187 protein-coding genes and 1 riboswitch (1 of these 188 cut by a window edge) are annotated in these 194,434 nt (G+C 57.9%); of the genes, 108 read left to right on the top strand and 79 right to left on the bottom strand.

Annotated elements, in window-relative coordinates; genetic code table 11:
• Both AVO44_RS13660 and AVO44_RS13655 read left to right on the top strand, forming a co-directional pair.
• On the top strand, positions 1 to 472 hold a 472-nt coding region (locus AVO44_RS13660; RefSeq protein WP_267885776.1), incomplete at its 5' end, for an EF-Tu C-terminal domain-related protein.
• Between the two features lie 175 nt (positions 473 to 647).
• Positions 648 to 1,217, top strand: coding sequence for a carboxymuconolactone decarboxylase family protein (locus tag AVO44_RS13655; protein ID WP_068337904.1), 570 nt, complete (start codon positions 648 to 650; stop codon positions 1,215 to 1,217).
• Positions 1,218 to 1,338: 121 nt separating this feature from the next.
• Here AVO44_RS13655 and rpe read toward each other — a convergent pair whose 3' ends face one another.
• Positions 1,339 to 2,028 carry a ribulose-phosphate 3-epimerase gene (gene rpe, locus AVO44_RS13650; RefSeq protein ID WP_068337857.1) on the bottom strand — a complete coding sequence of 230 codons (690 nt, stop codon included), beginning with the start codon at positions 2,026 to 2,028 and terminating at the stop codon, positions 1,339 to 1,341.
• Positions 2,029 to 2,191: 163 nt separating this feature from the next.
• Between rpe and phnC the strand changes: the two genes are divergently transcribed.
• The 5 genes from phnC to AVO44_RS13625 all read left to right on the top strand — a co-directional run bounded on the left by phnC (position 2,192) and on the right by AVO44_RS13625 (position 6,930).
• Positions 2,192 to 3,013 carry a phosphonate ABC transporter ATP-binding protein gene (gene phnC / locus AVO44_RS13645; RefSeq protein ID WP_068337855.1) on the top strand — a complete coding sequence of 274 codons (822 nt, stop codon included), beginning with the start codon at positions 2,192 to 2,194 and terminating at the stop codon, positions 3,011 to 3,013.
• 64 nt (positions 3,014 to 3,077) lie between these two features.
• Positions 3,078 to 3,980 (top strand): phosphonate ABC transporter substrate-binding protein, encoded by a 903-nt coding sequence (phnD, locus tag AVO44_RS13640; RefSeq protein ID WP_068337852.1) that lies wholly within the window; start codon positions 3,078 to 3,080, stop codon positions 3,978 to 3,980.
• Between the two features lie 67 nt (positions 3,981 to 4,047).
• Positions 4,048 to 4,929 carry a phosphonate ABC transporter, permease protein PhnE gene (gene phnE / locus AVO44_RS13635; RefSeq protein WP_068337850.1) on the top strand — a complete coding sequence of 294 codons (882 nt, stop codon included), beginning with the start codon at positions 4,048 to 4,050 and terminating at the stop codon, positions 4,927 to 4,929.
• On the top strand, positions 4,926 to 6,293 hold the full coding sequence (gene phnE, locus AVO44_RS13630; protein ID WP_068337848.1) for a phosphonate ABC transporter, permease protein PhnE: 1,368 nt from the start codon (positions 4,926 to 4,928) through the stop codon (positions 6,291 to 6,293). The genes phnE (AVO44_RS13635) and phnE (AVO44_RS13630) overlap by 4 nt, the downstream gene beginning before the upstream one ends.
• Positions 6,294 to 6,315: 22 nt before the next feature.
• On the top strand, positions 6,316 to 6,930 hold the full coding sequence (locus tag AVO44_RS13625; protein WP_068337846.1) for an LbetaH domain-containing protein: 615 nt from the start codon (positions 6,316 to 6,318) through the stop codon (positions 6,928 to 6,930).
• A gap of 163 nt (positions 6,931 to 7,093) precedes the next feature.
• Here AVO44_RS13625 and phnF read toward each other — a convergent pair whose 3' ends face one another.
• On the bottom strand, positions 7,094 to 7,804 hold the full coding sequence (gene phnF / locus AVO44_RS13620; protein WP_068337844.1) for a phosphonate metabolism transcriptional regulator PhnF: 711 nt from the start codon (positions 7,802 to 7,804) through the stop codon (positions 7,094 to 7,096).
• Positions 7,805 to 7,907: 103 nt separating this feature from the next.
• On the opposite strand from phnF, the gene phnG reads away from it, so the two are divergent.
• The 7 genes from phnG to AVO44_RS13585 are packed head-to-tail and all read left to right on the top strand — an operon-like array spanning position 7,908 to position 12,900.
• Positions 7,908 to 8,366 carry a phosphonate C-P lyase system protein PhnG gene (gene phnG / locus AVO44_RS13615; protein WP_068337842.1) on the top strand — a complete coding sequence of 153 codons (459 nt, stop codon included), beginning with the start codon at positions 7,908 to 7,910 and terminating at the stop codon, positions 8,364 to 8,366.
• Positions 8,366 to 8,941 (top strand): phosphonate C-P lyase system protein PhnH, encoded by a 576-nt coding sequence (gene phnH, locus AVO44_RS13610; RefSeq protein WP_068337840.1) that lies wholly within the window; start codon positions 8,366 to 8,368, stop codon positions 8,939 to 8,941. The genes phnG and phnH overlap by 1 nt, the downstream gene beginning before the upstream one ends.
• A 3-nt stretch (positions 8,942 to 8,944) precedes the next feature.
• A complete protein-coding gene (locus AVO44_RS13605; RefSeq protein WP_068337838.1) occupies positions 8,945 to 10,036 on the top strand; it encodes a carbon-phosphorus lyase complex subunit in 1,092 nt (363 codons plus the stop codon).
• Positions 10,033 to 10,893, top strand: a complete 861-nt coding sequence (locus AVO44_RS13600) for an alpha-D-ribose 1-methylphosphonate 5-phosphate C-P-lyase PhnJ (RefSeq protein WP_068337836.1) — start codon at positions 10,033 to 10,035, stop codon at positions 10,891 to 10,893. Before AVO44_RS13605 ends, AVO44_RS13600 begins: the two co-directional genes overlap by 4 nt.
• Positions 10,890 to 11,660 (top strand): phosphonate C-P lyase system protein PhnK, encoded by a 771-nt coding sequence (gene phnK / locus AVO44_RS13595; RefSeq protein ID WP_068337835.1) that lies wholly within the window; start codon positions 10,890 to 10,892, stop codon positions 11,658 to 11,660. Before AVO44_RS13600 ends, phnK begins: the two co-directional genes overlap by 4 nt.
• Before the next feature lie 11 nt (positions 11,661 to 11,671).
• A complete protein-coding gene (gene phnL, locus AVO44_RS13590) occupies positions 11,672 to 12,355 on the top strand; it encodes a phosphonate C-P lyase system protein PhnL (protein WP_068337903.1) in 684 nt (227 codons plus the stop codon).
• Positions 12,352 to 12,900, top strand: coding sequence for an AAA family ATPase (locus AVO44_RS13585; RefSeq protein WP_068337833.1), 549 nt, complete (start codon positions 12,352 to 12,354; stop codon positions 12,898 to 12,900). The genes phnL and AVO44_RS13585 overlap by 4 nt, the downstream gene beginning before the upstream one ends.
• On the opposite strand, the gene AVO44_RS13580 is transcribed toward AVO44_RS13585, so the two are convergent.
• The gene (locus AVO44_RS13580; protein WP_068337832.1) at positions 12,882 to 13,565 is read right to left on the bottom strand and encodes a DUF1045 domain-containing protein; all 684 of its coding nucleotides are present in this window, start codon (positions 13,563 to 13,565) and stop codon (positions 12,882 to 12,884) included. The genes AVO44_RS13585 and AVO44_RS13580 overlap by 19 nt on opposite strands.
• A gap of 52 nt (positions 13,566 to 13,617) precedes the next feature.
• Here AVO44_RS13580 and AVO44_RS13575 point away from each other — a divergent pair, with 52 nt between their 5' ends.
• A complete protein-coding gene (locus AVO44_RS13575) occupies positions 13,618 to 14,757 on the top strand; it encodes an alpha-D-ribose 1-methylphosphonate 5-triphosphate diphosphatase (RefSeq protein ID WP_068337831.1) in 1,140 nt (379 codons plus the stop codon).
• On the opposite strand, the gene AVO44_RS13570 is transcribed toward AVO44_RS13575, so the two are convergent.
• Genes AVO44_RS13570 through AVO44_RS13540 form a run of 7 tightly spaced genes read right to left on the bottom strand, consistent with a single transcriptional unit; the run spans position 14,758 to position 21,253 of the window.
• The gene (locus AVO44_RS13570; protein WP_068337830.1) at positions 14,758 to 15,234 is read right to left on the bottom strand and encodes a class I SAM-dependent methyltransferase; all 477 of its coding nucleotides are present in this window, start codon (positions 15,232 to 15,234) and stop codon (positions 14,758 to 14,760) included.
• Positions 15,235 to 16,005, bottom strand: coding sequence for a polysaccharide deacetylase family protein (locus tag AVO44_RS13565; protein WP_068337829.1), 771 nt, complete (start codon positions 16,003 to 16,005; stop codon positions 15,235 to 15,237). It abuts the gene before it with no gap.
• Positions 16,002 to 17,141: a glycosyltransferase family protein gene (locus AVO44_RS13560; protein ID WP_068337828.1), complete on the bottom strand. Its 1,140-nt coding sequence runs from the start codon at positions 17,139 to 17,141 to the stop codon at positions 16,002 to 16,004. Before AVO44_RS13560 ends, AVO44_RS13565 begins: the two co-directional genes overlap by 4 nt.
• Positions 17,138 to 17,722 (bottom strand): histidine phosphatase family protein, encoded by a 585-nt coding sequence (locus tag AVO44_RS13555; protein WP_068337827.1) that lies wholly within the window; start codon positions 17,720 to 17,722, stop codon positions 17,138 to 17,140. The genes AVO44_RS13560 and AVO44_RS13555 overlap by 4 nt, the downstream gene beginning before the upstream one ends.
• Positions 17,719 to 18,795 carry a glycosyltransferase family 4 protein gene (locus tag AVO44_RS13550; RefSeq protein WP_068337826.1) on the bottom strand — a complete coding sequence of 359 codons (1,077 nt, stop codon included), beginning with the start codon at positions 18,793 to 18,795 and terminating at the stop codon, positions 17,719 to 17,721. The genes AVO44_RS13555 and AVO44_RS13550 overlap by 4 nt, the downstream gene beginning before the upstream one ends.
• Entirely contained in the window at positions 18,795 to 20,042 is a 1,248-nt protein-coding gene (locus AVO44_RS13545) for a glycosyltransferase family 4 protein (protein ID WP_068337824.1), read from the bottom strand. Before AVO44_RS13545 ends, AVO44_RS13550 begins: the two co-directional genes overlap by 1 nt.
• A complete protein-coding gene (locus tag AVO44_RS13540) occupies positions 20,039 to 21,253 on the bottom strand; it encodes a glycosyltransferase family protein (protein ID WP_068337821.1) in 1,215 nt (404 codons plus the stop codon). The genes AVO44_RS13545 and AVO44_RS13540 overlap by 4 nt, the downstream gene beginning before the upstream one ends.
• A gap of 368 nt (positions 21,254 to 21,621) precedes the next feature.
• On the opposite strand from AVO44_RS13540, the gene AVO44_RS13535 reads away from it, so the two are divergent.
• Positions 21,622 to 23,988, top strand: a complete 2,367-nt coding sequence (locus AVO44_RS13535) for a mechanosensitive ion channel family protein (protein WP_068337819.1) — start codon at positions 21,622 to 21,624, stop codon at positions 23,986 to 23,988.
• Between the two features lie 89 nt (positions 23,989 to 24,077).
• On the opposite strand, the gene AVO44_RS13530 is transcribed toward AVO44_RS13535, so the two are convergent.
• The 5 genes from AVO44_RS13530 to AVO44_RS13510 are packed head-to-tail and all read right to left on the bottom strand — an operon-like array spanning position 24,078 to position 31,299.
• Positions 24,078 to 25,433, bottom strand: a complete 1,356-nt coding sequence (locus tag AVO44_RS13530) for a CoA transferase (protein WP_068337817.1) — start codon at positions 25,431 to 25,433, stop codon at positions 24,078 to 24,080.
• Positions 25,430 to 26,584: an ABC transporter permease gene (locus AVO44_RS13525; RefSeq protein ID WP_068337815.1), complete on the bottom strand. Its 1,155-nt coding sequence runs from the start codon at positions 26,582 to 26,584 to the stop codon at positions 25,430 to 25,432. Before AVO44_RS13525 ends, AVO44_RS13530 begins: the two co-directional genes overlap by 4 nt.
• Complete coding sequence (locus AVO44_RS13520) at positions 26,581 to 27,609, bottom strand: ABC transporter permease (RefSeq protein WP_068337813.1); 1,029 nt, start codon at positions 27,607 to 27,609, stop codon at positions 26,581 to 26,583. Before AVO44_RS13520 ends, AVO44_RS13525 begins: the two co-directional genes overlap by 4 nt.
• Positions 27,610 to 27,623: 14 nt before the next feature.
• Complete coding sequence (locus AVO44_RS13515; RefSeq protein ID WP_068337811.1) at positions 27,624 to 29,534, bottom strand: ABC transporter substrate-binding protein; 1,911 nt, start codon at positions 29,532 to 29,534, stop codon at positions 27,624 to 27,626.
• Positions 29,527 to 31,299, bottom strand: a complete 1,773-nt coding sequence (locus AVO44_RS13510) for an ABC transporter ATP-binding protein (protein ID WP_068337809.1) — start codon at positions 31,297 to 31,299, stop codon at positions 29,527 to 29,529. The genes AVO44_RS13515 and AVO44_RS13510 overlap by 8 nt, the downstream gene beginning before the upstream one ends.
• 232 nt (positions 31,300 to 31,531) lie before the next feature.
• Here AVO44_RS13510 and AVO44_RS13505 point away from each other — a divergent pair, with 232 nt between their 5' ends.
• The 7 genes from AVO44_RS13505 to AVO44_RS13475 all read left to right on the top strand — a co-directional run bounded on the left by AVO44_RS13505 (position 31,532) and on the right by AVO44_RS13475 (position 39,501).
• Complete coding sequence (locus AVO44_RS13505) at positions 31,532 to 32,029, top strand: class I SAM-dependent methyltransferase (protein WP_267885775.1); 498 nt, start codon at positions 31,532 to 31,534, stop codon at positions 32,027 to 32,029.
• Positions 32,030 to 32,045: 16 nt separating this feature from the next.
• A complete protein-coding gene (locus tag AVO44_RS13500) occupies positions 32,046 to 32,675 on the top strand; it encodes a glutathione S-transferase family protein (RefSeq protein ID WP_068337807.1) in 630 nt (209 codons plus the stop codon).
• A 111-nt stretch (positions 32,676 to 32,786) separates the two neighbouring features.
• A complete protein-coding gene (locus AVO44_RS13495) occupies positions 32,787 to 35,189 on the top strand; it encodes a GcvT family protein (RefSeq protein WP_068337805.1) in 2,403 nt (800 codons plus the stop codon).
• A complete protein-coding gene (locus AVO44_RS13490; RefSeq protein ID WP_068337803.1) occupies positions 35,189 to 36,742 on the top strand; it encodes a trimethylamine methyltransferase family protein in 1,554 nt (517 codons plus the stop codon). Before AVO44_RS13495 ends, AVO44_RS13490 begins: the two co-directional genes overlap by 1 nt.
• Positions 36,743 to 37,417, top strand: a complete 675-nt coding sequence (locus tag AVO44_RS13485; RefSeq protein ID WP_068337801.1) for a TetR/AcrR family transcriptional regulator — start codon at positions 36,743 to 36,745, stop codon at positions 37,415 to 37,417. It begins immediately after the preceding gene.
• A complete protein-coding gene (locus AVO44_RS13480; protein WP_068337799.1) occupies positions 37,414 to 38,718 on the top strand; it encodes an NAD(P)/FAD-dependent oxidoreductase in 1,305 nt (434 codons plus the stop codon). Before AVO44_RS13485 ends, AVO44_RS13480 begins: the two co-directional genes overlap by 4 nt.
• Before the next feature lie 51 nt (positions 38,719 to 38,769).
• On the top strand, positions 38,770 to 39,501 hold the full coding sequence (locus AVO44_RS13475) for a hypothetical protein (RefSeq protein WP_068337797.1): 732 nt from the start codon (positions 38,770 to 38,772) through the stop codon (positions 39,499 to 39,501).
• 4 nt (positions 39,502 to 39,505) lie between these two features.
• Here AVO44_RS13475 and AVO44_RS13470 read toward each other — a convergent pair whose 3' ends face one another.
• Positions 39,506 to 39,865 carry a DUF3307 domain-containing protein gene (locus AVO44_RS13470; RefSeq protein WP_420865719.1) on the bottom strand — a complete coding sequence of 120 codons (360 nt, stop codon included), beginning with the start codon at positions 39,863 to 39,865 and terminating at the stop codon, positions 39,506 to 39,508.
• Positions 39,866 to 40,108: 243 nt separating this feature from the next.
• On the opposite strand from AVO44_RS13470, the gene AVO44_RS13465 reads away from it, so the two are divergent.
• The gene (locus AVO44_RS13465; RefSeq protein WP_068337793.1) at positions 40,109 to 43,105 is read left to right on the top strand and encodes an ABC transporter transmembrane domain-containing protein; all 2,997 of its coding nucleotides are present in this window, start codon (positions 40,109 to 40,111) and stop codon (positions 43,103 to 43,105) included.
• 93 nt (positions 43,106 to 43,198) lie between these two features.
• Here AVO44_RS13465 and AVO44_RS13460 read toward each other — a convergent pair whose 3' ends face one another.
• From AVO44_RS13460 to AVO44_RS13425, 8 genes are all read right to left on the bottom strand, one after another.
• Positions 43,199 to 44,431 (bottom strand): mandelate racemase/muconate lactonizing enzyme family protein, encoded by a 1,233-nt coding sequence (locus tag AVO44_RS13460; RefSeq protein WP_068337791.1) that lies wholly within the window; start codon positions 44,429 to 44,431, stop codon positions 43,199 to 43,201.
• A gap of 16 nt (positions 44,432 to 44,447) precedes the next feature.
• Entirely contained in the window at positions 44,448 to 45,542 is a 1,095-nt protein-coding gene (locus tag AVO44_RS13455; protein WP_068337789.1) for a Zn-dependent alcohol dehydrogenase, read from the bottom strand.
• 81 nt (positions 45,543 to 45,623) lie between these two features.
• Positions 45,624 to 46,823 (bottom strand): TCR/Tet family MFS transporter, encoded by a 1,200-nt coding sequence (locus tag AVO44_RS13450; protein WP_068337787.1) that lies wholly within the window; start codon positions 46,821 to 46,823, stop codon positions 45,624 to 45,626.
• A 71-nt stretch (positions 46,824 to 46,894) separates the two neighbouring features.
• The gene (locus AVO44_RS13445; protein ID WP_068337785.1) at positions 46,895 to 47,617 is read right to left on the bottom strand and encodes an alpha/beta fold hydrolase; all 723 of its coding nucleotides are present in this window, start codon (positions 47,615 to 47,617) and stop codon (positions 46,895 to 46,897) included.
• 12 nt (positions 47,618 to 47,629) lie between these two features.
• Positions 47,630 to 48,418: a 3-oxoadipate enol-lactonase gene (gene pcaD, locus AVO44_RS13440; RefSeq protein WP_068337783.1), complete on the bottom strand. Its 789-nt coding sequence runs from the start codon at positions 48,416 to 48,418 to the stop codon at positions 47,630 to 47,632.
• Positions 48,419 to 48,477: 59 nt separating this feature from the next.
• A complete protein-coding gene (locus AVO44_RS13435) occupies positions 48,478 to 49,452 on the bottom strand; it encodes a threonine ammonia-lyase (RefSeq protein ID WP_068337781.1) in 975 nt (324 codons plus the stop codon).
• A complete protein-coding gene (locus AVO44_RS13430) occupies positions 49,449 to 50,276 on the bottom strand; it encodes an alpha/beta fold hydrolase (protein ID WP_068337780.1) in 828 nt (275 codons plus the stop codon). The genes AVO44_RS13435 and AVO44_RS13430 overlap by 4 nt, the downstream gene beginning before the upstream one ends.
• Positions 50,276 to 50,962: a haloacid dehalogenase type II gene (locus tag AVO44_RS13425; protein WP_068337778.1), complete on the bottom strand. Its 687-nt coding sequence runs from the start codon at positions 50,960 to 50,962 to the stop codon at positions 50,276 to 50,278. Before AVO44_RS13425 ends, AVO44_RS13430 begins: the two co-directional genes overlap by 1 nt.
• 127 nt (positions 50,963 to 51,089) lie before the next feature.
• Here AVO44_RS13425 and AVO44_RS13420 point away from each other — a divergent pair, with 127 nt between their 5' ends.
• The gene (locus AVO44_RS13420; RefSeq protein WP_068337777.1) at positions 51,090 to 51,518 is read left to right on the top strand and encodes an FKBP-type peptidyl-prolyl cis-trans isomerase; all 429 of its coding nucleotides are present in this window, start codon (positions 51,090 to 51,092) and stop codon (positions 51,516 to 51,518) included.
• Between the two features lie 24 nt (positions 51,519 to 51,542).
• Here the strand turns inward: AVO44_RS13420 and AVO44_RS13415 are convergent, their stop codons facing one another.
• From AVO44_RS13415 to fabA, 4 genes are read right to left on the bottom strand one after another with little or no spacing between them, the layout of a single operon-like run.
• Positions 51,543 to 51,728 carry a hypothetical protein gene (locus AVO44_RS13415; RefSeq protein ID WP_068337776.1) on the bottom strand — a complete coding sequence of 62 codons (186 nt, stop codon included), beginning with the start codon at positions 51,726 to 51,728 and terminating at the stop codon, positions 51,543 to 51,545.
• 59 nt (positions 51,729 to 51,787) lie between these two features.
• On the bottom strand, positions 51,788 to 52,579 hold the full coding sequence (locus AVO44_RS13410) for an enoyl-ACP reductase FabI (RefSeq protein ID WP_068337898.1): 792 nt from the start codon (positions 52,577 to 52,579) through the stop codon (positions 51,788 to 51,790).
• Positions 52,580 to 52,584: 5 nt separating this feature from the next.
• Positions 52,585 to 53,814: a beta-ketoacyl-ACP synthase I gene (gene fabB / locus AVO44_RS13405; protein WP_068337775.1), complete on the bottom strand. Its 1,230-nt coding sequence runs from the start codon at positions 53,812 to 53,814 to the stop codon at positions 52,585 to 52,587.
• A gap of 48 nt (positions 53,815 to 53,862) precedes the next feature.
• Complete coding sequence (gene fabA / locus AVO44_RS13400) at positions 53,863 to 54,372, bottom strand: bifunctional 3-hydroxydecanoyl-ACP dehydratase/trans-2-decenoyl-ACP isomerase (protein ID WP_068337774.1); 510 nt, start codon at positions 54,370 to 54,372, stop codon at positions 53,863 to 53,865.
• Positions 54,373 to 54,560: 188 nt separating this feature from the next.
• On the opposite strand from fabA, the gene irrA reads away from it, so the two are divergent.
• The gene (gene irrA, locus AVO44_RS13395) at positions 54,561 to 54,977 is read left to right on the top strand and encodes an iron response transcriptional regulator IrrA (protein WP_068337773.1); all 417 of its coding nucleotides are present in this window, start codon (positions 54,561 to 54,563) and stop codon (positions 54,975 to 54,977) included.
• A 255-nt stretch (positions 54,978 to 55,232) separates the two neighbouring features.
• Positions 55,233 to 56,030 carry a phytanoyl-CoA dioxygenase family protein gene (locus tag AVO44_RS13390; RefSeq protein WP_068337769.1) on the top strand — a complete coding sequence of 266 codons (798 nt, stop codon included), beginning with the start codon at positions 55,233 to 55,235 and terminating at the stop codon, positions 56,028 to 56,030.
• Positions 56,031 to 56,032: 2 nt separating this feature from the next.
• On the opposite strand, the gene AVO44_RS13385 is transcribed toward AVO44_RS13390, so the two are convergent.
• On the bottom strand, positions 56,033 to 56,896 hold the full coding sequence (locus AVO44_RS13385; protein ID WP_068337768.1) for a hypothetical protein: 864 nt from the start codon (positions 56,894 to 56,896) through the stop codon (positions 56,033 to 56,035).
• A 120-nt stretch (positions 56,897 to 57,016) separates the two neighbouring features.
• Here AVO44_RS13385 and miaB point away from each other — a divergent pair, with 120 nt between their 5' ends.
• From miaB to cmk, 10 genes are all read left to right on the top strand, one after another.
• Complete coding sequence (gene miaB, locus AVO44_RS13380; protein ID WP_068337896.1) at positions 57,017 to 58,336, top strand: tRNA (N6-isopentenyl adenosine(37)-C2)-methylthiotransferase MiaB; 1,320 nt, start codon at positions 57,017 to 57,019, stop codon at positions 58,334 to 58,336.
• A 172-nt stretch (positions 58,337 to 58,508) separates the two neighbouring features.
• The gene (locus AVO44_RS13375) at positions 58,509 to 59,273 is read left to right on the top strand and encodes an outer membrane protein (protein ID WP_233421988.1); all 765 of its coding nucleotides are present in this window, start codon (positions 58,509 to 58,511) and stop codon (positions 59,271 to 59,273) included.
• 134 nt (positions 59,274 to 59,407) lie between these two features.
• On the top strand, positions 59,408 to 60,430 hold the full coding sequence (locus AVO44_RS13370) for a PhoH family protein (protein ID WP_068337767.1): 1,023 nt from the start codon (positions 59,408 to 59,410) through the stop codon (positions 60,428 to 60,430).
• Positions 60,431 to 60,463: 33 nt separating this feature from the next.
• Positions 60,464 to 60,958: an rRNA maturation RNase YbeY gene (gene ybeY / locus AVO44_RS13365; RefSeq protein ID WP_068337766.1), complete on the top strand. Its 495-nt coding sequence runs from the start codon at positions 60,464 to 60,466 to the stop codon at positions 60,956 to 60,958.
• Between the two features lie 35 nt (positions 60,959 to 60,993).
• Positions 60,994 to 61,881 carry a hemolysin family protein gene (locus AVO44_RS13360; RefSeq protein ID WP_068337765.1) on the top strand — a complete coding sequence of 296 codons (888 nt, stop codon included), beginning with the start codon at positions 60,994 to 60,996 and terminating at the stop codon, positions 61,879 to 61,881.
• Complete coding sequence (gene lnt, locus AVO44_RS13355) at positions 61,878 to 63,374, top strand: apolipoprotein N-acyltransferase (protein ID WP_068337764.1); 1,497 nt, start codon at positions 61,878 to 61,880, stop codon at positions 63,372 to 63,374. Before AVO44_RS13360 ends, lnt begins: the two co-directional genes overlap by 4 nt.
• Before the next feature lie 42 nt (positions 63,375 to 63,416).
• Positions 63,417 to 63,465: riboswitch (SAM-SAH riboswitch) on the top strand.
• Between the two features lie 5 nt (positions 63,466 to 63,470).
• Positions 63,471 to 64,652, top strand: a complete 1,182-nt coding sequence (metK, locus tag AVO44_RS13350) for a methionine adenosyltransferase (RefSeq protein WP_068337762.1) — start codon at positions 63,471 to 63,473, stop codon at positions 64,650 to 64,652.
• A gap of 132 nt (positions 64,653 to 64,784) precedes the next feature.
• Complete coding sequence (trmB, locus tag AVO44_RS13345; RefSeq protein WP_099045669.1) at positions 64,785 to 65,495, top strand: tRNA (guanosine(46)-N7)-methyltransferase TrmB; 711 nt, start codon at positions 64,785 to 64,787, stop codon at positions 65,493 to 65,495.
• A 70-nt stretch (positions 65,496 to 65,565) separates the two neighbouring features.
• Complete coding sequence (gene aroA, locus AVO44_RS13340; RefSeq protein ID WP_068337758.1) at positions 65,566 to 66,912, top strand: 3-phosphoshikimate 1-carboxyvinyltransferase; 1,347 nt, start codon at positions 65,566 to 65,568, stop codon at positions 66,910 to 66,912.
• Positions 66,909 to 67,526, top strand: coding sequence for a (d)CMP kinase (gene cmk / locus AVO44_RS13335; protein ID WP_068337756.1), 618 nt, complete (start codon positions 66,909 to 66,911; stop codon positions 67,524 to 67,526). Before aroA ends, cmk begins: the two co-directional genes overlap by 4 nt.
• A gap of 17 nt (positions 67,527 to 67,543) precedes the next feature.
• Here the strand turns inward: cmk and AVO44_RS13330 are convergent, their stop codons facing one another.
• Positions 67,544 to 68,023, bottom strand: a complete 480-nt coding sequence (locus tag AVO44_RS13330) for a YHS domain-containing (seleno)protein (protein WP_068337754.1) — start codon at positions 68,021 to 68,023, stop codon at positions 67,544 to 67,546.
• Between the two features lie 312 nt (positions 68,024 to 68,335).
• Between AVO44_RS13330 and AVO44_RS13325 the strand changes: the two genes are divergently transcribed.
• Complete coding sequence (locus AVO44_RS13325; RefSeq protein WP_068337753.1) at positions 68,336 to 70,021, top strand: tryptophan halogenase family protein; 1,686 nt, start codon at positions 68,336 to 68,338, stop codon at positions 70,019 to 70,021.
• Positions 70,022 to 70,124: 103 nt separating this feature from the next.
• Here AVO44_RS13325 and AVO44_RS13320 read toward each other — a convergent pair whose 3' ends face one another.
• Entirely contained in the window at positions 70,125 to 70,532 is a 408-nt protein-coding gene (locus tag AVO44_RS13320; RefSeq protein ID WP_068337751.1) for a hypothetical protein, read from the bottom strand.
• Positions 70,533 to 70,887: 355 nt separating this feature from the next.
• Between AVO44_RS13320 and rpsA the strand changes: the two genes are divergently transcribed.
• The 6 genes from rpsA to trpB all read left to right on the top strand — a co-directional run bounded on the left by rpsA (position 70,888) and on the right by trpB (position 75,820).
• The gene (gene rpsA / locus AVO44_RS13315; RefSeq protein ID WP_068337749.1) at positions 70,888 to 72,564 is read left to right on the top strand and encodes a 30S ribosomal protein S1; all 1,677 of its coding nucleotides are present in this window, start codon (positions 70,888 to 70,890) and stop codon (positions 72,562 to 72,564) included.
• A gap of 266 nt (positions 72,565 to 72,830) precedes the next feature.
• Positions 72,831 to 73,115, top strand: coding sequence for an integration host factor subunit beta (gene ihfB / locus AVO44_RS13310; RefSeq protein ID WP_037310872.1), 285 nt, complete (start codon positions 72,831 to 72,833; stop codon positions 73,113 to 73,115).
• Between the two features lie 6 nt (positions 73,116 to 73,121).
• On the top strand, positions 73,122 to 73,472 hold the full coding sequence (locus AVO44_RS13305; RefSeq protein ID WP_068337892.1) for a lipopolysaccharide assembly protein LapA domain-containing protein: 351 nt from the start codon (positions 73,122 to 73,124) through the stop codon (positions 73,470 to 73,472).
• A 9-nt stretch (positions 73,473 to 73,481) separates the two neighbouring features.
• Positions 73,482 to 74,123, top strand: coding sequence for a phosphoribosylanthranilate isomerase (locus tag AVO44_RS13300; RefSeq protein WP_068337747.1), 642 nt, complete (start codon positions 73,482 to 73,484; stop codon positions 74,121 to 74,123).
• A 46-nt stretch (positions 74,124 to 74,169) separates the two neighbouring features.
• Complete coding sequence (locus AVO44_RS13295) at positions 74,170 to 74,505, top strand: hypothetical protein (protein ID WP_068337745.1); 336 nt, start codon at positions 74,170 to 74,172, stop codon at positions 74,503 to 74,505.
• Between the two features lie 67 nt (positions 74,506 to 74,572).
• Positions 74,573 to 75,820 (top strand): tryptophan synthase subunit beta, encoded by a 1,248-nt coding sequence (gene trpB, locus AVO44_RS13290; RefSeq protein ID WP_068337744.1) that lies wholly within the window; start codon positions 74,573 to 74,575, stop codon positions 75,818 to 75,820.
• Positions 75,821 to 75,998: 178 nt separating this feature from the next.
• Here the strand turns inward: trpB and AVO44_RS13285 are convergent, their stop codons facing one another.
• From AVO44_RS13285 to AVO44_RS13255, 7 genes are all read right to left on the bottom strand, one after another.
• Positions 75,999 to 76,376, bottom strand: coding sequence for a DUF2237 family protein (locus tag AVO44_RS13285; protein WP_068337742.1), 378 nt, complete (start codon positions 76,374 to 76,376; stop codon positions 75,999 to 76,001).
• A gap of 9 nt (positions 76,377 to 76,385) precedes the next feature.
• Positions 76,386 to 77,549 (bottom strand): serine hydrolase domain-containing protein, encoded by a 1,164-nt coding sequence (locus AVO44_RS13280; protein WP_068337740.1) that lies wholly within the window; start codon positions 77,547 to 77,549, stop codon positions 76,386 to 76,388.
• A gap of 81 nt (positions 77,550 to 77,630) precedes the next feature.
• The gene (pth, locus tag AVO44_RS13275) at positions 77,631 to 78,311 is read right to left on the bottom strand and encodes an aminoacyl-tRNA hydrolase (protein WP_068337738.1); all 681 of its coding nucleotides are present in this window, start codon (positions 78,309 to 78,311) and stop codon (positions 77,631 to 77,633) included.
• A 135-nt stretch (positions 78,312 to 78,446) separates the two neighbouring features.
• Positions 78,447 to 79,106, bottom strand: coding sequence for a 50S ribosomal protein L25/general stress protein Ctc (locus tag AVO44_RS13270; protein ID WP_068337736.1), 660 nt, complete (start codon positions 79,104 to 79,106; stop codon positions 78,447 to 78,449).
• 247 nt (positions 79,107 to 79,353) lie between these two features.
• Positions 79,354 to 80,520 (bottom strand): alpha-hydroxy acid oxidase, encoded by a 1,167-nt coding sequence (locus AVO44_RS13265; protein WP_068337734.1) that lies wholly within the window; start codon positions 80,518 to 80,520, stop codon positions 79,354 to 79,356.
• A 137-nt stretch (positions 80,521 to 80,657) separates the two neighbouring features.
• Entirely contained in the window at positions 80,658 to 81,449 is a 792-nt protein-coding gene (gene trpA / locus AVO44_RS13260) for a tryptophan synthase subunit alpha (RefSeq protein ID WP_068337891.1), read from the bottom strand.
• Between the two features lie 79 nt (positions 81,450 to 81,528).
• Positions 81,529 to 82,014: an acyloxyacyl hydrolase gene (locus AVO44_RS13255; protein ID WP_068337732.1), complete on the bottom strand. Its 486-nt coding sequence runs from the start codon at positions 82,012 to 82,014 to the stop codon at positions 81,529 to 81,531.
• Positions 82,015 to 82,212: 198 nt separating this feature from the next.
• Between AVO44_RS13255 and ychF the strand changes: the two genes are divergently transcribed.
• Positions 82,213 to 83,310: a redox-regulated ATPase YchF gene (gene ychF / locus AVO44_RS13250; RefSeq protein ID WP_068337730.1), complete on the top strand. Its 1,098-nt coding sequence runs from the start codon at positions 82,213 to 82,215 to the stop codon at positions 83,308 to 83,310.
• A gap of 67 nt (positions 83,311 to 83,377) precedes the next feature.
• Here ychF and AVO44_RS13245 read toward each other — a convergent pair whose 3' ends face one another.
• The gene (locus tag AVO44_RS13245; RefSeq protein WP_068337727.1) at positions 83,378 to 83,917 is read right to left on the bottom strand and encodes a hypothetical protein; all 540 of its coding nucleotides are present in this window, start codon (positions 83,915 to 83,917) and stop codon (positions 83,378 to 83,380) included.
• A gap of 231 nt (positions 83,918 to 84,148) precedes the next feature.
• On the opposite strand from AVO44_RS13245, the gene AVO44_RS13240 reads away from it, so the two are divergent.
• From AVO44_RS13240 to fdhF, 3 genes are all read left to right on the top strand, one after another.
• Positions 84,149 to 85,033, top strand: a complete 885-nt coding sequence (locus AVO44_RS13240) for a LysR family transcriptional regulator (RefSeq protein ID WP_068337726.1) — start codon at positions 84,149 to 84,151, stop codon at positions 85,031 to 85,033.
• An 82-nt stretch (positions 85,034 to 85,115) separates the two neighbouring features.
• Positions 85,116 to 86,819: an NAD(P)H-dependent oxidoreductase subunit E gene (locus tag AVO44_RS13235; RefSeq protein ID WP_068337724.1), complete on the top strand. Its 1,704-nt coding sequence runs from the start codon at positions 85,116 to 85,118 to the stop codon at positions 86,817 to 86,819.
• Between the two features lie 11 nt (positions 86,820 to 86,830).
• Positions 86,831 to 89,614: a formate dehydrogenase subunit alpha gene (gene fdhF / locus AVO44_RS13230; protein ID WP_068337722.1), complete on the top strand. Its 2,784-nt coding sequence runs from the start codon at positions 86,831 to 86,833 to the stop codon at positions 89,612 to 89,614.
• 158 nt (positions 89,615 to 89,772) lie between these two features.
• On the opposite strand, the gene AVO44_RS13225 is transcribed toward fdhF, so the two are convergent.
• The 3 genes from AVO44_RS13225 to AVO44_RS13215 all read right to left on the bottom strand — a co-directional run bounded on the left by AVO44_RS13225 (position 89,773) and on the right by AVO44_RS13215 (position 97,036).
• Positions 89,773 to 93,855, bottom strand: a complete 4,083-nt coding sequence (locus AVO44_RS13225; protein WP_233421987.1) for a translocation/assembly module TamB domain-containing protein — start codon at positions 93,853 to 93,855, stop codon at positions 89,773 to 89,775.
• On the bottom strand, positions 93,852 to 95,693 hold the full coding sequence (locus AVO44_RS13220) for an autotransporter assembly complex protein TamA (protein ID WP_233421986.1): 1,842 nt from the start codon (positions 95,691 to 95,693) through the stop codon (positions 93,852 to 93,854). Before AVO44_RS13220 ends, AVO44_RS13225 begins: the two co-directional genes overlap by 4 nt.
• A gap of 119 nt (positions 95,694 to 95,812) precedes the next feature.
• A complete protein-coding gene (locus AVO44_RS13215) occupies positions 95,813 to 97,036 on the bottom strand; it encodes a urate hydroxylase PuuD (RefSeq protein ID WP_068337718.1) in 1,224 nt (407 codons plus the stop codon).
• A gap of 96 nt (positions 97,037 to 97,132) precedes the next feature.
• Here AVO44_RS13215 and AVO44_RS13210 point away from each other — a divergent pair, with 96 nt between their 5' ends.
• Entirely contained in the window at positions 97,133 to 98,053 is a 921-nt protein-coding gene (locus AVO44_RS13210) for a LysR family transcriptional regulator (RefSeq protein WP_068337717.1), read from the top strand.
• A 206-nt stretch (positions 98,054 to 98,259) separates the two neighbouring features.
• Here the strand turns inward: AVO44_RS13210 and uraH are convergent, their stop codons facing one another.
• The gene (gene uraH, locus AVO44_RS13205; RefSeq protein WP_068337889.1) at positions 98,260 to 98,616 is read right to left on the bottom strand and encodes a hydroxyisourate hydrolase; all 357 of its coding nucleotides are present in this window, start codon (positions 98,614 to 98,616) and stop codon (positions 98,260 to 98,262) included.
• 161 nt (positions 98,617 to 98,777) lie between these two features.
• Between uraH and puuE the strand changes: the two genes are divergently transcribed.
• Positions 98,778 to 100,196 (top strand): allantoinase PuuE, encoded by a 1,419-nt coding sequence (puuE, locus tag AVO44_RS13200; RefSeq protein ID WP_068337715.1) that lies wholly within the window; start codon positions 98,778 to 98,780, stop codon positions 100,194 to 100,196.
• The gene (locus tag AVO44_RS13195) at positions 100,193 to 100,678 is read left to right on the top strand and encodes an ureidoglycolate lyase (RefSeq protein ID WP_068337713.1); all 486 of its coding nucleotides are present in this window, start codon (positions 100,193 to 100,195) and stop codon (positions 100,676 to 100,678) included. The genes puuE and AVO44_RS13195 overlap by 4 nt, the downstream gene beginning before the upstream one ends.
• A gap of 100 nt (positions 100,679 to 100,778) precedes the next feature.
• Here the strand turns inward: AVO44_RS13195 and AVO44_RS13190 are convergent, their stop codons facing one another.
• From AVO44_RS13190 to AVO44_RS13180, 3 genes are all read right to left on the bottom strand, one after another.
• On the bottom strand, positions 100,779 to 101,765 hold the full coding sequence (locus AVO44_RS13190; protein ID WP_082677494.1) for a type I glyceraldehyde-3-phosphate dehydrogenase: 987 nt from the start codon (positions 101,763 to 101,765) through the stop codon (positions 100,779 to 100,781).
• 54 nt (positions 101,766 to 101,819) lie between these two features.
• Entirely contained in the window at positions 101,820 to 102,140 is a 321-nt protein-coding gene (locus AVO44_RS13185) for a hypothetical protein (RefSeq protein WP_068337709.1), read from the bottom strand.
• Positions 102,141 to 102,223: 83 nt separating this feature from the next.
• Positions 102,224 to 103,063: a bifunctional allantoicase/(S)-ureidoglycine aminohydrolase gene (locus tag AVO44_RS13180; RefSeq protein WP_068337707.1), complete on the bottom strand. Its 840-nt coding sequence runs from the start codon at positions 103,061 to 103,063 to the stop codon at positions 102,224 to 102,226.
• A gap of 175 nt (positions 103,064 to 103,238) precedes the next feature.
• On the opposite strand from AVO44_RS13180, the gene AVO44_RS13175 reads away from it, so the two are divergent.
• Complete coding sequence (locus tag AVO44_RS13175) at positions 103,239 to 103,595, top strand: hypothetical protein (RefSeq protein WP_068337705.1); 357 nt, start codon at positions 103,239 to 103,241, stop codon at positions 103,593 to 103,595.
• A gap of 7 nt (positions 103,596 to 103,602) precedes the next feature.
• Here the strand turns inward: AVO44_RS13175 and AVO44_RS13170 are convergent, their stop codons facing one another.
• On the bottom strand, positions 103,603 to 104,538 hold the full coding sequence (locus AVO44_RS13170; RefSeq protein ID WP_068337703.1) for a 2-hydroxyacid dehydrogenase: 936 nt from the start codon (positions 104,536 to 104,538) through the stop codon (positions 103,603 to 103,605).
• A 143-nt stretch (positions 104,539 to 104,681) separates the two neighbouring features.
• Here AVO44_RS13170 and AVO44_RS13165 point away from each other — a divergent pair, with 143 nt between their 5' ends.
• From AVO44_RS13165 to AVO44_RS13155, 3 genes are all read left to right on the top strand, one after another.
• Positions 104,682 to 105,488: a thioesterase family protein gene (locus AVO44_RS13165; RefSeq protein WP_068337701.1), complete on the top strand. Its 807-nt coding sequence runs from the start codon at positions 104,682 to 104,684 to the stop codon at positions 105,486 to 105,488.
• Positions 105,489 to 105,561: 73 nt separating this feature from the next.
• The gene (locus AVO44_RS13160) at positions 105,562 to 106,209 is read left to right on the top strand and encodes a DUF1007 family protein (protein WP_068337888.1); all 648 of its coding nucleotides are present in this window, start codon (positions 105,562 to 105,564) and stop codon (positions 106,207 to 106,209) included.
• Positions 106,194 to 107,099, top strand: coding sequence for a nickel/cobalt transporter (locus tag AVO44_RS13155; protein ID WP_068337699.1), 906 nt, complete (start codon positions 106,194 to 106,196; stop codon positions 107,097 to 107,099). Before AVO44_RS13160 ends, AVO44_RS13155 begins: the two co-directional genes overlap by 16 nt.
• Here the strand turns inward: AVO44_RS13155 and truA are convergent.
• Complete coding sequence (gene truA, locus AVO44_RS13150; RefSeq protein WP_068337697.1) at positions 107,096 to 107,863, bottom strand: tRNA pseudouridine(38-40) synthase TruA; 768 nt, start codon at positions 107,861 to 107,863, stop codon at positions 107,096 to 107,098. The two genes, AVO44_RS13155 and truA, sit on opposite strands and share 4 nt — an antisense overlap.
• 107 nt (positions 107,864 to 107,970) lie before the next feature.
• Between truA and AVO44_RS13145 the strand changes: the two genes are divergently transcribed.
• The 8 genes from AVO44_RS13145 to AVO44_RS13110 all read left to right on the top strand — a co-directional run bounded on the left by AVO44_RS13145 (position 107,971) and on the right by AVO44_RS13110 (position 118,492).
• Positions 107,971 to 109,383, top strand: coding sequence for a YcjX family GTP-binding protein (locus tag AVO44_RS13145; RefSeq protein ID WP_068337887.1), 1,413 nt, complete (start codon positions 107,971 to 107,973; stop codon positions 109,381 to 109,383).
• Positions 109,380 to 109,835, top strand: a complete 456-nt coding sequence (locus AVO44_RS13140; protein ID WP_068337695.1) for a GNAT family N-acetyltransferase — start codon at positions 109,380 to 109,382, stop codon at positions 109,833 to 109,835. The genes AVO44_RS13145 and AVO44_RS13140 overlap by 4 nt, the downstream gene beginning before the upstream one ends.
• The gene (locus AVO44_RS13135; protein ID WP_068337693.1) at positions 109,828 to 110,817 is read left to right on the top strand and encodes a YcjF family protein; all 990 of its coding nucleotides are present in this window, start codon (positions 109,828 to 109,830) and stop codon (positions 110,815 to 110,817) included. Before AVO44_RS13140 ends, AVO44_RS13135 begins: the two co-directional genes overlap by 8 nt.
• 54 nt (positions 110,818 to 110,871) lie before the next feature.
• Positions 110,872 to 111,582: a VIT1/CCC1 transporter family protein gene (locus AVO44_RS13130; RefSeq protein ID WP_068337691.1), complete on the top strand. Its 711-nt coding sequence runs from the start codon at positions 110,872 to 110,874 to the stop codon at positions 111,580 to 111,582.
• Between the two features lie 65 nt (positions 111,583 to 111,647).
• Positions 111,648 to 114,335: a DUF2339 domain-containing protein gene (locus tag AVO44_RS13125; RefSeq protein ID WP_068337689.1), complete on the top strand. Its 2,688-nt coding sequence runs from the start codon at positions 111,648 to 111,650 to the stop codon at positions 114,333 to 114,335.
• Positions 114,336 to 114,498: 163 nt separating this feature from the next.
• Entirely contained in the window at positions 114,499 to 117,411 is a 2,913-nt protein-coding gene (gene ileS / locus AVO44_RS13120; RefSeq protein WP_068337687.1) for an isoleucine--tRNA ligase, read from the top strand.
• An 80-nt stretch (positions 117,412 to 117,491) separates the two neighbouring features.
• Positions 117,492 to 117,947, top strand: a complete 456-nt coding sequence (locus tag AVO44_RS13115; protein WP_068337685.1) for a methylated-DNA--[protein]-cysteine S-methyltransferase — start codon at positions 117,492 to 117,494, stop codon at positions 117,945 to 117,947.
• A 77-nt stretch (positions 117,948 to 118,024) separates the two neighbouring features.
• Positions 118,025 to 118,492 carry a hypothetical protein gene (locus tag AVO44_RS13110; protein WP_068337683.1) on the top strand — a complete coding sequence of 156 codons (468 nt, stop codon included), beginning with the start codon at positions 118,025 to 118,027 and terminating at the stop codon, positions 118,490 to 118,492.
• Here AVO44_RS13110 and AVO44_RS13105 read toward each other — a convergent pair.
• The 4 genes from AVO44_RS13105 to fsa all read right to left on the bottom strand — a co-directional run bounded on the left by AVO44_RS13105 (position 118,477) and on the right by fsa (position 121,845).
• A complete protein-coding gene (locus AVO44_RS13105) occupies positions 118,477 to 119,190 on the bottom strand; it encodes a CDP-alcohol phosphatidyltransferase family protein (protein ID WP_068337681.1) in 714 nt (237 codons plus the stop codon). The genes AVO44_RS13110 and AVO44_RS13105 overlap by 16 nt on opposite strands.
• A 179-nt stretch (positions 119,191 to 119,369) precedes the next feature.
• Positions 119,370 to 120,290 carry a tyrosine recombinase XerC gene (locus AVO44_RS13100; RefSeq protein WP_068337678.1) on the bottom strand — a complete coding sequence of 307 codons (921 nt, stop codon included), beginning with the start codon at positions 120,288 to 120,290 and terminating at the stop codon, positions 119,370 to 119,372.
• Complete coding sequence (locus tag AVO44_RS13095) at positions 120,287 to 120,994, bottom strand: DUF484 family protein (protein WP_068337676.1); 708 nt, start codon at positions 120,992 to 120,994, stop codon at positions 120,287 to 120,289. Before AVO44_RS13095 ends, AVO44_RS13100 begins: the two co-directional genes overlap by 4 nt.
• A gap of 197 nt (positions 120,995 to 121,191) precedes the next feature.
• Complete coding sequence (fsa, locus tag AVO44_RS13090) at positions 121,192 to 121,845, bottom strand: fructose-6-phosphate aldolase (protein ID WP_068337674.1); 654 nt, start codon at positions 121,843 to 121,845, stop codon at positions 121,192 to 121,194.
• A 59-nt stretch (positions 121,846 to 121,904) separates the two neighbouring features.
• Here fsa and AVO44_RS13085 point away from each other — a divergent pair, with 59 nt between their 5' ends.
• The 4 genes from AVO44_RS13085 to AVO44_RS13070 all read left to right on the top strand — a co-directional run bounded on the left by AVO44_RS13085 (position 121,905) and on the right by AVO44_RS13070 (position 126,825).
• Positions 121,905 to 124,130 carry a primosomal protein N' gene (locus AVO44_RS13085; protein WP_068337886.1) on the top strand — a complete coding sequence of 742 codons (2,226 nt, stop codon included), beginning with the start codon at positions 121,905 to 121,907 and terminating at the stop codon, positions 124,128 to 124,130.
• A 74-nt stretch (positions 124,131 to 124,204) separates the two neighbouring features.
• Positions 124,205 to 125,437: an MFS transporter gene (locus AVO44_RS13080; RefSeq protein WP_068337673.1), complete on the top strand. Its 1,233-nt coding sequence runs from the start codon at positions 124,205 to 124,207 to the stop codon at positions 125,435 to 125,437.
• A 66-nt stretch (positions 125,438 to 125,503) separates the two neighbouring features.
• Positions 125,504 to 126,376 (top strand): 50S ribosomal protein L11 methyltransferase, encoded by an 873-nt coding sequence (locus tag AVO44_RS13075; protein ID WP_068337671.1) that lies wholly within the window; start codon positions 125,504 to 125,506, stop codon positions 126,374 to 126,376.
• Positions 126,377 to 126,480: 104 nt separating this feature from the next.
• Entirely contained in the window at positions 126,481 to 126,825 is a 345-nt protein-coding gene (locus tag AVO44_RS13070) for a hypothetical protein (protein WP_068337669.1), read from the top strand.
• Positions 126,826 to 126,930: 105 nt separating this feature from the next.
• On the opposite strand, the gene AVO44_RS13065 is transcribed toward AVO44_RS13070, so the two are convergent.
• A complete protein-coding gene (locus AVO44_RS13065) occupies positions 126,931 to 127,143 on the bottom strand; it encodes a DUF1127 domain-containing protein (RefSeq protein ID WP_068337885.1) in 213 nt (70 codons plus the stop codon).
• A 334-nt stretch (positions 127,144 to 127,477) separates the two neighbouring features.
• Between AVO44_RS13065 and ruvC the strand changes: the two genes are divergently transcribed.
• From ruvC to AVO44_RS12975, 18 genes are all read left to right on the top strand, one after another.
• Positions 127,478 to 127,975 carry a crossover junction endodeoxyribonuclease RuvC gene (gene ruvC / locus AVO44_RS13060; protein WP_068337665.1) on the top strand — a complete coding sequence of 166 codons (498 nt, stop codon included), beginning with the start codon at positions 127,478 to 127,480 and terminating at the stop codon, positions 127,973 to 127,975.
• A complete protein-coding gene (gene ruvA, locus AVO44_RS13055) occupies positions 127,972 to 128,649 on the top strand; it encodes a Holliday junction branch migration protein RuvA (RefSeq protein WP_068337662.1) in 678 nt (225 codons plus the stop codon). The genes ruvC and ruvA overlap by 4 nt, the downstream gene beginning before the upstream one ends.
• Before the next feature lie 16 nt (positions 128,650 to 128,665).
• Positions 128,666 to 129,685: a Holliday junction branch migration DNA helicase RuvB gene (gene ruvB / locus AVO44_RS13050; RefSeq protein ID WP_068337661.1), complete on the top strand. Its 1,020-nt coding sequence runs from the start codon at positions 128,666 to 128,668 to the stop codon at positions 129,683 to 129,685.
• Between the two features lie 60 nt (positions 129,686 to 129,745).
• Complete coding sequence (locus AVO44_RS13045; RefSeq protein ID WP_068337658.1) at positions 129,746 to 130,369, top strand: hypothetical protein; 624 nt, start codon at positions 129,746 to 129,748, stop codon at positions 130,367 to 130,369.
• 247 nt (positions 130,370 to 130,616) lie between these two features.
• Positions 130,617 to 131,024 carry a tol-pal system-associated acyl-CoA thioesterase gene (gene ybgC, locus AVO44_RS13040; RefSeq protein ID WP_068337654.1) on the top strand — a complete coding sequence of 136 codons (408 nt, stop codon included), beginning with the start codon at positions 130,617 to 130,619 and terminating at the stop codon, positions 131,022 to 131,024.
• A gap of 109 nt (positions 131,025 to 131,133) precedes the next feature.
• Positions 131,134 to 131,829, top strand: a complete 696-nt coding sequence (gene tolQ / locus AVO44_RS13035) for a protein TolQ (protein ID WP_068337653.1) — start codon at positions 131,134 to 131,136, stop codon at positions 131,827 to 131,829.
• Position 131,830: 1 nt separating this feature from the next.
• Positions 131,831 to 132,307, top strand: a complete 477-nt coding sequence (tolR, locus tag AVO44_RS13030; protein WP_068337650.1) for a protein TolR — start codon at positions 131,831 to 131,833, stop codon at positions 132,305 to 132,307.
• 9 nt (positions 132,308 to 132,316) lie between these two features.
• On the top strand, positions 132,317 to 133,414 hold the full coding sequence (locus AVO44_RS13025) for an energy transducer TonB (protein ID WP_068337648.1): 1,098 nt from the start codon (positions 132,317 to 132,319) through the stop codon (positions 133,412 to 133,414).
• Entirely contained in the window at positions 133,411 to 134,730 is a 1,320-nt protein-coding gene (tolB, locus tag AVO44_RS13020) for a Tol-Pal system beta propeller repeat protein TolB (protein WP_068337646.1), read from the top strand. Before AVO44_RS13025 ends, tolB begins: the two co-directional genes overlap by 4 nt.
• An 88-nt stretch (positions 134,731 to 134,818) precedes the next feature.
• Positions 134,819 to 135,334, top strand: a complete 516-nt coding sequence (gene pal, locus AVO44_RS13015; protein ID WP_068337644.1) for a peptidoglycan-associated lipoprotein Pal — start codon at positions 134,819 to 134,821, stop codon at positions 135,332 to 135,334.
• A 4-nt stretch (positions 135,335 to 135,338) separates the two neighbouring features.
• Positions 135,339 to 136,163, top strand: a complete 825-nt coding sequence (gene ybgF / locus AVO44_RS13010; protein WP_068337642.1) for a tol-pal system protein YbgF — start codon at positions 135,339 to 135,341, stop codon at positions 136,161 to 136,163.
• Entirely contained in the window at positions 136,160 to 137,413 is a 1,254-nt protein-coding gene (tilS, locus tag AVO44_RS13005; RefSeq protein WP_082677493.1) for a tRNA lysidine(34) synthetase TilS, read from the top strand. Before ybgF ends, tilS begins: the two co-directional genes overlap by 4 nt.
• Before the next feature lie 76 nt (positions 137,414 to 137,489).
• Positions 137,490 to 139,406: an ATP-dependent zinc metalloprotease FtsH gene (gene ftsH / locus AVO44_RS13000; protein WP_068337639.1), complete on the top strand. Its 1,917-nt coding sequence runs from the start codon at positions 137,490 to 137,492 to the stop codon at positions 139,404 to 139,406.
• A 104-nt stretch (positions 139,407 to 139,510) separates the two neighbouring features.
• Entirely contained in the window at positions 139,511 to 140,086 is a 576-nt protein-coding gene (locus AVO44_RS12995; protein WP_068337638.1) for an MOSC domain-containing protein, read from the top strand.
• A gap of 165 nt (positions 140,087 to 140,251) precedes the next feature.
• Positions 140,252 to 141,928: a formate--tetrahydrofolate ligase gene (locus AVO44_RS12990; RefSeq protein ID WP_068337637.1), complete on the top strand. Its 1,677-nt coding sequence runs from the start codon at positions 140,252 to 140,254 to the stop codon at positions 141,926 to 141,928.
• A gap of 58 nt (positions 141,929 to 141,986) precedes the next feature.
• Positions 141,987 to 142,292 carry a chorismate mutase gene (locus AVO44_RS12985; protein ID WP_068337636.1) on the top strand — a complete coding sequence of 102 codons (306 nt, stop codon included), beginning with the start codon at positions 141,987 to 141,989 and terminating at the stop codon, positions 142,290 to 142,292.
• A 53-nt stretch (positions 142,293 to 142,345) separates the two neighbouring features.
• Positions 142,346 to 143,236 carry a bifunctional methylenetetrahydrofolate dehydrogenase/methenyltetrahydrofolate cyclohydrolase FolD gene (gene folD, locus AVO44_RS12980; RefSeq protein ID WP_068337884.1) on the top strand — a complete coding sequence of 297 codons (891 nt, stop codon included), beginning with the start codon at positions 142,346 to 142,348 and terminating at the stop codon, positions 143,234 to 143,236.
• A 199-nt stretch (positions 143,237 to 143,435) separates the two neighbouring features.
• Positions 143,436 to 144,188, top strand: coding sequence for a LytTR family DNA-binding domain-containing protein (locus AVO44_RS12975; RefSeq protein ID WP_233421985.1), 753 nt, complete (start codon positions 143,436 to 143,438; stop codon positions 144,186 to 144,188).
• A gap of 6 nt (positions 144,189 to 144,194) precedes the next feature.
• On the opposite strand, the gene pdeM is transcribed toward AVO44_RS12975, so the two are convergent.
• From pdeM to cpaB, 13 genes are all read right to left on the bottom strand, one after another.
• The gene (gene pdeM, locus AVO44_RS12970; RefSeq protein WP_068337635.1) at positions 144,195 to 144,857 is read right to left on the bottom strand and encodes a ligase-associated DNA damage response endonuclease PdeM; all 663 of its coding nucleotides are present in this window, start codon (positions 144,855 to 144,857) and stop codon (positions 144,195 to 144,197) included.
• A 41-nt stretch (positions 144,858 to 144,898) separates the two neighbouring features.
• The gene (locus tag AVO44_RS12965; protein WP_068337633.1) at positions 144,899 to 147,310 is read right to left on the bottom strand and encodes a ligase-associated DNA damage response DEXH box helicase; all 2,412 of its coding nucleotides are present in this window, start codon (positions 147,308 to 147,310) and stop codon (positions 144,899 to 144,901) included.
• A 40-nt stretch (positions 147,311 to 147,350) separates the two neighbouring features.
• Positions 147,351 to 148,658: an ATP-binding protein gene (locus tag AVO44_RS12960; protein ID WP_068337631.1), complete on the bottom strand. Its 1,308-nt coding sequence runs from the start codon at positions 148,656 to 148,658 to the stop codon at positions 147,351 to 147,353.
• 117 nt (positions 148,659 to 148,775) lie between these two features.
• Complete coding sequence (locus AVO44_RS12955; protein ID WP_068337629.1) at positions 148,776 to 149,321, bottom strand: prepilin peptidase; 546 nt, start codon at positions 149,319 to 149,321, stop codon at positions 148,776 to 148,778.
• A 3-nt stretch (positions 149,322 to 149,324) separates the two neighbouring features.
• On the bottom strand, positions 149,325 to 150,176 hold the full coding sequence (locus tag AVO44_RS12950) for a tetratricopeptide repeat protein (protein WP_068337627.1): 852 nt from the start codon (positions 150,174 to 150,176) through the stop codon (positions 149,325 to 149,327).
• A gap of 11 nt (positions 150,177 to 150,187) precedes the next feature.
• Positions 150,188 to 150,730 carry a tetratricopeptide repeat protein gene (locus AVO44_RS12945; RefSeq protein ID WP_068337625.1) on the bottom strand — a complete coding sequence of 181 codons (543 nt, stop codon included), beginning with the start codon at positions 150,728 to 150,730 and terminating at the stop codon, positions 150,188 to 150,190.
• A 64-nt stretch (positions 150,731 to 150,794) separates the two neighbouring features.
• On the bottom strand, positions 150,795 to 151,775 hold the full coding sequence (locus AVO44_RS12940; RefSeq protein WP_068337623.1) for a type II secretion system F family protein: 981 nt from the start codon (positions 151,773 to 151,775) through the stop codon (positions 150,795 to 150,797).
• 10 nt (positions 151,776 to 151,785) lie between these two features.
• Entirely contained in the window at positions 151,786 to 152,754 is a 969-nt protein-coding gene (locus tag AVO44_RS12935) for a type II secretion system F family protein (protein WP_068337621.1), read from the bottom strand.
• Positions 152,755 to 152,765: 11 nt separating this feature from the next.
• Positions 152,766 to 154,199 carry a TadA family conjugal transfer-associated ATPase gene (locus tag AVO44_RS12930; protein WP_068337620.1) on the bottom strand — a complete coding sequence of 478 codons (1,434 nt, stop codon included), beginning with the start codon at positions 154,197 to 154,199 and terminating at the stop codon, positions 152,766 to 152,768.
• Positions 154,200 to 154,224: 25 nt separating this feature from the next.
• Entirely contained in the window at positions 154,225 to 155,457 is a 1,233-nt protein-coding gene (locus tag AVO44_RS12925; RefSeq protein ID WP_068337618.1) for a CpaE/TadZ family protein, read from the bottom strand.
• A gap of 195 nt (positions 155,458 to 155,652) precedes the next feature.
• Positions 155,653 to 156,282: an OmpA family protein gene (locus AVO44_RS12920; protein ID WP_068337616.1), complete on the bottom strand. Its 630-nt coding sequence runs from the start codon at positions 156,280 to 156,282 to the stop codon at positions 155,653 to 155,655.
• 16 nt (positions 156,283 to 156,298) lie between these two features.
• On the bottom strand, positions 156,299 to 157,705 hold the full coding sequence (locus tag AVO44_RS12915) for a type II and III secretion system protein family protein (RefSeq protein ID WP_068337614.1): 1,407 nt from the start codon (positions 157,703 to 157,705) through the stop codon (positions 156,299 to 156,301).
• Between the two features lie 191 nt (positions 157,706 to 157,896).
• Positions 157,897 to 158,772: a Flp pilus assembly protein CpaB gene (cpaB, locus tag AVO44_RS12910; RefSeq protein WP_068337612.1), complete on the bottom strand. Its 876-nt coding sequence runs from the start codon at positions 158,770 to 158,772 to the stop codon at positions 157,897 to 157,899.
• 103 nt (positions 158,773 to 158,875) lie between these two features.
• Between cpaB and AVO44_RS21060 the strand changes: the two genes are divergently transcribed.
• On the top strand, positions 158,876 to 159,199 hold the full coding sequence (locus tag AVO44_RS21060; RefSeq protein ID WP_157769981.1) for a hypothetical protein: 324 nt from the start codon (positions 158,876 to 158,878) through the stop codon (positions 159,197 to 159,199).
• Between the two features lie 43 nt (positions 159,200 to 159,242).
• Here the strand turns inward: AVO44_RS21060 and AVO44_RS12900 are convergent, their stop codons facing one another.
• On the bottom strand, positions 159,243 to 159,446 hold the full coding sequence (locus AVO44_RS12900) for a Flp family type IVb pilin (protein ID WP_068337609.1): 204 nt from the start codon (positions 159,444 to 159,446) through the stop codon (positions 159,243 to 159,245).
• A 351-nt stretch (positions 159,447 to 159,797) separates the two neighbouring features.
• Here AVO44_RS12900 and AVO44_RS12895 point away from each other — a divergent pair, with 351 nt between their 5' ends.
• Entirely contained in the window at positions 159,798 to 160,664 is an 867-nt protein-coding gene (locus tag AVO44_RS12895) for a lytic transglycosylase domain-containing protein (protein ID WP_068337608.1), read from the top strand.
• 43 nt (positions 160,665 to 160,707) lie between these two features.
• Here the strand turns inward: AVO44_RS12895 and AVO44_RS12890 are convergent, their stop codons facing one another.
• From AVO44_RS12890 to tldD, 5 genes are all read right to left on the bottom strand, one after another.
• The gene (locus AVO44_RS12890) at positions 160,708 to 161,334 is read right to left on the bottom strand and encodes a CoA transferase subunit B (RefSeq protein WP_068337606.1); all 627 of its coding nucleotides are present in this window, start codon (positions 161,332 to 161,334) and stop codon (positions 160,708 to 160,710) included.
• Complete coding sequence (locus AVO44_RS12885; protein ID WP_068337604.1) at positions 161,334 to 162,038, bottom strand: CoA transferase subunit A; 705 nt, start codon at positions 162,036 to 162,038, stop codon at positions 161,334 to 161,336. Before AVO44_RS12885 ends, AVO44_RS12890 begins: the two co-directional genes overlap by 1 nt.
• 100 nt (positions 162,039 to 162,138) lie before the next feature.
• Positions 162,139 to 164,760 (bottom strand): type I DNA topoisomerase, encoded by a 2,622-nt coding sequence (topA, locus tag AVO44_RS12880; protein ID WP_068337602.1) that lies wholly within the window; start codon positions 164,758 to 164,760, stop codon positions 162,139 to 162,141.
• Between the two features lie 162 nt (positions 164,761 to 164,922).
• Positions 164,923 to 166,050 carry a DNA-processing protein DprA gene (dprA, locus tag AVO44_RS12875; protein ID WP_068337600.1) on the bottom strand — a complete coding sequence of 376 codons (1,128 nt, stop codon included), beginning with the start codon at positions 166,048 to 166,050 and terminating at the stop codon, positions 164,923 to 164,925.
• Positions 166,051 to 166,278: 228 nt separating this feature from the next.
• Positions 166,279 to 167,700 (bottom strand): metalloprotease TldD, encoded by a 1,422-nt coding sequence (tldD, locus tag AVO44_RS12870; RefSeq protein WP_068337882.1) that lies wholly within the window; start codon positions 167,698 to 167,700, stop codon positions 166,279 to 166,281.
• A 176-nt stretch (positions 167,701 to 167,876) separates the two neighbouring features.
• On the opposite strand from tldD, the gene coxB reads away from it, so the two are divergent.
• The 11 genes from coxB to AVO44_RS12820 all read left to right on the top strand — a co-directional run bounded on the left by coxB (position 167,877) and on the right by AVO44_RS12820 (position 177,844).
• Positions 167,877 to 168,788 carry a cytochrome c oxidase subunit II gene (coxB, locus tag AVO44_RS12865; RefSeq protein WP_068337880.1) on the top strand — a complete coding sequence of 304 codons (912 nt, stop codon included), beginning with the start codon at positions 167,877 to 167,879 and terminating at the stop codon, positions 168,786 to 168,788.
• A 76-nt stretch (positions 168,789 to 168,864) separates the two neighbouring features.
• Positions 168,865 to 169,821: a heme o synthase gene (gene cyoE, locus AVO44_RS12860; RefSeq protein WP_068337598.1), complete on the top strand. Its 957-nt coding sequence runs from the start codon at positions 168,865 to 168,867 to the stop codon at positions 169,819 to 169,821.
• Entirely contained in the window at positions 169,818 to 169,979 is a 162-nt protein-coding gene (locus AVO44_RS21320; RefSeq protein WP_169794857.1) for a hypothetical protein, read from the top strand. The genes cyoE and AVO44_RS21320 overlap by 4 nt, the downstream gene beginning before the upstream one ends.
• Entirely contained in the window at positions 169,979 to 170,554 is a 576-nt protein-coding gene (locus AVO44_RS12855) for a cytochrome c oxidase assembly protein (protein ID WP_068337596.1), read from the top strand. The genes AVO44_RS21320 and AVO44_RS12855 overlap by 1 nt, the downstream gene beginning before the upstream one ends.
• A gap of 22 nt (positions 170,555 to 170,576) precedes the next feature.
• Positions 170,577 to 171,392, top strand: a complete 816-nt coding sequence (locus AVO44_RS12850) for a cytochrome c oxidase subunit 3 (protein ID WP_068337593.1) — start codon at positions 170,577 to 170,579, stop codon at positions 171,390 to 171,392.
• A gap of 166 nt (positions 171,393 to 171,558) precedes the next feature.
• The gene (locus AVO44_RS12845; RefSeq protein ID WP_068337591.1) at positions 171,559 to 172,236 is read left to right on the top strand and encodes an SURF1 family protein; all 678 of its coding nucleotides are present in this window, start codon (positions 171,559 to 171,561) and stop codon (positions 172,234 to 172,236) included.
• Positions 172,233 to 173,621, top strand: coding sequence for a threonine synthase (gene thrC / locus AVO44_RS12840; protein WP_068337590.1), 1,389 nt, complete (start codon positions 172,233 to 172,235; stop codon positions 173,619 to 173,621). Before AVO44_RS12845 ends, thrC begins: the two co-directional genes overlap by 4 nt.
• Entirely contained in the window at positions 173,618 to 174,880 is a 1,263-nt protein-coding gene (locus tag AVO44_RS12835) for a M16 family metallopeptidase (RefSeq protein WP_068337588.1), read from the top strand. The genes thrC and AVO44_RS12835 overlap by 4 nt, the downstream gene beginning before the upstream one ends.
• Positions 174,880 to 175,464 carry a GNAT family N-acetyltransferase gene (locus AVO44_RS12830; protein ID WP_068337587.1) on the top strand — a complete coding sequence of 195 codons (585 nt, stop codon included), beginning with the start codon at positions 174,880 to 174,882 and terminating at the stop codon, positions 175,462 to 175,464. Before AVO44_RS12835 ends, AVO44_RS12830 begins: the two co-directional genes overlap by 1 nt.
• Positions 175,465 to 175,571: 107 nt before the next feature.
• Positions 175,572 to 176,390: an MBL fold metallo-hydrolase gene (locus tag AVO44_RS12825; RefSeq protein ID WP_068337585.1), complete on the top strand. Its 819-nt coding sequence runs from the start codon at positions 175,572 to 175,574 to the stop codon at positions 176,388 to 176,390.
• Between the two features lie 38 nt (positions 176,391 to 176,428).
• Positions 176,429 to 177,844 carry an FAD-binding oxidoreductase gene (locus AVO44_RS12820; RefSeq protein WP_068337583.1) on the top strand — a complete coding sequence of 472 codons (1,416 nt, stop codon included), beginning with the start codon at positions 176,429 to 176,431 and terminating at the stop codon, positions 177,842 to 177,844.
• Positions 177,845 to 177,880: 36 nt separating this feature from the next.
• Here the strand turns inward: AVO44_RS12820 and AVO44_RS12815 are convergent, their stop codons facing one another.
• Positions 177,881 to 178,360: a fasciclin domain-containing protein gene (locus AVO44_RS12815; protein ID WP_068337581.1), complete on the bottom strand. Its 480-nt coding sequence runs from the start codon at positions 178,358 to 178,360 to the stop codon at positions 177,881 to 177,883.
• 170 nt (positions 178,361 to 178,530) lie between these two features.
• A complete protein-coding gene (locus AVO44_RS12810; RefSeq protein WP_068337579.1) occupies positions 178,531 to 179,070 on the bottom strand; it encodes an adenine phosphoribosyltransferase in 540 nt (179 codons plus the stop codon).
• A 322-nt stretch (positions 179,071 to 179,392) separates the two neighbouring features.
• On the opposite strand from AVO44_RS12810, the gene AVO44_RS21315 reads away from it, so the two are divergent.
• Positions 179,393 to 179,566: a hypothetical protein gene (locus AVO44_RS21315; protein ID WP_169794856.1), complete on the top strand. Its 174-nt coding sequence runs from the start codon at positions 179,393 to 179,395 to the stop codon at positions 179,564 to 179,566.
• 4 nt (positions 179,567 to 179,570) lie between these two features.
• Here the strand turns inward: AVO44_RS21315 and AVO44_RS12800 are convergent, their stop codons facing one another.
• Entirely contained in the window at positions 179,571 to 180,200 is a 630-nt protein-coding gene (locus AVO44_RS12800) for a LysE family translocator (RefSeq protein ID WP_068337576.1), read from the bottom strand.
• 267 nt (positions 180,201 to 180,467) lie between these two features.
• The gene (locus AVO44_RS12795; RefSeq protein ID WP_068337574.1) at positions 180,468 to 181,340 is read right to left on the bottom strand and encodes an S-methyl-5'-thioadenosine phosphorylase; all 873 of its coding nucleotides are present in this window, start codon (positions 181,338 to 181,340) and stop codon (positions 180,468 to 180,470) included.
• Positions 181,341 to 181,545: 205 nt separating this feature from the next.
• Here AVO44_RS12795 and AVO44_RS12790 point away from each other — a divergent pair, with 205 nt between their 5' ends.
• Positions 181,546 to 183,180 carry a SulP family inorganic anion transporter gene (locus AVO44_RS12790; RefSeq protein ID WP_068337572.1) on the top strand — a complete coding sequence of 545 codons (1,635 nt, stop codon included), beginning with the start codon at positions 181,546 to 181,548 and terminating at the stop codon, positions 183,178 to 183,180.
• 28 nt (positions 183,181 to 183,208) lie between these two features.
• On the opposite strand, the gene AVO44_RS12785 is transcribed toward AVO44_RS12790, so the two are convergent.
• Both AVO44_RS12785 and AVO44_RS12780 read right to left on the bottom strand, forming a co-directional pair.
• The gene (locus tag AVO44_RS12785; RefSeq protein ID WP_068337570.1) at positions 183,209 to 183,850 is read right to left on the bottom strand and encodes a CatB-related O-acetyltransferase; all 642 of its coding nucleotides are present in this window, start codon (positions 183,848 to 183,850) and stop codon (positions 183,209 to 183,211) included.
• Complete coding sequence (locus AVO44_RS12780; protein ID WP_068337565.1) at positions 183,850 to 184,455, bottom strand: flavin reductase family protein; 606 nt, start codon at positions 184,453 to 184,455, stop codon at positions 183,850 to 183,852. Before AVO44_RS12780 ends, AVO44_RS12785 begins: the two co-directional genes overlap by 1 nt.
• Positions 184,456 to 184,527: 72 nt before the next feature.
• Here AVO44_RS12780 and AVO44_RS12775 point away from each other — a divergent pair, with 72 nt between their 5' ends.
• The 4 genes from AVO44_RS12775 to AVO44_RS12760 all read left to right on the top strand — a co-directional run bounded on the left by AVO44_RS12775 (position 184,528) and on the right by AVO44_RS12760 (position 186,930).
• Positions 184,528 to 185,022 carry a GNAT family N-acetyltransferase gene (locus AVO44_RS12775; protein WP_068337564.1) on the top strand — a complete coding sequence of 165 codons (495 nt, stop codon included), beginning with the start codon at positions 184,528 to 184,530 and terminating at the stop codon, positions 185,020 to 185,022.
• A 53-nt stretch (positions 185,023 to 185,075) separates the two neighbouring features.
• Positions 185,076 to 185,819, top strand: coding sequence for an EcsC family protein (locus tag AVO44_RS12770; protein ID WP_068337563.1), 744 nt, complete (start codon positions 185,076 to 185,078; stop codon positions 185,817 to 185,819).
• A 119-nt stretch (positions 185,820 to 185,938) separates the two neighbouring features.
• On the top strand, positions 185,939 to 186,403 hold the full coding sequence (locus AVO44_RS12765) for an NUDIX hydrolase (RefSeq protein WP_068337562.1): 465 nt from the start codon (positions 185,939 to 185,941) through the stop codon (positions 186,401 to 186,403).
• 71 nt (positions 186,404 to 186,474) lie between these two features.
• A complete protein-coding gene (locus tag AVO44_RS12760) occupies positions 186,475 to 186,930 on the top strand; it encodes a DUF1178 family protein (RefSeq protein WP_068337561.1) in 456 nt (151 codons plus the stop codon).
• Positions 186,931 to 187,101: 171 nt separating this feature from the next.
• Here AVO44_RS12760 and AVO44_RS12755 read toward each other — a convergent pair whose 3' ends face one another.
• Complete coding sequence (locus AVO44_RS12755) at positions 187,102 to 187,458, bottom strand: hypothetical protein (RefSeq protein ID WP_068337559.1); 357 nt, start codon at positions 187,456 to 187,458, stop codon at positions 187,102 to 187,104.
• Between the two features lie 162 nt (positions 187,459 to 187,620).
• Between AVO44_RS12755 and AVO44_RS12750 the strand changes: the two genes are divergently transcribed.
• From AVO44_RS12750 to edd, 4 genes are all read left to right on the top strand, one after another.
• Positions 187,621 to 188,859 carry an aspartate kinase gene (locus AVO44_RS12750; protein WP_068337556.1) on the top strand — a complete coding sequence of 413 codons (1,239 nt, stop codon included), beginning with the start codon at positions 187,621 to 187,623 and terminating at the stop codon, positions 188,857 to 188,859.
• Between the two features lie 46 nt (positions 188,860 to 188,905).
• Positions 188,906 to 191,149 carry a phosphoenolpyruvate--protein phosphotransferase gene (gene ptsP, locus AVO44_RS12745; RefSeq protein ID WP_068337554.1) on the top strand — a complete coding sequence of 748 codons (2,244 nt, stop codon included), beginning with the start codon at positions 188,906 to 188,908 and terminating at the stop codon, positions 191,147 to 191,149.
• 139 nt (positions 191,150 to 191,288) lie between these two features.
• The gene (gene zwf / locus AVO44_RS12740; RefSeq protein WP_068337552.1) at positions 191,289 to 192,734 is read left to right on the top strand and encodes a glucose-6-phosphate dehydrogenase; all 1,446 of its coding nucleotides are present in this window, start codon (positions 191,289 to 191,291) and stop codon (positions 192,732 to 192,734) included.
• A 1-nt stretch (position 192,735) separates the two neighbouring features.
• Positions 192,736 to 194,434, top strand: partial view of a phosphogluconate dehydratase gene (edd, locus tag AVO44_RS12735; protein ID WP_068337878.1) — the 5' portion only. 107 nt of this gene lie beyond the right edge of the window; the window shows 1,699 of its 1,806 coding nt (coding positions 1-1,699); the start codon lies at positions 192,736 to 192,738; its stop codon lies beyond the right edge, outside the window.

Raw genomic sequence — 194,434 nt, 5'->3', positions numbered from 1 at the left:
CGTGGGCGACGAGATCGAAATCGTCGGCATCCGCGACACTTCGAAAACCACCTGCACCGGTGTTGAGATGTTCCGCAAGCTGCTGGACCGCGGTGAAGCCGGCGACAACATCGGCGCCCTGCTGCGCGGTGTTGACCGTGACGGTGTTGAGCGTGGTCAGGTTCTGTGTAAGCCGGGCTCGGTGACCCCGCACACCAAGTTCGAAGCCGAAGCCTACATCCTGACCAAGGAAGAAGGCGGTCGTCACACCCCGTTCTTTGCGAACTACCGTCCGCAGTTCTACTTCCGTACAACTGACGTGACCGGCACCGTGACCCTGGCCGAAGGCACCGAGATGGTCATGCCCGGCGACAACGTGTCGTTCGGCGTTGAGCTGATCGCCCCGATCGCGATGGAGCAGGGCCTCCGCTTCGCCATCCGCGAAGGCGGCCGCACCGTCGGCGCCGGCGTCGTGTCGAAGATCATCGAGTAATTCGCGCTAGCGAATGATCGAACGGAAAGGGCGTCCTTTTGGGCGCCCTTTTTCGTATGCCTCGTTTTGGGAATAGGCACCCGTTTTCCTACAAGGGAAATACTGGTACTCTGCACACATTAAATGGCGACGGGATCGGAGGAGCGTCAACGTTCCCTCGATTGACGGGGTAATGATGAAGAAATTGTTCGCATCTCTATCCAAAGACGCGACGCTTGGCAGTGTATTCAGCTTGTTCCCGGGCAAGCTTGCCCCATGGTGCGAATATGAAAGCCTCGTCATGCGTGGCAAGAGCGACCTTTCCTTTGCCGAGCGTGAGTTGATCGCGGCCTACGTTTCGGGACTGAACGCATGTTCCTATTGCCACGGTGCCCATACCATGTTCGCCCGTGCGTATGGCATTGATCCGGAACTGATTGAATCCCTTATGGAGGATCTCAATTCAGCGCCTGTCGATCAAAGGTTCAAGCCAATCCTCGCCTATGTCGCAAAACTTACACTGTCACCTTCCCGAATGACCGAAGAGGATGCAAACGCAGTATACAAGGCGGGATGGTCTGAAGATGCGCTTTTCGATGCGATACAGGTTTGCGGAGTGTTCAATTTGGTGAACAGACTGGTTGAGGGAACGGGCATCAGCAGAGTTGGCAATGATCCCAATGACGTTGATGAACAAACGCTTGCCAAGTTTCGCAGCGAGACGTTCTACACTGACTTCGGTCGCGCCAACGGGTTGGATGTTTAAAGGTTAAGCGCGCTCTGACAGCCAAGTGGCCATTGCACCAAGTTTCTTTTTCCGCGCCAAACGACAGTTGAACGCGAATTCTTAATAGCAAGCTTTGGACAAGGTGCTTGGCGTTTTAGTTTCAGGACAGTCCTGACTCAGCCGCCGCCCGCACGGCACGGATATTTTCGCCATATATCTCGGGACTATCCACCGAGCCGCCCTTGAACACCGCAGAACCCGCAACCAGTACATCGGCACCCGCGGCTGCCACAAGCGGAGCGGTTTGCGGATCGACACCACCGTCGATTTCGATATGTACCGGACGGTCGCCGATCATTTGGCGCAGTTTGCGCACCTTGCTGGTCAGGTCGATAAACTTCTGACCGCCAAAGCCTGGGTTCACGGTCATGACGCAGACCAGATCGGTCAGATCAAGCAGATGTTCAACAGCCTCGGCCGGCGTGCCGGGGTTTAGCGCCACACCCGCTTTCATGCCAGCGGCGCGGATGGCTTGAAGCGTTCGGTGTGTGTGCGGCCCGGCCTCGATATGCGCTGTAAGTATGTCCGCGCCGGCGTCCGCGTAAGCCTGAATATAGGGATCGACCGGGGTGATCATCAGGTGCACGTCCATGACCGTTTTCACATGCGGACGGAACGCTTTGACGGCAGGTGGGCCAAAGGTTAGGTTTGGAACGAAATGGCCGTCCATCACGTCGACATGGACCCAATCGGCGCCTTGCGCTTCGATGGCCTGAATCTCTTGCCCGAAATTCGCGAAATCGGCAGACAGGATTGATGGAGCGATCTTGATGGTGCGGTCAAAGCTCATTGCGGCCTCAGTTCTTATAACGGGACAGGCCTGCATATACCCGCGCCGCGCTGCGAAGGGTAGCCCCCGTAACACGGGCTCCGTTACAAAACTTTCACCACTCTGACACATAGCCGTTGAGCAGTGTCTGTACCCCACCGCCAACACGACTTGGGGGTGGCACGTGCTGCGCATCGAAAAACTGACCAAACGCTTCGGGGACAATGTGGCCGTAGACGCCGCGTCGCTGGATGTAGACAAACCCTGCATGATCGGGATCATCGGCCGATCGGGTGCCGGCAAATCGACGCTGTTGCGGATGATCAACCGTCTGACGGACTCCAGCGATGGGCAGATTCTGTGTGATGGCCGCGATGTCACTCGGCTGAAGGGCCGTGATAAGCGCGCCTGGCAAGCGGACTGCGCGATGATCTTCCAGCAGTTCAACCTTGTGCCACGATTGGATGTGGTTTCGAACGTGTTGCATGGAACGTTGAACCGACACTCGACGCTGGCGACCATGTTCAACCTGTTCCCGATGGAAGAAATCCACCGCGCCATCGATATTCTTGATCGCCTTGGGATCGCTGAACACGCGCCAAAGCGGGCAGAGGCCCTGTCAGGCGGTCAACAGCAACGCGTCGCGATTGCACGTGCGTTGATGCAAGATCCCAGAATCATTCTGGCTGACGAACCCATTGCCTCGTTGGATCCGATGAATGCGCAGGTGGTGATGCAGGCCTTGCGTCGCATCCACGAAGAGGATGGCCGCACAGTCATTGCCAACCTGCATACTTTGGATACAGCGCGACGCTACTGCGACCGGGTGGTTGGTATGCGCGACGGGCGCATTGTCTTTGACGGTATTCCCGAACAGCTGACCACTGGCGTCGCGCGCGAAATCTATGGGGCCGATGCCAGCTTTTCAGAAGCGGCGACGTCAACCGAGATTGACACGCTGGACGCCACCCAGAAAGCGCTGATGGAAGCTGAAGCCACCATCTAGGCCCACCCCCCCTTTCATCGCCCGGCCCGATGAGAGGCCGGCACATCAAACTGGAGAGAGACAGATGAAAAAACTGATTGCTGCCCTGGTGGCGACCACTGCACTGGCCGCACCGGCCTTGGCCGAAGAGATCAGCGAGTTCCGTATTGGCATTCTTGGCGGTGAGAACGCTCAGGATCGTCTGAACAACAACGAATGCCTGCGTCAATATACCGAGGAAGAGCTGGGTGTTGAAACCAAGCTGTTTGCTCCGGCCGATTACAACGGTGTGATCCAGGGTCTGTTGGGCGGCACGATCGATATGGCCTGGCTGGGCGCGTCGGGTTACGCGAAAACCTATCTGAGCGACCCCGAAGCTGTTGAGCCGGTTCTGGTTAAAGTGAACGTGGATGGCGGGTACGGCTATTACTCCATCGGTTTCGCCCGTAAGGACAGCGGCATCGCCTCGTTGGAAGATATGAAGGACAAGACCTTTGGCTTTGGCGATCCGAACTCAACCTCAGGCTACCTGATCCCGTCGATTGAAATTCCCCAGGCGACTGGCGCGACTATGGAGTCGGGCGACTATTTCGGTGAGGTAAAGTTCACCGGTGGTCATGAGCAGACCATCGTTGCGGTCAACAACGGCGACGTTGACGGCGGCGTGACATGGGCCGACGGTCTGGGCAATTGGGAAGACGGTTTCAACTCGGGTGCGCTGCGTCGGGCCGTTGATGCGGGTCTGGTCGATATGAACGACCTGGTCATGATCTGGCAGTCGCAGCCGATCCCGGAAGGTCCGGTTGTTCTGCGTACCGCCCTACCTGCGGACGTGAAAGAGAAGATGACGGCCCTGATGGCCGGTCTGCATGAAAAAGACGCTGACTGCTTTTATGGCGTGGCCGCAGGCGAGGCTAAGGCGTTCGAGCCGATCACGCACGACGCTTATGAAATCATCATTGAAGCCCGCAAGCTGAAGTCCAACTAAGTCAGCGCGCGAATTGATCGGGGTCCGGTGGCAAGCCTGACCTCGGTCCGCCTTTCAGGAGCATTTCATGACAGAGCTGACTGCCGGGACCCCGACCGTCGAGGATATCCGCGACGAATACACTGCGATGACGCGGCGCAAGAAGGTCTACGGTGGTATCCTGCTGATCCTTTTTGTTGTCATGATGGCTGCCGGGTTCCGAACAGCCGACAGCCGCAATGCAGGCAGCTTTTTTGACGGCTGGCACCGCATTCTCGACTACCCGTCCGAGGTTCTGTCGGAAGCCTGGGAAAAAATCGCCGAGATGCCGGCGAATCTGGTCACCTTCTTTCCTGCACTTGTGGAAACCCTGAACATCGCCGCGGCGGCAACGCTGGCCGGGACGATATTGGGAACGTTTCTGGCTCTGATGTCGACGCGGGGGATGGCCTACTGGCCGTCTTTGATCCCGCTTTTCCGGCGCATCTCGGACGTGTTCCGGGCTGTTCCGGAAATCGTCATCGCGCTGGTTTTGATCTTTATCCTTGGCGGTGGCCCGGTGCCTGCGATGATCGCCATTGCGATCCATACTGCTGGCGCGCTGGGCAAGCTGTTTTCCGAAGTGAACGAAAATGCCTCGTTGAAACCGGTGGAAGGGCTGCAATCGGTTGGGGCCAACTGGTCACAGCGAATGTATCTGGGCGTGATCCCGCAGGTCGGGCCGAACTATGTCAGCTATGCCTTGCTTCGCTTCGAAATCAACATCCGCGCGTCAGCCATTCTGGGTTTTGTCGGGGCCGGTGGTCTGGGCTATGAGCTGCGCAATGCCATGTCCTGGGGGCAGGGGCGGTATGACGAAGCGGCTGCCATATTCATCCTGTTGTTCGTTACAATTGTCGTCGTCGACCAGCTTTCCGGCTATCTGCGGGACCGCCTGACCCACGGGTCCGAAAAAGGAGCCTCGGCATGAGCACCTTTGCAACCGACCTGACCACTGCCGAGTTGAAGGCCGAAGCGGATCGATTGTTCAGCCGCAAACGGGTGATGAATTTTGGCCTGCCAGCCTTGGTATTGGTTTACCTGATCTATGTTTTCTTTGCCTTCGATGTGGCAGGGCTGGCTGCACGGGCGAATTGGGAAAACGGCAAGACGCTGGTTTCGGACAGCTACAGCTACAAAACTCATATCGAACGCGACAATCGCACGGGCGAAGTGTCTGCCGCCATCGAAGGTGAGCGCAAGGGCGCCTATCCAGAAGGTGAAGCGCCCGATTGGGTTACTCTGGGCGAGACGACGGTGATTGACCTCGCAGACGGTCATATCGTGCGCTTCGGTCCGGAAACCGTAACGTATGACATTCCGGGATATGGCACCGTTCGGGCAACGCCCTCTCGTTCGGCTGGTGTACAAGCAGAGCTGCCTCCGGGCGAGGTGCCGGAGTGGATCAACGTTTCGAAAAACCGTCTGGCGGTTACAACGGATGCCGGCCGCCTGACCGTGACCCGGAACCGGTCGGAAGTCTTTCGATATTTTACCGGGTGGGAGCTGTTCTGGTTCACGTTGGACAGCCCTTACTATGGCAAATCGTTCGGCGAACTTGTCGGGCTGGCCGCGAAAGGTGAGGCGGGCGCGATCTTCAATGATTTCTGGACCAATAAGATGTGGCGGCATCAGGATGTGGCCTGGGCCATTTTCGAGACGATCCTGATGGCCTTTCTGGGTACCTTCGGGGCGGCGATGGTTGCTTTGCCGCTGGCCTTTCTGGCGACGCGCAACTTCAACCCCTTAAAGTCCGTGCGGTTCGCAACGCGGCGCGTTTTTGACTTTGTCCGCGGCGTGGATGCCCTGATCTGGACCGTGGTTCTGGCGCGCGCCTTTGGCCCGGGTCCATTGACGGGTGCTCTGGCAATTCTGGTTACGGACACCGGCACATTCGGCAAGATTTTTTCCGAAGCGCTGGAGAACGTGGACCAGAAGCAGATCGAAGGCGTCCAATCGACCGGAGCAAACGCGCCTCAGCGCTATCGGTTCGGCGTCATCCCCCAGGTGACGCCGATCCTGCTGAGTCAGTTGTTGTATTTCCTTGAATCCAACACACGGAGCGCCACCGTGATCGGTGCGATTACAGGCGGCGGGATTGGCTTGTTGCTGACGCAGGCGATCATCACGCAGAAGGACTGGGAAGAGGTCGCCTATTACATCGTCCTGATCATCTTGATGGTGATGTTGATGGACTGGTTCTCGGGGTGGCTGCGCAAACGGTTAATCAAGGGTGAGACGGGCAAAAAACGAAAACCGGCTGATCCTGGATCCAAGCCGTTTCTGCTGCCCTGACTGACGACTTAGGACAAAGACCATGGCACGCCTTCGCCCTGACCGGCCATTCATCCACCCGGATTGCCAGATCACCGGCAGCAGTTTCGGCGCATACGTAGAAATTGGCGCGGGCAGCCGGATTACGCACTCGGTTTGGGGGGATTATTCCTACTGCGACCGGACGTGTGATATTGCCAATGCAGAGATCGGGAAATTTGCCAATATCGCCAGCTACACGCGAATAGGGGCCACGGACCACCCGATGGAAAAGGCGTCCTTGCACCATTTCCTCTATCGTTCAGCGGATTATTGGGATGATGAGCAGGATGACGCGGATTGGTTCGCACATCGCGCCAGTCGCTTGGCGAAAATTGGTCACGACACATGGATCGGTCACGCGGCGATTATCAAACCCGAAGTCACCATTGGCCACGGTGCGGTGATCGCGTCCGGTGCAGTGGTCACCAAGGATGTTCCCCCGTACATGATCGTCGGCGGTGTGACCGCCAGCCCAATTCGCCGCCGCTTTCCTGAAACGGTTGCAACGCGTCTGCTCGCCTTGGCGTGGTGGGAATGGGACAACCTACGCCTGCGCGCGGCTCTACCTGATTTTCGCGCGTTAAGCGTCGAAGCATTCCTCGAGAAATATGAATGATCCGGCAGCAAAGTAGCGGAAAAGCACCCGCACCCGTAGGAGCCTCGGCTGCGCCGACCCTCCTTGGCGGCTTTGGGCCCAGCGCCGCGCAAAGCGCGGCGCTATGCCCAACGGGATGAGACCTCCGACAGGAGGTTGAAGACGGGCGGGAGGACGTCGAAGTTTAGTCATCGTTCAAGGTCAAAGTGACCCGGTCTCCGGCAAAGACCGTGCGGCCATACTCCACCGGCACGCCGTTCAGGTCAGCGTTAATCCCCGCAGAGAAGAGGACCGGTGCACCTTCGGTGAGATGCAGATGCAACGCTTGAGTCGCAGTCGCAGCCCGCGCGGTCAGCCGCGTCGACACGCGCGTGTAATCAGCAACGCCACATCGTTGCAATGCTTTGGTTACGGAATGCGTGTCTTGTAACGCAGCCAGGATGCCGGGCAGGCGATCAGCCGGGAAAACGCTTTGGAACACCCCGATGGGTTGGCCGTCGGCAAGCGACAGACCGTCATAGACATGAACCTTATCTCCGGCTTCAAGCTCTAGTGCCTCAGCTTCGGCATCATCCGCTGCGCGTGTGGTCAATGAGAGTATCTTTTTACCCGGTATCTTGCCGCTTGCTGAAATGCTCTTGTGGTATCGCACGCGTTTGCCGATCGGATAGTCGGTCGGACGCGCGGTTACAAAAACACCTGCACCGCGCCGTGAGTGTACCAGCCCTTGCTCTGCGAGCTCCGACAACGCACGCCGAACGGTGTGCCGATTAACCCCGTGCTGTGCCGCCAGTTGCGCCTCGGTCGGAAGCTGGTCGCCGCTGTTGTATCTTCCCTCAGCAATGTCGGCGGTCAGGCTGAGAGCGATGCTTTTCCAGACGGGCGTTTTGCTCATGTCACCAAACTTTCACAGTATCGCGGATTGCGACTCGGCTCTCCGGGATGTAATATTTGTCTAGTTGTATAGTTAAAGTAGACAACTCAGCCAAGAGGCTTCGATGACAGATCAAACAAATATCGCGGTTGCCAAGCGGCAGGAGTGGATGGGTCTATTGGCCCGCGCCCCGGAAGATGCGCTGATGCCGCTGTGGGACGAAATGAACACGAGCCCAGGCTTTGAGTGGCTTCGTCGTCCGGAAGTGGGCGGTGTGATGGTGCGTGGCCGGATCGGTGGGTCGGGTGCCCCGTTCAACCTTGGTGAGATGACGGTCACGCGATGTTCCTTGGTGCTAGGGGATGGAACTGTCGGGCATGGCCACGTGCAGGGTAGGTCGAAACGCAAAGCCGAGGCTGCGGCGTTGATTGACGCCTTGATGCAGACCAAGGCCGCAGGTGCAATCCGGGCGCGGGTGCTCAATCCGCTTGCGCAGCAGATGCAGGCCACCAAAACGGCGCGGGCCGCCAAGGCAGCGGCCACCAAGGTTGAATTCTTCACACTGGTTCGGGGAGAGGATTGATGGCCGCGCATACCCAGTTCTCAGGCGGTTTCCAAAACGCTCCCGTTGATGCGGCCCATGCCTTTAGGGCTGCCATGACAGTCATGGCACGGCCGGGTGAAATCCGTTCGGTTTCCGGCTGCCAGCCCCCGGCACCTTTGTCCGTCGCGGCGGGGGTGTTGCTGATGACGCTCTGCGATCCGGACACCAAGGTGCACTTGGCGGGCGCGACCAACGCAGATGCGGTGCGGCAATGGCTGACCTTCCACACCGGTGCGCCGCTGACCGATGCGACCGAAGCGGATTTTGCCGTTGGAACGTGGCAGGCGCTGGGGCCGTTGAACCAATACCGCGTCGGAACGCCCGAATACCCTGACCGTTCAGCGACCCTGATCGTCGAATGCGACGACTTGCAACAGACGGGTCCCAAGCTGACAGGACCGGGGATCAAGGGCACGGCGCATTTGTCGCTGCCGGATGTTCGGGCGCTTCAGACTAACGCGTCGCTCTATCCGTTGGGGTGTGACTTCTTTTTCACCTGCGGCGACACGCTCGCAGCGTTGCCGCGCAGCACACAGATCAAGGACAGGGGATAAGCGATGTATGTGGCTGTCAAAGGTGGCGAAAAAGCCATCGAAAATGCGCATGCCTGGCTGGCCGAGGAGCGGCGCGGTGACAAAGATGTCGCCGAACTCAGCATCGCGCAAATCCGTGAACAACTGAGCCTTGCGGTAAACCGGGTCATGGCCGAAGGATCGTTGTTTGACCCTGATCTGGCGGCGCTGGCCATCAAACAAGCGCGCGGTGATCTGATCGAGGCGATCTTTCTGATCCGTGCCTACCGCACGACACTGCCGCGCTTCGGGTACTCAAACCCTGTGGATACGGGTGAGATGACCTGCGATCGCCGTATCTCGGCCACCTTCAAGGATGCGCCGGGGGGGCAGGTTCTGGGGCCAACATTCGATTACACGCATCGTCTTCTGGATTTCAAACTGGCAGCTGAGGGTGAAGTTGCCCCAGCACCCGAAGGCCAGCCGCGTTCGGGTTCCACTCCGCATATATCCGGGTTCCTCAAGGCTGAAGACATCCTTCAGGACGAACCTGCCAGCGACGCGGCCCCGGGCGATCTGACCCGCGAACCGATGGAGTATCCGGCCACCCGCCCGTTGCGCCTGCAATCTCTGACGCGCGGGGATGAAGGGTTCGTGCTGGGCATGGCGTATTCGACCCAGCGTGGCTATGCCCGCAACCATGCCTTTGTAGGCGAGCTGCGGATCGGAAAAGTCGCGGTTGAGATGGAAATCCCAGAACTGGGATTTGCTATCGAAATCGGTGAGGTAGAACTGACCGAATGCGAGACGGTTAACCAGTTTAAAGGCTCAAAGGTCGAACCACCGCAATTCACGCGTGGCTACGGTCTGGTGTTTGGACAGTCGGAACGGAAATCGATAGCCATGGCATTGGTAGACCGTGCCTTGCGCTGGAAAGAGTTGGGCGAGGACAATCTGGGCGCCCCGGCACAGGACGAAGAGTTTGTCCTGAGCCATGCGGACAACATTCAAGCGACCGGATTTCTCGAACATATAAAACTGCCGCATTACGTGGATTTTCAGTCTGAACTGGAACTGGTGCGCAAGCTGCGGCGCGAGGCCGAAGACCGTATCTCACCCAAGGAGGCCGCGGAATGAGCGCGTATAACTTCGCCTATCTGGATGAACAGACCAAGCGGATGATCCGTCGGGCCATACTGAAAGGTCTGGCTGTTCCGGGCTATCAGGTGCCTTTTGCCAGCCGGGAAATGCCGATGCCCTATGGCTGGGGAACGGGCGGCGTTCAGGTCTCGGCTGCGACGCTGACACCGGATGACACGTTCAAGGTGATCGACCAGGGCGCGGATGACACCACGAATGCAGTTTCGATCCGCAAGTTCTTTGAAAAGACCGCAGGGGTCGCGACCACCGAGGAAACCGAAATGGCCACCGTCATTCAAACGCGCCACCGCATCCCCGAGGCCAAGCTGCGCGAGGATCAGATCCTCGTCTACCAGGTGCCGATCCCTGAACCCTTGCGCTTTCTAGAACCGCGCGAGACTGAAACCCGAAAGATGCACAGTCTTGAAGAATATGGTCTGATGCATGTGAAACTGTACGAAGACATCAGCCAGCATGGGGCGATTTCGACCGCCTACGCCTACCCGGTGAAGGTATCGGGGCGCTATGTGATGGACCCGTCGCCGATCCCGAAATTCGACAACCCCAAACTGGAAATGGAAGCAATTCAGCTGTTCGGGGCAGGGCGGGAACAACGGATATACGCGGTGCCGCCCCATACTAGGGTGGTGAGCCTTGATTTCGAAGACTACCCGTTCGAAGCAACCAAGGCCAATCACCCCTGCGATCTGTGCGGGGCTGAGGACAGCTATCTGGACGAGGTGATCATGGATGATGCAGGAAACCGGATGTTCGTTTGCTCTGACACCGATTATTGCCGTTCGCGCCGCAAGGCGGGCCATCAGGGACGCATGGCGACGGAGGGCGCGGCATGACGCCCTTATTGCAGGTCAAAGGGATCGAAAAGCGCTATGGCACCCGCATCGGATGCACGGGTGTTGGTTTCGATCTTTACCCCGGCGAGGTGATGGGGATCGTTGGTGAAAGCGGGTCGGGCAAGTCCACCCTGTTGAATTGCCTGGCGGGTCATCTGGAACCGGATGCAGGGCAGGTGATTTTTGACACCCGTGCTAACGGGCCAGTGGACACGCTCACCATGTCTGAGCCTGAACGCCGGATGCTGGGGCGAACAGATTGGGCCTTTGTGCATCAACATGCACGGGACGGGTTGCGTATGTCGGTCAGTGCAGGCGGCAATATTGGTGAGCGCCTAATGGCCGTGGGTGACCGCCACTATGGTGATATCCGCGACAAGGCCATCGACTGGCTGGGACGCGTAGAGATTGACGGGACTCGCGTCGATGATCGCCCGACCGCATTTTCGGGCGGAATGCAGCAGCGCCTGCAGATCGCGCGCAATCTGGTCACGGGACCTCGGCTGGTGTTCATGGATGAACCGACCGGCGGGCTGGATGTCTCGGTTCAGGCGCGGTTGCTGGACCTGTTGCGCGGGCTTGTGCGCGAGATGGGTTTGAGCGCGATCATCGTCACCCATGATCTGGCCGTGGTGCGCCTGCTGGCGGATCGTTTGATGGTGATGAAAGACGGCCACGTGGTCGAAAGCGGACTGACCGATCAGGTTCTGGACGATCCACAGCACGCTTATACGCAGCTGTTGGTCTCAAGCGTATTGCAGGTGTGAAGATGGCGGCGATGATCGAACTGAAAGATGTGAGCAAAAGCTTTACCCTGCACAATCAGGGCAGTGCGGTGATCCCTGTGATGGAGGGCGCGTCGCTGACCGTCGCGCCGGGAGAGTGCATTGCCCTGACCGGAGCGTCCGGGGCAGGCAAGTCAACCCTGATGCGGGTGATCTATGGGAACTACCTGGCGGCGTCCGGGCAGGTACTGGTGGGCGGGCTTGACGTGGCACAGGCCGAGCCGCGCCAGATACTGGCTTTGCGGCGTGAAACACTTGGCTATGTCAGCCAGTTCCTGCGAGTTGTCCCGCGCGTACCGACGCTTGAGGTGGTGGCTGATCCGTTACTGGCAATCGGTTGCGAGCGGCAGGTGGCGCTGGAAAAAGCGGCGGCGCTGTTGGCGCGGCTGAACATCCCTGAACACCTGTGGGGGCTGAGTCCAACGACCTTTTCGGGGGGCGAGCAGCAACGGGTGAACATAGCCCGCGGTTTCGCGCATGACTATCCCGCGATGCTTCTGGATGAACCCACCGCCTCGCTGGATGTACAGAACCGTGAGACGGTGCTGTCATTGATCGAAGAGGCCAAGGCGCGTGGTGCCGCAATTGTCGGGATTTTTCACGATGTCGGCGCGCGAGACCGGGTTTGCGATCGCGAGGTTAACGTCTCTGACTTCACGCCCGGAGTACTGGTATGAGCCTTGCTCCGGTCATAGCAATTGTTGGCCCATCAGGTGTCGGCAAGGACAGCGTAATCGAAGCGCTAGACGCGCGTGTTCCCGGTATTCACCGGGTGCGACGGGTCATCACGCGGCCCGAAGGCGAACAAGGCGAAGACTTTGACCGTGTGTCTGTTGACCGCTTTCGGCAGATGGTTGCACAGGGTGCATTTGCTTTGCATTGGCCTGCGCATGGCCTGTTCTACGGTGTACCCAAGACTGTTGAGGAGCTTAGAAAGCAAGCGGATGGGGTGATGGTGAATCTGTCGCGGTCTGTTTTGCTACAGGCGCAAGAGGTGTTCGGCGATCTGGTAGTCATCTCGCTGACTGCAGAGCCCGAGGTTCTGGCGCACCGCCTGTCAGCACGCGGACGCGAAGGCGTAGCCGAGCAGGCGCGGCGGATGACACGTGCAAAAGCGAGCTTGCCCGAGGGGCTGGTGCGGGTCATCGAAATCGACAATTCCGGGTCGCTGGAATCTACGATCGATACGATCCTCGACCACCTTCAACCGGAAAGGGCATAGCGATGCAGCAGGTGAAACCGCCCATCTTCGGCCTCACCCACCAACGCCAGATCATTGATCTGAAACGGCTGAGGCAGCAATGGGGCAAGCCGCGATTGCAGCGCCGCTTCAACCGTTGTCAGCGTGGCCCTGTCCAATTTACCGCAAAGCGTGATGTGGAAACGGAATGTATCCATCACGTAAGGATAACCCCATTGCACCAAGTTGGCGTCCTGCTGGGCCGTCAGGCCGCTGGCGCGGCGCCGGTCAAGCTCGGACTGTGCAGGCGGCGCACGAAAGCTGTCCAGTTCGCGCACGCAAGCGGCGGCCAAAGCGTTCAGCGCGGCCTCATCCCCCAGCGGGCGCAGGGCCAGAAACCGGCCAAGTCGGGCGATCGTCAGCCCGTCCTGGACCACAATGGGCTGCGAGGCCGCAACCTGCGCGCAGGCATCGTGCAACGCCTCAACCGTTTGCCCATCCCGCAGCCGGAACGGGGGTTTGATTGTCGCATGCAGACCGTAATTGCGCGGCACCTCGGTTACGGCTGCAACATCAACGCCGTCGATCACGGGATGGACAAGGGCGGTGCCGGCCTTGATGTCCCAACCCAGCCAGCTGCTGGCGAATTTCGCCCATTCAGCCGTGGCTGGTGGCGCAAAATAGATCGCGTATCGCGTGAATGTCACATTGGCCTCCTATGCGTGGCCTTCTCAATATCTCAGACCGTGTGAAGTTCAGATGACAGAAGAAATGATCCTTGCCAATGCCACGCTTGTTCTTCCGAATGAGACGGTTACAGGCAGCGTCCGTATCGTGGGCGAGACGATTGCAGACATCGCAACCGGCCCGGCCGTTCCCGTCGGTGCCATGGACTGCGAAGGCGACTATGTCAGCCCCGGTCTGGTTGAGTTGCACACCGACAACCTTGAACGCCACATCCAACCGCGGCCCAAGGTCGACTGGCCCCATGCGGCAGCCATTCTGGCCCATGATGCCGAACTGGCCAGTACTGGGATTACCACCGTGTTTGATGCGATGCGCATCGGTTCGATCCCAAGTGGCAACCGCTACAAGAAATACGCCCGCGATCTGTCCCGCGAGCTATGGCAGCTGCGCGAACAGGACGCCTTGAAGATCAGCCACTTTTTGCACCTCCGGGCCGAGGTGTGCTCGGAAACGCTGGTGGATGAGTTGGATGAGTTCAGCGCCGAAGATCGTGTGGGGCTGGTGTCTCTTATGGATCATACGCCGGGGCAGCGGCAGTTCCGGAATATGTCGCAGCTCGAAGCCTATATGAAAGGCAAGCACAGCATGTCAGACGACGACTTTCTGCAGCATGTGGCCCAGCTTAAGGCGCTGCGTGACCGGTATGGTGACCGGCACGAAGTTGAAACCGTGAAAGCAGCAAAACGCTTTGGCGCGATCCTGGCCAGTCACGATGATACCACGCAGGAACAGGTGGCTGTATCCGCCGGTCACGGCATTCGGCTGGCCGAGTTTCCGACAACCGTAGAGGCCGCACGGGCCTGCCATGATCACGGTATCAAGGTCATGATGGGTGCGCCCAACGTAATCCGGGGCGGGTCGCATTCCGGCAATGTCGCCGCGCAAGAACTGGCTGATCTTGGCCATCTCGACATTCTGTCTTCGGACTATGTGCCCGCCGCCTTGCTGCTGTCAGCGGCGCGTCTGGGTGAGCAGTGGGGCGATATGTCCCGCGGTTTACGGACCGTGACCCAAGCCCCCGCACAGGCCGTTGGTCTGGAGGATCGTGGCGAGCTGCGCATCGGTGCACGGGCTGATGTGATCCGGTTTCGATTACGGGAAGGTGCACCTGCTCTGAATGGTGTCTGGTCACGCGGAGGGCGCGTTGCCTGATCAGGCCCTGTAGAACAGATACCTGTCCGGCGCGATCGTATCCGGGCCGCTGATCTGCTCAAACCCCACCAAAGGCTGCCCCGATATCAACAATCCGCCGGGCCGCATCACCTGCGCGATCAAGGGGCTCAGGCGGGCTGCTTCGGCGACATCTTCTTCTTTGATTCCGCGTCCAAAATCATAATGCGCCAGCACGATCTTTGGGCCGCCAGCGGCCAGCTTTCTAAGCATTGGCTCAGCCTCGCCCTGCAGGAAATCTTGGGCCGGCGGGGTGCTGGATGGGTGGCATTGCAGTACCCGGTCCATGACCCAGATGCGCCGATCTGGCATTATTTCCCGCAGATGGTCATAGGTGCGCCCGTTGCCCAGCCCCATATCCAGAACGTCGCCATCTATGTCGCTGATCTGCGCGACCGCCCAGTTCAGCCCGTCGCGTTGTGCCGTTAACCGGCGCAGCATGGAATCTAGTCGGCTCATTCAGGTCTCCCTGGGTTTGTTCTCAGATGGTGCGACCCAAATGCGGCCGGGGCCGTCCAGCAATCTGCGCAGCAACCCTTCGGTAAAGGTCCAGATGTCTTGATCATGAACCAGATGATGCGTCAACACACCGAACGGTTCGGCATTGTCGGTGCGCCCCTCACGCCGGTCACGCAGCAGTTTGACTGTTTGGCCAATCAGCTTGTCCGTTGCGGTCAGCCCGCGCGTTCCGCGCCAGTCGATCGGATCCAGATGAGTGTTGATCTGTTCCAGTCCGGGCACAGGCCAGCGCGCCTTGCGTGGTGTTGCAGCCGAGATGATGCGGAACCCGAGTTCGGGCAGGTATTCGACCACTTCGGGCGCAATACGGTTCCAAGGGGGCACGAACATCGGGCACAGCCGGTCACCCAACAGCTTACGCAAGCGATCCAACCCGGCCTGGGCATCCGCAGTGATGTCTGGGATGGGCCGGTGCAGTCGGAACTCGGATTTTTTCTCACCCTCAGGCGCGTGGTTCTGATGCGCCCAGCCATGCACTACCGGGATTAGCGTCCGATGCCGCGCCACGTAATCCACCAGCTGACGATCGGCATTGCGCGGAATGATCGCAAGATGAACCGGCAGGTCAAGAGTCTGGGACAAGCCTGCCAGCGTCTCTAGCTGCGGCGTCACTGAGACAGCGTCGTCGTCCCGCCACCACAGTGGCAGCGCAAGGTTCTGTGTACGCCAGCGGTCTAGTTCGGACTCCAAAGGGTGCCAGTCAATTGTCATGCTTGCGCCCTCAGCCCTACTGCAATTTCGACGGATCTGTCGGCACCGTCAAAGCCCTTGGCGGAAACGGCGCGTGGGCCATCCTGGATAACAGCCTCAACAGCCCGCGCCAAAGCAGAGCCATCAAGTTCGTTGCTGGGTAGAAGTTCGATTGCGGACAAACCGGCAAGACTAGTTCCGCGCAGTGTCTGTTCGACCTCTTTGCCATCGTCAAACGGAATGAATACGGCTGGAGTACCAGATTGCAGAATGTCCAGCGCGGTATTGTAGCCGCACATGCTGACGGACGCTGCGGCCAGTGGCAGCATCTGGCGGAAATCCGGACGAACAGGTTCCAGCGTCACCGGGGCATCACCCACATCGTTTTGCAAATCGGCAATGCGCTGCCGTGCGTCTTGACCGCCCACCAACAGGCGCCAGCGCCTGTTGGGCATCTTGCGGGCGGCCTCGATGGCCGCGCGAAAGATCGGCTGGCCCACTGATCCGCCGCCGGCGCTGACCAGCACCTCGCCTTGGCCCACGGCATCCGGGTGCGGCGCGGGGGCTTCTGGTGCGACGAAACCGGTATAGAACAGCCGCTTGCGCAATCGATCGGTAACCGGCCAACTGACATCCAGCGGAACAACATCATGATCTGCATGGACAAGGATACCGTCATAGTACCGGAGCACGATCTCTTCCGTACGTTGCGCTTTGGACTCTTTCGACGGTGGGGCCAGAATATCCCGGATCGAGCCCAAAATGGTCGGGCGGTGCGGCAGGGTGCGGGCAGCCTCAAGCGCCGCGATGAACTCGGTCGCCAGTGACCGGCGGCCAAATGGAAACAGCTCAGTGATCAGAACATCCGGCACGAAACTTTCAACGGCTTTCACCAGTGCAGTTTCACGCGCTTTCAGGTAGGCCGCGTCGGCGATGTCACCGTTTGCGGTTAAATGCCGTGTAAAGTCGGTTCCGTCCGAGCGAAGTGGCGGCAACCCCAAAAGGCTGACACCCGCACTGTCCAATTGCGGCGCAGGCATTCCACCCGAAACGACAAAGGTCTCGTGCCCCGCTCGTTCAAATGCCTTGCCCAGCGTCAAGGCCCGACTTAGATGCCCGGTGCCCAGCAGGTGCGTGACAATGATCATCACCTTCATAGGTTGGCCTCGGGCCGGATCAGGCGGATGGGTTCTGGCAACGGCGTGAGGGATGGCATGTCAAGGATATACAGCCGATTGCGCTTGATTTTGAATGGGGCGGGGCCGTCGAAATCCCAACCCCAAGCACGTGCCAGAATGACCCGCATGATGCCGATATGGCAGACCGCAACCGTGTCGCCAGATAGCCCATCCAGCCAGGGCATTAGCCGTGACCAGACCTCGGCCGGGCTTTCACCGTTCGGCGGACGGAATTCCCAGCTCCAATCCTCAATATGGCGGTATCCACTTTTCGGGTCTGCTATCAGATCGACACCGCGCAACCCCTCCCAATCACCCCAGTTCATCTCGGTCAGTGCATCCGAGGTCCGTGGGTCGCGCCCGGCAACAAGGCGCGCGGTCTCGCTGGCCCTCAGCAGCGGACTGGACCACAGGGCCGCGTCCTTCCATGTGTCAGGCAGGCGTGTGTTTGCAAGTTCAGCCCGGGCATCCGCATCCAGCGGAATGTCGCTGCGCCCCTGAATGCGGCCTGCGCGGTTCCAGTGCGTGTGGCCATGTCTGAGCAGGGCTAAACGAGTCATCTTTGGGTCTCCACCAATGGGCGTGCGGATCGCCAGAACCGCTCGGTGGCCGCAGGCAGCAAGTGACGCTCGGCCATCCGCATGCGGGCCTCGGCCCCCAGTGACAGACGAAGCGACAGGTCATCCAACACCCTTTGCAATCGGGCGGCCAGCCCCTTTGCGCCAGTGCTGACCTGCGGGTAGTCCGACGGAGTCAGCACATCCCGCACGCCGGGCCGATCCTGCGCAACAATAGGCACACCGCTGGCTTGTGCTTCAAGATAGACCATCCCAAAAGCTTCGTTCACGCCGGGCCAAACCAGAACCGATGCCGCACTGTACAGTTCTTGCAGCGTTTCACGGTCGCACTGACCAAGAAACCGTACCCTCGATCCGAACGGAGCCATCAGAGTTTCAACTTCGCGACGGGCCGGACCATCGCCCGCAATATTCAGGCTCCAATCCCCATCCAGTAGGGCCAGGGTTTTGGCAATAAGGTCGTAAGATGCCAGTTTGTCACCCTGACGCATCATCCCAACGCTCAGCATCGGGCCATCACACGTGGACGCAGGCGGCAAGTCCGACAGGGGAAGAAAGGGCGGCAACTCGACAAGGTTTTGATCCCCGCACCTGTCCCGTTCAAGCGCAATCAGGTCATTGGTCGTATGATAGAAAATCACTTGCGCCGCGTCGCAGGCAGCATGCGCGGCTTGGGCAAAACTGGCCCAAGGACCATCTAATCGGCTGGTCGCACGGGTGCTTTCGATCTGGACATAAGGGATTTTCCGCGCCTTGCAAACTCGCGGGCCCACAAGGTCGGGCGCTTTGTAGTAGTTGTGATACGTCACCCAAAGGGACGTGTCCAAGGGCATCTCAGCGACAAGACGGTGTACCTCTGCCTGTGCCTCGGCGCGCAACACCGTCTGAACCTGCGCATCACCGGATTTGTCGTAGATACGCAGTCGTGAGGCAAGCTCGACAGTGTCCCCCTGCGCGGCAATCGCCTGCATGAGGTTGCGCGCCATTTCACGATCCCCGGATGGGACCGGGCTGTCGGGTGCCTTCATCGGACAGTAAAAGGCGACCCGAGTCATCAGTTTGTGTCCGCACCCAATGCGCGCAGCCGATTGGAAAGACGGGCGATCCCCGGGTCCATGCGGAAGTCAGAGATCAGGCGGTCATAGGCCGCCACAGCCATCAACGCGGTTTTCTGGGGGTTAGCGGCCAGGCGGACAATAGCCGAGGCCAGCGCGCTAGGATCGTCGTCGGACAGCACCCCGTGGGTTCCGGTTTCAATGAATTCCGGGATGGCCGACACGGGCGTCGAAAGAATTGGCAACAGCTGGGACGCAGCCTCCATCAAAACGTTGGGCAGGCCATCGCGGTCTCCGTCCGCTGCAATCCGGCTCGGTAGCACGAACAGGTCGGCAGCGCGCATTGCTGCGATGACTTCGGGCTGATCGCAGGCACCCTTCCAAGTGATCCGATGCGCCAGACCAGCGGCCGCGGCCCGGCTTTGGAGCGCGCCGCTCAACGTTCCGCCTCCGATATGCGTCCAGCGCCAGTCGAGTGTTTCAGGCAACAGCGCAAAAGCGTCGATCAGGCGATCAAAGCCCTTTTTCTCGACCAATCGGCCGACGGACAGCATGTGAAACGGCCCGCTCGGGGCGCGCGGCTTACGGTTTGGGGGGGCGGGAAAGCGACAAAGGTCCAGTCCGTGATAGATCAGGTCAACCCGCGACGGATCATCAGCAAGGCCACGCAGATGTTCGGCCCCGATGGATGTGCAGGTCGCGCCAAAGGCTGCACCATGTGTCACTTCTTGCAATTTTTCGCGTTTTTCCCACTCGGGCGAGGTCCAGATGTCCTTTGCATGGGCTGAAAAGCTCCATGGCAGGCCACGCATGATCGCAGCATAACGGGCGACCGAGGACGGAGTGTGCATGAAATGCGCATACATCACTTTTGTCGCTTCGGGCAATTCGGCGGCCAGAACACAGGCCTGTCCGAACCTGCGAATGCGGTTATGGGTGGGATCGCGGCGCAAGTCCGCACGCCAAATCTGATAGGCCTCGGCGTAGCCGGGCAGAGTTTTCGCCTTTTCCCGTGCAGCCCAGACGCGCTGCGGCTCATCGTACAGATATTCTGGCAAGTAATGCACCTGACCCTGGAGCCGGTCGTGCAACGGATGGCGCTTGACGTCAGTTGGGTGGCGCAAGGACCAGATATCAAAGCTGTGCCCGGCATCCTGCAGGGCGACAAGTTCCTGGGCGATGAACGTCTCGGACAGGCGCGGCCATCCTTTGACCAGCACCGCCAGTTTCGGCTGTTTCGAGGTCATCCAGTGGCCCGTTTCTGTTCCTGGCCCAACAGCGCGTCTACGCGATCAACAACATAGTCCAGCCCGTCCAGTAGCCCGTCCTGAATAGCCTGCGATGGAAGCGGTTGTTCGGGCAGGTTGCGAATTGCCTGTATCATAGCCTCTGGCGTCAAGCCGTCCCGATTTTCGTCCAGCATGCGGACAAGCCCCAGACTTTCGGCGCGCGACGCTCGGATCCATTGCTCGAGCCGGGGAGTCGAACGTGGCACGATGACGGCGCGTTTATCGAACGAGAGTACCTCGCAAAAGGTGTTGTAGCCGCCCATGCAGACAACACCCGAGGCACCGGCAAAAAGGGTTTCGATCTGGGATTCGAACCCAACGGCGGTTAACCGACCGTTAAGCGCTGCAACGCGAGTCTCAAACTCCTCCCGCAGTTCGCCAGACAGGAAGGGGCCGTAAACCAGTACGGCACGCGGTGACAGGGTAGGGTCTTTTTCATAGGCTGACAAAACAAGGTTCACCATCGCCTTGCCATCGCCGCCGCCACCCGGAGTGATCAGAATATAAGGTTTCTCGGGCGGCTCACCCACAGGGGTGAGGTCTCGGCGTAAGTACCCGGTCCAGTGAATGCGCGACTGCGCTGCTCTGCTCAGAGGCAGGCCTTGGGTCGGGTCATAGATCGAGCGCAGCCCGTATATCCAGATTTCATGATAGAACCGCTCGGTCGCGGTGATGGCTTCTTTCCTCTCCCATTCAGCGGCCAGCACTTCGGGTTCATCAAGCACGTCGCGTAGCCCAAGAACCAGTTTGGTGCGCTGCGACTGCAGAAGAGTTTCCAGCGTCGGCAGAAGCTCACCGCGAAATCCGGTGGGTTCCTTGTCAACGATCAGCATATCGGGATCGAATTGCTCAACAGAGGTCTGTATAAGGCCCGCGCGCAGCTCGGTCACTTCTTCTATGCCCATTCCGATCGTCCGCGCCGCGTAAGAGCCATCGGCGCGTTTGGTGACACCCGGCAGTCGTACGTGATCAACCCGGCGCGGAAAGGTGAATCGCCCCGCCACCGGCGATCCCGTCAGGATCAGAGCGGATGCGTCCGGGTTGGCTTGCGTGATCGCCGCTGCAAGGGCGCGCGACCGACGCAGATGGCCCAGCCCGAAGGTATCGTGGCTGTAGAGCAGAATGCGCGGCGCCCGGCCGGTCGTTTTGTCTTGTATTCCCAGGCTCATGCTTTCGCCTATCGTGTTTTTGGGTTCAACTCCGCGCGTTTGCCCCCGTTACCGTATATTTTTTGACGCCGCTTGCCAAAGGGGTTTCCAAGACAGGGCAAATTCGTCAACCATGGCGGAATAGCAACATTCGATACGCGGCTAGGTCAGGGGAAATCACCCCCATCAGCCTGACATCGGACTTGCTGTTCCACGCAATTGCAGGGCCGGTCATATTCAGTTTTTCCTAGGTTGAAAACACTCTTGTTGTTCGCAGTGCAGCAGGAACACGAAATGACACGATCACGAGAAGAAAAAGGCTGAATATTTGAATACGCTCAGGTGCTTCTGTAGTCTTTTGGCAATACGAGAATTGGATAGGCTGCTTAATGAAACTTAATCTCAGCGCTGTGATAGCCATTCTTGTTTGGGCTTTCGCAGCCGCCTTCGTTACCACAGCAGCGGCACAGACATCCTTGATCCCTGGATATGGGTCGGGTTCCGACACAGAAACAGACACAAATCAGGATAGCGATCTGGCCGCCGCGATCCGAGCTGCGACCGAATCTGGCGCCAGCGTGATTGTTATAGACAGCACCGGGCAGGTCGTATCTTCGGGTACTCAAGACGAGGCTCTTGAGTCCGACACACTCGACCCGATGGGGGGCGGGTCGCAGCTGATGAAAGCGCAGGAGAGGTTGTCGGATTTTCGCGCATCCATGCATGCGCGCTTGCAGGCTTTGCCTTATTCAATTTTCGAAGTGCAGTATATTTTGCGCCAAACCAGCCCGGACGGCCGGATTCAGACATATCTTGAAGTCTTGTTCTGGAACATTCTGTTCCTGCTGCTGGGGCGCTGGTTGTCTGCCGAAATCTACGGCAAGCGCATCGCACGCCGGTTCGTAGTGGCGCGCACCAAGGAAGACCCGAAAGGCTATCGCGAAAAAATGCCCTTCCTGGTGTTCCGTTTCTTCATGGGCATAGGTGCCACTGTCTTTGCGATGGTGATGGCGCTGATCGTGGGGTACTTGATCTTTGGTGAGGCCGAAGACATCTCGATCCAGTTCACGGTCACGGCGATCTTCACCGCGTTCTTCCTGTCGCGCACCGTGTCCGACCTGTGGCGCATGGTGTTGTCGCCCTATCTCAGCCAGTATCGGCTGCCACCGTTTTCGGATCGCGACGCGAAGCGCCTGTATATATGGGCGTCGGTGATTGCGACCTATGATATCTCGGTTGTGCTGTTTTCGACCTGGGTTGCTGACTTTGGATTGAACTACAACATCTACGCGATGGTCTATGGCAGCCTGACCATGGTCGGCGCGCTGGGCAACGTTTTGATGATTCTGTTCAACGCGCGGGCGATTTCCAATGCCATTAGGGGGGGGCGGTCGCCGGATCGGGTTTCGTGGTTATTACGCTTTGTCTCATTTGCGTGGGCGCCGGTCGTGATCGTCTATATTGTCTTCAGTTGGTTCAAACTGGCGGTTGATCTGGTTCTGGAGCATGAGCACTCGCTGCCGATCGTCGCCAGCAGCTATGCGATCTTCATGTCCGTGGTTGTTGCATATGGGGCGATGAACTACCTGCTCGAGCGATATTTTGATCGCAACCGCAAGATGGACGGAATGAACGCAGACGCGGCCGAGGACATCGATGAACCCGTCGAGAAACCAAAGTCAGACAGGCAGCAACAATCGATCCTGACATATGAGGACCTCGCCCGCCGTGTGGCGGGAATACTCGCCTTCGTTGTCGGCCTCTATGCGTTGGTCGTGATCTGGAATCCCGGAATTGACTGGACCGAAGACCTGCCCATTGACCGGGCTCTGGACGTGATGACGATCTTGTTCATCGGCTACATCCTGTTCCACTTCTTCCGCATCTGGATCGACTCGAAAATCGCGGAAGAGATTGATGACGGCAGTGAAGAGGCCGAATTGGGTGATGAAGGCGGTGAGGGGGGGCAAAGCCGTTTGGCAACGCTGCTGCCGTTGTTCCGCGGGGCGATCCTGGCCGTGGTTGTCGTCACCATCGTTCTGATTGTTCTGATGGAGTTGGGCATTAATGTAAGCCCGCTTTTCGCAGGTGCCGGTGTGGTCGGACTGGCAGTGGGGTTCGGCTCGCAAACGCTGGTACGTGACATTTTTTCGGGGGCGTTCTTCCTGTTGGACGATGCGTTTCGGAAAGGGGAATACATCGACATTGGCGATGTCAAAGGAACGGTTGAAAAAATCTCGGTCCGGTCGTTCCAGTTGCGGCATCATCTGGGCGCGCTGAACACGATACCTTTTGGTGAGATCAAGGTGCTGACCAACTATTCCCGCGATTGGGTTATCATGAAGCTGCCGCTGCGGGTGACTTATGACACCGATGTCGAAAAGGTGCGGAAGCTGATCAAGAAACTGGGTCAGGAGTTACTGAGTGACCCTGTGATCGGTGAGAATTTTATCCAGCCGTTGAAGTCGCAGGGCGTGATCGAGATGCAGGATTCAGCGATGATCATTCGGGTCAAATTCATGACCAAGCCGGGGGATCAGTGGCTGGTGCGCAAGAAGGTCTATCAGGAAATCCGCGAGCTTTTTGCCCGGGAAGGTATCAATTTTGCCCACCGCGAAGTCACCGTTCGGCTCGCTGAAGGCAAAGAGCCGGAGGATTTGACGCCCAAACAACGCGAAGCGGTCACGGGCGCGGTGCAGGCGGCTATTGATGAGGATTATCTGGACGATATCGGACCCGGAGGGGACGACCGTTAGCGGGGCTCTCCCGCCCCTTTGGTGTGCGTCTCTGGCGAGACGCCCCGCAAAGCGTTGGGCCGGGCCGCGCGTACCGCGCGGCGGTTGCGCTAGCCGGAAAGCGATGACCAGACGGGTTGAGATGTGCCTAGTTTTTCGGCGGGTAAGGCCCAACGCATATTTGCGGCCCCGACGGTCAATGCCGGTTTCAGGCGATGGCCAGCCCCCCAGCCCGACGCTTCGGGCTTTTGATTATAGTCTGCGGGCGTCGCGTGCGTGATCTCTTCTGAGGTGTCGGATTTCGCCAGTGCGGCCAATAGATCTGCGGTCCGGGCCAGAGACAACTGTGCGAGCATTATGGAGTTGCCAGATGCGGCCTCAGCTAGCGCAGACAGGACCGCGGCAGCCATAAGGTAGCCTGTCGCGTGGTCCAACGCCTGAACCGGCAGCGGTGTTGGTTTATCTGCCTTGGCCCAGGCGCGGCCAGAATCAGCGACGCCTGCGCTCATCTGCACAAGACTGTCAAAGCCGCGTCTGGACGACCACGGCCCCTGCCAGCCGTAGGCGTTCAGCGTGACTTCAATCCGGTTCGGTGCCAGATCATCCCGCTTGGTCTTTGGCAGACCAAGCGCATCCAAAGCGCCCGGCCGATAGCCGTGTACGAACACATCCGCCTGTGACAGCAAATGTTCCAGCTTTTTCATGCCGACAGGCGATTTTAGGTCCAAATACGTACAGTGCTTGCCCAATGAGATATCCGGGATCACGCCGGGTTCATCCCATCCGGGGGGATCAACGCGCAGAACTTCGGCCCCGAAACCAGCAAGCGTTCGGGTCGAGACCGGACCCGCCAGAACGCGGGTGAGGTCCAGAACCCGCAAGCCTGACAGGGGTCGTTGGGCGGTGGCTTCCGGCCGGTCTCGTACAACGATACGACGGGGGCTGTGCCAGCCAATCAGCGGGTCGCGGGAGACTGCCCGACCCTGCGGATGCTCAAGCCACTCCGCACGGCTGCGCATGGCTGCAGCCACACCGCCCCCGGCCACGATCGCGGTTTCCAGGTCCGCGACAGACCACTCTTTCAAAGCTTGGGACACAGCATCGCGATTGCCCGGAACACCAAGCACTTTCAGAGCGGCTGCCTTGTGGCGCGGCAGATTGGTATGCAGCCTGATCCAGCCGTCGGACGCCTGATAATCTCCGGCTACAGCATCCCAAAGGCTTGGCATCTCCCACCCGTCTGGCTTGAAAGAAAACCCATACCACAGTGAGGCCAATCGGTGATCGACGGAAACCTCTGGTGCCTTGGGCGCAAGGTTCAACGCGCTGACAAGACGCGCCAATTCCTGTCCAACGGCGGCGAAGCTGGCGGTTGCCAGCTCACTTACAGCAAAAACGCTGGGTCGTGCGCCCTTGCCAATCGACTTGTAGCTGTCTGATGCGGGAAGGGCGGACATCAAGGTCATTGTTGATATGGGTCCAAACTGTCGCGCAGACCGTCGCCTAGGAAATTGAAGGCCAGTACGATGACGATGATCGGCAGCATTGGGATTGCCGTCCACGGATATATCTCGATCGAAGCGAGGTTCTGTGCGTCGTTCAACATTACGCCCCAACTGACGGCGGGCGCCCTGAGGCCAAGGCCAAGAAAGCTGAGCGCCGTTTCTCCAAGAATCATTGCGGGAATCGACAGGGTGGCCGACGCGATGAGATGCGACATGAAGTTCGGCAGCAGGTGCTTGCGAATGACGCGCCCTGAGCTTGCGCCCATCATCTCGGCCGCGCGCACATATTCCTCCTCGCGCAGGGACAGGAATTTGGCGCGGACAGAGCGGGCCAGACCGGGCCAGTCGAGAATGCCGAGGATGATCGAGATAATGAAGAACACTGCGACAGGGCTCCAGTTCGAAGGCACCGCAGCGGACAGGGCCAGCCAAAGTGGCAATTCCGGCAACGAGCGGAGAATCTCGATCACGCGGTTGATGACCCAATCGATCTTGCCACCGAAATATCCCGCCATTGAGCCGAATATAATGCCCAGAAAGAAAGACACCGAGATACCGATCAGGCCAACGGTTAGGGACAGTTGCGCCCCGTAGAGGATGCGGCTGAAAATGTCCCGGCCAAGACGGTCAGAGCCCCAGAGGAACAGTGTCGCGCCTTCCGGAGGACAGAACAGGTGGGTGTCCGATCTGATCAGCCCGGCCAGTTTGTATTCTGTCCCCTCACAAAAGAATTTGATCGGACGCGGGTCTTCAAGGTCGGGGACGAACTTCCATTGAAAGGTTTCCAAATCCGCCTCGGCCACGATGGGGAAAACGTGAGGACCGATGAACTTACCCTCGTAGAACCAATTTACGCTTTGCGGTGGAGCATAGAGGTGCTCACCGTTGCGTTCATTCGGCCCGTAGGGCGCGATGAAGCCGGCAAAGGGCAGCATCAGATAACAAAGCAGCAGAAAGATGCCTGAGATCAAGCCCAGCTTGTGGGTTTTGAACTTGCGCCAGACCAGCACCCAGTTCGGCGCGTCCAGATCGGCGCGTTCAAGCTGTTGCAGGGCGGCTTCCGGGTCGAATGGGGCATCGTCGACAAAGCGACCATCTGGACGTTGGGTCATGCGTCTCGCCCCTCGTATCGGATGCGCGGGTCGAGCATGACCAGCAGGATGTCAGAGATCATGGTACCGATCAGAGTCAGCAGCGCCACGAACATAAGAATGAACGCAGACAGGAACTGATCTTGCGTTTTCAGCGCCGTCAGCAGGGTTGGGCCGATGGTTTGCAGGCCCAGGACGACCGAGACAAGAACTGAGCCGGATACCATCGACGGCAGCAGATTGCCGATATCGGCAACAAACGGATTGAAGGCCACGCGCAGCGGGTATTTCGTCAACATCCGCGAAGGTGACATACCCTTGGCAATGGCCGTTTCCACATAGGGTTTACCCAGCTCGTCCAGCATATTGGCGCGCAGGCGCTGCATCATGGCCGATGCTCCGGATGTACCGATCACAAAGGTTGGGACGATCAGGTGGACCAGGATGGATTTCAGCTTATCCCAGCTCATCGGCTGGCCTTCGAATGATGGATCCATAAGGCCGCCAATGGGGAGGTTGAAATACTGGTGGCCGTAATAGAACAGGATCAGCGCCAGCAAGAAGTTTGGCGTGGCCAGACCAAGATAGCCAACAAAAGCCGAAGTATAGTCAATCCACGTCCGCGACCGCGCCGCAGCGATGACACCCAGGGGCAGCGCAACGGCATACACAAAAAGGATCGCCGCCAGATTGACCACAACGGTCAGCCAAAGCGTATCGCCTACGATCTCGGCAACGGGGCGGTCGAATTCAAAAGACCAGCCATAGTTGCCTTGCAACAGACCATCAAACCCGTGCGGGCCGGGCCAGAACCCCATCCAGATCAGGTATTGTTCCCAAATAGGCCGGTCCAGCGCGTATTCCTTACGCAGGAATTCAGCCTTTTGTACGCCGGCAGATTGACCCGAGGCCTGAAGTTCAGCGATCTGGTTGCTGAGATAGTCGCCGGGCGGCAGGTTGATGATCACGAAGATCAGCACCGACACCACCACCAGCGTCAGCAGCATCGTGAAAAAGCGATAGACTGCATAACGCAGCATAACCATTTAGCTGCTCCTGATCAGTCGGCGAAGAAAAATTCGTCTGGTCGATGAACGCCGAAATGCGCGCCGGGTTCCCACGCCCACATGGCTTGTTCGGGTACGTTGCGCAGACGGTTGGACACCACGATTGGCTGAGGCGCGCCGTTCAATATGCCGATCGCGTAAACCTGATCGGCGTGAATGTTGAGCATTTCGGTCCAGACGGCCTCGCGCTCTTCATTCGTTGTGGCAATTTCCCAGTCATGGGCCAATTTCATCAAACGCTCGGCCTCGGGCATGTCGGGCGCTTCGCCGACATCCCCGCCTGTCTGGTGATACTGGCCCCATTTCGGCCAGGCCAGAAAGACCTGATCTGTCGGCGCGAGGTAGGCGGGTGAGGTGTGGGTCTGCGGAATTCCATCATCCCAGCCATACCAAACCGAGGCCATGGTGTTGCCCGCAAAAACGCGATTGCGCAGGATATCCCGATCCAGCGGGCGCATCACCAGATCAACGCCAATCTCGCGCCACGTGTCGGTAACGATTTGCAGGGCGTTCTCAACCTCTTGCCGTTCACCCGCGGTTTCGATGATCAGTTCCATCGGGCGTCCATCGGGAAGCAAGCGGATCCCGCTTTTGTCACGCTCGGCCAAGCCGGCCTCATCAAGCAGGGCGTTAGCCTGTTCGATATCGTATTGCGCCCAAGCTTCTGCATTCTTTTCAGAGTAGAACGGAGAAGCAGGCAGCACCGACATGGCGCCAGGTTGCGCCAGCTTGAAATAAAGCGCCTGATTGATCGTGTTGCGGTCAATGGCCAGCGACAGGGCGCGGCGTACACGCACGTCGCGCAAAACCTCGCGCCACGCCTCATCTGCAAAGTTCAGGTTTGGATAAATCGCAATTTGCGAGGCGACGCCGGTTTTCCACAGCAGCGTTTTGTAGTTTCCAACCTTTTCACCTTTTTTCAGGATCGACGCATCGCGGAAGGACAGCCCACGTCCCTGGAGATCAGTTTCGCCTGCGTTTGCTTTCGCCGCAACGAGACCCGGAGCGACGATCTCCATTTCGACCACGTCGATATAGGGCAGTTGCACCCCATTGCTGTCGATACGATGGTAGTACGGGTTGCGGACAAAGTTATGCCGGATTTTTTTGCCCGAGCTTGCGTTCAGCCAAGGTTGGAGCGTGGGCAGTTCGTGGTTGTCGAACTTGTACAGGTTGTCCAGTTTGTTGTGCAGCGCCGCCCAGCTTTTGACGCGCGCATCGTCGACCAGAAAGGCCAATTCCTCGGCGTCTGCGTATTTTTCGTGGTATTGCTTCAGAAACTCGGCAGGGCGGTAGATGAATGGCGGCCGTGCCTGTGCCAGAGATTGAAGAAATTTTGGATTGGGATCATCCCACTCGAAAACAACGGTGGTGGCGTCGGGAAAGGAAACGGTCGGACTTTTACCCTCGACGATTAGAAAATCCGGCGGACCAGAGGGGCTCAGAAGTTCGTTATTGGCAACATCTTCCCACCAATAGCGAAAGTCTTCCGAGGTGAAGGGCGATCCGTCCGACCACTTGTGTCCTTCGCGCAGATTCAGGGTGAACTTGCGGTTGTCCTCGTTTTCGAACGATTCCAGCAGATCGGGCACAAGCTCATACTTCTCATTAAAACCGACGAGACGCGCATAACCATACACCACCATCTGACGGATGTCCTTTGACCGGGTCACCATCGTTCGCAAGGTGCCGCCCGGCGTGCCGAATTCCCGACCCTTCGCAGCCAGATCAACAACCAGCGGTTCTGCGGGCAGTCGTTCCTGGACCGGCGGCAAATGTCCAGCGTTCACTTCAGAGGACCAGAATTGCCCTTCTATCGGGGTGGGAGTGTCTGCCGTGGCGGGCAGTATCCCCGCAACGGCCAGTGCGGCAGCCAGAAAAAGGGGGCGAGTGGTCTTAAACATGGCATCTTACCTTATGGCCGGGCTCCATCTCTACAAGTGAAGGTATCACGGAGTCGGTTAATCGGAAGGCGTCATCCCAACTGTCTGGTGAACCTGCGCCCAACGCAACCAGTTTCAGGTTGATGGGTCGGTTGATGTCAGGTTCCGGTTGGGCTGCAATCAGCGCCTTGGTGTATGGATGGCGGGGGTTGTAGAATAACGTTTCGGGCGGGGCTTGCTCAACGACAAGTCCCCGGCGCATCACGGCGACCTCATCAGCGATGCGGGCCACGACGGCGAGGTCGTGAGAAATGAACAGATAGGACAGGTTCAGACTGTCCTGCAGGTTTTCCAGAAGCGTCAGGATTTGTTCCTGAACGGAGACATCCAAAGCCGAGGTCGGCTCGTCGCAGACAATAAGCTGCGGGTCCAGCATCATTGCGCGCGCGATGGAAAGACGCTGCCGCTGACCACCGGAGAACGCATGTGGATAGCGTTTCAGCATATCTGCGTTCAGACCAACCCGCTTCAGCATATCGGCGGCCTTGTCCCGCTGTTCGGATGCAGTTCCGATATTGTGAATCTCTAACGGCTCGGTCATCGCGTCCTGAATGCGCATGCGCGGGCTGAGAGAGCTGTAGGGGTCTTGGAAAACCATCTGAGCTTTACGTTGAAAGGCGGTGCGCTGGGCGCGCGTCATGTGGTGTACCGTGATCGGATCTTCGGTTGCTGAGGTCCGAAACAGAACCTCTCCTCCGGGGTCGGGCAGTTCGGCGCCAAGTGCTATGCGGGCCGCCGTTGTCTTGCCGGATCCGCTTTCACCCACGATGGCAAGCGTCTTGCCGCGGGCAAGTTTCAGGTCGACACCCCGGCAGGCATGGATCAACCTCTCACCCTGCCAGCCTCTGCTGGAGCGCATGGTGTAGGTTTTGGAGACATCTTTCATTTCCAGGATCATGTCCTCGTCGGACATGGGGATGCCAACCGCGTTCTCATCGGGAATACAGGGTGCCGCGTTGAACAGTTGTTGGGTGTAAGGGTGGGCTGGTGAGGTAAGGATCGGGGCCGCGGCACCCGACTCCATGACGCGTCCTTTATGCATCACAACCACCTGTTCGGCCATGTTGGCGACGACGCCAAGATCATGGGTCACGAGGATCAGAGCCATACCGGTTTCGCGCTGTAGCTCTTTGATCAGGCCCAGCACCTGCGCCTGCGTTGTCACGTCCAGCGCGGTCGTCGGCTCATCCGCGATCAGCAGTTCCGGCCGCGCGACCATCGCCATCGCGATCATGGCGCGCTGCCGCATACCGCCGGACAATTCGAACGGGTAGGAGTCATAAGCGCGTTGCGGATCGGGGAAGCCCACGCGTTCGAACTGAGTCAGAACCTCTTTGCGGGCCTGCGCTTCGGATGCGCCACGGTGCAACCAAAGAACTTCGCTGACCTGATTGCCGATCTTGTGCAGCGGGGACAGGGACCGCATCGGCTCCTGAAAGATCATTGAGACCCTGTTTCCGCGGATATCCCGCATCTGGCGTTCGCTGATCCTTGTCAGATCGACCGAACCGTTTGAATCGTTCAACGTGATCGTACCGCTGCGAATCTGTGCCGTGCGTGGCAAAATCCGAAGGGCCGCGCGGCACGATATGGTTTTACCGGACCCGGACTCTCCGACCAGCGCCAGCGTTTGACCCGCGTCCACATCGAAGCTCACGCCTTTGACAACGGACTCACCCGCACCAAAACCGATGCTTAAATCACGTACAGACAACAACGCTGTCATGCGGGTATTCCACCCGTTCGGCCGTATGTCGGCATCGGCTTGATCAACTCCCTGTGTTTTTTCCGTCAGTTTCGCGCGGTTGATGCACGCTAGTCAAACCCGTTCTTCACCCGAATTGTCGCGGAATCGTGAAAACGATACCAATTTGACTACACAAATACTTGAAGATTTGCCATCACATGCGTCGTCGACCCCATCTGGCAAGTCGATTGATATCAAGGAGAGATTTCCCGTGCCCAACGACCAAAGCCGCCTGGATCTGTTCATTGATCGAATGGTGTCTCAGCGCGCCTGTCTGGATTTTGCCATCGCTGAAACGCGCGGTATGGCTGGCCCGGTGTTTGAATTGGGATTGGGCAATGGGCGTACGTACCACCATATGCTGCAGTATATAAACAAGCGCCCGGTCTATGTGTTTGAACGCGCGGTGGCATCGCATCCAGAATCGACGCCACCCGAGGATCGGGTGATTCTTGGCGACGTGCGCGAGACGTTGCCCGCCGCCTTGGAGCGCTTTGGAGACACTGCAAGCCTGATTCACGCGGATCTTGGTGGCCATAACAGGGAAAAGAATGATGCCTTTGCGAGGTTCATCTCACCCCTTGTTGAGCCCTTATTGGCGACGGGTGGTATGATGGTGTCCAGTGATCGGATGTATTTCGATGGCCTGACCGAATTGCCCCTGCCGCCCGGTGCGGTTCCGGGTCGTTGTTTTGTCTACCGCCGCTGACCTGAAAGAGCGCCCCATGCTGTTCTACGATTGCTCAACCGCTCCTAACCCGCGTCGTGCGCGTATGTTCATTGCGGAAAAAGGGTTGAAGATTGAAACCCGCGAAATCTCGATCGCCAAGGGTGAACAACTCAGCTACGCGTTTAAGGCGGTCAATCCGAATGCAACCCTGCCCGTGCTGGTCACGGATGATGGCACCGTGCTGACGGAAAACCTGGGTATCGCGGCTTATCTTGAGGCGCGCTTTCCCGAACCACCCTTGATGGGGCGCACCCCGGATGAAAAGGGGATGGTGCTGATGTGGAACAGCATTGTTGAGCAACAGGGCGGCGTGCCAATAGCCGAGACTTTGCGCAACACGCACCCCGCCTTTGCCAACCGGGCGCTTCCCGGTCCCGTAAATCACGCGCAAATCCCCGAACTGGCGCAGCGCGGAACAGCGCGTGTTGACCAGTTCTTTGACTTGCTGGAGGCGCGACTGTCGCAAAGCGCCTACTTGGCAGGGTCTGAATTCACGATGGCCGACATTACAGCCTTTGTCTTTGTCGACTTCGCACGCGTCATAAAAAAGCGGATTCCGCAGGAAAACAAAGCCTCGCTTGCGTGGTTTGAAAGGGTTGGCGCACGGGCCAGCGCCCAACTCTAGACACGCTGCGTTCACGGAAACATTACGCGCGGTCTGGACTGTACAATAATGTCTAGACAGAAGTGAACAGTGGGTCTAGCGTCCTTCCCGAGTCACGCAGGAGAGGGCAGGATGAAATCTCAGTATCGCGTTGTGGTCATTGGGGGCGGTGTAGTCGGCGCCTCGGTTCTGTATCATCTGGCCAAGTTCGGCTGGTCGGATGTTGTGATGCTGGAACGTCGGCGTCTGGCGTCCGGCTCGTCCTGGCACGCCGCCGGAGGCATCCATGCGTTGAACGCCGATCCGAACATGGCGTCGTTGCAAGCCTACACCATTGACCTGCTCAGCGAGATTGAAAAGGAATCCGGCCAGAATATCGGCTTGCACATGACAGGCGGTTTGACGCTGGCTGGCACTCCGGAGCGCTGGGAATGGCTGCAAGCAAACTACCGCATCTTCCAATCCATCGGCATTGATGATTGCGAGCTGCTTTCCCCGGAAGAGGCGCAACGGCGCTGCCCGATCATGTCCACCGATGGTGTACTAGGTGCCATGTGGGCGGATCGTGAAGGATACATTGATACGACTGGCACAGTGCAGGCTTATGCCACGGCGGCCAAAAAACGGGGCGCGGAGTATTACGAGGAAACCAAGGTCGAAAGTCTGACGCAGACCGCGGATGGCTGGCAGGTGGTGACCGACAAAGGCACAATTACCTGTGACCATGTGGTCAACGCGGCGGGTCTTTGGGCCAAGCAGGTGGGCCGTATGGCAGGTGTCGAGTTGCCGGTCTCTCCGCTTAAGCACCACTATCTGATCACGGATACGGTGCCCGAGCTGGCTGAGGCAGAGTTTGAGATGCCGATGACCGTTGACCTCGAAGGCTTCACCTATATGCGGCAGGACCAGAAGGGGGTTCTTGTCGGAATCTATGAGGTCGACCACGAACACTGGGCCATGGACGGCGCGCCTTGGAACTATGGTGAGGAGCTGTTTCAGGAACAGCTCGACCGCATCGAGAACGAACTGACGCTTGGCTTTGAACGCTATCCGTCGATTCAGAATGTTGGCATCAAGACATGGGTGAACGGTGCGTTTACCTTCTCGCCTGACGGCAACCCTTTGGTCGGTCCGGTGCCCGGCAAACGCGGATACTGGTCGGCCTGTGCGGTAATGGCTGGATTCTTGCAGGGCGGCGGTGTTGGCAAGACTCTGGCCGAATGGATGATCCATGGTGAGCCCGAGGCAGACGCGTGGCCAATGGATGTGGCACGCTATGGCGATTTCGCGCAGAACAAACGCTACATTCGCGAAACAACCGGTCAGTTCTATTCCCGCCGTTTCGTGATGACCTACCCGAATGAACAACTGCCCGCCGGACGTCCGCTTAAAATGGCCCCGGCCCATGACGCGATGACCGAGGCAGGCTGCAAATGGGGCGTAAGCTGGGATCTGGAAGTACCGCTTTATTTCGCGCCGAAAGGGTTTGAGGAAACGCCGACGCTCAAGCGGTCGAACGCGCATGATATTGTGGCCGAGGAATGCAAGGTGATCCGCGAAGGCGTGGGCTTGATGGATATCACAGGCTTTTCGCGGTTCGAGGTTTCAGGCCCGAATGCCGAGGCCTGGTTGGATAAAGTGATGGCCTCAAAACTGCCCGCGCCGGGGCGGGCCAAGCTGGCCCCGATGCTGGGCGAGAACGGGCGTCTCAAGGGTGATCTGACTGTGCTCAACTGGGGTGATGGTACGTGGTGGATCATGGGCAGCTACTACCTGCGCGCCTGGCACATGCGTTGGTTCGACGATCACATGATCAAGGGCGTTAACGTCCGCGATCTGGGTGAGGAGTATTGCGGCTTTGCCGTGGTTGGTCCGAAATCGCAGACCGTGGTTGATAAACTGGCCGAACAGGACATCTCAGGCCTCAAATTCATGGGGTGCGGAGAGTTCGATATCGGGCTGGTCCGCGCCCGCGTTGCACGCATGTCGGTGACGGGTGAAAAAGGGTATGAGATCAACTGCCGGTACGGTGACCACGTCAAACTGCGCCGGATGCTGCTTGAAGCAGGGGCCGATCAAGGCATCCGAGAATGCGGTTTCAACGCGATGCTCTCAACCCGGTTAGAGAAGAGTTTCGGCATCTGGTCCGCGGAGTTTACCCAGCTTTACACGCCGGGGATGACCGGAATGGATCGCTGGATCGACTGGGACAAGGATTTTGTTGGTAAAGAGGCTGCCGTGGCCGAGCGCGACGGCAATGGCCCCGCGCAGGTGCAGGTGACACTGGAAGTCGACGCGTTAGACGCCGATGCCAGCGGGTACGAGCCGATCTGGTCGGGTGAGGATCGCGTAGGTTTCGTGACCTCGGGCGGCTATGGGCATTACACCGGCAAGTCGCTGGCGATGGCGCTGGTCAACCGCGACAAGGCTGAACCGGGCACGGAGCTGACCGTGCATGTGGTCGGTGTTGAACGCCCCGCGCGCGTCATCGCTGCGTCCCCATACGATCCGCAGGGCAAGGCGATGAGGGGCTGATGGTGATCTCACAAACGTCCGAGCGTGGTCGGCGTCGGCGTGGGCGCAGCGCTGACGCTGCACCTCCGCCCAGCCGCGACGTGAATTACCGCCAGTTAAAAAACCCCTTCCCGCAGATGGAGGTTTTTCCGGCAGAGCATATCGCGGACATGCATGAAACCGCTCTGCGAACGCTTCAGAAACTTGGGGTCAAGGTATTGTTGCCCGAAGCGCGTCGGTTGTTTGCTGCGGGCGGGGCGCGTGTGGATGAGGACAGCGAAATGGTCTTCATCGGGCGCGAGATTGTCGATGCGGCGGTTGCGTCAGCCCCGAAATCCATCTTGTGCCGTGCGGGTGCGCGCCATCGCGACTTTACACTGGAACTGGGTAGCCTTGTGTTTCAGCCGGGTGCAGGGGCCCCGAACGCCACCGATCTGGAACGCGGTCGCCGGCCCGCCACCGGGCAGGACTATCTGGAATTTCTGAAGCTGACGCATCACTTCGACGTCTTCCAGATGATCTCGCCTCAGGTCGAGCCGCAGGATGTACCGACCCATCTGCGCCATTATTTCACGACACAGGCGCAGATGGAGCTGACCGACAAGTTCCCGTTCTTCTTCTCGCGCGGGACGCCGCAAGTGATGGATTGCTTTGAGATGCTTTCAACGGCGCGGGGGTTGTCGGATGACGAATTCCGCGGCAACGCGCATTGTTATACGATCATCAACACCAACAGCCCGCGGACGCTGGATATTCCGATGGCGCAGGGCCTGATCGATTTTGCCCGACATGGTCAGATGTCGATCATTACGCCATTCACTCTGATGGGTGCAATGGCTCCGATTACCGTGGCAGGTGCAATTACCCTGTCCCATGCCGAGGCCTTGGCGGCGCTTACACTAACCCAATTGGCCAACCCCGGCGCGCCTGTTTGCTATGGAACCTTCACCAGCAACGTAGACATGAAATCGGGTGCGCCAGCCTTCGGAACGCCCTCGCATTTCCAGGCGTCACTTGCGGCGGGACAACTGGCGCGGCATTTGGGCTTGCCCTGGCGATCTGCGGCCGGGTCGGCGTCGAACATCAACGATGTGCAGGCGGCAAACGAAAATCAGTTTGGCCTGTGGGGTTGCCTGATGGCCGGGGCATCCGTTGTAATCCACTCTGCCGGGTGGCTTGAAGGCGGGCTGACCGTGTCCTTCGAGAAACTGATCTGTGACGCCGAGGTGCTGAACATGGTCGCCGAGCTTTGCGCTGGGGCACAGGCTGGGACGGCTGAGATCGGTTTTGACACTGCGTTGCGAGAGGTCGAGCCCAGCGGGCACTTCTTTGCGTCGAGCCAAACGATGGAACGGTACAATACCGAGTTCTACCAGCCACACGTCCATGACTATGCCAATTTCGGAACCTGGACCGAGCGCGGATCGGTTGACGCCAATCATCGTGCAACGGCTGTCTGGAAACAGATTCTGGATGAGTTTAAGGCACCGCCGACAAACAGTGACCGACTGGGAGCCTTGCAGGACTTGATCGCACGCCGCACGTCCGAAGGCGGCGCGCCGCCGGAGAGTTGAATGAGCACCAAACCCATCCTGCACCGGGACGACCCCGAAGCTGAGCCGTTGGTCGGCAACATCAAGGTCACGCGTGAAGACTGGCTGAACGTGGCGATGGATGTGCTTATCTCGGACGGTGTGGATCAGATCAAGGTTTTGAACCTGGCCGAGCGGATGGCGGTGTCGCGGTCCTCTTTCTATTGGTACTTCAAATCGCGGCAGGAGTTGCTGGATGCGTTGCTGGCGCGGTGGCAGGCGACCAACACCGCTGCGCTTGTCGCACAGGCCGAATCCCCTGCAGACACCATCACAGGGGCAGTTTGCAACGTTCATCGCTGTGTGGTGAACACTGATCTCTTTGATACGGCGTTGGATTTTGCCGTACGGGACTGGGCGCGTAAATCGGGTAAAGTGCGGCGTGCGCTGGATCAGTCGGACGCCCGGCGTCTTCAGGCTTTGCACGCAATGTTCACCCGGTACGGCTATTCCGAGGTCGAGGCCGAGACCCGCGCGCGTGTACTCTACTACATGCAAATCGGTTACGATCTTGCCCAGTTGAACGAGCCGATGGAAACGCGGTTGTCGATGGTGCCGCACTATCTATACGTCTTCACTGGGGTTGAGCCAAAGCCCGAGGAAGTCGAGGAATTCAGCGCCTATTCAAAGCGCTATTTGGAAGGAGACACAGAATGAGCCAACCAGACGCAATCATCATCGGCACCGGTGTCATTGGCGCCGCCGTGGCGTTCGAAATGGCCAAGGCCGGGTGGAAGACCCTATCGCTCGACCGCAACAGCCAGGTCGGCCACGGTTCGACCGCTGGATCATGCGCGATCATTCGCATGCATTATTCAACCTTCGACGGCACCGCTTTCGCGTGGGAGGGCTATCATTACTGGCGGGATTGGGCTGAGTATCTTGGGCTGCCCGCAGATGCCAATCTGGCGCAGTTCCGCGAGACGGGTTGCCTGGTTATGAAAACCGACGCCAATGGGATGCTGGAAAAGCACAAACAGAACAGTGCCGATCTGGATTGCCCGTTCGAGGACTGGTCGCCCGAGAAGATCACCGAACGTCTGCCGGTCTATTCGCTGGACAGTTTCACGCCACCCAAACGCATGGATGATCCGGAATTCGGCCATCCTAACGGGCGCAAAATGCAAGGTGGTGTGTTCTGGCCGCAGGCGGGCTATGTCACGGATCCGGCACTGTCGGCGCAAAACCTGATGGACGCAGCAAAGCTGCACGGGGCCGAAGTTCGCACCGGCGCCGAAGTGGTTGAAATATTGGTCGACGAAGGCCGCGCGGCTGGCGTGAAGCTGGCCTCGGGCGAAGAAATACGGGCCAAGGTTGTGGTGAACGTGGCCGGGCCGGGATCGGCGATCATAAACAAGATGGCAGGTGTTCTGGATGACATGACCATCGAAACACGCCCGCTGCGGCAAGAGGTTGTGCATGTGCCCGCGCCCGAGGGGTTCGATTTCGAGAATGACGGAACCATAGTCTCGGACAGCGATATCGCCTGTTATTGCCGCCCCGAACATGGCAACCACATCCTTGTCGGCTCAGAAGACCCGGAATGTGACCCGCATCAGTGGTGTGAGGATGACGTCCACTACAATCACGATTTCACAGATCAGTGGACGACGCAGGCGATGCGCTATGCCCAGCGCGTCCCCAGCCTTGGCATCCCATCCAAAACACGCGGTGTAGTGGACCTGTATGATGCCTCGACCGACTGGATTCCGATTTACGATAAATCCAGTCTGCCGGGCTTTTACATGGCCTGCGGCACCAGCGGGAACCAGTACAAGAACGCGCCGATTGCGGGCAAGATGATGGCGGCCCTGATCGACTATTGCGAGGGCGGCGCGGATCACGATACGCAACCGTTGCAGTTTGAACTGCCCTATATCAAGCGGATGATTGATGTCGGGTTCTATTCCCGCAAACGCCCGATCAACAAAGAAAGCAGTTTTTCGGTTCTGGGCTAGCCGCCTCTGGAAAACGCTCTAAGATTTCTGGGAACCAAAAAGGGGCCCAGAATGACCGAGCCAATGAACCGAGTTCTGATACTGGGAAGCGCGCCAAGTGCAGCCGAGGCGAAATCTTGGGCGCGCGCCCCCTTTACCCATATCGTTGCAATCAACAACGCGTGGCGCATCCGGCCAGATTGGGACGTGCTGATCCACCCAGAGGATTTCCCAACGCAAAATCAGCCGGGCCGCATGGCACCACATCAGCGGGTTGTGACGGCCGAGGAATATGTCCCGGCACAGAACAGGTTTGGCGGGTTTGTCTATGCGGGCGGAACAATGGCATTTACCGCTGGCTACTGGGCATTGGCGGCGTTGCGCCCCTCAGTAATGGCGTTTTTCGGGTGTGATATGGTGTATCCCGGAACCGGTAAAACCCATTTCTACGGAACCGGAGCAGCGGACCCGCTGCGAGAAGACGTTACCTTGCGGTCTCTTGAAGCCAAATCAGCGCGCTTGGCCATGTTTGGCGCGGCTCAGGGCTGCCGGGTTGTCAGGCTGTCAAAGGGTGAAAGCCGTTTGCTGTTTCCATCAGTTGATCGGAATACCCCTGCGGCGCGCGATCTGCCGAAGACTGACGGGATGGTCGGAATACTTCAGGCGGAACGAGATTTGGGATATTTTGTGCCGTCCGGGCGGTATTGGGAGGCCGCGGAAACCTTCGACGCTGCCAAGCTGGATGCCTTGGATCAGCAATGGTTGGCAGCGTATTGCCCGGCCGCGTATGAGAATGTTGCTTAGACAATTACGTAGTAAATTTCACCCACGCCCAGACCATGGCAATATAGGTTAGGTTATGCATGAACTGATCCAGCCCCGCGGCACGCCAATAAGCTGCCTGCGTTGGGGATAACTGCTTCTTGTCAGAATAGCTGGCCTTGGCAAAGTCGATATTGAAATGCACGATCCATTCCAGCCCTGCAATGATCAGGATAAACGACCAAGGGGCGCCGAACAGCAAGAAAACGATGACCGACCCGATAACGTGCACACCAGCATGCTGCGCACGGCCCCAATGAAAGTACTCGCCACGGCCTGACAACATTTTAGGAGTTTGTAGGTAGAAATCCGCAAACATATGCTTGATTTGCAACAAGCAGAGCATCAATAGCACTGCACCCAGGCTGGCAGTCAAATTGTTCCTCCCGATATCGTCCGTTGCAAAGTCTAGGCGCTAAACAGGTGCGGCGCAAATGAACTAGTTCACAAACGGCAAATAAATGACCAAACTGGAAATTATTTGCGTCTTATGTCGCGGTTGCGATAAAATCAGGGTGTTGGATTTGCGGCGCTGTCGTCAAGATCGGATCGGTGATCCAAACCAGGGGCAAGTTATATAGAACGTTCAATTTTCCAGTTCATTTGGAAGTATTCAAAGCGCGATCAGCTAATTCTGTTGGCCGTGACGGCTACACTCTTTCCGCTGCTGTATCTGACACTGGAATTGCCAAAGCGGATCATCAACGACGCAATCGGTGCCGCCAGTCCGATCGTGGATTTTCTGGGTTATGAACTGACGCAGACGACGTTTCTTGTGATCCTGTGTTTCGCGTTTCTGGCGGCTGTGCTTGCCCACGGCTTGATGAAGATGCGCATAAACACCATGAAAGGTGTGCTGAGCGAACGGATGCTGCGCCGGCTGCGGTACCAGTTGATCAATCGCGCGCTGAGGTTCCCCCAACCATATTTCGAACGGGTCAGCCAAGGCGAAATGGTCTCGATGATCACAGCGGAAAGTGAGCCGATGGGCGGGCTGATGGGGGATGCAATCAGCCAGCCGGTTCTGCAAGCCGGGCAGATGATTACGATCCTGTCCTTCCTGTTCCTGCAAAGCGTCTGGTTTGGATTGGCCGCCGTCGCGCTGATACCGCTTCAGGCTTGGCTTATTCCCAAACTGCAACGCCAGATCAATCTTCTGAACAAGAAACGTATACAGGAAGTCCGCGTCTTGGCGGCACAGATCGGTGAGAACGCCGCGGGGGCTTCGACTCTGCGCGCAAATGGCGGTTGGCGCTATCGCAGGGCCATGATCTCAGAGCAGCTTGGGCGGTTGTTTGGCATTCGCTTCCAGATTTACCAGAAGAAATTCTTCATGAAGTTCATAAACAACTTCATATCGCAACTTACGCCTTTCATGTTTTATCTGGTTGGCGGCATTCTGGTGCTGCAAGGATCTGTTTCGCTGGGTGCCCTGGTGGCGGCGCTGGCAGCGTACAAGGATCTGAGCGCGCCGTGGAAAGAGCTGCTGACCTATTACAACCAGACGCAGGATATGTCTTTGCGGTGGGACGTGGTCATCGAACGCTTTGCCCCGCCGGGAATGCCCGACGAAAAGCTGTTTGAAGGTGAGCCTGAGGCGCGACCACATCTGAAAGGAGATATCGTTCTGGATGGCGTTTCCGTCCGGGATATGGACGGCAATCAGGTACTTGACGATCTGAACCTTAGCTTTTCGGGCGGAAAAACCGTCGGCATCGCTGCCCCGAGCGAGGAGGACAGGCGTGCCCTGTCCGAACTTTTGACGCGGGAAATTCTGCCCAGTTCGGGCCGGGTTGAGATTGGGGGCGAAAACCTTTCGACCCTGCATCAAGCCGTGGTGGCCGCACGCATTGGCTATGCCTCGTCGCGCCCCGTTATGTTCCAGGGCACTTTGGGGGATAACGTCATGATGCCCATACGGCAAAAGCCCGTGACGCTGGAGAACGATGATCCCGACTTTGCCGAGACTCAACGCGCGGGCAATAGCTCTGATCCGTTCAACGTCGAATGGCTGGACCCGTCCCTGGCGGGTTTGAGCACCCCAAAAGAGCTGCGTGACTGGTGGTTACGCCTGATTGATGGCATGGGGTCTGGGGCTGCTCTTTTACGGCGTGGGTCCGAGCAAATCTTTGATGCTACCCAGCACCCGGAATTGGCACACAAGCTGGTTGAAGTGCGGCCTCTGGTTCAGCAGGCGGTGCGAAAGGCCGGGCTGGAACAACAGGCACTGATATTCGATCGCAGCATTTACAACCCGGCCTTGCCCGTCGCGGAAAACCTGTTGTTCGCAACACCGCGGGTTCCGGTCACGCAAGAACTGTTGGCCAGCCAAACGATTTTTCTTGGACAACTGCGCGAGTTGGGGCTGGATGAAACTTTGGTCGGCCTGACCCGCGACGTGATCGAGATGCTGCGCCAGATCTTTGGCATTGATGGCACCGACCACCCGCTGTTCCGCAAACTCGGACTACAGGCCCACACGTATGAGGCTGCGTTAGAACTGGTCGAGCGGACACGGAACGAAGGTGTATCCGGGCTTGATGACGAGCAGTTGGCCAATCTGCTGGCCGTACCCTTCGTGATTTCAGCCGAACAAATCGGGCCCGCCTTCACGCAAGAGCTTAAAGATCGTATTCTTGAGTTAAGACACAGCCATTCCGAGAAACTGTTAGAGCGGCTGCAAGATGTCTTTGTGCCGCTGGACAAAGACGAATTTGCACCCGGACTGACGGTGATGGAAAACGCGCTGTTCGGCAAGGTCAGCCAGATCGGGGGCGGACGCTCGGATGACGCGCGCAAGCTGATTGTCGATGTTCTGGACAAAAACAGTGCGCGATCGCTCGTGGTCGAATTGATCTATGATATGCCCGTTGCCATCGGTGGTCAGAACTTGCCAGCCGTTCTTGCCGAGCCTCTGGCCTTTACTCGTGCGACCATCAAAAAGCCGGATATCCTGATCCTGGAAAACGCGCTGGCCAGTTTTGACATGGCCACTCAGGTCTCTGTTTACAAAAACCTGCGGGAATTGCTGCCGGATACAACGGTGATTTATCTGAACGATCACTTCGAGAATCCCGATGTATTCGACATTTATGTCGAAATCCGGCAGGGTCGGGTGGTTTCGGATGAAGGGGATGCGACCGTGGAAGAGGACAGCGCCGCCTCGGCAGACTTGGCGCGAAAGCTGCGCGCATTGGAGCGGACACCGCTGTTTTCAGGTCTCGACCGTAGACAGATTCGCCTTCTGGCTTTTGGTGCGCAATGGTTTGACGCGAAACCGGGTGAGGTTGTGTTCCTGAAAGACGACCAACCCACTGATGGCGCCTATGTGGTGCTCAAGGGTGAGGCCGCGCTGTACCTCCCGCAGATGGAAGGCCCGGATCAACTGATCACCAAGGTCGGGCCGGGGGCATTGGTCGGAGAGTTGGCTCTGATCCGCAAAGAACCCCGTGCTCTGACCATGATTGCCGAATCCGATTTGTCCTGCCTGCGGATCGGTGAGGAAGAATTCCTCGCGGTGGTTGAAAACGACGCCGCAACTGCGTTCAAGCTGATGCAGGTGATCGCGGGATACGTCACGAATTAAACGTCGGCGTGGTATGGAACGGGACAGATTCTCTTGGTGACCTGCGCGTTTACAGAGGCTTTTTCCGTATTGTCTTCGAAATCGGGGTGTTTGTTACCCCTCGGTCGCGGGGGCGCCACCCTGAAAGGCGTTACCGTTGGCATAGTCGCAAGGGTCTTCCTGCATTTGCAGATGCAGGCCGTCGCCCGCGTAAGGGTTTGCGCGCGCCAAGTCTTCGTCTACTTCGACCCCAAGACCCGGTGCGGTTGGGGCCGTCACAAAGCCTTGGTCGACGCGCAACGTGCCCTTGATCAGCTGATCGTGGAAAGGGGTTTCAATAGTTTCCAGCAACAACAGGTTTGGGATCGATGCGGCCAGATGGATATTGGCCGCCCACTCAATGGGTCCAGCGTAAAGGTGCGGTGCCATCTGGGCGTTAAAAACTTCGGCCATGGCTGCGACCTTCTTCATCTCCCAAATGCCACCGGCGCGGCCTAGGGCGGGCTGCAGAATCTCGGCGGCGCCTGCACGCAGGACGGCCCCGAATTCGGCTTTAGTGGTCATGCGTTCCCCGGTCGCGACCGGAATGCGGACGTTGCGGGCGACGCGGGCCATGTCCTCGATCATGTCGGGCGGGGTCGGCTCTTCGAACCAAAGCGGCGAATAGGGCTCCAACGCCTGCCCCAGCCGAATGGCGCCTGCAGTGTTGAACTGACCATGGGTACCGAACAGCAGATCGGCCTTGTCGCCAACAGCCTCGCGGATCGCTTTGCAAAAGGCCACCGACATCGAGATATCGGACATTGCGGGCATGTGTCCACCGCGGATCGTGTAGGGGCCAGCAGGATCGAACTTGACCGCTGTGAACCCGCGGCGCACCATCTCTGCCGCGCATTCTCCGGCCTGCTCAGGAGAGGTCCAGAAATCAGCCAGATTATGCTGGGGCAGGGGATAAAGGTAGGTGTAAGCCCGGATTCGTTCGTTCATCAGACCACCCAGCAGAGCATAGACGGGGCGGTTGCGATCTTTGCCAAGAATGTCCCAGCAGGCGATTTCCAACCCCGAAAATGCGCCCATCACGGTCAGGTCCGGGCGCTGTGTAAAACCGCTGGAATAGGCGCGGCGGAACATCAGTTCGATATTCTCGGGGTTTTCGCCCAGCATGTGCCGTTCAAAGACATCCCTGATCACATGGCGCATCGCCTCGGGTCCGACCGAAGAGGCATAGCATTCGCCCCAGCCGGTGATACCGGTATCGGTTGTGACTTTCACCAAGATCCAATACCGCCCGCCCCAACCCGGTGCGGGCGGAGCGGTTACGATGACGTCGAGGTCCTGCAGTTTCATCCCAAGCCCCTTCTGGTCAGTCTCTGTTGAACAGGATCACGTTGCGCTTTGCCGATCCGGTTTTGGTGTCCGCAATCGCCTCATTGATCTGATCCAGCGACCATCGGCCCGAGATCAGCTCATCCAGTTTCAACCGCCCTTGATTATAGAGGTCGATCATCCACGGGATATCGCGCTGGATCACCACATCACCCATTTTAGAGCCAACGATCCCCTGGCCCAGCGCTGCCAGAACGACCGGCTCATAGGTGGACATATCACCCGAATGCGGCATGCCGATCATGATCGCTTTGCCGCCCCGCCCCAAGTATCGCGGTGCTTGGTCATAGGCCGGGATCGCGCCAACAGTGATCAGGACCACGTCTGCACCGCGCCCACCCAGCGCCTTGAAGGCGGCTTTCCAGGGGTGCTGAGTGCTGGCCAACACACCATGCGTTGCCCCGAACTCCTTGGCGATTTCTAGCTTTTCCTCAGTCATGTCGACAGCCACGATCCGCCGTGCGCCGGCAAGGCGTGCGCCCTGAATGGCGTTCAACCCCACGCCGCCAGCGCCGATCACAACCACATCCTGACCCGGACGAAGCTTGGCGGCATTCACCGCAGCACCGACCCCGGTGATGACCCCGCACGATAGCAGACTGGCAACATCTTTTGGCATGTCCGATGGGATTTTGACGATTTGCCGGTGGCTTACAACGACCTTTTCGGCAAAGGCACCGCAGGCCATCGCCTGATCCAGTGGCCCGTTGTCCGCGGTCCGCAACGGGCCTTTCACGGTGTCATACGGTGTCTCGCATATGGTCGGCTGCCCGCCCGCACAGGACGGGCACGTCCCGCACGCACGGATCAGCGTGACAACAACAGCATCTCCAACCTTGAAGTCGCCCACAGCGTCACCGGTTGCCGTAACAACCCCAGCAGCCTCATGCCCGTATACGGCGGGCAGATGGCCACCCCACGCGCCGCTGGCGAAGGTGATGTCGGAATGGCAGATCGCGACCGCGTCAAGAGTTACCTCAACCTCACCCGTCGCAGGGGGCGCGATCAGAATATCCTCGATAACCAGAGGTTCGTTAAATGCCCGACATACGGCGGCTTTTATTTTTTGCATGCTGGTATTTGCTCCCTTTTCGGCACGGTGGCGCGGGAAACCGCGGGCCGCAAGACAGAAACCGTCATCAATGCGTCGTTGTTACGCCACGGCAGGGCGTGCGCGCAAAAACATCGCGAATCCCGCACACATCAGCAACATGGCAAGTAGGAAAGGCGCGCCGGGCAGGTAGAATGTCGCGTCCGGTCTTATGAATTGCGCAAACACGGTCGTCATCACCAGCGGGGAGATTACCATCGACAGAGCATGCAGTGAGGTGAGCACACCCTGCAACTCTCCTTGCTGGGAGTCCGGAGTCGCCCGGGACGTCAGCGCCTGTAGGGCAGGGGTGACGACAGCGCCGATCGCAGTGATGGGGATCAGCAAAAGCGCGATGAACCCGTTGGTCAGAAAGGCCAGTAGCACAAAGCTGACGATCTCGAACACCATACCGTAGATGATTGTGACACGCTCGCCCAGATGCCGCGTTGCGGGGCGGATCAGGCCACCTTGTACAGCGGCCATGCCAATTCCGTAGATGCCCAGCGACAGGCCGATCATCTGGGGTGACCAGCCGAATCGTTCAGTCGTGAAATAGGCCCAGATTGCAGGATAGACGTAGATAGAAACCGAATAGAGGAAATAAACCCACAGCATCGGACGGATGCCTGGCAGCGCTGCGATTGCGCGCAAAGAGTTCACGGGATTGGCGCGTCGCAAGCTGAATGCACGGCGTGTTTTGTCGGTCACCGTTTCCGGCATCACCATCAAGCCGAGTAGAAAAGACAGAGCTGACAAGACGGCAGCCGCCCAGAACGGCGCGCGGGTGCCGTACTCGCTCAGCCCTCCTCCGATCACGGGGCCCAGCACGAAACCAACACCGAACGCCGCGCCCAAGAGGCCAAAGTTAGCGGCCTTTTCATGGGGCTTTGAGACGTCTGCCATGAAGGCGGCCGCAGTGGCATGGGTGGCGGCCGTGATTCCGCCGACGATTCGCCCGGCCAGTAACAGCCATATGCTGCCAGCCAGAGCCATCACCACATAATCAAGGGACATAACAAACAGCGAAACCAATAGAATCGTGCGTCGTCCATAAGCATCAGACAGATTGCCGAGGATTGGCCCGAACACAAACTGCATCGCGGCAAAAGCCGTGCTAAGAACACCGCCCCAAATCGCCGCATCGGCCAGTGTGCCGCCCTGAACCTCGACAATCAGTTCGGGCATGATCGGCAACACCAAACCGATGCCCATGGCATCAATCATGACCGTGCCGAGAACGAAGAGAAAGGGCAAACGCATGGTGACCGCTCGTGAGTTTCACCGTGACCCTATCACGCCTTGTTCACCTGTGAAGCACTTGCGCCGCTTGGCTATGCCGCAGGTAGTCTTTTTTCCAGATCATTCAGGACTTCTGCCAGATGACGGGGGTGCGAGAAAAACGGGGAATGTGCGCTGTCAATCGCCCTTCGTAATCCTTCGGGTGCGATGTGGCTCATCTGCTCTTCGTATTCCGGTGGGATCGTACGGTCATCCGTGGCGCGGATATAGGCCTTGGGAACATGCGTAAACTTGTTGGTCAAAGACAAAGGCGTATCTTGCGGCGCGATGGCCTGCGGACACAGGCGTGCAAGGGCATAGGGCACCGTTTCGGGCGGACAGTCATGGTAGAAGATATCGCGCACAGCGCCCGGTTTGACAGTGTACGACTGACCGTCGGTTGACTTTTCAATCGCGTCGGTGATGAGCTGGCGCGGAGATCTCCGGCGCATCTCGATCATGGAAAGCCCGTTTTGCGGGACATAGGCGCACAGATAGATCAGCGCGCGCATGGCTTTGGGGTCGGCCTCAGCAGCGGCGCTGACAGGATAACCACCCCAGGAATGCCCAACGACAATTGTCTCCGGCGCAGATGCCGACAACACCGCGTCGCGGCAACTGTCCAACGTGACATCTGCAATCGGTGTCGGGTCCGAGCCGTGGCTTGGCAAGTCTATGGCGCGAACAGTATGCCCAAGTGCGGTTAATGCCGGAATCAGATCACGCCAGCACCAGGCGCCATGACAAGATCCATGGACCAACAGAAAATCTGCCACAATCGTGCTCCTTCAAATATGTCCGATGTCGGTCAGGAAACTGCGCAGCAGCGCCGCGTATTCCACCGGTTGTTCAACACAGGGCAAGTGACCCGCCCGGCGCATCAGCTCGAACTTGGAACCCGGGATCAGATCGATCGTTTCGCGCACGAGGTCGGGCGGAGTCGATCCGTCCTCACTGCCCGCTATCCCCAGTGTGGGAAGGCGCAGGCCGCTGGTGGGCGTGTAGAAATCGGTGCCAGAAATTGCGGCGCAACATCCAAGATAGCCGTCTACTGGCTGCCGCACCATCATGTTGCGCCACAGCAGGTGATCCGGCGAAGCGCGGAATGATCTGGAAAACCACCGCTCCATCGTTGCATCGGCCAGTGCCTCGACCCCACTTTGACGGACTGCATCCATCCGCTCTTGCCAGATCGAGGGCGTACCAATTTTGGCGGCGGTGTTCGACAGGACCAAAGCACGCACCTGGTCCAGACGTTTTACCGCCAGACCCTGCGCGATCAAACCACCGATGGAAAGGCCGACAAAAACACAATCCCGAACTTCCAGATGATCCAGCAGGGTTTCGGCGTCGCGGACCAGCGCACCCATGGAATAAGGGGCCGGCGGTTGTGACGACAAGCCATGCCCGCGCTTGTCAAAACGGATGACGCGCAAACCTGCAGGAAGATGAGGCAGCACCGCGTCCCAAAGACGCAAATCGGTACCTAGTGAGTTGGCAAAAACGATGGGCGCGCCGCTCGGATCACCATCGACCCGATAGTGTAGGCGCACCTCTCCTGTATCCAAGATTTGCATGACTTAATCCCCTATCGTCATACGTTGATGTAGCAAAGAGACTGGACTATTGGCCTGTGTCAGGTCAAGAATTTCAGTGCTTTGCCAAAGACTTCGGGGTCTGCATTGCCCCCTGACGCTACGACAACCACCGAGTCACCTTCGATCTCATCCTTTCGAAACAGTGCCGAAGCCAGCGATGCGGCGCCTCCGGGTTCCAGCACGATTTTCAAACGCAGAAACGCCAATGCCATTGCATGCATCGCTTCTTTCTCGGTGATCGTCAGACCCGGACCGCACAGGCGGTGCATGATCGGAAAGGTGATGCTTCCGGGCTGCGGCGTCAGGATCGCGTCGCAGATATTGCCCGCAGTCGCGGTGTTGCCTTGTATCTGCCCCGTGACCAAGGATCGTTTGACATCATCAAAGCCCTCAGGCTCACACGGGCGGGTGCGTAGGCCGGGTGCGTGGCCTTCAAGTGCCAGCGCGATCCCTGATGTCAGGCCGCCACCACCGCAACACACCAGAACATCGGCCTGTTCCACGCCCATGGCTGCCGCTTGCCTGGCGATTTCCAGCCCGGTTGTGCCCTGACCGGCAATCACCTGAGGCTCATCATAGGGGCGGATCAGCGTTAGGCCACGTTCAGTCGCCAGTGCCTCGCCAATCTCTTCGCGGCTCTCGTTTGATCGATCGTACAAAACAACCTCACCACCCAGCGCACGGGTGTTGTCGATCTTCAGCCGTGGCGCGTCCGAGGGCATGACGATCACCGACGATATCCCGTGCAAAGCCGCCGCATGGGCGACCCCCTGTGCGTGGTTGCCCGAGGAATACGCGATCACACCGCGCTGCCGTTCCGCATCGCTGAGCGCGGAAATCGCCGACCAAGCGCCACGGAATTTGAAACTGCCGGTATGCTGCAAGCATTCAGGCTTGACCAAGACTCGCCGCCCGGCCAGCTCATCCAGAAAAGGCGAGGTCAGCATAGGCGTTTCCCGAATGTGGCCCTGTAACCGCCCGGCGGCGGCTTCGATCATCTGCAATGTCGTCATAGTTTGCCAATTACCTTACGGATAAGGTCCAGAGACTGCGGTTCGTCCAGAAACGGCACATGGCCGCGATCCGGTATGTCGGCAGATATGAGACCGGGATGGCGTCTGTGCATTTCATCAAGCGTGTTCTTGCCCAAGACGTCTGAGTTCGCACCACGAATAACTCCGGTCGGGATGTCGCGCAGTGCGTCAAAGAACATCCACATATCGGGCATAGCACCTGCCGCTGCCTGATCCAGAAGCGCAGTCCGTAACGCTGGGTCATAGCGCAGGACCAACCCCGTTTCGGTCTGTTCGTACTGTATTTCAGCCTGCTGCCGCCAACGTTCCAGCGACACACCGGGGAAATGCTGCGCCATTCCATGCTGTAGCGCCTTCGCGGCTTCATCATAGGTGCTTGAGGCGGGTTGTTTGCCAACATAGTCCATGATCTTGGCGATGCCGACGGGTTCGATCACCGGGCCTACGTCGTTGAGAATCACAGCCGAAAGACGCTCGGGGTGGCTGGCCGCCAGCGCCATGGCGATCAAACCGCCGCGCGAGGTGCCAAGAACAACCACGCGCTCAACGCCCAAATGATCCAACAACTCGATTACGTCATGAGATTCGCGAAAGATGTTGTAGTTCATGAAATCCGGATCGCGGTCCGATTGACCTCGCCCCCGGTAGTCCATTGTGATCATTCGCAGGTCAGTGACATGCGGTGCGAGAAACGAGAAATCCCGGCTGCAACGGGTCAACCCGGCAAGACACAGCAGCGGGGTTCCTGCGCCGGTATCCGAATAAAACAGGCGTCTGTCATCGGAGGTGGTGAAAAAAGCCATTAAAGCCCAGCGAGTTGAGAGATCGTCGTGAGGTCGTACAGTACATGCGCTGGTTTCCAAGGCAAGCGGTCTATTGGCTCATTGGCTCTGTTTACCCATGCCGTGACGAACCCGTACCCGCTGGCGCCTGCCGCATCCCAGCCGTTTGAACTGACGAACAAAACGTCATCGCGTTCGCCGCCAAAGCGTTTCTGCACCAGATCGTAGACACTGGAATGCGGTTTGAAGACGCCGACGCTTTCGACCGAAAGTACGTCGTCCAGTACGTCACCAATACCAGCCGACTGCACCGCGCCGTCCAACATCGGCAATGAGCCGTTCGACAGGATCGCGGTTTGCAACCCTCCGGCTTTCAGATCGGCCAGCATCTGGGGAACTTCTGGGTAGGCCTGCAATTGCCAGTACAGGTCCAGCAGACGCTGCCGCAAGGCCGCGTCTCCGTCCAGCCCTGAGGCCTCAAGCGCCCAATCCAGCCCATCTTGTGTGACGTCCCAGAAATCGGCATGGGCACCCGTGATTGCGCGCAGCCACGTATACTGAAGTTGCTTTAGCCGCCAGTGGTTGGCCAACTCGGGCCATTTCTGCTGTAGTTTCTCGAATCCGGGTTCGGCTGCAGCCTGTCGCGCGGCGGCGGCTACGTCGAACAGCGTACCATAGGCGTCGAATACGCAGGTGGTGATAGGCATCAAATCTTCTCCCTTGGTCTGACGCAGGGTGTCACAAGTGTTCAGGGCGCAAAAGGGGGAAGGGTTTACAATGCCGTGACAGACCCTAGGCTGTGCCGTTCAATTTTCCAAAGGCCGGAGGCCACCCATGACCGAGATCAAGCAAGGCGACACAGTTCGCATCCACTACAAAGGGACACTGCTGGACGGTAACGTCTTCGACAGTTCCGAAGGACGTGATCCGTTGGAGTTCGTGGTCGGGTCAGGCCAGATCATTCCGGGACTGGATACGGCTATGCCTGGCTTGACGGCAGGCGAGAAAAAGCGCGTTGAGATCGCTTGTGTCGATGCTTACGGGCCGATCAATCCCGCGATGCGGCAGCAGATCCCACGTGAAGGTATCCCGGATGACATCCCTTTGGACCTCGGTACGCAGTTGCAGATGCAAGCGCCTGATGGGCAAGCCCTGCCTGTGACGGTTGTGGATGTGGACGACGCGACCGTTACCCTTGATGCCAACCATCCGCTGGCAGGGCAGGATCTGATTTTCGATATCGAAGTCGTATCGATCAACTAGGTGGCTTGGGTCGGTGTTTGAGGATCAGCCTGAAATCAGGCTGGTCCAGTTTGCAAGGGCTTCGCGTGTATTGGGCTGCGTGAGAAACACGAAAAGCACCAGCAATGTGGTGAGGGCCAGCAACGCGATACGTCCGCGACGGCCCAAGAACCCCGATTTGCGCCGGGACACCTTTGAGGTGTTTGCGATGATTTGGTCTGCTTTGCTCATGCCGTTATCCTTGCCGACGAAAGATGGTTAAATCTTGGCAAGGACAGGGAAAGTTCAGGTCACATATGATCGGGTTGTGGCATACCCAGAACGTGGAAACCTCCGTCGACGCGAATGATTTCACCCGTTGTGCATATCCCGGCGTCAGAGGCCAGATACACCGCGGTGCCGCCAACGGCCTCTAGCGTTGCATTGGACCGCATGGGCGCATTCTGGTCACAAAACTTGTAGGTTTTGCGCGCGCCGCCGATGGCGGCCCCGGCAAGTGTCTTCATCGGCCCGGGTGAGACTGCGTTCACGCGGATACCGTCGGGGCCCAGATCGTTGGCCAGATAGCGTGTTGCCGATTCCAATGCGGCCTTGGCCACGCCCATCACGTTGTAACTCGGAACCACACGGTTCGAGCCTTGATAGGTCAATGTGATCAGGGAGCCGCCATTTTCTTTCATCATCGGATGCGCCCGGCGGGCAACCTCGATGAATGAGTAAACCGAGATATCCATCGAGTTCTTGAAATTCGCACGCGAGGTGTTCAGAAACCGACCCGTCAATTCGGACTTGTCCGAAAAGGCGATAGCGTGGACCAGAAAGTCAATGGTTGGCCAGCGTGCGGCCAATTCGCTAAAGGCGCGATCCAGCGAGGCATCATCGGTGACATCCGTATCCACCATGAAGTCGCTGCCGATGCTTGCGGCCAATGGCTCCAGACGTTTGCCGAAAGCCTCACCCTGATAGGTGAATGCAAGCTCTGCGCCCGCTTCGTGCATGGCTTTGGCAATGCCCCACGCAATTGACCGGTCATTTGCCACGCCCATGATCAGGCCACGCTTGCCCTTTAAAAGATCCGACATCATTGTTACCCGCTATACTTTGACAAGACCATGGACCCATTTGTTCCGCCAAAGCCAAAGCTATTGGTCATCACGCTGTCCAAACCTGCGTTTTCAACCACTTGAGTGGCAATTTCACCGGGCTGGATGCCTTCGGCAAGTGTTTCTACGTTAATCGATGGCGCAATAAAGTCATGCTCAAGCATCAAGAGGCAGAAAACCGCTTCAAGCGCGCCGGCTGCGCCCTGTGCGTGGCCCGTCAACGACTTGGTCGATGAAATCGGAGGCACATTGCCCTCACCAAAGATGCGGCGGACTGCTTCGACCTCACCCACATCGCCGACCGGGGTCGAGGTGCCGTGGGCGTTGATGTAGTTGATCTTGCGGCCTTCCGGCAAGGAGGCCATCGCCAAGCGCATCGCGCGCTCACCACCTTCACCCGAGGGGGCAACCATGTCATGCCCGTCCGACGTGGCCGCAAAGCCGGTCACTTCGGCATAAATCTTTGCGCCGCGAGCCAGTGCGTGTTCCAGATCTTCCAGCACCACGATGCCGCCGCCGCCGGAGATTACAAAACCGTCGCGGTTCGCGTCGAAAGTCCGCGAGGCTTTCTCTGGGGTGTCATTGTATTTCGACGACATAGCGCCCATGGCGTCAAACAGGCAGGAGAGCGTCCAGTCCAGCTCCTCTCCGCCGCCGGCGAATACTATATCCTGCTTGCCCATCATGATCTGCTCGGCTGCGTTGCCGATGCAATGCAGCGAGGTCGAGCAGGCCGAGGTGATCGAGTAATTGAGGCCTTTGATCTTGAAGGCCGTCGCCAGGTTGGCCGAGATCGTCGAGGACATGCATTTCGGAACAGCAAACGGTCCGATCCGCTTGGTGGCACCGGTTTTCATCACGGTCTGATGTGCCGTTAGCAACGCGCTCGTCGACGGGCCACCTGAGCCTGCCACAACACCCGTGCGCGGGCTTTGCACCTGTTCTTCGGTCAAGCCGGAATCCGCTATGGCCTGGGTCATGGCGATATGCGAGTAGGCTGCGCCAGGACCCATGAACCGCAAGGTGCGTTTGTCCACGTGCTCAGCCACGTCAATTTTCAAAGATCCGGCGATCTGGCTACGAAAGCCATGTTCGACCATCTGCTCGTTGGCCTCAATGCCGGATTTGCCTGATTTGAGCGAGGCGAGGACCTCTTCGACATTGTTCCCGATCGAGGAGACGATCCCCATACCGGTGACGACGACGCGACGCATATGCGTACTCCTGTGTTCCGTTCCCTTTTTCATTGACGAAAGCTGGGGTCAGCTCTCAGACAATGCAACTTTCATATCCTTGACCTGATAGATGACTTCGCCATCCGCTTCGACCCGGCCGTCAGCCACACCCATGGTCAGGCGTCGGGTTTGAACGGCCTTCGTGAAATCGACAAAATACTTCAGCATCTTGCGATCCGGGCGGACCATGCCGGTCAGCTTGACCTCACCCACACCCAGCGCATAGCCGCGCCCTTGCCAGCCGCGCCACCCAAGGTTGAAGCCGGTCAGTTGCCACAATCCATCCAGGCCCAGACAGCCCGGCATGATCGGGTTGCCGGGAAAATGACAGTCAAAGAACCAAAGATCCGGAGTTATGTCGAATTCGGCAATCACGTGACCCTTGCCATGCGCACCACCATCGCCGGAAATCTCGGTAATACGATCCATCATCAGCATTGGCGGGGCAGGCAACTGCGCATTACCAGGGCCGAATAACTCGCCACGGGCGCATTTCAGCAGATCGTCCTTGTCAAAGCTGCTCGGGAATTGGGCCATTATGCCGCCTCTCCTGCCAGGGGTCTGTTTGTGTTATCTGGCCTCGTCTAGCACCCGTTTGCAAGGTCCTGCAAGAGCGGTCGCCCGTACCATGAGTTGTTCCGAGGGTTCTTTGCGACTGAATTTCATTTGAAATTACCCGTCCACAGCACTTATATATAGTCAAGCAAAGAATAGGTATCGGATATATGACACCTCAGAGCCAGAACATAGCCACCACCTGGTTGGTCGACGCAGGGTTGCGTCCGACGCGTCAGCGCGTTGCACTGGCGGAGCTGCTGGTTGGGGACGGGCTTCACCGCCACGTCACGGCAGAAAGCCTTTTTGAAGCGGCTAAAAAAAACGGCGATGCCGTATCTCTGGCAACTGTCTACAATACGCTGCGCGCGTTTTGCGACGCCGGTGTGTTGCAGGAAATCACCGTGGATGGATCCAAAAGTTATTTTGATACCAACACGCATGATCACCCCCATTTCTTTTGGGAGGATGAGGGCCGCCTGAGCGATGCGCCGTCAGATCAGCTAGTGATTCAACGCCTGCCCCAAGCGCCAGACGGCGTGGAAATCGCCTCGGTCGACGTCGTGATCCGTCTGCGAAAAAAATAACGTAACGTTTCTTAGGCGGTCAAAACGGTTTCGGAACATGTCTGATCTGCGACGAACACTGCTGTGGCGCGCAGACGAAAGATGCATTGGTGTCGGCACCTCCGGAGGTCCAGTGTTGAAAACACCCAGCCGCTTGGTGCGGAGTCGTGCGCCTGTAGTCAGATACCCAGTACCACGCGTTTCCTTTAAGATATGGGTTGAACACCGGGGCAGTCTCATGCCCAGATCACGCAGGCCTACGGAACGGAGACAGGCATGACGCACCCATTGGTCACGCAAGAGATGATCGATACCTATCAGCGCGACGGTGTCGTTCTGATCAAAGGTCTTTTCTCTGATCATGTTGAAGACCTCAAAGACGGTGTGGCCGAAAATATGACGAATCCGGGCCCGTACGCGTCGGACAACAGAAAACAGGGCGAGACAGGATTGTTCTTCGATGACTATTGCAACTGGTCTCGGATTGATCAATTTCGAAACGTCATCGAGAACTCTCCGGCCGCCGAAGTCGCGGCGGACTTGATGCAATCGCGAACCGTGCAGGTATTCCACGATCATGTACTGGTGAAAGAGCCCGGCACGTCGATGGCCACCCCATGGCATCAGGACGGGCCGTACTATTTTGTCGAAGGTCAGCAAACGATCAGCTTTTGGTCGCCACTTGACCCGGTGCGAGAAGCCACGCTGCGTTGCGTGGCTGGGTCGCATCTGTGGGACAAAGAGGTCTTGCCCACCCGCTGGGTGTCGGAAGAGGGATTCTTTCCGGATGAGGGTCAGTACATTCCCGTCCCGGACCCGGATGCCGAGGGGATGACGGTCGTCGAGTACGAAATGGAGCCGGGTGACGCGGTGGCGTTCAATTACCGTACGCTTCATGGCGCGCGCGGAAACCGGTCCGATAGTCGTCGCCGGGCGTTTTCACTGCGCTTGGTCGGGGATGACGCGCGCTATGTCGAACGTCCGGGCCGGACTTCGCCGCCGTTTCCCGGACACGACATGACCCCCGGCCAGCGCCTGCGTGAAGATTGGTTCCCAGTGCTGCTCAGGCGTTGACCTCAGAACCATTGCCCCGGCTCAATGAGTCCAAGATCAAGCAATTGGCCTGACGTCCACTGAAAGGGCACCGAGTTTTGCCAGCAAAAGCTTGGGATATCGAAGGTCGAGCCTGCGTTGCTTTTCAGTGCCTTGGCCGCGCGGAATGAACATACGGCTGCGGTCAGATTGTGGTGCCAGGGGCACGAGTAGGTGTTGTATTCCGGCTCGTTGAACGTGTGATCGGGGCGGAGTTCCAGACCATTTTGCGATTTGAACAAAGCGATGCGGTCAATCCGCCGGCGCTCATACGGAATGTGATCCTCGAATCGCCAGCGCAGACCGCCCGACATATCCAATTGCCGCTCGACCGGGTGCCCTTCTGCGTCGTGGCGCGTGTGGGCATAATATCCTGTTCTGTCCAACATCGCGCGCTCCGGGGACACGCCATTTGGAAAACTGTTCAGGTCATCGGCATACAGGTCGATTACGTGGGTCAGCATCGCGTCCCGGCGTTCCTCGGCGTGGAAGGTCAGCAATTCGCCAACCGTGCGGGTCTCACAAAACGGAAAGAACAGGTATTCGGCGTTGTAGCAGTAGTACATCCAGATGTTCGGAGCGGCCTGAATGATCCGGTTGATGGTGTTGAAGACGATCGCGCCGGGAACACAGGTCAGGTTGACGCGGTGGATACGGTCCACAAGCGCGGGGTCCAGCGTAAAGTCTTGTGGCATGAAGGCAATCACGGACTTGAAGCCAAGATGCAGATGATGCCGGAGGGTGCTGTCGACCTCGATGTTGTCCTCGGCAAAAATGAGCGCAACAGGACCTTCGGCAAGGGCTGATCTACCTGAGTTCAGGAAAACGTCGAATGAGTAGTATTGCATTGCCTGTCCGGTTCCACTCGGCTGGAATCTGCGTTCAAAATCGGGTATCCGCCTTGGCATTGCAAGCGGCGTTCGTCGGGTATAGATGACGCCGATCCCGCGGACGCAAAGGCCATACCCATGTCAGAACCCAAAAAGCTGTACATCAAAACCTATGGTTGCCAGATGAACGTCTATGACAGCGAACGTATGTCCGAGACGCTGGGCGGGCAGGGCTATGTTGAAACCAAAAGCCCGGAAGACGCGGATATGATCCTGCTGAACACCTGCCACATCCGGGAAAAAGCTGCTGAAAAGGTCTATTCCGAGCTTGGTCGGTTCAAAGGGTTGAAGGCGGAAAAGCCCGACCTCAAGATCGGCGTGGCAGGATGTGTTGCGCAGGCTGAGGGCGAAGAGATCATGCGCCGACAGCCTTTGGTCGATTTGGTTGTGGGGCCGCAAAGCTACCATCGGCTACCCGAGATGGAGGCGAAGACGCGCACTGGCGCCAAAGCGCTGGACACGGATTTCCCCGAGGAAGACAAATTCGAAAAGCTCAAGAACCGCCCAAAGGCAAAACGCGGCCCGACAGCGTTCCTGACTGTTCAGGAAGGCTGTGACAAATTCTGTGCCTTCTGTGTTGTGCCCTATACGCGCGGGGCCGAGGTGAGCCGACCAGCGGATCGCATCATTCGTGAGGCGCAAGATCTGGTTGAACGTGGTGTGCGCGAGATCACTCTGTTGGGTCAGAACGTGAATGCCTATCACGGGGCCGGACCCAACGGTGATATGACCCTTGCGGGATTGATCTGGGAATTGAACAAGGTTGATGGGTTGGAACGTATCCGCTTTACCACCTCGCACCCCAATGACATGGCAGATGACCTGATCGAAGCGCACGGAACCTGCAACAAGCTGATGCCGTATTTGCACCTGCCGGTGCAGTCGGGATCAGACCGTATTCTAAAGCGCATGAACCGCAGCCATACAGCCGAAAGCTACCTTCGTCTGATCGAGCGTATTCGCGCCGCACGTCCTGATATCGTGATGTCTGGCGATTTCATCGTCGGCTTCCCTGAAGAAACCGAAGAAGATTTTCAGGCGACCTTGGACCTCGTGCAAGAGGTCAAATACGGCTATGCCTACTCGTTTAAGTACTCCACCCGCCCGGGCACACCTGCAGCCGAGCGGTCCCAGGTGGACCCCGACGTAGCGGATGATCGCCTACAGCGTTTGCAGGCTCTGATCACGCAGCATCAGCGCGAAATTCAGGATGCAATGGTTGGGCGCAAGGTCAGCGTGCTTTTCGAAAAACCCGGCCGTCTCGCTGGGCAAATGGTCGGAAAATCCGAGTATTTACATTCGGTTCACGTATCCGATGCCGATGTTGCAGTGGGCGAACTAAGGGACGTACGGATCACAAACTCAGGTGCGAATTCGCTGGCTGGCAAACTGATCTGAAGCTGAAAACAAGTGCTGTTTGAAAGCCATAGTCAGGATTTATTCCAGTCATTAACCCTTGATTTATGGCTGGCAACTATGTTCCCAGAAAGATTAGTTTTTTGAACCGGGTCATTGGTTCCCAAAGCTACGTACTGTGCTGACCTGTTTGTTGGGTCGATGGAGGAGACGAGTGGAAACCCTGACGCGTTGCTTTGCACCCAACATGCGATTCTTAGCCCCGATCATGCTGGTGCTTTCATTTCTTTCCGGTGCGACGTTTGCAGGCAACCTGAATACTGGGCTGACTGATCCGCCGGTTGCCAGTCCGAAACGCCTGGATGCTGATGTAAGCGCGTTCTATCTTGGGCTGAGCGCGGGCTACGCGTCCACTGGAACGGATCAGTTTGGTCTTCGTACCCCTGCAGATGTATTTGCGATAGGCGAGCTGGATTTGAAAGGCGGCTATGGTGGTCTCCGCGGGGGATGGCGTGGCAGTGTACCTGTGACCGGCGGGCGCGATTATGTCTATGGATTTGAAATCGGATACGATTTTGGCAAGATAGAAGACGACGCATCGACAGATATTGGCTCTGTTACGGTTTCTGGAGGGTCCGAAGTTTCGGACATCATCTCGTTGCGCTTTCGCAACGGTTTAACGAACAAAAGCGGCAAGCTTCTGTATTTCCTTACTGTCGGTTATGTGCAGGGCGACGTGACAACCACAAGCGGTCTGGCATTGGGGCCGACGATTCAAACTTTTTCAGACAGCGGCACGCGCGATGGCTTCTCGGCGAGCATTGGTGCAGAACACAGGCTGAATAACAATTGGTCCATCACGGGTGAGTTTGAATACGTGCAGTTCGACTCGCGTGAGGTTGAATTCGGCAATGGCTTCTCGACCAAATCAACTCCTAAATACTGCGGTTTACGCTTTGGATTGAACTATACGTTCTGAGACCGCCAACTGTTGTAGACGGACCCGGTTTCGGCGGTTTTACCATCCGTTTCTTAAAAAATGAAACTGTGGCTTGCGCCCACCGAGAATTGTTGTCTACGCTTGGAGCATTAACGCCAAGACAGGAGAACGGATTGGCCATCGGTGCCCTTACCCCACCGCAAGATGACATGCCCCCGCGCGAGGCGTTTGTTGAATTCCCTGACAACCGGTTGTTGATTGATTTGTGCGGTGAGTATGACCGCAATCTAACCGACATCGAGCAAAAGCTGTCCGTCCAGATTGTGCGTCGCGGCAATCAGTTGGCCGTCATGGGCGATGAAGACGCTCAGAAACAGGCGATCGAGGTTTTGCAGGCGCTCTATACCCGTCTGGAAGGCGGTCGCGATGTAGAGGCCGCTGATGTAGACCGTGAGCTTCGGATGGGCGTATCGGAACAAGGAACCGGCAGCCGCGACGGTGATCAGCTTGAGATGTTCAGAGGCGGCACGGTCGAGATAAAGACAAGGAAAAAACTGGTTGAACCACGCACGGATGCGCAAAAGGCGTATGTTCAATCGCTATTCAGCAACGAACTGGCCTTTGGCATTGGCCCGGCCGGGACTGGCAAGACGTATCTGGCCGTCGCCGTAGGTGTTTCGATGTTTATTGGCGGGCATGTAGATCGGATCATCCTCAGCCGTCCCGCGGTCGAAGCTGGTGAAAAGCTGGGCTATCTGCCGGGTGACATGAAGGACAAGGTCGATCCGTACATGCAGCCGCTTTATGATGCGTTGAACGACTTTCTTCCCGGCAAGCAACTGGCCAAATTGATCGAGGAAAAGCGTATCGAAATCGCGCCGCTGGCATTTATGCGAGGGCGGACATTGGCCAATGCGTTCGTGGTTTTGGATGAGGCGCAGAACGCGACAACCATGCAGATGAAGATGTTCCTGACGCGTCTCGGCGAAGGCAGCCGGATGGTGATAACCGGTGACAGGTCGCAGGTGGATTTGCCGCGTGGGGTCCAGTCTGGGCTTGCGGATGCCGAGCGTCTGCTAAAAACGATCCCCAATATCAGCTTCAATTACTTCACCTCTAAAGACGTGGTGCGGCATCCGCTTGTCGCCGCCATCATCGAAGCGTATGAGGCCGACTCAGGCCGCGAGGCGGGTTAAACGTCCGGGGCTGTATGCTTTGGGCGTCGTAACATGAACCTCGAACTGACCATTGAAGATGCGCGCTGGCAAGGGCTGGAACCCTTGGCCACGCAGTCCATCCAGGCCGTGCTGGATTATTGCGGCTTGGACAGCGATCTATGCGAAATCAGTCTGCTGGCCTGTGACGATGCACGGATCGCTGAGCTGAACGCAGAGTTCCGGGAAAAGCCTGTGCCGACAAATGTACTCAGCTGGCCGTCCGAGGATCTGTCGGCAGAGGATCCGGGGCAGGTTCCAACATCTCCGGCAGCGGATTTCTCAGGGGAAATCGCGCTGGGGGATATCGCGATTGCTTATGAGACATGCGCGCGAGAAGCGGAAAACGCCGGAAAACCGATGGATGATCACGTCAGGCATCTGATTGTTCACGGGACGTTACACTTATTGGGCTACGATCATATTCGTGACCCCGACGCCACTTTGATGGAAAGGGTTGAGGTCGCTATACTTGGCAAAATGGGTGTCGATGACCCATATAGGATATAGACGGGCCACAACGGCCGATTTTTTGGAACAGGACAATGGGTGATACAGACGGCAGTTCTATGGCGGCGCAGAGCGCGCAACCTACGAACGGCGGTGATGCTGGCAAAGAGAAAGTTGGCATCTTCTCTAGAATAGTGGATGCGTTCTCGCCGCAGAGCGAGGATGAGGTCCAGGTGACGAACGGACAAGATGTCGACAAGGTGCAGCCGCGCGGCATGATCAATCTGCGACGGATGCGGGTCGAAGACGTGGCCATCCCCACGGCTGAGATCATCTCTGTCCCCTCGACCATCACGAAAGACGAGCTGGCGCAGGTGTTCCGTGACAGCGGCCTATCCCGGATACCGGTTTACGAGGGCACGTTGGATACGCCTTTGGGTTTCGTGCATCTCAAGGACTTTGCGCTTACCCACGGGTTCAATGGCGGGTCGACCGAGTTCGATCTGGTGTCAATGCTTCGGACATTGCTGTTTGTTCCGCCCTCGATGCCGATTGGCGTGCTGCTTACCAAGATGCAGACCGAGCGTCGCCACATGGCGCTGGTGATCGATGAATATGGCGGTGTTGACGGGTTGCTGACCATCGAAGACCTCATTGAACAGGTCGTGGGTGAAATCGCTGACGAGCATGACGCGGATGAAGATCAGCTTTGGGTTCAGGAAAAGCCCGGCTGCTATATCGTGCAGGCGCGTGTTCCATTGGAAGAGTTCGAAGCGGAAATCGGACGCTCGCTTACCAGTCACGAAGACGTGGATGAAGAAGAGATCGACACGTTGGGTGGGCTGGTTTTCATGCTGTCGGGTCGCGTGCCCGCGCGGGGCGAGGTTGTTCTGCACCCCGAAGGTCCGGAATTCGAAGTGATTGATGCCGACGCACGCCGGATCAAACGTTTGAAGGTCATGTTGCCGGGCCGTGCCGCATGAACCCAGCCAAGGGTTGGCCGTTTTGGCTGAGACTGGTTCTGGCGTCTTTGCTTGGCGTTGTGGCGGCGTTTGGTCTTGCACCTTTCGGGATATGGGCTGCAACATCAGTTGCGCTGGTGCTGCTGCCGCCTTTGTTTCTGTCGACCGAAACGCGCGGTCAGGCGGCGTGGATTGGTTGGTTTTTTGCAACCGGCTACTTCGCGCATGGGCTCAGTTGGATCACCGAGCCTTTCTTCGTGGATGCCGAGCGGCACGCCTGGATGGCACCGTTTGCGTTGGTCTTCATGGCGGGCGGGCTGGCCCTGTTCTGGGCACTTGCCTTTTGGATCGCACGGTGCCCGGGGGCGCGCATGGTGTCTCAGGCGGTTTTTCTGGCCTTGGCGGTGTCCTTGACAGAATGCGCCCGTGGCTATGTGTTGACCGGTTTTCCTTGGGCAGGGCTGGCGCAGGTATGGGTTGGCTCGCCAATGGCGCAGGTTTTGTCGTTGTTTGGGCCTTACGGTTTGGGGGCAGTGACGCTGCTTGCGACGCTGCCTTTGGGTGCTGCGTTGACGCAGCGCGGCGGTTTTGTCCTGCCGCTGGGCTTTACAGTCGGCGCTGCTTGCTTTGCACTGGTTTACGCCAGTTCGCGTCCAGAGGTGACAGAGACTGATCATGTCGTACGGCTTGTTCAACCTAACGCACCTCAGCATCAGAAATGGGATCCGGATTATGCGCCTGTGTTCTTCGCGCGTCAGATCGAGTTCACTGCGGCGGCCCCACGGCCTGACCTGATCGTCTGGCCTGAGACGTCGATCCCGGCATGGTTGGGCAGCGCTCAACCTTATCTCAACGCAGTTGTTGATGCTGCACAGGGAACACCTGTGTTTTTGGGAATTCAGCGGGGGGATGGGCCACGTATCTACAACTCGATGATCTACTTGGATGAGACCGGCCAGCAGGCCGGGCTGTATGACAAGCACCACCTTGCCCCCTTCGGAGAATACGTGCCGTTGGGAAACCTCATGGCAGAGTTCGGGATTCACGGTATGGCGACCACAGCGGGGCATGGGTTCAGCTCTGGTCCCGGGGCGGCTTTGATAGATGCTGGTAAACTGGGTAAGGCGTTGCCGCTGATTTGTTACGAGGCTGTTTTTACACAGGATATCTTGTCCGCACCGGGGCGTGCGGACTTTTTGCTGCAAGTCACCAATGATGCCTGGTTCGGCACTTGGTCTGGCCCGTATCAGCATCTTGCACAGGCACGGATGCGGGCGATTGAGCAAGGATTGCCCATGATGCGGTCTGCCAATACAGGCGTGTCGGCGATGATCGACCCGTTGGGGCGCATCACGGACGCGCTGCCTTTGGGGCAGGCAGGGTTCATTGATGCAAAACTGCCTGCACCGCATGACCCAACTGTATACTCGCGGATCGGGGATGTTCCCGTATTTGTCCTGCTGGCGGCTATGTTCGCGCTGCTTTGGCGCAACGTGCGGCGGGATCATTCTTAATTACCGATTGACCCTTTGGTTTACTGCGCGTATCCCCTCGAAAGCCCGTCACAACGGCTTCCTGGCGTGATGGGGAAATCTTAATGGAGCACTTTCATGTCCAGACAGAACTACACATTCACTTCGGAGTCCGTATCCGAAGGGCACCCGGATAAGGTTTGCGACCGAATCTCGGATGCTGTACTTGATGCATTTCTGAAAGAAGAACCCGAAGCACGCGTGGCGTGCGAAACCTTTGCAACCACTGACCGCGTCGTCATTGGTGGAGAAGTAGGTCTGTCTGATCAGGAAAAGCTGCACGATTACATGGGCCGCATTGATGAGATCGCGCGCGCCTGTATCAAGGATATCGGGTATGAGCAGGACAAGTTCCACCACGAAACCGTCGAGGTGACGAACCTGCTGCATGAACAATCCGCCCATATTGCGCAGGGTGTGGATGCCTCGGACGAAAAAGAAGAAGGCGCTGGCGATCAGGGCATCATGTTCGGCTATGCCACCACTGAGACACCTGCGCTGATGCCAGCACCGATCCAGTATTCTCATGCAATCCTGCGTCGTTTGGCCGAGGTGCGCAAGAACGGCACTGAGCCCGCGCTTGGCCCCGACGCGAAATCGCAGCTTTCGGTGGTGTATCGTGACGGGAAACCGGTCAGCGTCAGCTCGATCGTGTTGTCGACACAGCATCTGGACGAGGCGCTGAGTTCAGATGATATCCGCGCGATTGTTGAGCCCTATATTCGTGAAACCCTGCCCGAAGGCTGGCTGACAAACGAAACCGAGTGGCACGTGAACCCCACCGGCAAGTTCGTCATTGGCGGACCAGACGGCGATGCCGGTCTGACGGGACGCAAGATCATTGTGGATACCTATGGCGGTGCTGCCCCTCACGGCGGCGGCGCATTTTCGGGGAAAGATCCGACCAAGGTAGACCGCTCCGCAGCTTACGCGGCGCGCTATCTGGCCAAGAACGTGGTGGCTGCGGGCATGGCAGAGCGTTGCACGATCCAGCTGAGCTATGCGATTGGTGTCTCGAGACCTCTGTCGATTTATGCCGATACGCATGGCACCGGTCAGATTGCAGATGCGGTGATCGAAAAGGCGGTCGGTCAGGTTATGGATCTTACCCCGCGCGGCATTCGTGAACACCTGCAGCTGAATAAGCCGATTTACCAGCGCACCGCGGCCTATGGCCATTTTGGCCGAGAGCCGGATGCTGATGGCGGCTTTAGCTGGGAACGTACCGATTTGGCTGATGCGCTGAAAGCAGCCGTCTGAACCATTGCTATCAAAAGGTGCGCCCTTGCGGGCGCGCTCTATGGTTTGAAAACGCAGCAAGTGGCGGCCCGCTAACAGAACGGGCGCGGCCACCTCTTGCCTCGATGTCGCCCGCGCAGTATGGGCACCGCCATGAGCACCCAGACACCCAAACGCCCCCGCAGAAACTTCTATGGCCGCTTCAAAGGCAAGGCTTTGAAGCAAAGCCAGAAGGCATACCTGAACGAAGACCTTGATGCCCTGTCGCCAGGGGCCGTGGATTGGGAGAGCAACCCGGAACGTCATCCACTGGACTTGAAAACGTTATTTGGTGGCAAGGAGGTCTGGCTTGAGGTTGGCTTTGGCGGTGGCGAACATCTGGTGCATCAGGCCGCGCGCAATCCGCAAATTGGCATTATCGGGGCTGAGCCGTATATCAACGGCGTTGCCATGTTGCTGGGTAAGATTCGCAAGGCCGGGGTCAAGAACCTTGCGGTGCATCCAGGCGATGCGCGTGACCTGTTCGATGTACTGCCCGAAGCCAGTATATCGCGCGCGTTTCTGCTGTATCCCGATCCTTGGCCCAAGACACGTCATCATCGTCGGCGTTTTGTGACTCCTGAACATCTGGAACCGCTGGCCCGAGTCCTGAAGCCCGGTGCAATTTTCCGAGTAGCCACCGATATTCCGGATTATGTCCGACAGACTTTGGAAGAAGTTCCGCGCGCCGGGTTTGAATGGCTGGCTGAACGCCCCTCGGACTGGCGCGAACCGTGGGACGACTGGATTTCCACCCGGTATGAACAGAAGGCCCTTCGCGAAGGGCGCACGCCCCATTACCTGACCTTCCGGCGCAAAGACTGATTGCGGCTGGACCAACCGGCCCCAATTCGCTAATCGGCTTGAGCACTGATAGCGCAAATAAGGAGCCTTCATGTCCGGACACGGCACGCCCATCCCGATGACCTCGCATCCCTGCGGCCCGTTGACCGGCACGGCCGAGGTGCCGGGCGACAAGTCGATCTCGCACCGGTCGCTGATCCTTGGCGCGATGGCAGTGGGCGAGACCAGGATTTCCGGCTTGCTGGAAGGTGAAGATGTTCTCGACACCGCCAAGGCCATGCGTGCATTCGGAGCCGAAGTCACCGATCACGGGAATGGTGAATGGACCGTGCACGGCGTCGGTGTCGGTGGTTTTGCTGAGCCCGATCAGGTGATCGATTGCGGCAACTCGGGCACCGGTGTGCGGTTGATCATGGGCGCGATGGCGACCAGCCCGATCACCGCGACCTTTACCGGTGATGCCAGCCTGAACAAGCGGCCGATGGCACGGGTCACTGATCCGCTGTCGCTTTTTGGTGCGCAATCGGTTGGGCGATCGGGCGGGCGTTTGCCGATGACGATCATCGGTGCGGCAGAGCCGATCCCCGTGCGCTATGAGGTTCCGGTGCCATCGGCGCAGGTGAAATCAGCGGTTCTTCTGGCGGGCCTGAACGCACCCGGCAAAACCGTTGTGATCGAGAAAGAGGCCACCCGCGACCATTCAGAGCGGATGCTGGTCGGGTTCGGAGCGGAAATCACTGTCGAAGATACGGATGAAGGCCGGGTTATCACTCTGACCGGCCGCCCCGAGTTGAAGCCACAAGTCATTTCTGTGCCGCGCGACCCATCCAGTGCGGCGTTTCCAGTGTGCGCTGCGCTGATTACGCCCGGTTCCGACGTGTTGGTTCCGGGAATTGGTCTGAACCCAACGCGTGCAGGGCTGTTCACCACTCTGCGTGAGATGGGCGCGGATCTGACCTATGAGAATGAGCGGGAAGAGGGCGGCGAACCCGTCGCTGATCTGCGCGCGCGCTATTCCCCGAATATGAAGGGTATCAACGTGCCGCCCGACCGCGCGGCCTCGATGATCGACGAATACCCGGTTCTGTCCGTGGTTGCAGCCAATGCCACCGGCACGACGATGATGGGTGGCGTTAAAGAATTGCGCGTGAAGGAAAGCGACCGGATCGACGCAATGGCGAAGGGCCTGCGCGCCAACGGTGTTACCGTTGATGAAGGCGAAGAATGGTGGTCGGTCGAAGGCTTGGGCATCGGCAATATTCCCGGCGGCGGCACGTGTGAAAGCTTTTTGGATCACCGCATTGCCATGTCGTTTATGGTGATGGGCATGGGCGCAAAATCACCGGTATCTGTAGATGATGGCAGCCCGATTGCGACGTCGTTCCCAATCTTTGAACCGCTGATGGCATCGCTGGGTGCCAAGGTTGAACGCACATGAGCTTTACGGTGGCGATTGACGGCCCTGCTGCCGCTGGTAAGGGGACGATCGCGAAGGGTGTCGCGGCGCATTTTGGGTTCGCGCATCTGGACACCGGGTTGCTGTATCGTGCAGTGGGGCGTCAGACACTGGATGGCACGGACGCCATCGCGGCGGCGCAGGCCTTGACGGCGGACGAGTTGGAACAGGGCGACCTCAGGACAGCCGACATTGCTCAGGCGGCCTCGAAAGTCGCGGTAATCCCTGAAGTTCGCGCGGCGCTGGTTGATTTTCAACGGGCTTTTGCGCGACGGGCCGGGGGAGCGGTTTTGGATGGGCGCGATATCGGGACGGTCATCTGCCCCGAAGCCGAGATCAAGTTGTTCGTCACGGCAAGCGCCGAGGTCCGGGCAGAACGTCGCTATCTGGAATTGAAGGCCAAAGGGTCTGATGTCACGCAAGAACAGGTTTTGGCAGATGTGCGTGAGCGCGATGCCAGAGATGCTGAGCGTATCACGGCGCCTATGAAGCCTGCGGAGGACGCCGTGCGTCTGGATACCTCGGACCTGAGTATCGAGGCGGCGCTTGAAAGGGCCGTGGCGCTGATCGAAAGCAAACGCCCCGCGACGCAATAGCGCCGCGGGGCAGAGTATTACAGTTCGCCTACTGCAACGCTCTTGATCTTCGACCACTGATCGTCAGCGGTTTTTGCCGTCGCGGGTACGTCTTTCAGGAACGCGGCGCGGGTTTCGGCGTTCAGGAACAGGTACAGTTTACCGTCCGAGACCAGGTACTGATCCGGGTCGCCGTCAAACTTCTTGCCGACCGAAACGCCAAACGAACAGAATCCGCCGTGCTGCGGCAGATAGGCGGCAGGGTTGGCTTCGAACGCTTCCAGGTTTGCAGCGCTGGAGAAGTAGTAAGACGCGCCGTCATGGGTCGCCGTGTGTGTTGCAAAGCCCTCGACCGGATTGCCGTCCTGCAGCAGCGCAACCAGATCGACACCGTGCGCAGCCAAGGGCGCACCGGCTGCCGAAATACCGTTCGAGACGTTGATCTCATCCGCCGCAAAGGCCGGGGCCGCGATCAGGGGCAAGGTGGCAATCAGGCCTGTGAGAACCAGAGATTTCATAGTGATTTCCTTTTCTGTTCAGGTTCGGCTGGCTGAACTGCCAACCGCTGAAACAGAATTAGGGGGCTTGGTTTGAACGCGCTATCGCAGAACGGTCTATAAACATTGCAGATCGTTCAAAGCTGGCGCGGTACGGTACGCTTTCCGCACCGAGAATTACTTGGTCAGATGAAAGCGGACCTTCTACGGTTAAGCCCTAGCTGGATGCGGGAAAGCTGTTATAGTTCTGGGATCGCCAAGAGGGAAAGCAGCACTCAAACCTCAAAAGAGGATGCCGCAGAAAATTCCCCAAGCTAACAGGGACCAAAAAACATGAACAATCGTTTGCGCAAGATCACCATCGTTGGTGGTGGTACAGCGGGTTGGATGACCGCGCTGATCCTGGATATGGTGTTTTCCCGCACGTCTGCCCCCAAAGATCGCCCGAGTATCTGCCTGATCGAAAGCCCCAATATCTCAACAGTCGGTGTTGGTGAAGCCACCGTGCCGCGCATGCCGGTCACGCTCCGCCAGGCGGGCATCTCAGAGCGGGATTTTTTCCGCGAGACGAACGCGTCGTTTAAGCTGGGTGTGAAGTTCTGCAATTGGAACAAGGACGCCAAGGGCAATCGCATCGATTACGTGAACCCGTTTGCCCACGGCCAGATGGTCGAGGGGTTAGACGCCGCCGAGTATTTCTTGCGCTTTGGCAACGGAGATCGGGATTTCACGCAATCTATCTCACCGCATGATCACCTGGGCCGTCTGTGCAAGGGCGCGCGGCAATTGGGCCAGCCTGAATTTGAACAACGCTTTGGCTATGCGTATCATCTGGACGCCGTGAAATTCGCAGGCATGCTCACCAAGGTCTGCACCCAGCGCGGCGTTGAACATATTCGGGATGAGGTCCAAACGGTTGAGTTGGATGAAAACGGCAATGTCAGCCATCTGATGCTGGAACGTGCCGGACGCCACGATATCGAAATGGTCGTGGACTGCACCGGGTTCCGCGGGTTGATCATCAACCAGGCGCTTGGTGAGCCGTTTATGGATTACTCAGACTATCTGCCGAACGATCGCGCCATGGCGCTGCAGATCGAGCATCCCAATCCAAGAAAGATCGAAAGCCTCACGCGATCCACTGCACTTGGCGCAGGTTGGACTTGGCGCGTGCCTCTCTACAACCGTGTGGGTACGGGCTATGTGTATTCGTCGGCTCATCGTACGGATGATCAGGCGGCAGATGAATACCTCGAGTGGCTGGGTGACAGCGGCAAGGGCGCTACGCCGCGCGTGATTCCGATGCGCGTCGGGCGCGTGCGCAACGCCTGGGTCAAGAACTGTGTGGCGATTGGTTTGTCAGGCGGCTTTATCGAGCCGCTGGAAAGCACCGCGATCCATATGATTGATCACGCGGTGCGCTGGTTTGCCGAACACCTGCCCACGCGAGACATCGAGCCATCGCTACGGGCCAGGTACAACCGGCAGATGGACAAGCTGTATAACGAGGTTCTGGAGTTTATCTGCCTGCACTACAAGTTGGGCAATCGCAAGGATGACCCGTATTGGATCGACGCGCGCACCGAAATGAAGGTGCCGGATCGGTTGGCCGAGAACCTCGAGTTGTGGCAGCACCGTCTTCCGATGCAACACGATGTCGAGTTCGCTACACTGTTTGACCATCGCGTCTATCAGACGGTTCTGTTGGGCAAACAGTCTTATGATACCGGTTATGGAACTGGCATCCGAGATCGTGTTCGGCCGTTGAAAAAGCAGATTTGGGAACAGGGCATGAGGCGTGCCAAAGCGGATCTTGCGCAGATCATCAATACAATGCCGGATCACAAAACGCTTTTGCGCGATATCCGCGGCGAGCTGAAGCAACCAGCCTTTGTTATGGCAAATGCCGCAAAACCAACAGTCGCAGTACCAGGTACCGCGCCGGAACCCATAACGATCCAGAACATGCCAAACCTTGCTGAAATTCAGAGCGGCAAGAAAGATCTGCAACTTTTTTAAGGTATCTGTGCGTTCAACCCGTAAGGTGTTTCGACAAAAGCTCGGGAGGCGGAGCCTTAAACCTCTGCCTTCTGTGACTCAATTTCGGTGTTCAGACCGGACCCTAGGCCGGAGCGGTGAATGCTGCCCGCTCGCCCAGCAGGTAGCGCGCGACATCTGCGTAGTCGAAAACCAGCGAGATCGTAATCGTCAGAAGGATAAAGCGGATAATCCATCTGGGCGGTTCAGGCATGTCGGCCCGGGCTTGCTGATACCAAAGGTAAAATGCAAGAGGCGTCCAGGGAATGATATGTCCCAACCCCATCAACCGAACATATCCAAGCTGATTGAAAATAAAAATTACACCCGCTGCGGCCAACGTGCTGCTGATCAAGGTAATGATTGAGGCCACGCGCGATTGGCGCCATATCAGCAAGGAAATCGGCAAAAGAAAGGCGCCGAAGGACAGGATATTCAGCCAGATTTGAATCCATTGAGGCTGCTGCGCAACGATCAGGTTGAAGTCTTCCATGGCCCGGTTGCTCCTGTGTTAAAGGGAATACATTGTGTAGTGCCGCGCTGGGCATTTTAGGACAACTGGTATGACGCGTGATCAAGCCGATGTGAAGCGGGCGGGTTTAAGCGCGACACGCGGCACTATGCAGCTTTCGACTTGCGGGGCAGCGCCCGAGCCGTTATAGAGCACCCGTCTAAACATGGGCGGTTAACGTCCGGATGACGTATCTGAGCAGGGCCGGGTTTCCTCGGCCCTTTGTGTTTGTGTAATCGGATGCGCCCCGGATCACGCCTGATGACAACAGGAAACAAGACCGGCGGAGACAACCGCTCGGCCAGCAAAAACGTTATGTAAAGGAAAACAACGCCACATGGCTAACGCATCCATGGAGGAATTCGAAGCCCTCCTGAATGAAAGCTTCGAAATGGACACACCCGAGGAAGGGTCTGTTGTCAAAGGCAAGGTTCTGGCGATCGAAGCCGGCCAGGCCATCATCGACGTAGGCTACAAAATGGAAGGCCGCGTTGATCTGAAAGAATTCGCAAATCCCGGCGAAGCCCCTGAAATTGCTGTCGGTGACGAGGTCGAAGTTTACCTGCGCGCCGCAGAAAATGCCCGTGGCGAAGCCGTCATCTCGCGCGAGATGGCCCGCCGTGAAGAGGCATGGGACCGTCTGGAAAAAGCATATGCCGACGACCAGCGTGTTGAAGGTGCAATCTTTGGTCGCGTAAAAGGTGGCTTCACCGTCGATCTGGGTGGCGCAGTTGCGTTCTTGCCCGGCTCGCAGGTTGATGTGCGCCCCGTGCGCGATGCTGGCCCGCTGATGGGTCTGAAGCAGCCGTTCCAGATTCTGAAAATGGACCGCCGCCGTGGCAACATCGTTGTGTCGCGTCGCGCAATCCTGGAAGAATCGCGTGCCGAACAGCGCGCCGAGGTTATCGGCAACCTGTCCGAAGGTCAGACCGTCGAGGGTGTTGTCAAGAACATCACCGAATACGGTGCATTTGTTGACCTGGGCGGCGTCGACGGCCTGCTGCACGTCACCGACATGGCATGGCGTCGCGTGAACCACCCGTCCGAGATCCTGACGATCGGCGAAACCATCAAGGTTCAGGTCATCAAGATCAACAAAGAGACCCACCGCATCAGCCTGGGCATGAAGCAGCTGCAGGAAGATCCGTGGGATCTGGTTGCTGCCAAGTATCCGCTGGGCTCGGTCCATCAGGGTCGCGTCACCAACATCACCGACTACGGCGCGTTCGTCGAGTTGGAAGCCGGTGTCGAAGGTCTGGTGCACGTGTCCGAGATGTCCTGGACCAAGAAGAACGTCCACCCCGGCAAGATCGTTTCGACCAGCCAGGAAGTCGACGTCATGGTTCTGGAAATCGACGGCGCCAAGCGTCGCGTGTCTCTGGGCCTGAAGCAGACTCAGCGCAACCCATGGGAAGTGTTTGCAGAAACACACCCCGAGGGCACCGAGGTCGAAGGCGAAGTCAAGAACATCACCGAATTCGGTCTGTTCATTGGCCTCGAAGGCGACATCGACGGCATGGTTCACCTGTCCGACCTGTCCTGGGACGAGCGCGGCGAAGATGCGATCCAGAACTACCGCAAAGGCGACGTCGTTCAGGCGGTTGTCTCGGAAGTTGACGTGGAAAAAGAGCGTATCTCATTGTCGATCAAAGCCCTGGGCGGTGACAAGTTCGCCGAAGCCGTGGGCGGCGTGAAGCGCGGCTCGGTCATCACTGTTGAAGTCACCGCAATCGAAGATGGCGGCATCGAGGTCGAGTACGAAGGCATGAAGTCGTTCATCCGTCGTTCGGACCTGTCGCGTGATCGTGCTGAGCAGCGTCCTGAGCGTTTCTCGGTCGGTGACAAGGTCGACGTCCGCGTCACCAACGTTGACAGCAAGACCCGCCGTCTGGGCCTGTCGATCAAAGCACGCGAAATCGCCGAAGAGAAAGAGGCTGTGGAACAGTACGGTTCTTCCGACTCGGGCGCGTCGCTGGGCGACATCCTTGGTGCAGCGCTGAAATCCGGCGACTAAGCCGAAGCGCCTAACGAAAGATTTTTCGGCCCCTCGTACCCACGAGGGGCCGTTTTTGTTGCGAATCAATATGTTCCAAAACGTAGTGTTATTTTGATAGTCGTTTGCGCTTTTGGTTGAAATTCGGACCTAGAAGCAAAAAATCACACGACTTATTGCAAAAATGAAGTCTTTCGACACAGAGTCGACGTTCCCCCGTACCGGGTTTTTTTCTATACTGGCCAGACAACTAGAGATGACCAAGGTCGCCTGGGAGGGTAACGCTCATGATCCGTTCAGAACTGATTCAGAAAATCGCCGACGAAAACCCGCATCTGTATCAACGCGACGTCGAGCGGATCGTGAATACTGTGTTCGAAGAAGTGACGGATGCCATGGCGCGCGGAGACCGTGTTGAACTGCGCGGCTTTGGGGCTTTTTCTGTAAAACAACGCGATGCCCGGGTGGGGCGCAACCCCCGGACTGGTGAAACTGTTCAGGTCGAAGAAAAATGCGTACCGTTTTTCAAAACTGGCAAGTTGCTAAGGGACCGATTGAACGGTAAAGCCTAGGGCATGATGCGTTATCTTCGATATGGATTCCTGGGCATCTTGGGAATCGTGCTGGTGTCAATCTCTCTGGGAAACAGCCAGATTGTTGAGCTCAAACTGATGCCTGATGCCCTGTCCGAGTTACTGGGCTTTAACCTGTCAACATCATTGCCGCTGTTCATTGTGGTTCTGGGTGGCGTCGTGGCCGGTCTGGTGATTGGCTTCCTGTGGGAATGGCTGCGCGAGCACAAGCACCGCAAAGATGCCACGGTGAAGAAGGGCGAAGTGCGCAAGCTTGAGCGAGAGGTTAAAAAGCTCAAGAACAAACAGAACGAAGGCAAGGACGACGTTCTGGCATTGCTGGATGAGACCAACTGAAGCCCTCACATGTCTGATGCGTCTGTTAAAATTTGCGGTCTGACCGCACCTGATCATGTGCGCGCAGCGGCGGAGGCCGGGGCGCGGTATGTCGGCTTTGTTTTCTTCCCCAAGTCGCCGCGACATCTGACTATTGAGGGCGCGACAGAGCTTGCCCATCTGGTGCCCTCTGGCGTCGCCAAGGTCGCGCTGACCGTGAATGCGTCCGATGAGGAGTTGGATCGCATCACTGCTACCGTGCCGCTGGATATGCTTCAACTGCACGGGAAAGAAAGCCCGGACCGCGTGGCCGACTTGCGCGCACGGTATGGCTTACCGGTCATGAAAGCTGTGGGCGTCGCCGACGCCGAGGATCTGGCCGCGATTGATCTGTATTCCGAGGTGGCCGATCAATTGCTGATCGACGCCAAGCCCCCGCGTCAGTCTGAATTGCCCGGTGGCAACGGCCTTGCTTTTGACTGGCGCCTGCTGGCCGGGCGCAAGTATTGGCGGCGTCCATGGATGTTGGCCGGTGGATTAACGCCTGACAACGTCGCGGAGGCCATGCGCATGACCGGCGCCCGGCAAGTTGATGTGTCATCAGGCGTGGAAAGTGCACCAGGTGTCAAAGACGCGGCTAAAATTCGGGCATTTATCGAAGCAACGCAGTGATCTGAACGCTGGATCACGGCGTATCTCCGTTTAGGAGGGCGCACTTATGCTCGCAGCAATTGGCGGCGTTTCGTTGAAACGGTGGTACTACGGCCCCGAACTGCTCTGGCATGCGCGTCAGGCGCTGCTACAGGCGCGCGGTGATCCGCTGTGCCTGCAAGCGGACGTGTTCACTCACCGGGGCCTTTATTTCTCACTGAGCGTTTGGCACGACGCCGAGGCCATGCTGACCTTTGCCCATTCCGGTCCTCATCGCCGTGTAATTCAGGTCACGTCGCGGCTGGCGGACGTGAACCAGTTTCATCATTTCCCCTGCATCGCCATTCCTAGCCGAGAGCAAGCGCTAAAGGTCTGGGCGCAACATTTTGAAGCGGCGGAATAATGCGTTTTGCGATGGCAAATCCCGTCGCCACCTCCTATGAACAACGGGTACGACGATGGAGACACCCATGGCCAACGATCTTTTCAATTCCTTCATGTCCGGCCCGGATGAACAAGGCCGGTTCGGTATTTTCGGCGGGCGGTTTGTCAGTGAAACGCTGATGCCCCTGATCCTGTCGTTGGAGGAGGAATATGAGAAGGCCAAGGATGATCCCACATTCTGGGCCGAAATGGACGATCTATGGGCCAACTATGTGGGCCGCCCGTCACCTTTGTATTATGCGGAACGCCTGACCGAGCATCTGGGCGGCGCGAAGATTTATCTCAAGCGGGATGAGCTGAACCACACCGGCGCGCACAAGATCAACAACGTGCTGGGCCAGATCATTCTGGCACGCCGCATGGGCAAGACACGGATCATTGCCGAAACCGGGGCAGGGCAGCATGGCGTGGCCACCGCCACGGTCTGTGCCAAGTTCGGTCTGAAATGTGTGGTTTACATGGGCGCGCATGATGTGCAGCGTCAGGCGCCGAATGTCTTCCGTATGCGCCTTCTGGGGGCTGAGGTTATCCCGGTGACATCAGGGCGCGGCACGCTGAAAGACGCGATGAACGATGCTCTGCGGGATTGGGTCACCAACGTACGCGACACGTTCTACTGCATCGGCACCGTGGCTGGTCCACACCCGTATCCAGCGATGGTGCGTGACTTTCAGTCAATCATTGGCAAGGAAGCCAAAGAGCAGATGATGAAGGCCGAGGGCCGTCTGCCTGATACGATCATCGCCGCAATCGGTGGCGGTTCAAACGCCATGGGCCTGTTTTATCCATTCCTTGATGACAAAGACGTAAACATCATCGGTGTTGAGGCTGGCGGCAAAGGCGTGAACGAAAAGATGGAGCATTGCGCCTCGCTGACCGGTGGTCGTCCGGGCGTATTGCATGGTAACCGCACATACCTTTTGCAAGACGACGACGGCCAGATTCTGGAAGGCTATTCGATCTCGGCCGGTTTGGATTATCCCGGAATCGGCCCCGAGCATTCCTGGCTGCATGATATTGGCCGCGCGAAATATGTCTCGATCACAGACAAAGAGGCGCTGGAGGCGTTCCAGCTATGCTGCGCGACCGAAGGAATTATCCCGGCGTTGGAGCCCTCTCATGCACTGGCGCACGTAATGAAGATTGCGCCTGATCTGCCTAAGGATCACTTGATTTGCATGAATATGTGCGGACGCGGCGATAAGGACGTCCAAACTGTCGCCAAGTATCTGAACTTCGATATGTCCGATACAGAAGGCCGCACGGCAGACTGAACGCCGAGAAGCCAGAAAAGATAGAACCGGCCCCGTCACAGGGCCGGTTTTTCCTTTGTACAAAGCGGTTGAAACCTTCGAGTTTGGACGAACCCATCAGCGCATTTAAGCTCAGGGTGTATCTCGTACGTTCATCTTGTCGTTTGGCGTCTGCTTGGTGAAGGTCCCCTGACCGGCGTCAATCCGCGGTCACAGCATGCAGGCTCAGGATATCCAGCGGCACCACATCCAAAGCCCGTTGATGGGTTGCCTCAAGATGAACTTTGGGGGCGCAGCCTTCGTCATGGGCTTGCATAAAGCGCCCTGCGCACAGGCACCAACTGTCACCGGGGTTCAATCCGGGAAAGTTGAACTCGGGCCGTGGCGTGCTGAGGTCGTTGCCGACATATTTGGAAAAGGCCAGAAACTCAGCCGTCATTACGGCGCAAACCGTGTGGCTGCCCTGATCCTCGGGGCAGGTGTTGCACGCTCCATCGCGGAAGAATCCGGTCAGCGGATCACGTGAACACGGGGCGAGCACACCCCCTAATACATTGATACTGTCTTGTTTTTGCATAGGGCTACCTTACAGGCTTTGGGCGATCTTGCGGAACATTTCTATGTTCTCCTCATTGATGCCCGGATCACGGAACTTGCGATCTGCGGCGGTCGTGACGATCAGCACACCGCGCGGCTGATCGAAATAGATATACTGACCGTAAACACCACGGGCCAGAAACTCGCCCTCGTGCGCGCCAATTGGTACCCACCATTGATACCCATATCCCATTTTGCCAGACGGGGTTGGTGCGCTGGGCAGAACAGATTCGGCGATCCAATCTGCTGGGACAATTTGTTGTCCGTCACGCACACCATTCTGCAAAATCATCTGGCCAAAACGTGCAAAATCGCGGGTGGTGAAGTTTAACCCGCCAAGAACAAAGGCAACTCCGGCACCGTCCGTCAGGTAATAGCCGTCATACTCTAAACCAAGGGGTTGAATGATCCTCTCAGTCAGCAATTCAGCCACGCTCCGCCCAGTTGCGCCGCGGATCACCATGCCTATGACATGGGTGTCGATCGATACGTACTGCCAGGTTTCGCCCGGTGTGGCGAAGGTGTTCTGAAAAGACGCGGTGAAATCGTCTAGCTCACCCCCTAAAGCCACAACACGACCCATCCGGTTGATATCTGAATTGCGATCAAAATAATCCTCGTCGAAGGTAATACCGCTGGCCATATTCAGAACATTGCGGATGGATGCGCCCTCATAGGCGGTGCCTTCCAGTTTTGGCGCGTATTTCACGACCGGGTCATCCAGTGAATCGATTGCACCTTCGTCCACAAGAATACCCAAGAGGGCCGACAGGTAGCTTTTGGCAACTGACCAGGAAATCCGCCGATCTTCGGGCGCTGTGCCCAGATAATACTCCTCAAACCGGATCTGTCCGTCCTGCATCACAAGCAGAGAGGTGACTTTACGCTCTTTGATCCATGCGTCGGCGCCTTCTGGCAGATCAAATGCGGGACCATAAGGCAGCTCCCATGTTGGACCACTGCCACGGGGCAGGGCGACCGTCAGAAAGGCCTCGTTCATATGAGAGAAGTTTTGAACAATTTTCTCTTCGGAAAACAGAGAATTAACAGCCATCAGGCGCTGTATCTCTTCGCGTTTCCAGAACCCCACAACACTTGCGGCCAGCACCAGCATCAGAAAGATGCGCAAAAGCCGTTTCAACACTGCTGTCATACTTGCCTCCGCTATCGCCGCAGTATTGGAGCGCACGAGAAATAAGTGCGTAATTGGGACGTTACGGTCAGGTGAACAGCCTTATTTGAACTTGTCCAGCAGCTTTTGCATAGCTGAGCGGTCGTCGACCTCTGGTGCAGGGGCTGGGTTTTCGGCTGGTTTGTCTGGCTGTGGTGATGATTTGGAAGACCGGGGCGGGGCCGTGCGTAAAGCGACGGCGTTCATGAATTTCCCGCCATCCCCGTCAGCCAGAAATCCAGCGCCATCCGATACACCGCGTAGTACGTCGTCCAGCCAATCGGCGTCAGCCTTGGCAAAATCGCTCAGAACATAGGGAGAGACCAGTTCTTTTCGACCGGGATGGCCGATACCCAGACGCACCCGGTCATAGGCCGGGCTGATATGTTCGTGGATCGAGCGTAAGCCGTTGTGGCCCGCATGGCCGCCACCCGCTTTGACCCGAACCTTGCCGGGGGCTAGGTCCAATTCGTCGTGGAAAACCGTCACGTCGCTCGAATCCAGTTTGTAGAACCGCATCGCCTCACCAACGGACTGGCCCGAACGGTTCATGAAGGTCTGCGGTTTGATCAAAAGCACTTTTTGATCGCCTAGCCGACCTTCGGCGAGTTCAGCCTGAAACTTGCTTTTCCATGGGCCAAAGCCGTGATCCTCGGCAATCCGGTCCACGGCCATAAAGCCAATATTGTGCCGGTTGCGGGCATATTTTGATCCCGGGTTCCCCAATCCGACAAACAGCTTCATAGTTCTGTCCTTGTTTATAGCGATATGCACAGGGGGTTGATCGCACGGAATGGTGCCCGTTTTCCAGTGCGGTCGACAAAAGAAAACGGGACCCGATCTGAGCCCCGTTCAAATTTCCGGAATATGACCCCGGGTTTATTCTTCGGCTTCTTCCTGGCCGACGACTTCAACTTCGTCTGGCGCCACTTCGGCTTCTTCGCCTTCTTCCTCATCGCTGGTCGCCAGACCGGTCGGTGCCGAGACGTTTGCGATCACGAAATCACGGTCAATGGTCGGCTTGGTGCCTTCGGGTAGGTCCACCGACGAGATTGTCACGACGTCGTTGATTTCCATGCCAGTCAGATCAACAGTGATCTTCTCAGGAATGTCGCCGGCGGTGCACAGCAGTTCGACTTCGGGGCGCACAACGGTCAGAACGCCGCCTTTTTTGATGCCGGGTGCCGCTTCTTCGTTGATGAATTCAACGGGAATGAACAACGCGATCTTGGTCGTCCGGCGCAGGCGCATCAGGTCCAGGTGGGTCGGCAGGTCTTTGACGACGTCACGCTGAACGTCGCGGCAGATGACGCGCACGTCTTCGTGGCCATCAACCTTCAGGTTCCACAGGGTCGACTTGAACCGACCAGCTTTCAGGCGCTTGAACACTTCATTGAACGGAATCTGAATTGGCAGCGGGTCTTTGTCGCCACCAAAAACAATGCCCGGAACCATGCCGTCGCGGCGTGCTTGACGAGCGGCGCCCTTGCCTGTCCCCGTCCGTTCCAGAGCTACGAGATCAGGAATCTCACCAGCCATGATATATCTCCAATGTTAGGGCGGGCATCCTCCAAGGCTGTATGCCCGCGTGAAGCCGCGTCCTTAGCTTGATTCACTGTGATTGGAAAGGTCTTTTTGGCCGTTATGACCTTTTGCGAGGCTCTGCCTCGCGCTCCGGGATATTTTGGGCCAGATGAATGCGGAATCCGTTGCTTCATCTGGCCGCAAATGTCCAAGGGGAGTTGCCCAGAGGGCGGTCGGGGCAGAGCGCCTTGTTTTTGCGCGGTCAGTCCTGCCAGCGGCCGCCGAAGTCATCGGGGATCAGAAGATTGTGCCGCCCCAGATCGCCAACACTGCGTTCTCCGCACAGCGCCATTGTCGTATCCAGTTCCTTTTGGATGACATCCAGCGCAGTGGCCACGCCTTTCTGTCCCATTGCGCCTAACCCGTATACAAAGGCGCGGCCGATATAGGTGCCTTTGGCACCCAGGGCGATGGCTTTCAGGACGTCCTGGCCGGACCGAATTCCACCGTCCATGTGAACCTCGATATCCCCTCCGACAGCGTCCATGATTTGCGGCAGCATGCGAATAGAGCTAAGAGCCCCATCCAGTTGGCGCCCGCCGTGGTTTGAAACGATGATCGCGTCGGCTCCCAGTTTTACGGCCATCTTGGCGTCTTCAGCATCCAGAATACCCTTCAGGATGACCTTGCCGCCCCATTGCTGCATCAGCTTTTCTACCTTTGACCAATCAAGACTGGGATCGAACTGTTCAGCTGTCCATGCACCCAGCGACGAAGCGTCCGAGATACCGTCAACATGGCCAACGATGTTGCCGAACTCGCGGCGCTTGGCGTTCAGCATCTCGATCCCCCAGGACCATTTAGTCATCAGGTTTGCGATTGATTTGGGGGTCAGTTTCGGTGGCGCTGACAGGCCGTTCTTCAGATCTTTGTGTCGCTGTCCAAGGATTTGCAGGTCCAGCGTGATCACGAGCGCTGAACATTTTGCATCCTTGGCGCGCTGGATCAGGCGGCTGACATAGTCCTGATCCTTCATCGTATAAAGCTGGAACCAGAAGGGTTTCGTGGTGTGTTCAGCCACATCTTCGATCGAGTTGATCGACATGGTCGACAGGGTGAACGGCACGCCGAACTCTTCGGCGGCCTTGGCAGCCTTCATCTCGCCATCCGCATGCTGCATGCCCGTTAACCCCACCGGGGCAAGCGCGACAGGCATAGCGACGTCTTCACCGATCATTTGCGAGGCGGTCGAGCGTCCGGACATATCCACGGCAACACGTTGGCGCAGACGGATATCCGAAAAATCCGAGCTATTTTCGCGAAAGGTCTGTTCGGTCCAACTGCCGCTTTCGGCGTAGTCGTAAAACATGCGCGGTACGCGGCGTTCGTAGATGTGCCGCAGGTCTTCGATGGTTGTTATTACGGACATTAAACAGCGCCTCTGGTGAATGGTTCACGCAGTTTTACTGGCGCAATCCGCTTGGTGCAATCGTCCGCTGGCATGAAAAACCGCAGCACGCTGTTCGCTTGCTGCGGTGTCTTTTGAATAGCTTATTTGCCGGGCTGTCAGGCCGAGTGCGCACCGTCGGCCAGTGACTTTACAAAGTCCAGAACCTCGGCCACGGGTTTACCTGCCGCGATCTGACTGACGATAGCTGAACCAACGACCGCGCCATCAGCAACGCTGGCGATTGCCTTGGATTTTTCCGGCGAGTTGATGCCAAAGCCCACAATGACCGGCAGGTCGGTTGCCGATTTGATCCGCGCCACTTCGGGCCCGACATTCGTGGCCTGCGCCTCGGCCGCTCCGGTGATGCCGGTGATCGAGACGTAGTACACAAAGCCCGACGTGTTCTGCAGAACGCGGGGCAGGCGTTTGTCATCAGTTGTTGGCGTGGCAAGGCGGATAAAATTCAGACCTGCAGCTTGGGCTGGCAGGCACAGTTCCTCATCTTCTTCCGGGGGCAGGTCAACCACGATCAGACCATCGATGCCTGCGGCCTTGGCGTCGTCCAGAAATTTCTCAACACCACGGCTGTAGATCGGGTTGTAGTACCCCATCAGAACAATCGGGGTCGTATCGTCAGTCTCGCGGAAGGCGCGAGCCAGATCCAGGGTTCGCTGCAAGGTCATGCCCCCATCCAGGGCCCGCTGACCAGCCGCCTGAATGGTCGGCCCATCGGCCATCGGGTCCGTGAAGGGCAATCCCAGTTCAATGACGTCCACCCCGGCACCGGGAAGTCCCTTCACGACCTCAAGCGATGTGTCGAAATCCGGGTCACCTGCCATGATATAGGCGATAAACGCCTTTTTACCTTCGGCCTTGAGGGCGGCGAACTTTGCGTCGATACGGGTCATCTGCAGTCCTTGCATTCAGGTTTCGACCTGATGTGCAGAAACTTTGCGCGAAAATCAATCCCGGTCCTGCTGCAACACCTCAGTAGGTGAAGTGATATCTTAGCAGGGCCTCGTTGACGCCCGGGTTGTCGTCCTGCGTGCTGGCATTCGATTTGTGGGTAATTGCAAAAGACAGCTTGTCACCGTTGTTCAGCGTATAGCCGATGCCCAGCAGACTGCGGATCTGAAACTCACCCCCCAGGTCATTTCTGTCTTTGCCTTCGGAATAATAGCCAGGCATGACGCTGCCTTCCACGAACCAACGGTCCGCAAACGTGTAAAACCCGATCAAACCGACCCCGGCATGAACATCGCCGGCCGTATCCACGGTCAGGGCCGCTCCCCATGCGGCGGAAAAGCGTGTAGACTCATGAAAGGGGCGATGCTGGTACTCAAGCGAAAAGACCGCCTCATCGCTGGCTGCGCTGTGAGAAAAATCTGCATACCCCGCACCAACGACAATGGACTGCGCCTGTGCTGTCTGGGCCACAAGCATAAGCGCAAGGGCCGCGATAGTTTTCTTCATGTCAGGTATTCACTATTTGTTTGATTTCGGCTTGTTACGTGGCGACCCTATGCCGTGGTTTTCAACAAGCCCAAGTTCACAGATGACGAACGTTTACGTGATGTTTCCAATCGGGCTAACCGACCAATCCGCAGTCCGGCTTGCGCATTTCCCCGGACACGCCTAGAAGACGCCGTCGTATCGCTTCAGGAGGGCAGGATGGGCTTTAAAATGGGAATCGTGGGTCTGCCGAATGTGGGCAAGTCGACCCTGTTCAATGCGTTGACCAAAACCGCTGCTGCCCAGGCGGCGAACTTCCCGTTCTGCACCATTGAGCCCAACGTCGGTGACGTTGCGGTTCCTGACGCGCGGCTGGACAAGTTGGCGGCGATTGCGTCGTCCAAGCAGATTATCCCGACGCGCATGACGTTTGTGGACATTGCCGGATTGGTCAAAGGCGCGTCCAAAGGCGAAGGGCTGGGCAATCAGTTCCTTGCCAATATTCGTGAGACTGACGCCATCGCCCATGTCCTGCGCTGTTTCGAAGATGGTGATGTGACCCATGTTGATGGTCGCGTGGATCCGGTCGCGGATGCCGACACGATCGAAACCGAGCTGATGCTGGCTGATTTGGAAAGCATCGAAAAGCGACGCGCTAATCTGGTGCGCAAGCTGAAGGGCAACGATAAGGAAGCGCAGCAGCAAGACCGCCTTCTTGCCGACGCTCAGGCCATGTTGGAAAGTGGCAAACCCGCGCGTTTGGTCGAGGTTTCGGACGAAGATGCCAAGGCGTGGAAGATGCTGCAGCTCCTGACGACCAAGCCAGTGCTTTATGTCTGCAACGTGTCCGAGGAAGAAGCAGCCGAGGGCAACGAGTATTCAGCCCGCGTGGCTGAGATGGCCGCGGCACAGGGCAACGCGCACGTTATCATCAGCGCCAAGATCGAGGAAGAGATCAGCCTGCTGGAGGAGGATGAGGCGCAGATGTTCCTCGAAGAGATGGGTTTGGAAGAACCCGGCCTCGACCGTCTGATCCGCGCTGGCTACGATCTGCTGAAGCTGGAAACCTACTTCACCGTCGGCCCGAAAGAGGCCCGCGCCTGGACCATTCGAACCGGCACAGCCGCGCCGCAGGCCGCTGGCGTAATCCATGGTGATTTTGAAAAAGGGTTTATCCGCGCCGAGACCATCGCCTATGACGACTACATTGCCGCCAATGGCGAGCAGGGGGCGAAAGAAGCTGGTAAAATGCGGGCCGAGGGCAAGGGATACATCGTCAAGGATGGCGATGTCATGCACTTCCTGTTCAATACCTGACCCAAGAGTTTCCGACCAATCTGACCTGTGTGATTTAGGTCGCGGTGCCAATTGTCGTCAGGTGCATTCAGCCTGCCGACAACCAGGCTTGCCGGCGCAGAACTGCGATATCGCACACTGTGGCGTATCCCATCGCGCGTTTGATGTTCGGAAGAAGCGCCGCTCCGTTCATGGCAAAACTCACCTCAATCAAACCAGCGTCTCCATAAGCTGTCTTGATGATTTCACGTGCCTCAGTGTCATCTTCGTATCGACCAACAACCGCATCTGTCAGATTTGCGACGGCCGTCACATCCTCGGGAAGCTCGGAATAATCGGATCGCAGCACAGCATCTATCGTTGCTTCGTCGAGGCCTGCTTGCCCCGCAAGGTTGATTTCCGCTTCTACACAGATACCGCAATCTGCAGCAATCGCGCCGCGCAGGCGGGCCGTGTGATATGCCAGTGCGGGAACGTGTTTGTTCGGGTCGAGAAACCCAAAAATGCGGTTGTACCGCATGAGAAGACCCATGTGGGTCTCTGCGATCTTGTGAGTATAATCCAGTTTAACACCGATACGGTTTTCTGCGCGCCGAATAATATGCGCGGCGAGTTTCTTAAGTAACACGTCGCCCTCCCTTTGAACTGTGCTGTCCCCACACGTAGTATCGAGTTTTTCTTCACGAATGACTTAACTTGCCGTGAAGCTCACAATCGGTTTATCCCGCGCGATCTCGGGCACTGGAAAGCGCTCTGCGTGTTGCTGGCTTAATGCGACAGTCCGGGTCAATTCTTGCGTTTCTATGCAGTATGCCCGCCGTTAAGGTGGGGGCTGATTTGCCTTTTGAGACGCCCTGAAATGATCGAAATCCGTGACCTACAATTGCTTAGCGCCCTCGCGCGGCACCGACATTTTGCCAAAGCGGCCGAAGAATGCGGGATTTCGCAGCCTGCCTTTTCGATGCGTATTCGCAATCTCGAAGACCGGCTTGGGGTTTCGATTGTCCGCCGCGCGAACCGGTTTCAGGGGCTGACCGAGGAAGGCGCGATGATCGTCCAGCGGGCGCGGCGCATCCTCGACGATACCAAAGCGCTGGAACAGCAGGTTTTGGCGGCCAAGGGTGAGATTACCGGCACTTTGATTCTGGGTGTGATCCCAACGGCGATTGCATTCACGGGGCACCTGATCAAGCGCCTGCGGGATGCGCACCCTCGTATTGTGACCCGGATTGAAACCCTGTCCTCCACCGCCATACAGTACCGGCTGGACGAAGGCAGCATAGATGCCGGAGTGACCTACGGTGACAGTATCGGCACTGACTTGCGCAGAGTGCAGCCGCTGTACGAAGAGACCTATGTGCTGTTGGTCCCAACACACATGACGGATGAAACCGGCCCAATTCCGTGGGGTCGAGTAGCCGAATTCCCGCTGAGCCTGCTTGAGCCGCAGATGCAGAACAGGCGTATTCTTGACCGAATTTTTGCCGAGCATGGTTTGCATCCAGACGTGGTTGCCGAAACCAGTGGTTTTTCCGCCTCAATGGTCATGGCGTGCGAGGGTCTGGCGGCAACCGTTGTCCCGCTTGTTCTGGTACGTGCCTTGGGTGATCTAACGGGGACCAGGGTGTTGCCGCTGGTCGATCCGGTGGTCAGCAAACCGATTTGTCTGGCCACCTTGATCCGTGAACCAGAACTGCCAACGGTTGATGCTTTGCGTGATGTGGTGACGTCTTTGGAGCAATAATATTTCCTTATCGTGCGATTGAAATATGCGATTTGACGATATGCTAGTCTGATGACATTCGGACTCTCAATCGGAGGACATCATGGCACCATTAGATACCAAGCCATCCGGAGCCCCCAAGGGCGTCTGGAAGTCAGGTAAAGGCAAGGGACGGCACACACCCAAGGGCCGTCAATTCACGGACGAGGCGCAAGCCGAAATCGCAGCCCTTTTGGGCGACCGACCGCGACGCCGGGACTTACTTATTGAATTTCTGCACTTAATTCAGGATGCGCACGGCCACATAAGCGCCGATCATATCGCTGCGTTGGCAGTGGAAATGCGGGTCGGTCAGGCCGAAATCTATGAAACGGCCACCTTCTATGCCCATTTCGATGTGGTCAAAGAGGATGAGGTCCCTCCGCCCGCGCTGACGATCCGGGTTTGTGATTCTCTGTCCTGCGAAATGGCCGGTGCCCAGCAGTTGCAAAAGGCGCTGGAAGACGGGTTGGATGCATCACAAGTTCGTGTCTTGCGCGCGCCCTGCATGGGACGTTGTGATACGGCCCCTGTGCTTGAGATCGGTCACAATCACATCGACCATGCGACCCCGGAAAAGGTGCAGGCGGCGATTGCTGCCGATGATACGCATGCCCATCTGCCTGACTACGAAACCTTCGCGACCTATGAGGCCGAAGGTGGTTACGCCAAACTGAAAGAGCTGCGTGAGGGCGGCGATTGGGAAAAGGTGCAGGAAGACGTCCTGTCCTCGGGTCTGCGTGGTCTGGGCGGTGCTGGCTTCCCGTCCGGTAAAAAGTGGGGTTTTGTTCGCATGAACGAAGGTCCGCGTTATCTGGCCGTGAATGGCGACGAGGGCGAGCCGGGCACCTTCAAAGACCGCTACTACCTTGAGCGCACTCCGCATGTATTCCTTGAGGGTATGCTGATTGCCGCCTGGGCGGTCGAGGCGCAGACCTGCTTCATCTACATGCGCGATGAATACCCGGCGGTTCTGGAAATTCTGCGCCGCGAGATTTCGGCGTTGGAAGACGCAGGCATTGTCGAAAAAGGCTACATCGACCTGCGTCGCGGTGCCGGTGCTTATATTTGCGGTGAAGAATCCGCGATGATCGAATCGATTGAGGGCAAGAAGGGCCTGCCGCGTCATCGTCCTCCGTTTGTGGCGCAGGTTGGGGTCTTTAACCGCCCAACTTTGGTCCACAATGTCGAGACACTTTATTGGGTGTCGAAAATCTGCCGCAAGGGGCCGCAGGTCCTGAATTCAGTTGAAAAGAATGGCCGCAAAGGCCTGCGCAGCTATTCGGTCTCGGGCCGGGTTGCGCAGCCGGGCGTCTACCTTTTACCTGCGGGGTCGACCATCCTTGACGTGATTGATGCCGCCGGTGGTATGGCTGAGGGCCACGTGTTCAAGGCCTATCAACCGGGCGGGCCCTCTTCTGGCCTGTTGCCCGCGTCAATAAACGACGTACCACTTGATTTCGACACATTGCAACCGCTTGGCACGTTTATCGGGTCCGCCGCCGTGGTGGTTCTGTCTGATCAGGACACAGCCCGCGATGCGGCGCTGAACATGCTGCGCTTCTTCGAAGACGAAAGCTGCGGCCAGTGCACCCCCTGCCGGGCGGGCTGCGAAAAGGCGGTAAAGCTGATGCAGGCCGACAAATGGGATCAAGACCTGCTGGAAGACCTGTGTCAGGTCATGGGCGATGCCTCGATCTGCGGTCTGGGGCAAGCGGCCCCGAACCCGATCCGTCTGGTTATGAAACACTTCGCTGACGAAATCTGAAGGAGACAGCCATGCTTGATGCAAGCCCAACCAAGACCGTCACCTTCAACCTGAACGGACAAGACGTCACCGTGCCCGAAGGCTGGACCATCTGGGAAGCCGCCAAGGGGCAGGGGTTCACCATTCCTCATCTTTGCCACAAGCCGCAGCCGGGGTATCGCCCAGATGGCAACTGCCGCGCCTGCATGGTTGAGGTGGAAGGCGAGCGCACGCTGGTCGCCTCATGCATCCGTCCTGCTGCAGACGGTATGGTCGTCAAGACCGACAGCGACCGGGCCGAGAAATCGCGTGCCATGGTTATGGAACTGTTGGTCGCCGACCAACCCGAAGAAGCGCATGACGCCTCCAGCCATTTCTGGGACATGGCCAAGCTGAACGATGTCAGCAACAGCCGGTTCCCGGCGAAAGAGCCTGAAAAAATCCCTCTGCTGGATGACAGCCACGTTGCGATGCGCGTCAATCTGGATGCTTGTATCAACTGCAACCTCTGCGTCCGCGCTTGCCGCGAAGTTCAGGTGAATGACGTGATCGGCATGGCCGGTCGTGGTCATACTGCGCAGGTGGTGTTCGACCAGAACGACCCGATGGGTGATTCAACCTGTGTCGCTTGTGGGGAATGTGTTCAGGCCTGCCCGACCGGCGCACTTATGCCCGCAACGGTGCTGGATGATCAGCAAATTGGCGACAGCAAGGACTACGATTCCGAGACAGAAAGCGTCTGCCCGTTCTGCGGTGTGGGCTGTAAAGTCTCGCTGAAGGTCAAGGACGGCAAGGTCAAGTATGTCGAGGGCATCAACGGCCCTGCCAACGAAGGCCGCTTGTGCGTCAAAGGCCGCTTTGGCTTTGACTATATCCACCACCCGCACCGCCTGACCAAGCCGCTGATCCGTCGTGAAGACGCGCCTGAAAAGGGTCTGAACGTCGATCCGGGCAACTTGTCGACCCATTTCCGCGAAGCGACCTGGGAAGAGGCGATGGATCTGGCCGCCACCAAGCTGATGGCCCTGCGCGAGGAAGACCCGCGCAGCGTCGCAGGGTTTGGTTCGGCCAAGTGTACCAACGAAGAAGCCTACCTGTTCCAGAAGTTCATCCGTCAGGGTTTCAAGCACAACAACGTCGACCACTGCACCCGTCTGTGCCATGCATCGTCTGTGGCTGCGCTGATCGAAAACGTGGGTTCGGGCGCTGTGACCGCGACCTTCAACGAGATCGAAAACGCCGACGTGGCGATCATCATCGGGGCGAACCCGGTCGAAAACCATCCTGTCGCGGCGACCTATTTCAAGCAGTTCGCCAAGCGCGGCGGCAAGTTGATTGTGATGGACCCGCGCGGCGTCGGCATGCGCAAATTCGCAAGCGAGATGCTGCAATTCCGTCCGGGGGCGGATGTTTCGATGCTTAACGCGATCATGAATGTGATCGTCGAAGAAGAACTGTATGACAGCCAGTACATCCACCGCTGGACCGAGGATTGGGCCGCAGAAAAAGAACATCTGCGTCAGTTCACGCCCGAGGCGATGGCCCCGATCTGCGGTATCGAACCCGATCAGATACGCCGCGTGGCGCGTACCTTTGCACAGGCCAAGGCCGGTCTGATCTTCTGGGGTATGGGCGTCAGCCAGCATATCCACGGTACCGACAACTCGCGCTGCCTGATCTCGCTGGCTCTGATGACTGGCAACGTTGGGAAACCGGGTGCGGGCCTGCATCCGCTGCGTGGTCAGAACAACGTGCAGGGCGCATCTGACGCGGGCCTGATCCCGATGTTCCTGCCGGACTATCAGACTGTGACCGATGACAATATCCGGGCCAAGTTCAACAACGTCTGGAACTCGGACGACTTTTCGAATGAAAAAGGCCTGACAGTTACTGAGATCATTGATCAGGCCTATGCGGGTAACATCAAGGGTATGTACATCATGGGTGAAAACCCCGCGATGTCCGACCCGGATGTGAACCACGCGCGCGACGCGCTGGCCAAGCTGGATCTGATGATCGTGCAGGATATCTTCCTGACCGAAACGGCAAACTACGCCGATATCATCCTGCCAGCCTCGGCGCTGTATGAAAAGAACGGGACCACCTCGAACACCAATCGTCAGGTGCAGCGTGTGCGGCCTGCCGTAGCGCCTCCGGGGGATGCGCGTGAGGATTGGAAGATTACGGTCGAACTGGCGCAGCGCATCGGGCTGAACTGGGATTACACGGACGTTTCCGAGGTGTTTGCCGAGATGAAGCTGACCATGGCGTCGCTGGACAATATCACGTGGGAGCGGTTGGAAATCGCCTCGATCACCTACCCGTCGCTTAGCGAGACCGATCCAGGTCAGTCCATTGTATTCGGCGACGGATTCCCAAGGGCAGGCGGCAAGGCCAAGTTCACCCCAGCCAGTGTTATCCCACCGGATGAAGTTCCGGATGCGGAATACCCGATGATTGCCACCACTGGCCGCCAACTTGAGCATTGGCACACCGGCGCAATGACTCGCCGAAGCACGGTTCTGGACGCGGTCGAGCCTGAAGCGAACTGTTCGATGAACCCGCGCACGCTCAAGCTGATGGGAATTGAACCGGGCGAGATGGTCCGCCTGACCACGCGTCGCGGCTCGATCGAGATCATGGCCCGCGCCGACCGGGCCATTGCCGAGGACATGGTCTTCATCCCCTTCGCCTTCGTTGAGGCGGCTGCGAATGTTCTGACCAATTCGGCCATCGATCCCTATGGGAAGATCCCCGAGTTCAAGTTCGCGGCCATTCGCGTTGAAAAGATCGGGGACGCGATCGCGGCAGAGTAACTCTTTGTTAGTGACAATCTGGAAAAGGCGGGGCTGCAACAGTCCCGCTTTTTTTTCTTTTCAAAGGTCCACGCGTGGCGGCCCTGATCCAAGTAGATTCACGCTTCAACCGGGCTCACGCCACGGGTCGAAAAATTAGTTGATGCCGAGTGACGTCGCTAGTAATCGCGTTCGAAAAACACACCGAGCCCAGTTTCACCGCGCCCGTCCACCGTGCCGCGCACGGTGAAACTGTCAGTGACATCAAGGTTCAGGTTCACTTCGGTGTCGCCTTCCGTGTTGACGGTGAAATCGGTGTAAAGGTTATCGCTCAGGTATGCCCCGGCACCCAGGCGCCCTGTGCCGCCTTCGCTTGCACCGATATCCACTGTATCCACGCCCGCAGCCTCGCGCAGCCCTTTGGTTGTGTCTCCGACTGCGCCGCTGAGTTGCGCCAGCGACGCCGCCATCTGGGCAATCACGAAAGGTGAGATTTCCGAAAAACGATTGCCGAACAAGAGCATGGCCAGCGCTTCCTCGGCGGGGCGTTCAGGGTCCGAGAAAACATCAACTTCGGGCGAGTCCAGTGGCCCGGCGATTTCGATGGTGGCAGTGCCGTCGGATGTGCTGGTGGACGAGGCGAATTCGATATAGGGCTTCAGGTCCCCTTGCAACGTCACAAGCCCCTTGGTTAGCGCCAGCCTGCGCCCCAGAATATCAAAGTTTCCACGGATCAGTTCGATTTGCCCGGATGGAATGATTGAGGTCGTTGTGCCGCCGATAAACAGCCTTCCACCCAGTTCCGCGTTCACGCCCCGACCACGGACAAAAACCGCCTTGGGTGCCAGCAGACTGATGTCCAACGCGATGCGGGATTCGCTCTTGGTTTGACCTTCCTCGACAACCAGCCCCGCCCGTTCGCGGGTGATGAAGACCGGTTGGCTTTCGTTAAAGTGTTCGATCTCGGGGATCGGCGCGGCCCCTACGGCACCTGATGCCGCGGCAAGGTTTATGTTCGTTTCTTCAAACGTGATCTGACCGGTAAGTGCACTGTTACCCGCCAGGGCGCCGGTCATGGCGATTTCGCCATTCAGTGTAGTCTCGTACAGCAATTTGTCCGTAAGCACGAGGTTGTTGAGACGTGTAACTATGTTCGCGTTCAGCGGTGGCGTAAGGTCCAAGGGGCCGGACACGGTAAAGTTTCCGCCTGCACGCATTCCTCCGCTCAGCGAGATCGTTGCCCGGCTTTCCGCAAGCTCAACCGATCCGCTGATGCCGGTGACTGTCTGTCCGATACCGGGCAGCGCAAGCGACGTACCAGAGGTGGTGATGGACCCGCTTAGCGCGCCAAGACCGGGTTTCCCCCGTAGCCTTAGATTGTGCCGCGCGGTTCCTTCAATCTTGTTGGGCGAGATAAAGAGATTGGCCACACCCAAGTTGATGCCGCCCTGCGCCTCAAGATCGGCCTCGCCCGAGGTCTCATCAAATGTTCCTTTGATCGTGCTGCTAATCTCGGCAGGGCCATTTGCCGACCCGTCGATGGTCCATACGCCACCGTTCCGTTTAGCGTTGCCAATTGCCGCAACAGTGCCGGGGAACTCGGGTGCAAAGCGTTCAATCCTGTTCAGTTTGGCGTCGAAATCCAGATCGGCCGAGCCATCCGAGTCTACGGTTCCGGTCAACTCCGCATAAGAACTGTCGGGCCCGGTCAACCGTGTGGTGCCTTCCAGCCCTGAAGGCGTTGGGGCGACATTACCGTCCAGTGTCAGTGGCCCGGACACCAAGGTGTTGACGCGGGCCAGATCATCAAGCCGGGCATTGAAGCTTAGCCCTCCGGCCTCACGGTCCAGCTGGCCCGATGCCGTTGCGGACAGGGCAGTGCCCATCAGGCGAAAGGTGCGGATATCCACCCCTTGTTCACCGTTCGCGGCGTCGATGTTTAGGGTGGTGCGGCCTTGGATCAAGGTATCGACCATTTCGATGCCGGTTCGAATGTCGTCTGCGTTCACCTCGCCCTGAATATCGAAAATCCTGTTGGCAATGGCCGCGTTCCCTTGAATATTGGCCGCGATCGAACCGCCCAGATCGCGTTTTGCCAGCCCCGAGAACAGCGACAGATCAGGAGCATTAATGCGGGCATTGCCGTCTATGGCCAGATCGCCGGTCGGATCATCAACCGTTGCGGCAACCTGTGCGGTCAAGGCGGCGCCGTTCACCGTCGCCTCGCGAATTTCGATCTGGTCGCCTGAATATGCGCCATCCCAATTGATCACGGTTTTGCCGGCCAGCAGAGGATCAATGTCGGACATCCCGGTCTTGATTTCCTGAGCGGTCAAACTGGCCGTGCCGTCGAATTCAAGCGTCTGTACCGCGCCTTTCCCGTCAACCTTTGCTTGCAGCGCGCCACCAAGGTCACGTTTTGCCAATCCGGAAAAAACAGACAGGTCAGACGCTGTAACGCTGGCTTGGCCGTCAATGGTCAGGTTGCCATTGGGGGTTGTGATGTCTCCGTTGGCCTGCGCCTGCGCAGCCGCGCTATTCAGCGCAAATTCGCGGATGGTGATGCCGCCACTGCCACGGCTGCCATCCACGGTAATCGTTGTTTCCCCCTTGATGATCGGGTCGATGTCGTCGCGACCTGTCACTAGATTGCGACCTTCAACAGTCAATTTACCATCAAAACTGCCCTCTAACGGTGAGCCGTTGCCGTCGATCCGAGCCGACGCCTGACCGCCAAGGTCAAGCTGCGCCAGGTCTGAAAACCGGGCCAGATCCGTTGCGTTGAGCACGGCGGAGCCATCCACCGTCAAGCCAGTGTCCAGCCCGTCGATCAACGCATCCAGTGCCAGCGTATAGTCAGTTCCGACCAGTTCGAACCCGGACAGGTTCAGGGATTGGTCGCTGCCATAGTCGAACTGGCCGTCCAGCGTCAGGCGGTCCCCCAAAGCGGTATTGATGGCCTGATTATTCAGATCAACCCCATCCACAATAGCCTGAAGATCGCCTTGAATGCTGAAGGCGTCGCCTTGTTCCAGTGTACCCTGTGCTGTGATCGCGGCATCCCTCAGGCTTGCTTGGGGCGATTGAAACGCATCTGCCGTCAGGCTCAGATCCCATAGGTTGCCATTTGCGCGATCAAACAACGCAGAAATCTGCGCTGCCTCAATCGAGGTATCTCCGCCGCTGACCGGCAGCACCACGGTTTCTCCGTCAGGTGGTGTGATCCGGCCCTGCAGGGCCACCATTTCCAACGTTCCGCCCTCGGCCAGTTGCAGTTCGCCCTTCAAATCAAGGGCTTGCGTGGTCAGTTCAATATCAGGAAGGTCCAACGCGCCTTGTGGCTTGGTCTGGCCCTCCACAAACAGGCGTGTTCTCGGGCCAAAGAATGGGTCAAGATCCTCGGCCATGAACGGGGTCAGGTCACCGCCCAGATCGGCGGTAAACGCTATTCCGTCCGCCGCGCCGGTTTCTGCAGCGCGCAGTTGGACCTGTCCGGTCACGCGCGGCTGTCTGTCACTGCTCAGGGCAATATCGGCTGTGAAATCCGTTAGTGGCCCCGCTCCCTTGGCGGTGAACCCAATCGCAGGGCTTTCGGGGATTTTTAGCGCCGTAGAGATAACGCCGCCCTCAGCCTCACTCACATCCAAATCCAGATTGATTTCACGCGACGCGTTCTGGAACCCGGCTGTCAGAGTCACCCTGTCGCCAGCACGGTCCAGCCGGGTTATGTCCAGGTTGGTGTCCAGCGTGCCATCGGCCAACGAGAGATTGCCGGTCACCGATAGTGCCGCGGCAACACCAATCAATGGCTCACCCAGCAACAGCTCATCGATTCGGATTTCCCCGATCTCAACCGAAACCGGTAGCTCCGGCAGCTCAAACGGCTGAGTTTCAGCCGCAGGTGCCGGCGTGTCCTTAGTGGTTGTACCGGGTGCGCGCGCGATGTCGATCTCTTGCGCGGTCAGAGCATTGACCGAGAACCGCCCCCGGATCAGGGCCAGCCTGTTCCAGTCCAGTTCGGCCTGTTTGATGGTCAGCCAGACGCCTTCATCATCGGAAACAGTGATCTCTTCGATCGTGGCGCGTGCGCTCAGCGCGCCTTGCAGGCCTTTCACGGTTACGTTCTGATCGTCACCTGACAGGGTGTCTTGCAGGAACCGCTCTAGCATGCTGCCGCCGCCGTCGTCCTGCTGCGCAAAAACGGGCGGTGCGGTCAGGATCAGCACCGTTGTTGCAACCGGATATGAATACTGCCGTATCAAAATGCCTGTCCGATCCCGATATAAAACTGCAGTCCGCCATCCGTGTCGCCCTGAACCGGCAGGGCCAGGTCAAGACGCAGCGGGCCAAAGCCGCCCAGATCATACCGTACCCCAAGGCCCGCGCCCGAGTGATACTCGGCACCGCTGCCAATAAACGAGGACGTGTCTACGGTACCGAAATCATAGAACCCGACAAGCGATATCGCATCGGTAATCTTGCCGCGGATTTCACCAGAAAGCCCAAGAAAGGATTTGCCGCCCGCGACGCCACCATTGACCGGGATGCCGAGGCTTTCAAAAGGTTGCCCGCGTACCGTCCCTGCACCGCCTGAGAAAAACAGGAAATCCGGCGTCACCCCGTCTAAGGCTGGGCCGATTACCGAGCCAAGTTGCACGCGGCCCGCCAGCACAAGTCGCCCGCCTGTGCGCAGACTGGTGTAAGCGCGCCCGTCGAAAAACAGCCTAAGACCGGTTTCCGTGCCTGAAAGGCCGACAAAGGGCATCGCCTGCGCATCCAGATAGAAGCCCCGGGTGGCGCTGACCTTGCTGTCGCGCTCGTCCCATTCTGACCGCAGCGGAAGGATGAAGTACCGGAACTTACGCCCATCGCCAAAGGCATCATCCGCATCCGACCATTGAAACCCGGCCGATGCTTCGGCGTATAACCGATCGGAAAAAGTACGCCGTGCACCATAGGCCAGCGAGGTGATTGTTACGTTGTAGTTGTCGGTATTCTTCCGCTCCAGCAACGCGCTCCAGAAAGTATTGTCGTCCGGGCCGAGCCGGTCAGGTTGATCCAAACGCAGGCCGAAGCGTCCGTCCAGATCTTCGGTGCCGCCGATGTTGCGCAGTGCAGCTTCGAACCGCAATCGTTCCGCGCGGCGGAAAACATTGCGATGTGTCCACGTCGCAGTCACGTCCAGCCCGGCGTTCGAGGCAAGCTCGACACCAAATGTCAGGCGGCGTTTGGGCATGTCTTCGAACGTGGCAATGAAATCCAGTGTTCCATCGGGGTTGGGTGTTTCTTCTTCTTCGATCGAAACGACGCTGAATGTGCCGGTTCGACGCAGCCGAGTGCCAACCTTCTGGATCTTTTCTGGGGAAAAGACTTCACCCGCAGGAAACCCGGCGATCTTTTCAATCGACCGATGACGCACATCAGTGTCGCCCTTGATGACCATCTTGCCAAAGGTCAGGCGTGGACCGGGCGCAAGCGCGATCTGGGCATCCAGCCTTCTTTGGGCGTGGCGGGCGATAACGCTTTGGCTCTCTAGTTCTGCCTTGGCATGGCCAGCGTTGCGCCACCCCTGCACCCCGTCAGAAACTGCCCGTTGGATGGCCCCGGTCGTCGCCGGCTTACCGGTAGCGAAGCCCTCGGGCAGGACTGTTTCCGGTGCGACAGGAGCGATGACGGCGGTGCCGAACGTGAAGGTCGGCCCTGTCTCGACCGTGATTAGGGCGCGGTTGATTGCGTTGGGTACGGTCAGCGAACTCATCTCAGCCGCTTCCTGCCCATTCAGTTTTATGCTGACAACGGGGCTGAAATAGCCCTCATCATACAGAATCTGAACAATGGTTCGGTAATCCGACAAGGCCGCGGACAGGATTTCCAAGGGCGTGTCCAACCCCCTGCTGTCCGCTGTTGCAACCGAGGAGGTTTCTTCAATTCGCTCAACCAATGCCTCGGGCGCACCGGGCGCATTAAGCGTTATCTCTAACGCAGCCAGAGAGGACGGAAAGGCGGCCATCACGCCGAGCAGACAGTGTTTTACAAAGGCCCGTGGCCCGCGTCCCCGCATCGAATGGCTCCAACTGCCCCAAGTCGAAATCAATTTCACCGTCTTATGCAAAGCGACGGCTGGTTGTATTCAACATAGAGCATCAGTTTCAGAGCAGGGAAAGAAATTATCGACACAAACGGCGAATAAGCGGTTTATGTGCCTGTCTGGCCCTTGCTTCACGATCCGGCATTGCGGAACCAGCGGATGATCGCCGTGCGATCTTCAGGTTCCATATAGGTCACGTTGGCGGGCGGCATGGCATGGCTGACGCCTGCCTGCAGGTATATCTGCCTGGCATTACGGGCGATATCACCTTCGGTTTCCAGCAAGACGCCTTTCGGAGCCCAGAGGATGCCGTCCCAAACCGGTTCGCGCGCGTGGCACATCGAACAGCGACCAAGCACGATGTCATGCGCGTCTTCAAACCCATCTGCGGCAGCGAATTTCTGTTCGTATGGCGTAAGCGGCTGCGCCTCGGCCTCTTCCAGCGGCTGATACATCGGCGCGGTGGAAAGCCACATGATCGCGATGAACAGCAGGGCGGTCACGGCCCAGGTCCAGGTCGGATCGCCTGCACGGGCATGACGGGTGTTGAAGTAATGCCGGATGGTGACGCCCATCAGGAACACCAGCGCGGCGATGATCCAGTTGTATTCGGTCGCAAAGGCCAGCGGATAGTGGTTCGACAGCATAAGGAACACAACCGGCAGCGTCAGATAGTTGTTGTGGGTCGATCGCAGCTTGGCAATCTTGCCATACTTCGGATCCGGCGTGCGCCCGTTCTTGAGGTCGTCCACCACGATCCGCTGGTTCGGCATGATGATGAAGAACACGTTGGCCGTCATGATCGTTGCGGTGAAGGCACCCAGATGCAGCATCATTGCCCGGCCAGTGAAGATCTGGTTATACCCCCAGCCCATCGCGACCAGCAGTATGAACAACAAAACCATCAGCAGGGTAGGGCGTTCGCCCAGCCCTGACTTGCAAAGGAAGTCATAGATCAGCCATCCGACGGTTAGCGAGGCAGCCGAGATCAGAATGCCCTGCCACAACGCCAGATCAGCTTTTTCGGCATCGATCAGATACAGTTCGCCACCTACCCAGTAGACAATCATCAGCAGGGCCGCACCGCTAAGCCAGGTCGCATAGCTTTCCCATTTGAACCAGGTCAGGTGGTCCGGCATGCGATCCGGAGCGACCAGGTACTTCTGGATGTGATAGAAACCACCGCCATGGACCTGCCACTCTTCACCATCTGCAGGACCGGGGATGTTGCGGTTCAGGCCAAGGTCCAGCGCGATGAAGTAGAAAGATGATCCGATCCAGGCAATCGCGGTGATCACGTGCAACCAACGCACCGCAAACGCCATCCAATCCCAGAATACGGCGAATTCGAACATGAGAGGTCTCTCCGATAAGGTGCCGCAACACTAGGCAAACCCGATTTTCTTCGGTATTCCCGTATATTGTCAAACTGTATCAAAAAAAACGATAAGATGTCCTATCTGGATAATATCCGTACCTTTGTTCGCGTCTACGATCTGGGCAGCATGTCCGCTGCGGGCCGCGATCTGCGCATATCGCCGGCGGTGACATCTGCACGCATTTCTCAGCTTGAAGATCACCTTGGCGTGCGTCTCTTCCAGCGTACGACACGCAATCTCAGCCCGACCGAGCAAGGCAGGGCGTTCTACCCCGGGGCCGTTTCGGTTCTGGATGCGGTGGATGAGGCCGAAGCGCAGGTGATCCACCTGACCGAAGCGCCGCGCGGGTCTTTGTTTGTCGCTGCGCCTTTGGGTGTCGGTCGTCGATTATTGGCGCCGCATGTGCCTGAGTTTTTGGACAAGTACCCCGAAATCGACGTGCGTCTGCGCCTGACAGACAGGTCGGTCGACCTGACGACCGAGGGGCTGGACCTTGCGTTTTTCATTGGCCAGCCTGAAGACAGCACTTTGCGTATCCGCAAAATCGCTGATTGCCAGAGGGTGCTCTGCGCCGCCCCGGAATACGTGCAGCGAAAGGGCATGCCGCAAACCGGCGCTGATTTGATTTCGGGCAAGTATGAATGCCTGAACCTTCGTTTTCCGGGCGCGACGGAGTTTCAGTGGCAATTGGAAACACCCGAGGGGCCTAAGCGGTTTGCCGTTTCAGGCAGGTTCGAATGCGATGACGGCGACGTGCTGACCGATTGGGCCTTATCCGGGCAGGGCATTGCGATGAAGCCTGTCTTCGAAGTGGCTGAGCACCTGCAAGCGGGGCGTTTGGTGCCGGTTGCAGCGATGACGCCGCCGGTTCCTGTGCAGATGGCCTGTCTTTACACGCATCGCCGCCACCAAGACCCCAAGGCGCGTTTGTTCATGGATTTCATGATCGGTCATATCGCAAAGGTCGTGCGCAATGCGGAGTCGCCAGGTTAACACGTCCTCCCGCCCCTGTTTGCGCCCTGCGGGCACTGCACAGCGTTGGGCCCGGCGCCGCGGCTTGGCCGCGGCGCGGCTGCATGAGTTTTAGCGGTACATGAGTTTCGTCTTGCGACCGCGCCGCGCCTGAAAGGTGCGGCGCTTGGCCCAACGGAAGGTGCCCCAAAAGGGGCAGCCGACGGGCGGGAGGGTTTCGGGTTCTCTTAGCTGCCCCGGTACGTTGAATAGCCGTAGGGCGACAGCAACAAGGGAACGTGGTAATGCGCCTCTGGATCTGACATGCCGAACCGGATTGGTATCTGATCCAGAAACAAGGGATTCTCGGCAACCTGACCTGAGCTGCGCAAATAGTCTCCGGCAGAGAAGATCAATTCGTAGGTGCCAACCTTGAAGCTTTCTTGTGGCAGGATGGGGCTGTTGGTGCGCCCGTCTGAATTGGTTTCGGTCTCAGCAAGCTTACGGCGGGTGTCTCCGGTGATCTCGTACAACGTGATCTTCAGCCCTTCGGCGGGGCAGCCACGGGCCGTGTCCAGAACATGAGTTGTCAGATAGCCAGCCAAGGGAAGCTCCTTTGATTTGTCTTTTGCTTTCTCGCAGTCTGACGCAAAGTTCAAAATAGTGGAAATGCCGAAAGAACCGGAAGCAGCGTTCGGATTAGTTTGATAATCACGGGCGCATTTATGCGGTAAGGCTGTCGAAACGCTTAAGAACGGAAGTTGTCATGAAGCCGCCCAGATACCCTCGCGACATGATCGGATACGGTGCAAACCCACCCAACGCCAAATGGCCCGGTGGTGCAAAACTGGCCGTACAGATCGTGCTGAACTACGAAGAAGGTGGTGAAAACAATGTTTTGCATGGTGACGCGGCATCCGAAGCGTTCCTGTCCGAGATCGTCGGCGCCACGCAATGGCCCGGTCAACGTCACTGGAATATGGAATCGATTTATGAATATGGGTCGCGCGCAGGCTTTTGGCGCCTGCATCGGCTGATGCATGATCTTCCGATCACAATATACGGCGTAGCGACTGCTTTGGCCCGATCGCCCGATCAGGTTGCGGCGATGAAGGATGCGGGTTGGGAAATCGCCAGCCACGGCCTCAAATGGGTCGAGTATAAGGATATGCCGGAAGAGCTGGAACGTGCAGACATCGCCGAAGCCATTCGACTGCATACCGAGGTTGTTGGAGAGCGTCCACGCGGTTGGTATACCGGGCGCTGTTCAGAGAATACCGTTCGATTGGCAGCCGAGGAAGGCGGATTTGCCTATGTGGCGGATAGTTATGCCGATGATCTGCCCTATTGGACGCAAGTCGAAGGGCGCGACCAGTTGATTGTTCCCTACACTCTGGACTGCAACGATATGCGGTTTGCCACGCCGCAAGGACTCAACTCGGGTGATCAGTTCTATGCGTATCTCAAGGACAGTTTCGACGCGCTCTATGCCGAAGGCTTGGCAGGTGCGCCGAAGATGTTGTCTATCGGCCTGCATTGCCGACTGATCGGACGCCCGGGCCGCGTGATGGCGTTGAGGCGATTTTTAGACTACGCGCGCGGATTCTCGGATGTTTGGTTCGCGACGCGCCTGCAGATCGCCGAGCATTGGGTGGCACAACACCCGCCAGCCCAGCACCCAAAACCCTCACTGATGACGCGCGACGTCTTTGTAGGCACCTACGGCGGGGTCTTTGAGCACTCCGCCTGGATTGCTGAGCGCGCCTATGATCTTGAGCTTGGTCCGGCCCATGACACAGCCGGGGGGTTACACAATGCGCTGACGCGTATGTTCCGCTCGGCCTCGCAAGAAGAGCGGTTGGGCGTCCTGACAGCTCATCCGGACCTGGCGGGCAAGCTGGCGCAGGCAAAGCGTTTGACGCAGGAAAGCACCTCCGAGCAGGCCTCGGCCGGGTTGGATGCGCTGACGGATCAGGAGCGAGAGACCTTTACCGACCTGAACCAGCGATACACAGAGAAGTTCGGGTTTCCGTTTATCATTGCTGTGCGGGATCACGACAAAGCGTCAATCCTGCAAGCGTTTCAACGACGCATTTCGCAGGATCGCGATACAGAATTCGCAGAGGCCTGCCGCCAGGTAGAGCGCATCGCGGAGTTTCGTCTGCGCGATCTTTTGCCATCATGACCCGGATTGTTGCCGCGCCGCTGACCGCAGCGGCTTTTGCGCCCTTTGGTGATGTTCTTGAGGCTTCAGGAGAGCCGGACAAGATTATCAACCAGGGACAATGTGGCCGGTATCATGACCTTGCCGGGTTGGATTTTTCCGATGGCCGTGCAGGTATCAGCTTGTTCCACGCAAATCCTAGGCACCTGCCGTACCGGCTGGACATGGTCGAACGGCATCCTGCGGGCAGTCAGGCCTTTATTCCCATGACGCATCAACCCTTTCTGGTTATTGTCGCGCCGGATGTCGATGGACGGCCGGGGCAGCCTTTGGCCTTCGTCACGGCGCCTGGGCAGGGCGTGAATTACCGGCGCGGCACATGGCATGGGGTTCTGACACCCCTGCATGACCCTGGCCTATTCGCCGTTGTGGATCGGATCGGCGAGGGTGCCAATCTGGAGGAGGTTTGGTTCGACGAGCCATATGAGGTGGTCGCAAGCTAAACTGGGTTCTCCCGCCCGGTCCGGTCGCATCGCAGATGCTTGGGACCAGTTGGGCCCGGCAGCGCGCGGGCAAGCCAGCCCGCTGCGCCCGCGTGCGGGATCAGGGTTGCGCCATAAGGCGGGCGACATCAATCATGCGCGCCGAAAAACCCCATTCATTATCGTACCAGCCAAAGACGCGGATTTGATTTTCGCCAACCATACGTGTCTCGGGACCGGCGATCACAAGAGATTCAGGTCTTGCGCGCAGGTCCGACGACACCAGCGGGTGATCAGTCCAGCCGAGAACGCGGGATTGCGCAACCGCGTTGCGCAATGCGGCTTCAAAGTCGGGGGCGGACATCCCGCGTTCCAGCGTAGCGACCAGATCTACGGCTGAAACGCTGGCGGTCGGGACGCGTACGGCGGCGCCTGAAATGCGGCCCGCAAGATGCGGCATAACCTCATCAATCAAGTGCGTGGCGCTGGTGGTGGTCGGTACCATCGACAGGGCTCCGGCGCGCGACCGAGCCAGATCGCCGCGTGGGGCGTCAACCATGGGCTGGCTGTTGGTGTAACAGTGAATGGTTGTCATATGGGCCGAAGCAATGCCACCTATTCCGTCGATTACCTTGACCAGTGGTGCCAGCCCATTAGTGGTGCAGGACGCATTTGATACGATCCGTGCATTGCCCAATGTGTCTTCATTCGCCCCCAGAACGATGGTCACTTCGGTCGCGGGCGAGGGGCCGGAAATCAGCACTTTTCCCGCCCCGGCGGTCAGGCCTTGGCTCGCAACGTCCGAGGTGCGCGCCACACCTGTGCAATCCATCAGAACGTCGACCCCGGTCAGATCAACGCAGGACAGATCCGGGTTGTGCGTCATTGGGATGGCGTGTCCGTCAACCACCAACATGCTATCTGCAGCCTCGACCGTGCCAGGGTAGGGACCGAACGTGCTGTCGTATTTGAACAGATAAGTGCAGGTTTCGAGCGGCGCGATATCATTGATCAACGCCAGCTCAATATCTTTGCCCAACGGCAACGCAAGCAGTTGCCGCAGAATCGTGCGACCTATGCGGCCGAATCCATTGATTGCGAGTTTCATGCGCAAGCTATGGCAGTGGGGTGCGCCGACCTCAATGCCCGCCCGGCGAAAGAATCAGTTGCAGCTAACCTGCGAGAAAAACTGACCCGAGATATTTTGATACATGCTGGCCACGATCGGCTTGCAACCGGTGGCCGCCTGAATGGCGGCAATAGCCTGAATGGTACGCAGACGGGGCGGCGGGCCAAACGGGTTCAGGTTGTTGTTGTCGCGGGTGGCGCGAAACACGACCGGAGTATCCGCGACCTGCGTGATAGCCCAGGTGCGGCTCATGACGGAAACCGATTTGGTCTCTTTCGCGGCAACAGGGGTTGCCTCAAGGGCCGTCAGGCCAACTATAGCTGCCAGTGCCAGCAGGGATCCACGCAGTACCATTGAACAATCTCCAGTGCTAAAAACAGGTGTTATTTCACCAGATTAAAGCGCCTCTGTGAACCCCCGCGCCGCAAAAAGCGGGGTTAGCCGTGGCGTTTTGCCAATGACAGCGGCATGTGACGGTTCACATCCTTGTACAAAAGATAGCGGAATCGTCCCGGCCCACCGGCGTAGCAGGCCTGTGGACAGAAGGCGCGCAACCACATGTAATCACCGGCCTCAACCTCGACCCAGTCCTGATTGAGCCGGTAAACCGCCTTACCTTCCAACACGTAAAGCCCGTGTTCCATCACATGCGTTTCGCAAAAAGGGATCACGCCGCCTGGCTCAAAATTGACGATGTTTACGTGCATGTCGTGGCGCAGATCCTGGGGGTCGGCGAACCGGGTGGTGGACCATCGCCCTTGGGTGTCGGGCATTTCGACCGGGGTAACGTCGCGTTCATTGGTGATGATCGGATCAGGTGCTGGCAGGCCGGGCACGGCCTCATAAGCTTTGCGAACCCAGTGGAATCGCGCGATTTCTTCGGTTCGGTTGTGCAAGGTCCAATCGCTGCCGGGCGGGATATAAGCGTATCCACCAGTATCCAGAACATGTTCGGAGCCGTTCAGACCGAGTGTTACGGCACCTTCGACAACAAACAGTACGCCCTGGGCTGATGGGTCGGTCTCGGGACGGTCGCTGCCGCCGCCGGGCTGAACCTCCATGATGTATTGCGAAAAGGTTTCGGCAAATCCGCTCAGCGGCCGGGACAGGACCCAAAGGCGGGTTTTTTCCCAAAACGGAAGGGCACTGGTGACGATATCGCGCATAGTGCCCTTTGGGATCACCGCATAGGCCTCGGTAAACATGGCGCGGTCAGTCAAAAGCTGGTCCTGGCCAGGGTGGCCGCCCGTGGGCGCGAAATAGGTCGGGTTTGCCATCGGTGTCCTCTGATTCTTGATGTGGGGACTATGGGCCGGTTGCAGGTCCGGACCAACCGGCAGAGTCCCACTAGGTTTGTTCGGTATAATTTGAAGGTCACTGCGCGGGGCTTGGCCCGCACCGTTTGCCAGTATAGTCTTGAGCGCAAGATTATTTCAGTCAGGCGAGGCGAGTATGACAGCCCGAATTCTTTCTACCTTGGTTGCGATATGTGTGCTGGCAACGGCCTCAACCGGTCAGGCCAAACCGCTGTCGCGCATAATTGCAGAAATGGGGCTGACGCCTGCGGATTTTAACGTTCTGAATGCCGCGTCGAATGCGATGCTGTCGGGGTCGGTGCCCCAGGTGGGTGAAGAACGCAACTGGACCAACGATGAAACCGGTTCGAAAGGCACGATCCGCGTGCGTGATGTGCGGAACAATTGCGTGCATCTACAGCACATCATTCAGCCTGAAGGCGCTGATCAACCGCGTGAGGTCCGAACCCGCCGCTGCCGTGATGCCAGCGGCAACTGGATTCTGACCCCTTGATCCGAACCTAGTAGCCGCGCGATTTATCGACCTCGTGCAGCAACGGTTCGCCTGCGGTCAACCGTCGGAAATTTTCCGCAACATCCGCCAGGGCCTCGCCCAGATGCCAGCCCGACACATGTGGTGTGATGGTAACGCCGGGATGTCTCCATAGCGGGCTTTTGGACGGCAGCGGTTCTGTCGAGGTGACATCCAGCACCGCGTGGCCCGGTGTGCCACGATCCAGTGCCGTGATCAGGGCGGTTTCGTCAATCAGGTCTCCGCGCCCGGCGTTCAGCAACTGGCTGCCCGGTTTCATTGCGGCCAGCATTTCCGCATTGAACAGCCCGACAGTTTGTGGGGTCGAAGGCAGAATGGCGCAAACATGATCGCATCGCCCCAAAAGATCAGGCAGAGCGGCCTCACCGTGCAGGCAGGTCACGCCTTCGATCTGTTTGGCAGAGCGGCTCCAACCGATCACCTGAAAACCAACGGCGTTCAGCATTCTGGCACTGCGTGCCCCGATATGGCCCAAGCCCAGCACGCCAACCACGGTATCCGGTGAGTAGATCGGTGCCTTGGGCACCCATTCGGCACGGCGCTGGGCCGCCTCGTGAAAGGTCATGTGGCGCTGGTGGCGCAGCACATAGGCGACGAACCATTCGGCGATTCCCTGTGCAGGGGCGTCAGGTTTAAGCCGCGCAATGCGCACATGGGTGGGTAGATTCGGGTTGCTGATGATCGTTTCGACCCCCGCGCCCAGCTTCTGAACCAGCTGAAGATTGGGCAGGCGCTGCGGGTGGGTGTCCTGCAAGCCGACAACGGCAAGCATCGTGATGTCGGCTGGATCACCAAGGGTATCCGGCGTCCGCACATCCGCGTCGGGATACAGGTGACGAATGTCACGGGCAATGTCGCCGTCATTGATCCAGTCTGTCAGCCCGGTTTCGATCAACAATGCCATGTCGCGCCTCCTCGGCAGCAAATTGAGTGAAATAACGCCCCGTCACCGAACTGGACATTGCTGGCGCAGCTAAGCCATTCTTTGATCGAACGTAAAGCCCGGTTGCCGGGTGGAAGGACCAAACAATACAATTGAGGCACCCCATGAACGGGACACAAGACCTGAGCCAGCAGGCCTATTTTCATCTGCGCGACGATGGCGTTTTCATAGGCAACGATCCTGCGCGGGGGCCGTGGTCAGCGGATCACTGCCACGCAGGGCCGGTCAGCGGGCTGATCGTACGTGCAGCCGAGGCCGAGGTGGGGCCGGAAAAGATGCTGACCCGGCTGACGGTTGATCTGCTACGACCGCAACCCTTGACCGGGTTGCGGGTTGCCGCGGAAACAACGCGCCACACCAAGACGCTGGCCACCACGCGGGTTACGGTGCACGACCTGAACGACTCGCTCTGCGCCACGGCCACGACAATGCATCTTGCGCGCCGGGATCTTGGATCTGTACCGAATGTAGAAATGCCGTCCCCCCGGCTGGAAGATGCGGTCGCAGGCCCGTTTCCAATCGGCGAAGTACGTCACGGACTGCCGGGTTTTGCTAATCATTCCAATGTTCTGTACCCCAAGGGCGGCAATCAGGGGGCAGGGCCAAAAACGGTCTGGATGCAGACCCCTGCCTTGCTGGACGGTGAAGTGCCGTCACCAATACAGGCGCTCTGCCCGCTTGCCGATTGCGGGAATGGTATCTCGTGGAACGCACCAACCTCTGAGATGGGGTTCATGAATACGGACCTGACAGTGCAGATCCACCGCGAGCCTGTCTCGGATTGGCTGGCCTCTGAGTCGGTGTGCCATTGGCAGCCGTCCGGCATCGGAATGTCTCAGTCGGTTCTGTATGATACCGAAGGTCCGGTGGGTACGGCCCTGCAAACCATTATTCTGTTTCCACCAACCTGATCCGGTGGCCGTTTTCTGCGCGCTCTGTGTGAAACGCATTGCCGCGCGCGGGCCAAGATCCTATCTTGCGTTCATGCGTTGGATTGCACCTTTTTTGATTTGTTGCCTGCCGTTTTCGGCCACGGCGCACCCGCATGTTTTTATCGACACCGGGTTAGAGTTCATCGTCGACGAGTCCGGCCAGCTGACGCATGTACGTGTGACTTGGGCATATGATGAGTTCTACTCGTTGCTGGTGCTGGAAGACATGAACCTGGATCAGGATGCCGATGGCGTTCTAACGGAAACGGAAGAACAAATTCTGTCAGGTTTCGATGCGCAGTGGGTCGAAGGATATAACGGTGATCTGGTTGTATTTGCAGACGGCGTGCCTGTGGCCTTGTCGGGCCCGATGGAGGCGGACGCAACGGCTGAGAACGGACGCATCGTGACCTCTCATATTAGGGCGGTAGATGGCGGCGGGGTTCCGGCAGCTGCGCTGACGGCCAAAGCCTATGATGAGACATTTTACACCGCCTACGAGGTGACGCGCCCCGTAAAGGTGTCGGGGCCAGAGTCGTGCAAGATCGACCGGATTGACCCTGACATCGACGCGGAGTTGGCGCAAATGCGGGCCTTTCTGCTGACGCTGGATGCCAACTACGACCTTGAGGAAAACGATATCCCGTTGGTCGGTGAAAGCTTTGCAACCGAGATTATTGTTACATGTCCAAGTACCTGATTGTTCCTGTTGCTATAGCCATTGCCGTATTGCTGTGGTTCTGGGGAAGCGGCGGGTTTGACAGCCTTGCGGCCTGGGCCGCAGGTGAGCAACGCGAATTCCAGAACCAGATCGCCCGTGCCCTGCGTGCAGCGCGTGCCGAGCAGCCTGCGGCCATCGCGACCTTACTGATGGTTTGTTTTGCCTATGGTTTTTTCCATGCGATCGGTCCCGGCCATGGCAAAGTGCTGATCGGGGGCTACGGGCTCGGTCGCAACGTCGCTTTTCTGCGACTGTCTGCCATCAGCGTCCTGTCCAGCCTCGGGCAGGCAGTCACTGCCATTGTGTTGGTCTATGCGGGTGTGTTGATCTTCCAGATGTCGCGTGAAAGCCTGGTGGGCGCAACTGAACAGGTCATGGCACCGATCAGTTACGGAGCGATTGCCGCCATTGGTCTGTGGTTGGTGCTGCGTTCCATTCGCAGCTTCGCGCGGCGGAGTCACAGCGCAACAACGCCTCAACATAGTCATCACGATCACGGCACCTGTTCCAGTTGCGGCCATCGACACGGCCCAACGGCCCAAGAGGTGGCGCAGGTCGGAAGCCTGCGCGAGTCTGTCTTGCTGATCGCAGGCATCGCGGCACGCCCCTGTACCGGAGCACTGTTTGTGCTGATCCTGACCTGGCAGATGGGCATAGCGATGGCTGGTATCGCCGGGGCTTTTGCAATGGCGCTGGGGACAGCGACGGTGACGACCCTTGTCGGTTGGACTTCGTTTGGGTTGCGCGGGGGATTGATAGCCTCGGCTTCGGCGACCCGGTTTGCCTCGGTACTGGCACCCACAATCGAATTGGTGGCAGGTCTGATTATCGCCGTGATCGCCTTTGGCCTGTTGATGCGCGCGATCTAGTCGAACACCGGGTCCGGATAACCGACCCGCGCCAGATACAGACCTTGTGGCGGGCATACCGGCCCGCACGCGGCGCGATCCGTTGCCTCAAGTGCGTTGCGGACATCCTCGGGTGTCCACGCGCCTGCGCCGACTCTTTCCAACGTTCCAACAAAACTGCGCACCTGATTATGCAGGAATGACCGGGCACGCACGTGGAAATGCACCTCGGGGCCGGAAAATCCCTCAACCCGCTCGACACGCAGTTCATCCAGCGTTTTGACAGGACTGGCAGCCTGACAGATGGATGAGCGGAAGGTGGTGAAATCATGCCGTCCGATCAGAACATCCGCACCGGCCTGCATGGCGGTGACGTCAAGCTCATGGCTGATCTGCCAGACTTGCCCGGCGTCATGTGTCGCAGGTGCGCGCCGCATCAGGATGCGAAACAGGTATTGTCTTTCCAAAGCCGAGAAACGGGCATGCCAGTCATCACCGACCCTTGCGGCCTTGACGATGGCCACAGGCTGGGGCTTGAGGTGATAGTTCAGCGCCTCGGACAGGCGGAACGGATCCCAGTCCTTCACCAGATCGCAATGGGCCACCTGACCCAGCGCATGCACGCCCGCATCCGTGCGACCAGCGGCAGCAATGGTGTGGTCGCCGGGTTGGATACGCGACAGCGCGTGTTCGATCGCCCCCTGAACGGATGGCTGATCCTTTTGGCGCTGCCATCCGGCAAACGGCCCACCGTGGTATTCGACTTTCAGCGCGTATCTAGGCATGGCCCGCTCGTACCCTGACGCGCCATAGGGGGCAAGGGCGGGAAAGCTCTGGCATGTGGCGTGTCCTCTACCTATCTTGGGCGAAACGAAAAAAGCGGGGCGACGGTTTGGTCATCTCATCCCTGGCAGACAGTCTTGTGCGCGGTGTCGAAGCCGTGGGTGATCGCGTATCCGAGACATTGTTCGAGCCGGTTATCCGCCTGGGCGTCACCGGTCTGGCGCGCTCGGGCAAGACGGTTTTTATAACGTCCCTTGTCGCGAATCTGCTGAACAGGGGGCGGATGCCGGGTCTCGTTGCGCAGCAAGAGGGGCGGATAAACACCGTCTACTTGCAACCACAGCCTGACGACACCGTGCCCCGGTTTGACTATGAAAACCACCTGACCGCGCTGACCGGACCGCAGCCGCACTGGCCCGACAGCACGCGCGCTGTGTCCGAACTGCGCCTGTCCTTCAAGGCCCGGCCTTCGGGCTTGCTTGCGGGGCTGCAAGGGCCGCGGACCCTCCATCTGGACATCGTGGATTATCCCGGCGAATGGCTGCTTGATCTGGCCCTTCTGGACAAATCCTATGAGGCTTGGTCATCCGAGACGCTGGACCGCATTTCCGGGCGGCGTGAAGCTGAACAGTTTCTGGCGCAGGCCAAGGCGTCTGACCCAGCGACGGCCCATGACGAGCCAACGGCGCAGGCACTGTCCAAGGCGTTTGCTGAATACCTTGCTGGCGCGCGGGAGGCCGGGTTCTATGACTGTACGCCCGGGCGATTCCTTTTGCCCGGTGATCTTGCAGGGTCACCCGTGCTGACCTTTGCGCCACTGCCCGTCAATGGTCATGCGCCCCGGCGCAGCCTGCACCGGGAAATGGCGCGGCGGTACGAGGCGTATAAGTCGCAGGTTGTGAAACCCTTCTTCCGGGACCATTTCGCCCGAATTGACAGGCAGGTCGTTCTGGTCGATGCGCTGGGGGCAATCCATCAGGGGCCGCAAGCGGTCGAGGATATGCGCCATGCAATGGCAGATATCCTGTCGGCGTTTCGTCCGGGGCGTAATGCATGGCTCAGCCAGTTGCTATTGGGCAAACGGGTTGAGCGTATCCTGTTCGCCGCCACCAAGGCCGACCACCTGCATCACACGCAACACCCCCGCCTGACCCATATAATGGAGGCGCTGACCCGCGACGCCCGTGACCGAGCCAGCTTTGCCGGTGCGGAAACGGCGGCGTTGTCGCTGGCTGCGTTGCGCGCAACCACCGAGGAAACGCGGACCCATAACGGGATTGAGCTGCCCTGTGTGCGCGGAACCTTGCTGAATGGCAAGCAAGCTGCTTTTTTTCCCGGCAACCTGCCCGAGGATCCGGCCCATCTGCTGGGTCCGGCCCGCAACGGGGCCGAAAGCTGGCTGGAAGAGGATTTTGGTTTCATGTCGTTTGCGCCTGCCCATCTGACGCTGCGCCCCGGAGACGGCCCGCCGCATATCCGGCTGGATCGCGCGGCGCAATTTCTGATCGGAGACCGGCTGTGACCTTAACCCTCCGCCCAGCCCGCACCACGGACGCCGGTCGTATCGGCGATATTCTGCACGGCTTTGCCCGCGAACACGAATGGATGCCCGAGCTGTATTCCGGTGCCGAAACCATCGCGTTTGGTGGCTGGATGATCGACCAACACTGGGTCACGGTTGCCGAAACCAATGCAGGTGTCGTGGGGTTCTTGGCGCTGAACGGGACAGAGATCCACTGTCTGTACCTGACGCCGTCTGAATGCGGCCGGGGGATTGGTCGGTGCCTGTTGGATCAGGCAAAAACCAAACGGGAAGAACTGTCCTTGTTTGCTTTTCAAGCCAACCAACGGGCCTGTCGGTTCTATGAGCGTAACGGTTTTATCGAAGTCGCCCGCAGTGACGGGGCTGACAATGATGAAAACCTGCCGGACATTAAATATGTCTGGCGCAGGGGTGAGGCAGCGGATGGCTAAAGGTCCGGTACTGATTGATCTGGATGCAGAAGAACCTGCCGCAGACGTGTCGCTGGCCCCGCCAGTGCCCGATATTGCTCCGCCGCAGGGGCAGGCCATGCAGACAGCCGTTCGGCTGGCGGCGCGGAAGCCGTCAAAGCTTTCGCGCTGGTTCTGGGGACTGGCATTGGCTGTCATCGGCGCGGTGGTGTCCGTTGCGGCGTGGGATTTCGTCAATTCACTGTTGCTGCGCGCGCCAGTATTGGGTTGGGGTTTCACCGTCCTGATCGGCGCGCTGGTAGTGGTTGCCCTGATCATCGCGGTGCGAGAGCTGGCGGCGATTGGTCGGCTGTCTCGCGTGGACGGGATGCGCCAGGACGTGGACTCAGCCCTTGCCGAGGGCGATCTTGCCCAGGCCCGAAAGGTCACAACCCGGTTGATCGCGTTCTACAAAGGGCGCGAGGAAACCCGGTGGGGTCGCGACCGGCTGGCAGAACGGATGGGGGAACAGTTCGACGCCTCGACACTGTTCAGTTTGGCTGAGGATGAGTTGCTGGCCCCCTTGGATGCCGCCGCCAGCCGCGAGGTTGAGGCAGCGGCTCGGCAGGTCGCAACAGTGACTGCGCTGGTGCCATTGGCGCTTGCGGATGTGGCAACTGCGCTTGCGGCTTCGTTGCGAATGATCCGCCGGGTGGCAGAGATTTACGGTGGCCGAGCCGGGTTTCTGGGCAGTTGGCGGCTGACCCGCGCTGTTTTCGTGCATCTCGTTGCAACCGGAGCTGTGGCCGTCGGAGATGATCTGCTTGAGCCGGTCTTGGGCGGGTCGGTCCTAAGCAAACTGTCCCGCAGGTTTGGTGAGGGTCTGGTAAACGGTGCGTTGACCGCGCGGGTCGGCGTCGCCGCGATGGAGGTCTGTCGCCCGCTGCCGTTTTCCAAACGGCACAAACCCTCGACCCGCGGTATGATAAAACGTGCGCTCAGTGGGTTATTCTCGAAAAGTTGATACAGCGCAAAGTCTTGTGGCCCGCTAAGATGCATAACAAAGCCGGAGCCAGCGATGATCGACCACGGACACAGCCAGCAGGAAATCGCAGAACGGATCAATGCACCGCCGGGGCGCGGGGTTCTGAGAGACGTGGTCTACGGCGGCATTGACGGGTCCGTGACCACTTTTGCCATTGTCGCCGGGGTCGCGGGGGCAGGGTTGTCTCCGTTCATTATCGTGGCCTTGGGTCTGGCCAACGTGCTGGCCGACGGGTTTTCGATGGCTGCCGGGAATTATTCCGGCACCAAAGCCGAACTGGACAATATCCGCCGTATCCGTGTCACCGAAGAACGTCATATCCGGCTGTATCCAGACGGCGAGCGCCGCGAAGTGCGCGAGATATTGGCGCAAAAGGGTTTGACGGGCCGTATTTTGGAAGAAGCCACAGATGCGATCACAGCCAACCATGACAACTGGATCAACCTTATGGTTGAGGGCGAGTATGGGTTGGGCAGCGTTGATCCCCATCCCCTGAAGGCGGCGATCGCGACGTTCCTGGCCTTTCTTTTTGCCGGTTTGGTGCCCTTGTTGCCGTTTTTGTTCTCGGTGGAAAACGCTTTTGTTGTCTCGGCCTGCATGACCATGTGCGTGTTCTTCGCCATCGGCGCGTTCAAAAGCCGCTGGTCGTTGTCGCCTTGGTGGCGTTCTGGTCTTGAAACCTTTGCGATCGGAGGTGTCGCAGCGTTGGTCGCCTTTTTTGTGGGATCTTTGTTCCATCCCTGACCACCAACACTGTTGCAGGCCAAGCACTTAGGGTAGCCTGACGGGGCAACAACCCGGAGAACCCCGTGGAATCTTTGTTAGTTCTGGTCGGACTGATTGTGCTGGCCATCCCGGTCACCATTCTCGTTCTATTGGTCAGCCAAACGCGCCTGCGCCGCCGGGTAGAGCACTTAGAGGCGCAAATACTCTCACTTGGTGGCGCGCTGCCAGAGCCAAAGAGCGAACAACCCAGCCAATCCACCGAAGCACCGGACAAGGCATCGAAGCCCGCCCCATGGGCCAAGCCCGAGGCTCCAACGGTTGAGCCTGCCGCTGAAAGAGCGCCGCCCGCAGCGGTTGTATTTCGCGAAGATCGCCTTGCGGCGCTCGGCTCCTGGCTTCGGGAAAACTGGTTTTATGCGGTGTCAGCCCTTTCACTGGCGCTGGCGGGGATTTTTCTGGTCCAATACGGTGTAGAAAGCGGCCTGCTGCCGCCATCTGCCCGCGTTGGTGCGGCCTTACTTTTTGGTGCAGCGCTGATCGCTGCCGGTGAGGTCATCAGGCGCAGATACGGTGATGACGAAACCTCGGCTACGGCCTATCTGCCGTCAGTCTTTTCCGGAGCCGGGCTGGTTACCCTGTTCGGAGGCGTGCTGGCTGCAAGGCAGCTCTATGATCTCATCGGTCCAGAAACTGCTTTGGTCGCAATAGTCGCCATTGCTTTGGTGGGTCTGGTCCTGGGGTGGTTTCACGGCCCCTTATTGGCTGCTGTCGGTTTGATCGGAGCGTTCTCTGCCCCTTTCGTAGTGGGCGGCACGTCCGAGAACCCAAGCTGGTTGTATGCCTACTTCTTCCTCGCCGCCACTTTGGGTCTGGTGATCGACACTGTGCGGCGCTGGGCGTGGATATCGGTATTGACACTGTTTGGCGCCTATTCCGCTTGCTTGTTGCTGGTTCTGTCCGCGCCTTTGACCGAGGCTGCGTATCTGGTTTGTGTATCGGCACTGGCCGTGATCGCCATTACCATTCCCGTCCGCCGACTCTGGCCAAACCACGGCGGGGCGATGATCAGTTCAGTTCTTTGGCGCAAGAAGGGGGACGCTTGGCCGGAATTCCCGACGCGATTGGGCTTTGCGGTGGTGGCTGTGAGCGCGGCCATTGTATCCCTGCACTGGCCGGATTCCTTCGGTGAGTTCTGGTTAAGCGTCACACTGCTGTCAGGGCTGACCCTTGGGTTGATGGTCTGGGGACGACGGGCCGAGGCGTTGCAGGATGCAACCGCATTGCCCGCGCTTGGCCTCATCTGGTTTGTTTTGATGCACGGTTGGGACAGCGGTATTGTGTTTCGCCAGTTTGCCGAGACCTATGCCGAAACGCCTGAGGCAGACTACCCTTGGGTCGTCACTCTTCTGACTGTGCTGGGGGCCGTGGTTTCGCTGGCTGCGGCCTGGAGGTCGCTGCGAGCGCGCAGCTACGCCGCGGTCTGGGCCGGGGCTGCGGCTGTTTTTGCCCCCGCCATGGCCATCGCGCTTGAGGTCGGTTGGCATCCTGCAACGGTTATCGGAGCGTACCCCTGGGCGCTGCATGCGATTGCGCTGGGCGTACTGATGGTCGTCTTTGCCGAACGGTTTGCGCGTGTTGACGGTGAAAACCGCATTCGCCCTGCGCTGGCTACGTTGTCGGCCTTGTCCTGCCTGACCTTTGCCTGCGTCATTGTACTAAGCTCGGCGGCGTTGACGATTGCTTTGGTCGCAATGGTGGTTGTTGCTGCCGCCTTGGACCGGAAGTTTACCCTGCCGCCGATGGCCTGGTTCATCTGGGCAGGCGTCTTTGCGATAACAGTGCGGTTGGTGCTGAACCCTGGCCTTGATTGGGCCGGTACGGCGCCGATTATCGAAATGGTGCTTGTGTACAGCGTTGCGACTGTTGGCTTTGTGCTCGGATGGATGCTGCTTTGGCCCATGGATCGCCCTGTCGCGAAACTGCTGCTTGAAAGCGCAGCCTGGGCGACCGGGGGCATTCTTTTGTCCCTGTTGTTGGAGCGCTGGCTGCAAAGCTTTGGCGAAGGCAACGCCACCAACAGTCATTGGGGGCTGAGCCTGTTGGCGATCATCTGGTTGCTGCTGGCCTTTGCGCAGGTGCAGAGGTTCGAACTGGGCGGCAAGCTGAATTACGCCCGGTATCTGTTGGCCATTTTCTTTGCCGGGCACGGAGTGTTGCGGCTGGGGCAAGCGTTGTTTGACGCGAACCCGTTGCTCAGCCCGGTTGCGCCACCGGTTCTGGGCCCGCCGGTGCTGAACACGTTGGCGGTGGCCTATCTGATGCCCGCACTGGCCATCGGGTTTTCGGTCTGGCGTACTCACGGGACTCCGCTTTGGATCAAGCGGGCAAGCTGGGGGGTGGCAGGTGTCTTGGCGAGTGTCTGGCTCGGGTTGATGATCCGTCACATCTGGCAGGGAGCAGGGGGAATGTTCGAAGGCAACGGCGTCACGCAGCCCGAGCTTTACACCTATACAATGGCTTTGCTGGTGATCGGCGCAGTGCTGTTCTACCAATCGCTTGCGCGCAGGTCGGATGTGATGCGCAAGGCGGGGCTTGCGGTCATCGGACTGGCCGTGGCCAAGGTGTTCCTGATCGATATTGCGGGGCTGGGCGGGTTGATCCGGGTGTTTTCGCTGCTGGCTCTGGGTCTGGCGCTTGCCGGGTTGGCGTGGCTGAACCGATGGGCCAAGCTGCGCCATTCGCCGCATTTTGCGGAACCTCTGGACCATTAGGCGCGGGCGTCTTATAAGCCCGCCATGCGTGACCGTATGGCCATCATTATTCGAATTATATCCCCGGCGCTCTGACCCTCTGAGACGCCGGGCAAAGGTGTTTGAGACTTCGCACCGACCGCTTCGATCCTAGTACGACCAGATCATCCAAAGGACGCCCCCAATGTGCGCCGACACGATCCAGACACCTGACTACAAAGACACGCTGAACCTGCCCAAGACCGACTTTCCCATGCGCGCCGGATTGCCCAAGCGCGAACCCGCGTGGCTGGAACGGTGGGAGACCATAGGCGTCTATGACCGCCTGCGCGAGAAAGAAGGCCGTACGCCCTTTACCCTGCACGACGGCCCGCCCTACGCGAACGGCCACCTGCATATCGGCCACGCGCTGAACAAGACCATCAAGGACATGATCGTGCGCAGCCATCAGATGATGGGTTATGACGCGCGTTACGTGCCCGGCTGGGACTGCCACGGCTTGCCGATCGAATGGAAGATCGAAGAGCAGTATCGCAAGAAAGGCAAGAACAAGGATGAGGTGAACATCGTCGATTTCCGTCAGGAATGCCGCAAGTTCGCCGAAGGGTGGATCGACATCCAGCGCGAAGAATTCAAGCGTCTGGGTATCACCGGCAACTGGGCCGACCCCTACATTACCATGGACTATCACGCCGAGGCCGTGATCGCCGACGAGTTCATGAAGTTCCTGATGAACGGCACGCTGTATCAGGGCTCGAAGCCAGTGATGTGGTCGCCTATCGAAAAGACCGCGCTGGCCGAGGCCGAGGTTGAGTATCACGACAAGGAAAGCTTCACCATCTGGGTGAAGTTCAAGGTCGTGAACGCGGGTGATCTGGATGATGCGTTTGTTGTGATCTGGACAACGACTCCGTGGACCATACCTTCGAATAAAGCTGTCGTGTACGGCAAGGACATCTCATACGGCTTGTACGAAGTCACTGGCGCACCGGATGAATGCTGGGCCAATGTAGGTGACAGGTTTCTGCTGGCGGACAATCTGGCCGCTGATGTTCTGGGTCGTGCACGCCTGAACGACGACCAGTGGACCCGCGTCCGTGACGTGACCACCGATGAGCTGGCGGGCGTTCAACTGACTCACCCTCTGGCCGGGGCCGAAGGCGGCAACGGAGCATGGGACGATATCCGCGACTTCCGCGCCGCTGACTTCGTGACCGACACCGAAGGGACCGGGTTCGTCCACTGTGCGCCCTCGCACGGGATGGAGGAATTCGAGCTCTACCGCGATCTGGGCATGTTGGAGCAGGTCATCACCTATAACGTGATGGACGATGGCTCGTTCCGCGCCGATCTGCCGTTCTTTGGCGGCAAATACATCCTGTCCCGCAAGGGTGGCGAGGGTGACGCGAACAAAGCCGTTATCGACAAGCTGGTCGAGGTCGGGGGTCTGCTGGCACGTGGCAAGATCAAGCACAGCTATCCGCATTCGTGGCGCTCGAAAGCGCCGATCATCTATCGCAACACGCCGCAGTGGTTCGCCTCGGTCGACCGCAAGCTGGACGACGGTATGGGCGAGATGGGCGACACCATCCGCGAACGCGCTCTGCGGTCCATCGACGAGCTGGTGAAATGGACGCCGAAAACCGGTCGTAACCGCCTGTATTCCATGATCGAAGCGCGCCCGGACTGGGTTCTGTCCCGCCAGCGCGCTTGGGGCGTGCCGCTGACCTGCTTCACCAAGAAAGGCGCCTTGCCCACCGACGCGGATTACCTTCTGCGTAACGAAGAACTCAACGCTCGTATCAAAGCGGCGTTCGAGAAGGATGGAGCGGATATCTGGTACACCGATGGCTTCAAAGAGCAGGTGCTGGACGGCATTGCCAACCCGGACGATTACGATCAGGTCTTTGATGTGCTGGACGTATGGTTTGACTCGGGTTCGACCCACGCCTTTGTTCTGCGCGACCGTGAGGACGGCACAGAAGACGGTATCGCCGACGTCTACATGGAAGGCACCGACCAGCACCGCGGATGGTTCCATTCCTCAATGCTGCAAGCTTGTGGTACCAAAGGACGTGCTCCTTATCGGAACGTAGTAACCCACGGGTTTACGCTGGATGCCAAGGGCAACAAGATGTCCAAATCACTTGGCAACACCATCGTACCCGAAGAAATTGTCAAGCAATACGGTGCCGATATCCTGCGACTGTGGGTTGCTCAGACCGACTATACCGCTGACCAGCGGATCGGGCCCGAGATCCTGAAGGGTACCGCCGACAGCTATCGCCGTCTGCGCAACACCATGCGGTTCATGCTGGGCTCGCTGGCTGATTTCACCGAAGCGGATCGCGTCGCACCCGAAGATATGCCGCGCCTTGAACGCTGGGCGCTCAGCCGTCTGGCCGATCTGGATTCGCAGGTGCGCGACGGCTATGCCGCGTTCGACTTTCAAGGTGTTTTCAGCGCCATCTTTACCTTTGCAACGGTTGATCTGTCGTCCTTCTACTTCGACGTCCGCAAAGATGCATTGTACTGCGACAGTGACACCCTGCGCCGCCGATCCGCGCGTACCGTTCTCGACATCCTGTTCCACCGACTGACGACATGGTTGGCCCCGGTCTTGGTATTCACCATGGAAGAGGTCTGGCTTGAACGTTTTCCGGACAATGACAGCTCGGTTCATCTGGTAGACTTCCCGGATACGCCGGCAGACTGGCGAGATGTCGATCTGGAAGCCAACATGGCCAAGGTCCGCCGCGTCCGTCGCGTTGTTACCGCCGCGCTTGAGATACAGCGTCAGGACAAGGTCATCGGGTCCAGCCTTGAGGCCGCGCCGATCGTCCATGTTGAGGAAGGCGAAACGCGCGACTTGCTGGCAACCTTCGACGTGGATGACATGTGCATCACATCGGGCTTGACCGTCACCGGAGACCCGACCCCCGCCGAAGCGTTTCGCGTGCCGGAAATCGAAGGCGTATCAGTAGTCTTTGAAAAGGCGGTGGGCGAAAAATGCCAGCGTTGCTGGAAGATTTTGCCCGATGTGGGGCTCCACTCACATGCCGGTGTCTGCAAGCGCTGCGATGAGGCGTTAAGTTAACTGATAAAACCCCTGGCACGCTTCCGGGGGTTTTTCTTTCATCGCTTGCGTTGGCGTTGGTGATCTGAAACGTTGCGCTTATGCCGATGATCGCCGTTGATACTCAGTTTGGTCGCCTTGGGGTCGAAGAAACCGACGGCGCAATCACGCGCCTTGTATGGGGCGGCCGGAACGAGGGGCCAGAAACACATTTGCTGCAAGAAGCCGCAGCGCAGTTGATGGCTTATGATCAGGGGCGGCTGGACAAGTTCGATCTGCCGTATCATGTCGCCGGATCAGCGTTTCAGCAACAAGTCTGCGACCTGATGTATGCTATTCCAAAGGGCTATACCCGCACCTATGGTGATATCGCCAAAGAGCTTGGTCAGCCGGCGCAACCTGTGGGGCAGGCTTGCGGGGCGAATCCAATCCCGGTGATCATCCCATGCCATCGCGTGCTGGCCGCCAACGGGCTTGGGGGCTTTTCCGGTGACGGCGGGATCGAAACCAAGGTTGCCCTGCTGCGTCATGAACGGGCGGCTGGCCTGTTGATCTGAAAAGATGGATTTCTGTTGCAATCAAGCCGGTTGAGGCTCAACCTGTATCTGATGCAGAATTCAAAGGATCGTATTGAATGACCGCCCAATCAGACCCGGCTGCCCGCAAAAAGGCCATTATCGACCGATTGATGTCATTGGAAGCGCAGGAACTGGCGACTGCGCAGGCCCACTACGACGCATTTCTCAAGGACTCTCAGTTGGATGACCGGGAAGGGCATGACAAGGACGACATCGCCGCCTCGCGCGAGAATGCGGATCTGGCGGCGGCTTTCGACGCACCTGTTCACGCGCATCACGCCAAGATCGACGTCATCGAAAACACGGACTTCAGCGTAACAGATACCGTGCAGCCCGGCGCAGTCGTCAAGTTCAACAACCGTTGCTTTGTTGTTTGCGTTTCAACCACGCGATTTGATGTGGATGGAAAAACCTATATGGGAATTTCAACCCAAAGCCCGATTTATCTGGCCATGGCCGGCCTGCAAGAGGGCGAGGTTTTCACCCATAACGGCAGCGAGTTCGAGGTTCAGGAGGTTCTGTAGTCCGCGCTTTTGCGCTGTGGGATGATTTGCTGCGCAATTCCTGCGAACACCAGATAAAGGCTGGTAATCACCAAACCCCAATGCGCCCAGCTTTCCGGGTGGAAATCAACCCAAGCCGCCCAACCTGCAAAGAACGTCCATGCAAAAGCAATGGGCAGCGATACGTTGCGCCATCTTTGGGTCCGCACTGGGTGGATGAACTTCAAAGGAAGGAACATCGCCAGCGAAAGCAATGAGACCAGCAGCAATATGACCCAGAAATTGGGTTCCAGTGCGAAAATCACGATGACGACCATGTTCCAGCACCCGGGAAACCCGGAAAAGGATTTATCCTTTGTTTTCATTCGGGTGTCGGCGAAGTACATGGCGCTGGCAAAGGTGATGACTATGATGGCAACCCAGCCGGTCCAGCCATCCATCAATCCCGATTTGAACAGCGCAAACGCTGGAATGAACACGTAGGTCAGATAATCGATTATCAGGTCCAGAAGCTCTCCGTCGAACTCCGGCGCGTTTTTCTTGACGTGGTAGTGTCGCGCAAGAGGGCCATCGATGCCGTCCACGACGAATGAAACCACCAGCCACAGGTACATCAGGCTCCATTTTTCTTCGACAGCGGCCAGCATGGCCAACATTGCAAAAACGGCGCCTGTCGCCGTAAAGAGATGGACGGAAAGTGCTTTGAATCTGAGTGTCATGGGGGTGTCATGGACGATGCGTGAAGCAGATGCAAAGCAAAAAGCCCCGGATTGCCAGCCTTACAAGAACAGTTGTGAAAATTAGTCACGCAAACTTGTTGTCTGGCTGCTACCTTGGCGTTGCTGGGCAAAACCGCGCGATTTAGGCGGCGGCTTTTTTTAGGGGCAGGCTTGAAAACTCAGGCCTTTGGGTGCGCGCGGTTGTAAACTTCCATCAACCGTGCAGTGTCGACCGCGGTGTAGGTCTGGGTCGTGGACAATGAGGCGTGGCCCAGCAATTCCTGAATGGCCCGCAGATCACCGCCAGCTGATAAAAGATGCGTGGCAAAACTGTGCCGCAGGGCGTGCGGGGTGGCCGTTGCGGGCAGACCAAGTTGCATCCGCGCTTTTGCCATAACCCCCTGAATCGCGCGTGGGTTCAACGGACCACCGCGCACGCCGCGAAACAGTGCTTTGTCAGCGGTTTGCGTGTAAGGACATAGCTTCAGGTAACGGTCCACTGCCGCGCGTGCAGCGGGCAGGACAGGGACGATCCGTTCTTTGTTGCCTTTACCGATAATGCGCAAGGTTTCGGGCAATGGTGCATCGGTCCCGGTCAGGGAAAGCGCCTCGGAGATGCGCAGCCCGCAGCCGTATAGCAGCGTGACAACGGCAACATCGCGGGCCGAAATCCAATCGTTTGCCGACTGCACCTCGACCGTTTCGATCATGGCGCGAGCGGCATCTTCGGCCAACGGTCGCGGCAGTTTCTTGGTGAATTTCGGTGCACGGGTCGACAGGACGGCGGTTGGCTCAAACCCTTCACGCTCGGACAGCCAGCGGTAGAAACTTTTCACCGCCGAGAGTTTGCGCGCCAGTGAACGGGCACCAACCCCCGAGGCCCGCTGATCCGCCATCCACGCGCGCATGTCTGACACGGTGATCCGTGCCAGCGCTGCAAGACCCTGCCGCTCGCTGTGGTGTAGGGTCATGAACGTCAGAAATTCTGTCACGTCGCCGCTATATGCGGTCTTCGTGTTTTCGGACCGCCCGGCCAAGGCGCTCAAGCTGTCCAGCCAAAGCTGTAACGCATCACGGCAAGCTGGTGAAATCAGGCTCACGACAGCCAGTGACGCATCGACCGTTCGAATACGCCAGCAAAGAACGACAGAAGATCAGTACCAAGTTGCGGGGTGAAATGGTTGGCATCCTTGGCACCCATTGCGATCATGCCGGGTAGGCGACCCTCACCCAGATCAAGCTTCAGGCAGGCTTCAGACTTGATTTGGCTGGCATTGAGGCCAAAAATCCGCGGGCTGGGCTGTTGCACCTGACGCAGAACGACGTCACGCACAGGACCGCTGCGATCCTTGCTGAGATAAGCGTCGATCACACCGGGTTCGACCACGGTCAGCACGCCACCCAGTTTTTCGATTGCCGGGTCTTCCTGAATAACCGTGGATTCCAGAACCAGCGTAATATGATCAACGCGCAGTATCTCGGCTACGTCGTTGCCAAGCGTCTGCAGGAAGTCCTCGAACTTTACCGGCTCCAGAAGGCGCAGAATGGCGCGCTGTACTTGATTGGTGCCAGCCAGATTTTCATATGCTGCGGCTATGACTGAGCGGTGCGTGTCCTCAAGCCGATCCAGTCGCGCCTCAAGCCGCTGCATGGCGATGCCCCGAAGGTCGATAACGTTGGCACCGCGTGCGTGTTCGTTTGCGGCCACCAGTGCCTGCATCAAATCCTTGTCGTCCAGCACGGCGTCCGGCTCGGCCAGAATCGCGGCGCGGAGATTGTCCTTGAGTTTTGTGTTGCTGCTCATGTCCCGTCCGGTCTTTTTTTGTTGGCGCGTTTATAACATGAGATGCCGATTTTGCCTTGGAAAAAATGCAGGCAAAATTGGATTTTAAGCTTGCATGTGTTGCCAAGGCTCCCGCCTGCAAAGTCCTGATCAAAAGATCAGGTTTTGCAGTTGGGCCCGGCGCGGCGCCTGACAGCGCCGCGCTGCTGCGCCAAAAATCAGAGGATTTTCTGACCGGTCTTTGCCCAATCAGACAGAAAGCTTTCCAAACCCTTATCCGTCAGGGGATGGTCAGCCAGTTTTTTGATGACACCCGGAGGGGCGGTGATCACGTCTGCACCAATGCGCGCGCTGTCCGTCACATGGTTCACAGTGCGGATCGAAGCAGCGAGGATTTCGGTTTCAAAACCGTAATTGTCATAGACCTGACGGATGTCTGCGATCAGTTCCATGCCGTCGAGGTTGATATCGTCCAAACGGCCTATGAAGGGCGAGATAAAAGTTGCGCCCGCCTTGGCCGCCAGAATCGCCTGATTGACCGAAAAGCACAGCGTGACGTTGACCATCTGACCTTCGTCGCTGAGGGTCTTACAGGTTTTCAGACCAGCCCAAGTCAGCGGAACCTTGACGGCTATATTTGGCGCGATCTTGGCCAGCTTGCGACCTTCGGCGATCATGTCGTCGGCCTCGGTCGCGACCACTTCGGCGGAAACGGGGCCGTCGACGAGATCACAGATCTCTTTGGTCACTTCCAGAATATCGCGGCCTGATTTCAGGATCAGCGAGGGGTTGGTGGTCACGCCGTCCACCATTCCCAGATCGTTCAGTTCGGCGATGGCGTCGATCTCGGCTGTGTCTACGAAGAATTTCATGAGGGCAGTCCTTTGATGGGTTGGCCTTGGTCGCGGATGGCTTTACCCCAAAGAAAGACATGCTGAAACCCCCTTGCCTAGGATATGCGGTGAGCACTCAGGAGTATTTCGACCAAGGCGAGCTGGTGGCGGTGCTGACAACGCAGCCGCTGGACCGGACGCTGGATTACAAATCGCCCGAGGGCGGGTGTTTTCTGGGTGCCTTTGTCGAGGTGCCATTGGGGCCGCGCAAGGTGCTGGGCGTGGTCTGGGGGCCGGGGCAGGGTGGCTTTGACCTGGCCAAGGCGCGTTCGGTGATCCGGGTGCTTGAGGTCGCGCCGATGCGCGAAGAGATGCGGGTTTTCCTGGGGAAAGTCGCGGATTACACGCTGACGCCAATGCCTGCGATGTTGCGTTTGGCGACGCGGGCGCCGGGTCTGGGTGACCCACCTTCGATGCGGAAAATTTACCGATTGGGGCAGGCTCAGCCGGATCGGGTGACCGATGCGCGGACCCGCGTGCTTGGGGTGTTGCAGGACTACGGCGGGCTGGCGTTCACCCTGAAGGAATTGGCCGAACAGGCGGGGGTGACGTCCTCGGTCGTGAAGGGATTGGTCAAGCAGGGGGCCGTACGCGAAGAGGACAGCCCGCGCGATCTGCCCTATCCGCATCTGGACCCGGATTTGCCGGGTAAGGCGTTGACTGGGGATCAGGCAGAGGCGGTTGCCAAGTTGCAGGCAGGCCAGCGGACCGGCGATTACGGCACAACACTGCTGAAAGGCGTGACCGGATCAGGCAAGACCGAAGTATACCTTGAGGCAGTGGCCGAAGCGCTGCGCATGGGGCGGCAGGCGCTGGTTCTGTTGCCGGAAATTGCGCTGACCGCGGAATTCCTGACGCGCGTCGAGGCAAGGTTTGGTGCGCGCCCGGCTGAGTGGCATTCAGGCGCAACCATGACCGAGCGCCGCCGGGTCTGGCGAATGGTCGGGCAGGGTGATGCGCAACTGGTGGTAGGCGCGCGGTCGGCCTTGTTCCTTCCGTTTCGCGATCTTGGCCTTGTTGTTGTCGATGAGGAACACGATACCTCGTACAAACAGGAAGACGGGGTGCATTACAGCGCCCGTGACATGGCGGTTCTGCGTTCTGCCATTTGCGGAGCGCGTGTGATCCTCGCCAGTGCAACGCCATCGCTTGAAAGCTGGGCCAATGCCGAAGCCGGAAAGTATGACCGTATTGACCTGACCTCGCGGTTTGGTGAGGCGGTGCTGCCCGAGATGAACGCCATAGACATGCGGGCCGAGCAAATGCAGCCGGGAACGTGGATTTCCCCGTCCCTGCGGCAGGCGGTTCTGCAGCGGATCGAAAAGAGTGAGCAGTCGCTGCTGTTTATCAACCGCCGTGGCTATGCACCCGTGACGCTGTGCCGGGCATGCGGTGAACAGATTGCCTGCGACCATTGCGACGCCCGGATGGTCGAACATCGGTTTCTCAAACGCCTGATGTGCCATCAATGCGGAGAAACCAAACCGATGCCCGAAACTTGCCCCTCTTGCGGGGTCGAGGGCAAACTCGCTCCGATCGGGCCCGGGATCGAGCGGTTGGCAGAAGAGGCTGAGGCAACCTTTCCCAACGCGAAAATCGCGATGCTGAGCTCTGATCTGTTTGGATCTGCACGCGCGCTGAAAGCCAAGATCGAAGAAATTGCCCAGGGCGATGCGGATATCATCATCGGTACGCAACTTGTGGCCAAGGGGCACAACTTTCCCAAGCTGACACTGGTCGGTGTTATTGACGCGGATCTCAGCCTTCACGGGGCCGACTTACGCGCGGCTGAGCGGACATTCCAACTGATGCGGCAAGTTGCGGGGCGGGCTGGACGGGCAGACAAACCGGGGCAGGCCTTGTTGCAGACTTTTCAGCCGGAACACCCCGTGATCCGGGCTATCCTGTCGGGTGATGAAGAAGGGTTTTGGAAAACCGAAGCCGCTGGACGACAAGCTGCAGGCGTGCCGCCCTATGGACGAATGGCCGGGATCGTACTGTCTGGGCCAGAGGTCGGACCGGTCTTTGATATCGGCAACACCTTGGCCCGAAACGATGCGCCACTGCGCGAGATCGGAGCGCAGGTCTTTGGCCCTGCTCCTGCCCCTATTGCGCGTATTCGTGGCCGGCATCGTGTGCGTTTGTTGGTCAAGGCACCCAAGGGAGCACCTATTCAAGACGCGATCACCCGCTGGATTACTCCGCTGCGCCTGAAGGGCGACATACGCCTGACCGTAGACATCGACCCACAGAGTTTTTACTGACCCTGCGCCAATGCAGGACGTTTGTGCGTCGATACGTTCTCGCCAAACAGAATAAATGGGCGTAGAGGGTGTGCATGTTGAAACCCATGCCACTCTCCGAGGCGCAGAGCCTGCCGTTCTGGCGACGTCCTGTGACGTTGTTGTTCATGATGGCATTGACCATGCCCATCGCGTTCAATGGGTGGAGCGCCCTGCTGAACAACTTTGTCATCGAGGTGGCGAATTTTGACGGCGCGGATATCGGCCTGCTGCATACGGTTCGTGAGATCCCCGGATTTCTGGCCGTTGGCGTGATCGCCGTGATCATTTTCGTCCGTGAGCAGGTTCTGGCGATGATTTCGCTGATGATGCTTGGGGTGGCGACGGCAGTGACTGCGTGGTTCCCCAGCCTTGGCGGGCTGTTGTTCGTCACGCTGTTCAGTTCGATAGGGTTTCATTACTACGAGACGGTAAACCAATCTCTGCAATTGCAATGGCTGCCAAAAGACCGTGCCCCGCAGATATTGGGGTGGCTGGTGGCTATGGGATCGGCGGCGACGGCTGTGGTTTATGGCTTGATTGTGCTGACCTGGGACCGGTTCGACCTGTCGTACAATGTCGTGTTCATGGCTGCCGGAGGGATGACTGCCCTGCTGGCGCTGTTTTGTCTGTTCGCCTATCCGCAGTTTAATGCGCCGACGCCGCAGACCAAGAAACTGATCCTGCGCAAACGGTATTGGTTGTATTACGCGCTGCAGTTTATGGCCGGAGCCCGGCGCCAGATATTCGTTGTTTTCGCAGGTTTCATGATGGTCGAGAAGTTCGGCTTTCAGGTCCATGAACTGACCAGCCTTTACCTGATCAACCTCATGATCAACATGGCCGCCGCGCCTTTGTTGGGCAAAGCGGTCGCAAGGTTCGGTGAACGCCGGACCCTGATCTTTGAATATACGGGTCTTGCGATCGTCTTCGCGGCCTATGGTGGCATCTACTGGTTCGGCTGGGGCGTAGTGCTGGCGGCGATCCTATATGTGATCGACCACGTTCTGTTCGCGCTGGCATTGGCTTTGAAAACCTATTTCCAGAAAATCGCGGATCCCGCAGATATTGCGCCCACAGCGGCCGTGGCATTTACCATCAATCACATTGCTGCGGTGTTTTTGCCTGCCCTGCTTGGCTTGCTTTGGGTCGTGTCCCCCGGTGCGGTTTTTGGCTTGGCTGCGGCGATGGCGATCGTGTCGTTGCTGCTGTCGATGTTGATTCCACGTCACCCGGAGCCGGGCAATGAAACAATTCTGTCAAAATACGCACCGGCCCCGGCGGAATAGCCGGCAGAGCTTGACCTTGACTGGCGCACATCCTAGGCGCTGTCTCAACTGAGACAGGAGGCCGAAATGCCCACATTCACCGCGCTTACGACGCTGAAAGGCAAGAAAGCCGCCGACAGTTTGGGTGAAGCGATGGAACGCCTGAACCCGGAACCCACTGGCGTCGGCGTTTTCGAGGTCGAAGATGGCTCGGGCCTTTGGGAAGTTGGTGGCTATTTCACAGAGGCTCCGGATGAAGCGGCGTTGGCCGTTCTGGCCGTTGCGTTCCAAGCAAAACCGTTTGTGGTGTCAGAACTGCCCGAAACCGATTGGGTGGCCCATGTGCGCCGCGAACTGGCCCCGGTCGAGGCGGGGCGGTTCTTTGTGTATGGGAGCCATGATGCCGAAAAACTGCCCGAAGGGCGCATCCCACTGTTGATCGAGGCCGCGATGGCCTTTGGCACAGGGCACCACGGCACGACATTGGGGTGCCTCAAGGCGCTGGATTACTTGCTGGATACGGGGTTCTCGGCGACTAAAGTGGCTGATATCGGATGTGGAACCGCGGTTCTGGCCATGGCGGCGGCACGGGTTTGGGATGGCGACATCATCGCAAGTGACATCGATCAGGTCGCCGTGGATGTGGCGGAGGCTAACCTCAAGGCCAATGACATGGCCGGACAGGTCCACTGCGTAGAAGCTGCTGGTTTCGACCATCCAGACTTGCAGGCGCGTGCGCCCTACGATTTGATTTTCGCGAATATTCTCAAAGGTCCTCTTGTCGCATTGTCCCCGGAAATCGCGGCGAATCTGCGGATCGGTGGATATGCGATCTTGTCGGGAATTCTCAATGAACAGGCCGATGACGTGATATCGGTTTATCTTCAAAATGGGTTCAATCTTATTAAAAACGATAAGATTGGTGAGTGGACGACGCTGATATTAAGCAAACAAGGCTGAAATTAGACCATTTACAGGAGTTTCTTGGATTCTTGCCTCCTTTTTGTCGAAATCTGTAACTACCGTCTTACTGTGGTTACGGGGGCGGTTTTTTGGAGGCTGCCATGACGGGAAAACAACTGGAATTTGATCGGCGCATTCATCGCCTGAACAAGAAACACGCAAAGCTCAGCCGGGGCTATCGCGCCACGATGCGCAAAGATGGTCTTGTCGTGATGAAACCGCAGCGGGTCCGTTCGGCAGTTCCGGCAAAGCTGCTTTTGATCTGCCTTGCCGGATTGTTCGCGTTCAAGGTTTTTTTGCTGAGCAGCCTGGGCTCATCGGCCTACCAGTATCGCGTTGATAACCTGGCATTGGGAACGCCTGTCGAAAAAGCCGGCGCTTGGGTGATGCAAATCGATCCTGTGTCAGAGTTTCTTGCAACCCAGATCAACAGTTTCATTCGCTAAATCTTAACGGCTTCGTTTGATAAGAAACGCCGCGCATTGCGGGATGCGCGGCGTTTTATTTCGCCCTGTATCGGGAGAGTGAGGCGAGTGAGTGGTAAATTCGTCTTAGCGACGACCCTCAGCCACGACGTCAATATCGCCACGGCAAAGGCCGATATCGTCCAGCTCGCGATCTGTCAGACCGCTCAGCGTGTTGCGGGTTACACGGGCGTCATTCCATTCGACAACGGCGTTAACAACCGATGCAAATGTTGCGCCGATACGGCCAACGAGGCCGAACGAGCCAGTGGTGGCGCGGGTAGTGTCCAGTGCAGCCATATCCTGTTTCCTTCTGTTTAAAGTATAGGTCTCGATCATCCGTTCTGAGCGGCATCTAGTGTCGTCAAAATCGCTTAGCAAGTGCAAAAATTGCATGTGTCATATGCAGTTTTTGCAATGCTCGATTTTCTCCAAATTCCCTTAATTTGTTGGTCATTTTGCCTTCATGAATCGTGTCGACTCCAGGCTTTTCGTTGTCGCAAACAGGCCGTTCTGTCGTTGGTGAGACAGGCGTGTCGTTTTCGGATGACGAGTCAAATCGCTTGGAAAATGTTCATGCTTCGTGCTATCCGGAAACAAAGGTCACAAAAACCCGAGCAGACCGAGGCATAACATGCGAATTCTGGGCATTGATCCAGGGCTTAGAACCCTGGGGTGGGGCGTCATCGAATCGCATGGCAGCCGACTGAGTCATGTTGCCAACGGCTTGTGCAAATCGGATGGTGACGATCTGGGCGAGCGATTACTGTCCTTGCATAACCAAATTATCGAGGTCATCGCCGAGCATCGGCCCGATCAGGCGGCTATCGAACAGACCTTTGTCAACAAGGATGGCGCGGGTACGCTAAAGCTGGGTCAGGCGCGAGGTGTGGCGTTGCTGACCTTGGCCAAGGCAGGTTTGCCAGTAGGTGAGTATGCTCCCAATCGGGTAAAGAAGACGGTTGTGGGCGTCGGTCACGCCGAAAAAGAGCAGGTGCTTCACATGGTCAAACTGCAATTGCCGGGTTGCCAACCCAAAGGGGCGGATGCTGCGGATGCACTGGCGATTGCCATCTGTCACTCGTATTACGGGGCAGCGCCGCAAGCGCGGATCAAAGAGGTGCGGGTATGATCGGGAAATTGACGGGTCGGCTGGATTACCGCGCGGCGGATCACGTGCTGATCGATGTACGCGGTGTCGGCTATATCGTCTATTGCTCGGACCGGACGATGGCGGCCTTGCCGGGTGTGGGTGAGGCTGTATCGATCTACACCGATATGGTCGTGCGCGAGGATCTGATGCAGCTTTACGGCTTCCTGTCGCTGGTGGAGAAAGAATGGCACCGGTTGCTGTGCTCGGTTCAGGGCGTCGGGGCCAAAGTATCACTGGCCATCCTGTCGGCGCTTGGGCCGGATGGCGTGAGCCGGGCGATTGCTCTGGGTGACTGGGGTGCCGTCAAGGCGGCCAAGGGGGTCGGGCCCAAGACGGCGCAACGGATTGTGCTGGACCTAAAGGACAAGGCTCCGGGTGTAATGGCGATGGGCGGGACTGTGACTGAGGCGATGGAGGGGCCAGAACTGGATGTTGTCGACCTCACCGAACCAACCGCCGCGCCGAAGCGAGCGGCGAAGGCGGTTTCGGGCGCGGCGGCGGCCTCGGCCGGGGCGCTGTCAGCGCTTGGCAATCTGGGCTACGGACCTTCAGATGCGGCCTCTGCAGTGGCCGAAGCAGCGGCCAGCCAGCCTGATGCGGGTGAGGCTGACCTGATCCGGGCTGCGCTGAAACTGCTTGCCCCGAAAAGCTGAATGAGAGGGTGATAATATGGTAGATGCCGACCCCACCTTGCGCCCGGACCCGCTGCCCGAGGACAATGACCGCGCCCTGCGCCCGCAGGGTCTGGATGAGTTCATCGGTCAGGCCGAAGCCCGAGCCAACCTGCGTATCTTTATCCAGTCGGCTCGCCAGCGGGGCGAGGCGATGGATCACACGCTGTTTCATGGCCCTCCTGGTTTGGGAAAAACCACTCTGGCGCAAATCATGGCGCGGGAGTTGGGGGTGAACTTTCGAATGACTTCAGGACCCGTGTTGGCTAAGGCGGGCGATCTGGCTGCGATTCTGACCAATCTGGAATCGCGGGACGTTTTGTTCATTGACGAGATTCACCGTTTGAACCCTGCGGTCGAAGAGGTCTTGTACCCCGCAATGGAAGATTTCGAACTGGACCTCGTAATCGGTGAGGGGCCAGCCGCCCGCACCGTGCGTATCGAGTTGCAGCCCTTTACGCTTGTTGGGGCAACGACGCGGATGGGATTGTTGACGACCCCTTTGCGCGACCGTTTCGGGATACCAACGCGCTTGCAGTTCTACACTGTTGATGAGCTGCACGAGATCGTCACCCGTAACGCCCGCAAACTGGGTGCGCCTGCCGAAGATGATGGCGCGCGCGAGATCGCCCGCCGCTCACGCGGGACACCGCGAATCGCCGGGCGTTTGCTGCGCCGGGTTGTGGACTTTGCAATTGTCGAAGGGGACGGGCGGATCACCCGTGATCTGGCCGATGGTGCGTTGACGCGGCTGGGGGTCGATAATCTGGGTCTGGATGGGGCAGACCGCAGGTATCTGAAACTGATCGCCGAAAACTATGCCGGTGGACCAGTGGGGATCGAAACCTTGTCGGCGGCCCTGTCCGAAAGCCGGGACTCGCTGGAGGAAGTGATTGAGCCATATCTGTTGCAGCAGGGTCTGATACAGCGCACGCCACGCGGTCGGATGCTGGCGCAAAAAGCATGGAGGCATCTGGGCATGGTGGCCCCCAAGCGACAGAGCGATCTGTTTGGTTGAACTGCGCGCCATTAGACTTTAAGGCTCTGGCGGCTTTGTTTGAAACACTGGGGGCAGGGCGTGACACCCGATCAGATCGAGGCGCTGTTTACACGCGAAAATGGTGATTTTCTGTTTGCCCGTTGGGGGCGACCCATTGTTCCCATTGTTTTTGGCGTTGAGGATGCGACCCTGTCCACCGTCAAAGGTGCGTTCGAGGCAGTGGTGGCATTGGCCGGGCACAAGATGGCCGAGACCGATCCTGAGCTGGGCGCCAATTGCATGGTCTTCTTTTTTCGCGACTGGCAGGAGTTGCTGGAGGTTCCCGACCTCGACCGTTTGATCCCGGATCTGGCGCCCTTGATGGACCGTCTGGTGGCGGCGGATGCCAATCAGTATCGGGTCTTTCGGTTCGAAGAGGATGGCGCGATCCGCGCGGCTTTTGTCTTTCTGAGGATGGATAATGAATTGTCGAAGGTTTCGGCCGAAACCTTGGCGCTGAGCCAGGTGGTGCAGACCATTCTACTGTGGTCGGACACGGCTTTTCGCTCACAATCGCCCTTGGCTGTGGCGGGGCAAACGACGGTTCTGCGGCCAGACATAGCCGAGTTGATCCGGGCGGCTTATGACCCTGTTCTGCCCGGCGCGGCGCGGGAAGCGTCCCATGCGCTGCGGTTGTTTGCGCGGATGAAGCCAGTGCAGTAGGACACAGGCGGCTGGGGTATCTAGCGCGTCGAAATGCCCAGATCAATGATCCGTTTCCGGTCCAACTCTGTTCGCGCACTAGGCTTAGCCGTTAAATAAGTCAGCAGGTGAAAAAACTCTTTCTCCGAAATAGCGGCATGCAAAATTGTTGTCATACAGGGATTGCACGCGGGGCTATATATATGTGAGGCATGGCACGTCCCGCGTCAGCAAATTTCAACAGTATTGAAAGATCGGACCGTCCCCTATGACCGACCAAGAACCCGAGCAGAAAAAGCACGTCTATTCCGTGCGGGTCTACTATGAAGACACCGACATGGGCGGCGTGGTTTATCACGCGAACTACCTCAAATATATAGAACGTGCGCGTTCGGACTACGTGCGCCAGCTGGGAAATGATCAGAACGCCATGCGTGATGAGGGGATCGTCTGGGTCGTCCGGCGGATCGAGGCGGACTATCTGGCAACCGCGAGGTTCGAGGACGAGCTGACGGTGGAAACGCGCTTTATCTCGCGGTCCGGCGTTCGGCTGATGATGGGACAGCTGATAAAGCGCGGCGAAACCGAGATTTTTCGCGCAACAGTCACCGCCGTATGCATGAATGCACAAGGAAAGCCCGTACGTCTTCCGGCAGAGATTCGCGCATTGCTGTAACAAATTGCGAGGCCGAAGTGGTTCTGTTGGCTTTTCATAACCATCTGGGTTAGCGTTTGGAAAAACAAGGCCAAACGAACGGCCCTCAGGCAAAACAAAGAGCAGGTTCATGGAAGCTGAAACGCTGGCGCTGGCGCAGGAGATCGACTTCTCCATGTGGGGGCTGTATGCCCGCGCGACATTTATCGTCAAACTTGTGATGCTGATGCTGATTGCTGCATCCATCTGGTCGTGGGCGATCATCATTCAAAAACTGATCAACTACCGCGCCGCACGGCGCGAGGCGCAGGTGTTTGACGAAAGCTTCTGGTCAGGTAACCCTCTGGATGAATTGTTCGACCAGATCGGAACCCAACCGGATGGCAGCTCGGAGAAGATTTTTGCGGCCGGCATGATCGAATGGCGGCGATCGCATCGTACTGATGGTGGTCTCATCGCCGGGGCCACCGCGCGGATTGACCGCTCGATGGATGTTGCAATCGCGAAAGAGGCCGAGACGCTGCAAAAGGGATTGTCCATCTTGGCCACCGTAGGCTCGACCGCGCCGTTCATCGGCCTGTTCGGTACCGTCTGGGGCATCATGAACGCCTTCATCGAGATTGCCGAGCAACAGAACACGAACTTGGCCGTGGTCGCACCCGGTATTGCCGAGGCGCTTTTGGCGACGGGCTTGGGCCTGCTGGCCGCGATCCCGGCGGTTATCTTCTACAACAAGCTTAGTGCGGATAGTGATCGGATTGTCGGTGGTTACGAGGCTTTTGCCGACGAATTCGCCACGATCCTCTCGCGCCAGTTGGACAGCTGACATGGGCGCGGCTGTTCAACAGAACGGAGGCGGTAATGGACGCAGGCGGGGGCGCCGCCGTGGTCGCGCGCAACCCATGGCCGAGATCAACGTAACGCCATTCGTTGATGTTATGCTGGTGCTGCTGATCATTTTCATGGTGGCTGCACCTTTGCTGACCGTGGGCGTGCCGGTCGATCTGCCGAAAACCGCGGCCAGTGCGCTGCCCGGGGATAATGAGGAACCTCTGACCGTGACGCTGACCGCAGATGGACGGGTACAGATTCAGACTACGGACGTTTTGCGGCAGGAGTTGATTGGCAAGCTACGCGCCATCGCGGCAGAACGCAGCAGTGACCGCGTGTTCCTGCGGGCGGATGGATCTATCCCCTATGCGCAGGTGATGCAGGTCATGGGCGCGCTGAATGCAGGTGGGTTTTCCAATGTGGGCCTGGTGACAGACACCGGTGGGCCAGCCTTGGACGAAGGTGGAGAGTGAGGCCGCGCGGTGGATACCGGCACCAAGATCTCAGCTATTGCCCATGTCACCTTGATTGGGTGGGCCCTGTTTGGCGGCACCTTTCGGTCCGAGCCCTTGCCAATGGCGGTACAGGAGGTTTCGGTGGTGTCGGCTGAGCAATTTGCTGCGCTGACCGCGCAGAGTACCGCGCCCGAGGTGCCAACCCCAACGGCGTTACAGCCTCCCGAAGAGCCTACCGAAGACGTGACGCCACCCGAAGCGACGGAGGAGGAGCTGACGCCGCCCGAAGTCGTGACACCGCCAGAACCTGACCCCGATCCCGTACCGGAACCAGTTGAGGCACCCCCTGAACCCGAATTGGTCGAAGAGCCCCCTACACTGGATCAGCCAGAAACCGTGTCTGAGACTTTGCCAGTTCCTCCGGGCCCCGAGGCCCAGCCACGCCCGGCCGATAAAGTTGCACCACAGCCCATCGCTCCGCCGCCGCCAGAGGCTCAGCCCGATGAGGTGGAAACACCCGCCGTGTCGCTGGATGACGGCTCCGAAACCCAGCAAGAGCAGCAGGATCAAACCGCCCCGGAAGAGGCCACCGATCAAATTGTGACCGAAGCCGAAGAAACCAAAGAGAATGCACCGCGCACATCCCCACGACCGCGAGTGCGACCGAACCGGCCTTCACCTCCGGCCCAGCCTGAAGTGGCCGAAGAACAGGACCCGACCCCGCCCGAGCCTGCGCAGAACGACACCGCAATTGATGATGCTCTGGCCGAGGCGTTGGGGCAAAATAGTGCACCCTCCGGCCCGCCGTTGACGAGCGGAGAGAAAGACGCCATGCGCCTTGCCGTATCGCAGTGCTGGAACGTGGGTTCTTTGTCCACGGATGCGTTGCAGACGGTGGTGGTTGTGGCGTTTTCGCTGACCCCGGATGGCAAAGTTGTCGGGGGGAGTCTGCGCATGATCGACAGCTCAGGCGGTACGGCTGCGTCGGCAAATCAGGCTTTTGAGGCCGCACGACGGGCGATTTTGCGCTGTGGGGCCAAAGGATACACCCTGCCTGCTGAAAAATACGAGCAATGGCAGGATATTGAGATTACATTCAATCCCGAGAGGATGCGGATAAAATGATAAGATTTGTGACCAGCCTGTTGCTCGGCCTGACGATATTGGCAGCGCCGGTCTACGCCCAAAGCGGGCCATTGCGCCTGGAACTGGATCAGGGGATCATTGAACCGCTGCCCTTTGCGGTGCCAAATTTCGTGCCCGACGGACCGGCGGCGGCGCAATATGCAAATGACATTACACGCGTTGTCGCAGCTGACCTGACCGGCACCGGGCTGTTCCGCGAAATCTCTGCCGATGCGTTCATCAGCCGTGTCAGCAGTTTTGATTCTCCGGTACAGTTTGCGGATTGGAAGGCCATCAATGCCGAGGCGCTTGTGACCGGGGCGGTAAACGTCTCGGGCAACCGCCTGACTGTGCGGTTCCGGGTTTGGGATGTGTTTTCGGGGCAGGAACTGGGCAATGGGCTTCAATTCGCTGGCACGACCGAAGGCTGGCGGCGCATGGCGCACAAGGTCTCTGATCAGGTCTATAGCCGGATCACAGGCGAGGGCAGTTACTTCGACAGCCGTGTGGCGTTTGTGTCGGAAAGCGGGCCAAAGGATCAGCGGCTGAAGCGGTTGGCGATCATGGATTACGACGGCGCGAATGTGCAGTACCTCACGGACAGCTCGGCCATTGTTCTTGCCCCGCGGTTTTCACCCACAGGTGACAGGCTGCTGTACACAAGCTACGAAACCGGCCAGCCGCGCATCTACGTGCTGGACGTTGATCGGGTCAGGCGGACCGCGCTGAATACCCAGGACGGCACGATGAGCTTTTCGCCCCGCTTCTCGCCGGATGGGCGTTCGATCGTGTACTCTCTGATCCAGGGCGGCAACACGGACCTTTGGAGAATGGATCTGGCCTCGGGTCAAAGCACGCGACTGACCAACACCCCGGCAATTGAAACGGCCCCCAGCTATTCGCCGGACGGATCGCAGATTGTGTTTGAAAGCGACCGATCTGGCACGCCGCAGCTTTACATAATGCCCGCCAATGGAGGCGAGGCGACCCGTATCAGTTTTGGCCAAGGCCGCTATGGCACCCCGGTCTGGTCGCCGCGCGGGGATTTGATCGCCTTTACCAAACAGAACAAGGGCCGTTTCCACATCGGTGTCATGCGAACGGATGGCAGCGAAGAAAGGCTGCTGACATCGTCGTTCCTGGATGAAGGTCCGACCTGGTCCCCCAACGGCCGGGTCATCATGTTCACCCGCGAAACCCAAGGGGCCAGTGGCCGGGCAACATTGTATTCGGTGGATATCTCGGGCCGGAACCTGCGCCCGGTGCGTACGCCGGACGGTGGCAGCGATCCCTCATGGGGGCCATTGCAGAATTGATCGGGGTAGAGGTGTGGAAAAGTTCACAAGAAACCTGCACTGTGGTACAGAGACGGCAATAAACCGATAAAACAACGAGGCACTTGGAATGAATGTATTGGGCAAAATCATAGCCTTGGGTGCGCTGACCGCGATGGCGGCCTGTACCAATAACGACCCATCCGGCCTGGGCGGCTTTGGCAATGGCGCAAATGGGGCCAATGGGGCGTTCGCGTCGGGCTCACCCAGCGATCCGCGCTCACCGGCATATTTCCAGCAAACGATCGGCGACCGGGTTCTGTTTTCGGTGGATCAATCGACCCTGACAGCGCAGGCTCAGACGGTCCTAGAGGGGCAGGCCCAGTGGTTGCTGGCCAACCCGGACTATGTTGCGACCATAGAAGGGCATGCGGATGAACAAGGTACGCGCGAATACAACCTTGCTTTGGGCGCGCGCCGGGCGAATGCAGCCCGCGAATACCTGATCTCGCGCGGGGTGGCGGGCAACCGTCTGACCACGGTCAGCTATGGCAAGGAACGCCCGATCGAGATTTGTAGCACCGAGGATTGCTATTCCAAGAACCGCCGCGCGGTGACGGTGCTGACCGGTTCAACCTTGGGGTAAGACGATGAGAATTGCAGGATGGATTCTGGCCGCGGTTGTTGCGACCGCCGGTGCGGCACAAGCACAGGATCAGCAGACTTTGGCCGATATCCGGCAGGAATTGACCGTGCTTCACGTCGAAATACAGCGCCTGAAGCGTGAGTTTTCGACGACCGGTTCGCCGGCCCCGAACCTGTCCGGCAGTTCCGTTCTCGAGCGTGTAGATGCCATCGAGGCCGAGTTGCAGCGCCTGACCCGTCAGACCGAACAGCTGAACCAGCGGGTGCAGAATATCGTGACCGACGGCACCAATCGGATCGGCGACCTTGAATTCCGCCTTGTCGAACTTGAGGGCGGCGATCTCAGCACGCTGGGTGAGACCTCGACTTTGGGCGGCGAAGCAGAGATCACCGCCGCTGCACCGGCTTCTCCGCTCGCTCCAGCCGCGACCGAACAAGGAGAGTTGGCGGTTGGTGAGCAGTCCGACTTCGAAGCTGCTGCACTGGCGCTGGCCGAAGGGGATTTTCAGGCTGCGGCCGATCAGTTTGCGCAGTTCGATATTTCGTACCCCGGAAGCCCGCTTGCGCCCGAGGCGCACCTGAAACGCGGTCAGGCGCTTGAAGGGCTGGGCAACACGCGTGAAGCCGCACGGGCGTTCCTCGCCAGCTTTACTGGTGATTCTGAAGGCGCCTTTGCGTCTGAGGCGCTCTTTGAACTGGGGGCGGCCTTGGGACGTTTGGGACAGACCGATCAGGCCTGCATTACCCTGTCCGAAGTCGGCGTGCGTTTTCCGGCCTCGGCCACGGTGTCTGCGGCCACGCAGGAAATGGCGTCGCTGGGCTGTTCTTGACCCATCAGGCCGAAACGCTTCGATCTGAACTGCGCGCTGGGCTGCCCGAACATCTGCCGCAGCGATTGGGCGTTGCTGTGTCCGGCGGAGGGGACTCGGTCGCGTTGATGTATTTGTTGCATGAGATTGCGCAGTCCGAAAATATCCACCTGTTTGCAGCAACCGTGAACCACGGGCTGCGTCCCGAAGCCGCTGATGAGGCCAAGCAGGTGGCGGATCAGGCCGCGCGTTTGGGTATCGCGCATGAAACACTTCTGTGGCAGGGCTGGGATGGTGCAGGGAACTTGCAGGACCAGGCCCGACAGGCAAGATACCGTTTGTTGACGGATTGGGCGCAGCGCAACGACATCTCGGCGATTGCACTTGGCCACACGGCGGACGATCAGGCCGAGACTGTGCTGATGCGGTTGGGCCGGGCGGCTGGTGTGACAGGCTTGTCTGGCATGCCCAATGCAAGGGTCCACAATGGCGTCACATTGCTGCGTCCGATGCTGGGTATCACGCGGCAAGCCTTACGGGACTATCTGTCAGAGCTTGATGTGGGCTGGGTTGAAGATCCGTCGAATCAGGATCAGAGGTTCGACCGGATCAAGGCGCGCAAAGCGCTGCAGGACCTCAAGACATTAGGGATTTCTGCGCAGTCTTTGGCCCGGGTGGCTGAAAATCTTGCACAAGCGCGTGAGGCTTTAGCGCGCTATACGCAAGAATCCGCGCGTAGCATCTCTGTGGTTGATGGCGGGGATGTCTGTCTGGACCGCAGTGGTTTCAAACAGGTCCCTGCAGAAATTCAACGACGGTTGGTTGTGGCGATCATCGCATGGATTGCGGGGCAGGGGTACGCGCCGCGTCGGGCCGCCGTCGATAAGGCCGTTGCGGCCGTCGCGGATGGCCGGACAATGACGCTATCTGGCTGCTTATTGATCCCGCATGGCAATAAAACGTGGTTTTGCAGGGAGCTAAACGCAGTGGCGGGGGAAATGTCCGCTCCGAACGAGGTTTGGGATAGCCGTTGGATTCTATCGGGGCCACCGTCGCCCGGTGCCGAGGTGCGCGTGCTGGGAAAGGACGGTTTGCCGCAAGTGCCCGACTGGCGAGACTTGGGAAAACCCCGCAAGGCGCTTTTATCCTCACCCGCAGTTTGGAAGGGGGAAAAACTGCTTTCGGCGCCATTGGTCGCTTATTCAAATGGTTGGACAGCCGAATTTGCGCCACATCGGCCCGAGTTCTACTCTTCAATTTTATCGCATTGAACCTGCTTGAATCCTCTCTATTTTATAAAACAAAGCGGCAGACCTCCATCTGCCGAAATCTTGTGGGAGATCTTCCTTGGGCAACGCTCGTAACATCGCCTTCTGGGTCGTTCTGTTTCTACTGATCCTTGCACTGTTTAATTTTTTCAGCGGTCAAGGCGGAACGCTCCAAAGTAATGAAAGAACATATTCCGATTTTGTCAGCGCTGTCGAAAGCGGCGAAGTCAAAAATGTGACGGTTGATGGTGAGCAGATCCGCTACACCACCGAAAGCGGCGCAAGCTATGTAACCATCAAGCCCGGTGATGCCGAAGTCACCAAGCTGTTGCTTGATGAAAACATTCCATTTCAGGCTGTTAAACAGCAACAATCGGGTTTCCAATCATTCCTGATCACGCTTCTACCGTTCCTGCTTTTGATCGGTGTCTGGGTCTATTTCATGAACCGGATGCAAGGTGGCGGCAAAGGTGGCGCGATGGGCTTTGGCAAATCCAAGGCCAAGATGCTGACCGAAAAGCACGGCCGAGTGACGTTCGATGACGTTGCGGGCATTGATGAAGCCAAAGAAGAACTGGAAGAGATTGTCGAATTCCTGCGCAACCCGCAGAAATTCTCGCGCTTGGGCGGCAAGATTCCTAAAGGCGCGCTGCTGGTTGGCCCTCCGGGTACAGGTAAGACTTTGCTGGCCCGCGCCATTGCAGGTGAGGCGGGTGTGCCGTTCTTCACCATCTCAGGCTCTGATTTTGTCGAAATGTTCGTAGGCGTGGGCGCGAGCCGCGTGCGCGATATGTTCGAACAGGCCAAGAAGAACGCGCCCTGTATCGTTTTCATCGACGAAATCGACGCCGTGGGCCGCCATCGTGGTGCCGGTTACGGTGGTGGTAACGACGAACGCGAACAGACCCTCAACCAGTTGCTTGTTGAGATGGACGGGTTTGAGGCGAATGAAGGTGTGATCATTCTGGCCGCGACGAACCGTAAGGACGTTCTTGACCCTGCGCTGCTGCGTCCGGGCCGGTTCGACCGCAACGTGACCGTCGGCAACCCCGACATCAAAGGCCGTGAGAAAATTTTGGGCGTTCATGCCCGCAAAACGCCACTTGGGCCTGATGTCGATCTGCGCATCATCGCGCGGGGTACGCCGGGCTTCTCGGGTGCTGATCTGGCGAACCTCGTCAACGAAGCCGCGCTAATGGCCGCGCGCGTGGGTCGTCGCTTTGTCACCATGGAAGACTTTGAGAACGCCAAAGACAAGGTGATGATGGGCGCCGAGCGCCGCTCGATGGTGCTGACTCAGGATCAGAAGGAAAAGACGGCGTATCACGAAGCTGGTCACGCCGTGGTTGGTCTGGAACTGCCGCTGTGTGATCCGGTCTACAAAGCAACGATCATCCCGCGCGGTGGCGCGTTGGGTATGGTTGTCTCGCTGCCGGAAATGGATCGCCTGAACTATCATCGTGACGAGTGTGAGCAAAAGCTAGCCATGACTATGGCCGGTAAAGCCGCTGAGGTTATCAAATACGGTGAGGATCACGTATCAAACGGCCCGGCGGGTGACATCATGCAGGCCAGCCAGCTGGCGCGCGCGATGGTCATGCGCTGGGGCATGTCGGACAAGGTGGGCAATATCGACTACGCCGAAGCCCACGAGGGCTATCAGGGCAACACCGCCGGCTTCTCGGTCTCTGCGCATACCAAGGAGTTGATCGAAGAAGAGGTGAAGCGCCTGATCCAACAGGGCTATGAGCGTGCGCACACGATTCTGAGCGACAGAAACGAAGAGTGGGAGCGGCTGGCGCAAGGATTGCTGGAGTATGAGACCCTGACTGGCGATGAGATCAAGCGCGTCATGAACGGTGAGTCCCCGAACGAAAGCGATGACGAAGGCGACAAGCCTGACGCAGGCAGCGCGCCCAGCGTCACCGCCATTCCGAAAACCAAGGTCAAAAAATCTCCGCCCGAAGGCGGGATGGAGCCGGAACCCTCGGCTTAAACGGACTGGACCCGGGCAATGTCCCGGGTCTTTTTTTTGTCTTTTCATTCTTGGCTTTCTGTCCTCTAGTGCGCTTCAATAAGCGGCTGAGACGGGAAACAAGCATGCCGGTTTTACGCAAGACCGACTATGAGGCAGAGGTTGTCTGGCTGGGTCATGTCCCCGCAGGAACCAGTATTCGGGCCAAAGCGGTTGACTGGCTTGACCTTGGGTTTTCGGGTGACGTTGGGGCGCGGCATGAAGGCGAAAACAGGGCGTCCTGCGTACGCGTGGCCAACCTTTACCCAAAGGGAACTGAAATCCGCAACGTCCGGCAATTGTCAGTATTGTCTCTGGAAGAGATTGCGGCGACAGCAAAAGAGATGGGCATTCAAGATTTGGACCCCTCGCTTCTGGGGGCTTCCCTTGTGCTGCGTGGTATCCCTGACTTCACGCATGTTCCACCATCGTCACGGCTTCAGGTTGCCGGCGGTCTGACCATAGTGGTCGACATGGAAAACCGCCCCTGTGTTCTTCCGGGGCGCGAAATCGAAGCAGACTTGCCCGGCCATGGCGCGGCATTCAAGGCGGCTGCCCAGGGGCGGCGCGGTGTCACCGCATGGGTTGAACGGCCCGGAGAATTGAGGCTGGGCGATACGATGGCCCTGTTTGTACCGGATCAGCGAAATTGGGCGCCTTAAGGTCCGCCTGTTTCCGATGAGCAGCGCCTGATCCACCTTAACGCCGTTTCGCGGCATGATTATGTCGGAATCTATAGCCATCTCTCTGGTACACAACGGTATGGGTTTCCCAGCGCCGACGCATCGCGCCGGTTTAGCACGGCATTAAATCAGGGACCCTGCCCAATGAGCTATAAATCCGACATTGAAATCGCCCGCGAGGCAAACAAGAAGCCGATTCAGGAAATTGGTGCGAAAATTGGCATCGAGTCTACTGATCTGCTGCCTTACGGCCATGACAAGGCAAAGGTCAGTCAGGACTTCATCAACTCGGTTCAGGACCGGGAAGATGGCAAGTTGATCCTTGTCACCGCGATTAACCCGACCCCCGCGGGCGAGGGTAAGACCACCACAACCGTTGGGCTGGGCGACGGTCTCAACCGCATCGGCAAGAACGCGATGATCTGTATCCGCGAAGCGTCGCTTGGCCCGAACTTTGGCATGAAAGGCGGTGCTGCAGGCGGCGGGTACGCGCAGGTTGTTCCGATGGAGGAAATGAACCTGCACTTCACAGGTGACTTTCACGCGATCACGTCGGCGCACTCGCTTCTGTCTGCGATGATCGACAACCACATCTATTGGGGCAACGAATGTGAAATCGATATCCGCCGCGTGGCATGGCGCCGCGTGGTTGACATGAATGACCGTGCCTTGCGTCAAATCACCGCCTCGTTGGGTGGCGTATCAAATGGTTTCCCACGTGAGACAGGCTTTGACATCACCGTTGCGTCTGAGGTCATGGCGATCCTCTGCCTTGCAACCGACCTGCAAGACCTGGAAAAGCGTCTGGGCGATATCATCGTAGCCTATCGCCGCGACAAAACCCCGGTCTACTGCCGCGACATCAAGGCCGAAGGCGCAATGACCGTCCTGTTGAAAGACGCGATGCAGCCCAACCTTGTGCAGACGCTGGAAAACAACCCTGCCTTTGTTCACGGTGGCCCGTTCGCGAATATCGCGCATGGCTGCAACTCGGTCATTGCCACCAAGACGGCGTTGAAAGTGGCCGACTATGTCGTTACCGAAGCTGGTTTCGGCGCCGATCTGGGTGCCGAGAAATTCATGAACATCAAGTGCCGCAAGGCAGGGATTGCTCCGTCGGCTGTTGTGCTGGTGGCGACCGTACGTGCGATGAAGATGAACGGCGGGGTGGCCAAGGCCGATCTGGGTGCGGAAAACGTCGATGCGGTAAAGTCCGGCTGCGCCAATCTTGGCCGTCATATCGAGAACGTGAAATCCTTCGGTGTTCCGGTTGTTGTCGCCATCAACCATTTCGTCACTGACACGGATGCCGAAGTTGAGGCGGTTAAAGCCTATTGTGCCGAACATGGTGTCGAGGCCATCCTGTCGCGCCACTGGGAACTGGGTTCAGAAGGTTCGGCCCCTCTGGCCGAAAAAGTGGTTGAGATCGTCGAGAACGGTGCCGCTAACTTTGCGCCGATCTACCCTGACGAAATGCCGCTGTTCGAGAAGATCGAAACAATCGCCAAGCGGATTTACCGCGCCGACGAGGTTCTGGCCGACAACAAGATTCGCAACCAACTGCGCGAGTGGGAAGACGCAGGCTACGGCAATCTGCCGGTCTGTATGGCAAAAACGCAGTACTCATTCTCGACTGACCCGACCCTGCGCGGTGCGCCCACTGGCCACTCGGTTCCTGTGCGCGAGGTCCGCCTGTCTGCGGGTGCCGGTTTCATCGTGGTTGTCTGCGGTGAGATCATGACCATGCCCGGCCTGCCCCGCAAACCGGCGGCTGAGACGATTCGCCTCAACGATGAAGGTCAGATCGAGGGCTTGTTCTAAGCGCCCGAATGATACATCTCGTGGTCCGGGGATATCCCCGGGCCGTGAGGAGATTGAAATGCCCACTCTGATACCGCCACAAGACTGCAACTCAATGCAGGAATTGCGGCCTCAGATCGACAAGCTGGACCGCCAATTGATCGAGTTGTTGGTAACGCGCGCAAGCTATATTGATCGCGCGTCCGAGCTGAAACCCGGCGAGGGGCTGCCAGCCCGCATTCCGGATCGTGTCGAAGACGTGGTGCAGCGCGTGCGCATGAGTTCCGATGAGCTGGGCATGGACCCTGATCTTGCCGAGAAACTCTGGCGTATCTTGATTGACTGGTCGATTGCCCGCGAAGAACGTGTGCTCGGCCCCGAATGAAAAACCGGGCGCATATTGCGCCCGATCCGTTTTTTGAAAGAAGGGATCAAAGGATGGTAGCGCAGGTAATCGACGGCAAGGCTTTTGCGGCCAAGGTGCGTGCCCAAGTGGCCGATCAGGTGGGCAAACTGAAAGAGGAAAACGGCATCACACCGGGGCTTGCCGTGGTTCTGGTGGGCGAAGATCCGGCCAGCCAAGTCTATGTACGGTCCAAAGGCAAGCAGACTGTTGAGGTCGGCATGAACTCGTACGAACACAAGCTGGATGCCGAGACCACCGAAGAAGACCTGCTGGCGCTGATCGCCAAGCTGAACAATGACCCGGACGTCCACGGTATCTTGGTTCAGCTACCCCTGCCTAAGCACCTGAACGAAGACCTTGTGATCAACTCGATCGATCCGGCCAAGGACGTCGATGGCTTCCACATCTCGAACGTGGGTCTGCTGGGCACCGGTCAGAAGTCGATGGTCCCCTGTACCCCGCTGGGGTGCCTGATGATGCTGCGCGATTATCACGGCTCGCTTTCGGGTATGGACGCGGTTGTGATTGGTCGCTCGAACATCGTCGGCAAGCCGATGGCGCAACTGCTGCTGGGCGATAGCTGCACCGTGACGATCGCGCATTCACGGACCAAGGATTTGCCCGACGTTGTGCGCCGCGCAGATATTGTTGTAGCCGCCGTTGGCCGCCCCGAGATGGTGCCCGGCGACTGGATCAAAGAGGGTGCGACGGTTATCGACGTCGGCATCAACAGGATTGAGCGCGACGGTAAGAACAAGCTGGTCGGCGATGTGGATTACGCCAGTGCAGCGGAACGTGCAGGTGCAATTACCCCGGTTCCCGGTGGAGTTGGCCCGATGACGATCGCCTGCCTTCTGGCCAATACGCTGACCGCGTGTTGCCGCGCCAACGGCCTGACCGAACCGGAAGGCCTGACCGCCTAACAATTTTCGTTTCTAAAACTTGTATGGGTCAAAGGGCTATCCGGCCTTTGACCCATTGGTATTTAAAGATCGCCGGAGCTTATCGAACCAGATTTGAATGTCTGTGTTTTCGATGATAAAGACACAATTCCAGTCTGTTACGAATTGATTCATGCGCCGACGGAGATGCAGGCTGGCTTCAGTCGGCGGCAAATTTTGAGTGAGTGTGACAGTCGTGCCAAGCCGATTTCTGGCCGAGCTTAAAGTGCGCAGAGTGGTTGCGGGTCTCGTGTTTCCCCCTTTGCTGGCATACACGTTCCAACCTTTTCCGAAGCTCTACTTGCCGTTTTCTGAACGGCTGATCTTTTGGTTTGGGGTTGTCGGGTTGGCATTGGCGGTCATCTGGGGATCGAAATACGTGACCAAGACCTATTTCACAGGCGCGTATTTTTCATGGCGTGACGTTGCCTTGATTGCGTTGATCCTTGGATTGTTTGTGCCATCGATGTGGTTTTTATCTTATCTGCTTGTTTCCTATGGCGGGCAGCCCGCCCCGGACATGCTTTCGGTGGCACCGTACGGCGCGTTGCTTGCAACCGGGTTGGTTCTGATCCGCGGTTATGATCAACCATCTGCAGCACGACCTGAGACCGCCGCCGTTTCGCCGCGACTGGCAAAGCGGTTGCCGGGGTCCTTCGGTGGGCAGATTTTTCGGCTGACGGTTCGGGATCACTTTGTAGATGTGGTAACGACAGAAGGAACATTCACGATCCGGTCTCGTTTCAGTGATGCCATTGCCGAGATGGAGCCCGTGCCGGGGCACTGCACCCATCGATCCCACTGGGTGACGGACACCGCTATTGACCGGGTGGAAAAGAGGGGCGGAAAAACGTTTCTGCGTTTGAAAAACAATGACTTGGTGCCTGTCAGCCGAAAGTATAAACCTCAGCTTGAACAGGATGGTCTTCTGTAGCCGCCGTTATCGTGGCATCGGAATGATCCGAGGCTGCGGACCCGTCAGTATGGCCATCGCCGGATCGTTCATCAGTGTGCTCAAAGCGTGATCTGAGCTGTGTAAACCGCCGGTATAAGTGCCATAGGCCGGCAGGATCAGCCGCGCCTGATCTATCAGAAAGGCCGGCCGGGTGATAGAACGCCCCCGTGCTCTCAATTGCGCCTTGGGGTGATAGTGGCCTGAGACCTCGGCCTGCGCCCCAGGATGCGCGATATGTCGAAAGGTCAGGGGGCCGACTTCATATTCCACAAGATGCGCACCGCCCAGATCAATAGGGCCGGGGTCGTGGTTGCCTTCGATCCAAATCCAGCGGCGACCGGCTTGCAAGGCGGTGATGTCCTGCTTTTCAGAAAAGTCCAATGCGGCCGAAGCATCCAGATCATCGAAACTGTCGCCAAGGCAAATGACGGTGCCGGGATTGGTTCGGGTGATATCGACAGCCAGCCGGGTCAGTGTTTCCCTGCTGTCATATGGCGGCAGAGTTGGTCCACTCCGGCGCGCGATACGCTCGGACTTGCCCAAATGCAGATCGGACACGCAGAGCAGGCTTTGATCTGGCCACCATAAGGCACCGGACCCCAATGCGCTGAGGTTTTGCCCGACAAAGGAAAACGTCACTTCGTTCATGATCCGTTCTTTGCCTGTTTCGCTGATGGACGCAAGTGGTATCAGCCGGGCTCCAACCCAGCCGCCTGCAAAAGACGTGCGCTTTCTTCGGCCAAAAGGCGTTCCTCGGCCGCGCCTTTGACAGGAACTTTGCCAGGTTCAAGAAACAACGGCGCGGCCAGAGGCGACACGTGTTTGAGGCGCAGCAGGTCAATGCGGTCTCCGATACGTGCCATCATCGATTCAATCCGGCCAAAATCCACCAATCCACGCATGGCCTCTTCTCGGGTGATTTGCAAAAGCAAGTGGTTTGGATCGTATTTATGTAATGTGTCATAGAGAATATCCGAGGAAAACGTTGCCTGACGCCCGCTTTTGCGTTGCCCGCCTGTGTTCCGCTCGATCAAACCGGCGATCGTGGCCGAGGCGCGAAAGGTGCGCTTCATCACGGCATTTCCGGCCAGCCAGTTTTCAAGCCCGTCTCGCAGAGCGTCCATCTGGAACAAGGGGCGGGGGTCGGTTACTGCATCCAACCCCCAGATCAGCGTTGCATAGTCCGTGGCTACGAATCCAAGTGGCGCAAACCCGGTCTCTTCCATTCGCTTGGTCAGCAGCAGGCCCAGCGTTTGCTGCGCGTTCCGTCCGGCGAATCCATAAACACACAAATGCTCGCGGCCGTCATTGGGGAAACTTTCAATCAAAAGCCGGTCGCGTTGGGGCAGGCGGGACATATCCCGCTGCAGGGAAAGCCATTCGGCAGTATGCTTGGGAAGCTGCGGCCAATTGGGTTGGGCGAACATCCTCAGGATACGGTCGCTCAGCTGCGTAGAGGTGGCAAACTTGGTGCCCATGAAGGTGGCGACCTTGGGCTTCTTGTCGGCGCGTCGCGTGACCTCGACCACCATTTCGCGCAGGCCTTCATATCGCACGATCTGCCCGCCGATCAGAAAGGTATCTCCGGGGGTGAGAGATGCCGCAAAGGCCTCTTCTACCTCGCCCAGCGGTTTGCCACCGCGATTGCGTTTCAGACGCACTTTCAGCGTATCGGTATCCTGAATGGTGCCAAGGTTCATGCGGATACGCTGCGCCGCACGGGGGTCGCGTAGCTGCCAAAGCCCGTCCGGGCGCTGCTGCAGCCGTTGCCAGCGGTCATAGGCACGCAGGGCGTAACCTCCGGTCGCGCAGAATTCCAGACAGTCATCAAATTCGGCGCGGCCTAACGCCGCGTACGGTCCAGCCGTAGTCATTTCGCCAAACAGCGTGTCTGCGTTGAACGGCCCCGCCGCGGCAGCGATGAGGATATGTTGGCACAATACGTCGCGGGGGCCAGATCCGCGCGGTTCGCCATCCAGTTCGTGCGCCTTGGCTGCTTCGAGCGCGGCAATGCACTCCACCACCTCAAACCTGTTTGCAGGTACAAGCAACGCCTTGGAAGGTGCATTGTAGCGGTGGTTGGCGCGTCCGATCCGTTGAACCAACCGCTTGACGTTCTTGGGCGCGCCGATCTGGATCACCAGATCGACATCGCCCCAATCAATGCCCAGATCCAGACTTCCGGTGCAGATGATCGCGCGCAGATCACCCCGTACCATGGCGGCCTCAACCTTTTCCCGCTGTTGCCGGTCCAGACTGCCGTGGTGGATACCGATGGGCAGGCCGTCGTCATTGGCAAGCCAGAGGTTGTGAAAGAAAATCTCGGCCTGTGCGCGGGTATTGTGGAAGATCAGCGTGGTCTTGTGTTGCTTGATCTGCTCTAGCACCGCCGGGATCGAATAAGCCGCACCTCCGCCCGACCAAGGCGGCATCTCGGCGGTTTCCAGCATCTGTATGTCGGGGTCAGGACCGGGGTCAGCTTGTACGATCTGACATGGGTCAGGGTGGCGGGCCAGGAACCGCGCGATGGCGTCAGGGTTCTCGACCGTGGCTGATAATCCGACCCGGCGCAGGCCGGGACACAAGGATTGCAGCCGGGCCAAGGCCAGCATCAACTGATCCCCGCGCTTACTTTCCGCCAAGGCATGAATTTCATCTACAATCACCCGCTGGACACCCGCAAACATTCGGTGTGCATCTTCATACGAGGTCAGCAGTGCAAGGCTTTCTGGCGTGGTTAGCAGAATGTGCGGCGGGTCCACCCGCTGCCGTTTCTTCTGCGTGGCCGAAGTGTCGCCGGTACGGTCTTCGATCCGAATAGGCAGGCCGATCTCATCCGCTGGCCCGCGCAGGTTGCGGCGAATATCGGCCGCCAGTGCCTTGAGGGGGGAAACATAGATCGTGTGCAGACCTGCGTGTTCGTGTTGAGCCAAATCAGCCAGAGTTGGCAGGAACCCTGCCATAGTCTTGCCACCCCCGGTAGGCGCAATCAGTAACGTTGCCGGGTCCGAGGCCCGGTCAAACATATCCTGCTGATGGGGGTGGATGGACCAGCCCTTGGTGGCAAACCAATCAGTGATCCGGGCGGGAATCTGCGTCATACGCGCAGATTACCCAACCCTTTACGGAATTGGCACGGCGTTATTTAACAATCGCCTCGTCTTTGACGAACATGTTGGACCACGCGCGGTCGATCAGGTCAGGGCTCATCTGATAGGGAATACCCTCAAACTCGCAGATCGAGATCATCTGGTCGATCAGGAAGATCGGCTGATAATTCGCGTAGACGTTGTTGATGGTCGGGTATTTGACCTTCAGCAGATGCACCAACGCGGCCTCGTCCAACGGCATGCCGCGCTTGCGGGCGACCATCGCAAAGATTTTCAGGAAGTTTTCCTGGTTTGGACCGTCGATCTTGATCTTGAAGAAGATTCGGCGCAGGGCCGCTTGGTCAAAGATCTCGTTCGGGTGGAAGTTGGTCGAGAAGATGACCAGCGTGTCAAAGGGCACCTCGAACTTTTCACCTGATTGCAGGCCAAGAATATCCTTGTTCTCTTCCAGCGGAACAATCCAGCGGTTGATCAGCGCCTGAGGCGGCTCTTGCTGACGGCCAAGGTCGTCCACGATGAAAATGCCGCCGGTAGACTTGAGCTGTAGCGGCGCCTGATAGGTCCGCGCGGTGGGATTATAGACGAGGTCAAGCATGCTGAGCGACAGTTCACCACCAGTCACAACAGTCGGGCGTTCACACTGAACATAGCGTGAGTCGAACCGTTTGCGGCGGCGCAGGCTGTTGGGGTCGTCGGCTTCCTGCTCAATCGCCGTGTGAACGATGGGGTCATAAACCGTGATCACCTGACCGGCATATTCGATGGCATAGGGGACGTAGACGTTATCGCCCAAGGCATCCCTGATCCCGTTGGAAATCGACGACTTCCCGTTGCCCGGGGGGCCGTACATCAGAACAGAGCGGCCAGCACTGACTGCCGGGCCAAGCTGGTCCAGCAAGCTGTCGGGCAGAACCAGATGGCCCATCGCGCCCGTCAACTGATCGCGCGTGACCTGTATGTTGCGGATCGACTGCCGTTCAACCTGTTCACGGTAGACATCCAGCGGCACTGGCATAGCGCCGAAATATTCGGACTGGCTCAGCGCGTCCAAGGCACGGGCCTTACCGGCATCGGTCAGTTGATACCCCATTTCGTTGCCACTGTTGGCGTTCAACGTTCCTGTGGCCTCGATCAGTTTTTGCTCGCGGGCCATGTCGATCAATTCTTGCGTGACGGACCCCGGCAAACAGATCGCCGCGGCGATTTCGGACACGGTATCAGCGTTCTTTCGGAAGATCGTTTTCAACATGATGTCGCGCATCATAACGATCGGGAGCCTCATTTCGCCCAGACCCTTGGGGGCAGGGGGGGCCATAACCGCGGTTGTCTGCATATTCATGAGCGTTGCCCGTCTATCTACTAATCACGCAAAAAATCCCACAATGGGCTGCTTGCGAAAAATTTGGCCCCGCTTTGTGTCAGGACCAAGGCAGTGAAAAGGCGGGTTAATGATAGTTTACGAACCGTTGACAGTACCAAGGATCAGGTAAATGGCCAGACTGCCACCCAAGGCAAGACCCATCGGAAAGTGCTTGGCCCTGTTCCAGCTTTCCCAATCCGGTGCCATTTTTCGCAATGGTGTGTGCATGGCTAGCCGGTGTGCAGCAAATGCTGCAACTGTGGTCGTCGCCAGAATGAACAGGATCAGGTTCAAGTCCCCAACCCAGACAAAAGGCGAGGCGGCGGCCAGGAACTTGGCATCGCCTGCCCCCATGACGCCAGCCGAATTAAGCAAGATACCAAGTATCAAGATAAAAACGATATGCAACAAGTGCCAAACATATGGGGGAAGGGCGACGGAAAACGATCCAACGCTTAACGTCGTCCATTCGGTCGCCCACGGGGGCAACACGAACAAGCCGATTACGACGAAAACAATCGCCAACGCAACAACGGCGTGGTTCTTGATAAGCATATACCGCATATCCGTGAACGCCACATACAAGCAAATTGGCAGGACAAACGGCAGGAACAACAGAGATGCAGCCGCAGGAATGCTCATAAATCAGGTGCCCTCAAGCGCGCGGAGCGAGCGGACAGCCTCATCATAGTGCTGTGGATGGGTGGAAATGGCCTCTCGGAACAAGTTTTTGGCTGTCGCCACGTCCCCTTGCTTGACCGCGGAAATACCCATTGTGTTCAACAACATGGCGCGTTCTACTTGCGTCATTGGAACGACCGGCAAGCTGTAATTTCCTTGCGCTGTCCGTGCCAGCACGAGGTTGTTCTTGGCGGTGAACAAAGACTTGTCCTGCCGAATTGCGTCGGTAAACAGACGCTCGGCTTCGGCGTATTGACCGCGGGTCAGTTTGGAATATCCCCAGTTGTTCATGACACCACCTGGACGCGTGGTCAGGCCGACCGCAGTTTCGTAGAAGTGATCTGCACGCTTCCAATCTTCTCTGGAGTCGGCGACCAGGGCTTCAAGCCTGTAGCGTTTAAAGGTTTCGTATGTGGGGGGGACGGAATCCAGCACCGTTTTGGCCTGGCTCCAATTACCCGAACGCACTAGCGCATCGGCATATTCAACCTTGTCGACATTCCCGGCCCCCTTCATCTGCGTCACCTTTTTCCAGGCGGCGGCGGCTTCGGTCGTGCGTTTCGCGCGGGTTAACGAGATTGCCAAACCCCGTTGCAGGTCGATCCGGTCCGGGTTTTTTGAAGCGGCACCTTGGAAATATGTAACTGCTTCATTCGGGTCGGCGGCTGTAAGCAACACCTCGCTCAGGTTGGTCTCGTCAATGACGTTGACCTCCTGATAGGTGCGTTCGACTTTTTCTTCCTCGGTTTCTTTTTCGCAGGCAGACAAAACCAGCCCGCACACCAGCATTGGTGCTATCAAGAATTGTTGGCGCATTTTTGCGTCCCTTACTGCTCTTGCCCATGTTGCGGGAGCCTGCGCAGCTTAAATTGCCCGTCGCCTTGCTGCTCCAGCGTAAATTCTTGTAGTTCAGCGGTATTATTAACAGGATTTTCCATTTTTGCGAGTGCCAAGCGTAAATTGTCGCGGATTGCGTCACTTTCGCCATTGTCCAACGCATAGGCGCGTTTAAAGACCTGTGCAGCCTCGGGGTATTCACCCTTTTCCATCAGTAAAACACCCAGATTGTTCCAGGCAACGGGCCATTCGGGGTCATCTTTGACGGCGCGACGCAGCAGGGTTTCGGCCTGCCCCAGACGCCTGAGGCCCAGATTGGCCGTCCCCATAGATGTCAATATCTGCGTCGTCATCCCCTGGTCCAGCGCGGCGCGTGTAAATGCATCCAACGCCAGTTCGTACTCACCGGATGCCATTAGCCGATTTCCGACGGTGATCTCATCTACGCTTTCACCTTTCGGGTCGATCCCTGGGGCGTTCAGATCATCGGGCAGCCCCGTTTCTGTGCAAGAGGCCACCATGGCGATCACCATGGCGGCCTTTAAAGGACGGCGTATCCACGGTTGAATGCGCCTGAAGCCTGACAGTAATGGGTTATCAATTGCCCGCTGCAAAATCAGCGATCCCTTTCGCCGACGGCCCGACCAGAATGACAAGCAAGGGCGGCACCGTTAGGATCATTGTGGCAAGCGTCATCTTGGTTGGCAACTTGTTCGCGGCTTCTTCGGCGCGCATAACGCGTTTGTCGCGCATTTCACCCGCGTATACCCTTAGTGCTTCGGCGATCGAAGTACCGAACGTGGCCGACTGGATCATCACCGTCACAAATGAGCTGACATCCTGCACACCGCAGCGGGTTCCGAAATCGCGCAGAACGGTGTCTTTGTCTTTACCGGCCTTAAGTTCGTAGGCCACGACTTCGAATTCTTGTGCGATATCTGGGTATGACGCCTTCATTTCGCCCGCAACGCGCACGATAGCCTGATCCAGCGATTGACCGGCCTCGACACAGACCAGCATCAGGTCCAGCGTATCGGGAAAGCCTGACGTAATTGCTTCTTTACGCTCATCAACGCGCCGCGTGATCCAGTAGCGCGGCAGAAAATACCCCGCAGCGGCAGGAACCAGAACACGGATCGCCATTTGTTGCGCCGTGAATTCCTGACCGCCCGACAGAACAGTCACCAACAAAACGCCAAACAGGATACCAGTGATACCCAGCGCGAATTGCGCAAAATGGAAAAAGCGGACCGCGTCTTTCGAGTGATACCCGGCTTGCCGCAGCTTGAGCTCCATCGCCGACAGTTCATCCTCGTTTTGCGGTTCAAGGAATGTGGCGAATTTTTCAAGCTGCTCGTTGCGGCTGGCGGTGCGCAGCTTGTCTTTCTTGGTTTTCTTGTCCTGCTTTGGCGCTGCGGTCGATCTTTGAAGCTTTTTCAGCGGGTCTTCCGGTTGCTTCATGATCAGTGTGAGGGCGATCAGGATCATGATCAGTCCCAAAACTCCGACCAGGATAAGCGGTCCGAATTCACCAAGATACTGTTTGATCAGGTCGTTGAATGGGCCCAGAATTTCCATCGTAATCCCCTCAGACCTTGATGTTTGTAAGAACGCGCATCACGATCAGGTTCACTGTCAGCATGATGCCAACAAAGAAACAGGCCGGGATGAAATACGGGTGATCGATCACGTCGTCATAGTAGCCCGGGTCCGTCACCAGAATGAACACCAGACAGAATAGCGGGAAGCCGGACAGAAACTTGCCGGACCACTGTGCCTCGGCCGTGATCGCCTTAACCCTGCGGAAAAGGCGGAAGCGCGCCCGGATCACTTTGGCCAGACCGGCCAGAATTTCGGCCAGGTTACCGCCCGATTGCTGCTGAATACCGACAGCAACGGCCAAAAACCGAAGATCCTGCATGTCCAGACGTTCGGCCAGATCCTTCAATGCCTCACCCACGTCACGGCCATAGGCGCATTCATCTGCGATTACGCCAAATTCGGTACCCAGCGGATCCTGGACCTCGTTCGCGACAATCTGAATGGACGACACAAACGGGTTACCCACGCGCAGGGACCGCACCATAAGCTCAACCGCGTCTGGCAGTTGCTCTTCCATCATGCTCATGCGCTTGTTGGCTTTGCGATTAACCCATACGTAGACGCCGCCGACGCCGATAAAGACGGACAGCGCCACCCGTAGAAGCATCTCGGTTGCTGTGCCGATGCTCAGCCCCACAAAGGCAAAGCCTGACAGTAGGACCATGACCAAGATCAATTGCCGGGGGGTGAAAGCGATCGCCGCCTTTTGCGCCTTGTCAGCAAGCAGCGAATAAAGCGGGATGCTCTGCGTCTTCATATGCTGCTGCATTTCTTTGCGCAGCTGTTCCAGGACTTGCTCTCGTCCGACGCCTTTTTCGAGCATATCCAGACGTCGGTTCACGCGGCTGTTCAGGCTTATGGATTTGCCGAACGCCACCAGATAGATACCTTCGACCAACGCGAAAACCGCAGCGAAGATCACGACATAAATGAGCGCCTCAACAGGCAGTTGCATTGTCAGATCTCCTACATAGTCGTTGGTTCATAGACCGAAGCGGGCAGATCAAAACCCCACAGACGGAAGCGCTCGGAAAAGTGGCTGCGCACGCCGGTGGCGGTGAAGTGCCCAATGATCTTGTTGTCAGGTGTCAATCCAACGCGTTGGAATTTAAAGATTTCCTGCATTGAAATCACGTCGCCTTCCATGCCCGTAATCTCGGTGATCGAGGTCATGCGGCGCGAACCGTCTTGCAGACGGCTGGCCTGAACGATCAGGTTCACAGCGCTTGAAATCTGACTGCGAACCGCCTTGATCGGCATTTCGATCCCGGCCATTGCGATCATGTTCTCAAGACGTGAAATACCGTCCCGTGCCGAGTTGGCGTGAATGGTGGTCATCGAACCATCGTGGCCCGTGTTCATGGCCTGCAGCATGTCAATCACCTCGGCGCCACGTGTCTCGCCCACGATGATACGGTCGGGGCGCATACGCAGGGCGTTTTTCAGACAGTCGCGCGGGCTGACTTCGCCTTTGCCTTCCACGTTGGGCGGACGGCTTTCCATCCGTCCCACATGGGTCTGTTGCAGCTGCAGTTCCGCCGTGTCCTCGATGGTCAGGATACGCTCGGCGTCGTCGATAAAGCTCGACAGGGCGTTCAGCGTGGTCGTTTTACCCGAACCCGTACCGCCGGAAACGATGATGTTCAGTCGGGTGGACACGGCGGCCTGAAGATAGGCGGCCATTTCTTCGGTGAAGGCACCAAAATTTACTAGGTCATCAATGCCCAGCTTGTCCTTCTTGAACTTACGAATCGAGACCAGAGACCCATCCACCGCAATTGGCGGCACCATCGCGTTGAAACGTGAACCGTCGGCCAGACGGGCGTCGACGTAAGGGTTGGATTCATCGACACGGCGACCCACGGCGGACACGATCTTGTCGATGATCCGCATCAGGTGCTTTTCATCCTTGAAAGTGATGTCGCTGATTTCCAGCTTGCCGTTGCGTTCTACAAAGATCTGCTGAGGGCCGTTGACCAGAATATCGTTGACCGTGTCGTCCTGCAGTAAGGTTTCAAGCGGGCCCAGGCCCGTTACCTCGTCATACAGCTCTTTGTTCAGCTGCGTGCGATCCTCGCGGTTCAGGACGATATTGCGCGATTCCAGAACTTCGCTGGCAATCGCACTGATTTCAGCGCGCAACTCGGCCTCGCCAGCATTTTCAAGGGCTGCAAGGTTCAGGTTTTCCAGCAATTCGCGGTGCAGTTCGATCTTGATTTCGCCAAGACGCTCTTTGCGCTTGCGATCACGATCTGTACCGGCAGGTTCGGCCGGTTTTTTCTGTACTGGTCGACGGGCGACAGCTGTGGTCGCTGGTTTTTTTTCGGTAGCAGGTGCGGGCGCCGCCACCGGGGTCTGAACCGGCTGCGCTTCGGGCTGCTTCTTGTAACGTGAAAACACGGCGGCTCTCTCCCTTTAATACTGGTTACGCGGCCTCAGCGTCGCTGCTGCCCAAACTGTGAAGTGACTTCGCAAGTTTTTGGATTTCGCGGCGCAGCGGATTCTTGGCGGCCGCGTTGGCCAAAGGCTGTCCGTGGTCGCCACTTTGCAAAACCGGCTTGCCGCCATCGGGCAGTTGCAGGTCGATGGAAATACCCAGGCTTTCGCCCATCCGCTTAACCCGGCCCTTACCGTTCAGATCGGTGAATTTCGGGGCTCGGTTCAAAGCAAAGCGCAATTTATTGAACGGCAGTTCCTCGGCCTGAAGCGCGCGTTTCAGACGCAGCGCGTTCTGAGCCGAACGCATGTCCAGTTCGATCATGGCAAAGTACACATGCGCGGCCTGAAGAACCGTTTCGGACCAAAGAACCAGGGTCGAAGGCATATCCACGATGACATAATCAAAATTCTTGCGTGCAATGTCGATCACACGCTGGATATCTTCGGGGGTAATCAGGTCCAGCGGCACGATGTCCGACGGCGCCGTCAAAACGTGTAGCTTGTCTTCGTATGTCTGGAGCGCTTGCGAGAACACGTCGTCATCCATGGACGAAGTGTCTGACAGCATTTCAAAAACCGTTTCGCGTCGCGGCAGGTCCAGATAGGTCGAAATCGTGCCGAATTGCAGATCCAGATCCAACAGGCATACGGACGGCGCATCCTTGTCCGAGACCGTGGCCAGTTCCCAAGCCAGATTGACCGCCATCGTGGTTGAGCCCACCCCACCGGCCAGCCCATGTACCACGAACAAAGCACCCTCTTTCGATGCGCCCTGTGCCAGCGGTGCCGCCGCCGGTTGAACGGCGACCGGATCAGGCCGGTTCATTCGGTCAATGGCTTCCTGCAACTCGCCCTCGGGCAGAGGGTAGGGGACAAACTCATCTGCGCCCTTGCGCAGCAACTGGTGTAAAGAGGCGGGCGTGACATCCTCGGCGATCAGGACGATCTTGATGCCTTTTTCCTTGGCGCGGGTGATGATTTCGCCCATCAGGGACAGGTTATCTTCATCTTCGCCATCAATCGCCAAGGCGACAAATTCCAGGGAATCAGCGTCGGGCTGACTGAAAAACGCAAGGGCTTCGGCAAAGCCCAGGTCGCCCCATCGCTCTCCCAGCGCGACCTCCATATCCTCGATCAGAAGGTCGAAATTTTGGACGTCACGGCTTATTGTGCAAGCCAGAATGGCGTTCTTGTCATCTTGTGGCGATGCGCTCGTCATTAACATATTCCTTGTTGCGAGAGCAGACCAAGCCAGTGAACCCGCAGATTCTGTCTGGTTCGCCTTTGCCCCGTTGCGGCCTTTTCAGGCCACAAGTCATCTAATTGTAGAAAATGTGGCTTGGAACTTGGGCAAGAATTGGGCGCAAAAGAACCAATTGTAGGGAATTGGGCGACGATGTCGCCCAATTCTGGATTATTGTTCAGATGTAGTACCAACTGCGGTCTGGCTACGCAGCTGCGACTCGTAGGTCGCGCTTTCCACATACTCACGGTACACAATCGCGGCATATTTGCCGTCGAGAACCAGCGGGTTGCCATCTACAAAGCCGGACACTTCAGTCACGGTACGGCGGTTGCGCCGGTCGCGGTTCGGCGTGTCAATCAACGGACGGTACTTACCGAAGGACACAACGCCTTCAAGGCGCGACCGCGAGATGCCCTGCTGAGTCAGGAAGGCAACCGCTGCATTGGCCCGTCGCTGGCCCAGAGCTTTGTTGTAAGCCGATGTGCCAACAGCGTCGGTGTGCCCGTAAACCCGGAACCGTGCTTCGGGGAACTGCTTGATCCATGCGGCCTGCCGCAACAAGATCCGCTGAGCCGTCGCATCCAGCTGAGCGCTGTCGAAGGCAAAGTTGATTTGCGTTGGAACCTCGGCTGCGAACCGCTGACCCAGAATCTGGGCATAGCTCAGTTCGCCGTTCATGACCTGAACGTTGTTCAGCGTTGCGTTTCCGAAAGCGCCTTGGTCAACTTCGTACCCGGCCTCACGCGTACATGCGGCGACAGCGACCGAAAGACCCAGTGTGATGATCCACTTCTGCATTGGTCCTATCCTCCTATCAATCCAGAACGTAGCCGTAAGAACTGCCAAAGTCCTGTTTGGCCACTTCTGAGGCTGCGCCAGAACCCGGACGCGTTGTACGACCGACCCTGCCATTCACGAACAGATCAAATTCGCTTGGCGGTTTGACCCGATCGGTGGGCAATGCCAGCGCCTCGCCACGCGTCGGCGAAACAAGGTGCGCAGTGATGATGATCACGAGCTCGCTCTGCTGACGCTGATACTCCGCACTGCGGAACAGGGCACCCAGCACCGGGACGTCACCGAGCCACGGCACCTGGCTGTTCAGATCGCTGAAATCATCTTGGATCAGGCCAGCAATCGCAAAGCTTTCACCGTCGCGCAGTTCAATGGTTGTACTGGTTTGACGGGTCACAAAGCTGGGCACGGTATCGCCCTGGATGGTGAAGTTCGAGCTGTTGTCGATTGCCGAAACGGCTGCCGCCAGTTCAAGGTTGATCAAGTCGCCGTCCACAACACGCGGAATAAAGTCGATTTCGACACCAAACGTCTTGTACTCAATGGCAATAACGCCGTCGTCCTGTGGAACCGGGATGGGTACTTCACCCCCTGCCAGGAAGGTTGCTTCCTGCCCTGACAATGCCGACAGGTTGGGCTCTGCCAAGCTGCGCGCAAGACCTTTGGCTTCAAGCGCCTCCAGCAACAAACGCACTTGCGTTGATCCGGAACCAAAGCCGAACAGGACCGCGCCAGTGTTTGTTTGCACAAAAGGAATGTTGTTGTTCAGGGCATTGGTTAACGCGCCTTGGTTGTTCAGCGTGTTAAAGCCACCAGTTACGTCGCTGCCACCGAAGCCCAGCGATGCGGTCAGACTTTTGGCTACCGAACGGTTCATCTCGGCAAAGCGCACTTTCAGCATGACCTGCTGAACGCCCCCCACCGACATGAGGTTCGAAACACGCTCGGGCGCGTAACGTTCGGCCAGTTCAAGCGCGCGGGCCAGTTTTGCGCTGCTTGAAATCGTGCCAGACAGCACAATGCCGTCATTGGCGGTCCGAACTTCGATCGGCTCACCCGGCAGGATTTGCCGCAACCGCTCTTTAAACTCCGATACATCCGGAGAGACGCGGACCCGAACATTCGCCAGCAGGTTTCCCGCACCGTCAAAAAGGGTCAGCGTGGTCAGGCCAGGGGCTTTACCCAAAACATAGATTGTCCGATCCGAAAGCGACGAAATATCAGCAATGCCAGCGTTGGCGATGCTGAGTTCTGCAAACGGTGTTTCGCTTTCTACTACGATTGCGCGGTTCATCGGCACGTCCAGCGTTTCAGCCGTGCCATTCTTCACCACGCGTAAAGTTTCAGCCCAGGCCGTGTGACCGACCGGACCGACTATAAGCGCCAACCCAAAAAGGGTTGCGCTGATCCAGGAACGTATTTTCATGTGACCTGCCTCTCCGATCACGCCTCGTTTTGGGTCTGATGCCCTATGTGCGACAACACTGCGCGAATTCCGAATTTATTGCAATAATCAAGGGTTTCTGGAATTTTCCTTATGTGGGTATTCCGCAACATGCAAAATGACGCAAGCCGCGCATCTGGCGCGGCTTGCATCCGTAAATCTCTGATTTAACGTCAGTTTGTACAGGGAATCGGAGTTTGTACGATCTCTGCGCCACGCCGAATATTGGTGAAGCATTTTCTCTCCTCCGCCTCGACAGGAGCAGGGGCAGCCTCTTGGATATTCAGTAGTTTACGTTGGTCCACCTCAACTGCAGCAGACACCGTGTCATCCTGCACGCCAACCAAGGCCAGCGAAAGCCGACCGGTATTCTGCGCTTGTGCAAGAGCCGCGATTTGTTCCGGGGTTGCAGCAACTGTCACAGTACGTGCGATCGTTGCGCCGGTCAGATCTGTACCGGCGGTTTGATCGACTGCGATCAGCTCGATATTGGTTTGAATCAGACGCGTGATTTCGGTGCCGCCGCCGTCGTAGTTGCTGCTGACGGTTCCTGTCCAATAGACATCAACACTGTCGCCAGGGCGCAAAAAGCCGGACACACCGGATGCGACATCGACACTGATGGCGAAAGCGCGCATACCTTTTTCAAGTTGCGAGGTCAGACCCGCCGACTCTCCGGGTTTGGTGACTTTGACCTCCATCAGGGCCTCGTCCTTTTCCATGGTTCTCAGGACGAATCGGTCTCCGTTGGCGTTTTCAGGGAACAATACTGCCATGTCCACGAAGCTGCCTTCGGGGATTGCCTCATCAGGCCAATTCACAATGCGCACGTCTTCTTCTGAAAGGCGTTCGCCGTATTTCATAGTCCGGTTGGAAACAATAACGCCGGTGGTGCCGGCCAAAGCAGCGTTTTCCAGCGCCTCTTGCGCGGCCTGCCGTTCGGCGGCGAGTTGAGCCTGATGCTGTGTGATGTAATCGCGCGCCAAATAGACGGCACCCCCGGCCAAAGCCACCCCGATAATCAGGACAAGTCCAAATACTGCACGCATTTACGTCCCCTCGTATTACTCTCTATTCCAGTCAGTTCATCGCAACACTACGATGAAGCTTAGGTCTTCGTAATCGTAAATTGTGTCGAAAAGGGGGACAATCTTGATTAATTTCGTGATTGTAACGCTGCAACGATTCAGCAACGATCCCCAATCAAGGATCGGTGGTGCCGGAAAAGTCAGTGTTGATGTCGTAAACTACAACCGAGGAAACGGCCGCGCCGTTCTTGGCATCCAAACTCTTCACAGGCTCTGCAATGTAAAGACCAATGAAAAAACCGAATCCAACGATTGCGGCGGTCAGCACAACCCAATCAACCGTGACAGCTCCAGATTCATGTTCCAGAAAAAGTTTAACTCTTTTCAACATAGGAGCACCAAATTTACTCAGCCTAAAAAAAAGGGGGCCAAGCCTGAACAAGCATGACCCCACCATATAGATTCGCTTCAACGACTAGATTAGCCGATGCTTAGTCAGCGAAATTGGTGTCGATGTCTTGGACTGTGGTGCCCGAGATTTCGGTGCCAACATTGGTCGACAGTGTACCCGTGCCGGTACCGATTGCGTTGTAAGCAACTGCGGCCAGACCAACGATAGCTGCGGTCAGAACGACCCAGTCAACTGTTACGGCGCCGTCTTCGTCTTTGCGGAAGTTCTTGATGAACTTGATCATGTTACGTCCCTCCTAAAGGATCAAAAGTCTAATAAACCTCGGCGTCTTTACAGAGCTTTCTCTCTCAGTCCGCTCCCGACCCACTCGGTATGGCATTATGTTTGCCTGTCAGGCATGGCAGGAATTGGGCCAAACACCGTTTTTTTCCTTTCAGGCTTAACTTTTTGGTAGGAGTTTTTCTAACCGGCTGAAAATAAACAAATAAAAATTCGAAAGTGTTGGGGTCATCCTCTGTTGCCGATGCAAAATTGCTCCAAATGAGGCGAAATTGCCCCATTTCGGCGTGTTTCTCTGGCTTTACAACGGGATTCGCGCTTGAAATGGCAAAAAAGAAAAGCACGAGGCAGGCAAATGAAACTCCGGGACGCGATAAGCTGCGCCGGCATTTTGGCGTTTACGATGACAGGACCTCTGCCTGTCGTCGCAAACGAGATTGAGCCCAGAGGCGTTTATAAAAGAGTAAAGGCGCCCAAGCCAGGAACAACGCCTAGGATCACCATCCAGATTTCACCCGAGGAACACGCCGCAGCCCCCTTCGCGCCCAGCACGGGAACAGAGATCGTCATTCCCGAAATTATCGCGCGCACCAAGGTCGTACCCCCATCTGCGCCAGACGCAGGAACAGGGGCCAAACCGGTTGGGTCTTACAAAGCCTTTTGGGACAAAATCTCACCCGCATTGGCCGAGGCAGGCGCTTGGAGGTTGAATGAAGCCATAAATGCCCTGGCGGCAACAAACGTGGCCTCACCGCGGCTACAGACCCTTCAGAACATCGCGCAACAGCAGGGGGTCGAGATTCTACGCTCGACCGTGGGGACGAACGTCTCGCCTGCCCTGGTTCTGGCCGTAATCGCGGTGGAATCGGCGGGGCGGGCGGACGCGGTGAGCCAAGCAGGCGCGCAAGGCTTGATGCAGTTGATGCCCGCGACGGCCAAACGTTTTGGCGTGCGCGACAGTTTCCAGCCCGCGCAGAATATCTCGGGCGGGGTGAAATACCTCAACTGGCTGATGGGCGAGTTCGGAAATGACCCGATCCTCGTTCTGGCGGGATACAATGCCGGGGAGGGCGCAGTGCGCAAGCATAGCGGTGTGCCGCCTTATGCCGAGACAAGAGACTATGTGCCCAAAGTGCTGGCAGCTTTTCAGATCGCCAAAGCCTTGTGTTCAACCCCGCCCGAGCTGATCTCGGACGGCTGCGTTTTCCAGACCACAAACTGAAAAGACCCGCTAAAAAACAGCGGGCCTTCTTCAATTGGTATGGTCAGTTGACGATTGTGGCTTCGGTCGCCGCGCGCATCTCGTCCTCACTGACGCCATCGGCCAGTTCAACGATCTTGAGGCCGCCCTCGACCACGTCCAGTACGCCCAGGTTGGTGATGATGCGATCCACAACACCTTTACCGGTCAGCGGCAGCGTGCATTCTTTCAGCACCTTCGAGTCGCCGTGCTTATTCGTGTGATCCATAACGACGATCACGCGGCCGACACCAGCCACAAGGTCCATCGCGCCGCCCATGCCTTTGACCAGCTTTCCGGGGATCATCCAGTTGGCAAGATCACCTTTCTCATCCACTTCCATGGCACCCAGAATCGCGGCTGCGATCTTGCCGCCGCGGATCATGGCAAATGAGGTCGCGCTGTCGAAATAGGCCGTGCGGGCCAGTTCGGTGATCGTTTGCTTGCCCGCATTGATCAGGTCCGGGTCTTCCTCACCCTCGAACGGAAAGGGGCCCATGCCCAGCATGCCGTTCTCGGATTGCAAGGTGATGTCCTTATCACCTACATAGTTTGCCACCAGCGTCGGGATACCGATGCCGAGGTTCACATACATACCGTCTTCCAGCTCTTGCGCCGCGCGCGCGGCCATCTGATTTCGGTCCCAAGGCATTATGCGTCCTCCTTCTTGCGGGTGGTGCGCTGTTCGATGCGCTTTTCGTGATCACCCTGAATGATGCGGTGCACGTAGATGCCGGGCAGGTGGATGGCGTCGGGGTCCAGCGAGCCGCGCGGTACGATCTCCTCTACCTCGGCGATGCAGATCTTGCCGCAGGTTGCAGCCGGAACATTGAAGTTGCGCGCGGTTTTACGGAAGATCAGGTTGCCGGTGTCGTCGGCTTTCCACGCTTTGACAATGGCCAGATCGGCAAAAATGCCTTCTTCCATGATATAGGTTTCGCCGTTGAAATCCTTGTGCTCTTTCCCTTCGGCGATCACGGTGCCTACACCCGTCTTTGTATAGAAGCCGGGGATGCCCGCACCGCCGGCACGCATGCGTTCGGCCAGGGTTCCCTGAGGGTTGAACTCCAACTCTAGCTCACCGGACAGGTACTGACGCATGAATTCCGCGTTCTCGCCGACATATGAGCTGATCATTTTCTTGACCTGCTTTGTCTGCAATAGAATGCCGATGCCGAAGTCATCGACCCCCGCATTGTTCGACGCAAATGTCAGATCCTGAGCGCCTGAGTCCTTGATCGCCTCTAACAGCAGTTCGGGTATGCCGCACAGGCCGAACCCGCCTGCGGCAATCAGCATGCCATCCGTCAGCACCCCATCAAGTGCTTCGGCGGCATTGGCATAGATTTTCTTCATGGAAACTCCCCCAATGACGTGGTGATGGGCAGGTTGTGCCGCCACGTCTCGGGGAAGTCAACGAATCCAGGTCGGTGGTGGTATTTCTACCTAAAGGCCCTTAAGTGGCAGCCTTCTTGGTTGTTTTCTTGGTGGTGGCTTTTTTCTTGGGCGCAGCCTTTTTCTTGGTTCCCTTATTCGCGGCCCGTTCATTCACCAATTCGATGGCCATTTCCTGCGTTACGTCCTCGGGCTTGATATCCTTGGGGATCGTCGCATTAACCTTTTCCCATTTCACGTAGGGTCCATATCGCCCCTCAAAAACCTGCATAGCGCCGCCATCTGGGTGTTCGCCCAGATCTTTCAAGGGTTTGGCGGCCTGTCCACGCCGCCCCGGGTTGGCTCGTTTTTCGGCCAGCAACTCAACGGCGCGGTTCATGCCAATCTCGAACACATCGTTGGGGTCCTTGAGGTTGGCATAGACCGGCTTGGCCTCATCGGGCAGTTGATGCATCAGATACGGGCCGAACCGTCCAAAGTTCGAAGTGATCATGCCCCCATCGGGATGCTCACCGATCTGGCGGGGCAGGGACAGCAACGTCAGCGCTTTGTCCAGATCCATGTCATCCTTGTTCCACCCGCGCGGCAGGGACGCGCGCGGGGGCTTCTTGTTTTCTGGCGTGGGCTCGCCACGCTGCACATAAGGGCCAAAGCGGCCTGACTTCAGCCAGATCTCATCACCTGCGTCTTCGCCCAGCAGACGCTCGTCCCCCTCGGCGCCTTCCCCGGCAATAGGACGTGTGTAGGTACATTCCGGATAGTTGCCACAACCCACGAAACCACCGGTTCGTGAGGTTTTCAGGTGCAGCTGACCGACACCGCATTTTGGGCATATACGCGGGTCAGACCCATCCTCGCGTGGGGGATAAAGCTGTGGGGCCAATGCCTCGTCCAGCTTGCTGAGAACTTCTGAAATGCGCAGCTCGGACGTCTCGCCAATCGCGGCCGAGAAGTCGCGCCAGAATTTGCCCAGCAGGTCTTTGTAGTCGCGGTCTCCGGCGCTGACATCGTCCAACTGTTCTTCAAGGTTGGCGGTAAATTCATATCCAACATATTGCCGGAAGAAATTGAGCAGGAAGATAGTGACGATCCGTCCTTTTTCTTCTGGAATCAGGCGGTTCTTGTCCTTGCGCACATACTCCCGGTCCTGGATCGTGGTTACGATTGACGCATAGGTCGAGGGACGCCCGATCCCCAGCTCCTCCATTCGTTTGACCAGGGTCGCCTCGGTATAGCGTGGCGGTGGTTGCGTGTGGTGTTGCAGGGCCAAAACGGCCTCGTTTTCGGACAGAACGGCAGATTTGTCGTCTGCGGTCGCTTTGGTGAATTGATCCCGCAATGAGGCTTTGGCGAAAGGTGCCGGATCACCTTGCATGATCTGCGGAAGGCGCTTTTCGTCATCATCGACAACGTCGTCGCGACCCTCTTCATAGACACGCATGAAACCGTCGAACAAGACCACCTGACCCGTCGCGCGCAGGCCAACCTGACCGTCATCGCTGCCGATTTCAACCGTGGTCCTCTCAAGCCGCGCGGCGGCCATCTGGCAGGCGATGGTACGCTTCCAGATCAGGTCATACAGTTTACGCTGATCTTCATCTGTAACCTTCAGCGCCTTTGCATCGCGCGACATATCCGTAGGCCGGATACATTCGTGGGCTTCCTGCGCGTTCTTGGCCTTATTCTTATACATGCGCGGGCTGTCGGGCACATATTCCGGACCATAGCGGTCTTTGATTGCATCCCGGGCCGAAGCCACGGCCTCAGGCGCCATGTCGATGCCATCGGTTCGCATATAGGTGATGTAACCAGCCTCGTAGAGGCGTTGCGCCACCTGCATTGCGTGTCGCGCGCCCATGCCGAACTTGCGGCTGGCCTCTTGCTGCAGGGTCGAAGTCATGAAAGGCGCGCTGGGGTTACGCGCGGCGGGTTTGGCCTCGACCGAGGTAACACTGAGCGCTCGGCTGGTGATGGCCTGCACTGCCAACTCAGCCTGGGTGGCATCTTTAAGGTCGTGTTTGTCCAGCTTTTTGCCAGCATAGGTAACAAGCCGAGCTTCGTAGGTCTGCCCGCGTGGTGTTTCAAACAACGCGCGGACCGACCAGTATTCAACCGGTTTGAACGCCTCAATCTCCATCTCGCGCTCAACAATCAAACGCAGACACACAGATTGCACGCGCCCGGCTGACTTTGCGCCCGGTAGCTTGCGCCACAAGACCGGAGACAGGTTGAACCCCACAAGATAATCCAACGCCCGGCGGGCCAGATAAGCCTCAACCAAGGGCATGTCGACCTGACGCGGGTTTTGCATAGCCTCGGTTACTGCGTCTTTTGTGATTGCGTTGAACGTCACCCGACTAACAGGGGTATCTTTCTTGATTGAGCGCCGTTTTGTCAGTGCTTCCTGCAGGTGCCAACTGATGGCCTCGCCCTCACGATCGGGGTCGGTGGCGAGGATCAGCGCATTGTCTTCCTTCAGGGCGTCTGCGATGGCTTTGACATGCTTACGGCTGTCATTTCCAACCTCCCATTTCATCGAGAATTCATGCTCAGGGTCGACGGATCCGTCCTTAGGCGGCAGGTCGCGCACATGGCCATACGATGCCAAAACCGTGTAGTCGGGGCCAAGATATTTGTTGATTGTTTTAGCTTTAGCCGGGGATTCTACAACAACTACAGGCATTTAAGGGGAAACCTCGCTTAATTCAATGGGCGCCTTCTGTGATGGTGCAAAATGTGTGGGGCAAGTGCGGATTGTCAATGCGTTCCTTTGAACGCGCAGAATTCGAGGTGAATTCAGCGGTGTAGACGTAGCGGTTTGTGCCGCAACTAGCAGTAGGTCCTGTCAGGCTGTGAGGGACAACAAGCCGCCGGGCTGGCGCTGGATTTGCCCGTCCAGTTCAAGATCGACCAGAGCCGGGCCAACCTCACCCGCCGTGGCCGCGATATCGCGGATCAGTTGATCTTCGGCAATGGGTGACGGACCCAGTCGGGATAGAATTTCCCTATGTAACGCAGCGCCTGACAAAGCAGGTTGAGACGGTTTTGCAGGTTCGACAGCGTCTAACAGGTCTGCTGGCTGCTGCGGCAACGCCTCGATCACGTCGTCAGCGGATCGCACCAGTGTTGCCCCATCGCGTATCAATAGGTTACACCCTGCTGCGCGGGCGTCGAAGGGGTGCCCGGGCACGGCCAAGACCTCACGGCCTTGGTCCAAGGCGTCGCGGGCGGTGATAAGGCTGCCGGATTTTGCCGCAGCCTCGACCACCACAACCGCCTGAGCCAGACCCGAGATGATACGGTTGCGACGTGGAAAGTGCCGGGCCTGCGGATTTATCCCCATTGGTTGTTCCGACAAACGCAGCCCCGATTGCGCGATGTCTCTTGCCAGATCGGTGTTTTCAGCCGGATAAATGACATCAACACCGCCAGCCATGACCGCCACTGTGCCTGTACTCAGCGCGGCCAAATGCGCCGATGTGTCAATTCCGCGGGCCAACCCCGAAACTACAACAAACCCCTGTTTCCCAAGATCGGTCGCCAGACCGCGCGCCATTCGGGCACCCAACGAGGAACAGTTTCGCGCCCCAACCATCGCGATAGACGGCTTGCGCAGAATAGACACATCACCGATGGCCCATAGCATAGGGGGGGCGTCGGACAGGTCGCTCAGTTGATTAGGAAAATCAGCGGACCCAAGGCACAACAGCTGCGCATTTGCAGCCCTTGCAGCCTTGAGTTCCGCCTCAATGACGCCGGGCGGGCAAATTTCATACCCTTCAATTCCGGCGGCGCGAGCCATTTCAGGCAGCGCAGCCAGCGCGTTCTGCGCTGAGCCATGTTCTCGCAATAGCCGGCGAAACGTCGCCGGACCTACCTTGCGCGAGCGCAACAGACGAAGCCAGGAAAACCGATCCTCTTCCGTGGTGGGTGGGAGTGTGGGGTGATAGGAAGAAAGCTGCTCTTCGGTCATCCGTTGCTCCGCCTGATTGCAGAACTGGTTTACGACTTAGGAGGTTAACAGCTTGTGAATCCTCTCAAATTATTCGGAAATTTTCTCGAACTTCATCGTTAATTTCACTTAAGCAGCTAAGAAATAAAGAAAAAAAGTGGCGCTCACTCTGGGTGTTTCCCAAGGTGGACGCCATAATCCGCTACAAACTGCTGTAAGGGGTTAACCTAAGTATCGGGCCGATTCTGCTTAAGCCGCCGATCCGCCAACGGTCAGGCCGTCCAGCAATACGGTTGGCTGGCCGACACCCACCGGAACCCACTGACCGTCCTTGCCGCATGTTCCCATGCCCGGATCAAGCGCCATGTCATTGCCCAGCCCGCGGATGCGGTTCAGAGCCGAGGGACCGTCTCCGATCAGGGTCGCCCCTTTGACCGGGGCGCCGATTTTGCCGTTTTCGACGCGATACGCCTCGGTGCAGGAAAAAACGAACTTGCCATTTGTGATGTCCACTTGCCCGCCACCAAAGCCCACGGCCCAGATACCATCTTTTATGTCCGCGACCAGCGATGCCGGATCTGCATTTCCGCCCAGCATGACCGTATTTGTCATACGCGGCATAGGTTTGTGCGCATAGCTTTGACGTCGCCCGTTTCCGGTTGGGGCCACCCCCATTAGGCGGGCGTTCTGGCGATCCTGCATATAGCCGGTCAGGATACCATCCTCGATCAATACAGTCCGCGAACTGGGGGTGCCCTCATCATCCACCGTGATCGAACCGCGACGATCTGCGATGGTGCCGTCATCCACGACGGTCACGCCTTTCGACGCAATCCGTTGCCCCATCAGACCCGCGAAGGCTGAACTGCCCTTGCGGTTGAAATCGCCTTCCAGCCCATGGCCGATGGCTTCGTGCAGCAGGATGCCAGGCCAGCCGGGGCCAAGTGCTACCTCCATCACGCCAGCTGGCGCAGGGACAGCGTCTAGGTTGACCAGAGCGATCCTCAGCGCCTCACGCGCTTTGTCTTGCCAGTCAGACGGGTCGATCAGCCCATCAAGGCCGATGCGCCCACCCCCGCCAGCCGAACCGCTTTCCCTGCGACCGTTCTGTTCCACGATGATCGAGATGTTCAGGCGGGTCATCGGTCGCACATCGCGAACCATAACGCCATCCGGGCGCAGAATCTCGACCTCTTGCACGGCGGCTGCGATGGTCGCGCTGACCTGCACGACCCGCGGGTCGAGATCGCGGGCAAAGGCGTCGATCTCGCGCAGGGTCTCGATTTTCACCGGGAAGCTGGCGGATTCGATTGGGTCTTCGTCTGTATACAGCCGGGTGTTGGTCGCGCGTGGCGCTTCGGCGAGCGTACCGCCACCGTCCCCCACAGCAAGCCGCGCCGTTTCGGCCGCGCGTTTCAGGGCGGGAATCGATACATCGGTGGAATGGGCATATCCCGCAACCTCACCCTGAACCGCCCGCAGGCCGAACCCTTCGGACGCGTCGTACGATGCGGTTTTCAGCCGCCCGTCATCAAAGACCAGAGACTCGGATTTGCGCCGTTCGACAAACAGCTCTCCGTCCTGGGCCCCGGTGGTGGCGGATTGCAAAACCGCAAGCGCTTCGTCCTTCGGAAGAACGCTTTCAAACGGTCGAAACGGGGTGTCGGGCATCGCTTGGGGCCTTTCGGGTTTGATCCAGATCAAAAATAGCGTCTGTTTGACGCAAGCATTTTGCTTTATCTACCCGCCAGAATATGGTTTTTAACGCGGCCAAAGACAACGGGAGAGGTGCGACTGATTCACACCTTCTCGCAAAAGAAGCAAAGATCAAACGATCAGGACAGAACATGAAGAATGCTTTGATGCTTTCAGGGCTGCTGACAGCCCTCTCCGGCCTGCCTTCCATGGCGCAGGAGCTTGAGATTATTGGCAAGCCGGTCGATGGCGGGCTGGGTTTCCAACCCGCCGCCACAAGCCTGGCAGAGGGTATTCAGCGGCTGGACGGCATGATTCTGGTGATCATCACAGCAATCTGTTTGTTGGTTGCCGCTCTGCTGGTTTACTGCATTGTGCGCTATAATCAGCGGGTAAATCCGACACCGGCGCGATTCTCGCACTACACACCGGTTGAAATCGCATGGACGTTGGGCCCGATCCTTGTTCTCGTTTTTATTGGCGCCTTCTCGTTGCCGGTTCTGTTCAAGCAGCAAGAAATTCCCGAAGGCGACGTGGTCATCAAGGTGGTCGGCAACCAATGGTACTGGACCTACGAATATGTTGACCACGATTTTGCGTTCGACAGCTACCTGTTGGGGCATCCGGCGACGTTGGACGAGTCCGCTCGCCCGGCGGATGCTGACGTCACGCCTTTTGTTCTGGATGACGCGATGCGCGCAAAGCTTTCCGATGCCGGTTACAGTGATGATGAATGGTTGCTGGCCACCGACACAGCTGTCGTTGTCCCGGTCGGCAAGGTCATCGTTATGCAGGTCACGGCCTCGGACGTGATCCATTCATGGACGATCCCGTCCTTCGGCGTGAAACAGGACGGTGTCCCGGGTCGTCTGGCTGAGTTGTGGTTCGAAGCCGATAAAGAGGGCATCTATTTCGGCCAGTGCTCCGAATTGTGCGGCAAAGACCATGCGTACATGCCGATCACGGTAAAAGTGGTCAGCGAAGACGCTTATGAACAGTGGTTGCAAGGTGCGATCGACGAATATGCAGGACTGCCGCAATCCTACCAGGTTGCTGCGAACTGATACGGGCTAAAGCCCGTTTCAAACATGACGCAGGTTGCGCGGAAACCGTGCGGCCTTCGCCCCAAAAGGACCCGAGATGACCGACGCAAGCATCAATGCCAGCACCGTTTCCGCGCAGCCCTGCGCGGACGAGGCAAGCTTTGGCGATTACTTCGCCCTGCTAAAGCCTCGGGTCATGTCACTGGTCGTTTTCACGGCTTTGGTCGGCCTGTTGGCAGCCCCGGTGCCTGTGCATCCTTTCGTTGGGTTTTGCGCGATCCTGTTCATTGCCATTGGTGGCGGCGCCTCCGGTGCACTGAACATGTGGTGGGACGCGGATATCGACAGGATTATGAAGCGCACCAGACGCCGTTCAATCCCGTCGGGCAAGGTTGACGCGGGCGAGGCATTGGCGATTGGCCTGACATTGTCGGGCCTTTCGGTGATCATGCTTGGGCTGGCGACAAATTGGCTCGCGGGCGCCTTTCTTGCGTTTACGATCTTTTTCTACGTTGTCGTATACACGATGTGGCTCAAGCGTTTGACGCCGCAAAATATTGTGATCGGCGGAGCGGCAGGCGCTTTCCCTCCTGTGATCGGTTGGGTTGCAGCTACGGGTTCAATGACGCTCGAGCCATGGCTGATGTTCGCGCTGACCTTCATGTGGACTCCGCCGCATTTCTGGGCACTGGCCCTGTTCATGCGGTCTGATTACGACGATGCCGGCGTTCCGATGCTGACAGTGACGCATGGTCGCCGCGCAACGCGCTGGCATATTCTGGTTTACACCGGCCTGCTTGCTTTGTTGGCGGTTGGGACGGCGTTCTCGGGCATCGGTGGGCCAATTTATCTGACCGTTGCGATTGTGATGAATGCCCTGTTCTTGCGCGGCGCATGGCAGATCGCGCGCCGGACCGAGGATGACTCGGAAGCCGATAACTTCAAGGCCGAACGCGCATTCTTCAAGCTGTCGCTGCTGTATCTGTTCCTGCACTTTGGTGCGATTCTGCTAGAGGCGCTGATAAAACCTTTTGGTTTGGGAGGTTGGTCATGAGTTTGCGCAAGAGTCATGAACTCCACCAGCGCCGGTTCAGCCGCAATCTGGGGGTCGGCCTGACGCTGGCGGCCTTCATCGTGATCATTTTTGGCCTAACCATCGTAAAGGTCTCGGGCACAAGCCTGGGGCTTCCAACGCAGGAGGTACAGAACTAATGGCATTGTCCGGCCCGCAAAAAACAGTGGCGCAGACAGTCGGCGTGGTTGTTCTGATGGGCGGCTTGGCCTGGGCAGCGGTGCCGTTTTACGATTGGTTCTGCCGTGTTACCGGGTTTGGAGGCACCACCGGGGTGGCAGCAGCCGCGCCCGAGGATATCCTGGACCGCAAGGTTACAGTGCGCTTTGATGCCTCGAAAGCCAAAGGCATGGCGTGGGAGTTCAAACCGGTCGAGCGCGAAATGGAAGTCCGCATTGGGGAAACCGGGCTGGCCTTTTATGAGGCGTACAACCCGACCGACCGCCCGATCGCGGGGCAGGCGTCATACAACGTCGCGCCGTATTCAGCGGGTGGCTATTTTCAGAAAATCGCCTGCTTCTGCTTTGAAGAGCAGGTGTTGCAACCCGGTGAGCGGGTGCAAATGCCGGTAACTTTCTTCGTTGATCCGGAAATGGTCGAAGATTTGGAAGCCAAGTATGTGCATACGATTACTCTGTCGTATACATTCTATGAAATTGACCTGCCCGAGGGCTACGCTGCCCTCGAAACGCAGGCAGAGAAAAACACGAACTAACGCCTGTAGGTGAGGGACGCTGATGGCACACGCAAAAAACCATGATTACCACATTCTGGCCCCGTCGGTCTGGCCCCTGTTGAGCGCGGTCGCAGCCTTCGCGATGCTGTTCGGTGCCGTCCTGTGGATGCACGGAAATACCTCGTTCCTGTTCTGGGGCGGGTTTGTTGCTGTGCTCTACTGCATGTTTGCATGGTGGTCAGATGTGGTGGCAGAAAGCCGCGCAGGGGATCACACACCGGTTGTGCGTATCGGTCTGCGCTACGGGTTCATCCTGTTCGTGATGTCCGAGGTGATGTTCTTCTTTGCCTGGTTCTGGTCATTCTTCAAGCATCGCATGTACCCGATGTACGACTATGCAGGTACAGAATACATCCAGCCGGATATCCATGCCGTTGACCCGTTCCACCTGCCACTGATCAACACGCTCGTCCTTCTGCTGTCGGGCTGTGCAATCACCTGGGCGCACCACGCGTTGATACATGACAATGACCGCAAGGCGTTGGTGAATGGTTTGGCTATCGGTATCGTACTGGGCCTGCTGTTTACCTTCCTGCAAGCGTACGAATATTACGAGCTGCTGGCGCACGAAGGTTGGGTGTTTGGTGGCGATCAGTTCTATTCGAACTTCTTCATGGCGACGGGGTTCCATGGCGCCCACGTCATCATCGGGACGATCTTCCTGACCGTCTGTCTGATACGTGCGCTGCGCGGGGATTTTACTCCTGAAAAACACGTCGGTTTCGAAGCTGCGGCATGGTACTGGCACTTTGTCGACGTTGTCTGGCTGTTCCTGTTCTTTGCTGTGTACATCTGGGGTCAGGCTCCGCTGATGTAACGCCGGTCAGGCTATCAAATTGTAAAAGCCGCCCAGGGGGCGGCTTTTTCGCTATACGGGGTGCAAGATTGCGCCCCATACAATTGCAAGGTTGCAATTGCGCCTTCGCTGACCTTAACAAGGCGCCGGTTCTAGTGCCCACCTGCAACCAAGCCCGAGCCCTATCATGCGTCGTATCCTTTTCCTATTGATCTTTGGAATTGCCGGTCTGGCAATTTTGCTGTCGCTGGGTGTGTGGCAAGTGCAGCGGTTGGCGTGGAAAGAGGGGCTGCTGAAAGATATCGACGCGCGCATCGCAGGTGATCCGGTGTCTTTACCCGTTGCGCCGGATGCTGGAAACGACCGCTATCTGCCCGTCGCTGTTTCGGGGCAGATGCTGCCGGATGAGGTGCATGTGCTGGTCTCGGTCAAGCAGGTCGGGCCCGGATATCGCATTATCGCACCTTTCCTGACGGATAATCGCACCATTCTGATCGATCGCGGCTTCATACCGACAACTGCGAAAGCTGCAAAACGTGAACTCGGTGAGATGGATGTGGTTGGTAACCTGCACTGGCCCAACGAGATTGACAGCTACACACCTGAGGCCGATCTTGACGACAACATCTGGTTCGCCCGCGATGTTCCCGCATTGGCCAACGCGTTAGGCGCAGAGCCGGTGCTGCTGATCGCGCGGTCTCGGACCGATCCTAGTATAACCCCGCTGCCTGTTGATACCGCAGGTATACCGAATGACCATCTGCAATATGCAGTGACCTGGTTTGGCCTTGCTCTGGTCTGGGCCGCGATGACCGTTTACTTCCTTTGGCGCAGCCGCGCCCCTTCAAAGAGTGAAGCGCAATGAAATACATCTCGACCCGTGGCCAAGCGCCAGAACTGACATTTGAAGAGGCGATGCTGACCGGGCTTGCCCGAGACGGTGGCCTGTATCTTCCAGCCGAAATCCCGGTGATGAGCCAGAATGACATCGCCGCTATGGCAGGTCTGCCGTATGAAGAGGTCGCTTTTCGCGTCATGTGGCCCTATGTCAGCGGGTCTTTCGGCGAAGATGAGTTCAAGGCGATCATTGCGCGCGCTTATGAAGGCTTTGGTCACGATGCCCGCGCGCCCTTGAAGCAGTTGAACGAAAACCACTTCTTGCTCGAACTGTTCCACGGCCCCACGCTGGCCTTCAAAGACTTTGCGATGCAACTGATCGGCCAACTGTTTCAGGTAGCCCTCAAGCGGCGCGGCGAGCGCGTCACGATCGTGGGCGCAACCAGCGGCGATACCGGGTCGGCAGCGATCGAGGCATTCCGGGGACTCGACGCGGTGGATGTGTTCATCCTGTTCCCGCATGGCCGTGTCTCTGAAGTGCAGCGCCGTCAGATGACGACGCCAGCGGACAGCAACGTGCACGCGTTGGCCGTGGATGGTGATTTCGACGATTGCCAAGCCGCCGTGAAGGATATGTTCAACGATTTCGACTTCCGCGATGGTGTGAAACTGGCGGGCGTGAACTCGATCAATTTCGCTCGCGTGCTGGCGCAGGTGGTCTATTACTTCTCGTCCGCCGTTGCCCTTGGTGCACCGCACCGCAAGGTCAGCTTTACCGTGCCGACCGGAAACTTTGGTGACATCTTTGCAGGCTACATTGCCAAGCGTATGGGCCTGCCCATAGACCGTCTTGTCGTGGCCACCAACCAGAATGACATTCTGCATCGCTGCTTGTCGGGGCAGGGGTATTTCAAGGGCAACACCATCCCGTCAATAAGCCCGTCGATGGATATTCAAGTCAGCTCGAACTTTGAGCGCGCGCTTTACTATGCCTATGGCGAGGATGGCCGCGCCGTGGCGCAGTTGATGGATGAACTGAAAACTGGCGGTTTCACTGTCAGCCAGGGTGCGATGGAAGCCCTGCGCGAGAATTTCGACTCGGGGCGAGTTTCCGAGGATGAAACGCTGGAGACGATCAAGCATACGTTGGCCCATAGCGTCGAGCTTGTGTGCCCGCATACGGCTGTTGGGATCAAGGTGGCCGAAGATCAGCGTGCTACCGATACACCCATGATAACGCTGGCCACAGCGCATCCCGCCAAGTTCCCCGCCGCGGTCGAGAAGGCGAGCGGTGTGCATCCGCCTCTTCCCTCTCGCATGTCTGATCTGTATGAACGTCCGGAACGGGTGACCCGCATCGCCAATGATCTGGGCACCATTGAGGATCATATCAAAGGGCATATCGCCGAGTGACTGTCAGACAAGACCAACTAAAAAACGGGTTTCGTATCGTCAGTGAACACATGCCGGGGCTGCAATCAGCGGCCATCGGCATATGGGTGACCGCCGGTGGGCGGCATGAGCGGATCGAACAGAACGGCATCGCGCATTTCCTGGAGCACATGGCCTTCAAGGGCACAGCGCGCCGGACCTCGCTGCAAATTGCCGAGGCGATCGAGGATGTAGGCGGGTATGTCAATGCCTACACGTCGCGTGAGGTTACGGCCTATTACGCGCGGGTATTGAAGGACGATGTTGCGCTGGCCATGGATGTCATTGGGGACATCGTTCTGAACCCGATCTTTGACCCGCGCGAGATCGAGGTTGAGCGCGGCGTGATCCTGCAAGAAATCGGTCAGGCCTATGATACGCCAGACGATGTGATCTTTGACTGGTTGCAAGAGCAGAGCTATCACGATCAGCCCTTGGGCCGCACGATCCTTGGCCCATCTGAACGGGTCAGTGCGTTCTCGCGCGAGGACCTTTCAGCTTTCGTGGCCGAACATTATGGGCCCGAGCAGATGATCCTGTCGGCGGCTGGCGCCGTGGATCACGATGACCTCATGAAACTGGCCGAAGAGATGTTTGGCCATCTGCAGCCGCGTAAGGGCCTGATCCCCGAAGCAGCCCGGTTTACCGGCGGTGAAGCCCGGCAAGAGAAAGAGCTGGAACAAGCCCATTTCGCACTTGCCTTCGAAAGCCCGGGCTATCGGGATGACGCGATTTATACCGCGCAGATTTATTCCACGGCTCTTGGTGGCGGGATGTCCTCGCGTCTATTCCAAGAGGTGCGTGAAACGCGCGGGCTGTGCTATACGATCTTTGCACAAACCGGTGCTTATGCCGATACTGGCACGACGACCATCTATGCGGGCACGTCGGCCGAGCAGGTCGAAGAACTGGCCACTATCACCATAGATGAAATGAAGCGCGCAGCCGATGACATGAGCGCCGAGGAGGTTGCGCGCGCCCGCGCGCAGATGAAGGCAGGGATGTTGATGGGGCTTGAAAGCCCATCCAACCGGGCCGAACGTCTGGCGCGGCTGGTGCAGATCTGGGGGCGGGTGCCGACACTTGAGGACACTGTCGCCAAGATCGACGCCGTCAGCACCGAAGACGTGCGCAACTTTGCGCAGGCAATGGCCGTTCAGGCTCCGGCAGCGTTGGCCCTGTACGGTCCGGTCTCGGGCGCGCCTACCCTGGAAAAACTGCAGGAGAGGCGCGCGGCGTGATGCTTCTGGGCAGACGCAAGCTGAAAATCGAAACCGCACGCCTAAGCTTGCGTCCGCCGGTCCATTCCGATTTCAATGAGTGGGCGGCCCTGCGACGCGCCTCGAAAGAGTTTCTGACCCCGTGGGAGCCGGTCTGGGCCAAGGACCATCTTAGCCGTAAGTCCTTTACCAACCGTGTTTACTGGGCGCAAAGGTCGGTGGCCAGTGGCACTGCGATACCTTTGTTTTTGTTCCGCCGCGAGGATGACGTGCTGGTGGGGGCCATTACCCTGGATAATATCCGCCGTGGTCCGGCGCAGGCCGGAACACTGGGCTATTGGACCGGCGAGGCCTACGCCCGCAATGGCTTTATGCGCGAGGCCATTGGCGCGGTGGTGCATCACGCGTTCACTCGTCTGGACCTGAGCCGGATCGAGGCCGCCTGCCTGCCCGAAAACAAACCGTCTCGGGGCTTGCTGGAACGGTCGAGCTTTAAATACGAAGGCGTTGCGCAGTCATATTTACAGATCAATGGCCGGTGGCGGACACATGTTCTATACGCGTGCCTGCGGTCAGACCGGCGCGGCAAGACGGACGCAGGGTAAGCCGGTATAGCGGATCTTTCCGCGATGCTGAACTCTTTTGGGCGCAAGGTGCGCTTTCGTCTGAACAATACACATGACTTAGTGATGTTCTGCGCTACACTCCTGTCATGCGTTGGTTTCTAGCGGTACTTTTGGTGATTTCGGGCGGTGCCGCAGCACAGGAGCGGCGGCCAAGCCATTGTATCGCCATCGCCGATGCCGCGCCCGGCATAGAGTATATCCACAAGGCCGCGTGGACCGATCCGATCCCGGATTTCTCAGTCCGGATCAGCTACATTGCCCATGCCTCGTTTCTGATCCAGACGCAGGGTGGGCTGAACGCGGTCACCGATTTTACCGGCTTTATCGGCAGCGCTGACATGATCCCGGATGTGGTCACGATGAACCATGCCCACAGCACCCATTGGACCGCCAATCCCGATCCGGCCATTCCACATGTTTTGCCGGGCTGGGGTGAGTTCGGTCAGGGGATCGAGCATCACCTTGATTTGGGTGAAATGCTGGTTCGCAATGTCTCAACCGATATCCGGTCGCCCTATGGCGGGGTGGAAGAGCGCGGAAATTCGATCTTTGTGTTCGAGATTGAGGGAATGTGCATTGGTCATTTGGGGCATCTGCACCATGTTCCGACCGATGAACAATTCGCAGCCCTTGGCCGCTTGGACGTTGTAATGGCGGCGGTGGACGGGGGGACAACCATGCCCCTGCCAGACATGATCTCGGTGCTCAAGCGGCTGAAAAGCTCTGTCATCATCCCGATGCATTGGTTCTCGCAGTTTTCGCTCGACCGGTTTCTGGTTGATATCCGAAATGACTTCCCCGTCGAACGCAGCGGAGGCTCAGAGATCATCGTCTCTCTGCGCACGCTTCCGGACCGGCCTACGGTAGTTGTTCTAGAGCCGGGCTATCTGATTGACCTGGAATAGGGCTTGCCGGGGCGATCCGACTTGGGCAAGGAAAGGTCATGACACTGAATCCCGCTGATGAGAGCTTTGCCCGGCTGATCCGAGCCGAGTTGGGCGACGACATTCTACGCCCCGTGACTGAACGTTATCTGGAAGAGCCGCGCCGCCGTTTTTCCGGTCAAGCGGCCGTTTTGGCTTTGCCGCGAACGGTCGACGAAGTGGCCGCGCTGGTCCGATTGGCGTCACGCAAGCAGGTTGCGGTGGTGCCTTATGGTGGTGGAACTGGCCTTGTTGGCGGGCAGGTCATGTCAGAAGGCCCTGCACCTGTGGTTATATCGCTGGAGCGTATGACAGCGATCCGCGCAGTCTACCCGTCTGAGAACATACTGATCGTCGAAGCCGGTGCTATTCTGGCCGATGTGCAGGCCGCAGCAGAACAGGTCAACCGATTGTTCCCTCTGGCGCTGGCTGCGCAAGGCTCATGCCGGATTGGCGGGAACCTGGCGACCAATGCCGGCGGGGTGAATGTGCTGCGCTATGGTAACGCACGCGATCTTTGCCTGGGGTTGGAAGCAGTGCTGCCGAGTGGCGAGATTTGGCATGGGCTGAGCCGATTGCGCAAGGACAACACCGGCTATGACCTGCGCAACCTTTTGATCGGCGCAGAAGGCACGCTTGGCATCATCACGGCGGCCTCTCTCAAGCTGTTTCCACGGCCCGAAAATGTGGGGACAGCGATGATACAGGTCCGCTCACCCGAAGCGGCAATCGCGCTGCTTGCGTTGGCGCATGAACAACTTGGCGATGCTGTCAGCACGTTTGAATTGATCCACAGGCAGGGATTGCAATTCCTGACCGAGGCGCTGCCGGATGTACGCCAACCTTTCGCCACGCAGCCCGAGTGGTGCGTATTGATCGAACTGGGGTTGTTTGCGGGGCAGGCGCCCATGGACGCGTTGGAAAAACTCTATGTTGCGGCAGAGAAAGCAGAACTTGTTGGCGATGCGGTCATTGCGCAGAGTGAGGCTCAACGTGCTGATCTGTGGGCCATTCGTGAACGCATCCCTGAGGCAAACCGATTGATCGGATCAGTCTCCAGCCATGATATCTCAGTGCCGATTTCGTTGATACCTAAGTTCATCGAACGTGCGAATGAGATGGTGGCCGCGTTGGGCCCGTTCCGGGTCAATTGTTTTGGGCATGTTGGCGATGGCAATCTGCACTACAATGTTTTCCCGCCCAAGGGCCATGAACGGTCAGAATTCGATAGCCAAAGACAGGTGGTCAAGCGCAGCGTGCACGATCTGGTTAATGCGTTTGGGGGGTCAGTCAGCGCAGAGCATGGTGTCGGCCGTTTGAAAGCTGACGACCTTGAGAGATATGGCGATCCGGCAAGAATGTCCGCGATGCGCGCCATCAAAACCGCGCTGGATCCGTTGGGGATAATGAATCCGGGCGCGGTTTTGAGGTCTTAAGCGCGGCCCGGCAAAGCACGAGCCGCGCCAAAGATTTTACGACTCTGGCAAGATTACCTTGTCGATCACGTGGATCACGCCGTTCGAGGTCTCGATATCGGCCTGTACGACCGACGCATCGTTGACCATCACACCGTTATCCAGATCAATCGTGACATTGCCACCCTGGACGGTAGCGGCGGTCATGTCATCGGACAGGTCGGTGGACATGACTTTGCCCGGCACGACGTGGTAGGTCAGAACAGCGATCAGCTGGTCTTTGTTTTCGGGCATCAACAGCGATTCGACTGTGCCTTCAGGCAGCGCTGCAAAGGCTTCGTCGGTCGGAGCGAAAACGGTGAACGGGCCTTCGCCTTTCAGCGTGTCAACCAGCTCGGCAGCTTGAACAGCGGCGACCAGGGTTTCAAAGCTGCCCGCGCCAACAGCGGTATCAACGATGTCTTTCTTACCACCTGCGAATGCGGTAGTTGCGATCAGTGCGCCGGCCACGCCGGCAATTGCGAGTTTGCGAAACATGATAACAGGTTCCCTTTTTGGAATGCCATAAGTGGCATCGAACCTTCTACGTTCCGATGTTGAAACAAGATCACTGAATATTCGGATATTTGGATATTGACGAAACCTTGAGCCGCGCTAAGCCTGCGCGGCTTTGAGTTTCCAATCACGTTTTTGTGAATATTTGGCCGTCAAAGCCCTTCGAATTCACACAGGATATGCACGTCCATACCCATTGCTTCCAGCACTTTGCGCCCCCCCAGCTCTGGCAGGTCTATGATGAACGCGCAGGATACGATCTCACCACCCAGTCTTTCGATCAGCTTGATACCGGCTGCCGCGGTGCCCCCTGTCGCCAATAAATCGTCGACAACAAGGATCTTCTCGCCTGGCTGAATGGCGTCATCGTGGATTTCAACAATGGCCTCGCCATATTCCAGCTTATAGTCTTGACTGATCGTGGTTCCCGGCAGCTTGCCCTTTTTGCGGATTGGAACGAAGCCGACGCTCAACTGGTGCGCAATGGCCCCGCCCAGAATGAAGCCGCGCGCCTCAAGGCCGACAACTTTGTCTATCTGCTCACCAGCGTAGGGGTGTAGCATCTGGTCAATCGCCATGCGAAATCCGCGCGGGTCGGCGAACAGGGTTGTGACATCCCGGAACATGATCCCTTCGTGCGGGAAATCGACGATGGTACGGATGTAATCCTTGACCGACTTGCTTCTGGACATGGCCAACCCCTTTGACGTCAAAACACGCGGGCGTGTTTGGCCTATCGGGGTCGGTCATGCAAGCAGAGTTTCGTGCCGCTTTACTTGCGGCGTTGCGGAGAAGCCTTTGGCAATCCGTGATAGCGATACAGCGCGGCGGGAAGCCACGAAAGATGCGGTTTACGCCAATTGCGTTGATCTCGCAAAAGAAATGCCTGAGCAGCATGAAGGTTCATTGCCATAATCCTATTTTTGTTGTTAGTTGCTCGATATCTACAACTTCTATGCTGTGTATATACATTGCATCGGCATTTGATTCAAGTGTTCGGCGGGGAAAAGGCACGTGGGAAAGAAAGACGGCAAGGGGTCTACCAAGAAAAACAGTCAGTTGGTCTTGCGTCTGGACAAGGATGAGCGCGACGCGTTTGTTGAACTGTGCAAAGAGCTGGACACGTCGGCCGCGCGGGAAATCCGGCGGTTTATCCGCAGCTTCATGAAGGAAAACGCCGAGGAATAAGACCTTACGCCGGGCGTCGCAAAACTGCGGTGGCTATACCCATTCCAATCAAGGTCAGCCCTCCGAACCGGGTGAGGGCGGAAATGACGCCGGGGCGCCCGATCATTTTGCGCAGCCTGTCAGCGAGCAAAGCGTAAGCCAGCGCATTCAACCATGCCAGAGCAACAAAAGACGCGATCAGGATGGCGAATTGCGGACCCAGAGGTTCTGCAGGGCGCAGAAATTGCGGTACGAATGCGATGAAGAACGCGATGGATTTGGGGTTCAGCGCAGTCACGGCTGCAGCATGTCCAAATACACTTTGTGCGGTCACATCCTGCCCTGTCTCTAGTGTCTGTAAACCGCTTGAGGGTGCGCTGCGCAGCAGTTTGACGCCAAGCCATACCAAATAGGCCGCGCCCACCCATTTCAGCACCGAAAACAGGGTGGCCGATGCCAGAACCAATGCTCCCAATCCCAGCAACGAGGCGGTCATGGCCACAAGATCCCCCAGCGCGACCCCCGTAGCCGACGCCACCGCAACACTGCGCCCCTTGGACAAGGCATAACTGAGCACCAGCAGAACGGTCGGTCCCGGTATCAGCAACAAGGCGGTGGATGCGGCCATAAAGGCCAGCCAGAGGTCAAGGGACATATGATTTCCTGTATAGCTCAGGCGCTTACCAAGCCCCGGCTGTGCGCGCAGGTCAAGCAATTCTTACGGACTGGGCTGTTCAGATGCGGGAACTCCAGAGCGCGGCTTTGGCCGTTGCCCAGATATTGCACGTCTCAGGGCGTTGTTTCACATCCCACTCGATCAGACAGTTCCGCCGCATTACTACGTGGTGCGGCGGAAAAGTCAGTTAGCACGGTTCAGTTGCACACATGGAGACGTGCAGGGATTTCTGGATCAATAACCGCGTCAAAGAACCCGCCCGGCGACGGCGTCAAGCTTGGCCAGCAACGCAGGATCGCGTTTTTCGGGTGCTGTGAGGATCGCGTATTCAAGTGCCCGGTCGCAACCATGGGGGCAGGGCGCGCGGTCTTGCCCCAAAAGCTTGGGCAGACCTTTGACCAGCGCCCGGCCTTTTTCGGCGTTGCCGGTCAGGGTTGCAATGATCGAGGTCACGTCAACCTCGCCATGGTCCGGGTGCCAACTGTCATAGTCTGTGACCATTGCGATTGAGGCAAAGCAAAGCTCGGCCTCGCGGGCCAGTTTCGCTTCGGGCATGTTGGTCATACCGATAACGTCGCACCCCCATTGTTCCCGGTACATTTTGGATTCCGCCAGCGATGAGAATTGCGGCCCTTCCATCGCCAGGTACGTGCCACCGCGATGGATTGTGATCCCCGCGGCCTTGCCCGCTGTTTCACACGCATCGGACAGGCGCGGGCAGGTCGGATGTGCAACGCTGACATGCGCGACGCAACCGGTGCCGAAAAAGCTTTTCTCGCGCGCAAATGTCCGGTCAATGAACTGATCGACGATCACGAAATCGCCCGGCGCCATCTGTTCGCGGAACGATCCACAGGCGGACACGGAAATCACATCCGTTGCCCCCAGGCGTTTCAATGCGTCGATATTGGCGCGATAGGGGATTTCGGTCGGCGAATGCACGTGGCCACGGCCATGGCGCGGCAGGAACACCATTTCCACACCGTCCAGCGTACCAGTCAGGATCTGATCCGAAGGATCACCCCAAGGCGTTTCCACTGTGACCCAGTCCGCATTCTCTAACCCGTCGATGTCATAAATGCCTGATCCACCGATGATTGCGATCTTGGTCTGCGTCATGGTTATGCTCCGCTTGAAAAATCTTGTTGGACCTGTCTGCGGGGCGGCAGGGGATTTGGCAAGTGGGTTCAAAGGTTTGTGTTGATTGTCCGCCCGGTATGCATTTGACGCATAGCAGGGTCCCGCCAAACGCGGTATCGCAGGCCTGTCTTGGCCGTTAAAAGACCCCTTTCGCGCGCACCCAACAGACCGACAGGACCGATCTATGCCCCGAGCCATGCTGGCCAGTTTTGCCAACCGTATTGCCAAACCCGACTTTCGTTGGGTGCCGGACGAAGGGCTGACCGTGTCGCGGCTGCGGATTGAGCTGCTGTCGGGCCTGACCGTTGCGCTGGCTCTGGTGCCCGAAGCGGTGGCCTTCGCCTTTGTTGCCGGGGTGCACCCGCTTGTTGGTCTTTACGCGGCCTTCATGGTCGGGTTGATCACCGCCCTGATCGGGGGCCGCCCAGGTATGATTTCGGGTGCGACCGGAGCTTTGGCCGTGGTGATGGTGGCGCTGGTGGCAGAGCACGGGGTTGAATACCTGTTCGCAACCGTTGTGCTAATGGGTATCCTTCAGTTGATCGCAGGGGCGATGCACTGGGGGCGCTTTATCCGACTGGTACCGCATCCGGTGATGCTGGGCTTTGTCAATGGGTTGGCCATCGTGATCTTTCTGGCGCAGATGGGCCAGTTCAAAGTCCCCGGAACAATGGAAAACACCGGGCATGGTGTCGGGGGCGGCGAATGGCTGTCCGGAATGCAGCTTTACACTATGCTGGGGCTGGTGGCGTTGACCATGGCTGTCATCTGGATCATGCCGCGCTTCACCCGTATCATTCCCGCCCCTTTGGCCGGGATTCTTGTTGTTGCTGCGCTGGTGATCGGCTTTGGTCTGGATGTGCCGCGCGTGGGCGATCTGGCCTCGATCGAGGGGGGGCTGCCGCCGTTCCACATTCCGATGGTGCCGCTGAACTGGGAAACTTTCGAGATCATTCTGCCCTACGCCGTCATCCTGGCCGCGATTGGCCTGATTGAATCTCTGCTGACCCTGAACCTTGTGGGTGAAATCACCGGAAAGCGTGGTGGAGCGTCGCAGGAATGTATAGCGCAGGGCGTTGCCAATGTTGCCACCGGTTTCTTCGGCGGCATGGGCGGATGTGCCATGATCGGTCAGTCGATGATCAACGTCAAATCCGGTGGCCGCACCCGTATCGCCGGGATCGCAGCGGCGCTGTTCCTGCTGATTTTTATCCTATTTGCGTCGCCACTGATTGAGCAGATACCGCTGGCCGCCTTGGTTGGGGTAATGTTCATGGTTGTGATCGGCACCTTTGCGTGGAACTCGTTCAAAATCATGCGCAAGGTGCCGTTGATGGATGCGTTCGTCATTGTGCTGGTCACCGTGGTGACGGTCATGGAAGACCTCGCAGTTGCCGTGGTCGTTGGCGTGATCGTGTCGGCGCTTGCTTATGCGTGGAACAATGCCAAGCGCATTCACGCGATTACGCGCAGTTCCCAGACCGAGAAGGGAGCAAAGGTCTACGAAATTCAGGGGCCGCTCTTTTTTGGCTCATCCGACGGGTTTGTTGAGCTGTTCGACGTGCCCAATGACCCCGAAAACGTGATCGTGGACTTTGCAGAAAGCCGGGTCGTGGACCAGTCCGCTTTGCAAGCCATCGAAAATGTCGCTGCCAAATACGAAGAGGCCGGCAAGCGCGTCATGTTGCGGCACCTCAGCCGGGATTGCCATAAACTGCTGAATAAGGCAGGGCATCTGATGGTCGATAGTGACGATGACCCGGACTATGAATTGGCCGTGGACTATTCTGTTCGCACCGGAATCCTGGGCGGGCACTAACCGAAAAAGCGGCCAATTCGGCCGCTTTTTATTTGGGGGCAAGCCTTTCTAACTCGTCGATACGGGCGGACAGCAGCGCGCTCTCTGCTTGTGCAATCACGTCTGCGGGCCAATCCCACCAGCGCAGGGCCTCCAACCTTTGTATGGTGTCGGCATCAAAGCGCAGGCGGCGAACCTCTGCAGGATTGCCTGTCACCATAGCGTATGGCGGAATGTCGCCCCGAACAACGGCGCCTGCACCGATTATTGCGCCATTCCCGATCCTTGCGCCCGGCAGGATCAATGCACCATATCCGATCCAAACGTCGTTTCCGACAATCGTGTCGCGCGTATCTGGCTGAAATCCTGTCATGTTCTCAGGGTCAAACACCGGAAACGGAAAACATGTCAGCCCGTCCATCGCGTGATTGGCCGATGTCGTGATAAATCGTACCCCGTGCGCGATTTGGCAGAACTTGCCCAGCACAAGTTTTTCCCGCGAAAACGGGAACAAATATGGTGCCAATCGCGAGGCCCAGTCCCGGGGTGCATCAAAGTCCGAGGCATAGGTGAACGCACCGGCTTGAAACCGCGGATGGTCGATAGCTTGTGACAGAAATACAGTGCCCTCATGGTCAGACCCATCGGGAAGCGTGATCGGATATCTGCGGCATGGGTCTGGCAGAGGCATCAGTCGTCCGGGCGCGCAAGGCTGAACACGTCCGTGACAACCGAGTAATCCCGGTATCCCATCCGAGCCAGCGGATTAAAAGTTGTGACGTCGAACTTTCCGTCGCGCAGGTGATCGTCGTGCAAATGCACGCCTGTGACTTCACCGAACACGACTCGGTTGGCTTCGCCGGGAAGGTTGACGATCTTGGTCAGTTTGCATTCAAGCGCCGCCGGGGCACCTTGGACGCGGGCACAGGGAATCGTTTCGCATTCGATCGGCGTCAGGCCCGCATGTTCGAATTCATCGCTATGTTTGGGCAGCACCGCCGAGGTTGCATTCATCGCATCGCGGTGTGCATGGGCAACCACGTTCACGCAGAATACGCCGGTTGCTTCGATGTTGGCGACGCTGTCTTTTCCGCCATCCTGATCCTGCTTGGCCCCGGTCGACGCGAACATCACCTGCGGGGGTGTGTAGGCGACCGCGTTGAAAAACGAGTACGGGGCCAGATTGTTGACCCCGTCCGGGCTGCGCGTCGATATCCAGCCGATCGGGCGCGGGGTGACGATGGCGTTGAACGGGTTGTGCGGCAGGCCGTGGCCGTCTTCGGGGCGGTAGAACATTCACATCTCCAAGCGTTTGCCCAAGGCCTACCGAAGTGTTAGGGCGAAGGCCAGCAAGTAAAAGAGGTCGGGGTGCAGCAGTTGGGGATACGTCCGGAAGAGCCGGACGATTGGTGGGAGGTCGAGGCGCTCTATGACCTGTGTTTCGCGCCCGGGCGCGAAGCGCTGTCGTCGTACCGCCTGCGCGATGACGTGCCACCCGTCGACGGCTTGTCCCTGGTGGCGCGGGATGGGCAGGGCATTCTGGCCGGCGCGATCCGGTTCTGGCCGGTTCATATCGGGGATCACGATGCGCTGCTGTTGGGGCCGGTTGCCGTACACCCCACTCATCAGGGCGAAGGGCTGGGCGGATACCTGATCCACGAAGGCCTACGGGCTGGGCGCGCGCTGGGTTGGACCCGCGTTCTGCTAGTTGGTGACGCGCCTTATTACAAGCGGTTCGGGTTCTCACGCCTCAGCGGGGTTGAGATGCCACCGCCCACAAATCCGGATCGCGTTTTGGGATTGGAACTGACCCCCGGCGTTTGGGAGGGTGTGCATGGCCCAGTGACCCGTTGGAGCCGTTGAACTATTGAAACCCGAGCCGTGAATCCCGATGTCTTACGGGCAGGAGGATCGCTATGCAGGACGTCGCGCTCGTCGAAGAACTGGATGCCGAGGCTGAACTTGAACGTTTGGCCGGGTACTACCGGTCGGCCGGAGGGCCGGGCGTCAAGCTGCTGAACAGCCTAGGCGGTTCGGCCGAGTCCCTTTTGGATCAATTGCCGGAACCCATCAGACAAGGCCTGACCGGCGCGACAGAACACGCGTTGTGGCTGGCGATGCACGCCGCTGAAACCTCGCGCCGGGCGGTGCCGGATCAACACCCTTGGATTAACACCGCGCTGACTACGGCCATGGGCGCGGCTGGTGGGCTGGGCGGTGTGTCTACAGCTTTGATGGAACTGCCGGCGACCACCGCGATGCTGTTGCGCGCGATACAAGGCGCAGCCGCGCGCGAGGGGTTCGATCCCTCGGAAGAGGGTGTGAAATTCGATTGCGTCGGGGTTTTGTCCGCTGCCGGACCGCTGTCTGACGATGATGGCGCAGATCTTGGGTTCTTTTCGGTTCGTCTGACCCTGAGCGGACCCGCCATGCAACGGTTGATTTCAGCTGTTGCGCCACGGTTGTCTGTTGTACTGGGGCAGAAACTCGCGGCGCAATCCGTTCCCGTGTTGGGGGCGATTGCGGGTGGTGGCACCAACTATGTCTACACGCGCTACTACCAGCAGATCGCTCGCGTCCATTTTGGGCTGCGCCGATTGGCGATAGATGCCGATATCCCGCATGAGGAATTAGTGCGCAGACTATCGGCACGCATGTAAGCCCCTGACAAACAGTTGGAACGGGGCGTGCTTATATGGTATGTTGGTTCCGTAACCTCGCTAAATAAGCGAATAATTCGCGGGAAACAGGCAAGAGTACCGTAGAAAGGCAGCAAAGCGTGATCGATGCAAAGCTTGCCCCCCATGTGTCGTGGAAGGCCCGGCAGTTGCCGGTTATCCAGCAATCTGCTGCGCTTTGCTATCGCATCATGAATGGGCGGCCCGAGGTGTTGCTGATCACCACTCGGAAGTCGCGGCGTTGGATTATACCAAAAGGGTGGCGGATCAACGGCCTGACGCCTTCTGAAACTGCGCAGCAGGAAGCCTGGGAAGAGGCGGGGATACGCGGTCAATGCGACGTTCAGGCTGTGGGGCAGTTCCTCTACCAAAAACGTCACCCGAAAAAGGGTGAGGTGATGTGCGTCGTGGACGTTTTTCCATTGTTTACGACATCTGTTGCGGCGCGCTTTCCCGAGTGCAAGCAACGGCAAAGAAAATGGTTTTCGCCCAGGAAAGCCGCCTTGCAGGTCAATTCGTCTGAACTGGCAGGATTGTTACGCGGGGTCGAACGCGTTCATCACTGATGTGCTTCTTCTGGGGCTTGATATTGCATTAACCGTAGGTATCTATCTATCAACCGACAATTGGACGGATCATGATTCAATACGCGTTGAAATGCAGCAATGGCCACACTTTTGACAGTTGGTTTCAATCGGCGGCCGCTTACGACAAACTGGCATCATCGGGCATGGTGACATGCGCCGTATGCGGTTGTGACAAGGTTGAAAAGGCGATCATGACGCCGCGAGTTCGCCCGGCCCGCAAGGCCGAGGCGCAGATGCCCGCGCAAAAGCCTGAGGCAAACACCATCGATATGGCCGCACCTTCACCGGACGTGGAAAAGGTAATTGCCGAATTGCGCCGTAAGGTCGAAGAGAACTCGGACTATGTCGGCAAGGACTTCGCGAACGAAGCGCGCAAGATTCACTTGGGTGACGCGCCCGAGCGCGCAATCTATGGTGAGGCCAAGCCGGAAGAGGCGAAAGCACTTATTGAAGATGGGGTGCCCGTGGCACCGCTGCCATTTATTCCCAGTCGAAAAAGCAACTGATCAGCATTTTCAGGGTCAAGGACACCGGTCTTAAACCTACTGAACACGAGCGCGCACTGGGATCTGAGGGCAATCGATCCGACAGAATACTCGGCTAGCGCGGCGAAGGTTCTTATTTACCCTTTCGGCGTCTGATCATTTGCACCGCATCCGAAATGGCCGCCACCGCGCTTATTGGCGTTTCAAAGCAGCCGTTGGCACTTCGTACACCTCGTCGGGGTCGATGAAGATCACCGTCATGTCCCCGCGTATTTCATGGCTGAGGTTCGAAGGCGAACTGCTGGAGGTCGGCACGCCATCGCTGAAATAGATGCTGCGCACCTCGCCAGCCACCAATGCGACGGCCAGAGTTGTTGTGCCATCGTCGTGGTGGCGCAATTCAGCGTGGCAACTGGCCAACGGTGCCCCGCCCGAGGCGCAGGGTACAGTGCCCAAAGCATTTTTGCCGTCTGTGGCGGCCAAGGTGGACTCCTGCGCAATCGCAGAAGAGGACGACAGGATAACAGCGGCGATAACAAAGCGGAGCATGGAATACCTCGTGGACAATAACGACCCAAGGCTGACACCCATGCAACCGGATGTAAAGCGAACGCAGACGGCCTGCCGGGCAGTTTTGAACCCTTGCCCTTGTGGTCCCCCTCGCATAAGACGCACGGGATCTGAATTCCAAGGCGCGGAGAAACCACCCCCATGCCCCTACTCGTTATGAAATTCGGTGGCACATCGGTTGCCAATCTTGACCGCATCCGCCGCGCGGCCAAACGTATCGGTGTTGAGGTGGCCAAAGGGTACGACGTGATCGTCATCGTCTCGGCCATGTCTGGAAAGACGAATGAGTTGGTGGGCTGGGTAAACGAGACGTCTCCGCTGTTCGATGCGCGGGAATATGATGCTGTCGTATCCTCGGGTGAGAATGTGACTGCTGGCCTGATGGCGTTGACGTTGCAGGAAATGGATGTTCCTGCCCGCAGTTGGCAAGGTTGGCAGGTGCCGCTGTTGACCACAAGCGCCCACAGTCAGGCCCGGATCGAGGATATCCCGACCCAGAACCTGAACCAGAAATTCGGTGAGGGTATGAAGGTCGCAGTTGTCGCCGGGTTTCAGGGCATCAGTCCCGAAGGCCGCATTACGACGCTGGGCCGGGGCGGGTCGGACACCACGGCCGTGGCATTTGCTGCTGCCTTCGGGGCCGAGCGCTGCGATATCTACACGGATGTGGATGGCGTCTATACCACCGACCCGCGTATTTGCGAAAAAGCGCGCAAGCTGGACAAGATTTCGTTCGAAGAGATGCTCGAACTTGCCTCACTGGGGGCGAAGGTGCTGCAAACCCGCTCAGTCGAGTTGGCGATGCGTTATAAGGTGAAACTGCGCGTTCTTTCAAGTTTCGAAGAACAGACCGATGAGGCCGGTACGCTGGTCGTTGACGAGGAGGATATCATGGAATCCAATATTGTGGCCGGTGTGGCCTATTCCCGCGACGAGGCCAAAATGACCGTCGTATCGGTGGCGGACCGTCCGGGTATCGCTTCGATCATTTTCACGGCGCTCAGTGATGAGGGCGTGAATGTGGACATGATCGTTCAGAACATCTCGGATGAGGGACGCACGGACATGACGTTCTCGTGCCCGACTGATCAGGTTGCCCGTGCTGAAAAAGCGCTGCTGGCGATCAAGGATGCGGGTGGGCTGAACTATGCCGAACTGGTTGCCGATACCGATGTTTGCAAGGTTTCGGTTGTGGGCATCGGTATGCGCTCACAATCCGGTGTGGCGGCTAAAATGTTCAAGGTACTCTCGGATGAGGGGATCAACATCAAGGTCATTACAACCTCAGAGATAAAAATTTCCGTGCTTGTGGACAGGAAATACATGGAACTTGCTGTTCAGGCGCTGCATGATGCGTTTGAATTGGACAAGGCGGCCTGAGCATTTCAGCCAAGGATCTCGCCTGACGCACTAATTTGGTTGGGCTATGGTGGACGGCACCGAAACAGAATCCCGTAAGCTGCTTGGGCGGTTGCGCGAAGAGATGGCGAGCGAGGCCGCCGGTCAGGAACGTCTTGACCGGATTACGAACCTGATCGCGGATAGCACGCGGCGCGAAGTCTGCTCGATCTATCTGTTCCGGGACGAGGAAACACTGGAACTTTGCGCCACCGAAGGTTTATCTCCAGCGGCGGTGCACAAAACCCGCATGCGTCTGGGCGAAGGTCTCGTGGGCCGGGTCGCGAAATCCGGCAAAGTCGTGAACACCGCGGATGCCCCATCTGCCAAGGGGTTTCGGTTCATGCCGGAAACGGGTGAGGAAAAATACTCATCTTTCCTCGGCGTACCGATTCAGCGGCTTGGTCAGAAACTGGGTGTTTTGGTGGTTCAATCGCGCGAGGCGCGGGAGTTTACCGCTGATGAGGTCTATGCGCTGGAGGTGGTTGCCATGGTTCTGGCCGAAATGGCCGAACTAGGTGCCTTTGTCGGCGAAGGTGCTGCCCTGTCGCCCCTGCACCAGCAATCCGTGTTGCTACGTGGCGGACCGGCGCAAGAGGGATCGGCAGAAGGTCATGTCTGGTTGCACGAGCCGCGCGTCGTCGTCACAAATCCAATTGCCGAAGATCCCCACCGAGAACGCGAACGTCTGTCCGAGGCGGTCGAAGAGCTGCGCGTGGGTGTCGACAAGATGCTTGAGATTTCGCAGGGCGGTGATTCCGAGCAGCTCAAGGTGCTCGAAGCGTACAGGATGTTCGCCAATTCCAAGGGTTGGATGCGACGCATGGAAGAGGATATCGCCCTTGGCCTCAGCGCCGAAGCTGCGGTGGAAAAAGAACAGTCGCAGGCGCGCGCGCGAATGGGGCAGGTTACGGACCCGTACCTGCGCGACCGTCTTGCGGATCTGGATGATCTCAGCAACCGTTTGCTGCGCATCCTGACCGGACAGGGAAAAACCGACAGTGCCGATTTGCCACCTGACCCGATCCTTATTGCGCGGAATATAGGTCCGGGCGATTTGCTGGAATATGGCCGGTCTCTCAAGGGGATCGTGCTAGAGGAAGGCTCGGTCGGAAGCCATGCAACAATCGTGGCGCGGGCGTTGGCGATTCCGCTTGTTGTCCATGTGGGCCGCATCACCACCGAGGCGCTGAACGGTGACCACATTCTTGTTGATGGGGATGAGGGCGTGGTGCATTTGCGCCCCGAAGATTCGGTAGTGGGCGCTTTCCGCGATAAGATCGCGATGCAGGCCAAGGCGCAGGAACGTTACGCGTCGATCCGCGAAACGCCCACGGTGACGCGTGACGGCGAACGGATCAATCTGCTGATGAATGCCGGGTTGATGGCCGATTTGCCGTCTCTGGGACATTCCGGTGCCGAAGGTGTCGGGCTGTTCCGAACCGAACTGCAATTCCTGATCCGCAGCAAGATGCCCAAACGGTCAGAGCTTGTGGCGCAGTATAAGCGGGTTCTGGACGCCGCCGGCGACAAGCGCGTAATCTTCCGCACGCTGGATATCGGGTCCGATAAGGTTCTGCCTTATATGAAGCACGTGGCCGAACCGAATCCGGCGCTGGGCTGGCGGGCGATTCGTGTTGGCCTGGATAAACGCGGCGTTATGCGGATGCAGTTGCAGGCGCTGCTGCGCGCTGCCAACGGACGCCCGCTATCGATCATGTTCCCGTTCGTGGCGCAGGCCGATGAATTCCGCGAGGCCCGGTGGGAGGTCAACAAAACCATTGAGCGTGAAAAACGGCTGGGTCATGTCCTGCCCGAAACGCTTGAGGTCGGGGCGATGCTTGAGACGCCGTCGCTGGCCTTCGCGCCGCAGAAGTTTTTTGACGAGGTCGATTTCGTTTCGATCGGCGGGAATGACCTGAAACAGTTCTTTTTTGCCGCCGACCGTGAGAACGAGCTGGTGCGCCGCCGCTATGACACGCTGAATGTCAGTTTCCTGACCTTCATCGAGCGGATTGTCGAACGATGCAGCATTTCGAATACACCGCTGTCCTTCTGCGGTGAGGATGCCGGCCGCCCGGTCGAGGCGTTGTGTCTGGCCGCGATGGGAATCCGAACGCTGTCAATGCGCCCGGCTTCGATTGGGCCAGTCAAAAGCGTTCTGCTGCGTGCAGACCTACAAGCGCTGCGCAAGATCATCGCGGACGCGCGGCACCGTGGTGAGCAATCCGTGCGCCCCTCTGTCATGGAATGGCTGCGGGATCAGGTCTGATTCCGCAAATCCGGGGTTGCTTTCTGCATCTGCATTGCATATTCAAGCCACAAATGTTAGCGATAACATATCCCATGTCACGAGTACCAGGCAATTGTAGTGCTATGGTGACGCAGGCGAGAATTGAAGGAGCCCATCGATGGTCTCACGCGTTATTCCGGTCAACCCGTTCGATCTGGTGCTGTTTGGTGCAACCGGCGATCTGGCGCAGCGCAAGATCCTGCCAGGTCTTTATCATCGTTTCGAAGTGGGGCAGATGCCCGAAGATGCCTGCATCATCGGAACGGCGCGCTCTGATATGGACAGTGATGCATTTCGCGACCAGATCCGCGCCTCGATGAAGGAATTCGCGCCGCAATTCAAAAAGGATGTGCTGGATCGTTTTCTCAAACGGGTCTCGTATGTCTCTGTCGATGTCATGGGGGACAAGGGCTGGTCCGAGCTTGCCAAATCTCTGCGGCCCGATGTGGTCCGGGCTTTCTACCTGTCGGTGGGGCCTAATCTTTTCTCGAACATCGCGCAACGGCTGGATGAAAACGGGCTGGCGACGCCTGACAGCCGCATCGTGGTCGAAAAGCCATTTGGTCACGATCTGGCCTCGGCAAAATCCTTGAATGAGGGTCTACGTGCCTGTTTCAAAGAGCATCAGATTTACCGCATCGACCATTATCTTGGCAAAGAGACGGTGCAGAACCTGATGGCCCTGCGCTTTGCCAACTCTCTTTTCGAGCCGCTGTGGAATTCCAACCACATCGATCATGTTCAGATCACCGTGGCCGAAACCGTTGGGGTTGAGGGGCGCGGCGCGTACTACGACCAATCCGGTGCCATGCGGGACATGATCCAGAACCATCTTGTCCAGCTTCTGTGCATGACAGCGATGGAACCGCCTTCCAAATTTGCACCGAACTCCGTTCGCGACGAAAAGGTCAAGGTAATCGAAGCGCTGGAACCAGTTGAACCGAAAGATATCGCGCGGGGTCAATACCGCGCCGAACATGGCGATGATGGCTATGTTGATCACGTCGGAAACCCGTCTAGCCGGACCGAAAGCTTTATTGCCCTCAAGGTACATCTGGGCAACTGGCGTTGGGCCGGGGTTCCGTTTTATTTGCGCACCGGCAAACGGCTGAGGGCGCGGGAATCCGAGATTGCCGTGTATTTCCGCGATCCGCCACACACGATTTTCCCAAACGTAGGCCCGCTGCGCGGCAATGTTCTGGTGATCCGCCTGCAACCCGACGAAGGCATCACCCTGCGCACCACCATCAAGGATCCCGGTCCCGGCGGATTCCGCCTGTCCGATGTGGCGTTGGACATGAGTTTCGCCGATGCGTTGGGCGCCGACACCCGCGCTCCGGACGCGTATGAGCGATTGGTGATGGACGTCATTCGCGGTGACCAGACCTTGTTCATGCGGGGCGACGAGGCCGAAGCCGCCTGGGCCTGGGTCGATCCCATCATTCAGGGATGGGAAGAACGCGGCGACCGCCCGGCACGATATGATCAGGGAAGTTCGGGGCCCGAAGAAGCATTGATGCTATTGCATCGCGATGGACGCCGCTGGCGCCAAATCGGAGGTTAACATGACCCACACCGTCATCACCGACGTTACCCAACGCATCATCGACCGCAGCGCCAATCTGCGTGGTCCGTATCTGGAGCGCATGGAGCAGGCCCGGTCGAAGGGCCCCGCGCGCGCTCATCTGTCCTGCAGCGGTCAGGCCCATGCCTATGCAGGTGCAGGGTCGGATCAACAAGCCATGGCATCTGGAACGGCGGGCAATCTGGGCATTGTAACGGCCTATAATGATATGCTCTCGGCCCACCAGCCGTTCGAGCGTTACCCCGAGCTGATCCGCCAGGCGATCCGCGCAGCGGGTGGCACTGCGCAGGTTGCAGGTGGCGTGCCTGCAATGTGTGACGGCGTAACGCAGGGTGAGGCGGGGATGGAACTGTCGCTGTTTTCCCGCGACGTGATCGCCTTGGCGACAGGTGTCGCGCTGAGCCACAACACGTTTGACGCCGCCGTATTTCTTGGGGTGTGCGACAAGATCGTGCCCGGTTTGGTGATTGGCGCGCAGGCGTTCGGCCATTTACCTGCCGTGTTCCTGCCTGCCGGACCCATGACCAGTGGTCTGCCCAACGACGAAAAAGCCAAGGTGCGCCAGAAGTTTGCTGCCGGAGAGGTAGGTCGCGAGGCACTTATGGCCGCCGAAATGGCCGCCTATCACGGCCCCGGCACCTGCACCTTTTATGGCACTGCCAACACCAACCAAATGCTGATGGAGTTCATGGGTCTGCACCTGCCGGGTTCAAGCTTCATCAACCCCAATACGCCGTTACGCGATGCCTTGACCGAGGAAGGTGCCCGCCGTGCCCTGTCGCTCAGCGCACTGGGCAACCATTATACGCCGGTATGCCATATTCTGGACGAACGCGCCTTTGTGAATGGTATTGTCGGCCTGATGGCTACGGGTGGGTCGACGAACCTGCTGATCCACCTGATCGCGATGGCGCGTGCTGGTGGTATCGTGCTGGATTGGCAGGATTTTTCCGATATCTCTGCGGTCGTGCCTTTGGTTGCGCGTGTCTATCCCAATGGGTTGGCAGACGTGAATCATTTCCACGCGGCGGGTGGCTTGGGCTACGGCATCGGAACGCTGCTGGAAAACGGCCTTCTGCACCCCGATACGCTGACCGTGGCGGGGCAGGGGCTGCATAACTATACAAAGGAACCCAAGCTGAAAGACGGCGAACTGGTTTGGGAAGATGGCGCAGGCCGCAGCCTGAACGAAAAAATTGTCCGTTCGGCCAAAGACCCGTTCCAGCCCACTGGTGGCCTGTCGCGCCTGACCGGCAATCTGGGTACTGGCGTCATGAAGGTCTCGGCTGTCGCGCCCGAACATCAGGTCGTCGAAGCGCCCGTGCGTGTTTTCCACGATCAGGACGAAGTGAAAGCTGCGTTCAAGGCCAAGGAGTTCACCGGAGACGTCATTGTTGTCGTCCGCTTTCAGGGACCCAAGGCGAATGGCATGCCGGAACTTCACTCACTGACGCCGATCCTGTCGATCCTTCAGGGCAGGGGGCAAAAGGTTGCGCTGGTGACGGATGGCCGCATGTCCGGAGCATCGGGCAAGGTGCCTGCCGCGATCCATGTCAGCCCCGAGGCGCTGGACGGTGGGGCCATCGCCTATCTGCAAGATGGTGACATGCTGCGCGTTGATGCGGTCAAGGGTGAGTTGGAAATCCTGACCCAAGGCGTTCTGGACCGCGTGCCAGCCA

This window comes from Ruegeria profundi, from assembly GCF_001507545.1.
GTDB lineage: Bacteria > Pseudomonadota > Alphaproteobacteria > Rhodobacterales > Rhodobacteraceae > Ruegeria > Ruegeria profundi.
The sequence above is the reverse complement of the archived record's forward strand: the minus strand, read 5'-3'. Positions and strand labels throughout refer to the sequence as shown.

Coding starts and splice junctions, on each gene's coding strand:
- AVO44_RS21320 (WP_169794857.1), top strand. CDS start 169,818: ATGAGTTTGCGCAAGAGTCATGAACTCCACCAGCGCCGGTTCAGCCGC.
- cpaB (WP_068337612.1), bottom strand. CDS start 158,772: ATGCGTGCAGTATTTGGACTTGTCCTGATTATCGGGGTGGCTTTGGCC.
- tldD (WP_068337882.1), bottom strand. CDS start 167,700: ATGCCCGACACCCCGTTTCGACCGTTTGAAAGCGTTCTTCCGAAGGAC.
- ybgC (WP_068337654.1), top strand. CDS start 130,617: ATGACCGACCAAGAACCCGAGCAGAAAAAGCACGTCTATTCCGTGCGG.
- AVO44_RS12990 (WP_068337637.1), top strand. CDS start 140,252: ATGAGCTATAAATCCGACATTGAAATCGCCCGCGAGGCAAACAAGAAG.
- AVO44_RS13305 (WP_068337892.1), top strand. CDS start 73,122: ATGCGTTATCTTCGATATGGATTCCTGGGCATCTTGGGAATCGTGCTG.
- ruvC (WP_068337665.1), top strand. CDS start 127,478: ATGCGAATTCTGGGCATTGATCCAGGGCTTAGAACCCTGGGGTGGGGC.
- ruvB (WP_068337661.1), top strand. CDS start 128,666: ATGGTAGATGCCGACCCCACCTTGCGCCCGGACCCGCTGCCCGAGGAC.
- AVO44_RS13420 (WP_068337777.1), top strand. CDS start 51,090: ATGACCGAGATCAAGCAAGGCGACACAGTTCGCATCCACTACAAAGGG.
- AVO44_RS12750 (WP_068337556.1), top strand. CDS start 187,621: ATGCCCCTACTCGTTATGAAATTCGGTGGCACATCGGTTGCCAATCTT.
- rpsA (WP_068337749.1), top strand. CDS start 70,888: ATGGCTAACGCATCCATGGAGGAATTCGAAGCCCTCCTGAATGAAAGC.
- AVO44_RS12895 (WP_068337608.1), top strand. CDS start 159,798: ATGAAACTCCGGGACGCGATAAGCTGCGCCGGCATTTTGGCGTTTACG.
- AVO44_RS13430 (WP_068337780.1), bottom strand. CDS start 50,276: ATGGCTTTTTTCACCACCTCCGATGACAGACGCCTGTTTTATTCGGAT.
- zwf (WP_068337552.1), top strand. CDS start 191,289: ATGGTCTCACGCGTTATTCCGGTCAACCCGTTCGATCTGGTGCTGTTT.
- AVO44_RS13450 (WP_068337787.1), bottom strand. CDS start 46,823: ATGCGTTTGCCCTTTCTCTTCGTTCTCGGCACGGTCATGATTGATGCC.
- aroA (WP_068337758.1), top strand. CDS start 65,566: ATGTCCGGACACGGCACGCCCATCCCGATGACCTCGCATCCCTGCGGC.
- phnK (WP_068337835.1), top strand. CDS start 10,890: ATGACGCCCTTATTGCAGGTCAAAGGGATCGAAAAGCGCTATGGCACC.
- AVO44_RS13520 (WP_068337813.1), bottom strand. CDS start 27,609: ATGGTTATGCTGCGTTATGCAGTCTATCGCTTTTTCACGATGCTGCTG.
- AVO44_RS13115 (WP_068337685.1), top strand. CDS start 117,492: ATGCCGATGATCGCCGTTGATACTCAGTTTGGTCGCCTTGGGGTCGAA.
- AVO44_RS13560 (WP_068337828.1), bottom strand. CDS start 17,141: ATGAAGGTGATGATCATTGTCACGCACCTGCTGGGCACCGGGCATCTA.
- AVO44_RS12940 (WP_068337623.1), bottom strand. CDS start 151,775: ATGGAAATTCTGGGCCCATTCAACGACCTGATCAAACAGTATCTTGGT.
- AVO44_RS13470 (WP_420865719.1), bottom strand. CDS start 39,865: ATGCTCTGCTTGTTGCAAATCAAGCATATGTTTGCGGATTTCTACCTA.
- AVO44_RS12950 (WP_068337627.1), bottom strand. CDS start 150,176: ATGCGCCAACAATTCTTGATAGCACCAATGCTGGTGTGCGGGCTGGTT.
- tolQ (WP_068337653.1), top strand. CDS start 131,134: ATGGAAGCTGAAACGCTGGCGCTGGCGCAGGAGATCGACTTCTCCATG.
- fabA (WP_068337774.1), bottom strand. CDS start 54,372: ATGGCCCAATTCCCGAGCAGCTTTGACAAGGACGATCTGCTGAAATGC.
- trmB (WP_099045669.1), top strand. CDS start 64,785: ATGAGCACCCAGACACCCAAACGCCCCCGCAGAAACTTCTATGGCCGC.
- truA (WP_068337697.1), bottom strand. CDS start 107,863: ATGCCTAGATACGCGCTGAAAGTCGAATACCACGGTGGGCCGTTTGCC.
- AVO44_RS12995 (WP_068337638.1), top strand. CDS start 139,511: ATGCCGGTTTTACGCAAGACCGACTATGAGGCAGAGGTTGTCTGGCTG.
- AVO44_RS13110 (WP_068337683.1), top strand. CDS start 118,025: ATGACCGCCCAATCAGACCCGGCTGCCCGCAAAAAGGCCATTATCGAC.
- AVO44_RS12785 (WP_068337570.1), bottom strand. CDS start 183,850: ATGCCTCTGCCAGACCCATGCCGCAGATATCCGATCACGCTTCCCGAT.
- puuE (WP_068337715.1), top strand. CDS start 98,778: ATGAAGCCGCCCAGATACCCTCGCGACATGATCGGATACGGTGCAAAC.
- AVO44_RS12900 (WP_068337609.1), bottom strand. CDS start 159,446: ATGATCAAGTTCATCAAGAACTTCCGCAAAGACGAAGACGGCGCCGTA.
- AVO44_RS13155 (WP_068337699.1), top strand. CDS start 106,194: ATGTCCAAGTACCTGATTGTTCCTGTTGCTATAGCCATTGCCGTATTG.
- AVO44_RS13210 (WP_068337717.1), top strand. CDS start 97,133: ATGTCCTATCTGGATAATATCCGTACCTTTGTTCGCGTCTACGATCTG.
- AVO44_RS13330 (WP_068337754.1), bottom strand. CDS start 68,023: ATGAAATCTCTGGTTCTCACAGGCCTGATTGCCACCTTGCCCCTGATC.
- AVO44_RS13195 (WP_068337713.1), top strand. CDS start 100,193: ATGACCCGGATTGTTGCCGCGCCGCTGACCGCAGCGGCTTTTGCGCCC.
- AVO44_RS13515 (WP_068337811.1), bottom strand. CDS start 29,534: ATGTTTAAGACCACTCGCCCCCTTTTTCTGGCTGCCGCACTGGCCGTT.
- AVO44_RS12760 (WP_068337561.1), top strand. CDS start 186,475: ATGATTCAATACGCGTTGAAATGCAGCAATGGCCACACTTTTGACAGT.
- AVO44_RS13240 (WP_068337726.1), top strand. CDS start 84,149: ATGATCGAAATCCGTGACCTACAATTGCTTAGCGCCCTCGCGCGGCAC.
- AVO44_RS13390 (WP_068337769.1), top strand. CDS start 55,233: ATGACGCACCCATTGGTCACGCAAGAGATGATCGATACCTATCAGCGC.
- thrC (WP_068337590.1), top strand. CDS start 172,233: ATGAAATACATCTCGACCCGTGGCCAAGCGCCAGAACTGACATTTGAA.
- AVO44_RS13385 (WP_068337768.1), bottom strand. CDS start 56,896: ATGCAATACTACTCATTCGACGTTTTCCTGAACTCAGGTAGATCAGCC.
- folD (WP_068337884.1), top strand. CDS start 142,346: ATGGTAGCGCAGGTAATCGACGGCAAGGCTTTTGCGGCCAAGGTGCGT.
- AVO44_RS13575 (WP_068337831.1), top strand. CDS start 13,618: ATGACAGAAGAAATGATCCTTGCCAATGCCACGCTTGTTCTTCCGAAT.
- AVO44_RS13460 (WP_068337791.1), bottom strand. CDS start 44,431: ATGAAACTGCAGGACCTCGACGTCATCGTAACCGCTCCGCCCGCACCG.
- AVO44_RS13455 (WP_068337789.1), bottom strand. CDS start 45,542: ATGCAAAAAATAAAAGCCGCCGTATGTCGGGCATTTAACGAACCTCTG.
- irrA (WP_068337773.1), top strand. CDS start 54,561: ATGACACCTCAGAGCCAGAACATAGCCACCACCTGGTTGGTCGACGCA.
- AVO44_RS13525 (WP_068337815.1), bottom strand. CDS start 26,584: ATGACCCAACGTCCAGATGGTCGCTTTGTCGACGATGCCCCATTCGAC.
- pdeM (WP_068337635.1), bottom strand. CDS start 144,857: ATGAACGAAGTGACGTTTTCCTTTGTCGGGCAAAACCTCAGCGCATTG.
- AVO44_RS13300 (WP_068337747.1), top strand. CDS start 73,482: ATGTCTGATGCGTCTGTTAAAATTTGCGGTCTGACCGCACCTGATCAT.
- phnD (WP_068337852.1), top strand. CDS start 3,078: ATGAAAAAACTGATTGCTGCCCTGGTGGCGACCACTGCACTGGCCGCA.
- AVO44_RS13475 (WP_068337797.1), top strand. CDS start 38,770: ATGACCGAGCCAATGAACCGAGTTCTGATACTGGGAAGCGCGCCAAGT.
- phnE (WP_068337848.1), top strand. CDS start 4,926: ATGAGCACCTTTGCAACCGACCTGACCACTGCCGAGTTGAAGGCCGAA.
- AVO44_RS12795 (WP_068337574.1), bottom strand. CDS start 181,340: ATGACGCAGACCAAGATCGCAATCATCGGTGGATCAGGCATTTATGAC.
- AVO44_RS13270 (WP_068337736.1), bottom strand. CDS start 79,106: ATGGCTGGTGAGATTCCTGATCTCGTAGCTCTGGAACGGACGGGGACA.
- phnE (WP_068337850.1), top strand. CDS start 4,048: ATGACAGAGCTGACTGCCGGGACCCCGACCGTCGAGGATATCCGCGAC.
- AVO44_RS13170 (WP_068337703.1), bottom strand. CDS start 104,538: ATGGCATTGTTGATCGAAACCGGGCTGACAGACTGGATCAATGACGGC.
- AVO44_RS13160 (WP_068337888.1), top strand. CDS start 105,562: ATGCGTTGGATTGCACCTTTTTTGATTTGTTGCCTGCCGTTTTCGGCC.
- AVO44_RS13495 (WP_068337805.1), top strand. CDS start 32,787: ATGAAATCTCAGTATCGCGTTGTGGTCATTGGGGGCGGTGTAGTCGGC.
- AVO44_RS13480 (WP_068337799.1), top strand. CDS start 37,414: ATGAGCCAACCAGACGCAATCATCATCGGCACCGGTGTCATTGGCGCC.
- ybgF (WP_068337642.1), top strand. CDS start 135,339: ATGAGAATTGCAGGATGGATTCTGGCCGCGGTTGTTGCGACCGCCGGT.
- AVO44_RS13510 (WP_068337809.1), bottom strand. CDS start 31,299: ATGACAGCGTTGTTGTCTGTACGTGATTTAAGCATCGGTTTTGGTGCG.
- AVO44_RS13325 (WP_068337753.1), top strand. CDS start 68,336: ATGAACAATCGTTTGCGCAAGATCACCATCGTTGGTGGTGGTACAGCG.
- ruvA (WP_068337662.1), top strand. CDS start 127,972: ATGATCGGGAAATTGACGGGTCGGCTGGATTACCGCGCGGCGGATCAC.
- cmk (WP_068337756.1), top strand. CDS start 66,909: ATGAGCTTTACGGTGGCGATTGACGGCCCTGCTGCCGCTGGTAAGGGG.
- pal (WP_068337644.1), top strand. CDS start 134,819: ATGAATGTATTGGGCAAAATCATAGCCTTGGGTGCGCTGACCGCGATG.
- metK (WP_068337762.1), top strand. CDS start 63,471: ATGTCCAGACAGAACTACACATTCACTTCGGAGTCCGTATCCGAAGGG.
- AVO44_RS13285 (WP_068337742.1), bottom strand. CDS start 76,376: ATGCAAAAACAAGACAGTATCAATGTATTAGGGGGTGTGCTCGCCCCG.
- AVO44_RS13075 (WP_068337671.1), top strand. CDS start 125,504: ATGCCCACATTCACCGCGCTTACGACGCTGAAAGGCAAGAAAGCCGCC.
- AVO44_RS13105 (WP_068337681.1), bottom strand. CDS start 119,190: ATGACACTCAGATTCAAAGCACTTTCCGTCCATCTCTTTACGGCGACA.
- AVO44_RS12845 (WP_068337591.1), top strand. CDS start 171,559: ATGCGTCGTATCCTTTTCCTATTGATCTTTGGAATTGCCGGTCTGGCA.
- phnG (WP_068337842.1), top strand. CDS start 7,908: ATGACAGATCAAACAAATATCGCGGTTGCCAAGCGGCAGGAGTGGATG.
- AVO44_RS13600 (WP_068337836.1), top strand. CDS start 10,033: ATGAGCGCGTATAACTTCGCCTATCTGGATGAACAGACCAAGCGGATG.
- AVO44_RS13280 (WP_068337740.1), bottom strand. CDS start 77,549: ATGACAGCAGTGTTGAAACGGCTTTTGCGCATCTTTCTGATGCTGGTG.
- pth (WP_068337738.1), bottom strand. CDS start 78,311: ATGAAGCTGTTTGTCGGATTGGGGAACCCGGGATCAAAATATGCCCGC.
- AVO44_RS13585 (WP_068337833.1), top strand. CDS start 12,352: ATGAGCCTTGCTCCGGTCATAGCAATTGTTGGCCCATCAGGTGTCGGC.
- AVO44_RS12800 (WP_068337576.1), bottom strand. CDS start 180,200: ATGTCCCTTGACCTCTGGCTGGCCTTTATGGCCGCATCCACCGCCTTG.
- lnt (WP_068337764.1), top strand. CDS start 61,878: ATGAACCCAGCCAAGGGTTGGCCGTTTTGGCTGAGACTGGTTCTGGCG.
- AVO44_RS13655 (WP_068337904.1), top strand. CDS start 648: ATGAAGAAATTGTTCGCATCTCTATCCAAAGACGCGACGCTTGGCAGT.
- AVO44_RS13540 (WP_068337821.1), bottom strand. CDS start 21,253: ATGAGCCTGGGAATACAAGACAAAACGACCGGCCGGGCGCCGCGCATT.
- AVO44_RS12915 (WP_068337614.1), bottom strand. CDS start 157,705: ATGAAAATACGTTCCTGGATCAGCGCAACCCTTTTTGGGTTGGCGCTT.
- AVO44_RS12825 (WP_068337585.1), top strand. CDS start 175,572: ATGCGTTGGTTTCTAGCGGTACTTTTGGTGATTTCGGGCGGTGCCGCA.
- AVO44_RS12885 (WP_068337604.1), bottom strand. CDS start 162,038: ATGAAGAAAATCTATGCCAATGCCGCCGAAGCACTTGATGGGGTGCTG.
- trpB (WP_068337744.1), top strand. CDS start 74,573: ATGGCCAACGATCTTTTCAATTCCTTCATGTCCGGCCCGGATGAACAA.
- fabB (WP_068337775.1), bottom strand. CDS start 53,814: ATGCGTCGCGTCGTCGTCACCGGTATGGGGATCGTCTCCTCGATCGGG.
- phnH (WP_068337840.1), top strand. CDS start 8,366: ATGGCCGCGCATACCCAGTTCTCAGGCGGTTTCCAAAACGCTCCCGTT.
- AVO44_RS13095 (WP_068337676.1), bottom strand. CDS start 120,994: ATGAGCAGCAACACAAAACTCAAGGACAATCTCCGCGCCGCGATTCTG.
- AVO44_RS12960 (WP_068337631.1), bottom strand. CDS start 148,658: ATGAATATGCAGACAACCGCGGTTATGGCCCCCCCTGCCCCCAAGGGT.
- AVO44_RS13080 (WP_068337673.1), top strand. CDS start 124,205: ATGTTGAAACCCATGCCACTCTCCGAGGCGCAGAGCCTGCCGTTCTGG.
- AVO44_RS13255 (WP_068337732.1), bottom strand. CDS start 82,014: ATGAAGAAAACTATCGCGGCCCTTGCGCTTATGCTTGTGGCCCAGACA.
- AVO44_RS13410 (WP_068337898.1), bottom strand. CDS start 52,579: ATGTCGGATCTTTTAAAGGGCAAGCGTGGCCTGATCATGGGCGTGGCA.
- AVO44_RS13295 (WP_068337745.1), top strand. CDS start 74,170: ATGCTCGCAGCAATTGGCGGCGTTTCGTTGAAACGGTGGTACTACGGC.
- AVO44_RS12890 (WP_068337606.1), bottom strand. CDS start 161,334: ATGCCTTGGGACCGAAATCAGATGGCCGCGCGCGCGGCGCAAGAGCTG.
- AVO44_RS13065 (WP_068337885.1), bottom strand. CDS start 127,143: ATGGCTGCACTGGACACTACCCGCGCCACCACTGGCTCGTTCGGCCTC.
- AVO44_RS13235 (WP_068337724.1), top strand. CDS start 85,116: ATGGCACCATTAGATACCAAGCCATCCGGAGCCCCCAAGGGCGTCTGG.
- AVO44_RS13565 (WP_068337829.1), bottom strand. CDS start 16,005: ATGACAATTGACTGGCACCCTTTGGAGTCCGAACTAGACCGCTGGCGT.
- tolB (WP_068337646.1), top strand. CDS start 133,411: ATGATAAGATTTGTGACCAGCCTGTTGCTCGGCCTGACGATATTGGCA.
- topA (WP_068337602.1), bottom strand. CDS start 164,760: ATGCCTGTAGTTGTTGTAGAATCCCCGGCTAAAGCTAAAACAATCAAC.
- miaB (WP_068337896.1), top strand. CDS start 57,017: ATGTCAGAACCCAAAAAGCTGTACATCAAAACCTATGGTTGCCAGATG.
- AVO44_RS12755 (WP_068337559.1), bottom strand. CDS start 187,458: ATGCTCCGCTTTGTTATCGCCGCTGTTATCCTGTCGTCCTCTTCTGCG.
- AVO44_RS12830 (WP_068337587.1), top strand. CDS start 174,880: ATGCTTCTGGGCAGACGCAAGCTGAAAATCGAAACCGCACGCCTAAGC.
- AVO44_RS13265 (WP_068337734.1), bottom strand. CDS start 80,520: ATGTCCGTAATAACAACCATCGAAGACCTGCGGCACATCTACGAACGC.
- AVO44_RS13425 (WP_068337778.1), bottom strand. CDS start 50,962: ATGCCTATCACCACCTGCGTATTCGACGCCTATGGTACGCTGTTCGAC.
- AVO44_RS12780 (WP_068337565.1), bottom strand. CDS start 184,455: ATGTTCTACCGCCCCGAAGACGGCCACGGCCTGCCGCACAACCCGTTC.
- trpA (WP_068337891.1), bottom strand. CDS start 81,449: ATGACCCGTATCGACGCAAAGTTCGCCGCCCTCAAGGCCGAAGGTAAA.
- AVO44_RS13415 (WP_068337776.1), bottom strand. CDS start 51,728: ATGAGCAAAGCAGACCAAATCATCGCAAACACCTCAAAGGTGTCCCGG.
- AVO44_RS12820 (WP_068337583.1), top strand. CDS start 176,429: ATGACACTGAATCCCGCTGATGAGAGCTTTGCCCGGCTGATCCGAGCC.
- AVO44_RS13535 (WP_068337819.1), top strand. CDS start 21,622: ATGAAACTTAATCTCAGCGCTGTGATAGCCATTCTTGTTTGGGCTTTC.
- fsa (WP_068337674.1), bottom strand. CDS start 121,845: ATGAAATTCTTCGTAGACACAGCCGAGATCGACGCCATCGCCGAACTG.
- AVO44_RS13530 (WP_068337817.1), bottom strand. CDS start 25,433: ATGACCTTGATGTCCGCCCTTCCCGCATCAGACAGCTACAAGTCGATT.
- AVO44_RS13545 (WP_068337824.1), bottom strand. CDS start 20,042: ATGACCTCGAAACAGCCGAAACTGGCGGTGCTGGTCAAAGGATGGCCG.
- AVO44_RS12810 (WP_068337579.1), bottom strand. CDS start 179,070: ATGTCCAGAAGCAAGTCGGTCAAGGATTACATCCGTACCATCGTCGAT.
- rpe (WP_068337857.1), bottom strand. CDS start 2,028: ATGAGCTTTGACCGCACCATCAAGATCGCTCCATCAATCCTGTCTGCC.
- AVO44_RS13185 (WP_068337709.1), bottom strand. CDS start 102,140: ATGGTACTGCGTGGATCCCTGCTGGCACTGGCAGCTATAGTTGGCCTG.
- coxB (WP_068337880.1), top strand. CDS start 167,877: ATGAAGAATGCTTTGATGCTTTCAGGGCTGCTGACAGCCCTCTCCGGC.
- AVO44_RS13435 (WP_068337781.1), bottom strand. CDS start 49,452: ATGACGACATTGCAGATGATCGAAGCCGCCGCCGGGCGGTTACAGGGC.
- AVO44_RS12770 (WP_068337563.1), top strand. CDS start 185,076: ATGCAGGACGTCGCGCTCGTCGAAGAACTGGATGCCGAGGCTGAACTT.
- ihfB (WP_037310872.1), top strand. CDS start 72,831: ATGATCCGTTCAGAACTGATTCAGAAAATCGCCGACGAAAACCCGCAT.
- dprA (WP_068337600.1), bottom strand. CDS start 166,050: ATGACCGAAGAGCAGCTTTCTTCCTATCACCCCACACTCCCACCCACC.
- AVO44_RS13625 (WP_068337846.1), top strand. CDS start 6,316: ATGGCACGCCTTCGCCCTGACCGGCCATTCATCCACCCGGATTGCCAG.
- AVO44_RS13190 (WP_082677494.1), bottom strand. CDS start 101,765: ATGAAACTCGCAATCAATGGATTCGGCCGCATAGGTCGCACGATTCTG.
- ileS (WP_068337687.1), top strand. CDS start 114,499: ATGTGCGCCGACACGATCCAGACACCTGACTACAAAGACACGCTGAAC.
- AVO44_RS13500 (WP_068337807.1), top strand. CDS start 32,046: ATGCTGTTCTACGATTGCTCAACCGCTCCTAACCCGCGTCGTGCGCGT.
- AVO44_RS13490 (WP_068337803.1), top strand. CDS start 35,189: ATGGTGATCTCACAAACGTCCGAGCGTGGTCGGCGTCGGCGTGGGCGC.
- AVO44_RS13360 (WP_068337765.1), top strand. CDS start 60,994: ATGGGTGATACAGACGGCAGTTCTATGGCGGCGCAGAGCGCGCAACCT.
- AVO44_RS13135 (WP_068337693.1), top strand. CDS start 109,828: ATGGCTAAAGGTCCGGTACTGATTGATCTGGATGCAGAAGAACCTGCC.
- AVO44_RS13165 (WP_068337701.1), top strand. CDS start 104,682: ATGAACGGGACACAAGACCTGAGCCAGCAGGCCTATTTTCATCTGCGC.
- AVO44_RS12925 (WP_068337618.1), bottom strand. CDS start 155,457: ATGACGAGCGCATCGCCACAAGATGACAAGAACGCCATTCTGGCTTGC.
- AVO44_RS13550 (WP_068337826.1), bottom strand. CDS start 18,795: ATGACTCGGGTCGCCTTTTACTGTCCGATGAAGGCACCCGACAGCCCG.
- AVO44_RS13070 (WP_068337669.1), top strand. CDS start 126,481: ATGACGGGAAAACAACTGGAATTTGATCGGCGCATTCATCGCCTGAAC.
- AVO44_RS12815 (WP_068337581.1), bottom strand. CDS start 178,360: ATGTTTCGCAAACTCGCAATTGCCGGCGTGGCCGGCGCACTGATCGCA.
- AVO44_RS12945 (WP_068337625.1), bottom strand. CDS start 150,730: ATGGTGATCGCCATGGTGGCCTCTTGCACAGAAACGGGGCTGCCCGAT.
- AVO44_RS13130 (WP_068337691.1), top strand. CDS start 110,872: ATGATCGACCACGGACACAGCCAGCAGGAAATCGCAGAACGGATCAAT.
- tolR (WP_068337650.1), top strand. CDS start 131,831: ATGGGCGCGGCTGTTCAACAGAACGGAGGCGGTAATGGACGCAGGCGG.
- AVO44_RS12935 (WP_068337621.1), bottom strand. CDS start 152,754: ATGCAACTGCCTGTTGAGGCGCTCATTTATGTCGTGATCTTCGCTGCG.
- AVO44_RS12850 (WP_068337593.1), top strand. CDS start 170,577: ATGGCACACGCAAAAAACCATGATTACCACATTCTGGCCCCGTCGGTC.
- AVO44_RS12955 (WP_068337629.1), bottom strand. CDS start 149,321: ATGAGCATTCCTGCGGCTGCATCTCTGTTGTTCCTGCCGTTTGTCCTG.
- phnL (WP_068337903.1), top strand. CDS start 11,672: ATGATCGAACTGAAAGATGTGAGCAAAAGCTTTACCCTGCACAATCAG.
- AVO44_RS13555 (WP_068337827.1), bottom strand. CDS start 17,722: ATGACTCGTTTAGCCCTGCTCAGACATGGCCACACGCACTGGAACCGC.
- AVO44_RS12985 (WP_068337636.1), top strand. CDS start 141,987: ATGCCCACTCTGATACCGCCACAAGACTGCAACTCAATGCAGGAATTG.
- AVO44_RS13570 (WP_068337830.1), bottom strand. CDS start 15,234: ATGAGCCGACTAGATTCCATGCTGCGCCGGTTAACGGCACAACGCGAC.
- AVO44_RS13605 (WP_068337838.1), top strand. CDS start 8,945: ATGTATGTGGCTGTCAAAGGTGGCGAAAAAGCCATCGAAAATGCGCAT.
- phnF (WP_068337844.1), bottom strand. CDS start 7,804: ATGAGCAAAACGCCCGTCTGGAAAAGCATCGCTCTCAGCCTGACCGCC.
- AVO44_RS13485 (WP_068337801.1), top strand. CDS start 36,743: ATGAGCACCAAACCCATCCTGCACCGGGACGACCCCGAAGCTGAGCCG.
- AVO44_RS12920 (WP_068337616.1), bottom strand. CDS start 156,282: ATGCAGAAGTGGATCATCACACTGGGTCTTTCGGTCGCTGTCGCCGCA.
- AVO44_RS13320 (WP_068337751.1), bottom strand. CDS start 70,532: ATGGAAGACTTCAACCTGATCGTTGCGCAGCAGCCTCAATGGATTCAA.
- AVO44_RS12965 (WP_068337633.1), bottom strand. CDS start 147,310: ATGACGCAGATTCCCGCCCGGATCACTGATTGGTTTGCCACCAAGGGC.
- AVO44_RS12790 (WP_068337572.1), top strand. CDS start 181,546: ATGCCCCGAGCCATGCTGGCCAGTTTTGCCAACCGTATTGCCAAACCC.
- ychF (WP_068337730.1), top strand. CDS start 82,213: ATGGGCTTTAAAATGGGAATCGTGGGTCTGCCGAATGTGGGCAAGTCG.
- ptsP (WP_068337554.1), top strand. CDS start 188,906: ATGGTGGACGGCACCGAAACAGAATCCCGTAAGCTGCTTGGGCGGTTG.
- cyoE (WP_068337598.1), top strand. CDS start 168,865: ATGACCGACGCAAGCATCAATGCCAGCACCGTTTCCGCGCAGCCCTGC.
- AVO44_RS13180 (WP_068337707.1), bottom strand. CDS start 103,063: ATGGCAAACCCGACCTATTTCGCGCCCACGGGCGGCCACCCTGGCCAG.
- pcaD (WP_068337783.1), bottom strand. CDS start 48,418: ATGCAAATCTTGGATACAGGAGAGGTGCGCCTACACTATCGGGTCGAT.
- AVO44_RS13175 (WP_068337705.1), top strand. CDS start 103,239: ATGACAGCCCGAATTCTTTCTACCTTGGTTGCGATATGTGTGCTGGCA.
- fdhF (WP_068337722.1), top strand. CDS start 86,831: ATGCTTGATGCAAGCCCAACCAAGACCGTCACCTTCAACCTGAACGGA.
- AVO44_RS12855 (WP_068337596.1), top strand. CDS start 169,979: ATGGCATTGTCCGGCCCGCAAAAAACAGTGGCGCAGACAGTCGGCGTG.
- AVO44_RS13085 (WP_068337886.1), top strand. CDS start 121,905: ATGCTGAAACCCCCTTGCCTAGGATATGCGGTGAGCACTCAGGAGTAT.
- AVO44_RS13215 (WP_068337718.1), bottom strand. CDS start 97,036: ATGTTCGAATTCGCCGTATTCTGGGATTGGATGGCGTTTGCGGTGCGT.
- ybeY (WP_068337766.1), top strand. CDS start 60,464: ATGAACCTCGAACTGACCATTGAAGATGCGCGCTGGCAAGGGCTGGAA.